Here is a 197,303-nt window from a genome sequence, read left to right as displayed (position 1 = left end):
GCCGGTGCCGCCGTAGACGACGAGCTTGTCCGGGTGCTCGGCGACCTCCGGGTCCAGGTTGTTCTGGAGCATCCGCAGGGCGGCCTCCTGCTGCCAGCCGAGAGCGGAGAGGTCGGTGCCGCGGGCCGCGCGGACGGGGCGTGCGCCTGTCATGGTGTTGTCCTTTCGGAGTGTGGAGTGGCCGGGTGTCAGCGGAGCCGGCCGGTGACCGACTCGGCAGCGCGCAGGGCCTCACCCGAGGCCACGTACTGCACGGCCGCCTCGATCTCGGGGGCGAGGTAGCGGTCGGTGCCGGGGCCCGGTACGTCGGCGCGGAGGCCCGAGACGACCGCGGCGGTGGCCGGGGCCGGGGTGAGCGGGGCGCGGAGGTCCAGGGCGCGGGCCGCCGTGAGGATCTCGATCGCGATGACGCGGGTGAGGCCGTCGATCGCCTTGCGCAGCTTGCGTGCTGCCGCCCAGCCCATGGAGACATGGTCCTCCTGCATGGCGCTGGAGGGGATGGAGTCGACGGAGGCGGGGGCCGCGAGGCGCTTGAGCTCGGAGACGATCGCGGCCTGGGTGTACTGGGCGATCATGTGGCCGGAGTCGACGCCGGGGTCGTCGGCGAGGAACGCGTTGAGGCCGTGGTTGCGGGCCACGTCCAGGAAGCGGTCCGTGCGGCGCTCCGCGATCGAGGCGACGTCGGCGACGGTGATCGCGAGGAAGTCCAGGACGGCGGCGACGGGGGCGCCGTGGAAGTTGCCGTTGGACTCGACGCGGCCGTCGAGGGTGACGACGGGGTTGTCGACGGCGGCGGCGAGCTCGCGGGAGGCCACCAGTTCGGCGTGGCCGAGGGTGTCCCGGGCGGTGCCGTGCACCTGGGGCGAGCAGCGCAGCGAGTACGCGTCCTGGACGCGGGTGCACTCCGGGCCGCGGTGGCTGGCGACGATCGCGGAGTCGGCGAGGACGGCGCGGAGGTTGGCGGCGCTGTCGGCCTGGCCGGGGTGCGGGCGCAGGGCCTGGAGGTCGGCGGCGAAGACGGCGTCCGTGCCGAGCTGGCCCTCGACGCTCATCGCGGCGCCGAGGTCGGCGGTGGCGAGCAGCCGTCGCAGGTCGTGGCAGGCCAGGACGAGGGTGCCGAGCATCCCGTCGGTGCCGTTGATGAGGGCAAGGCCCTCCTTCTCGTGCAGGGTGACCGGCGCGATTCCGGCGGCGGCGAGCGCCTCGGCGGCCGGGCGCAGCTCGCCGTCGGCGTCGCGGACCTCGCCCTCGCCCATGACGGCGAGCGCGCAGTGGGCGAGCGGGGCGAGGTCGCCGGAGCAGCCGAGGGAGCCGTACTCGCGGACGACCGGGGTGATGCCGGCGTTGAGCAGCGCGGCGTATGCCTCGGCGGTCTCCAGGCGGACGCCGGTGCGGCCGGTGGCGAGGGTGGACAGGCGCAGCAGCATGAGCGCGCGGATCACCTCGCGCTCGACCTCGGGGCCGGAGCCGGCGGCGTGCGAACGGACCAGGCTGCGCTGGAGCTGGGCGCGGAGCTCGGTGGGGATGTGCCGGGTGGCGAGGGCGCCGAAGCCGGTCGAGACGCCGTAGTGCGGGGTGACGTCGTCGGCCAGGGCCTCGATGACCTTGCGGCTGCGAGTGATCTCCTCCTGCGCCGCGTGGGAGAGCGTGACGGTGGCGCTGTGGCGGGCGACGGCCACCACATCGTCGGCGGAAAGCGCGCCGACGTCGATAACAACAGTTGACATGCCTCAATGAAGCACCAGGTCAGACCGCCTGTTCCATGCCTTCTGGAGGCTTTGTGTCTGGGATACCAGACATCTGTAGCCGATGGGCGGTACTGGGGTGCCCTGTTGCGGGCGCCCCGTCAGGGAGCGCCCCTTCAGGGGCGCGGGGAACTGCGCGAGCAACCACAGCGGCGCGGCACCGGGCCGCCGGACCGCACCCCGACGGCGGTTAATCTCGGCCCCATGGCAATCGTCCCCGCAGCCGCACAGGTCCTCGCGATCCTGCGTTACCTGGCCCGGCAGGTCGGGCCGGTCCCGGCGGCCACGATCAGCCGGGACGTCGGGCTGCCCCGTTCGACCACGTACCACCTCCTCGACACCCTCGCGCAGGACGGCTTCGTGGTGCACCTGGCGGACGAGCGCCGGTACGGCCTCGGCGTCAGCGCCTTCGAACTCGCCTCCGGCTACAGCCGCCAGGCCCCCTTCCAGCGGCTGGCCCGGGCGCCGCTCACCGCGCTGGTCGACCGCACGGGCCACAGCGCGCACCTCGCGGTGCTGCACGGCCGCGAGGTCATCTACGTCATCGAGGAGCGGGCGCCGGGACGGGCGCCGCTGGTGACGGAGGTCGGCGTGCGGCTGCCCGCGCATCTGACGGCCAGCGGCCGGGCCATGCTCGCGCGGCTGCCGGGTCCCCAGGTCCGCGCGCTGTTCCCGGACCCGTCCGCGTTCGTCGTCCGGCACGGCATCGGCCCCGGCTCGCTCTCCGCGCTGCGCCACCTGCTGGTGGAGGTGCGGCGCCGCGGGTACGCCACGGAGGAGGGCGAGGTCACCCCGGGCTTCTCCTCGGTCGCCGCGCCGGTGCTCGACCACGGCGCGCACCCGGTCGCGGGGGTCGCGGTGACCTACCCCGCCGCCGAGGTGCCGGCGGACCAGCAGGCGGCCATCGCCGAGCAGGTGGCCCGTACCGCCCGGGACCTGACGCTGCGGATCGGCGGGACGCTGCCCGCACCGTAGGACCCGTGTGCCGTAGGACCCGCGTCCCGTAGAAGCCGCGTCCCGTAGAACCCACGTCTCACGGGTGCATGCGCGCACCCTTGACGATCTTGTCGACGGCGTTCTTCGGCCCGTACACGGCCAGCCCCACCAGATCGAGCTGATCCCGGCCGACCGCCCGTACGGCGGCCCGGTTGTCCCGGTCGTTACCGGTCGCGAAGAGGTCCGAGGTGAACACCGAGAGGGCGACGCCCCGGCTGAGCGCACGGCCGTGCGCGGTGGTCAGCGTCTCCTTCGTCCCCTCGAAGACCAGCACGGGCTGGCGGAACATCCGCAGGTAGTCATTGCCGTCGGCGTCCGCGTACGGCTCCCCGATCACGTCGGGGATCTCCGTACCGATACCGCTGACGAGGAAGGCCGTCACGTTCAGCCGCTGCCAGGTCTCCAGGTCCTCGCGCAGCAGGACGGCGAGCTTGGTGTCGAAGCGGACGGGTGCGGGCTCGGGTGCGGTCGCGGGGTGTTCAGCGGTGTTCGGAGTTTCCATATCGTGGATTCTTCCGAGCCGGTCCCTGCCCGGTCTTGTACGTTCTTTGCATGGTCCGCCGTCCTCACCCGCAGGTCACGGCCTGGCGCCCGGCGGTGGCCGGCATCGCCGAGGTCTACCACGCGCACCTGACCGGCCACGCCTATCCCATGCACACCCACGGCGCGTGGACGCTGCTGATCGTCGACGACGGCATGGTGCGGTACGACCTGGACCGGCACGAGCACGGCGCGCTGCGGACGGGCGTCACGCTGCTGCCTCCGCACGTACCGCACAACGGCTCGCCGATCACGCCGGAGGGCTTCCGCAAGCGCGTGCTCTACCTCGATCCCGAGGCGGCGGGCCTGGGCGAGGAGTACATCGGGCTCGCGGTCGACGCGCCGGTACTGGAGGACGCCACGCTGCGCGACCGGATCCACCGGCTGCACGACGCCCTCGTCCTGCCCGGCGAGGAGCTGGAGTCCGAGAGCCGGCTCGTGTGCGTCACCGAGCGGCTGCGGCAGCACCTGACGCGGCGGCATCTGGCGCGGCGGGACGCGCCGGCCGCGCCGCCCGCCGCTGGTCCGGGCCTCGCCCGGCAGCTACGTGACCTGCTCGACGCGCGCCTCGCCGAGGGGCTGACCCTCCAGGAGGCGTCCGGGCTGCTGCACGCCCATCCGGCACACCTCGTACGCGCGTTCAGCCGGGAGTTCGCCATCAGTCCGCACCAGTACCTCACCGCGCGCCGTGTCGACCTCGCCCGGCGGCTGCTGCTGGACGGCATGGCGCCGCGGGACGCCGCGGCCGCCGCGGGCTTCCACGACCAGCCGCATCTCACCCGGCACTTCAAGCGTGTCCTAGGCGTCCCGCCGGGACACTTCACCGACCGACGCCCGGCTCCAGCGCCGTCACGCTGAACTCCCCACCACAGACCCGCAGTTCAGAGGTACGAAGCGTCATCGCGTCCTTGGAGCCGGGCGGGTAGGTCTGCAGAAGGTACGGGCTCTTCCAGCACGGCTCGTCGTTCAGCCCGTCCTGGATGGTGTGCAGTACGGCGTACGCGCTGCCGCCCGGCTTCAGGGTGACGGCCCGGCCCGCCGCGCCCTCACGAGTGGCGGGCTTGCCGATCATCTGGCCGTCGCGCTGGATCAGCGAGACACCGGGGTAACCGCGCAGCGTGCAGGCGGTCTTGCCGTTGTTGGTGAACACCAGCGGGTAGCGGATGTTGCCCGCCCCGACGTCGGCGCGGCCCAGCCGCAGGCCCATCTCGTCGGCGGTACAGCGGTCGGACGAGGTGTCGGTGGACGCGGCGGCTGCGGTACGCGCCGAGGCCGTACGCACGGCGGTCCCCTTCGGGGCCTGGCCGGAGGGGGACTGTGAGGCGGCCTCGGACGACGAGCCGGAGGCGGCCGAGGAGGAACCCGAAGCCGACCCCGAGTCGGACGCGGCCGCGGACGAGGGGGCCGACGCGCCGGTCTTCACGCCGGAACCGTCGTCCTGGCAGGCGGTGAGCGCGAGCGCCGCCGCGGCGGCGATCAGCGTGGCGGTGGCGGCCTTGCGGCCGCGGCGGAGACTGGTGTGGTGCGACATGGAAATCCCCTTACCGGGTCGGTACGTACGGTCCCTTCGGTAACCGCACCAACTACCTTGCCGAGTCCCACTGATGAGCCACTAACACACCACTAACGCACCATTCACGCCGCCGGTCGGCCCGCTTCGTGCCGGGGCCCGCCCGCTTCGTACAGCCGTGCCAGCAGCTCGTCCAGCTCTTTCACCGTAGCGCCGTCCACCAGCCGGCCGTCCTGAATCCTGGCGGTCGCCTGCGGTATCAGCAGCCCGTCCGGCACCAGCCGCGCCCCCATCATCGTGAGGGTCTCGCGCACCCACGCCTGCGCGCGGTCGCCGCCCAGCGCGGACGGGGACGCACTCACCACCGCCACCGGCTTGTCGTACAGCTGCCCTCCGCCGACCAGCCACTCCAGGGCATTCTTGAGCACACCGGAGGTGCCATTCGCATACTCCGGCGTAGCGATCAGCACCCCACCCGCACCCCAGCCCGCTCCCGAAACTCCACGACCTCGGACGGCAGCACGCCACTCTCCTCGACGTCCTGGTCGAAGAAGGGAAGCCGGCCGAGGCTCGGCTCGATGCGCATCCCGCCTCGCGGAACCCACAGCTCCCCCGCGGCCCGCAACACGGCGGCATTCAACGACCGTTCCCGCAAACTCCCGCACAACGCAAGGATGTCCATCGCGCCAACTTACCCCGGTGCGACGGTCGTCGGCCCGATCCCCGATGCGGCGGCCGCACCGCTCCCCGCGAGGAACACCTCGGCCCCGTTCTGCCGCGTACCCCAGCCCGTCTTCGCGCAGGTGGCAATGCCGTACCAGCGCAGCCAGCGCAGCACCGTCCAGGCGAGGACGATGGCACCCGGCATGGCGAGCCAGGTCACGAGCCGGGAGCGGATGCGCTCGTCGGAGCGGATGATGCTCAAATACCGCAGCCCCTGCGCCCAGCCGATGAGGAACGGCACGATCAGCATCGTCACCGGCGGCATGTTGCGGTACGCGATCGGTTCGACGATCAGCATCCAGACGGTGACCATCTGGGTGAGCACCATCTGAATCCACCGCATGGTGTGCAGCCAGAACGCGGGGCGCGCCGGGGAGAGGTACCGCATCCGCCAGACGGACCGGATCGTGGAGCCGCGCATCCACCGCAGGTACATCCGGTTGAAGTGGGACCACTTCTCCGGCATGGCGGTGAAGCAGATAGCGGACGGCTGCTGCACGGTGAGGCCGCGCTCCTGCGCGTACAGGGTGAGCATGCTGTCGTCGGAGAAGTTCACGGGCCGGCCCATGAACGTCTCGTTGAGGTACCCGTCGAGGTTGTCGCGAATGATCCCGGCCCGATACGCGGCGAGTGGCCCGGAGTTGACCATGACGGCACCGACCGCGGACTGGCCGGAGCGGTCCACGAGCTGACAGACCACGAACCACAGATCGGTGATCCGCACCAGCCAGTTGGCCCGGTTGTTCGTCGCGATGACAATGCCGGCGACGGACTGCACACGCGGCCGGGAGAACGGGCTCAGCGCCTCATCGATCGCATTGGGCGCGAAGCAACTGTCACTGTCGCAGGTGATGTAGATGTCGGCCTCGGGGCTGACGCGCACGGCGTGTGCCTGCGCGTGCCGCTTGCCGCCGTTGGGCACCCGCTGCCAGGTCGTGGCAACGCCCGCCTCCCGCGCGGCCCACTCCCACCACACCCGCACCTCGGCGTAATCCCCATTGGTGGAACCGTCATCGACGATGTGCACCGCATCCGGCAGTCGACTCTGCCGCAGAAAGGATTCCAGCCCCAGCCGCAGGTATCCGGGGTCCTCGTTGTAAACAGGCACCAGGATCGCCACATGCAACGCGTCGAGCTGCCGGGCGAGCCTGGGCGTGAGCTTCCTCGGACGTTCGAGGTGGTACATGAACGTCTGCAGCAGAAAGATCAGGAACAGCGCGATCCACACGACCGTGAGGCGGCTCGCCAGCGCGCCGTCGTGCGCGACCGCGAACGCGGTGAGCGCATGATGACCGGCCCAGGCCGCTGCCGCGAGCATGACGACGATCCCCGACAGAACGGTCAGGGACCGGTGCTGATGCGCCGCCAGCACTGGCACGCCACGGCGTCTGCCGCTCACCGGCGGCGCCGGCGACCCGAGCCGCGCCGCGCACCGGAGGCCGCACCGACGACCGCCCCATGCCCGGCTTCCAGCCCACGCCGGTAACGAAAACGAACCACCAGAATCGCCCCGAGCACCACGGCAACGGCCGCGGCAAGCATCCAGCCCCCGAGCGGATACGTGATCCCACCGATGACGACCGCGGGCATACCCGTCTGCGCTAACTGCCCATGTCCGGACATAAGAGACTCCCCCCGAATGAGTGAAGAAATCGTGCAGGATGTATATATCACGTAAGTAGTGTGACTGAAGTCCCCTACCGGGATACGGACGATCAACCGTCAGAGACGTCCGGAGGAGCACCCGGGGCGGGTATGCCGAAGGACGCCAGCGCAGGTGATGGGCACAACGTGTACGTGCAGGCCCAGGTCGAGAGATACGGCTGGGGCGTTTCAACGGCAAGCAGAAGAAGCCCGCGTGCAAGGACCAGCTGAGCTACAACGGAGCGGCCCTGTACACCAACGACGCCTGGATACGCGTGTACCGCCGGCCGGGGCCATGCCCGGCCCACTGGGGAAACACCATGAATACGACAGAAGTGCTGGCTGCCCGCGGAGTTGATCTCTCCTACGGCTCCACGCCCGCGGTGCGCGACGCGCACCTTTCGCTCGCGCCCGGCGAGGTGACCGCAATCACCGGCGCCAGCGGCTCGGGCAAGTCCTCGCTGCTCTACTGCCTCGCGGAGTACTGCCGCCCGAGCGCGGTGACGTGTGGTTCGAGGGACGGCCATTCAGCAAACCGGACGACGAGGAGATCAGCACCCTGCGCCGCGAGCGCTTCGGCTTCGTCTTCCAGTACGGCGAGTTGCTGCCGGAGCTGACCGTGGAGGAGAACACCGCCCTGCCGCTGCGGCTGGCCGGTCGGCGCAAGGCGCCTGCTCTCAAGGTCGCCGTCGAGGTACTGGACCGGGTCGGCATCGCCGAACTACGCGGGCGGCGCCCCTCGCAGATCTCGGGCGGGCAGAGCCAGCGCGTGGCCGCCGCCCGTGCGCTCGTACACCGGCCGTCCGTGGTGTGTTCGCGGACGAGCCGACCGGCTCGCTGGACAGCGCCAACGCCGGTGCGTGCTGGAGGAGTTCCTGTCCCTGGCCCGCTCGCAGGGCACAGCCGTCTTCCTAGTCACACACGATGCCGACGCGGCGGCTCGGGCAGACCATCACTGGACGATGACGGACGGTGTCCTTTCCACGACGGGAGCCGCCGCGTGAGGGGAGTTCCTCCTCAGGCTACGTCTGCTGCTCGGCTCTAGGCGCGGTGCGCGGGCACGCTTCTGGCTCATGACGCTGGGCAGTTCGTCCTCCTCGCCGCCGTCCTCGGAACGCTCCCCCTGGCGGGCCGCCGAATCGACCCGGAACTGATCCGCCGGGACTGAGTCGCCCCCCATCCCCACGGTCTGATCATATGATCGGGCCGTGGGGATGGCTGATACCGCTCGTGAAAGTGCAGACGTGGACCGTTTTGATACGCGTTTGCTCATCTCACCGGCCTTCGGAAGTCCAGACGCCCGGCAACACTGGGCGGACACTCTTGACCGGTCCGTGCACTTCAGTGATGCGCGATACGCCGGGCATCTGAGCGCTGACCAACTGCGGCTCCTGCACACTCTGCACCCGGACGGGACTGCACGCTTCTGGGGAGCAACACCCGGCCACGACGCCAAGATGGCTCGCGTCATCACCGGCGACGTCGTGCTGTTCACCGGCAAAAACCGAGTACGAGCCGTCGGCGAGGTAGGGGCCCTCTTCCGGAATCGTGCATTCGCCGACGCCCTCTGGCCGCCCGGACCGGGCGGGAAGAGCTGGCACACCGTCTACAGCCTGCGCGAATTCCAACTCACCGACATGCCCTACGAGGAACTGAACGCGCTGCTGAGTTACAAGGCCGACTTCAAGTACCCGGGGCAACTGGTGCTGTCGGGCGAGCGTGCCAGGGCCGGCATCGACGGACTGCTCATCACCACGCGCACGTCCCTGGAGAAGGCAGGGGCTGCGACACCGGTCGCAACGGTGCGCTCCATGCCGGTCGAGCAGCAGCACACCCATTCCGTCGCCGTCCGGCTGGGCGAGCGGCAGATGCTGTTCCAGCGCAGGGAGGCGGCGTTGGTCACCGCTTACCGTGCCACCCTGGCGAACGCACAGGCGGAACGTTTCTCAAGCCCAGCCGGCATCTGTGACCTCTACGTGAACGGGCCGATGGGGCACGAAATCATAGAGGCCAAGAGCCGCGTCGAGCACAATTGGATACGGGCTGCGCTCGCTCAACTCCTCGACTACGCACGCCATGCGCCGCATCCGGTCATGCGTCTTTCCGCATTGCTCCCGGACAGACCGGCACAGGAGGGCCTGAACCTCCTGCACCACTACGGTGTCGACAGCATCCATCGAGAAGAGGACGGGAGCTTCCATCGCCTCGCCGCTCCGGAGGCGCGCCGCCGGGCCATGCGGGAGCTGTGGTCGTCGCGGTAAAGATGACGAGTGGTTCAGGCGGCCAACCGACCGTCCTTGACGGCACAGTCACAACATCCCAGGATCCAAGACGCCCTGGGCGCCGGCGACGCCCTCGCGTCCGCGCTGACACGGGCAGGCATCCAACTGCCCGCGATGGACGTCCGGACGCCGTGCCGAATCGCTGAGTGCCCGCGTCGCCGAGATCAACGTCCGCAGCCGGAAGGCCCGCGGCTGAGGGACGCGTCCGCGCCAGGGATCGGCGCCGCCGTCAGCGGCCCTTCCCCTCCGGCACCAAAATCGCCACGCACTCCACATGATGTGTCATCGGGAACAGGTCGAATGCCTGGAGGCGCTTGGGGACGTAGCCCGCTGTGGCGAAGTAGGCGAGGTCTCGGGCGAGGGCGGCCGGGTCGCAGGCTACGTAGGCGATGCGGCGGGGGGTGAGGGAGGCGAGGTGTTCGACCGTCTTGCGGCCGGCGCCGGCGCGGGGCGGGTCGAGGACGACGAGGTCGACGTCGGTGATGCCGGTGCGCGGGAGGATCTGGTCGACCTTGCCGTGTTCGATGCGGACGCGGTCGACGTCGGCGAGGTTGTGGCGGGCGTCCTCCACCGCGCGCTTGCCGGACTCGATGCCGAGGACGGCGCCCTTGTCGCCGACGCGGTCGGCCAACGCGCCGGCGAAGAGGCCGACGCCGCAGTACAGGTCGAGGGCCATGTCGCCCTTCTTGGGCATCAGGCCGCGCATGACCGACTCGACCAGGAGGTCGGCGGCCTGCGGGTGGACCTGCCAGAAGCCGCCGTTGCCGACGCGCCAGGTGCGCTCGGCGGCGCGTTCGCGGACGAAGGGGCGGCCGTGGACGCGGTGCACGCCCTTGTCCTTCTCGCCGATGCGCATGACGGAGACGGGCTTGTCGAGCTCGACGATGGGGAGGCGGCCGCCGGGCTTGGGGGTGAGGATGACCTGGCGGTCGTGGGAGCCGGTGGCGGCGATGGCCTCGACTGTGGCGATCTGGGGCCACTCGCGCTTTTCGATGCCGAGTTCGGAGACTCCCGGAGCCGCGATCATGCAGTGGTCGATGGGCTGCACCTCGTGGGAGCGGTGCTTGCGGAGGCCCGCGTGGCCCTCGGCGTCGATGGCGTACTGGACGCGGGTGCGCCAGGCCGGTACCTCGCCGGCGGGGACCTTGTCGCCGGGCGCGGGGACGACCGTGCCGTCCCAGCCGGCCTCCTCGGGGGTCAGACCCGCGAGGCGCTGGAGCTGCTCGGCGATGACCTCGCCCTTGAGGCGGCGCTGGGCGCCGGGCTTGGCGTGCTGCCAGTCGCAGCCACCGCAGCGGCCGGGGCCGGAGAAGGGACAGGGGGCCTCGACGCGGTCCTTGGAAGCCTCCAGGACCTGTACCGCGTCGGCACGGAGGAAGCGGGCGCCTTCCTCGCCGTCGGTGACCTTCGCGATCACGCGCTCGCCCGGGAGGGCGTGGCGTACGAAGAGGACCTGGCCCTCGTCCGTGCGGGCGATGCAGTGGCCGCCGTGGGCCACGGGTCCGACCTCGACCTCGTACTCCTCGCCGACCAGGGACTTCTTCGGTTCTTCCGGCATGGCGAGTGAGCTCCAAAAAACGGGGGGTGGTGCGGCGGGACAACAGCCTTCAAGTCTACGTCCCGCCGTACCACCCCATTGACCACCGGGGCGTGCCCCTACTTCTTGGTGGCCGCCTTCTCCTTCTTCGGTGCGGCGACCGGGCCGCGGCGGACCGAGCCCGGCGCGTTCCACTCGGCGCGCTTGCGGGCGCGGACCTTGGCGGCCTCGGAGGAGTCGAGCTGCCAGGGGACGGAGGTGACCATGACGCCCGGGGTGAAGAGCAGCCGGCCCTTCAGGCGCAGCGCGGACTGGTTGTGGAGCAGGTGCTCGTACCAGTGGCCGACGACGTACTCCGGGATGAAGACGGAGACCGCGTCGCGCGGGCTCTCCTTGCGCAGCGACTTCACGTACTCGATGAAGGGGCGGGTGATCTCCCGGTACGGGGAGGCCAGGACCTTCAGCGGTACCTCGATGCCGCGGCGCTCCCACTCCTCGCGCAGCGCCTTGGTCTCGGCCTGGTCGACGTCCACGCTGACCGCTTCGAGGGAGTCGGAGCGCATCAGCTTGGCGTAGTTCAGGGCCCGCAGGGTCGGCTTGTGGACCTTGGAGACCAGGACGATGGAGTGCACGCGGGAGGGGCGGGCGACCTCGTCGTCGGGCGAGTCGGCAGCGGCGATCTCGTCGGCGACCCGGTCGTAGTGCTTACGGATCGCGGTCATCGTGACGTAGAAGATGACCATGCCGAGCAGGGCCACCCAGGCGCCGTGGCTGAACTTCGTCAGCAGGACGACGACCAGCACGAGGCCGGTGAAGGTGGCACCGAAGGCGTTGATCGCCCGCGAGCGGTGCATCCGGCGGCGCTTGGCCGGGTCGTTCTCCGTGGTCAGATGGCGGTTCCAGTGCCGGACCATGCCGATCTGGCTGAGCGTGAAGGAGACGAAGACGCCCACGATGTAGAGCTGGATCAGCCGGGTGGAGTCGGCGCCGTAGATGTAGACGAGTATCACCGCGGCGCCGGCGAGCAGCACGATGCCGTTGGAGAACGCGAGGCGGTCGCCGCGGGTGTGGAGCTGGCGCGGCAGGTAGCGGTCCTGCGCGAGGATCGAGCCGAGCAGCGGGAAGCCGTTGTACGCGGTGTTCGCGGCGAGGAAGAGGACCAGCGCGGTGGCGGCGGCCAGGATGACGAAGGGCGCCGTGCCGTCGCCGAAGACCGCGGCCGCGACCTGCGAGATGACGGGGTTCTGGGTGTAGCCCGCGCCGACCGGCTGTCCGTTGTGCAGCAGGTCGGTGGCCGGCTTCTCGGCCATCTTCACGCCGGTGGTCATGGCCAGCACGATGATGCCGCAGAACATGGTGACGGCCAGGCCGCCCATCAGGGCCAGCGTCGTGGCGGCGTTCTTGGACTTGGGCTTGCGGAAGGCGGGCACGCCGTTGGAGATCGCCTCGACGCCGGTGAGCGCCGCACAGCCGGAGGAGAACGCACGCAGCAGGAGGAAGACCAGCGCGAAGCCGGCCAGGCCGCCCTGCTCGGCGTGGATCGTGTAGTCGGCGGTGGGGGCCTTCATGGCGTCGCCCATGACCAGGCCGCGGAAGGCGCCCCAGAGGATCATGGCGAAGACGCCGACGACGAAGATGTACGTCGGGATGGCGAAGAGCTTGCCGGACTCCTTGACACCGCGCAGGTTCATCACGGTGAGCAGGACGATCATCGCGATGGCGCAGAACGTCTTGTGCTCGACCACGAAGGGGATCGCCGAGCCCAGGTTCTCCACTCCGGAGGAGATGGAGACGGCGACGGTGAGGACGTAGTCGACCAACAGCGCACTGGCCACGGTCAGGCCGGCCTTGGGGCCGAGGTTGGTGTTGGCGACCTCGTAGTCGCCGCCGCCGCTCGGGTAGGCGTGCACGTTCTGCCGGTACGACGCCACGACCGTGAACATCAGCACGACGACCGCGACGGCGATCCAGGGGCTGAAGTGGTACGCCGACACGCCTGCCACGGACAGGACGAGCAGCACCTCCCCCGGCGCGTACGCCACGGAGGAGAGAGGGTCGGAGGCGAAGACGGGGAGTGCGATGCGCTTCGGGAGAAGGGTCTCTCCCAGCTTGTCGCTGCGCAGTGCGCGCCCGATCAAGATGCGTTTGGGCACGTCGGTCAGTTTGGACACGCAGAGGATGCTAAGCCTTCGTCAAGGCCGTCGCCCACCCGCCACCCGTGGGGGCAGGGCACCTGCCGGGGATGCCGCCCGACTGGTCCGCGCGGCCGTCGGGGGGCTCCACCGGGGGTACGGAATCCGTCGTTCCATGGTGCCGGACGGCGGGGTACGGAGCCGTCCCGGGTCGCCCGAACGGCGGAACTGCCTGCCCGGAGCGGGGTGTCCACACCCTCACCCCCGTCGAGGGTGGGGACAACCGATCCGCTGCGGACGGCCCGGCGGGCGCGCAGACCCCTGATGCTGCGCCGCCCGCCGTGCACCCGCCGGTGCGTCCCGATGGTGGCATTCGCCACGGCCTCGGCACATTGCCGGTTCCCGGCAATCTTTACGCGATTTTGATGGCTCACCGACCGGCACTTGCCCCGTCGGACGGCCCGCAGGAGGCCGGTGCGGACCGGACGTCCGGGGGAACTACAGCGGCCGGTCCGGCCAGCCCAGTACGCGCGCGCCCATCGCCGCCGTCTCCAGCGTGTAGCGCTGCAGCCCGTCGGCCGGGTCGTAGCCGGTCAGTTCCTTGATGCGGGCCAGCCGGTAGGACAGGGTGCGCACGCTGACCTGGAGCCGCCGGGCCGCCTCGGCGTTGACGTACGCCGTCGCCGCGCAGGCCCAGATCGTCTCCAGCAGCGGCCGCGCCCCGCCGCGCCCCTCGGTCAGCGGTCCCAGCACGCTGCGCACGAGGTCGGCCATGGCGGCCCGGTCGCGCAGCAGGACGGGGAAGACCAGCAGGTCGGCCGCGTGCAGCACGGGTTCGGCCAGCTCGAGCTGGGTCGCCAGCTCCAGCGCGCCCAGTGCCTCTTCGTACGAGGTGACCACGCCGCCCGCGCCGGCGTGCGGGCGGCCGAGCGCGACCCGGTGCGCGGCGTGTCCGCCGGGCCCGTCGGTGCGCGCGTACTTCGCGAAGGCTTCCAGGGCGCCGTCCCGGCCGCCCGCCGCCACGCACACCAGCCGCCCGGCCTTGGTGGCGATCAGCACGTCGCGGTCGCCGAAGCGGGCCAGCAGCTCGCGCTCCACGCGCCGGGCCACCGCATGCAGGTCGTCGAAGCGCTCCGGGCCCTCCGCGACGCCCACCGCGTGCTCCCCCGCCAGCCGCAGCCCGAAGCGCTCGGCGCGTTCGGCGAGCCGGCCGAGGTCACTGCGCCCGTAAAGAAGGTCGTCGACGAATTCGCGGCGGGCCGCCTCCTCCTGTCGGACCGCGAGCCGCTGTGCCCGCTCGTGGCCCTCGCCGAGCGCGGCGACGGCCGCCTCGACGGCCGCGAGCAGCGCGTCGCCGGTACGGGCCCGCTCGGCGGCGCCCGCGGCCCGCGCCACACCGGGCAGCGAGGTCCACAGCCGGCGGGTCTCCCCCAGATAGCGGCCGACCAGCTCGCGCAGGCTCAGGCCCTCCTCGGCGGACCGCTCCCCCAGCTCGCGCAGGACGTCCAGCTCCTCGCGGCGGAGCAGCCGCCCGGTCCTGGACACCTCCGCGAGGAGGCCGGCGTACTCGCCGAGGCCGTGCGGTTCCGCTGCGCCGCGCTCCACTTGTCGTGCTCCCTGCCACCGCTCGTCCCGGCATCCGTGGGAAGCCGGTTCCGGAGCCTTGATTGCCGACTCCCGGACAGCAGGACGCTATCAATCCTGCCGGGTTCCGGCAGATCCGCTCTGCCGGGATCCGGCGGGGTGCGGACGGCGGCCGAGCAGTTCGCCCAGCCCCTCGCGGGTGGCGGCGATGACCACGCGGTCCTGGGGGCGCAGGACGTAGCCGGGCGGCAGGTCGCGGACCAGCCGGGCGGGCTCCCAGCGCTGCCCGCCGGGGCCCGGCATGTTTTCGGGGTCCTCGGCGGGGTCCGGGGACGCGCCGATGTTGACGGCCACCAGCCGCAGCCGCCCGGCCCGGAACACCTGGTCGGCCCGGCGGCCCACCAGCTCGGTCTGGCCGCGCACGTCGACGTGGGCGACGAGCAGCAGCCGGCGCTCGACGGGGACGGCGCCGAGGATCTGGCGGCCCATCATGGCGCCGGCGAAGGCGGGCGCGGCCAGGAAGGAGACGCTGCGGCTGCGGGTGACGGCGGTGGGGTGGGCGGCGCGCAGGGTGCGGTAGACGGCGGTGGCGAACCGGTCGTCGAAGAGCCGCAGCGTCACCCGGAGCTGCGGCTTGACCGACCTGGCGTACAGCGACGCCTCCAGGTTCGTGCCGTCTTCGCTGGTCAGCGCGAGGAGGGTACGGGCGCGGGCGATCCCGGCCGCCTCCAGTACGCCGTCCTCGGTGGCGTCGCCGAGGACGGTCGGCACGCGCAGCCGGCGGGCCAGCGGGATGCCGCGTGCTTCGGGGTCCTCCTCCACGCAGACGACGGGGACGCCCAGCTCGCGGAGCCGGGCCAGGACGCGGGTGCCGACCTTGCCGAGGCCGAGGAGGACGACGTGGCCGGAGAGGCCGCGCGGCGGGCGGCGCAGCGAGGCAGCGCTGCGGAAGGTGCCGAGCGCTTCGAAGGCGGCGGCGACCAGAACCGGCAGCAGGAGGAGACCGGTGAGGCCGGACAGCAACTGCAGCACCTTGCGGGCCGGGCCCTCGTCGAGCGCCGGCTCGTTGATCGCGAAGAGGTCCAGGAGGGAGAGGTACGCCGCGTGCAGCGGTTCCTCGCCGGTGGTCAGCGTCGAGACGACGGCCAGGATCAGTACGGTGCCGACGAGGCCGGCTATCGACCAGCGCAGCCGCCGCGAGAAGAGCGAGCCGAGCGGCGCCCCGCGTCCTACGAGGCGGCGACCCGACGGCCGGCGCCCGCGGTAGGAGACGGTCTCCAGCTCGATGGTGGCGCGCCCGGCGGCGGCCGCGGCGGTGGCGTCGTCGGGCAGCAGCGTCGGCCCCTCGTCGTCGGCCGCGCGCCGGTGGGCGGTGCGGCCGCCGTGCCGGGAACGGCCGCCCGACGGGGGCGGGGCCGGCGCGGGGCCGCCTTCGTGCGCCGTCTCGTCCGAGGCCGAGGGGGAGAGCAGGGCGAGGGTGGCGAGGCCGCGGCCGGCGGCGCGCGGCGGTGACGGCGCCCCGGGGGTGTGCTCCACGGCCCGCAGCAGCAGCCCGTCGACCTCGATGACCTTGCTGGTGCCGGCCACGGCGGTGGCGGTGAGCGCGGGCGCGACCGTGTCGGCGTCGGAGAGGACGGTGGTGGAGGCGTCGATGTCGGAGGTGTCGGACCAGACCACGGCGGCCGCCTGGTCCAGCAGCTCCTCCAGGTGCTGGCCGAGCCGGCGGTTGTAGAGGCGGATGACCAGCCGGAGCCGGGGGTTCATGCGGCGGGCACGCAGCGCGGCGTGGATGTTGGTCTCGTCGTCGTCGTAGACCAGGGCCAGCGCTCCGGCCTCCTCGACGCCCGCTGCGGTGAGCGTCTCGTCGTCGGGCTCCGGCGCTTCCAGTACGCGTACCGGTCCGGCCTCCTCCGTGTCGTCCGGCGCGCCCGCGCCGTCGGCGGGTCTCGTGTCGTCGGGGGCGCTTCCACGGCCCACCGCGGCCGTCATCCGGCCGAGGAACGCGCCGGCCCGGCCCAGGCCGCCGCGGGCCGGCTGCGGGACGCGGGGCCCGCGCGGGTCGCGTACGGAGGGGACGACGAGGGTGACCCGCTCGCGGTACACCTCCCGCAGCTCGACGGCGAGCCGGTGGGCCAGGGAGTCGTCGCCGCACACCACCATGTGCGGGGTGGGCGGGGTCGGTTGGGACTGCTGTGGCACGGGTGACAGTGAGGACACGTCGCCCAGCATGCCTTCCGAAGATCACGAAGGCACGGCCCGGCCCGGCCTCCGGGGACCCGGCGGCGGCCCCGGGAACCTCCGCAGCCACTGCCGAATTCCCCGTACGCAGTTCTCGTACCGGCTGACACGATTTCTTGCCGTATTCGCACTGAATTCCCCGGGACTCGGATAACGCACTCTGTCCGAATGCCCGCTTGAAAAGGCCGGCGCCGGGCGCGGATGCTGCTGGCGATGCCTTGCGGCACATCGGCGGCAGCAGACGAAAGGGCGGAGTCATGCCCGGCACGCTCAGGGACCAGAAATTCGACGCGCTCTTCGAGATGTTCGACAGGGAAGGCCAGGGATATCTCACGCGGGAGCGGTTCTTCCGTTTCGCCGAGGGAATAGCGGGGCTGCCCCCGCGGGGCGACAACGAGAACGCGGCGGCGGTCCGTGCCGGCTTCGAGAAGTGGTGGAAGCTGCTGGTGCCCTCCGGGGGCTCCGGTCCGGACACCCGGATCGACCGGCAGGAATTCATCGCCCGCATGCGGTCCCTCGTCTCGTCGCGCGCGAATCTCGACGACGCGGTCCTGGCCATCGCCGATGCCCTGATGCGCGCACTGGACACGAACAAGAACAGGACGCTGAGCCTGGACGAGTACCGGCGCATTTACACCCGCGCCGGCGTCGACACCGCACACAGCGAGGAAGCATTCCGCCGGCTCGACCGGGACGGCGACGGCGCCATCGGGCACGACGAATGGCGGGAGGCGCTCCGCGAGTTCTTTCTGAGCGACGACGCGGACGCGCCGGGAAACCAGTTGCTGGGGCCGCTGCGGCCGCCCACCGGCTGACATGCCCGGGCGCGGCGGGGAATCCGGCACGGCGTACCGGGATCTGCTGCACCACGATCCCGGCCGGCAGGCGGACGACATGCTCACCCGCGCGCTCGACCACTGCCTGCGGCACCAGCAGGAGGACGGCGGCTGGCGGACGCCGCCCGACCCGCGCGTCACGGAGACCGCCCTGGCCTGCCTGGCCCTGTCCCGGGAGGCCACCCCGGCGGCCCGGCACGCGGTCCGCCGGGCGCGTCAGTGGCTGCGCACCGCGCGCCCCCAGACGCACCATCCGCTCGCCCAGTACACGGAGGCCCTGCTGTCCGACCTGGCCTGCGGTACGGGTGACGGGTACGGCCTCGCCACGGAGGCGTTCACCGGCCCGGTCTTCGCGCCCCGGCTCCGGCTGCTGGCCGTCCTGCGGGCGTGCGCGGAGCGGGTGGTGCCGGACGGGGCCGGGCACGAGCCGGTCACGGCGGCCGGCCTGCGGGCGCTCCGCGCCGGCCTGCGCACGGCACTGGACGGGGCATGCCGGTCCCGGCTGAAGTCGTGGGCGCTGGTCGACCTGCTGGCCGAGCACGCGCTCGTCGAGCGGTACTTCGGTGACGCGCAGAACGCGGAAGCGGCCGCGCGGCGCCTCGCCGACCTCCAGGCGCCGGACGGCTCGTTCTACGGGAACGTGCTGAGCACGTCCCTCGCGCTGCTGGCGCTGCGCGCGATCGTCCCGGCCGGCACCGCGCGGTACCGGGCCCGCGGCTATCTGCTCACGGCGCAGCACCCGGACGGCACATGGCGCTTCCTGACCACCGATGTGTGGGACACCCAGTTGACGGTACGGGCGTTCCGGGGCGAGCCCGACTTCGACGTGCAGGGCCTCCCCCGCGCGCTGGACTTCCTCCGCGCGGCCCAGCGGCCCGACGGCGGCTGGCCGTGCCGGCAGGGCCTGGAGTCCGACAACGACAGCACCGCGGCGGTACTCATCGCCCTCGCCGGCCTCCCGGAGGCGGCGGACGCGGCGCGCCACGCGCTCCACCACCTCGCCGGGCAGCAGAGCGTCGCGGGACTGTGGTCCACCTGGCAGGCGGCGGGTGACCCGCCGGCCCCGGACGTGGTCGCGCACGCCGTCACCGCCCTGGACCGCTACCGCGGCCGGCACCGCGTCCCCACCGGCGCGGCCCGCCGCTGGCTGGGCGCGTACGCCGGGCGCGCCGGGTCCGGCGGCGAGGGCTGGGCCGCGAGCTGGTACCGCGGCGCCCCCTACGCGGTGTGCGAGATCGCACCCGCGCTGCCGGCCGGACACCGGGCGGTCCGCGCCGAGCTGACTCGCCTGGCCGCGAGCCGGCGGCCGGACGGCGGGTGGGCCCACGGGCCTGACACCGACAGCCTGCCGTCGGCCACCGGGCTGGCCCTGGCGGCGCTCTGCCGGGCGGGCGGCCCCGGCGGCGAGGCACCAGCGGCCGGGTCCGGCACCGGGCTGCGAGCGGCCCTCGCGTACCTGGCCGCGGCGCAGCGGCCGGACGGCAGCTGGCCGGGCCGCCCGGAGATGTACGGCCCCCGCCCGCTGCTGACCCACTGCCCCACTCAGACCTTGGCCTTTACGGCCCTGGGCCTCACGGCCGTCCGGGACACGCTGCGCGGGCCGCGGCGGGGAGCAGGCCGGTGACAGACTGAGGAGCCTGCCCGTCTCCTGGTGAACGCCCGCCTCCTGGTGAACCCCGTCCGGTGAACGCCCCGCCCCGCGCGTCACCCGAACCGGCAAGGAGTACCGCAGTGACCGACCCCACCGGACCGCCGGCCGCGGACTACCCCGCGCCTCCCTGGAGGGCACGCGGCGTGCTGTGGATGACTGTCCTCACCGCGCGCGAGGCGCCCGAGCTGCCCGCCGACCTCAGTCCCGTCGGCGGCCGCCGCACGCTCCTCCTGTTGCTCGTGCGCTACACGGAGGGCTCGCTGCGGTACGACGAGTTCGCGGTCGGCTCCCTGGCCCGCCGGGGCCGCCGCGTGGGGCTGTTCTGCCACCGCATCTGGGTGGACTCGCCGGCGTCGCTGCGCGGCGGACGGCGGCTGTGGGGCATCCCGAAGGAGCTCGCCCGCTTCTCGTGGGACGCGGAGACCGTCCGCATCCGCGACGGCAACGGGCCCGTCGCGGCCCTCCGTCTGGGCCCGCACGGGCGGGCGCGCGTCCCGGTCCTCCGCGCCCCCAGCAGCGGGTTCGGCCGGATCGGCGGCAAGCGGACGTTCCTGTGCGGGCAGGTCTCGGGGCGCCTCGGCCGGGGCCGGCTCCGCGTCCTGGACTGGCACCCGCCCCTGCCGGACCTCGCGTCCCCGTCACCTCGCTGCACGCTCTCCATCTCCGCCGCCCGCTTCGTCTTCCCGGCGGGGACCCGCCTCGGACCGGCCGGCTCCCCGGCCCCGACGAACCCGCGCCCGACGAACCGGCGCCCGAAGGGCAGCACGTGAAGCGCAGCGCCTGAAGGGCAGCACTCCCTCCCTCCGGCGGGCCGGTTACGGTGGTGTCGCACATCAGCGGGGGCAACTCCCCCGTTGCCGCATAAGCTCGTGACCGGGCGGTACCGGGGCCACGGCGCCCCGGGCGGACCGGTACGCCGGAAAGAAAGTAGTGAGCAGGGTGTTGAGGCAGGCCAGCGGGCCTACGAGGAGTGCGGGGTAAGCGGACGATGCACATCGTCATCATGGGCTGCGGGCGCGTCGGATCCGCGCTCGCGCAGACCCTGGAGAACCAGGGTCACACGATCGCCGTGGTCGACCAGGACCCCACCGCCTTCCGGCGACTGGGCTCCTCTTTCGGGGGCCGCCGGGTGACCGGCGTCGGCTTCGACCAGGACACCCTGCGCGAGGCGGGGATCGAGGAGGCCGGCGCGTTCGCCGCGGTCAGCAGCGGCGACAACTCCAACATCATCGCCGCCCGGGTGGCCCGCGAGATGTTCGGCGTGGAGAACGTCGCGGCCCGCATCTACGACCCGCGCCGCGCCGAGGTTTACCAGCGCCTGGGCATCCCGACCGTGGCCACGGTCCGCTGGACGGCGGACCAGATGCTGCGCCGGCTGCTCCCCTCGGGCGCCGAGCCGCTGTGGCGGGACCCCAGCGGCGGCGTGCAGCTCGCCGAGGTGCACACCGACGCGTCCTGGGTCGGCCACAAGGTCAGCCGGCTCCAGGAGGAGACCGGCGTACGGGTGGCCTTCCTCACCCGGCTGGGCGAGGCGATACTGCCGACCTCGCAGACCGTCCTGCAGGAAGGCGATCTGGTGCACGTGATGATGCGCACCGACGAGGTGGAGAAGGTCGAGGCGGCGTTCGCCGAAGGGCCCGAGGAGGCAGGCGCATGAGGGTCGCGATCGCCGGAGCAGGAGCCGTAGGCCGCTCCATCGCGGGCGAGCTCCTGGAAAACGGCCATGAGGTCCTGCTCATCGACAAGGCGCCCACCGCCATCTCGGTGGAGCGGGTGCCGCAGGCGGAGTGGCTGCTGGCCGACGCCTGCGAGATCACCTCGCTGGACGAGGCGGCGCTGCAGCGGTGCAACGTCGTCATCGCGGCGACCGGCGACGACAAGGTCAACCTCGTCGTCTCGCTGCTGGCCAAGACCGAGTACGGCGTGCCGCGCGTGGTGGCCCGCGTCAACAACCCGAAGAACGAGTGGCTCTTCAACGAGGCGTGGGGCGTCGACGTGGCGGTCTCCACGCCGCGGCTGATGTCCGCGCTGGTGGAGGAGGCGGTGAGCGTCGGCGACCTCGTACGGCTGCTGCGCTTCAGCCACGGCGACGCCAACCTCGTCGAGCTGACGCTGCCCCCGGAGGCGGCGCTGGCCGGTACCCAGGTGGGCGACGTGGAGTGGCCCGAGGACACCTCGCTGGTGACGATCATCCGCGGTACTCGCGTGCTGACTCCGAACAAGGAGGACGCGCTGGAGGCCGGCGACGAGCTGCTGTTCGTCGCGGCGCAGGCGCGGGAGGAGCAGCTCGAGGACCTGCTTTCCGTGCGGAAGCCGACGGAGTAGACGGTAGACCGACCGACGGCGGAGGGCCCGGAACCGTACGGTTCCGGGCCCTCCGCCGTCGTATCAGGGGCGCGGGGAGTGTCGATATGCGGCTCCGCCGCGAGGGCGCGCCCACCCACCGCGGCGCCGCACCGGCGATGACTGCCGCGGTTATACGTCGCGGGTCGTCGGCTCTTGAGCGCGGACGCGCTCCTCGGCCTCCATCTCCGCGATCACGTCGATCGGGGCCGGAGCCTTCGCCAGGAAGATCCAGGTCAGGTAGACGCAGAGCAGGAACGGCGGGATGCCGAGCGCGACCTTGACCCAGCCGAGCTGGGTGGCGTCCCCCCACCAGTACAGCGGGAAGAGGATCGCGGACTTGGCGAGCAGGATGAAGCCCCAGGCGTAGGTGGACTTGGTGTACGCCTTGAAGCGGCCGGGGTTGCGCGTCCGCCAGGAGAGGTTCTCGCGCAGCATCGGGCCGAGCAGTACGCCGATGAGCGGGTACTTGAAGAGCGCCGAGAGCACGTACACGACCGCGAGGCCCAGCGTGTAGAGCATCCCCGGCAGGTAGAAGTTCTTCGCGTCCCCGGACATCATCGCGAAGACCGCGCCGATGGCCACGCCGAAGACGCCGCTGAAGGCGTGCTTGAGGGTTTCCCGCCGGGCGAGCCGGGCCAGCGCCAGCACGACGGTCAGGCCCAGCGCGATGATCGCGGCGAGGTGGATGTCCCGCTTGATCGTGTAGATCAGCACGAAGACCAGTCCGGGGACCGTCGTGTCCACCATGCCCCAGACGCCGCCGAACGCCTCCAGGATGGCCTTTTCGGCGGCTGCCTTATCGGCCTTTCCGTGCCCGGCGGCGGGCGCTTCCTCGTTGCTCGTGGTCGTCTTCTCGAACGACGTCACCGGCTACTCCTGTCCGAGCGGTCGGAGTTCGTACTTCGGATTGAACAGCACCCGGCGTCCGTGGCTCATGGAGATCCGGCCGGAGGCGATGAGCTTACGGCCCGGCTCGATACCGGTGATGGCGCGCCGTCCGAGCCAGACCACGTCCAGCGCCGCCGAGCCGTCGAACAGCTCGGCCTCCAGCGCCGGCACCCCGGCCCGGGGGCGCAGCGTGACGTGCCGCAGCGTACCCGTGACCTTCACGATCTGACGGTCGTCGCAGTCGCAGATCCGCGTACAGCCCGCGTTCTGCGCGTCCTGCTGCAGCTCCGCGGACTGCAGCTCCTCCTCGGAGGAGGACAGTCTGTCGAGCAGCCGGCGGAAGCGTCCGGCCGGCTTGTCGGAACGGGTCCCAGCACTCATACAGCCAGCGTACCGGCCGTCTCGCCCCGGGATCACGGGCCGGGAGCCGCGAACACGGACCGCTGCCGGCGGCCGACACCGCGTACGGATCACCGCATACGGATCACTGTTCGAAGCGGTAGCCCATGCCCGGCTCGGTGACGAAGTGCCGGGGGTGGGCCGGATCGGCCTCCAGCTTGCGCCGCAGCTGGGCCATGTAGACGCGCAGATAGTTGGATTCCGTGCCGTACGAGGGGCCCCAGACCTCCTGGAGCAGCTGTTTCTGGCTGACCAGGCGGCCCGTGTTGCGGACCAGTACCTCCAGGAGGTGCCACTCGGTGGGGGTGAGACGGACGTCGCGGCCGCCGCGGTTGACCTTCTTGGCGGCCAGGTCGACGGTGAAGCCGTCGGTCTCGACCAGGACGGCGGCGTCGGCGGGCCCGGTGGGCTCGGCGCGGCGCACGGCGGCGCGCAGCCGGGCCAGCAGCTCGTCCATGCCGAACGGCTTGGTGACGTAGTCGTCGGCGCCCGCGTCCAGCGCCTCGACCTTCTCGTCGGAGGTCTGCCGGGCGGAGAGCACCAGGATCGGCACTCGGGTCCAGCCGCGCAGGCCCCGGATCACGTCCACGCCGTCCATGTCGGGCAGGCCCAGGTCCAGGACGACCACGTCGGGGTGGCGGGCGGCGGCGAGCCGGAGCGCGGTGGCGCCGTCGGGCGCGGCGTCCACCTCGTACTTGCGCGCCTTGAGGTTGATCACGAGGGCGCGGACGATCTGCGGCTCGTCGTCGACCACGAGCACCCGGTTCATCGGGCCTGCCTTTCCCGCGGACGGCCGGAGGCCGCCGCAGTCGGTGTACGGGGAGCGGGCGCGGTCATGTCGTCGCCCGGGCGGGGAGGCCGGGGCTGACCGGCGGGTGGCCGGCCGCGGCGCGCAGGGTCAGGACCATGGTCAGCCCGCCTCCCGGGGTGTCCTCGGCGGCGAGGGTGCCGCCCATGGCCTCGGCGAAGCCGCGGGAGACCGCGAGGCCGAGGCCGACGCCGGCGCCGCGCGGGGCGTCGCCGTAGCGCTGGAACGGCTCGAAGATGCGGTCCTTGGCGGCGTCGGGGACACCGGGGCCGCGGTCCACGACGCGTACCTCCACGCGCTCGCCCAGCGCACTGGCGGCGACCGTGACGGGCGCGCCGTCCGGGCTGTACTTCACGGCGTTCTCGACGAGGTTGGCGACGCAGCGCTCCAGCAGCCCGGGATCGACGGCCACGAAGGGCAGCGCCTCGGGTATGTCCAGGCAGACGCTGCCCTCGGGGACGCCGCCGAGCGCCATCGGGACGACCTCGTCCAGGTCGGTGTCGCGGATCAGCGGGGTGACCGTGCCGGTCTGCAGCCGGGACATGTCCAGGAGGTTGCCCACCAGGTGGTCCAGCCGGTCGGCGCCGTCCTCGATACCGGCCAGCAGCTCGGCCTCGTCCTCCTCGGACCAGGCCACGTCGTCGGAGCGGAGCGAGGTGACGGCGGCCTTGATGCCGGCGAGAGGGGTGCGCAGGTCGTGGCTGACGGCGGCGAGCAGGGCGGTACGGATGCGGTTGCCCTCGGCCAGCTCGCGGGCCCGCGCCGCCTCGCCGACCAGCCGCTGGCGGTCCAGGACGACGGCGGCCTGGGCGGCGAAGGCGCCGAGCACCCGGCGGTCCTCGGCGGGCAGCTTGCGGCCGGTGAGCGCGAGGGCCATGTGGTCGCTGACGGGCATGTCCACGTCCGCGTCCTCGGGGCGGCGCGGGGCCATGGCCTCGCCGACGCTGCCCGCGCATGTCCACGGCTCGACATCACTCTCGCGTTCGAGGAGGGCGACGGCGTCCATGGCGAAGGTCTCGCGCACGCGTTCCAGCAGCGCGTTCAGCGTGGTCTCGCCGCGCAGCACGCTGCCGGCCAGGAAGGACAGGATCTCCGCCTCGGCGCGCAGCCGGGCGGCCTGGTGCGTACGGCGGGCCGCCAGGTCCACCACGGAGGCGACGGCCACCCCGACCGCGAAGAAGATCGCGATGGCGACGATGTTCTCGGGGTCGGCGACGGTGATGCTGTGGGTGGGCGGCGTGAAGTAGAAGTTCAGCAGGACCGAACCGACGGCGGCGGAGGCGAGCGCGGCCAGCAGCCCGCCGAGCAGCGCGGCCGCCACGGTCAGGAACAGGAAGAGCAGCACATCGTTGGCCAGCCCCGGGCCGCTCTCGAGGCTGTACAGGAACAGCGTGAGCAGGACCGGGCCGAGCACGCCGGTGAGCCAGCCGGCCAGCACGCGGGAGCGGCTGAGCCGGGCGCCGCGCGCGACCGGCAGGCCGCGCCCCTTGGCGACCTCGTCGTGGGTGACGATGTGCACGTCCAGGTCGGGCCCCGAGTCGCGGGCGACGGTCGCTCCCACCCCGGGCCCGAAGACGTACTGCCACGCCTTGCGGCGGCTGGAGCCCAGCACGATCTGGGTGGCGTTGACGCCGCGCGCGAACTCCAGCAGGGCGCTGGGCACGTCGTCGCCGATGACGTGGTGGAAGCTGCCGCCCAGGTCCTCGACAAGGGTGCGCTGGACGGCCAGCTCCTTGGGCGAGGCGCCGGTGAGCCCGTCGCTGCGCGCGATGTAGACGGCCAGTACCTCGCTGCCGGAGCCCTTGGCGGCCATCCGCGCCGCACGGCGCAGCAGCGTCTTGCCCTCGGGGCCGCCGGTGAGGCCGACGACGATGCGCTCGCGGGCCTGCCAGGTGGAGCGGATGGAGTGCTCGGCGCGGTACTGCTGGAGGTACTCGTCCACCCGGTCGGCCACCCACAGCAGCGCCAGCTCGCGCAGCGCGGTGAGGTTGCCGGGGCGGAAGTAGTTCGACAGCGCGGCGTCGACCTTGTCGGAGGCGTAGATGTTGCCGTGCGCCATACGGCGGCGCAGCGCCTGGGGCGACATGTCGACAAGCTCGATCTGGTCGGCGCGGCGGACCACCTCGTCGGGGACGGCCTCGCGCTGCCGGACGCCCGTTATCGACTCCACCACGTCACCGAGTGACTCCAGGTGCTGGATGTTGACGGTGGAGATCACGTCGATGCCCGCTTCGAGCAGTTCCTCGACGTCCTGCCAGCGCTTTTCGTTCCGGGAGCCGGGGACATTGGTGTGCGCCAGCTCGTCGACCAGCGCGACGGCCGGCCGGCGGGCCAGTACCGCGTCCACGTCCATCTCGGTGAACGCCGTACCCCGGTGGCTCAGCTCCCGGCGCCCCAGCTCCTCCAGGCCGTGCAGCAGCACTTCCGTACGCGGCCGGTCGTGGTGCTCCACGAACGCGACGACGACGTCCGTGCCGCGCTCCAGGCGCCGGTGCGCCTCGGAGAGCATCGAATACGTCTTGCCGACACCCGGCGCCGCGCCGAGATAGATGCGAAGCTTGCCGCGTCCCATGGCCTCATTGTCTTACCTGCGAGCCGCCCTCCACGGGGCCGTTTCCGCAGCCGACACTACCCACCGACGAGGCGCCACAGGCCCGCTACGGCGGCCGGACGGTCAGGTCTTGACGCGACTCTGACGGGGCGGGCGGGTGAGGACGTCCCTGTCGGGTGGTCCCGGTCGGGTGCCCGCGCTGTCAGTGGCGTGACGGGTCGATCGGGTGAGGGCGCTGTCAGTGGCGCGAGGGGCCGATCGGGCGACTGGGGTGTCAGTACCGCCCAGTACTGTGTTGAGAAGGGGACCTCATTACACCCCCATGGGGGAAATGAGGGGGGAAACGGTACGCCAAGGGGGCGCGAGGGGCGAAGCGGTACGGCATTACGCGACCCCCGACCTGCGCCCCGCACACCCAGCGGCCCGCGGCGCCCCAACCGTACGGGGCATCGCGGGCCGCAAGGGTGCGTACAGGCGCGGTCAGCGGATCTCGGTGATCTCCGGGCCGCGCTCCAGGCGCTCCACGCCGCCGCCGAAGCGGGACTGCGAGGCGTCGTCCTGCTGGACGCCCTCGGGCACCATCTGCGCGTCGTCGGGGAGCTTGAGGACGATCGGGTCGCGGGGCGCCATCGGGCCCTCGCCGCGCACCACGACCGTGTCCCGGAAGATCTGCTCCAGCAGGCCCGCGGCCTGCGGCTGCACCGCGCCCTGGCCGGAGATCACGCCGCGCAGGAACCAGCGCGGGCCGTCGACGCCGACGAACCGTACGACCTGTACGCCGTTCGTCCCGTCCGGGAGCTGCACCGGCACCTGGGCGCGCAGCTCCCAGCCGAGCGGGCCGTCGACCGTGTCGATGACGCCGCCCTGCTGGGTGATGCCGGCGGCGATCTCCTCGCGGACCTCGCCCCAGATGCCCTCGTTCTTGGGCGCTGCGAACGCCTGCAGCTGCACGGCGCTGTCCTGCAGCACGATGGTCGCGGCGACGATCGCGTCACCGGCGACCTCCACCCGCAGCTCCATGCCCTCGACGCCCGGTACGAAGAGGCCGCCCAGGTCCACCCGGCCCTCGCCCGGATTGCCGACCTCGGAGAGATCCCAGGGGCCGTCGGGGCGCGGGGCCGGCGGGAGGCTCACGCCGTAGCCCTCGTCGTCCGCGTCGGACCGGTCCGAGGACGTCGCCTCCTCGGCAGGATCGACCGCCTCGACCGCGTCGTCAGGAGCCTCGTTCTTCTTGCGACGTCCGAACACGTCACTGTCCTTCCCGGTCGGCACCGACCGATGCGTATCCATTCCCGCCCGCGCCGCCCACCGCCGCGTGACCGCCGGTGGACCCGAATCCCCCCTCGGCCCGCGCCGAGCCGGGAAGCTCCGCCACCTCCTGGAAGCGCACCTTCTCGACCTGCTGGACGACCAGTTGGGCGATCCGGTCGAACCTCTCGAAACGCACGGACTCGCGCGGATCCAGATTGACCACGATCACCTTGATCTCCCCACGGTACCCGGCATCCACCGTCCCCGGGGCATTCACGAGCGCCACACCGCACCGGGCCGCGAGGCCCGAACGCGGGTGTACGAACGCGGCGTACCCCTCGGGCAGCGCGATGGCCACCCCCGTGGGCAGCACCGTGCGCTCCCCCGGGGCCAGTTCGGCCGCCTCGGTGGTGACGAGGTCGGCCCCGGCGTCGCCCGGGTGCCCGTATGCGGGCAGCGGAACCTCCGGATCCACCCGCCGGATCTGTACGTCCACCGGAGTCCGTACCGGCTGTGCCTGATGGGTCACGGGTTCACCTCGAAAGCGCGGGCGCGGCGCAGCTGGTCGGGATCGGCCATCGCGGCCCGGATCTCCTCGGGCCGGCCGTTGTCGATGAAGTGCTCGACCTTCACCTCGATGAAGACCGCCTGGGCGCGGACCGCCACCGGGCCGTCCGGGCCGCCGATCCGGCCCTCGGCGCGGGAGTAGATCTTCCGGCCGTGGACCGCGGTGACCTCGGCGTCCAGGTGCAGGACCGTGCCGACCGGCACGGGGCGCAGGAAGTCGGTCTCCAGCCGGCCGGTCACCGCGATGGCGTGCAGCATCCAGTTGAGCGAGCCGAGCGTCTCGTCCAGGGCCGTGGCCAGTACGCCGCCATGGGCGAGGCCCGGGGCGCCCTGGTGGGCCTCCTTGACGGTGAACTCCGCGCTGACGCGCACGCCCTCGCCGGCCCGCGCCTCCAGGTGCAGGCCGTGCGGCTGCTCGCCGCCGCACCCGAAACATCGGTCGTAGTGCGCGCCGAGCAGCTCGCCGGGCGCGGGGGCTTCGGGGTGCCGCACCGGCGCGGTGGCGTCCGCGGGCGGCGTCAGCTGCGTCGTCTGTTTCGTCTGCGGTTCGGCTGCACTCACAGGTGGAGACCCTACCCGCGCGCGCGGAGCACGCGCGCGCACGTGCCAAGCTGGACCCATGCAGTCGTACGAAGAACGTCTCACCGCCCCCCGCTCCTGGTGGGTGATCGCCGCCGCCGTCGGCGTCGCCTGCGCCCTGATGCTGCTGCCGCTCGGGACGCTGCCGATGCTGGGCGGGCTGGTGGGCGGCGCGGCGCTGGCTGCGGTCCTGGTGAGCTCGTACGGCTCCGCGCGCATCCGGGTCGTCGCCGGGTCGCTGATCGCGGGGGACGCGAAGATCCCGGCGGCGGCGCTGGGCGAGGCGCAGGTGCTGGACGCGGCGGAGGCGCGGGCCTGGCGTACGTACAAGGCCGATACCCGCGCGTTCATGCTGATGCGCAGCTACATCCCGACGGCGGTGCGGGTCGAGGTGAACGATCCGGCGGACCCGACGCCGTACGTGTACCTGTCGACGCGGCATCCGGAGGAGCTGTCGGCGGCGCTGGCGGCGATCCGCGCCTGAAGCGCGGGGGCGCCTGGAGGCTTGGGGAGGCCCGGGGCGGACCGGGAGGGGTCAGGCGTCCTGGCCGGGCTCGTGGCGGCCGATGAGGCCGGTTCCGGCACGGCTCTGGCCGGGTCTGGCGCGGCCCGTGAGCCGCTTGCGCACGGGAGCCGGGGCCGGGTCCGGGAGCGCGTCCCAGGGGACCTGACGGCGGCGCAGATCCTGCCGGATCTTGACTGCCAGCCTGGCGGTGTCCCGGCGGTTCATCAACGCACCGACCGCGGCGCCGATCATGAACGGCGTCAGGCTCGGCAGGTTGCGCATCGTGCGCTTCATGATCTGCTGACGCAGTTCGCGTTTCATCTGGCCGCCGAGCGCGAGATTCAGCGAGGCGGGCTGTGCGATGTCCACGCCGCGCTCCTGTGTCCAGGACTGGACGTAGGCCAGGCCGCGGGCGTGAAGGCCGCCCTGCGGGCGCACGCCGTACACCTCGTGCAGCTCGGCAACGAGCTTGATCTCGACCGAGGCGACGCCGATGACCTCGGCGGCCAGCTCGGCCGGCATCGCGGGCGGCACCGGCATCATGGCCGCCGCGCCCACTCCCGCACCGACGGTGGCGGTGCCCTTCGTCGCTCCCGCGACGAGCTTGTCGGCCAGTTGCTCGGGGGTCAGGCCGGGGAACTGGCGGCGCAGCGTGGCCAGGTCGCGGACCGGGATCCGCGGGGCGTTCTCGATGATCCGGTCGGCGGTCCAGGAGAGTCCCGACCGCGCGCCGGCACCACCTTTGCGTGCGCCGTTGCCCACTCTGGCCGCGAGCGTGGCCGCGCGGCCACGCTCCCTCAGCGCTCCGGTGTGCCGCTCCGCGGGGAGGGCGGCCTGGTCGGCGGGCACGGGCGCGGTTTCCTCGCGTGTTCGTGCGCCGGCCGCCGGACCGGTCTCACCCTGCTTGCCTCTACGGAACGGTCTCACTGAGCTTCACCTCACGCTGTCGTCCCGGTGACCGTGGATGCGTGCTGCGCCTGTCCGGGAAGCCGTCGGCCACCCGGCCGGGTGCGGTGCGCGCGCCACGGCCTCGGCCCGCCCTCAGGCCGCGCAGTCGCGGCAGATGGGCTGGCCGTTCTTGTCCTCCGCCGCGAGCTGGCTGCGGTGGTGGACCAGGAAGCAGCTCATGCAGGTGAACTCGTCCTGCTGCTTGGGCAGGACCCGCACGGCGAGCTCTTCGTTGGACAGGTCGGCGCCGGGCAGTTCCAGGCCCTCGGCCTGCTCGAACTCGTCGACGTCGACGGCCGAGGCGGACTTGTCGTTCCGCCGCGACTTCAGTTCCTCGATGCTGTCCTCGTTGAGGTCGTCATCGGTCTTGCGTGGTGTGTCGTAATCCGTAGCCATGGTCGCTCTCCCCCTCTGGGTGTCTGCGGTGTCTCAGCGCTCGTAACGCGTGAGAGGCCGGACTTGTGCCCGACCTGAGGCGGAGATTTTGCCTCACATCAAGGTCTGTTACTCAATCGACACCCAACCGCACCCCTGAAGAGGTGATCGGTTTGGATGGCGATAGGACCGTACACGGTCCTAAAGTCGCACCTCGCGCTTGCCATCCCGTGTACTTCCCGTGATCGGACCCCCGGGAAACCCGGATTTTCCCGGCCTTCCGAGGGGCTTGGCGATCACGGAGAGTAGATGGCCCGGAATTCGCGCCTGTGAGCGATCACACACGTCCGGGCCAACGAACGGACCGGTCAAATTCCGCGCAAAGCGAACTCGGGGCGAAGGATGACCGGACACCCGCCGCCGCGTCAAGCCGGACCCGCGGGTGACCTGGCCGGAACACTCACACCGGGAGCACCACCCGCATGTCCAGGCCCCCGCCCTCACGCGGTACGGCGGTGATCGTGCCGTCGTGCGCCCGGACGACGGACCGCACGATGGACAGGCCGAGCCCCACGCCCTTGTCGCTGCCCGTGCGCTCCGTACGCAGCCTCCGGAAGGGCTCGAAGATGTTCTCCACCTCATAGGCGGGGACCACCGGGCCCGTATTGGAGACCACCAGCACCGCCCATCCGGGCTGCGCCTCCGTGGTCACCTCCACCCAGCCGTCGCGGGGAGTGTTGTACCGCACGGCGTTCTGTACGAGGTTCAGCGCGATGCGCTCCAGGAGGACGCCGCTGCCCTGGACGAAGACCTGCCTGCGTACGCCGCGCAGCTCCACGCCCTTGGTCTGGGCCTCGCCGCGGACCTGTTCGATGGCCTGCGAGGCGACCTCGGAGAGGTCGACCGGCTTCCGGTCCACGATCTTGTTCTCGCTGCGGGCGAGCAGCAGCAGGCCCTCCACCAGTTGTTCGCTGCGCTCGTTGGTGGCCAGCAGGGTCTTGCCCAACTGGGCCAGCTCCGGCGACGCCTCCGGGTCGGCGAGCTGTACTTCGAGGAGCGTGCGGTTGATCGCCAGCGGCGTCCGCAGCTCGTGCGAGGCGTTCGCCACGAAGCGCTGCTGCGACTCGAACGCGCGGTCCAGCCGGTCGAGCATCTCGTCGAACGTGTCGGCGAGCTCCTTCAGCTCGTCGTCCGGGCCGCCCAGCTCGATCCGCCGGTGCAGGTCTGAGCCAGCCACCCGCTGCGCGGTCCGCGTGATGCGGCCGAGCGGCGACAGGACGCGGCCCGCCATCGCGTACCCGAAGGCGAACGCGACGATGGTCAGTCCGACCAGCGCCATCAGGGAGCGGTTCAGGAGGTTGTTCAGGGCCACCGCGCGCTGCTGCGAGATGCAGGTGTTGATGGCGGAGTTGAGCTGGTCGACGTTGTTGGTGGCCGCTCCGGGGCAGCGGTCGGTGACGATCCGGAAGTCCGAACCGATGATCTTGAACGGCAGTTGGTTGCCGTCCTGCAGCGCGTTGGCGGCCAGCATGTAGATGATCGCGAGCAGCACGATGCCGGCCATCAGGAACATGCCGCCGTACAGCAGCGTGAGCCTTATGCGGATGGTCGGGCGCAGCCAGGGGAACGGGCGGACCGGTGGTTTCGGGTCCCAGGTGGGCTTGGGCGGCGCGGGCGGCGTCTGAGGGGCCGCGGGTGTCGTGGCCATGCCTGTCAGATCCGGTAGCCGGAGCCCGGTACGGTCACGATCACCGCGGGCTCACCGAGCTTGCGGCGCAGCGTCATGACGGTCACCCGGACCACGTTCGTGAACGGGTCGGTGTTCTCGTCCCACGCCTTCTCCAGCAGCTGCTCGGCGGAGACGACCGTGCCCTCGCTGCGCATCAGGACCTCCAGCACCGCGAACTCCTTGGGCGCGAGCTGGACCTCCTTGCCGTCGCGGAAGACCTCGCGGCGGTTCGGGTCGAGCTTGATGCCCGCCCGTTCCAGTACGGGCGGCAGCGCGACCGTCGTACGCCGCCCCAGCGCCCGTACGCGCGCGGTCAGCTCCGTGAACGCGAACGGCTTGGGCAGATAGTCGTCCGCGCCGATCTCCAGGCCCTCGACGCGGTCGCTGACGTCGCCGGAGGCGGTCAGCATCAGGACGCGGGTGGGCATCCCCAGTTCGACGATCTTGCGGCAGACGTCGTCGCCGTGGACCAGCGGGAGGTCGCGGTCCAGCACGACGACGTCGTAGTCGTTGACCGCGATGCGCTCCAGCGCGGCCGCGCCGTCGTACACCACGTCGACCGCCATGGCCTCCCGGCGCAGCCCGGTGGCCACCGCATCGGCGAGCAGCTGCTCGTCCTCGACGACGAGTACACGCACGTCGCTAGTCCTTCCTCACGGCCCCGCCGAACAGGGCACACACAAATCTCGAGCACATCCATCCTGCCCCGAGAAGCCGTAAACCGGCTGTAAGAGCAGGTGCGGCCCCCGATGGCGGGGACGCGGGCACCCGATCGGCAGGATTCACCATCCGCCTGAGGTTTCCGTGAGGTTCCGCATGGGGAGGACGATTGCACACTCGCGATCACGCCCTGCACGACGCCGTACCGTGACCGGCCGGCAGCCCGCAGGGACCACGCCGTGATCTCCCTCCGCCACACCCCCGTGGATGAGGGGCCCACACCCGTCGGCACACCCCCGTGCCACCGACCCACGACGAGGGGGCGCACCATGGACGCGTTCACCGCAGGCATTCTGCAGCGCATAAAGAACACCGAAGCCGACCTGGACCGGGCCCGCGAAACGGGCGACGACTTCCTCGCCGATGTCGAGCAGGCCGAGCTGGAGGACCTCCAGCGACTGGCCTCTGAGCACGGTGTGGAGGTCGGCGCGCCCAGCGCCTGATTCCGTCCGCCCGCGACGTAGGGCGCCCCGGCACCGAGGGGACGGTGCCGGGGCGCTTTGTCGTACCTGGACTTCCGGTCGCGCCTGGACGCCCGGTCGCCTCTGGACGCCTGTATGGGCAGTACGGCGGCGTGTGCGACTCCCGGGGTCCCGGGGGTCGGATCAGTCGTGCCAGGCGCCCAGATCCTCCAGCAGGGGCTGCAGCGCATCGAAAACGGCCGGGGACCCGGCGACGGTCAGCTCGTGGGACGCCGGCTCGCCGGGACGGCCGGCGGTGCGCGCGCCGGCCTCGCGGGCGATCAGCTCGCCCGCCGCGAAGTCCCAGGGGTTCAGCCCGCGCTCGTAGTAGGCGTCCAGCCGCCCGCAGGCCACATCGCACAGGTCGATCGCGGCCGAGCCGCCCCGCCGGATGTCGCGAACCCGCGGGAGCAGCGAGCCCAGCACGGCCGCCTGCGCGGCGCGCCGCTCGGCGATGTACCCGAAGCCGGTGCCGACCAGGGCCTGGGAGAGCGGCGGCGCGGGGCGCACCCGGATCGGCGCGTTGTTCAGGAAGGCGCCGCCGCCGAGGACGGCGTGGCTGGTCTCGCCGCGCATCGGTGCCGCGACCACGCCGACGACCGTCTCGCCGTCCTTCTGGGCGGCGATGGACACGGCCCAGGAGGGCAGCCCGTAGAGGTAGTTGACGGTCCCGTCGATGGGGTCGATCACCCAGCGCACCCCGCTGGAGCCCTCGGCGCTGGCGCCCTCCTCGCCGAGGAAGCCATCCTCGGGGCGGCGCTCGGAGAGGAAGCCGGTGATCAGCTTCTCGGAGGCGATGTCCATTTCGGTGACGACGTCGATGGGGCTGGACTTCGTGGCGGCCACGCCAAGATCGGCGGGGCGGCCGTCGCGCAGCAGCTCACCGGCCCGGCGGGCGGCCTCCAGGGCCAGCGCGAGAAGTTCGTCCTTCAGCTCACCGCTGATCAGCGGGGCGTCCTTCAGGGGGTCGGACACGGTGCTCCTTGTTCGTACGGAAGGCCCCGCGGGTGCTGCGTACGGCAGGTCCGCGGGCCGCCGCGGGGCGGGCGCCCGCGGGCCGGGCAGCCGGGCCGCACGCCGTCGGGCGGCCCGGGACGGGTATCAGACCCCCGTCGGCGCGCCGCTCCAGTCGGCGCCCGCGGCGGCGGGACGGGGCGCGCGGGCCGGGCAGCAGCCGACCGGGCAGAGGTCGTGGCTCGCTCCGAGGGCGCCCAGGGCGCAGCGCTCCGGTGAGCGGCCGCGCTCGGCCGCCGCGCGCTCCAGCAGCAGGTCGCGGACGGCCGCGGCGAAGCGTGGGTCGGCGCCGACGGTGGCGGAGCGGGCCACCGGGAGGCCCAGCTCGGCGGCCTTGGCCGTGGCCTCCGTGTCGAGGTCGTACTTGACCTCCATGTGGTCCGAGACGAAGCCGATGGGGGCCATCACGACGGCCGGGACGCCCTGCGTGTGCAGCGTCTCCAGGTGGTCGCAGATGTCGGGCTCCAGCCAGGGGATGTGCGGGGCGCCGCTGCGCGACTGGTAGACGAGCCGCCAGGGATGCGCAGTTCCGGTCTCCTCGCGCACCGCGTCGGCGATCACCTGGGCCACGTCGAGGTGCTGTGCGACATACGCGCCGCCCTCGCCGCCCTCGGTGTGCTCCTCCGGGCGCCCCGAGGTGTCGGCGGCGGCGGTGGGGATGGAGTGCGTGGTGAACGCGATGTGGGCGCCCGCGCGGACGTCGTCGGGCAGCTCGGCGAGCGAGGCCAGCACACCGTCGACCATGGGGCGCACGAAGCCGGGGTGGTTGAAGTAGTGCCGCAACTTGTCGACCTGGGGCAGCTCCAGGCCCTCGGCCTCCAGGGTGGCCAGCGCGTCCGCCAGGTTCTCCCGGTACTGCCGGCAGCCCGAGTACGAGGCGTACGCACTCGTGGCCAGCACCGCGATGCGGCGGTGACCGTCGCGGACCATCTCGCGCAGGGTGTCGGTCAGATACGGCGCCCAGTTGCGGTTGCCCCAGTACACCGGCAGGTCCAGGCCGTGCTCGGCGAAGTCCTTGCGCAGCGCGTCCAGCAGCTCGCGGTTCTGCGCGTTGATCGGACTCACGCCGCCGAACAGGAAGTAGTGCTGCCCCACCTCCTTGAGGCGCTCACGGGGGATACCGCGGCCGCGCGTCACGTTCTCCAGGAACGGGACCACGTCGTCCGGGCCTTCGGGGCCACCGAAGGAGAGGAGGAGCAGGGCGTCATAGGGAGCAGGCACTGGCTGTTCGGACATGTCCCGATCCTCCCACCCGGCACTGACAGCCGGAAAACCGGAGGCACCGTCGGAGTGCCACCCGTAAGCTGTATGGCTGCAGTACGTTCCTTACTGCCATCCAGACCCGGCTCACCGCGGTTCCCGCGGACCCTCACTCGGCGGAGCGCCCCCTTGCCCAGTCCCTACCGCGCCCTGTTCGCCCGGCCCGGCACGAAGTCCTTCACTGCCGCCGGGTTCCTGGGGCGCATGCCGCTCTCCATGACCGGCATCGGCATCGTCACGATGGTCTCCCAGCTCACCGGCCGGTACGGCCTGGCGGGCGCGCTCTCCGCGACCGTCGCGCTCTCCGCCGCCGTGCTCGGACCGCAGATCTCCCGGCTGGTGGACCGGCACGGCCAGCGCCGGGTGCTGCGCCCGGCCACCCTCGTCGCACTGGCCGCGCTCGCCGCCCTGCTGACGGCGGCCCAGCAGCGCTGGCCCGACTGGACGCTCTTCGCCTTCGCGGCCTGCGCGGGCTGCGTACCGAGCGTCGGCGCGATGGTGCGCTCCCGGTGGGCGGAGGTGCACCGCGCGACTCCCCCGGGATGCTGCACGCCGCGTACTCCTGGGAGTCGATCGTCGACGAGTTCTGCTTCATCGTCGGCCCGATCCTCGCCATCGGGCTGTCCACGTCGTGGTTCCCCGAGGCCGGGCCGCTGCTGGCCGCCGTCTTCCTGGCGGCGGGCGTCTTCTGGCTGACCGCGCAGCGCGCCACCGAACCCGTACCGCACCCGCGTGAGCACCACACGAAGGGCTCCGCGCTGCGCTCCCGGGGCCTGCAGGTCCTCGTGGTCACCTTCACGGCCACCGGCGCGATCTTCGGGGCGATCGACGTGGTCACGGTGGCCTTCGCGGAGGCCGAGGGCCACAAGGGCGCGGCCAGCCTCGTCCTGGCGGTCTACGCGCTGGGGTCCTGCGCGGCGGGCGCCGTCTTCGGGATGCTGCGCCCCTCGGGCCCGGCAGCGCGGCGCTGGGTACTGGGCGTGCTCGCCATGGCCGTGAGTATGATCCCGCTCCAACTGGTCGGGAACCTGCCGTTTCTGGCCGTGGCGCTCTTCGTCGCGGGGCTGACCATCGCACCGACGATGGTGACCACCATGGCCCTCGTCGAGCAGCACGTACCACGCGCGCAACTGACCGAGGGAATGACCTGGACGAGCACCGGGCTCGCGGTCGGGGTGGCGCTCGGCTCGTCGGCCGCCGGCTGGGTGGTGGACGCGGCCGGGGCCCGTACGGGGTACGTCGTGCCGGTCGCGGCCGGAGCGCTCGCGGCCGCGGTCGCGTTCCTCGGATACCGCCGGCTGCGGCCGGCGGCGACGCGGGCGGGGACACCCTCGCCCCGGGTGACGGGAGGGCTGGGCGCAGATGACAGTGACCGGAGCGGCTCGGGAGAGCGTGTGGCGTAACTGGGCGGGGAACGTCGAGGCCCGCCCCGTACGGAGCGTGGCACCGGCCTCCACGGAGGAGCTGGCCACGGCCGTACAGCAAGCCGCCTCCGAGGGGCTGCCCGTGAAGGCGGCCGGCACCGGCCACTCCTTCACGCCCGCGGCGGCCACCGAAGGACTCCTCATACGGCCCGAACGGCTCACCGGCATACGGAGAGTGGACCGCGCCGCCGGCACCGTCACCGTGGCCGCGGGCACGCCCCTGAAGGACATGAACGCGGCACTGTCCGCGCACGGCCTGTCGCTGGCCAACATGGGCGACATCATGGAGCAGACCGTCTCCGGTGCCACCAGCACCGGTACGCACGGCACCGGCCGGGACTCCGCCTCGCTCTCCGCGCAGATCGTGGCCCTGGAGCTGGTCACCGCCGACGGCTCCGTACTGCGCTGCTCCGCACAGGAGAACGCGGACGTCTTCGCGGCGGCCCGGCTCGGCCTCGGGGCGCTCGGCGTCCTCACGGAGCTGACCTTCGCCGTCGAACCGGAGTTCCTGCTCGCCGCCCGTGAGGAGCCGATGCCCTTCGACCGGGTGACCGCGGACTTCGATGCGCTCGTCGCGGAGAACGAGCACTTCGAGTTCTACTGGTTCCCGCACACCGGGAACTGCAACACCAAGCGCAACAACCGGAGCCAGGGCCCCGCGGCACCGAACGGCGCCGTCAGCGGCTGGGTCGAGGACGAGCTGCTCTCCAACGGCGTCTTCCAGGTGGCCTGCGCGGTCGGCAAGGCACTGCCCGCCACCATCCCCGGCATCGCCAAGCTCTCCAGCCGCGCGCTGTCCGCCCGTACGTACACCGACATCCCGTACAAGGTGTTCACCAGCCCTCGCCGGGTGCGCTTCGTGGAGATGGAGTACGCCGTCCCCCGGGAGGCGGCGGTCGCGGCACTACAGGAGCTGCGCGCACTGATCGAGCGCTCCGGCTTCCGGATCAGCTTCCCCGTGGAGGTGCGCACCGCACCCGGGGACGACATCCCGCTCTCCACGGCCTCCGGGCGGGACACCGCCTACATAGCGATGCACATGTACCGGGGCACGCCCCACGAGGCGTACTTCACGGCCGCCGAGCGCATCATGACCGCGCACGGCGGCCGGCCCCACTGGGGCAAGCTGCACACACGGGACGCGGAGTACCTCGCCGCCGCTTATCCGCGCTTCGGCGAGTTCACCGCGCTGCGGGACCGGCTGGACCCGCAGCGGGTGTTCGGCAACGCGTACCTGCGGCGAGTACTCGGGGACTGACGCGGGGCGCGCCCCGGCCCGGGCTCAGGAGGAGCCGGGGGCCGGGGTCTGTCCGGCGTCCTGGGCGCCGTCGGCGCCGCTCCCAGTGTCCGGGCTGCTGCTCGCGCCGTCGTCCGAGCCGTCGGTCGGCGTGGGCGTCGGATCAGCGGACTCGTCGCCGTCGCTCGGCGAGGGGCTGGGCGCGGTGGTCTCGTCGTCCGAGCTGTCGCTGCCGCTGTCCGCCCCCGAGTTCGCGTCGGAGCCGCTGTCCGCAGTGCCGTCCGTGGCGTCCGGCTGCGGGGTCGGCCCCTCGGTAACGCCACCGCGGTCCGTGTCCTCGCTGGACGTGCTCGGCTGCGGTGTCGGCGTCGTCGGGGCGCTGTCACCGCCCCCGCCGGAGCGGAAGAAGTTGCTGACCGACGTGCCGTTGCCGCCCGCGGCGTCGTGCCCGGTGGCCAGCTCGAAGGCGGTGACCCCGGCCATCGCGAGCAGGAAGACCGCGAGCGCGGCGAGCCAGGTGCGGCGCCGGCCGCGCAGCCGGGTGCCGTACAGCGTCCTGGACTCGTCGTCGTGGGCCTCGTCGGAGGTCTCCGCCACAGAGGCGCCGCCGGGCGGCTCCGCCACGGTACGCAGCGCCATCGTGCGCGCGTCCTGCTGCGGCACCGTCCGGGTCGCGTCCTCCGCACCGGGCGGGACGAGGACCTGCGTCTCGTCGGCCGCGGACGAGGCGGTGAGGACCTGCGTCTCGTCGAGCGCGGGCGACCGGGGCAGGGTCCGGGTCGCGTCGGCGTTGCCGGCCGCCGCCACGGAGGTGATCTCGTCCTCCGTACCGCCGCGGTCGAACGTCGGGAGCACCATCGTCACGCCTGCCGAGGACGCGGACCTGACGCGTGTCGCCCCGCGCACACCCGTACTGGAGGCCGCCGTCCGGCTGCCGAGCTCCTGGCGGCGGCGCGGCCGGGGCCGCGTGCTGACCGTCGCCTCCTTGACCTGTTCCCCGGTGCGCCGGAAGAGGTGCTGGAAGATCGACCCGCCGGTGGTGGCGACCACGCTGACCACGCCGGCACCGATGACCGTCCCGTAGACGCCGAGCCGTCCGGCCAGGTAGGCGGCGACCGCCGCCGCGAGCGCGCTGCCCGCCACCTGGGCGACGCTCAGGTCGATCCGTTTCTCCCTTCCGGTCTTCTTTGTCTTGCTATCGGTTCTGTCGTCCATCCTCGGCCCTTGAGCGACGCTTCGATCCGTCTTGCACAGAGAAGGGACATTTGGGCGGACTGGATAGTTCCATTTCTGGCGATTTTGTGAACCAGGTCACATGATTCCGTGCAGCCCGTCATCCGATCCCATAAGTAGAGAGGTCGACAAGGCGACCGGACTCCCCTGGACAGGGAAAACTCGGCGGCGCGGCGCCCCACCCCGGTGGTCCGAATGGAGTACTGTTGCGAATCCTGGCCCCGGTTTCCCGTCCGGCTGCCCGGACCCACGGGAGGGGCCCGCAAGGCGGCTCTCGCCCCGGGGCGCCGCCACTCGGCACGGGGTGCTGGTACACAGGGCAACCGGTACGGTCACCGGAGGTTGCAAACTGGTTACCGTGTCATAACGGCGTTTCAGGGCCACAGCCTGACACGCCGGGCAACTCGGCAATGTTGTGGCAGGCTGCACCCGGGCAGGCCACACTCGACTAGCGGAAGCAGCGACGCACGTGACGTCGGCAGGCACCACCCGGGAGGTCCCCATGCCCGAACTGCGTGTCGTGGCCGTATCGAACGACGGCACACGGCTGGTGCTCAAGGCTGCGGACAGCACCGAGTACACGCTGCCGATCGACGAGCGGCTGCGTGCCGCGGTGCGCAATGACCGCGCACGCCTGGGCCAGATCGAGATCGAGGTGGAGAGCCACCTCCGGCCACGCGACATCCAGGCCCGTATAAGGGCCGGCGCCTCCGCCGAGGAGGTCGCCCAGCTCGCCGGCATCCCCGTCGACCGGGTGCGGCGCTTCGAAGGCCCGGTGCTCGCAGAGCGCGCGTTCATGGCCGAGCGCGCCCGCAAGACGCCCGTGCGCCGGCCCGGCGAGAACACCGGTCCACAGCTGGGCGAGGCGGTCGCCGAGCGGCTGCTGCTGCGCGGCGTCGACAAGGACACCGTGCAGTGGGACTCCTGGCGCCGGGACGACGGCACCTGGGAGGTACTGCTCGTCTACCGCGTCGCGGCCGAGCCGCACTCCGCGAGCTGGACGTACGACCCGCCCCGGCGGCTCGTACAGGCCGTGGACGACGAGGCGCGGGCGCTGATCGGCGAGACCGACGACACCCCCGAGCCGAGCTTCCCGTTCGTGCCGCGGATCGCCCGGCTGCCCCGTGACCGGCCGCTGGACCGGTCCCTGGACCGTCCGCAGCCGGCGGAGCGACCCTCCGAGCGGCCCGCACCGCCGGCCGCCGAGGAGGAGGACGTGCCCGCGGCCTCGGCCTCGGCCGCCGTCGAGGAGACCGAGGAGCGGGACCCGCGCGACTCGCTGACCAGCCTGCTGGAGGCGGTGCCGAGCTTCCGGGGCGACCTGGTCGTCCCCGAGCCGAAGACGCCGCCGGACGACGAGCCGGCCACGGAAGCCGAGATCGAGGAGGAGCCCGCCGCCCCGGCTGCGAGCGCAGGCGCCGGCTCCGCGTACGCCGACGTGCTGATGCCGCGCGCCGTCGCGGGACACCGGGACCGGCTCACGGGTACGACCGACCGTCAGGCCGAAGCGGACGGCGTCCGTCCCGGCCGCCGCGCCGCGGTGCCGAGCTGGGACGAGATCGTCTTCGGTACGCGGCGCAAGAAGCCGGACGCCTGACCGCGGAGCGGTCGGCCCAAGGCGCACTTCGGCCTTGGGCTGCCCGCGTGCGGAAACGGTCCTGCGAGCGCTACGGCGAGCGGTCGGCCGGGACGGAAACGGTCCTGCGGTCGGCCCCGGCCCACGCGCAACCGTTTCCGCGCCGCAGGGCGGCCACGGCGGGTGCGATCTCCTCGTACTCCTCGCACTTGCCCGCGTACCGCCCCCGGCGCCTTGGATTGCCCTCTCAGCCCGCCTCGGGCCCCGTGGCCACCGGCCGGGACGCGTCGCCCGACCACTCGCTCCAGGAGCCGACGTACAGGGCCGCCGGAACGCCCGCCACGGCCAGCGCCAGCACCTCGTGCGCGGCGGAGACGCCCGAGCCGCAGTAGACCCCGACCTCGGCGCCCGGCGCGGCCCCAAGGGCACTGAAGCGCTCGGCCAGTTCGGCGGCCGACCGGAACCTGCCGTCCGAGGCGACGTTCTCGACCGTCGGGGCGGAGCGCGCACCCGGGATGTGGCCGGCGACCGGGTCGATGGGCTCGACCTCGCCCCGGTAGCGCTCCGCCGCCCGCGCGTCCAGGAGCACCCCGCGACGGGCCAGCGCGGCCGCCTCGTCGGCGGTCAGCACGGGCACCGCGCCGGGCGCCGCCGTGAAGTCGCCGGGCTTCGGAGCGGGCTCCTCGTCGGTCAACTCGCCGCCCGCCGCCCGCCAGGCGGCCAGGCCGCCGTCCAGGGCGCGTACGTCCTCGTGCCCCGCCCAGCGCAGCAGCCACCAGGCGCGGGCCGCCCCCCAGCCCTGTCCGCCGTCGTACACGACCACCGCGCGGTCCTTCGAGACGCCCGCCGCGCGCATGGCCGCCGCGAAGTCCTCCGGATCCGGCAGCGGGTGGCGGCCCCCGGAGCCCGCGGGCCCGGCCAGATCGGCGTCGAGGTCGACGTAGACGGCGCCGGGCAGATGGCCGGTCGCGTACTCGGCGGGCCCGGACGGACCGCCCTGCTGCCAGCGGACATCGAGGAGCACCGGAGGCGTCCCGCCCGCCAGCTCGCTCGCCAGTTCGGTAGCGGAGATGATGGCATTCATGGCCCCATCCTTGCGCAGTCACGACCGGTCCACGCCGCCCCCGGGCAAGCCGTGAGCAACTGCATGAACCAGTTCCTCACCGCGTAAGGGACAGGTTCCTCACTACCTGGAGGGCGGGTCCTCACCACGTAGAGAACAGGTTGCTCACTACATGGCCGACGGGCCCCTCACACAGGACGGTGACATCGGCAGAAACGGCACTGCGTCATCAGATCGGGCGCTCTCCGGCCCGGCCGGGCAACGGCTCGCGCGACCGGCGGCGCGGCCGCCCCGCGTCGCCCACGGGGGAATGCGAGCATCTGCACGGCACAGCCCGTACTCGTACGGTTCCCACCCCTGAAGGTCCGAGGAGCAAGCGACGATGACGACCGAGGCAGCGAGCCGGCGGACGCCCGGCACCCCTTGCTGGGTGAGTCTCATGGTGCACGACCTGCCCGCCACGCAGGACTTCTACAGTGCGCTGTTCGGCTGGGAGTTCCGGCCGGGGCCGCAGCAACTCGGTCCCTACGTACGGGCGCTGTCGGCCGGCCGGGAGGTGGCCGGGATGGGCGTGCTGCCCCCCGAACGGCAGCTCTCCATCGCCTGGACGCCCTATCTGGCGAGCGACGACGCGGACGCCGTCACCGAGCGGATCCGCGCCTGCGGCGGCACGGTCGGCGTCGGCCCGCTGGACGCCGACCACGCGGGGCGGATGGCACTCGCCTCGGACCCGCAGGGCGCGGTCTTCGGGATCTGGCAGGGGCACACCATGAAGGGCACGGCGGTGGCCGGCGAGCCGGGCACCCTGGCGTGGAACGAACTGGTGACCCCGGAGGCCGCCACGGCCGGCAGATTCTACGAGCACGTCTTCGGCTTCGAGACGGAGGCGGCGGACGGCCCCGGAGGCGACGACCTGACGCTCTGCCTCAAGGGGCGGCCGGTGGCGGGCATCCATGGGGCGGGCAACACGCTGCCCCAGGAGCGGGGACCGCACTGGACGACGTACTTCGCGGTCTCCGACACGGACGCGGCGGCCCGCCGCGTCACGGAGCTGGGCGGACAGGTGACCGGCGCGCCCCGGAACTCGCCCCACGGACGCCTGGCGACGGTCACCGACCCTGAGGGCGCGGAATTCATGGTGGTACAGCGGCCGACGCAGTAACCACGCAGGGACGCCGACGCGGCACCTCGCACCCGGCTCGTGCCGCCCGGCGCCCGTACCCGCCGGGGTGGGCACCGGCGTCACCACCGAACTCGGCCAGCGGTTACCAACAAATTTGCCAGGCCACCGGTTCCTCCTGCGGCACGGAAGCCGGTGGCTCCGACGGCGCCCTCAACACGGGTGAGCCGAAAGCCCAGGCCGAAAAGGACCAGGAAAAGGCCCTATTCGGTAGATCAGTACACGAAAACTTGGGCTTACCGCTTGGGTATCCTCTCAGTGACGTTGGTCAAGTTCCGTACTTTGAGAGGGAGATGTGGCGCATACCGCCGAAGAATGGGGCGAGCCGACGCGCCATCTACCCAAGCCGAATGAACCGGACACGCCGTGCCCCCTTCAGCCCTGAACCGTAACTAGGGAATCACAGGAGCACTCACTTATCCCCCCTCGCGGAAGCAGAGGGATTTGCTCGCAGGCATGTGCCTCGCTGGAGAACAGGTACGGGCCATGGCGGCGAATGAAAGCCCTCGTCCGCCAGGACATTTCTCTCTTGCGCGCATTGGTCTTTGCAGCCTGCATCGCACTGATGTGTGTAAGTGTCTACTCTGCCCCGAAGTACATCGTCCCAGGTATAGCGCTGTATGCGGTTTCGGCAGTTGTGCTCTTGGTCGTAGTGTGCGGCGGATGTGGGGCAATCCTCAACCGCATACGGGGAGAAAATCAGCGCAGGTGGGAGGCCATCCAGAGCTGGGTTGTGCTAGCGCACACAGACGAGGGACGGGCGCTGCCGGCAGGCAGCCTGACGCCAGAGTTGGCTCTGTCGTACGACATTCAGGCCGGCAACGTAGTACCGCAATGTGGCGTTTCCGGTAGTACGGAGGCGCCGATGCAGTACGGCTGGGGCAACAGCCCGAAGGCGCGCACTATTTTCAGCGCTGTCCTCTTCCTGTTTGGCGCGATTGTCTTCCTGCTCGCCGCGATCGGGAGCTTCGCTGCATTTAGTCCTCAATCTGTTGGGCTTGCTGGTGCCAGCCTCATCCTCACGTTGGCGATGCGCGCCGTTTTCAGGAGGGTTCCGGATCATGCCAAGTGGTGTTACGACCAGTACCTGAAGGCAATGGATGTAGCAGCTCGCGAGCGTGATAGGCGAGTATCTGAAGGAGGAGCTTCGTGACTAGTACTGAACATCAGGAAACAGATTTGAAGCAGCAGCGTCGTAGTCGTCTACTTTCGGGCGAGCCGGGCATATCCGTGCAGCGCTTCTGCCGGTGACGGCCTTGTTGTCCAAGCGGGCGCGGGCACAAAAACAGCTGCGCGCACTGGCCGCAACGACTGGGCGTCAACAACTTGGTGTGCTGGGCTCTGAACAGTTGCATCCGGTCACCTATTACGAACCTTCGCTGGAGACAAGCGAGTTCACGCTTGGTGCAATTGAGCTCTCCAGCAAGGGCTGCAGCTGCTTGGCAGCGAGGGCGTGGTGCTTAGCGCGGAGCTGGGTGAGATCCTGGGCGCTGTCTACCTTCCGGCTGGGAAGATGTGGCAGCCGCGCGGGATGGAGATCCATCTCAATCAGGAGCGGGTACTTGAGGTCCGTACATTTCGGCAGGCGGTGCTGGGTTCGGCATTGTCGCAGAGCGGCGTGAAAGTTCTGGAGTCAGGCGCTGGCCAAACTCCGGGGCAGGGCTGACGCAAAGTCCGGATTGCGGTCGTTTCCCCAAGTGAGTAAGGCATGACCACGAGATCGAAGCTCCGTTGGGATGGGTGGCCGAGCAAGTCGCCTTGAGCCAACTGAGCTTCGATGAATCATCAGTCTTCCGTGTCTGCTGCCGTGGTGGAGTGCGTGTCCGGAGTGTCGAAGGCGAACATGCGACGGCGGCCGGGGTCGGCTTGGCGGACAACGTCCACGGCCCGCGCGAGGGTGGGCGCGCGTGCGACCAGGACCTCGCCGGCCTCGCGGATGTAGCGGCAGGCGGTCGCGGTCCCGGTGCCGGTGCCGAAGCCCCCGCCTCAGTCAGTGGTGACCGGCAGGACATCGGGCGACAGTGCCGCCGCCCGTGCCGCGGCGCTCGTCATCCGCTTGCGGTGATGGCGTCGGCAGAGGACCTCGTACCCGACTTCCTCTGCGGGCATGGCCACATCCCCCACCACCACCTGCTCGCCCTCGACCACCATCTCGCCGCCCACCGTGCGGGCGTTGTGCGTGGCCCGGGCACCGCACCAGCACATCGCCTCGACCTGCAACGCCTCGATCCGGTCCGCCAACTCGAGCAGCCGTTGCGACCCGGGGAAGAGCTTCGTGCGGAAGTCTGTGGTGATGCCGAAGGCGAAGACATCCAGGGCCAGGTCGTCCACGATCCGCGCCAGCTGATCGATCTGTTCGGGCGCGAGGAACTGGGCCTCGTCCACGATGACGTAATCGACCTTGCCGCCGTGCGTCATCTGCTCCACGAGGTACCCGTACAGGTCCATTCCCGCGGTGGCCTCCACTGCATCCGTCACCAGTCCCAGACGCGACGACAGCTTCCCCTCCCCCGCACGGTCATCCCGGGTGAAGATCACACCCTGCAGCCCCCGAGCCGAACGGTTGTGCCCAATCTGTAGGGCCAGAGTCGACTTTCCGCAGTCCATCGTGCCGCTGAAGAACACCAGTTCAGCCATGGGGGGTTCAAGTTGCCTTTCGGGCGCGTCGGGGCCTGCCGACGGCGATCGGGTCGTACGGAGGGGGAGTTCGGGTGGGTACCGGTTGGCGTCCGGTGCCCCTCGGAGAGGGGCAGGTGGGAGGAGAGCCCGGGCGGGCGCCGTACCGTTTCACCCCACCACTTCCCCCAATGGGGGGTCGCAGAACCCCTGCTCAACACAGTAACGGGTGCCACTGACAGCGCGGCCGGCGCGCGTCAGGTGTCCGGTCGGCGTGCGTCAGGTGCGGACTTCCAGGAGGGGGACGAGTTGTTCGACCGGGGTCATGGAGCCATGCATGCCGACCATGGCTGATTCGCGCGGTTCGTTCTGGCTCGCGATGATCACCATGTCGGCGTGTGCGGCGGCCACCACGTCACCGATTCTGCCCCGCACCCGGTCGTCGACGTGCGGCCCGAACCACCCGGCGGCGATCGCCTCCTCGCGGCCGGCCACCCACATCTGCTCGCCGACCACCTCGCGCCAGACCGCGAGCACGTCGTCGGCCGCGCCCGGATGCGCGTACACGTGGCGGCAGCGGCCCTCGCCGCCCAGCAGCCGTACGCCCGCGCTCAGTTCCCAGTCCTCGTCGAAGTCGACGCGGGACTCCGGGTCGAACGGGATGTCGATCATGCCGTGGTCGGCGGTGATGTACAGGGCCGAGCGCGGCGGCAGTTGTTCGGCGAGCCGCTCCGCGAGCCGGTCGACGTACATGAGCTGGCCGCGCCAGGCGTCGGAGTCGACGCCGTAGCGGTGGCCCTTGCCGTCGACCTCCGAGTAGTACGTGTAGACCAGCGACCGGTCGCCGGCGGCCAGCTGCTCGGCGGCGAGGTCCATGCGGTCCTCACCGGAGAGCCGGCCGTGAAACGTGCCGCCGCTGAGTGCGATCTCGGTGAGCGGGGTGCGCTCGAAGTTCGGCGCGGAGACCTGGCAGGTGTGAATGCCCGCCGCGTGCGCCTGCTGGAAGACCGTGGGGTACGGCTGCCAGGCGTACGGGTCCGTCCACGGCTGCCAGCGGAGCTGGTTCATCAGCGCGCCGGTGTCCGGGTCCTGGCAGGTGTACCCGGCCAGGCCGTGCACGCCGGGCGGCAGCCCCGTGCCGACCGAGGCCAGCGACGTGGCCGTGGTGGAGGGGAAACAGGCCGTCATGGGCCGCCCGGTGCCGTTCATGGACGTGCCGAGCAGCGAGGTCAGGAAGGGCGCCTCGTCCGGGTGGGCGCGCAGCAGCTCCCAGCCCAGGCCGTCGATCAGGAAGACGCAGGCGCGGTCGGCGGACGCCAGCTCCAGGCCCGTCGGATTCCCATGCGTCAGGCCCTGGCCCGCGGTGATGGCGGGCAGGAGGTCGGCGAGGGCACCCGTGCCGTACTGGGGCACCGGCGCGGTGGCGAAGTCCAGCGGCTCGGGCCAGGCGGACGCCGGATCCACGGCGTAACCCGCCATCAGCGGGCGGCCGAGGCGGCGGTGGCTTCGGAAAGCGCCTGGGCGAAGGCGAGCGTCTGCCGGACGGTGTCCGGGCCGTCGCCGGCCTCGCTGACCCGCAGCGAGAGGTCGTCGGCCGTGGAGGAGCCGGTGTAGCCGTGGTCGGCCTCGCAGTTCGGGTCGCCGCAGCTCGCGGGCTCCAGGTCGAGCCGGGCGACGGCGCCCCAGCCGATGGTCAGCACGACCTCGCGGGGAAGCTGCCCCGGAGTGTAGGACTCCGGGTTGGCCACGACGCGGCTGAGCACGACGGAGGAGATCCGGCCGAGCTTCACCGACTCGGTGGAGGTCGTGGCGTACGGCGTCGGCGACGTGGCGTCCGCGGCCTGCTCGTCGGTGTGGCTGACGATGAAGCGGGTGCCGGTGAGGACCAGCACCGTGACGTGGCGGCGCACTTCGTTCGCGTCGAAGGTCGTCTCCTGGTGGACCAGGTACGACACCACCGGCTCGCCGCCCACTGCGGCCTGCACCGCCTCGGCCACGAGTGCCGGGTAATAGCCGCTGCGCTCGATCGCCGCGCGCAGCCCCTGGGTCGTCGTACCGGTCTTAGCCATGCCGTCCATCCTACGGGGCGCCGGGGCCGCCACGGGCCGCAGGCGGCGGGCCGGGGCTCAGTACACGGGGAGGCGGCGGGGGCCGAGGTCGGTGGTGGCCGGGGGCCGGGCGAGGCGTACGGAGGCGCCGAGGACGGCGAGGCCCTGGGGGGCGACGACGACGGGTTCCAGGTCGATGCCGACGACCTCGGGGTGGTCGTCGACGAGCCGGGAGACGCGCAGCAGCAGTTCTTCCAGCGCGGCGCTGTCCACGGGCTGGGAGCCGCGCCACCCGAAGAGCAGCGGCGCGCTCCGGATGGAGCGGATCTGCTCGGCGACGTCCCGGTCGGTGGCGGGGACGAGGCGGTGTGCCATGTCGCCGAGGAGCTGGGAGGGGGCGCCGGCCAGCCCGAAGGAGAGGACGGCGCCGGCCGCCGGGTCGATGGAGGCGCGGATCACCGTGTCCACGCCGCGCGGCACCATCGCCTGCACCACCGGGCGCAGCTCCTCGGGCTTCCCGAGGAAGTCGGTCAGCTCTTCGTAGGCGCGGCGCAGGGCGCGTTCTCCGGGGAGGTCGAGGCGCACGCCCCCGAGGTCGGCGCGGTGCCTCAGGTGAGGTGCGGTGGTCTTCAGGGCGACGGGATAGCCCAGGGCCTCGGCGGCGCGCACGGCGGTGTCCGGGTCGGGTGCGGGGAGCGCGGCGCGGACGCGGATGCCGTACCGGCCGAGCAGGGCGGCGGCCTCGTCGGCGGGCAGCGCCACGGAGCGGTGCGGCTCGGCATCGTCGGTGAGCTCGTCCAGGAGCCGTTCGATGTCGGAGCCGGCTGCGGCCTCCTGGATGTCCTCGTACTCGGGGACCTTGCCCGGTACGGCGGACTCGCGGCGCCAGGCGGCGTACCGGACGGCCTCGGCGAGGGAGCGTACGGCCCGCTCGGCGGCGGGGTAGGCGGGGATGCGGGGCGGGCCGGCGGGGCGCGCTTCCGGCGCTTCTGAGGCGCCCTGGGCGGCTTCCGGCGTGTCCGTGGTCCCCGGCTCCGCCGTCGCCCCTGTCGTCCCCGAGAGCGCCCCCGCCAGCTCCTCCATGGCCAGGTGGACGACGGTGACGGGCTTGGCGGGTCCCTCGGCGGCTGCCTCGCGCAGGGCCTGGGCGAGGGCGGCGATCTCCTCCGGGTCCGCGCTGCTGCCCTCGGCGACCCAGGGGATGGCGGTGAGGACGACCGCGTCGATGCGGTCGTTGGCCAGGGCCCGGGCAAGCGCCGCGCGGAATTCGGCGGTCGTGGCGGCGAAGGGCAGCACATGGGGGCGCTGCGGGCGCAGCCCTTCGGTGAGGCACGCGTCGTACGCGAGGAGGGCGAGCGCTTCGGAATTGCCGAGGATCGCCACCCGGGGGCCGGCGGGCAGCGGCTGGGAGGCGAGCAGCAGCCCCGCGTCGATCAGCTCGGTGACCGTGCCGACGCGGATGACGCCGGCCTGCCGCATGAGCGCGGAGACCGTGGCGTCGGGGACGCGGGTGGTGGGGACGGTGTGGCCGAGCGGGACGGTGCCGCTGTGCCGGGCGCCCTTGACGACCACGACGGGCTTGGCGGCGGCGGTGCGGCGGGCGAGCCGGGTGAACTTGCGGGGGTTGCCGATCGACTCCAGGTACAGCAGCGCGACATCGGTGTCGGGGTCCTCGTACCAGTACTGGAGCAGATCGTTGCCGGAGACGTCGGCGCGGTTGCCGGCCGATACGAAGGTGGAGACGCCGGCGATCGCGCCGTCCCCGGGACCGCGCTCCTGGAGGGCGGCCAGCAGACCGATGCCGATCGCGCCGGACTGGGTGAACAGGCCGACGCGGCCCGCGCCGGGCAGCCGGGGCGAGAGGGAGGCGTTGAGGCGGACGGCGGGCGCGGTGTTGATCAGCCCGAAGGCGTTCGGGCCGACCAGCCGCATACCGTACGAGCGGGCCTGGCGCAGCAGTGCGCGCTGCTTCTCGCGTCCTTCGGGGCCGGCCTCCGCGTAACCGGAGGTGAGGATGACCAGTCCCTGTACGCCGTGCTCGCCGCAGTCGCGCACGACATCGGGGACGTGCGCGGCGGGCACGGCGACGACGGCCAGGTCGACGGGTCCGGGGATCTCGCGGAGAGAGCGGTAGGCCGGTACGCCCTCCGGGTCCAGCGTGCTGCCGCCTTCGGGGAAGGCGTGGTTGACGGCGTACGTGTGGCCGGTGAAGCCGGAGTCGAGGATGTTGCGGAGGGCCGCGCGGCCGACGCCTCCGGGGGCGCGCCCCGTGCCGATGACGGCGACCGACCCGGGGGCGAGCAGCCGCTGTACGGAGCGGGCCTCGGCGCGGTGCTCGCGGCCGCGCATGACGGCAACGGACTGTTCGGTGGGCTCCAGGTCGAATTCGAGGCGGACGACGCCGTCTTCGAAGGTGCGCTTCTGGGTGTACCCGGCGTCCGTGAACACCTTGATCATCTTGGTGTTGGCGGGCAGCACTTCGGCGACGAAGCGACGGATGCCGCGCTCGCGGGCGACCGCTGCGGCGTGCTCCATGAGCGTGGAGGCCACGCCGCGGCCCTGATGCGCGTCCTGCACGAGGAAGGCGACCTCGGCCTGGTCGGCGTCGGGGCCGGTGGCGGGCCGGCCGTCGGCGTTGATGCGGTCGTACCGGACGGTGGCGATCATCTCGCCGCCCACGAAGGCGGCGAGCCCGACCCGGTCCACGTAGTCGTGGTGGGTGAAGCGGTGCACGTCGCGGTCGGAGAGCCGGGGGTAGGGCGCGAAGAACCGGTAGTACTTCGACTCGTCGGAGACCTGCTCGTAGAAGGAGACCAGGCGTTCCGCGTCGTCCGGGGTGATGGGGCGGATCCGGGCGGTGCCGCCGTCACGCAGCACCACGTCGGCTTCCCAGTGGGCGGGGTAGGCGGCGGCATCCGACGGCGTCTCCATGCGGACAGCGTACGACCGTGTGCGTATCCGGGGGCGGACCGAAGTGCCCGGAAGCACCCCGGATACGACCGTACGTACCCCGGAGCGGGACCGTGCGTACGACCGGGTCTCAGCATGCGTACAGCCTGGGCGTGACGCAGGCTGGGACTTCTAGGATCCGAGCTCTCACGGGGGCTGGGCACACCGGACCACCGGTGCCCCCGTGAGAGACTGGTCTAGACAACTTTCCCTACTCGAAGGGCAACACCATGGCTGAGCGCCGCGTCAATGTCGGATGGGCCGAGGGTCTGCACGCCCGCCCCGCCTCGATCTTCGTCCGTGCGGCCACCGCTTCCGGCGTACCGGTCACGATCGCCAAGGGCGACGGCAACCCCGTCAACGCCGCCTCGATGCTCGCGGTCCTGGGCCTGGGCGCCCAGGGCGGCGAGGAGATCGTGCTGGCTTCGGACGCCGACGGCGCCGACGCCGCGCTGGACCGCCTGGCGAAGCTCGTCTCCGAGGGCCTCGAGGAGCTCCCGGAGACGGTCTGACCCTTCGGGCAGGCCGGCGGCCGCACACCGCCCGGTTCCGCTGTCACGGCCCCGCCACGGTGACCCGCATACGGGTCACGGGCGGGGCCGTTCGCATTGCCGCAGGACGTCGGGAGCCATCGGAGAGGCCGCACCGGTGGCACGGAATTCACGCTTTCCCCTTCGGCCGGGACCCGGCACAAAAGACGGCCGGGACTCGACGCAAAAGACATTCGGGCGCGCGTAAAAAGAATTCGGGCACGGCCGAGCAGGGGTACGGAATTCCCCAGGAGTTGTATACGGCAGCGGTGTTAATTCCGCACGCGCGCCGTGTTTACGGGCTGTTTCGCTTCCCTCACCGCCGGTGCGGGACGGCGCAGCCGGTGGGCGGGCAGCGCGTGCTCCACATGCGCGGCGGTCAGTGCGCGGGCGCGCTCGGCATCGCCGCGCGCCACCGCGTCCACGATCGCGCCGTGCTCCTGCCAGGACCGGTCCGCCTCGCCCGGTGACGGCTGGTCCAGGTCGATCGCGTACACCCAGTCGATCTTGCGGCGCACCTGGGTGAGCAGCGCCGTCATGCTCGGGCTGCCGGACGCCTGGGCGAGCGTCTCGTGGAACCAGCCGTCCAGTTGCCGCAGGTCGGCGGCGTTGCCGTGGCGGGCTCTCGCGCGCCCCAGGCGGACCAGGCCGCGCAGTACCTTCAGGTGGGCGGCGGAGCGGCGGGCCGCGGCGCGGGCGGCCCCGAGAGGCTCCAGGAGGAGGCGGATGTCCAGGAGGTCGGCGGCCTCCTGCTCGGTCGGCTCGGCGACGCACGCGCCCGCGTGCCGCCGCGTCGTCACGAAGCCCTCGGACTCCAGCGTGCGCAGCGCTTCCCTCACGGGGACGCGGGAGACGCCGTACCGGGAGGCGAGCAGTTCCTCGATCAGCCGGGAGCCGGGCGGGAACGTTCCGGAGACGATGTCGTCGCGAATCGCCGTGCAGACCGCATGCGCCGAAATGTTCCCTCGCATCGTCCGTGCCTCCGCCGTAATCCTCTGGAAACGCCGTCCGGGCGGCGCCTTTTCCGTGACTCTATGACACCGGACCGGCATTTCCGATGGCCGTCACGAATTCATGGATATTTTTTGGCCAAAGGGCGGGAGTTCCGGGGAGCCGGGGGCGGGAGCGTATACGGAGACGCCGAAGCCCCGGCCGGGGGCCGGGGCTTCGGGTGGTACGCAGGGAGCGCCGTACGTTGCTCAGACGTTGACGCCGTGCGAGCGCAGGTACGCGACCGGGTCGATGTCCGAGCCGTAGTCCGGGCCGGTGCGCGCCTCGAAGTGCAGGTGCGGACCGGTGGTGTTGCCGGTGTTGCCGGACAGCCCGATCTGCTGGTTCGCGGAGACCTTCTGGCCGACCGAGACGCCGATGGACGACAGGTGGCCGTACTGGGTGTAGGTGCCGTCGTCCATCTTCAGGACGATGTTGTTGCCGTAGGCACCGCCCCAGCCGGCCTCGACGACGGTGCCCGCGCCGACGGCGTGGACGGCGGTGCCGGAGGCGGCGTGGAAGTCGATGCCGGAGTGGCTGCCGGAGGACCACAGGCCGCTGGACGCCTTGTACGGCGTGGAGACGTAGCTGCCGGCGATCGGCGCGACGAAGCCGCTGGAGCTGAGGGTGGTGCGGGCGTCGGAGCGCGAGGCGCGCTTCTCCGCCGCCTTCTTCTTGGCGGCGGCCTTCTTCTCGGCGGCCTCGGCGGCGGCCTTGCGCTGGGCCTCCTGGGCCTTCTTCTTGGCGGCCTCGGCGCTCTTGACGGCGGCGTCCTCGACCTGCGCACGGGCGGCGGCGACCTCGGCGGCCTCCTCCTGCGCGTCGGCCTGCGCGACGATGTTGTCGGCGACCCGGTCACCGGTGTCGGCGATCGCGCGAGTCAGGCCGGTGTCGGTGGCGGCCGGGTCCTCGTTCGCGGCCAGCGCCGGGGAGGCGATGGAGACGACGACGCCGGTCGCGGCGGCTATGCCGGCGATATTGCGGGTGGTCCGGGCAGCACGGCCGGGGCGGCGGTGCTTGCCGGTGGCACGGGTGAACGCCATGACCGGCGCACTCCTTTCCTTCCTTCTCGCCTACCGGGTTAGCTGACGGGTTCGGAGCAGGAAGGTCTCCTACGGCGGCCTCCGGGGAGGACGCCGATTCACCCCAAGGGGACATGTGGGTCCCCGGCTCCCCTGGCTCGCGCCGTACGGGGACTCGGCGATGACTGTCCGGCGGCCGCGGGCGCGGCGCACTTCTGACGAACAGCCGGACCGACGCTAAAGGGGACATCTCGCGATCAGCAAACAGAATCGGGAGTTTGTGCCGGACGCCACACGCGAGGGAGGCAACCGCCTACAGCATTCCGGACAAAACCGAAGATCCCGGGCCGCTTTAGCGACCCGGGACCCTTTATGTCCTGCTATGTAAGCGGTGTTGGCACGGTTCACGTCACCCTGTGACGGCACCGGTACGGCGCGTTCCGGCCCGTCCTTACGCCGTAGCGCGCAGGTGAATTCACCACCGCAACCGCCGTGGCCGGCGCCGGTCCGTGACCGCCGCCGGCCCGCTCCGCATCAGCCCGTGACGACCGACACCTCACCGATGCCCAGCTTCCGCACCGGCTCCGCGATCTGCGCGGCGTCGCCCACCAGGACCGTGACGAGCCGGTCCACCGGGAAGGCGTTGACCGCGGCGGCGGTCGCCTCGACCGTGCCGGTCTCGGCCATGCGCCGGTACAGCTCCGACTGGAAGTCGTCGGGGAGGTGCTGCTCGACCTGGTCGGCCAGCGTCCCGGCGACGGCCGCGGCCGTCTCGTACTTCAGCGGCGCCACGCCGACGAGATTCTGCACCGCCACGTCGCGCTCGGCGTCGGTCAGGCCCTCGGCGGCCAGCGTCCGCAGCACCTTCCACAGGTCCTCCAGCGCCGGACCCGTGGACTCCGTGTCCACCGAACCGCTTATGGCGAGCATCGCGGCACCCGTCCCGTCACTGGAGGAACGCAGCACCTGCCCGAAGGCCCGTACGCCGTAGGTGTAGCCCTTCTCCTCACGCAGCACGCGGTCCAGGCGGGAGGTGAGCGTGCCGCCCAGGCAGTACGTGCCGAGCACCTGGGCCGGCCAGACGCGGTCGTGCCGGTCGGCGCCGATGCGGCCGATCAGGAGCTGCGTCTGGACGGCGCCGGGGCGGTCGACGATGACCACACGGCCCCTGTCGTCGGCCGTGATGGGCGAGGCGGCCACCGGCTCGGCGGTGGAGCCGGTCCAGGCGCCGAGGGTGTCCTCCAGCGCCGCGTCGAGGTCCACCCCGGTGAAGTCGCCGACGACGACGGCGGTGGCCGTGGCGGGGCGTACGTGCGCCTCGTAGAAGGCGCGGACCGCGGCGGCGTCGATGCGCGCCACCGTCTCCTCGGTGCCCTGGCGGGGCCGGGACATCCGGGAGGTGGCCGGGAACAGCTCCTTGGAGAGGGCCATCGCGGCGCGCCGGGCAGGGTTCGCCAGCTCGTGCGGGATCTCGTCCAGGCGGTTGCGCACCAGGCGCTCCACCTCGCTGTCCGGGAAGGCCGGGGCGCGCAGGGCGTCAGCGAGCAGGCCGAGCGCCTTGACCAGGCGGGAGGCCGGCACCTCGAGGGAGACACGGAGACCGGGGTGGTCCGCGTGCGCGTCCAGCGTGGCGCCGCAGCGCTCCAGCTCGGCGGCGAACTCCTCAGCGTCGTGCTTGTCGGTGCCCTCGGAGAACGCCCGCGCCATGATCGTGGCGACGCCGTCCAGGCCCTCGGGCTCGGCGTCCAGCGGCGCGACGAGGTTGATCTCGACGGCCACGACCTGCTGGCCCGGGCGGTCGGCGCGCAGCACCGTCAGGCCGTTGCCGAGCGCGCTGCGCACCGGAGCCGGGAACGCCCACGGCTTCGGCTGCCCGGCCTGCGGCTGCGGGTGGAAGGTCATGGTCGGGGTCACGGCGTCGGTCACTGGGCCGCCTCCTCGGTCTTGGTCTCGGTCTCGTTCTGGACGGCGGCCGCGGCGGGCTCCGGCTCTCCGGCGGCCGCGGCCTCGGCGGGCCGGGACGGCTCGTAGACCAGCACCGCGCGGTTGTCGGGGCGCAGCCGGGCCGCGGCAACCGCCTTGACCTCCTCCGGGGTGATGTCCAGAAGGCGCTGTACGGCGTTCAGCGCGAGCTGCGGGTCGCCGAACAGCACCGCGTACCGGGCCAGTTCGTCCGCGCGCCCGGCGACCGTCTCCAGGCGGTCCAGCCACTCGCGCTCCAACTGGGCCTGCGCGCGCTCCATCTCCTCGGCGGTCGGGCCCTCCTCGGCGAAGCGCTTCAGCTCCTCGTCCACGGCCCGCTCGATGGCGGACACCTCCACGCCGGCCGACGTCTTGGCGTCCAGCCAGCCCAGCGAGGGCGCGCCCGCCAGGCGCAGCAGGCCGAAGCCCGCCGCGACGGCGCTGCGGTCGCGGCGCACCAGGCGGTTGTAGAGCCGGGAGGACTCGCCACCACCCAGGATCGTCAACGCGACGTCCGCGGCATCAGCCTCACGGGTGCCGTCGTGCGGCAGCCGGTACGCCGCCATGAGGGCGCGCGAGGGAACCTCTTCGTGCACGACCTCGCGCAGCTCCTTGCCCATGATCTCGGGCAGCGAGCCGTCCCGCGGCGGCTGCTTGCCGTCGTGGCCGGGGATGGACCCGAAGTACTTCTCCACCCAGGCGAGCGTCTGCTCGGGGTCGATGTCGCCCACGATGGACAGCACGGCGTTGTTGGGCGCGTAGTACGTGCGGAAGAAGTTCCGCGCGTCCTCCAGGGAGGCGGCGTCCAGGTCGGCCATGGACCCGATGGGCGTGTGGTGGTACGGGTGGCCCTCGGGGTAGGCCATCGCCGTCAGCTTCTCGAACGCGGTGCCGTACGGCACGTTGTCGTACCGCTGGCGGCGCTCGTTCTTCACCACGTCGCGCTGGTTCTCCAGCGACTCCTCGTCCAGTGCGGCCAGCAGCGAACCCATCCGGTCCGCCTCCAGCCACAGGGCGAGCTCCAGCTGGTGCGCCGGCATGGTCTCGAAGTAGTTCGTGCGCTCGAAGCTCGTGGTGCCGTTGAGCGAGCCGCCGGCGCCCTGCACCAGCTCGAAGTGACCGTTGCCCTTGACCTGCGCCGACCCTTGGAACATCAGGTGCTCGAAGAGGTGCGCGAGGCCCGTGCGGCCCTTCACCTCGTGGCGGGAGCCGACGTCGTACCACAGGCAGACCGCCGCGACGGGGGTCAGGTGGTCCTCCGAGAGCACCACGCGCAGGCCATTGGCCAGCCGGTGCTCGGTCGCTGTCAGGCCGCCGGAGCCGGCTTGTTCTGTGGCCGTGTGACCCATGGGCATGTACGTCCCTTCGATCCGCTTGCGAGGAAGTTCTGTCACTGTATGCAAGCGCGCCGACATCTGGCGAAGTTCCCGCCCGGCACCCCCGCCGGAAGGAGATTCCCCGGATCGGGGTGCTCCGCACCTGCGTTCCGCTCTGGTGTTCGCCGCCTGTCGCGCGGTTTCCGGACACTTGGCGGCCGTCGTTCGCGGGGCTCCGGAGGCGGGCCGCGGCCGGTGCGCAGGGGCGTTACGGACGGGTCGCGGTCGGCGATGTCAGTGCGGCGGTCCACAATGGTCCGCGACAGGTTCGGCCGTTGAGCGCGACGGAGCACGGCAGATCCCGGCAGACTCAGCCGTCGGGCCTGCCCCGGCAGGGGACGCGAGCACCGCGCCGACCTGCCGGTCCAGCAGACGCCGTAGCCGTAAGCGAAGCAGAGTTCGAGCGAAGGAGCCGCAGCCGCGATGGCCCGCCGCAGCACGAAGACCCCGCCGTCAGGGGGCACACCGGAGCCCCAGGACTTCGAGGAGCGGATCCTCGACATCGACGTCGTCGATGAGATGCAGGGTTCCTTCCTGGAGTACGCGTATTCGGTCATCTACTCGCGCGCCCTGCCCGACGCACGCGACGGCCTCAAGCCCGTACACCGCCGCATCCTGTACCAAATGAACGAGATGGGCCTGCGCCCCGATCGCGGATACGTGAAGTGCGCCCGCGTCGTCGGCGAGGTCATGGGTAAGCTCCACCCGCACGGCGACGCGTCGATCTACGACGCGCTGGTGCGCATGGCGCAGCCCTTCTCCATGCGGCTGCCGCTGGTCGACGGCCACGGCAACTTCGGTTCGCTGGGGAACGACGACCCGCCGGCGGCCATGCGGTACACCGAGTGCCGGATGGACTCCGCGACATCCCTGATGACGGAGTCCATCGACGAGGACACCGTCGACTTCCAACCGAACTACGACGGCCAGGAGCAGGAGCCCGTCGCCCTCCCGGCGGCGTATCCGAACCTCCTTGTCAACGGCGCCTCCGGCATCGCGGTGGGCATGGCGACGAACATGCCGCCGCACAACCTCGGCGAGGTCATCGCCGCCGCCCGGCACCTCATCAAGCACCCGAACGCCGATCTCGAAACGCTGATGCGGTACGTCCCGGGCCCCGACCTGCCCACGGGCGGCCGCATCGTCGGCCTCGGCGGTGTCCGGGACGCGTACGAGAAGGGCCGCGGCAGCTTCAAGATCCGCGCCACCGTCTCGGTCGAGAACGTCACGGCGCGCCGCAAGGGCCTGGTCGTCACCGAACTGCCCTTCACGGTCGGCCCCGAGAAGGTCATCTCCAAGATCAAGGACCTGGTCGGCTCGAAGAAGCTGCAGGGCATCGCGGACGTCAAGGACCTCACCGACCGCGAGCACGGCCTCCGCCTGGTCATCGAGATCAAGAACGGCTTCAACCCCGAAGCCGTCCTGGAGACGCTGTACAAGCTCACTCCCATGGAGGAGTCCTTCGGCATCAACAACGTCGCGCTGGTCGACGGCCAGCCGCTGACGCTGGGCCTGAAGGAGCTCCTGGAGGTCTATGTCGACCACCGCTTCACGGTCGTACGGCGGCGGAGCGAGTTCCGCCGCGGCAAGAAGCGCGACCGCCTCCACCTCGTCGAGGGCCTGCTCACCGCGCTGGTCGACATCGACGAGGTCATCCGCCTCATCCGCTCCAGCGAGAACAGCGCGGAGGCCAAGCAGCGGCTGATCGAGCGCTTCGGGCTGAGCGACATCCAGACGCAGTACATCCTCGACACCCCGCTGCGCCGCCTCACCAAGTTCGACCGCATCGAGCTGGAGTCCGAGCGCGACACCCTCCGCGCCGACATCGAGAAGCTGACCAAGATCCTCGATTCCGACGCCGAGCTGCGCAAGCTGGTCTCCTCCGAACTGGCCTCGGTCGCCAAGAAGTACGGCAGCGAGCGCCGCACGGTCCTGCTGGAGTCCTCCGGCGCGGCCGCGGCCGCCGCGGTGCCGCTGGAGGTCGCCGACGACCCCTGCCGCGTCCTGCTGTCCTCCACGGGGCTGCTGGCGCGTACGGCGGGCGGCGAGGGCTCCTTCGACACCGACGCCAAGCGCGCCAAGCACGACGTCATCGTCTCCGCCGTCCCGGCCACGGCACGCGCCGAGGTCGGCGCGGTCACCTCCGCCGGGCGGCTGCTGCGGCTATCGGTCATCGACCTGCCGCAATTGCCGGAGACGGCCGCCACCCCCAGCCTGTCCGGCGGCGCGAAGATTTCCGAGTTCCTCACCCTCGACGACGGCGAGGAGCTGGTCTGCCTGACCACCCTCGACGAATCCTCACCCGGCCTCGCCCTCGGCACGGAACAGGGCGTGGTCAAGAGAGTGGTGCCGGACTACCCGGCCAACAAGGAGGAGTTGGAGGTCATCTCCCTCAGGGACGGTGACCGCGTCGTCGGCGCCGTCGAGCTGCGTACCGGCGAGGAGGACCTGGTCTTCATCAGCGACGAGGCCCAACTGCTCCGCTACCCGGCCGCGCAGGTACGTCCGCAGGGCCGCGCCGCCGGCGGCATGGCCGGCATCAAGCTCGCCGCCGGCGCGAAGGTCATCTCCTTCACCGCCGTCGACCCGGCCGCCGACGCGGTGGTCTTCACCGTCTCCGGCTCGCACGGCACGCTGGACGACTCCATCAGCACCGCCAAGCTCACTCCCTTCGATCAGTACCCGCGCAAGGGCCGGGCGACCGGCGGCGTCCGCTGCCAGCGCTTCCTGAAGGGCGAGGACCATCTCACCCTGGCCTGGGCCGGCGCCGCCCCGGCCCGCGCCGCGGACGCCAAGGGCAGCCCGGTACCGCTCCCGGACCCGGACCCGCGCCGCGACGGCTCGGGCATTCCGCTCACGAAGCGGGTGGCCACGGTGGCGGGGCCGGTTTAGGGACGTTTTCCCGAGTGAGGCGCCGTCCGGCAGGGGGGGCGCCTCCGTCCTGGCCCGGTTCTCGGCGCCGTACGCACTTCGGTGGCGTGCGGCGCCGGGGTCCGGGGGCTTGGTGTTCGTGGCTCGGGCTGTCGCTTATGCCTCCGCCGCGTGTACCTCTACGCCTCCTCCGCGGGCGCCTCTGCTGTGAATTCCTCCCTGACGTCCGCCGCGAATGCCTCGTCCTCCTCCGTCGCATCCGGTTCCTCGTCGGACGCGATGGACGGTACGTACCTCAGCACTCCCCACATCGTGTGCGGGTCGGTCTCCTCGGGCGCGGTGTCGCGGCAGGCGTCCAGCTCCTTCCGCAGCGCCGGCGCGTCGATACCGGACCCGATGAGCACGAGCTGCGTCAGCCGCTCCTCCCCCTCGGCCCACGCTCCGGGGTAGAACCGCAGAAAACCACCCACCGCGTGCACGGTGAACTTCTGTCCGCTCCCCTCCACACCGAAGTGCACGAACCCCTTGATGCGGTACAGCCCGGCAGGCCGCGCGTCCAGGAACTCCATCAACCGCCGTGGGTGCATCGGCTCGGCCGAGGTGAACTCCACGGTGTCGTATCCGGCGTGCAGATGACGCCGGTGCCCGTATCGGTGTCCGTGTCCCTCACAGCTCTCGCCGTCGGCACTCCCCTCATGCGCCGCACACTCCTCGTGCGCGGCGTGCTCGTGTTCCTCGTGCTCGGCCTCCTCCCTGAGCAGGTCCTCGAAGGAGAGCTGTCCCTCGGCCACGCCTTCCCGGGGCCGGCGCTCGAAGAGCAGCTCCGGATCGATGCGCCCGTACGTCGCGGGCACGACGGGCGTACCGGGCGCCAGCTCACCGAGGGTGCCCAGCAGCTCCGCCCGCTGCGCGTCGCCGATCCGGTCGGCCTTGTTGAGGACCACCAGGTCCGCGATGCCCAGGTGCCGGTCCAGCTCCGGGTGGCGGGCGCGCGTGCCCTCGAACTCCGCCGCGTCGACCACCTCGACCAGCCCGCCGTACACGATCCGGTCGCTCTCGCTCGCCAGGATCATCCGGATGAGCTCTTGCGGCTCGGCCAGGCCGCTGGCTTCGATGACGATGACGTCGATGTGGGAGGAGGGGCGCGCCAGCCGCTCCAGATACGTGTCCAGCTCGCTCGTGTCGACCGCGCAGCACAGGCAGCCGTTCCCCAGCGACACCATCGAGTCGACCTGGCCCGCGACCAGCATCGCGTCGATCTCGATCGCCCCGAAGTCGTTGACGACCGCTCCGATCCGGGTGCCACCGCTCCGGCTCAGCAGGTGATTGAGCAGGGTGGTCTTGCCGGACCCGAGGAACCCGGCGAGCACGACGACCGGGATCTGCCGCGGCACGGAGTCCCCGGCGGTCGGGACCGAGTCCGGAGCCGGGCCCGGGATCGGGGGCGGGATCGAGGTCGGGGCCGGGCCCGCCGCCTCCCGGACGGCCGCCTGCTCCCGGGCATTCCGGGCACGGGTGGCCGCGGCCGGAGTGGCCGGGCCAGGAGTGGCCGCGTGCTGCGTACTGGTCAAGGGGGCGCCTCCAGCGTGTCCGGTCGGTCCGCGTACGCCTGCCAGCCTCGGCCGCGGCGTACATCGATCGAGCGTGGCGGGCACGGACCCGGCAGGCAGCGGTCGCTACGGAGCGGACTGCTGTCCGGAAGACCTGGACGATCTTCAGGCCCGTCGCCTGTTCCAGGATATTGGCGCCCCGTCCGGCTCCCGCGCCACGCCGATCCTCGCCGGATGCGCGGCAGGCATCGGCTCCACCGGCAGGCTGCCCGGCAGGGGACCGACGGCGGAGGAAATGCGAAGCACTCCGGCGAGGACAGGCCATTGCCGCCCCGCCACCCGTCGGCGCCGCGGTCCTCAGGTTAGGCTCACCTATGTGAGTACCTGCGCAACCGCTTCCCGCACAGCGGCCGAACCCCTGGCCGGCACGGCGGCCACCGCCCGGACCTGGCTGCTCGTCGAGCAGAGCGGCCCCTGGGGTGCCCAAGCACTCACCGACAGCCATCTCGACCCGGCCGTCGGCCGTGCCCTGGAGGCAGCCGCCGCGGACACCGGCGTACGCGTCGCCCTGATCCGCCGTCCCGGCCGGCACGCCGACCGCGGGGCGAACACGCCGCGCCGGGTCTTCCTCGCGCACACCGCCCCCGGCCGCTCCTGGATCCGCACGGCACGGATCGCCGACCCCGGCACGCTCCTCCACCTGGACTTCGCGGCGCTGGGCGCGGGCGCACACGGCGGTCTCTGGGAGCCGTACACGGGCCGGCCGCCGGTCCTGGTGTGCACCAACGGCAAGCGCGACCGCTGCTGTGCCGTGCTGGGCCGGCCGCTCGCCGCGGAGCTTGCGGCGGACGGCATGGAGGCGTGGGAGGTCACGCACATCGGTGGTCATCGCTTCTCCCCCACGCTCTTCGTGCTGCCGTACGGATACGCATACGGCCGGGCGGAGGCGCCGCTCGTCCAGGACGCCGTCGTCGCGGCGCGCGAGGGCCGGGTGGTCACCGACCACTGCCGCGGCCGCTCCACCTGGGACCGCCCGGCGCAGGCCGCCGACCTCGCGGTCCGCGATCTGATCGGCGAGGACCGCGCCGACGCCCTCGACGTCACCGGGACCGAGGGCCACTCCTCCGGCGAGGGCACGCCTCCCTCCTGGACCCTCACGCTCGCCCACGCCGACGGCCGCGCCTGGCGCGTCACCGTCGAGCAGCGCGCCGGCGACACCGCCGCCCCGGCCAGCTGCGGAGCCTCCGCCATCCCTCCGGCGCTCATGTCCGTCACAGACATCACTGCGCTCACCCCCGTCATCGCCGCCACATGATCGTCACGTTCTGTGACCACGACTGAAGATTAGAACGATTCCGCCCGGCCGCGGCCGCCTGTGGATAACTTTCGGCGGGGCCGTCGGCGAGCGCGCGGGCCCGGCGATTACCCGAGCCACCGCCACCCCGCTTACTGTTCGTTCGTATGGGCGACAACGGCGAGGAGAGGGCGAGCGGGCCCGGCACGGCCGGTGAGCCGCGCGGCGGCGGCCGGCCCCGGCTGCGGCTGCGCTGGCCGCGCCGCGTGTTCGCGCAGGTCCTGCTCGTGCAGCTCGCCATCGCCGCCGGTGTGACCGCGCTGGCGACCGGCCTCTTCCTCGCGCCGCTCAGCGCACAGCTCGATGACCAGGCCATGCGCCGCGCCCTGGCCATCGCGCAGACCACCGCCGCCCAGCCGCGCCTGGACGACGCGCTGGAGGCGTCCCGCCCCTCCCCCGGCGGCCCGGTCCAGGCGGCCGCCGAGCGGATCCGCCGGGCCACCGGCGCCGAGTACATCGTGATCATGGACGAGCACGGCGTGCGCTGGTCGCACACCGACCCGGACGAGATCGGCCGGCACGTCTCCACCGACCCCAGCGCCGCCCTCTCCGGCCGGGAGGTCATGCAGATCGACGAGGGCACCCTCGGCCGCTCGGCACGGGGCAAGGTCCCGCTGCGGAACGACCACGGCAGCATCGTCGGTGCCGTCTCGGTCGGCATCGCGTACGAGAGCGTGCAGCAACGGCTGCTGTCGACCGTGCCCGACCTGCTGGCGTACGCGGGCGGCGCGCTCGCCGTGGGCGCGCTGGCCGCGTACCTCGTCGCGCGCCGGCTCCAGCGCCGCACCCACGACCTGGCCTTCTCCGACATCTCCGCGCTGCTCGCCGAGCGCGAGGCCATGCTGCACGGGATCCGCGAGGGGTTCGTCGCGCTGGACCGGCACGGGCGCATCCGGCTGATGAACGACGAGGCGCAGCGGCTGCTCGACCTGCGTACGGAGGACACCGGCCGCCCCCTGGACACCGTGCTGCCGCCGGGCCGGACGACGGACGTGCTGGCGGGCCGGGCCTCCGGCGCCGACCTGCTCACCGTCAGCGGACAGCGGGTCCTGGTGGCCAACCGGATGCCGACCGACGACGGCGGCGCCGTGGTCACCCTGCGGGACCGTACGGAGCTGGAGCGACTGGGCCGCGAGCTGGACGGTACGCGGGGGCTGATCGATGCGTTGCGCGCCCAGGACCACGAGCACGCCAACCGGCTGCACACCCTCCTCGGGCTGCTGGAACTGGGGCTGTACGAGGAAGCGGTGGAGTTCGTGACGCACGCGGTCGGCGTGCACCGGGCGACCGCCGAGCAGGTCACCGAGCGCGTGCACGACCCGTTGCTGGCGGCGCTGCTGGTGGGGAAGGCGACCGTCGCCGCCGAGCGCGGCGTCTCGCTGAGCATCGCGCCGGCGACCCGGCTGCCGGACCGGGTGGTCGACCCGCACGGCCTCGTCACGGTGGTCGGCAATCTGGTCGACAACGCGCTGGACGCGGCGGCCGGCGGGCGGGACGGACAGGTCGAGGTGGAGGTGCGCGCCGAGGGCCGCACGGCGACCGTGCGGGTCAGCGACAACGGCCCCGGTGTGCCGCGCGAACGGCGCCAGGAGATCTTCACGGAGGGCTGGACGACGAAGGAGCCGCCGGCACACGGGCAGCGCGGTATCGGGCTGGTCCTCGTGCGGCGGCTGGCCGAGCGCTACGGGGGCGGCGCCGAGGTGGACGACCGGCCGGGCGGCGGCGCACGGTTCACCGTGACGCTCCCCGACGCGCTCGCGGACGCCCTGTCCGAGACGCATGTCTCCGGTGTGGGCGGGGAAACGCTGCCGGATCATCTCGGGGGTGCCCGATGATCGATGTACTCGTTGTCGACGACGACGTCCGGGTGGCCGGGATCAACGCGGCGTACGTGGCGAAGATCGCCGGTTTCCGGGTCGTCGCGCAGGCGCACACCGCCGCCGAGGCGCTGGCCGTACTGGAGAGCACTGCCGTCGACCTCGTCCTGCTGGACCACTACCTCCCGGACGAGACGGGCCTGCAGCTCGTGGCCCGGCTGCGGCAGCGCGGCCTGCACACGGACGTGATCATGGTGACGGCGGCGCGCGACGTCGCCACCGTACGGGCCGCGATGCGGCACGGCGCGCTCCAGTACCTGGTGAAGCCGTTCACATTCGCCGGGCTGCGTTCGAAGCTGGAGGGGTACGCGGCGCTGCGCCGGACCTTCGAGGTCGGCGGGCAGGCCGAACAGTCCGAGGTGGACCGGATCTTCGGGGCGCTGGGGGCCGCCAACGCCGGTCCGGCCGAGCTGCCCAAAGGGCACTCGACGGCGACGGCCGACCGCGTACGGTCCGTCCTGCGCTCCGCCGAGACCCCGTTGTCGGCCCAGGAAGTGGCCCGGCGGGCCGGCCTCAGCCGGCAGACCGCACAGCGGTACCTGAAGCTCCTGGAGCGGGCCGGCCGGGTCAAGCTGACGCTCCGGTACGGCGAGACGGGCCGGCCGGAGCACCGGTACGACTGGGTCTGAGCCGGGCGCGTTACGCCGCCCCCGCGCCCGTCAGCGCCCGTACCTCCGTCTCCGCATGGCGGGCAGCCGCGTCCGGCGCCTCCGCAGAGGTGACCGTACCGAGCCAGCCGAACAGGAAACCCAGCGGGATGGAGACGAGGCCGGGGTTCTCCAGGGGGAAGAGCTGGAAGTCCAGGCCGGGGAAGATCGCCGCGGAACTCCCGGAGACGATCGGTGAAAGCACCACGAGGACGAGCGCGGGGAGCAGCCCTCCATAGACGGACCACACGGCGCCCCGGGTGGTGAAGCGGCGCCAGAAGAGGGCGTAGAGCAGCACGGGGAGATTCGCCGAAGCGGCGACCGCGAAGGCGAGGCCGACGAGGAAGGCGACGTTGAGATCCTGGGCGAGCAGGGCGAGGCCGATGGCCACCGCCCCGACGCAGGCCGCGGCGATCCGGGCGACGGCGACCTCTCGGGAGGCCGCGCCTCGCTCCGGGGAAGCCGCGCCCCGTTCGGCGCGGCCGCCGCGCCGCAGCGCGCCGTACAGGTCGTGCGCGACCGAGGCCGAGGAGGCGAGGGTGATGCCCGCGACGACGGCCAGGATCGTGGCGAAGGCGACCGCCGCGACCACGGCGAAAAGGATCGTTCCGCCAGTGGAGTCGGGGCCGCCTCCCAGGTCGAGGGCGAGCAGCGGTACGGCGGTGTTGCCGGCCGGGTTGGCGGCCCGCACGGCGTCGGTCCCGAGGACGGCCGCCGCTCCGAAGCCGAGCACGATCGTCATCAGGTAGAAGCCGCCGATGAGCCCGATGGACCACACCACGGAGCGGCGGGCCGCGCGGGCGGTGGGCACGGTGTAGAAGCGCGACAGGATGTGCGGCAGCCCCGCGGTACCGAGGACCAGCGCGAGCCCGAGGCTCAGGAAGTCCAGCCGGGCAGTCCAGCTGCCGCCGTACTTGAGGCCGGGGGCGAGGAAGTCCGCGCCGTGTCCGCTCCGTTGCGCCGCGGCGGTGAGCAGCGTGCCGGGGTCCGCGTGGAAGCGGAGCAGCACGAGGACGGTCAGGGCGATGGCGCCGCCCATGAGGAGCACGGCCTTGATGATCTGGATCCAGGTCGTGGCCCGCATGCCGCCGCAGATGACGTAGAAGACCATCAGGGCGCCGACACCGACGACCGTCCATGTACGGGCCGCTTGACCCGTCCCGCCGAGCAGCAGGGCAACCAGGCTGCCCGCGCCGACCATCTGGGCGACGAGGTAGAGCACGGAGACGGTGACGGACGAGACGCCTGCGGCGATCCGGACGGGGCGGCGGCGCATACGGGCGGCGACCACGTCGGCGAGGGTGAAGCGGCCGCAGTTGCGCACCAGTTCCGCGACGAGGAAGAGCACGAGGAGCCAGGCGACGAGGAAGCCCACGGAGTACAGCAGGCCGTCGTACCCGAAGAGGGCGATGAGACCGGAGATACCGAGGAAGGACGCCGCCGACATGTAGTCACCGGCGATGGCGAAACCGTTCTCCAGGGGCGAGAAGAGCCGGCCCCCCGCGTAGAACTCCTCTGCGGAACCGTGCCGTCGGCGGCCGGCCCAGGCCGTGACCGCGAGGGTCGCGGCCACGAAGACGCTGAAGAGGACGAGGGTCAGGATCTGGTGGTCATCGGTCGCCGCGGAGGCGGCGAGGGCGGACAGGCTGCCGGTCAACGGATGTTTCCCCCTGTCATCTCCTGGGTCTCCCACCGCAGGTCGAGCGCGGCCCGGTCCCGGCGCAGCCGGGCGTGGCGGGCGTACGCCCAGGTGAGGACGAAGGTCGTGACGAACTGCCCGAGTCCGGCGAGCATGGCGACGTTGAGCGGGCCCATCACCTGGCGGGCCATCAGGCCGGGCGCGGTCACGGCCGCGATGACGTACGCGAGGTACCAGGTCAGGAAGAGGGCCGTGGCGGGCACGACGAAGCTGCGGTAGCGGCGGCGCACTTCCTGGAAGGCGGCGCTGCGCTGGACGGTGAGATACACATCGGCGTGCGTCGGCTCCCCGGGTGCGTCCGCGCGCTGCGCCGGGAGGGTCGGCCACGACAGGTCGGGGCCGTCCTCCGCCGCGGCGCCGACCGTCCCGTGCTCCGTATCGTCCGCATCCGGCCGCCCGGCCGCCCGCTGCGCCGGCACACCGCCGTCCTCCTGTCCGGCCGCTCCCTGATCGCCCCGTCCGGAGGCGGGGGTGTCGTACCAGGGGGCGTCGAGCCGTACGGCTCCGGCCGGGCGGCCGTCGTGCTTCTCCACCGGGCATCTCCTTGTTCCGCGGCCTGTCTGGCCGTGCGCCCAAGGATGGACAGACGCGGTGGTTCCCGGACATCCATTGCGAATCCTTCACCCCATCAGGTGACGGACCAACCGGGAGGTTTCCCGGCCTTGCCGTGCGCTGACAGGGGCGGTGCCACCCACCCGGGTCAACCCGGGGGCTGAGCGATCCCGTGCCGGTACGCGTAGTGAATGGCCTGCGCCTGGTCGCGGAGCCCGGCATTGGCGAAGAGGTTGTCGACGTGGGTTTTCCCCGTCGCGGTGGAGACGCCGCACCTGCGGCGAGAGCCCCGCCCGGCCGGACATGGCGTCCTCGACGGCCCGTACGATCTCGTCGCCGTCGGCGTCCTTCGTGAGGGACCCACGGGCGCCCGCCTGGAGGGCCGTCCACCCAGGGGTGGACGGCCCTCGTACGGCAGCGCGGATCAGGTGTCGATGCGCGAGCGGTCCAGGGACGCGGCGGAGTCGGTGATGAACCCCTTGCGCGGCGCGACCTCATTGCCCATGAGCAGGTCGAACGCCTTCTCGGCGGCCTCGAGGTCGCTGATGTTGATCCGGCGCAGGGTGCGGTGGCGCGGGTCCATCGTGGTCTCGGCGAGCTGGTCGGCGTCCATCTCGCCCAGGCCCTTGTAGCGCTGGATGCTGTCCTTGAAACGGACGTTCTTGCGCTGGAGTTCCAGCAGGGTCTGCCGCAGCTCGTTGTCCGAGTACGTGTAGATGTACTTGTCCTGGCCCTTCTTGGGGTTGATCAGCTCCACACGGTGCAGCGGCGGCACGGCGGAGAAGACCCGGCCCTGTTCGATCATCGGGCGCATGTACCGCTGGAAGAGCGTGAGCAGCAGCGTACGGATGTGCGCGCCGTCGACATCGGCGTCGGCGAGGAAGATGACCTTGCCGTAACGGGCCGCGTCGATGTCGAAGGTGCGGCCCGAACCGGCCCCTATGACCTGGATGATCGCGCCGCATTCGGCGTTCTTCAGCATGTCCGAGACGGAGGACTTCTGAACGTTCAGGATCTTTCCGCGGATCGGCAGCAGCGCCTGGAACTCGGAATTGCGCGCCAGCTTGGCCGTACCGAGCGCCGAGTCGCCCTCGACGATGAACAGTTCGCTGCGGTCCACGTTGTCGCTGCGGCAGTCCGCGAGCTTCGCGGGCAGCGAGGAGGACTCCAGCGCGGTCTTCCTGCGCTGCGCCTCCTTGTGCTGCCGGGCGGCGATGCGCGTACGGGCGGCCGCGACGGCCTTGTCCAGTACGGCGCGGGCCTGCGCCTTCGCGTCGCGCTTGGTGGAGGTCAGGAACGCCTTGAGCTCCTTGGCCACCACGTTGGCGACGATGCGGTTGGCCGCCGACGTGCCGAGTACTTCCTTGGTCTGGCCCTCGAACTGGGGCTCGGCCAGTCTTACGGTGACGACCGCCGTGAGCCCTTCGAGGGCGTCGTCCTTGACGATGTCGTCCTCGGCGACGCGCAGCAGCTTGGACGAGCGCAGCACTTCATTGACCGTCTTGGTCACGGAACGTTCGAAGCCGCTGACGTGGGTGCCGCCCTTCGGGGTGGCGATGATGTTCACGAACGACTTGACGGTCGTGTCGTACCCGGTGCCCCAGCGCAGCGCGATGTCCACGCCCAGCTCGCGGGTGACCTCGGTGGGCGTCATGTGCCCGCGGTCGTCCAGGACCGGCACCGTCTCCTTGAAGGTGCCCTGCCCCGAGAGGCGCAGCACGTCACAGACGGCCTTGTCCTGGGCGAGGTACTCGCAGAACTCGCTGATGCCGCCGTCGTAGTGGAAGGTCTCCTCGCTCGGCCCCTCGCTCTCGATGCCGCGCTCGTCCCGTACGACCAGCGTGAGGCCGGGCACGAGGAAGGCGGTCTGGCGGGCGCGGGCGTGCAGCGTCTCCAGGGAGAGCCTGGCGTCCTTCAGGAAGATCTGGCGGTCCGCCCAGTAGCGCACCCGGGTGCCCGTGCGGGTCTTCGGGATGCGCTTGCCCTTGACGAGACCGCCGGTGGGGTCGAAGGGGGCCTCGGGGCCCGACTCGGTGAAGATTCCGGGGACGCCGCGCCGGAAGCTGATGGAGTGGGTCTTGGAGTTGCGGTCGACCTCGACGTCCAGGCGGGCGGAGAGGGCGTTGACCACGGAGGCACCGACACCGTGCAGGCCGCCGGAGGCCGCGTAGGAGCCGCCGCCGAACTTGCCGCCGGCGTGCAGCTTGGTCATGACGACCTCGACGCCGCTGAGGCCGGTTTTGGGCTCGACGTCGACGGGAATGCCGCGGCCGTTGTCCCGGACCTCCACGGAGCCGTCCTCGTGCAGGACGACCTCGATGCGGTCGCAGTAGCCGCCCAGCGCCTCGTCGACGGAGTTGTCGATGATTTCCCACAGGCAGTGCATCAGGCCGCGGCTGTCGGTGGACCCGATGTACATGCCGGGGCGCTTGCGGACGGCCTCCAGGCCCTCCAGGACGAGCAGATGCCGCGCGGTGTAGTTGGATCCGTCCCGGTCTGCCCCGGTCAGCACGGCGGTGGACGGCACGGACATCTCGGCGGTCACGCGGTTCGCTCCTCGCTGAATTTCTGGTGGTCCGCATTCCGCGGACCCTGTATGTGGCGGTGTCGCCGGTCAGAGGGTACCGAGGCCAGGTAGAGCCGATGTGACGCCACCCGTAAGCGGGCCCATGCTAGTAGAGTTTCGTTCGTACGTTCTATTCCTCGTGTGGGTGACGTGAACATCACGTTCCCTTCGAGGCATGAACCATTTAGGCTCCGGGCACGTCCTCATCAACGACCGGCAACCCAGCCGGGAGGACAGGCCCGACCGACACTTGAATCAGACCACCACGCACTACGGCTCATTCGCCGCCACCCGGCAGCACCCGGCCACCTCGGAAAAAAATTTCGAGGAAAAGCCACGAGCGGGAACGTTTTCGGCCTGGTTGGATGTTGACCCTGGTACGACAGCTCGTCGAGCTAGAGAAGAGGCGACGTGACTACTGTTCTGACCCCCGCGAGCCCGCTGACGGCCGCTGACCGCTGCGACCGCTGCGGCGCACAGGCATACCTGCGCGTCGTCCTGATGTCCGGCGGCGAACTGCTCTTCTGCGCCCACCACGGGCGCAAGTTCGAGCCAGAACTCAAGAAGATCGCCGCGGAGATACAGGACGAGACGGAGCGGCTGACCGCCTCTCCGGCGTCTGCGTCCGATGAGGAACGCTGACACATCGCACCGACGACGAGCGAGTAGCGGCTACGAGCCGTGCGCGGGCGGTTTCACCCGGTACCCACCCGGGGAGACCGCCCACACTCGTACTCGCACCGGTGTCCTTCGGCGTCCGGCCTTCGTGATCCGTCACGAGGACCGGTACGCCCCGTCCGACACTTCCCCCTGATCCGACACTGCCCCCGCAGAGGGTCTCCCTGGGCGCTGTGCCGCTCTCGAGCCGCTTCCCCGCCCAAGGACCCCAGTCGCCCGGCGCGGCCGCTCTCAGCCGCCCTGGGCCATCACCGCCTGCGTGGCGGCCGAGACGCGCGTGTAGACGCCCGGCTTTCCCGGCTCCCCGCAGCCGGTGCCCCAGGAGACCAGCCCCACGAGCTGCCCGTTCGCCACGAGCGGTCCACCGCTGTCCCCCTGGCAGGCGTCGTGCCCGCCCTGCTGGGTGCCCGCGCAGAGCATCGAGGCGCCGTCGTACGTGCCGTCCACGCTCTTCGGGTACGCGCGCTTGCAGGCCGAGTCCTGCATGACCTGCACCCGTGCCGCGCGCAGTACCGACGAATACGTACCGTTGCCGGTCGTATCGCCCCAGCCGTAGACCGAGGCGCCCGTGCCCGGCTGGTACGAGCGGTCGCCCAGGCCGGCCATCGGCAGCGCGTAATTGCTCGGCACCATGCCGCGCAGCTTCACGATGGCGAAGTCCCCCGCGTTCGTCGTGGCGTCGTACGCGGGATTGATCCAGACCTTGCTCGTCGCCATCTCCCTGCCCGCACGGCTGCGCAGGTCGGTGCGGCCGACGATCACCCGTAGGTCCTTGACCTGGTCCGGGGACGCGCCCAGCACGTCCTTGCCCATGCAGTGCGCCGCCGTGAGCACCGTCGAGGGCCCCACGAGTACGCCCCCGCAGAACTGCCCGGAGCGTTCGTTCCCGAAGCGCTCGCGGCTCGCCAGCGCGACGACCCAGGGGCTGGAGGAGCTCTGCACCTGCCGTCCCCCGACGATGACGCTGTCGGCGGCAGCCGGCCCCGGCACTCCGAGTGCGGCGACGGCCGGCGCGATGGCGGCGAGGACCGTGGTGACAGCGCGGGTGCGGATGCCCATACCGACTCCTGACTCTGGGGGAGCATTCGTACACCCACAGTGAGCCAGTCCGCCGAGTGCCGCACCCCGGACACGCCGGAGCCCGGCCACTCCCCGAAGGGAGTGACCGGGCCCACATGCCCGTTGACCTGGGACGTCAGTCCAGGTAGTCGCGCAGCACCTGAGAACGCGAGGGGTGCCGCAGCTTGGACATCGTCTTGGACTCGATCTGGCGGATACGCTCGCGCGTGACGCCGTAGACCTTGCCGATCTCGTCCAGCGTCTTGGGCTGGCCGTCCGTGAGGCCGAAGCGCATCGAGACGACGCCCGCCTCGCGCTCGGAGAGCGTGTCAAGGACCGAGTGGAGCTGTTCCTGCAGAAGAGTGAAGCTGACCGCGTCGGCCGGCACGACGGCCTCGGAGTCCTCGATGAGGTCACCGAACTCGCTGTCACCGTCCTCGCCGAGCGGGGTGTGCAGCGAGATGGGCTCGCGGCCGTACTTCTGGACCTCGATGACCTTCTCGGGGGTCATGTCGAGCTCCTTGGCCAGCTCCTCCGGAGTGGGCTCGCGGCCCAGGTCCTGGAGCATCTGGCGCTGCACACGGGCGAGCTTGTTGATGACCTCGACCATGTGGACAGGGATACGGATCGTACGGGCCTGGTCGGCCATGGCGCGGGTGATCGCCTGACGGATCCACCACGTCGCGTACGTGGAGAACTTGTACCCCTTGGTGTAGTCGAACTTCTCGACCGCACGGATCAGACCGAGGTTGCCCTCCTGGATCAGGTCCAGGAAGAGCATGCCGCGGCCGGTGTAGCGCTTGGCCAGCGAGACCACGAGACGGAGGTTGGCCTCCAGCAGGTGGTTCTTGGCGCGGCGGCCGTCCTCGGCGATGATCTCCAGCTCACGCTTGAGCTTCGGCGCGAGCTTGTCGGAGTTCGCCAGCTTGTCCTCGGCGAACAGGCCGGCCTCGATGCGCTTCGCGAGCTCGACCTCCTGCTCGGCGTTGAGCAGCGGGACCTTGCCGATCTGCTTGAGGTAGTCCTTGACCGGGTCGGCGGTGGCGCCGGCCGCGGCGACCTGCTGCGCGGGGGCGTCGTCCTCGTCCTCGTCCGACAGTACGAAGCCCGCGGCCTCGGTGCCCTCGGCCGCCTCGGGTGCATCGCCCTTGCCCGGCACCGCCGGGGTCTCCTCGACGGTGTCCTCTTCGAGGATCTCGTCGACGGCGTCCTTCTTGGTCTTCTTGGCCGTGGTCTTCTTGGCGGCCGTCTTCTTGGCCGTGGCCTTCTTCGCGGTGACCTTCTTGGCCGCCGCCTTCTTCGCCGGCGAGGGCTCCGCCTCGGCACCCGGGCCGTCCGACGCCGGGGAGACGGACGCGGCCGCTGCCGCGGTGGGCTTCTTCACCGCGGCAGCCTTGGCCGCGACGGTCTTGGTGGCGGTGCGCTTCGCCGGACTCTTCGCTGCGACGCTCTTGCGGGTGCGCTTGGGCGCCTCTGCGGCACTGACCATCAGCGTCACACCCTCCTCGTCGAGGATCTGGTTGAGGCTGCGCAGAACGTTCTTCCACTGGGTTGGCGGAATCTGGTCAGCCTCGAAGGCCCGACGCACGTCATCGCCGGCGATCTGCCCATCAGCCTTTCCCCGCTCGATGAGCGCCATCACAGACTCGGACTCGGCGATCTCCGGCGGGAGCGTACGGGATGTGCTGGCCGACACGAACAACCTCTCGGAACGATGGAAACGGCTTCCGGCCCCGTCCACTGTGGACCGGAGCCGACGACCGTCGACGGGGGTGGGCCGACGGCGCAAGGGCAACCAGGGAGTTGGGACAGCGCCGCAAGCGGCCGCCGTATTCCCTCCTCGGCTATCACCTCTTAAGTCATCGCGCTTCCCCGCAGAGCGTTACGCCCAATCCGCGTGGCCCGAGTCACACCCCATAACGACACATTTTGATCGATGTGGGGGCGTACTGGAGAGAAGAAGGCGAGAAAGGAGCCTCGGCGGCCACGAGGGACCGGGCCGGGCAGGCGGCCGCCCCCGCACGGAGACGTGCGGCTCGGCGACCGCCCCACTGGCTCGTACGGCCCGCCGGCACGTACGGGGTCCTCTTCCTTGCGTTCGCTGCGTTGCTTCCTCTTGCTCGCGTTCGCCGCACTGCCTCGTCGCGGTCATCGCCGCGCCTGCCGCGTCGGCCGCATGCGCTGCCTCGATCGCGTCGACTGCGTGGGTCGCGTTCCTCGGTGTGCGCGTACGGGTGCATTGGTGTGCGCGTACGCGTGCGTACGGTGTCTGCGCCGCCTCGCCATCCTCTTCGCGGGGGCGGGTGCGCCTCGCCGGGAGGCGGCCGGTCGCGCAGGGGTACGGCGTACGGTTTCTTCAGGTCGGGGCGCCTGGGAGCAATCCGGGTTTCGGGGGTGTCAGTGCTCGCGGGGCGCGGGCACGACGCGGTCCGCCGCGCCGCTTCCGCCGGGCCCGCCTGCCTCACCATCGGTCGCGAGGAGCTGACGCATCGCGACCTCGGCGCCTGCCGCGTCGCCCGCGCCGATCGCGTCGACGATCTTCATGTGCTGGCCGACCGAGGTCTCGACGGGGTGCTCGCAGCCGAGGGACGAGCCGCCGGAGACCTGGAGCGCCGCGGAGACGATGCCGGAGAGGTGCTCCAGCATGCGGTTGCCCGTGAGCTGGAGGAGCAGCGAGTGGAACTCGGCGTCGGCGCGGGCGAAGGTCAGCGAGTCGCCCTGGGCCGCGGAGTGGCCCATGATCTCGGCCATGTCGGCGAGGCGCTGCTGGACGTCCTCGCGGCCGTGCCCCGCGGCGAGGCGCGCGGCGAGGGGCTCGATGGTCCAGCGCAGCTCGCACAGCTCGCGGCGCTGGTCGTCGCGCTGGGGGCCGTACGCCCGCCACTCGATGATGTCGGGGTCGAGGAGGTTCCAGTCGCTGACCGGGCGGACCCGGGTGCCGACGTTCGGGCGCGCGCTGACCAGGCCCTTGGCCTCCAGGACGCGCAGCGATTCACGGACGACGGTGCGGGAGACCTCGAAGCGCTGGCCGATCTCCTCGGGGACGAGCGGACGGTCGGCCCCGAGGTCACCGGAGACGATCATTTGGCCGAGCTGCTGGACGAGTTGGCCGTGCAGGCCACGGCCCCGGCTGCCGGCGGCGCGGCGGCCGACCCGGCCCAGCTCGCTTTCGTGGCCGTCCCACACGGGAGCCACACGGTCGGTGCGCTCGCCGCCGACGGCGTCGGCGTAGGGGTAGCGGTCGAGCTCGCCCGGGCCGGTCAGGCCGGTGTCGGCGGGGCGAGTCGCGGTCATCATGGTGTGCGCAAGGGTACTCACGCATCCTTTGTCGGCGACGTGCCGGAGCGCCTTGAGGTCTTTGGTGAAAAGCACACGAAAGGGTGATCGCCCATCACCCTACAATTGACGCTTTATCGGAAGGAAGCAGACGCATCGCGCGAAGTTCTGGACAGTTCGCGCTGCGCGGGATACGGGAAGCGCTGCGCCCTCATGAGTACCGCTGACTACCGCGCTGCTCCTGCCCCTCTGCTCATCTCGTCTTTCGCTGCTCCCTCACCTGCACCATGAGCCTTCCCTCCCTTCTGTCTCCCCTTCCTGCCGTCTTCCTACTGAAGTGCTCGTGCGCTCAACGTGCCCTTCGGCGCAGGGCGGTCAGCGTGTACGCGCACAGCAGAGCCGCGAGCGACAGCGTCAGCGCCCCGGCCACCGGGTGCGCCGCCAGCCGCCAGGCGGCATCGGTCAGCCGGTCGACGCCGGCGGGCCAGTCGACCGCGGCCGTCGTCCGTACCCGCGCCGGGAAGCCGACCATCGAACGCGCGGCCGGATCGCTCAACAATCCCTGGATCAGCGGGGCCACGGCGACAGGTACCGCCAGTACCGTCGCCAGCCCCATCGCCGTCGAGCGGAAGATCCCCGCCGCCAGGAGGCCGGCCCATGCGGACCCGGTGAGCAGCGCACCCCAACCGAGCGACAGCAGCGGCCAGTCGGCGACCGCGGGCAACGCCCGCACGCCGAAGACATAGCCCACGAGCACGCCGTCGAGGACGAGCGAAGCCAGCGCCAGCATGACCGCGCTCGCCCCGCCGACCAGCAACTTGGCGCCCAACAGCCGCAACCGGCGGGGCACGGAGCCCTGCTCGGGCGCGAGCGCCGGGTACCGGAACTCCTGTCCGAAGGCGAGCGCGCCGATCAGTCCCGCTCCCACCGCGGCGGGCGGGAAGGGCAGCCGGTCCGGCCAGCCCATCAGTGCGCGGGCCGACGGTGTGCCACCGGTGCGCGCCAGCACTCCTGCCAGCACGAGCGAGATCGCCAGTACCAGAACGCCTACGACGATTCCCGTGCGGTCACTGGCCGCTCGCCGCAGCTCGTAACGGACCGGCCAGGCGGGCCCCGGTGCGGACAGTCGCGGCAGCATCAGCCGAGCCGCCGGCACCTTGCCGCGCGGGGACGGGGAGGTGCGCGGCGTACGAGGGGCCGCGAGGGGGACCGCCGTGCCATGGGGCGGGGTGCCGGTCGGGCCGACCACAGCCGCGCCGCTGCCCCTGTGGGCGGCGGGCACGGGCGTGAGTTCGAGGGTGGACGCGAGTTCGCCGTCGGGGTCCTTCGTGAGCGAATCGGGGTCCTTCGTGAGCGGAAGTGACCGGGGAGACGAGGACACGGTGGCCGTCCGGGCTGACGCCGGGAGACCGTCGGCCCCGTCCGTGCTCCCCGTGGCGACGGGGCCGGAGATCACGGCGCAGTGCCCTCCGGCGTCCTTGCGCACCGGTTCACCGGCGTGCGCGCGCTCTTCGCCCGCGTCCCGTGCGTCGGCGTGTGCTTCGACTCGCCCTTCCTCCCGGGCCGCGGCGTGCGGCTCGTGCGGTTCTCCGCGCGCCGCTACGGCGTACCGGGCGTCGTCCTTCTCGGTGTCCGCCTCGGCCTTGGCCGGCTCCGCTGCCACCACCGCACCATGACCGGCCGTCAGCCTGCCCGCCGGCCGGGCGTCGGCCCGGTTGAGCGGCACGCCCGGCCGGGTGTCCCCCGTCTCGTCCGCGAGCTGGTGCACCAGGATCCCGTGCCGGAACGCCGTATCGCCCACCAGGGCACAGCTGCTCCCGTACACGGCGAGGCGGTTGCCGCTCTCCCGTACGACCTCCAGCGGCTGTTCCGCGCGCGGGTCCACCGCGGGGTCGGCGCGCTGCCACTCGTCGACCAGGAGCGCCGCCAGCCGGTCGGCGTGCGGCGACCGCACGCTGACCCGGGGCCGCAGCCGGGTGTGCGTGAACTCCCCGGCCTCCTGGTCGGCGAGCAGCCTGCCGTCCTCGATCGTGACGATCCGGTCGCCCAGCCGGGCGGCCGCCTTGGGGTCGCAGGCCGTGACGAGCACGCTGCCGCCGCGCTCGGCGAATCCCCGCAGCAGCCCGTACAGCCAGGCCGTCTCGCGCGGCGAGAGGCCGTCGTCCGGCTCGTCGAGGAGCAGCGCGTACGGGTCGCCGAGCATGGCGGCCGCCATGCCCAGCCGGCGGTCCATGCCGCGCGAGAACTCACCCAGGCGCTGTTCCGCCAGGCCGCTGAGGCCGACGGCCTCCAGGACGTCCTCGGCGCGGTCCGGGGAGACTCCGGCCGCGGCGGTGAGCATCCGCAGGTGCGAGCGGGCCGTACGGGCGGGGTGGCCGGGTACGTCGCCGAGCAGCACGCCCAGTTCCCGTGCCGGGTTCGGCAGGCGGTGCAGGGGGCGGCCGCGGAAGAGGGTGATGCCCCGGCCGCGCTCCAGCCGCAGCATCAGGCGCAGGGCCGTCGTCTTGCCCGCGCCCCGGGCGCCGAGGAGGACGGTGACCGCGCCGGGCGGCGCCTCGAAGGTCAGGTCGTCCACGGCCGGCGGCAGGCCGCGCCGGGCTTCGCTGGTCAGTCCGACGGCCTGGATCATCGCGCGCCTCGCCGGGTACGCGACCCCTCCGTGTCGGCCCCGGGAACGGCGACGCGACCGCGGGGGGCGGCAGCGCGGGGGATGCCGAGCGCGCGGCAGGGCGTGGCGGCGCGGGAGGGCGCGGGGGCGACGGCAGTTGCGAGTGCTGCGGGGACTGAAGGACTCACCTCGCCAAGGTAACCCGTAATGTCCTATTTGCCCGTAATGCCGAGCCCTCCGCGCTGCTCGTGTCCTCGCCGTGCGGGAACGCCTCCCACCGGGAACGGGCGGGAGCCCGGAGTCACACCTCGGGGCGGAGCATCGGCGGGTTCAGAAGGGTCGCGCCGCCTGCCCTGAACAACTGGGCCGGGCGGCCGCCCTGACGGGTCGTCGTGCCGCCGGTCGGGACGAGGAAACCGGGCGTGCCGGTCACCTTGCGGTGGAAGTTCCGCGGGTCCAGGGCCACGCCCCAGACCGCCTCGTACACCCGGCGCAGCTCCCCCACCGTGAACTCCGGCGGGCAGAACGCGGTGGCGAGCGAGGAGTACTCGATCTTGGAGCGGGCCCGCTCCACGCCGTCCCCGAGAATGCGCGCGTGGTCGAAGGCCAGGGAAGCGGTCGGCTCGCCGTCGCGGGCGAGGCCGTTCTCCTGCCCGAGAAGCGTCTCGACCGGGGCCCACCGCGCGCTGTGCGCGTCGCCGCCCGCGCGCGGCGCCGGCAGGTCGGGGGCAAGCACCAGGTGGGCCACGCTGACCACCCGCATCCGCGGGTCACGCTTGGGGTCTCCGTACGTCGCGAGCTGTTCGAGATGGGCACCGGGGAACAACTGCGGGCCCGCCGGACCGTGGGCGTGCAGGCCGGTCTCCTCGGCGAGCTCCCTGGCCGCCGCGGTCTCCAGATCCTCGTCGGCCCGCACGAATCCGCCGGGCAGGGCCCACCGCCCCGGGAACGGTGGCTCACCGCGACGAACGGCCAACGCGCACAACGCGTGCCTGCGCACGGTGAGCACGACCAGGTCGACGGTGACGGCGAACGGAGGGAAGGCCGACGGGTCGTAGGGAGGCATGCCGCGATCATAGTCGTCCGCCTGACGATAAACAGGCAGTCCGCCGCTTCACGCCCCCAGTTGCAGACCGTCCGCCGCCTCCTCCACCATTCCCAGGCCACGGCCGCTGACATGTACGGCGAAAGGCCGCTCCGCGACGGTCAGGCCGGTGAGATGCAGGGCGCCCAGGGGCGTGCCGGTGACGGGCCGCACGGAGAGCGTGCCGCCGGGGACATCGGGGCGGATACCGGCGAGCGCGACCAGGGCGTGCACCGCGCCGGCCGCCGCCACCGCCGCCGGACGGCAGGCCGTGGGATGCGCCACGGGAGCGCCGTCGCCTGTGCGCTGCTGTCCCGAATACATCTCGGGGAGGCGGTACCCGAAGGTCTCCGCGGCGTCCAGCAGTCCTCGGATCAAGGAGGCCGCCGCCGCTTCGTGGCCGGCGGCGGCCAAAGCCGAGGCGGCGACTGCGGTCTCCTGCACGCGGACCGCGCCGCTGCGGTGGCCGAAGGGGTTGTAGCCGTCCTCCTTGCCGCCGAGGCCGCGCAGGCCCCAGCCGGTGTCCAGGGCAGGGCTGTTCAGCAGTCTCGCCACCTGATCCGCGCGGGTGCCGTCGAGCAGGCCGGGCGCGAAGGTGCCGGCACCGAGCAGGCCGGTGTCGAGGAGGTGCGCCGCACCGGCGACGAGGCGCGTGAGCGGCCGGCCGTCGGGGGCGCACAGGGCCGCGGGGCGGCCGCCGCCCGCGTCGTCGATCCAGAACCCGTCGCGGAAGCGCCGGCGCAGTGCGGCCGCCCATTCGCGGAGCGCGTCACCCCCGGGGCGGTTGCAGCCATCGAGGAGATCGGCGCCCAGCAGCGCGGCGCGGTGGGCGTGGGCCTGCGTTTCGCAGCGGTACGGGCCGGTCGGGGCCGGGTCCGGTACGCAACCGCCGGGGGCCGGGGACCCGGCGGCCGGCTCCGTCGCACGGCACAGCCAGGTGAGGCACCGTTCGGCGGCGGGCAGCAGGCGTTCCACTTCGGGCGCCGGCAGCCCCCACCGGCGGGCTTCGGCGAGGACGGTGGGGAACAGCAGAGTCGCCTCGATGCCGGTGCAGCTGGGTGGCGAATGGGGGCCCGCGTCGCGCAGCGGGCCGGGAATTCGTCCGAATTCCGGTCCTGGGTCGGCGTGCTGGGTGCGGGCGAGGACGCGGAGGGTGCTCGCCGCGAGTCCGGTGCCCAGCGGGAGGAGCATGCGGGCGGCGGACAGGGACTCGGCCGGCGCCAGGGTGCAGCGCCAGGGGACGCCGGCGGCGAGGCAGGCGTCGGCGGGCACCGCGGGGTCCCGGATCAGGAGGCCGCTGAGGTCGTCGAGAGCGGTGGCGAGCAACGTACCGGCTCGTGAGTCCTCGCACTGGAGCCGGGCGGCGGACCAAGGGCGCGGCGGGCGGCCGGCGTTCGCTTTGGCGGAGGCGGGGACGGCGCTGCCGCGGGCGGCGGATGGCGCCGGTGCGGTGGTGCCGCTGCGGATGCGGAGTTCGATGGTGCGGTGCGCGCCCGGTGGCACGTGCAGTCCCCAGCGCAGCAGCCCGGCCGCCGCGAGCGCGTCGTCGGGCGGCGGGTCCGCGGTCACGGTGGCGTGGGCCGTGTCGGTGGCCCAGCGGAGGCCGGCGTCGTGGACGGAGGCGGGCAGATCGGGCCCGGGGAGTCCGCCGGCGACGGCGCCCAGCTCGGCGAGGTCGGTCGCGAAGGTGATTTCGAGGGGGAGCCGCAGCGCCCGGCGGGTGTGGTTGTGCAGGGTGATGCGTTCGGTGCCGTCGGCGGTCCGGAGGCGCTCGACCAGGAGGCCGGGATCGGGTCCGGGGTCGTGCGGCGTGCGGAGCGTGCCCGTGAAGCGGGCGCGGTCCGCGGCGAGCGGCCTGGCCTGCACGGTCAGCGGCTGAGCGCCGGCCACCCGCAGGGCGCAGCGGGCGAGCACGCGTCTGCCGGAGCGGTAGAAGCCCTCCATGCCCCGGCCGGTGAGCTGGCCGTCGGCGGTGGAGGAGATCGCGAGCGCGGGCAGTGCGACGCAGATCAGGGCCGCGTGGACCGGCTGCGGCTCGGGTGACCGGGGAGAGGGCGCGGCGCGCTGCCGTGCGGGGGCCGGGTGGGCTTGCGGGGTGGTGGGGAACATGCCTGCCATGGGGAGTGCTCCCTGACGTGATGGGGATTCCGTACGGTCTGCGCCACATAGGGGAACGCCGCGCACGATGCGCAGGTAACGCCGGAATGTCAGCAGGGGTGGGCTCATCGGGGGCTCCGGTCGTCCCGGCGGCCGCCCGTGGGGCCCGTACGCGGGTGGGGCCGCCCCGTGCGCTGACGCGCTGTCGGGCGGGTGCGTGCCCGGGGGCCTGCGGGCCGGTCGGCACGGGGGCGGCGGCTCGGCACCCGGTCGGCGCGGGAGGCGTTCGCGGCGGTCTCGGCCCGGACTTCGGCCGGGAGCGGGGGCACTTCGGCAGGGAGCGGCGATGCTTCGGCGGGGAGCGGGGACGCTTCGGCCGGGGTGGCCGGGACGCAGGCCGCCGGCTGCTCCGGGACGGATGCGGTGTCCGGCGGGCGGGTGTCTTCGGAGGTTGCAGAGCTCGCGGCGGGGCTGGGTGTGGAGCGGAGACAGTCGCGGAGCTTTTCCGGGTCGAGTCCCTCGTTGAGGCCGCGGTGGAGGAGCTGCGCGAAGAGGTAGTCGGGATCGAGGGTGAGGGCCCGGCACAGGGCCACGCGGGCGGATGCGGCGTCACCGCTCGCCCAGGAGACCCAGCCGGCCAGCGTGAGCGGTGCGGCGGCGTGACTCTCGTACTCCCCTGGGCAGCGGCGGGCCAGTGCGCGCCACAGCCGCAGCGCCGGTGCCGCGTCGGGGCCTTCCAGCCACGCGGCGGCGCGGTCGCGGGTGAGCCGGTCCTGGAGACCGAGGATCAGCTCGGCGGCCTCGCCGTTGCCGAGGAGCGCGTCGTCGCAGGCGTCCTTGGCGCGGGGGCTGCCGGAGGGCGGGTCGCCCCGGAAGGTGTGGAGCGTGCGGGTCAGAAGGGCGCAGGTCTCCTCGCGGACCGCACCGGGGTCCTGACCGGACAGCATCCGCGGGACGAGGGCGGCCGCCGCCGCGTCGAGGGCCTTGATCTGGTCGTCGGCGCGGGACCCGGTGAGCGGGGCCAGCCGGGCCTCCATCTCCTTCAGCGATCCGCGGACCTGAACGCCGGCGTAGGCGGCGGCCGCCGCCATGACCGACGTGCCGGGCAGCACGAGCGGGGTGCCCTCGGCCGGGCAGCAGCGCTCGTCCGGGCAGACATAGGACCAGTAGCGCCCGTTGGAGAGGCAGAGGGCCTCCATGACGGGGACGTCCCGGCTGCCGCAGGCCGTGCGCAGCCGCTGGGCGAGCGGCCTGAGACGGTCCCTCACCTCCCGGCCGGTTTCGGCGGCCGAGGGGTCCTGGCAGAGGAAGGCGATGATGCCGCGGGGCGGCGTGCCGCGCTCCCGGCCCGAGGTGATCAGGCAGTCCGCGAGCTGGTCGGCGACGGCGGGCCACTGGGCGGTGTCGGCGGGGATGCCGAGCCGGACGCGGCCGCCGAAGCGTCCCCGCTCGCCGTGGAGGGTGACGAGGACGATGCTGTCGTCGGGGTAGAAGCCGAGCAAGTACGGCAGGGCGTCCGCCAGTTCGGCGGGGCTGCGCAGCGTGACCTGGGCTTCGGGGTTCTTCGGGGACATGGCGGACGGGTGCTCTGCCGGGTTTGCCGGCTCGATGTGCGGGTTCATGGCTCGAAGATCCCGCGGCCCGGCCGGCCGCCGCGACCCCTGTGGATATCTCCCGGGTGACGAAGGTTTTACACAATCCGCGGCGGGCGGCCGGGCCGCGGCAGGCAGGAGCGGCGTACGCATTCCGCGCCGGTGTCCGGCCTGCAGGTCGCGAGCGGTTTCCGCCGGTCGCGAGGCATCGGGCCCGCTCCCGGGAAGCGGCGTCGGAGCGCTTCGCCAAATGCCGTGACACCAGGGCGAATTGGACGGCGACGAACTGCGCGCCAGCCTGTTCACGAGGTATACGGGTGATTAGATTGCCTGCGTGAATCGATCGACAAATACTTCCGGAACCGACCGTAGTGCACTCATTGCGGCATCGGTCACCGTCGTCCTCTGGGCTTCGGCGTTCGTCTCCATTCGCGCCTCGGCCGACTACTTCAGCCCTGGGGCGCTCGCGCTCGGCCGGCTCGTGACCGGTTCGATCGCTTTGGTCTGTGTATTGCTGGTCAAACGGGGCGGTTTACCGCCACGGAAGGCATGGCCGGGCATTGTGGTATCCGGAGTGCTGTGGTTCGGGGTCTACATGGTGGTCCTGAACTGGGGAGAGCAGAAAGTCGACGCCGGCACCGCGTCCATGGTGGTCAACGTCGGACCGATGGTGATCGCACTGCTGGGCGGCTGGCTGCTGAAGGAGGGCTTCCCGCCCCTGCTGCTGCTCGGCATGGCGGTGTCGTTCGTGGGCGCGGTCGTGGTGGGCTTCTCCACATCCGGCGAGGGCTCGTCCTCCGTACTGGGTGTACTGCTCTGCCTGCTGGCTGCGGTGGCCTACGGGGCCGGGGTGGTGTCGCAGAAGCCCGCCCTGCGGTATGCGACCCCGATGCAGACCACGACGTTCGGCTGCCTGATCGGTACGGTCGCCTGCCTCCCGTTCAGCGGACAGCTCGTCTCTCAGCTCTCCGAGGCGCCGCTCTCGGCGACCCTCAACGTCGTCTACCTGGGGCTCTTCCCGACCGCACTGGCCTTCAGCACCTGGGCCTACGCGCTGTCCCGGACGACCGCGGGCAAGATGGGGGCGACGACCTACGCGGTGCCCGCCGTGGTGGTCCTCATTTCCTGGATCTTCCTGCGGGAGGTGCCGGGCTGGCTCACGCTCCTCGGCGGCGTCATCTGCCTCGGCGGAGTCGCGGTCTCCCGGAGGCGCGGCGTCCGCGCGCCACAGGCGTCGCCGGCCCCCGCGGCCGAGCCGTCGGCCACGGCCGATTCCGGCTCCGCGGCCGATGCCGCTCCCCCGGCCGATTCGGGAACCCCCGCGGCCGAGACGAGGCACTGACCAGGAGCACCGCGCTCCATGCGGAGGGGCCGGAGGGAGTACGTACTCCCTCCGGCCCCTCCGCCCATGTGGCGGCCGCACAACGGCCCTTCGTGGTGCATGGGGCTCACAGCACGAACGTGGTCTCGTTCCTGGCCAGGAGATAGCCGAGCTGCACCCGGGTGTGCGCCCCGAGTTCCTGCTTCATGGCAGCGATGTGCCCCTGCAGCGACCTTTCACTGATGCCGAGCCGCCGCGCGATCCGCTTGTCCGAGTACCCCCCGATGAGCAGCCTGCTGATGGATTCGCGGAGTGACGGAATGACTTCGCCGGCCGCCTTCGCCGCATGCAGCGGAACGAACGGGAATTCTTTTGCGCGGTCCCAGGAACGCTCGAAAGTGTCCTTGAGGAAACGCACGACCGCCGGCTCCCTGATCGCTATGGCGTGCGTGCGGCTCTCATTCGCGGAGATGAAAGCTACGGTGTCGTCGACGACGATAAGGCGGTCGAAGAATTCGGCCAGTGTGCGGACTCGCACACCATAACCAGAGACCGCTCGCACATACTTCTTGGTCGCTTCGTCGAAACGCGTGGTGTGCTGATACAGCGTGCGCATCGCCACCCCCGCCTCGATATGGCGGCGTACGGCTTCCAGCGCCTTTTCCAGAACTGGGCCCGGTCGTGGCCCGTCCGGCTGTGCGGTGAGGATTTCCCTGCGCGCCCCGGCCAGCGCCTCGTTGATCGCGGCCTCTATGGCATCCAGGCCGTCGAGGTGGCAAATACCGGATTCAGCGGGAGCCGCCGGCACCTCTTGGGCGGCGCCGATGCCGTCGATCGACCGGCCGACGGTGAGCCTGGACAGCTCGTCCAACTGTTCGGCCATGCGCCGGAGCGTGCTCTCGGCCCCTTCAGGAAAGGGCTCTAATCGCGCAAAATTCTGTCCGTTTTGCTCTACTTGGGCACCTTTTGCATCATTCATACACTATCCCCCCATGCCAGGACATACGCCCTTTAGGTGCATGTAAGTCCCCTCAGTTTCCCGAAGTTCGGAAACCCGAACCATCTTAGATCTACAACTCCGGCCCGGGACAAGGAAGATTGAAAGCAGGCGACCACGGGGGGCGCCTTCACCGCCATCAGGGCACGTCCTCCCCCTTTGCTGCTCCATTCCCTGACCGGTTCATACACTCTTCACAGGAGAGGTTCCGAGAACATGCGGGAAAACTCTTTCTCAAAGATCCACGCAAGCCGTCGCTCGTTCCTCACTCTTCGTATCGGGTTCGTCGCAGTAGCGGGTTTTCTGGCGGTCATGCCCGGGGCCGGTCCGGCCGACACCTCGGTCTCCGCGCACTCCTCGGGTGACGTCCGGCTCGACGATGTCGGCTGGAATGCGGCCGGTTCCCGGTCGACCTCCTGAGAGCGCACTCCACCCCCCACCAGGTACGAGAGATCGGTTCCCCACTGTGACTTCTTCCCCATGGTTTCTGCGCGGTGAAGCCGGGCCCCGGCAGGCCGCCCGCGTCTACTGCTTCCCCCACGCCGGCGGCAATCCACGGGCCTTTCTCGGCTGGCAGAAGGACCTGGGGGACGACGCGGAAGTGGTCGCGGTCTGCCCGCCGGGCCGGGGACCCCGGTACCGCGAGGCCGCCCTGGCCACCGTCCCGGAACTCGCCGACGGAGCGGCGGCGGCGATCGCCGCGACCGCCGACCGGCCCTTCGTCCTCTTCGGGCACAGCTTCGGCGCGGTACTCGCCTTCGAGGTCGCGCGGCGCCTCGGCGGCCTGCCGGACTTCCGGCACCTGATCGCCTCCGGCTGCTCCGCTCCCGCGCTGCTGCCCACCCGGCGCGTCGTGGAGACCGCGCGGCTGGAGGGACGGGAATTCACCGAGGCCGTGGGCTTCTTCGGCGGCCTGCCACCGGAGATCGTGGCCGACGAGGCGCTCCAGGAACTGCTGCTGCCGCATCTGCGGTCGGACTTCCGCATGGTCGCGGAGTACGCCTACCGCCCGGCACCACCGCTGGACGTGCCCGTCACCCTGATCAATGGGAGCGACGACCCGCACGTCACGGAGGCCGGCCTCGCCCCCTGGGGGCGTGAGTGCGCCGGCGGACTCGCCCAACACTGGGCCGACGGCGGCCACTTCTACTTCGACGGCAGCCCGGGCGCCGTCACCGATCTGTTGCGATCGCTCGTTCGAGGGACACCGGCACCTGGCGCGAACGCGCCGGTTGATGAGCACGTTGAGCTTATCTGACAGTGCTTTACGTCCTTGTCCCGAGCGCCACAGAGGAGACACCGGAATGAACCGGTCCACCGCAGCACAGCACCGCCGCGCCGTCGTGTTCCAGCAGCTTCACGAGGGGCCGGAGCCCTTCGTCGTGCCCAATCCGTGGGACGCCGGGACCGCCCGCATCCTGACCGGGCTCGGGTTCGCCGCGCTCGCCACCACCGGCGCCGGCCTGGCGCACGCCATGGGCCTGCCCGACGGCGCCGGCCCCATCGGCCGGACGGAGATCCTGGACAACGCGGCGGCGATCGTCGCCGCGACTCCGCTGCCGGTCACCGCCGACCTGGAGAGCGGCTTCGGCGACAGCCCGGAGGAGGTCGCCGAGACCATCCGGCGCGCCGCCGCGGTGGGGCTGGTCGGCGGGTCGGTCGAGGACTCCACGGGCCGGGCCGAGGACCCCGTACGCCCGCTGGAGGAGGCCGTGGAGCGTGTGGCGGCGGCCGTCGCCGCGGCCAAGGAGCTCGACTTCCCCTTCATGGTGACCGCACGCGCGGAGAACTTCTTCCAGGGCCGGCCCGATCTGGACGACACCATTCGCCGCCTGCAGGCGTACGAGGCCGCGGGCGCCGATGTGCTCTACGCGCCGGCCCTGCCGGACGCGGACGCCATCCGCGCGGTGTGCTCCGCCGTCTCGACGCCCGTCAACGTCCTGATGGGCTCGCCCGCGCTGCGGCTGTCCGTCAGCGAGCTGGGCGCCCTGGGCGTACGGCGGATCAGCGTCGGCTCGGCGCTCTCCCGGGCCTCGCTCGGCGCCGTCGTCCGCGCGGCCCAGGAAATCCGTGACCACGGCACCTTCGGCTTCGGGGCGGACGCCGTCCCGTATGCCGAGGCCAACGCGATGATGGCGCCGGACCAAGCCGGCCCGGAGAGTGATACCGCACCGTGAACACCGCACCGGCATACCTGTCCGCTCCCCGCTACGTCCTGGGAGAGACCGAGGCCGACCACACGACGATCACCAACCTCGCCACGCGCGCCCGGGACTTCGGCATGCCTCCGAAGGCCGCGCTGTGGGGCTGGGGAACGGTCCGGCGCACGGCGAAGAGCCTGGAGACCCTGGCCGTGGAGAGCGGCGCCGCGGCGCTGGCCGCCGCCGGGGTCGAGCCCGGGTCCGTCGACGGCCTCATCATGTGCTCGACCAGGTTCCCCGGCGGGCCCCGCACCCACGGCAGGTTCGTGGAGGCGGTGATGTCCGGAATCGGGCTGGCCGACGCCGCCTTCACCGGCATCACACTGAACCGCTGTACCAATCTGCTGGTCGGCCTGCGCATGGCGCAGGCGTTCGTGGCCGCGGGCCACCACCGCAGGGTGCTGGTCCTCTCCACCGACCGGATCACCGACGAATCCGTACGGATGGAGAACTTCGCCCTCTTCAGCGACGGCGCGGCGGCCTGCGTGGTCGGCGCGGAACCGCACGGCACGGACGCCTACGAGATGGTCGCCGGCGCCTCGGCGCAGGACCCGGCGGCGCTGGACTGGTCGAACGAGATCAGCTCGGACCTCGCCCGCACGGTCAACGAGCGGGTGCTCACGGCGGCCGGCATGAAGGCCGGTGACCTCGACGGCGTACTGCACCTCAATCTGTACAAGCCGCTCGTCGTCATGAAGGAACGCCAAGCGGGCTTCGCCGCCGAGCAGTTGTTCCTCGACAACATCGCCCGGGTCGGCCACTGCTTCGCCGCCGATCCGCTGATCAACCTGGTGGACCGGGGCGCGGCCGGAGGGCTGCGGGACGGCGGCCACTACCTGCTCGCGGCGAGCGTGCCCGGCGTCCGCGTCGGCGTCCTGCTGCGCAAGCTGTCCGCCCGCCCCGCACCGGCAGCCACCACCTCCAGGGAGCTCTGATGAACGCGCACACCGGATTCCCGCTTCCGGACCTGACCACGTCCCTGCCCCGCGCCCCCTTCCTCTTCGGCCCCAAGGCCGTCGAGGAGGCCACCGCCGTCCTCGACGGCGCGCCGGCCGGCGTCTTCCAGCAGTTGCTCGGCGACCAGGAGAGCGAGACCACGCTGCTCGTCGCCCGGCGCGTCCTCGAAGCGTTCCTCGGCCGCGCCGCCGCCACCGCGGACCCCGCGGCGCCGCAGGGCACCGATGCCGACGCGATCGCCGCGTACGTACAGGAGGCGCGCGCCGCCCTCGTACCGTCCCTCACCGCGCTGCGCGGGGCCGGCCCCGAGACGCACCGGCTCGTCCTGCGTCAGCGGGCTCCCTTGGCGCTGCTCAGCGGCTGCTGGCTGGACACGGTCTCGCAGGCCGCCACCCAGCCCTCCGTCATCGTCAACTGCCTGTTCGGACAGTACTTCCTGCTGCGGGGCTCAGGCACGCCGCAGCGCGGCCTGCTCGCGCGGCGCCGGCGGACCCTGGACGACCTGGGTGTGCATCTGCCCGGCATCGAGGCGGCGGACTTCCTCCACCAGGCCGGCGCCCGCCCGCTGACCGCCCTGCACGCCGCGTTCTTTCTCGCGCTCTCCCGGCTCCCCGCGTCCTTCCTGCCCGAAGTCGTGGGCGTGCACTACGCGATGTGCGCGCTGGGCGTCGACGACGTACTGCTGGGGACTCAGGCGCTGCTCCCGGAGGCGGCGGCCCGTACGGTCCTCGCCGAGTACCTCGCGCTCACCGAACAGTCGCCGACCGGCGCCGAGGACCGGCGGCGGACGCTGACCGCGATCGAGCTGGTGCTGCGGCTGGAGCGGGAGCAGACGGCGCTGCTCACCGAGCTGGCCGACTGGCACGACGGGCTGTCGCTGGACGCCAGGGTGGCGCAGATCGTGGCCCGGCACGCGCCGTTCGCGGGCAAGCAGCACCGCGGCGTACGGATGGGCGGCCGGCGGCTCTCGGAGTGGCTCGGCGACGAGCAGCTCGACCTCGCCGAGTTCGTGGCGGTCTTCCGGGAGGCCCGGCAGACGCGGACCAGCGCCGCCGGGGTCTGCCGGTTCCTGCAGTCGATCAAGTTCGGCGGGCCGATGTTCGGGATCTTCGACGAGGAGGAGGCGGCCACGTTCGCGGCGTGGACGGAGTCCATCGCCGCGGGTGAGCAGGCGGACCTCGACTTCCGGCCGAACACCGCAGGTGACGAGCGGGCAGCCGAGTGGGCCGGGGCGCTGCGGAGCGCCGCGCCGGCCGATGTGGTGGCGGCCGAGCCGGAGCGCGGCCTGGACGACCGGGAGCTGTTCCACCGCATCGTCAACGTCGAGCAGTACCCGCACATCCTGCCGGTGGCCCGGGACCGTGCCGAGGCCGGTCTCGCCGACGCGGAGCTGCTCTTCACCCACGGGGGCGGCGGAAAGCTCACCAACGCCGAGTACTTCGACTACACCCCGGAAGCGCTCATGGAGCGCGTCGAGCGGATCTACTGGGACAAGCTGGTCAATCCGTACCGTCCGCTGACGGAGATACCCGACCGCGACGAGGTGGTGTTCGGGCAGTCCACGTTCGCGCTGGGCAGCCTGATCGACGGGAGCTGGGCCCACCGCATCGGCAATCTCGGCCGCGACCACCGGCAGAGCGACCACATGCTGTTCGCCATCTACGCCGACGAGATGGGCCGCGGAGACCTCGCCAAGAACCACATCACGCTGATCCACCAGGTGCTGGCGAGCATGGACATCCACCTGCCGCACATCCGGCAGCAGGAGTTCCTGGACCAGGGCGATCTGCCGGACGGGCTCTACGGGTTCTCCATCCACCAGGTGTGCCTGTCGCTCTTCCCCGACACGCTCTACAACGAGATCCTCGGCTACAACCTGGGAATCGAGATGTTCGGGCTGGGCGAGATGCGCCTGCACGAAATACAGAAGCTGCGCCGGCACAACTTCGACGTGTCCTACGAAGAGGCGCATCTGTCGATCGACAACTTCTCCGCGGGGCACGCCCGGCAGTCGGCCGACATCATCGTCTCCTACCTCGACGACGTCCGGCGCGCCTCCGGCGAGGAGGCCGTCCAGCGGGAGTGGCGCCGCATCTGGCGCGGTTACGCCTCCTTCGCGTACTTCGTCGAACACCAACTGGTCAAGCAGGTCACCGACCGGCAGGCAGCAGCGGCGGCGCCCGCCGCCCGGCCCGACGACGCCGACCTGGTCATCTGACGCCTCCCGCGCGCCCAGCGCCCCTCCCCGCACGGAGACCTCGCCTTGCAGCAGATCACGAGCTTCGACCCGGAAATACTCGAACTCCCCTTCTACGAAGACCGGCACCGCCGGCTTGCCGAGGCCCTCGGCACCTGGTGCGACGCCCGTACCGACCTGTGGGACGAAGTACGGCAGGAGGACCCGGAGAAGGCCGGGCTGCGCCTCGTCCGGCAGCTGGGCGAGGACGGCTGGCTCGCCTTTCTGGACCCGGAGTCGGGTGCGGAGGGACTGCCCGGCGACCACCGTGCCCTCTGCCTGACGCGCGAGGCGCTCGCCTACGCCGAGGACCTGGCGGACTTCGCGTTCTCCATCCAGGCGCTGTCGGCCACACCGGTCATCCGCTTCGGCAGCGACGCGCAGAAACGGCACTATCTGCCGCGGATGGCCACGGGCTCGCTCGTGGGGGCCTTCGCGGTCTCCGAGGAGGAGGCGGGCTCGGACGTCGCCGCCGTGGCCCTGCGGGCCGACCGCGCCCCGGACGGCGGCTATGTGCTCAACGGCCGCAAGGCGTGGATCGCCAACGGCAGCATCGCCGATGTGTACGTCGTCATCGCGCGCACCGGCGGCGCGCCGGGAGCACTGGGCCTGACGGCGTTCCTCGTCCCCGCCGACACCCCCGGCGTACGGGTCGGCCGGCGCCTGGACGCGCTCGCGCCCCGCTCCTTCGCGCACCTCGACTTCGAGGACTGCCGGGTCCCGGAGGACGCCGTACTGGGCAAGCCCGGCAAGGGTTTCGTCATCGCGATGGACCTGCTGGAACGCTTCCGGATGACGGTCGGCGCGGCCGCGCTCGGCTTCGCCCGGCGGGCCGCCGACACCGCCCTGGCCCGCGCCCGTACGCGGTCCATGGGCGGCGCAAAACTCATCGACCTGCAGCTCACGCAGGCGTCGCTGGCGGACATGGACGTCCAGCTCAACGCGGCGGCGCTGCTGGTGGCGCGGGCCGCCTGGGAGGCCGACCGCGGCAGCCGCCGCTTCGCCCGGCACTCCAGCATCGCCAAGCTGCACGCCACCGAAGAGGCGCAGCGCATCGTCGACACCGCCGTCCAGTTGCTGGGCGCGTCGGGAGTGGTCAAGGACAGCGTCACCGAGCGCCTGTACCGGCAGATCCGCGCCCTGCGGATCTACGAGGGCACGTCGGAGGTCATGCGGCTGACCATCGCCGGCACGCTCGACACCCGCCGCGCGGCCCGGGCGGCGCGCGACATCTGACCGGCCGGCCCCCACCGTTCCACCGAGCAAGGAGTGCCACGGGTGACCACCCCCATCGAAGCGGTCCGGCTGCCGGATCCCTACGCCTACTACGCGACGCTGACGGCCGAGCGGCCCTTCGCCTTCGACCCGGCCGTGGGTGCCTGGGTGGCCGGCGACGCCGCGGCCGTGCGCGCCGTGCTGAGCGCCGGCGCGCTGCGCGTCCGGCCCGCCGCCGAGCCGGTCCCGGCCGGCATCGCCGGCACGCCCGCCGGTGACGTCTTCGGGTCCCTGGTGCGGATGACCGACGGCGCCCTCCAGCGGCGGCTGAAGGAGGTGGTCACCGGCGCGCTGGGCCGGGTCGACACCGCGCACGCCGCCGACTTGGCCGGTGAGCGCACCCGCGCGTACCTGAAGGACGGCCGGCCGCCCTTCGAAGAGCTGATGTTCGCCGTGCCCGCGCAGGTCGTGGCGGCGCTGTGCGGGCTGGACGGGGGCGCGGACGCCGAAGCGGCCCGGCTCATCGGGGACTTCGTCCAGTGCATCCCCGCCTCGGCCACCCCCGAGCAGCAGCGCGCCGCCGCCCTGGCGGCCGGCCGGCTCCAGGAGCTGCTGGGCCCCGGTATCGAGCGCGGCGCCGACGGCACGGGGCTCCTCGCCGAGCTGGTCCGGGCCGCGCGGCGCGCCGACTGGTCCGCAACGGCGCCGCTGCTGGCCAACGCGGTCGGCTTCCTCTCCCAAACGTACGACGCCACGGCCGGGCTGATCGGCAACACCCTGCTGGCGCTGACCCGTGAGGGGCAGCGGCCGACCGCTCCGGACGCGTTCGTCCGGGAGGTCGTGCGGCACGACGCGCCGGTCCAGAACACCCGCCGGTTCGCCGCCGAGCCGTTCCGGTACGCCGACGCCGAGGTCGCGCCCGGCGAGCAGGTACTGGTGGTACTGGCCGCCGCCAACCGCGACCCGGCGGCCAACCCCGACCCGCACGCCTTCCTGCCCGGCCGCGCGGACCCCGTGGTCTTCACCTTCGGCGCGGCCGCCCACCGCTGTCCCGGAGAGGCGCTGGCGGTTGCCATGACCTGCGGGGTCGTCGGCGAGCTGCTCGCCGCCGGCTTCGACCCGGCCGAGCTGCCGACGGAGGTGGCGTACCGGCCGCTGGCCAACGCCCGTATTCCCGTCCTGTAGACGCGGACCGGCCCTCCGCTGCCCGCTGCCCGCCGATCCCTCAAGAGGAAGTATCCGCCTGATGCCGGACATGCCACGCCTGTGGATGCGTCACGAATCCCGCGCCAGTGAGCGCCGGGCGCCGCTCGTGCCCGAGGACGCCGCGAAACTGGTGGACCAGGGTGTCGAGATCACCGTCGAGGAGTCGCCGCGGCGCGCCTTCCCGCTCGCCGACTACACGGCCGCCGGCTGCCGCACGGCGCCCGCGGGAAGCTGGCCCGAGGCGCCGGCGGACCACTACGTCCTCGGGCTGAAGGAGCTCCCCGTACAGCCACACGCGCTGCGGCACCGCCATATCTACTTCGGCCACGCCTACAAGGGGCAGGCGGGCGCCGGGGAACTGCTCGGCCGGTTCACGGCGGGCGGCGGCGCGCTGCTGGACCTGGAGTACCTCACGGACGACGCCGGGCGCCGGCTCGCGGCGTTCGGGTACTGGGCCGGTTACGTCGGCGCCGCGCTGGCCGTACTGCACCACCGGGGCCGGCTGGAGACGCCGCTGCGCCCGACGGACCGCCCCGGGCTGGACGCCCTGCTGGGGGCCGGTTCCGGCGGGACGGCTCTGGTGATCGGTGCGCTGGGGCGCAGCGGCCGGGGCGCCTGCGACGCGCTGGAGGCGGCGGGCATCGCCCCGACCCGGTGGGACGTGGCGGAGACCCGCGCACTGGACCGTGCGGCCCTGCTCGGCCACGACATCGTGGTCAACACCGTGCTGACCACGCGGCCCGTGCCGCCCTTCGTCACCCCGGCGGACCTCGACGACCCCGGCCGCCGCACGGCGGTGATCTCGGACGTCACCTGCGACGTGACCTCGGAGTGCAACGTCCTGCCCATCTACGACGAGGTCACCGACTGGGAGCGGCCGGTCCGGCGGCTGCGGGACGGCGACCGGCCCACCGACCTGATCGCCATCGACAACCTCCCCTCCCTGCTGCCCGCCGAGTCCAGCCGGGCCTTCTCGGCGGAGCTCGCTCCGCAGTTGGCGCAGCTTTCCGACACCGACCCGGCCTGGGCGCGCACGCTGCGCATCTTCGAGGCCGCGGCCCGCCCCGACCACAAGGAGAGCTCCCATGACCGCTAGCCGGCCGACCACCGGCCGTACCGAGGCCGTCCCCGCGAGCGGCACCGTCCACTGGATCGGCACCGGCCTGTCCACCGGCAGCAGCGGCCTCGGCGCGCTGTGCGACCGGGCCGCGCGGGTGGTGCTCTGGGACCGTACCGCCGACCGCGCCGCCGCCCGGCTGGCCGCCCTGGGTCTGACCGGCCGGGCCGAGGTGGGCGCGCTGGACCCCGGGGTCCTGGAGGCCGCGGTGGGCACGGGCGACGTGGTCGTCTCGATGCTGCCCGCCACCGAGCACCCGCGGCTGCTGCGGCTGGCGCGGGACCGCCGGGCGCACTTCGCCTGTACCAGCTATGTCTCCGAGGCCGTGGCCGAGCAGGCAGCCGAGGCGGCCGAGGCGGGCATCGTCGTCCTGACCGAGGCCGGACTGGACCCGGGCATCGACCACTTGATGGCCCACCGGCTGGTCGGGCGCGCCCGGGAGGCGGTCGGCGACACGGCCGAGTCGGTGGACTTCACCTCGTACTGCGGCGGCATACCGGCCGTCCCCAACGACTTCCGCTACCGCTTCAGCTGGGCGCCCTACGGAGTGCTGGCCGCGCTCGGCTCGCCCGCCCGCTACGTGTCCGAGGGCGCGGAGCGCACTGCCGCGCGCCCCTGGGAGGCGACCCGTGTCCACCGCCTGGACGGCGCGGAGTTCGAGGTCTACCCGAACCGCGACAGCCTGCCCTTCATCACCCAGTACGGCATCCCGGACGGCTGGCGGCTGCGCACGTTCGTCCGCGGCACGCTGCGCAACGCGGGCTGGCGCGACGCCTGGGAAGAGGTCTTCCGCACCGTCAGCGCCGGTGACGAGTCCCGGACCAGGGCGCTGGCCAAGGAGCTGGCCGACCGCTACCCCACCACCGAGACCGACCGCGACCGCGTCGTGCTCTCGGTCGCGCTCGACGTCCGCACGGCGGACGGCGCGGGCTGGCAGGGCTCCTGCCTGATGGACCTGACCGGCGACGAGACCGAGAGCGCCATGGCCCGGTGCGTGTCCCTGCCGCTCGCCTTCGGCATCACCCGGCTGCTGGCCGGTGCGCTGCCGGCCGGCCTGAACCGGGCCACCGAGTCCGCCGAAGAAGCCGGCCGCTGGCTGGACTTCCTCGGCGACAACGGACTGCGCATCACGTACGACGAGACGACGACACAACAACGGGGAGACCGAGCATGACCGACACGAGACCGGGCGGGAGAGCCCCCGAAGCCTTCGTCCTCACCGGCGCCTTCTGGGTGGTGTGCCGCAACCCGCGCTACCTCCAGGAGCTGTCGGCGCGGGGCCTGAAGGTGCTGCTCATCACGCCCGAGAGCTACCGCGAGGTGGCGCGGACCTGCATGAAGGACCCGGACCACCCGGCCTCCCTCATCGACGACATCGCCTTCGTGGACGGCTCGCTCGACCAGGAGGGCTCGTTCATACCGGGCTTCATCGCCCGGGCCCGGGACTGGCGGCGGCAGTACACCGTCGTCGGCGCGTACGCGGTCGGCGAGACGCTGGTGGAGCCGACCGGCCTGCTCGGTGACGCGCTCGGCCTGCCGGGGCCGGGGCTGCGCGCGACGCGGGCCTGCCGCAGCAAGTACCTCCAGCGCTGGTACCTCGACGAATTCGGCCCGGCCTCGCTGGTCGTGCCGCCCGGCGAGCGCGAGGAGACCGCCCTCGACGGCCTGGCGTACCCGGTGGTGGCCAAGCCCGCGACCCGCCACTCCAGTTCGGGGGTGGTCACCGTCGCGGACGCCGCCGAGCTGCGGGACCGGCTCGCGGACTATCCCGCGTACGAGACCGTGCTGGTCGAGGAGCAGGTCCAGGGGCAGGAGTACTCGGTGGAGAGCCTGGTGCAGGGCGGCGAGGTGATCTTCGCGTCCGTCACCAGGAAGGAGACCACCGAGTCGCACGCCCGCTCCTTCGTGGAGCTCTCGCACTCCGTGCCCAACGCCCGTACGGAGGAGGACGAGGCGCTGCTGAGCGCCAGCCGGCGGCTGCTGACGACCCTGGACTTCCGCGACGGCATCGCGCACGCGGAGTGGCGCCTCGGCGCCGACGGCCGCCCGTACCTGATGGAGATCGCGGCCCGCACCCCGGGCGACGGCCTGCTCGCCCTCTATCAACTGGCCACCGGGCGGCCGCTGGAGCCGGAGATCGTCCGGATCGCCCTCGGCGAGCATGCCTCCTACCCCGCGCCGCGCCGCTGGGCCCGCCAGGTCTACCTGGACCACGAGCCCGGCACGCTGGAGGACGTCACGGTCGACTGGCCGGGCGTCTCGCCGGTGTGGGTGGGCGACGGCGGGATGTGGCCGGAGCTCGCGCCGGGCGGCCCGGACGCGCCCCCGACGCTGCGCGCGGTCCTGGTGCTCAAGGACAAGGGCGCCCCGCTGTCCCCGCTGACCAGCTCCGACGACCGGGCGGTGACCTTCCTCATCGACGCCCCGACCCCCGGTGAACTGGACGAGCTGGAGCGCCGGGTGCGCGCCGCGGTGACCCTGACGGTGGGGACGGCGGCCGGTCATGGCTCCTGAGACCCGGGCCGGGGAGCGGGCCACGGTGTGGGGCACGTTCCGCGAGGCGCCACTCGCGGTGAAGACCGTGCTCGCCGGGGTGCTGGTCAACCGCCTCAGCGGCTTCCTCAACATCTTCCTGGTGCTGTTCCTGACGGCGAAGGGGTACTCCGACGGCCACACCGTCATCGCCCTCGGCGTCTACGGGGCCGGCGCCGTCGTCGGCTCGCTGATCGGCGGCACCCTGGCGGACCGGATGGGCGTGCGCAACGCCACCGTGGTCTCCATGGGCAGCACCAGCGTGCTGACGGCCGCCCTGCTCTACCTGCCCGACTTCACCGCCCTGCTGGCGGCGATCGCGCTCGTCAGCCTCGGCGCGCAGCTCTTCCGGCCGGCGTCGGCGACGCTGCTGGCGGAGCTGACGTCCGAGCACCGGCAGGTCATGATCTTCGCGATGTACCGGTTCGGGCTCAACGTGGGAGCGACGGCCGCGCCGCTGGTCGGCTACGGCCTCTACAACGCCGGCGGCCACGAGTACGACCTGCTCTTCTGGGGCGAGGCCGCGATCGCCCTGCTGTACGCGGCTTTCGCCTGGGCGACGCTGCCTGCACGGGCCACGCGTGTGCCTTCGGCGGCCGGCCCGAAGGACGGCGGGCCTCCGGGCGGCTATCTGGCGGTGGTCCGCGACCGGCGGTACCTGCTGTACCTCGTCGCGGCCTTCTGCCACTCCGCCGTCTACATGCAGTACCTCTCGACGCTGCCGCTCTACATGAAGGACGCGGGGCTCGCGCTCTTCTGGTACACCTTCGCGGTCTCGCTCAACGGATTCATCGTCATCGCCTTCGAGCTGCTGATCACCAAGCTCTCCCAGGAGTGGCCGCTGAAGCTGACGGTCGGGCTGGGCTTCGCCCTCGTGGGCGCCGGGGTGGCCTTCTACGGGCTGCCGATCGGACCGGCCGCCGTCGTCGTCGGCACGCTCATCTGGTCGCTCGGCGAGATCATCGGCGGCCCCGCGGTCTTCGCCTACCCCGCGAAGGCGGGCCCGGAGCACCTGCGGTCCCGGTACATCGGCAGCTTCCAGTTCATGTTCGGCCTGGGCACCGCCGTGGGCCCGATGCTCGGGAGCTGGCTCTTCCTGCAGCTCGGCGGGCTGGTCTGGCCGGCGGTCGCCGTCGGCTCGCTCCTCGCCACGGTCTTCGGCCTGATCGCCGTGCGCCGGCAGCCGGCGGCCGCGCCGGCCGATGCGGTCACGGCGGCCGATGAGGTGACACCGGAGCCGGTGGCCACGGCACCCGTGAAGGCCGATGTGAAGGCCGACGCACCAGTCTGACCCGTAACCCCCTGTGACACGGACGTACGACCGTCCGTCCGGTCACGCACGACCCCCCACCTGCCCGATATCACGCCACATCACACCTCATATCCGGCACGACACGGCCGGCAGACCGCCGGCATCCGCCTGAAGGAGAGACCTCATGGGGCACGCGAAAAACCGGGCCGATTCCGCGCAGTACCACTGCGTTGGAGTGGGCGTGGGACCTGCCAACCTGAGCCTGGCGTCACTGCTGCACGGCCGCCCGGAGGTGCGCAACCTCTTCCTCGACCGGAAGGCGTCCTTCGGCTGGCACGACGACCAGCAGATACCCGGCACCACCCTGCAGGTGTCGATGTTCAAGGACCTCGTCAGCCTCTCCGACCCGAAGAGCCCGTTCTCCTTCCTGTCCTATCTGCACGACCAGGGACGGGTGTACCACTTCCTCAACGCCCAGTTCGACGACGTGCCGCGGCTGGAGTTCCGCAACTACCTGGCCTGGGCCAGCCGGCGCAACGAGAACGTCGTCTTCGGCGAGACGGTGCAGGAGGTCGACTTCGACGGCGTCTTCACCGTCCGCACCGACCGCCGCACCGTGACCGCCGAGAACATCGTCGTCGGCGTGGGCAGCCGGCCGTGGGTCCCGCCGCAGGGCCGCGACCTGCTGGGCGCCACGCAGTTCCACGTCAACGACTACATGAACGCCGCCAAGGGCCTGAAGGACAAGCGGGTCGTGGTGGTGGGCGGCGGCCAGTCCGGCGCCGAGGCGTTCCTGGACCTGATCTCGCGCGCGGAGGGCGAACTGCCGCGCCGCGTCTCGTGGATCTCCCGGCGCCGCAACTACTTCCCGATCGACGACTCGCCCTTCACCAACGACTACTACATGCCGTCCCACTCCGACTACTTCTACGGCCTGCCGCCGGAGGCCCGGCAGGCGTTCAACGCGCAGCACATCCTCTCCAGCGACGGCATCTCCGAGTCGACGCTGCGCGACATCTACCAGCGGATCTACGTCCACCGCTTCGTCCAGGGCAACCCCGACCTGGTCGGGCTGCACCCCAACCGCGAGGTCGTCGACGTGAGCGCGGCGGACGCGGGCGGCTGGGACATCGCCGTCCGGCACAACGACGAGCCGGGCGCCACCGAGCACTTCGAGGCGGACGTCGTCGTCTGGGCCACCGGCTTCCGCCCGGCACGCATGGACTTCCTCGAACCGATCGCCGGCCGGCTGGAGCGCCACGGCGACGAGCTGAGCATCGACGAGGACTTCGCCGTGCGCTGGGACGGCCCGGCCGACCGCAACATCTTCGTGCAGAACGCCGCCCGCGGTCAGCGCGGCCTCGCCGACCCCAACCTCAGCCTGAACGCCTGGCGCAGCCAGCGCATCGCCGACCGGCTGAGCGGGGTGCGCAGCGACGAGCAGCTGGCGTCGTTCATCGAGTGGTCGTCCAAGGCCGGCGCCAAGGTCCTGTGGGGCGCGTGATGGCGCGGACCGATACCGACTTCGCCGTGGTCGGCGGCGGCGTACTCGGCTGCATGATCACCCGGGAGATCCTGGCCCGCACTCCGGACGCCTCCGTAGTGCTGCTGGAGCGGGACGCGGTCGGCAGCGGCGCCAGCCGCCGCTCGGCCGGCCTGCACTTCCCCCGCGGCTCCTCGGAGCGGGTCCGCGCGATGGCCGCGTACAGCCAGGACCACTACGCCGCGCTCAAGGCCGCCCGTCCCGAACTGCCGATTCACCGGCTGGACATGACGGTCCTCGCCGACGTGTCGCAGGAGGCGCGGCTGCGCGAGACCTATCTGCCCGAGGCGAAGCTCCGGCCCGTCGCGGAGGTGGCCGGGGGAATCGCCCGGGTGCCCGCGGGCAAGGCCGCGTGGGAGGGCGACGGCTGCCAGTACGCGGACGTGCACGCGCTCACCCAGTTGCTGGCCCGCGACCTGCGGCCGACCGCGGAGTTCCGCGAGGGCGTCGCGGTCACCGGCCTGAGCGCGGGGCCCGACGCGGTGGAGCTGACCCTGGGCACCGGCGACACCCTGACCGCCGGACATGTCGTCCTGGCCCCCGGCCCCTGGCTCGCGGCCCCCGCCTGGCGGGACCTCGTCGCGCCGCTGGGCGCCCGGGTGAAGAAGATCGTGGCCCTGCACATCGAGGTGCCCCCGGACCCCGGCGACTGGGCGGTCGTCTTCCAGGACGAGGACGCCTTCCTGCTCCCCTACCACCAGCGCGGGCACTGGCTGTTCAGCTACACCTGCCAGGAGTGGGACGTCGACCCGGACACCCTGCCCGCCGGCATCTCCGCCGCGGACAGGCGCGAGGCGCTGGACGTACTCGCCCGGTACGCCCCCCAGTTGGCGGACCGCTGTGTGTCGGGCCGCGTCTTCTGCGACGCCTACGGCCCCGGCATGCAGCCCCTGGTACGCCCGCTCACCGACGACGGCCGGGTGGTCTTCGCGGGCGCCGCCAACGGTTCCGGGTACCGGCTCGCCCCCGCCATCGCGGCGGAAACCGCCGGCCTTCTTCCCCTTCCCTCCCAGCGAAAGGACGCGGCGTGATCATCAATACGTACGACGACACGGCCCTCCACGAGGCGTTCGGCATCGACATGAGCGACATCGAGGGCCTGGGTGTGGGCGCGGGCTGGGGGCGGGTCGCACCCGGCCGCAGCTCGGACAGCCACCAGCACGACGAGACCGAGTTCTTCGTGATCGTCGCGGGGCGCGGCGAGTTCGTCGTCGACGGGCGGCGCCACCCGGCCGCGCCCGGCACGGTGGCCCTCTTCGAGCCCTTCGAGTCCCACGTCCTGGAAAACACCGGCGACACCGACGTGGTCTTCCTGACGCAGTACTGGCGCGACCCGTCCCGCGCGCTGGCCTCGGCCGGTAACGCGGAGCGCACCACCTTCGGCGAACGGCCGGTCTTCGTCTTCTCCACCCCGCCCACCCCCAACGGCGACCTGCACCTCGGGCACCTCTCGGGCCCGTACCTGGGCGCCGACGCCTACGTCCGCCACCAGCGGATGAACGGCACCAAGGCGTGGCACCTGACGGGCAGCGACGACTACCAGAGCTATGTGGTGGGCGCGGCGCGCGCCGAGGACCGCGAGCCGGCCGAGACCGCGGCCCACTACAGCGCCGAGATCGCCCGGACGCTGGCCCTGATGGACATCGTCCCCGACCAGTTCACGGTCACCGACGACGACCCGTCCTACCGCCCCGGCCTGCAGGACTTCTTCTCCCGCGTGGTCTCCTCGGGCACGGTGCGGGTCACCGAGTCCGAGGCGCTCTTCGACGCGGAGAGCGGGCAGTACCTCTACGAGGTGGACGTCAAGGGCGGCTGCCCGGCGTGCGGTTCCGGCACCAGCGGCAACATCTGTGAGGAGTGCGGCGAGCCCAACACCGTCACCGACCTGGTCGACCCGGCCTCCGCCCGGTCGGCCGCGACCCCGCGCAGCGCCCCGGTCGCCCGCTGGTCGCTGCCGCTGCACACCTTCCGCGAGCAGATCGCCGAGCACCACCGCCTGGGCCGCGTCCCGGCCCGGCTGCGCGAGCTGAGCGACCGGCTCTTCCGCCGCGCGAGCCTGGACATCCCCGTCAGCCACCCCTCCGACTGGGGCGTCCCGCCGGCCGAGCAGGACGTGACCGGGCAGGTCATCTGGGTCTGGCCGGAGATGTCGTACGGCTTCCTGCACGGCATCCAGTCCCTCGGCGCGCGCCTGGGCGAGAAGTGGAAGGCCGCCGAGCCGCAGCAGGACTGGAAGGTCGTCCACTTCTTCGGCTACGACAACAGCTTCTACCACTCGGTGCTCTACCCGGCCCTCTACCGGCTGGCCCACCCCGGCTGGCAGCCCGACATCGACTACCACGTCAATGAGTTCTACCTGCTGGAGGGCAGCAAGTTCTCCACCAGCCGGCGCCACGCCATCTGGGGCAAGGAGATCCTCGGGCCGGACTCCGTCGACGCCGTCCGCTACTTCCTCGCGGCCACCCGCCCCGAGGGCCGGCGCACCAACTTCCAGCGCGCGGCGTACGAGACGACGCTCGACGAGACCCTGATCGGCACCTGGCAGGGCTGGCTGAACGACCTCGGGGCGCGGATCGGCAAGCGGTACGGCGGACAGGCGCCGGACGCCGGTACCTGGACGCCGGAGCACTCCGCCTTCCTCGCCCGGCTCGGCGCCCGGCTCGCCGCGGTCACCGGCAGCCTCGGCTCCGAGGGCTTCTCGCTCAACCAGGCGGCCGCCGAACTGGACGGCATCGTCACGGACACCCTGCGCTTCTCCCGCCAGGAGGCCGTCCTCGCGGAGACCGCGGGCTGGGAGAGCGAGGCCCGTACGGCCATCGCCCTCGAACTGGCCGCGGCCCGCCTCCTCGCGCACGCCGCAGCACCCGTCATGCCCCGCTTCGCCGCGCGGCTCGCCGAGGCGCTCGGCCTGCCCGAGCCGGCCGTGTGGCCGCGCACCGTGGAGCTGGTCCCCCCGGAGAGCGAGATCCGCCTCGCCGACGCCGTCTTCTTCCGGCCGACCGCCGCCGCGCCCCGCCCCGCGCACGCCGGCCCGCGGCTCGTGCCGTGGCTGACCGCGCTGGTCGGCGCGGCGCTGCAACTGCCCGAGGAGGCGGTGGCGAGCGACAGCAACCTGAGCCAGCTCGGCACCAGTTCGCTGCAGGCCGTGACGCTGCAGTACCAGATCCTGGAGGCGCTGGACGTGGACGTCACCGTCGAGGAACTGCTCGGCAGCCACGACGTCAACGGCCTCGCCGCGCTGATCGAGGAGCGTGCCGACGAGGCCGCCGTCACCGCGCTGACCGAGGAGGGCGCCCGATGAACTACCGCGACGTCCTGCGCGAGATCGACAGCCGGGGCCTGTCCGTCTCCCTCTCCGGCAACGACCTGCGGCTCCAAGGCGGCCGCGAGCGGATGGACCCCGACTTCATCGCGCTCGTCAAGAGCATGAAGGAGGAGCTGGTCGCGCACCTGGCGGAAGAGGAGCGGCACGGTCCGGGCTTCCCTCTGACCCCTCTGCAGCGGGCCTATCTGCTGGGCCGCAGCGGCATCTTCGAGATCGGCGACATCTCCAGCCACGTCTACCACGAGTTCGAGGGCGTGTGGGACGTGGACCGGCTGGAGTCGGCCCTCGAAGCGGTCGTGGACGCGCACAGCGCGCTGCGCTCCCGCTTCGTCTCGGACGACCGGCAGGTCACCGAATTCCGCCAGCACCGGCCGCGGATCAGCCGCCTCGACCTGCGCGGCGAGAGCCCCGGGGAGCAGGAGCGGATCCGTGCCGCGCTGCGCGAGGAACGCTCCCACCGCGTGCTCGCCGCCGACCAGGTACCGCTGATCGCCGCGGACGTGACGGTCCTCGCCGACGACCGCATGGTGCTGCACGTCAGCCACGACGGGCTGGTCATGGACGGGATCAGCATGTTCCTGTTCTTCCGCGCCTGGTGGCGGGAGTACCGGGACGGCACCGACGACGGCGCGCCGGCCGAGCTTCCGTACGAGGAGTACGTGGCGGCCCTGCAGGCCGGGCGGGAGCGGGCACCGGCCCGCCGCTCGCGCGAGTACTGGCTGGCGCGCGTCGACGACCTCGCGCCCCACCCGGACCTGCCGCTCGCCACCAGCCCGTCGGCACTGACCACCACCCGCTTCTCGCAGCGCCAGGTGCGCCTGGACGAGCGGGCCTGGACGGCGCTGAAGGAGCGGGCCGCATTCGCCGGGCTGACGCCGTCGGCCCTGCTGCTCGCGGCGTACGCCGAAACGCTCTCCGTCTGGGGTGCGGGGCCCCGCTTCACCCTCACCACCACCGTGGCCAACCGGCCGCCCATCCACCCGCGCGTCTTCGAGGCCATCGGGAACTTCTCGGACACGATCCTGGTCGAGGCGGAGGTCGACCGCTCCCGCACCTTCGAGGAGCGGGCCCGCGCGCTGCAGGCCCGGCTCCGCAGCGACCTGGACCACCGGCACTTCTCCGGCAGCGAGGTCATGCAGGAACTGGCGCGCCGGCGCGGCGGAGTGACGGGCGCCCGGATGCCCTTCACGTTCAACAGCGCCATCGGCCACGTCAACGGCGAGGTCGACGGCTCGGCGCTGGAGCTGTTCGGGCCGGAGGTCTTCAGCGTCAGCCAGACCCCGCAGGTGTGGCTGAACGCCTTCGCCATGGAGCAGCACGGCGGCCTGGTCGTCCAGCTCGACGGGATCGACGAGCTGTTCCCCGAGGGCCTGCTGGACGACGTCGCCCAGGGGTACGGCACGCTGCTGGACACGCTGGCGGACGAGGCCGCCTGGCAGCGTCACACCTTCGACCTGCTGCCCGCCGCCCAGCGCGAGCGGCGCCGCGCGGCCAACGACACCGCCGTACCGCTGCCGGAGGAGCTGCTGGGCGACGCCTTCGCCGCCCAGGCCGAGCGCACGCCGGACGCCCCCGCGATCCTCACCTCGGACACGGAGATCAGCTACGGCGAACTCCTGCGCCGCGCGGCCGCGGCGGCACAGTGGCTGCGGGAGCGGGGCGTCGGCAGGGACGAGCTGGTCGGGCTGGTGATGTGCCGCGGCCCCGAGCAGATCATCGGCATCCTCGCCACCGTCCTCGCCGGGGCCGCCTACCTGCCCGTCGACGGCGCCCTGCCCGCCGAGCGGCAGAGTTACATGCTGCGCGACGGCAAGGTCCGCCAGGTACTCACCAACCTCGACTGGCAGGACCCGAGCGGTGAACGGGACGTACTGCGCCTCGATGTGACGGGTCCTCAGACAACGGCGACAGAACTGCCCGCCCGGCTGCCCGGCTCCTCCCCCGACGACCTCGCGTACGTGCTCTACACCTCCGGCACGACCGGCGCGCCCAAGGGCGTCATGGTCAGCCACCGCAACGTCGCGAACGTCGTCGCCGACTGCCACAAGCGCTTCGCCATCACCCCCGACGACCGGTTCTTCGCGATCAGCGCGTTCAACTTCGACCTGTCGGTGTGGGACGTCTTCGGCGCGCTGTCCGCCGGGGCCGCGCTGGTGATGCCCGACCGGGACCGGGCAGTTGACCCCGCGCACTGGCTCGACCTGTGCCGGAGCGCCGGGGTGACCGTGTGGAACTCCGTGCCCGCCATCGTGTCGATGCTGCACGACCAGGCGGTCGCCGACGAGGTGGTACCGCCCGCGCTGCGCCTGGTGATGATGAGCGGCGACCGCGTCCCGCCGGCGCTGCCGGCCGCGCTGCGCAAGCTCGAGCCCGGCCTGGACGTCGTCTCGCTCGGCGGCCCGACCGAGACCACGATCTGGAACATCCTGCACCGGGTCGGCCCCGAGGAGGACGGCAGCCGGTCCATCCCGTACGGCCGGCCCAACGCCAACAACCGCGCCTACGTCCTGGACCGGGACGGGCTGGACGCCCCCGACTGGGTGACCGGCGAGATCTGCGCGGCGGGTACGGGGCTGGCGCGTGGCTACTGGGGCGACGAGGAGCGCACCGCCGAGCGGTTCGGATACGACCCGCGACGCAACGAACGCCTCTACCGCACCGGTGACCTGGGCCGGTATCTGCCCGACGGCACTATCGCGATCCTCGGGCGCAGCGACTTCCAGATCAAGGTCAACGGCTACCGCATCGAGGCCGGCGAAGTCGAGACGCGGCTGGTCGCCCTGGACTCCGTGGCCAAGGCCGTGGTCGCCAGCCGGCCCGGCGCGCGGGGCGACCGCCTGGTGGCCCATCTCGTACCGAGCGGGGACGCCCGGCCCACCGAGGCCGAGCTGCGCGAAGCGCTCCGCCGCGACCTGCCCGACTACATGGTCCCGACGGCCATCATGTGGCACACCGACCTGCCGCTCACCAGGAACGGCAAGGTGGACCGGAACAAGCTCGCCGAGACCGCCACCGAGGAGACGGCGCCCGCGGCACAGGCCCCGCGCGGCGGCGGCGAGCCCACGACGGACACCGAGAAGGCCCTGGTCGAGATCTGGTCCACGGTGCTGCGCGGGGCCCGGGTCGGCGTCCACGACAGCCTGCGGGCGCTCGGTGGCGACTCCATCGCGGCAGCCCGCATTCTCACCGCCGTACGCAAGCGGTTCGGGGTCACCATCCCGCTCGACGTGATGGCCGACCTGGACACCGTCGCCGCGATGGCCGCGGCCCTGGCACCGGAAGAGGAGCAGGCACGGTGACCGGCCACTCGTTCCTCCAGCACATCGTCTCCACCCCGCCGCTCGGCGGCCGGATCTCCGTCTCCCGCCTGGACGGTACGGAGAGCCTCGGCCTGCCGGAGCTGTACGAGCGGGCCCGCCGGCTGGCGCGCCGGCTGCGGGCGCGGGGCATCGGTCCGGGCGACCGGATCGGCATCCTGGCCGCCAACAGCCTGGAATGGGTACTGCTGGACCTCGCGGCGCTGCTCCTGAAGGCGGAGACCGCCGGACTGGAGCCCGGCAAGTTCGCGCCCTCGGCGGAGCTGATGGCCCGGTACGGCATCACGCTGCTCTTCACCGACCAGCCCACGGACGCCCCGGGTGCCGTGCCGATCGGCGAGGTCCGGGCGCTCGCGGAGGACCCCGAGGGCCCGGAGGAGGACACCGCGCTGCCGGCGGTCCACTGGGCACCGCGGGACGTGACCACGATCAAGTTCACCTCCGGCAGCACCGGCACTCCCAAGGGGCTCGGCGCGACCGTCGGCAGCATCGACAGCTCGCTGGCCGCAGTGCAGGAGATCTTCGAACACAAGCCGGGGGACGACCTGTTCGTCTTCCTGCCGCTCTCGCTGCTCCAGCAGCGCTACTGGGTCTACTCGGCGCTGGTGCACGGCCACGACGTCACCATCAGCACCTACGAGGCGGCCTTCGCGGCGCTGCGCCGCGTCAAACCGACCGTCGTCATGGGCGTGCCGGCCTTCTACGAGACGGCCAAGCGCCAGGTCGAGGCCCGGCTGCGGCGCTCCGGCGGCACCGCGACGGTCCAGGAAGCGGCCCGCCACCTCTTCGGGGACCGGATCCGCTACCTGTGGACCGGATCCGCGCCGGCCGACGCGGCGATGCTGCGCTTCTTCCACGACGCCGGGCTGCCCATCTATGAGGGCTACGGGCTCAACGAAACCTGCATCGTGACCAAGAACCACCCCGGCGCCCACCGCGCCGGCAGCGTCGGCAAGGTACTGCGCGGCAAGGAAGTCCTGGTGGACGCGGACGGGACCATCCGCGTGCGCAGCGACCACCCGGTCAACTACCGTTACGCGTATGCCGAACCGGGCGCTTCCGAGCGGATGTTCGCCCCGGACGGCACCGTACGGACCGGCGACCTCGGCCATCTCGACGAGGACGGCTTCCTCTTCATCCGCGGCCGCGCCGACGACGTCATCGTCCTGGACAACGGGAAGAAGATCGTCGTCCGGCCGATCGAGGAGCACATGAGGACCAGCCCGGCGATCGCCGAGTGCGTCCTGTTCTGCCCCGCGCAGACCGACCTGGTCGCCGTCGTCTCCCCGGCCGCCGTGCCCGCCGACCCGGACGCCATCGCGGCCCAGCTCGCCCTGACCAACGCCGCCCGCACCGCCGACGAGCGGATCAGCCGTGTCGTGATCGCCGACGCGCCCTTCAGCATCGACAACGGCCTGCTCACGTCCCAGTACAAGCCCAAGCGCAAGCAGATCCTCGCCACTTACCACGACGCTGTTCACGACAGTAAGGAAGGCATTCATGCGGCCTGACATCGAGAGCGCGGCCAGGGAATCCCTCTCCGCGGTACTGGACCCCGAAGTCGCCCCCGACGCCCTCGACCTCGACGCGGACATGGCCGGCACCTACGGCCTGACCTCGCTCAACAAGGTCCTCTTCCTGACCGAGGTGTGCGAGGCGACCGACGTCGACCTCGCGAACTTCACCGAGCACGACCTCGCCGAGATGCGCACCCTGCGCAGCGTCGCCGAATCCCTGTCCCGACTCACGAAGAAGGTGGCCTGACCATGGCCTGGAACGAGAACGCCGCGGTGGTCCTGGAGAACGAGCACGTCCTGCTGCGACCGGTCACCGAAGCCGACCGCGAGCCCGTGCGGGCTGTCGCGATGGACCCCGACATCTGGAAGTACTTCGTCTCCGCCGTCGAGACCGACGCGGACTTCGAGAAGTTCTTCGACACCTGCCTCGCCGACCAGAGCGCCGGCCGCCGCGTCGTCCAGATCATCACCGACAAGTCCACCGGCCGGGTCGCCGGCAGCATGAGCTACGGCAACATGGCCGAGGCCGACCTGCGGCTGGAGATCGGCTGGTCCTGGCTGGGCCGCGACTTCCGGGGCCAGGGCATCAACCGCTGGGCGAAGTACCTGCTCCTGGAGCACGCTTTCGAGCAACTGGGCGCGGAGCGCGTGGAGTTCAAGACCGACATCCTCAACACCCAGGCCCGCCGCGGACTGCGCAACATCGGCGCCGTGGAGGAAGGCACCCTGCGCAGCTACAACTTCATGCCCGGCGGGCGCCGCCGCGACGCGATCTTCTACAGCGTCCTGCGCGCCGAATGGCCCCGTGTGAAGGACGAGCTGGCCACCAAGCCGAAGGTCGCCCAGCTGGACGCCGTCGGATGACGCCGGGCGCGGGCATTCCTTTCATTCGCGCGTCGGGCGGCCCGTTCGCCGCCGGGCGGGCCCATGGTGAGGCCCTCGCCGGTCCGTTGCGTGCCTTCCTCGACGACTCGCTCGCCCGGCTGAACAAGGTCATGCCGGAGCCGGTCTCCCTGGACGGGCTGCTGCCGTCGATCGCCGCCTATCAGGCGGCGGTCGCGGCGGCCACGCCCGAACTGGCCGAGGAGGTCGCGGGGCTCGCGGCCGGCGCCGGGATCACACCGGACGAGGCATGGCTGCTGCAACTGCGCCGGGAGATCATGGGCTACCGCAAGGTGCCCACGGCGGGCGACTGCACGACCTACGCCCGCACCGGCGCGGCCGGCCCCGTCCTCGCGCAGACCGTCGACCTCAACGGCAACCTGGACGACTACCTCGGCGTGCTGGAGGTCGCCCGCACCGGGTCGCCGCGCCGCTCGCTCGTCCTCAGCTTCGGCGGCCTGCTCGGCTACCTGGGGCTGAACAGCGACGGCCTCGCGGTCGGGCTCAACCTGGTACTGGGCGGCGACTGGCACCCCGGAGTACCGCCCTACCTCGCCATCCGGCACCTGCTGGACACGGCACGGGACGTCCCCCAGGCCCTGGAGATCCTGCGCGGCCTGCCCCTGGCGAGCTCCCGGACGCTGGTCCTGTGCGACCGGGAACGGGTCGCCGTGGTGGAGATCCTCGGTGACGAACTCAGGGTCACGGAGGGGGCGGAGACGGCGCACACCAACCACTTCCTGCACCCGGACTTCGTACCGTTCGACGAGATCAACGTCTTCGCCCGCAACTCGTCCGTGCGCCGCCTGAAGGCGGCCACCGCGGGGCTCGCCGAGCTGCCCCCGGGGTGCGGCGCCGAGGACCACTTCAGGCTGTTGTCGCAGCCGCCGATCTGCGTACCGGACCGGGGTGACATCCGCGGCGAACGCACCGTCGCCGCGGTGGTGATGCTGCCGTCCCGGGGGGAGCTGCATGTACGGCCGGGCGATCCGTCGCTGTCTTCCACGCAGGTCTTCCGGCTGTAGCGGTGGACGTGTGGCTTGTGGACCTGGACGGTGGGGGCGGCTTGGAGGCGCGCCCCACGGAGGCGGAGAGGCGGCGGGCCACGGCCTTTACGGACGTGGCCTCGGCCCGCCGCTTCCTCCGCTCCCGGCTGGCGGTGCGCGACCTGCTGGGCCGGCGGCTGGGAGTCTCCCCGGCGCGCCTGCGCGTCGCGTACACGGCGTCCGGCAAGCCGTATCTGCCGGACCATCCGGAGCAGCACATCAGCTGGTCGCGGTCCGGCCGGCTGCTGCTGGCCGGCGCGGACGACGGCGGGCCCGTGGGCGTGGACATCGAGCGGCTGCGGCCCGTCCCGGCGGCGCTGGACGTGCTCGCGGCGGTGTACCCGGCCCTGCCGGCCACCGCCGACCCCGCGGCGTTCCTTCCCGCGTGGACGCTGCTGGAGGCGGCCGTGAAGGCGACCGGGCGCGGCCTGGCCCGGGGCGCGGCGGAGGTCGGCCTCGCGCTCGGCCCCGGGAGCACGGTCACCTTGCGCGGCATCTCCGGGCACGGTCCGGGCGCCTGGCACGGCCGTACGGAACTGCTGCCGGCGCGCGACGGGCTCCCTGCGGCCGTGACGGCGGTCGTCAGCCGGCTCAGGAAGGACGAGCGGCTCAGAAAGGAGGAGAAATGACCGTGGAATCCGGGAGTGCCCGCTCCGGACGGCTCAGCCTGCATGTCCTCGCGCTGAACGTCGGCGCCGCCGGCCTGGCCGCCGCCGTTTCTCGGGTACTGACCGGCCGGGCCATGCGGCACGCGGGCGTCAGCGCCGAGGTGACCGATGCCTGGGACGGGCCGGAACTGCGGCTGTCCTGCGAGGACGCGCGGGCGGTCGCTCCGGGGGCCGGGCGGCTCTTGCGGGAGATCGCTGCGGCGGCGGGCGCGGGTCCGGAGGGCGGTGCGGAGGCCGGTCCGGAGGCCGCTCCGGAGGCCGCTCCGGAAGCCGCTCCGGAAGCCGCCCTCATCCCGTACCGCGCGTGGCAGGCCCTCATGGCCCACTGGCAGGTCGCCGACGGCGCACGCGCGGAGATCACCGCGCCGGGTCTCCTCACCTCCCCGGGCGGTGGCGCCCCCGAAGAGCCGGTGTTCGTCTTCGACCACGTGGGGCCTCCGGCGCCACCACCCGGCTGGCGGCTGCTCTCCTGGTACGCGCCGGACGCCGGCGTCTACCACTGCTCGGTACGGCACGCGCCGACCGGCCACCACCTGAAGGTCGGCTCACCGCGCCCCGGGGAGCGGAAACGGGCCGCCGAGCTGCTCCGCACCTGGCAGGCCGTGACCACCGAACTGACCGCCTCCCCCGGCCTGCCCCTCTGCGCACTGCACGTTCCCGCGCGCAGGCTCGTCCTCGGGGACTGAGCTGCCGGTTCGCCGGTTGTCAGTGGGATGCGCTTGCATGGGTGCATGGACGACACGAACGACGGAACCCTGCGGCAGGCGGCCGACGCGGTGCTGGCCCGCCTCGTCGGCGCCCCGGCGGGCACGGCCCGGCTGCGCGAGGACCAGTGGCGGGCGATCGAGGCGCTGGTCGCCGAGCACCGCCGGGCGCTGGTGGTGCAGCGCACGGGCTGGGGCAAGTCGGCCGTGTACTTCGTCGCGACCGCCCTGTTGCGGCAGCGCGGCAGCGGCCCGACGGTGATCGTCTCGCCGCTGCTGGCGCTGATGCGGAACCAGGTCGAGGCGGCCGCCCGGGCGGGCATCCGCGCCCGCACGATCAACTCCTCGAACACCGAGGAGTGGGACACCGTCCAGGCCGAGGTGGCGGCCGGCGAGGTGGACGTGCTGCTGGTCAGCCCGGAGCGGCTGAACAACCCGGACTTCCGCGACCAGGTGCTGCCCAAGCTCGCCGCGGCGACCGGCCTGCTGGTGGTGGACGAGGCGCACTGCATCTCGGACTGGGGCCACGACTTCCGGCCCGACTACCGCCGGCTGCGCACGATGCTCGCCGACCTGCCGCCGGGCGTGCCCGTACTGGCCACGACGGCGACGGCCAACGCCCGGGTGACGGCCGACGTGGCCGAGCAGCTCGGCACGGGCGGCGGCACGGACGCGCTGGTCCTGCGCGGCCCGCTGGACCGGGAGAGCCTGAGCCTCGGCGTGCTCCGGCTGCCCGACGCCGCCCACCGCATGGCCTGGCTCGCCGAGCATCTGAACGACCTCCCGGGCTCCGGGATCATCTACACCCTCACGGTGGCCGCCGCCGAGGAGGTCACGGCCTTCCTGCGGCAGTGCGGGCACACGGTCGCCTCGTACACGGGCAAGACCGAGAACGCCGACCGCCAGCAGGCCGAGGAGGACCTCCTCGGCAACCGCGTCAAGGCGCTGGTCGCCACCTCCGCGCTCGGCATGGGCTTCGACAAGCCCGACCTCGGCTTCGTCGTCCACCTCGGCTCGCCCTCCTCCCCCATCGCCTACTACCAGCAGGTCGGCCGCGCCGGCCGCGGTGTGGAGCACGCCGAGGTCCTGCTGCTGCCCGGCCGCGAGGACGAGGCGATCTGGGCGTACTTCGCCTCCATCGCCTTCCCGCCCGAGGAGCTCGTGCGCCGGACGATCGACGTGCTCGCCGGTTCCGAGCGACCGCTGTCGCTGCCCGCGCTGGAGCCGCTCGTGGAGCTGCGCCGCTCCCGCCTGGAGACGATGCTCAAGGTCCTGGACGTGGACGGCGCGGTCCGGCGGGTGAAGGGCGGCTGGACCGCCACGGGACAGCCCTGGACGTACGACGCGGAGCGGTACGCCTGGGTGGCGAAGCAGCGCGAGGCCGAGCAGCAGGCGATGCGCGAGTACGCCACGACGGGCGGCTGCCGGATGGAGTTCCTCCAGCGGCAGCTCGACGACGAGGGCGCGGCGCCGTGCGGCCGCTGCGACAACTGCGCGGGGCCGCGCTTCACCGCCGAGGTCTCCCCCGCCGCGCTGGACGCGGCGCGCGGCGAGCTGGGCCGCGCGGGCGTCGTCGTGGAGCCGCGCCGGATGTGGCCGACGGGGCTCCCGGCGATCGGCGTCGATCTGAAGGGCCGCATTCCGGCAGGTGAACAGGCGTCGGCGGGGCGGGCGCTCGGCCGGCTCTCGGACATCGGCTGGGGCAATCGGCTGCGCCCGCTCCTGACGCCGCAGGCCCCGGACGGTCCGGTGCCCGCCGATGTGCTCGACGCCGTGGTCGGCGTGCTGGCCGACTGGGCGAAGGGGCCGGGCGGCTGGGCGAGCGGCGATCCGGAGGCGCCCGCCCGCCCGGTGGGCGTCGTCACCATGGCGTCCCGCACCCGCCCCCAGCTCGTCCAGTCCCTCGGTGCCCGGGTCGCCGAGATCGGCAGGATGCCGCTGCTGGGATCGATCGCGTACGCGGCGGGCGCCGACGAGACGCATCTGCCGCGGTCCAACAGCGCGCAGCGGCTGCGCGCCCTCGACGGGGCGCTGACGGTGCCGCCGCCGCTGGCCGAGGCGTTGCGCGCCGCGGACGGCCCGGTGCTCCTGGTGGACGACGCGACCGAGACCGGCTGGACGCTCGCGGTCGCCGCGCGACTGCTCCGCCGGGCGGGCGCTGGGGGTGTACTGCCGCTGGTGCTGGCGGTACAGAGCTGATCGCGGGGCCGGGGGCGGCCCTCAGCCGTCCCTCTGGCCTCCTTCGGGGGCGGCCGGCGGGCTCATGCCGAGCGGGCGCGCGCCGTGGGGCGCTCAACGGGCCGCGCGGCGCCCGGAGTCGGGCGCGCGCCGGGCGGGGCGAAGCGGGAGGGTGTTTTCGCTGGTCCGCACCGTGCGGAGCGGACCCGTGCGGCGGGACACGCTTCGACGGGCAGTTGAGCGGGAAGGAAAAAGGACGACGCACCCATCGATTCCGGAACGCCGCGGCGAATTGCTCATTGCCGCAAGCGTGTACGACCGCGAGAATCGTGGTGCTTCCCCCATTCCAGCCGTCCGCGGCTCAGCAGGGGTGTGTCGTGGTGCGACGTTGCGCCCGGCCGTCCCGGCTTCCGTCGCGTCGACGAAGGGAGGACCGTGACCTTCGGCATCACTCCGCCCCTGACCGCGTCCCAGCCCTCCGCCACCACGTCGGCCGCCAGGCTGAGCCGGATGCTGGAGCCCGCCGAGTGGGCCTCGGCGGGAATTCCCCTGCTGCGCAATCCCCGTGAGGTCGTCACCGGCCTCCACGACCGCCATCTGCCCGGCCCGTCCACCGCTGTCGTCGCGGTGCTCGATCCGGAGGAGCGGGTGACGGCCAGCGCGTCCTTCGTGCTGCGTACGGACGCGCCCGACGGCTGGGACTTCCGCAACGCACTGCTGGCGCAGTTGCGCCGGGTGACCCCGCACGATCTGCGGCTGCGCGCACCGGTACGGACGGCCGTGCTGCTGTACTGCCGCGACGGTGGGCCGCTGTGGACGGAGGCGGACGGCGCGTGGATGTGGGGGCTGCGCGACGCCTGCACCTTGCACGGGCTGCGCTGCGGCGCGTACATCACGCTGACGCGCGACGGCTGGCAGGTGCTCGGGGAAGGCCGCGGCGGGCGCCGGCCGTACACCGGCGCGCGGCCGGAGCGTCCGCAGCTCTCGGACACGCCCCGCGAGCGGCACAACGGCGGCATGGCCGCGGGACCACCGCGCCGTACGGGCGGCGGAGCGCCGGAAGCACACCGGCGCACTGCGGCCCGCTGAGGCCACTGACCGGCACGGCGGTACGGCGGTACGGCGGTACGGCCGTACGCAGGAACGGATCAGCGGTACGCCGTCACCGGGTGCCGGAGCGGTCGGCCGGGCGGGCGGTACGGAGCGAGCCCGGCGGCCGTGATGGCCGGGCCGGGCCCCTCCGAGCCGGCTCGCTTACGCCGACGCCCCGATGAGGGCGTTGATCCGCGCCGGATCGCCACAGACGATCAGCAGGGCGCCGGCCCGGGCCATGGCGGCGGGCAGAGCCTTGGCGACGGCTTCGTCCGAGCCGCCGTTGACCGCGACGACCACCACGGGACGGCCCTTGGCACGCTCGGCGTCGGCGTCCGCGTAGAAGACGTCGTCCGCGGCGTCGTGCTGCGCCCAGTAGGACGCCTCACCGAAGGACAGCTCGTGCGCGGCCCAGGGGTGCCGGTCGCCGGTGGTGAGGACCAGCACCTCGCTCGGCGCGCGGCCGGAGTCCAGGAGCAGGTCGACGGCCTCGTCGGCGGCGTCCACGGCGCCGTCGGCGGGCGCGGGGATCAGCTGAAGCTGCGCTTCGGAGGCTGCGGTGCCGGCACCGGCCGCCGCGGACGGCTTGGGAGCCGTGCGCTGCGCGGGCGGGGTGGGAGCCGGTCCGCGGGACGGACCGGGCTTGCCGGGTCGGGCGCTGGACGCGGGGGCGCCGCGCGGAGGCGCGGGGCGGGGACCGGGACCAGGTACGGGTCGAGGGGTCGGCGCGGTACGGCCGGCGGCCGGAGTTGCGCGGGGACCCGGGACACTCTCGTGAATCTGAGGCTCCTCGGGGATGAGAGGCATGAAGTGATGTCTATCAAACGTAGGTACGGGACATGTCAGCGGGTACCGGATTCACATCCGTACCGCTCAGAAGTCGAAGCCGAGTTGGCCACCGGCCTCCAGAGCGGCTGATTCTGGGGTGAGGCGCACCTTCTTCAGGTGCTGCCAGCGGGGCAGCGCGTCCATGTAGGACCACGACACCCGGTGGTACGGGGTCGGGCCCCACTCCTCGAGGGCCGCGCGGTGCACCGGCGAGGGGTAGCCGGCGTTGTCCGCGAAGCCGAAGTGCTCGTGTTCCAGGCCCAGTTCGGCCATCATCGCGTCGCGCCGCACCTTCGCTATCACCGAGGCGGCGGCGACGGCGACACAGGACTGGTCGCCCTTGATGACCGTACGGACCCTCCAAGGGGCACCGAGGTAGTCGTGCTTGCCGTCGAGGATGACCGCGTCGGGCCGGACCGGAAGGGCTTCCAGCGCACGGACGGCGGCCAGCCGGAGGGCTGCGGTCATGCCCAGTTCGTCGATCTCCTCGGGGCTGGCGTGACCGAGGGCGTGACAGGTGACCCAGTCGCCGAGCACGGCGGCGAGTTCGTCGCGGCGCTTGGGGGTCAGCAGCTTGGAGTCGGTGAGTCCGGTGGGCGGGCGGCGCAGTCCGGTCACGGCGGCGCAGACGCTCACCGGGCCGGCCCAGGCTCCGCGCCCGACCTCGTCCACTCCTGCGATGATCTTGGCGCCCGTCGTGGCGCGCAGTGATCGCTCGACGGTATGAGTAGGGGGCTCGTAGGGCATGGCGCCAGACAGAGTACGCCCCCGCCCCCCACCACCTCGCACCGCGGGTCCCCCACGCTCGATTCGTCCCACCCGACCGGTGTTGTCACCCCCCGAAACGGGACTGGGAACACGGCCCGGCTCACCATCGGGAGCACGGCCCGGCTCGCCATCGGAAGCACGGTCCGGCTCGCCATCCGGAGCATGGTCCGACTCGCCATCCGATGTGCGGTCCCGCTCGCCATCCGGAGCGCGGCCCGGCTCACCATCCGGAACACGGTCCCGCTCGCCATCGGGTACACCGTCCGGAGCGCCGCACGGCCCACTCTCCGGAACGTGACGCGCGTCGTCCCCTCCGAGCCTCGCCCCCTGAGACCTGGTGCTACGCATGCTCCCGACCTTCACCGAGCGACCGAGCTTCAAGCCCCGGCAACACCCCGCAGGGCCCACCACCAAGGCTACGCCGCACACAGCCCAGGCCAAGGCCGCCCAAGCAAGGTCACGCGTCCCGGACGACGAGCCTCACGCGCCCCGCACCTATCGGAGACAGGGCGTACCGGACGACGAGTCTCACGCACCCCGCACGCACCCGAAGCCACGCGCCTCAAGCGGTGCGCTTCAGGCCGGGCTCACGGGCCTCAGCCCGACGCGCCCACACACCCACACGCTCCCGTACGCGTCTCAGGCCTCGCCGCTCGGCATCCAGGACGGGAGGTCCTCCGTCCCCGCCAGCCATCCCTCCGGCGGCGCGCCCTCCGGGCCGGCCGCGACGATGCCGCCGACGATCGCGCACGTGGTGTCCACGTCGCCACCCGCCCGCGCGGTGGTCCAGAACGCCTGCTCGTAGCTGCCCAGGTTGCGGGCGGCGGCCCACAGCGTGAACGGCACGGTGTCGTGAGCGGTGGTCCGCCGCCCACAGCCGAGCACCGCGGCGACCGTGCTCGCGTCGGCGTAGTCGAGCATGTCGCGGGCGCGCCGAAGCCCCGCCTGGACCGCGCTGCGCGGGATCAGCTCCATGACGGCGTCCAGCAGCGCCTCCGGGCCGGTGACACGGTCCGGCGCGGCGACCAGCGCGGCCGCGGCCGCCACCGCCATCGCCCCGACGACCGCCTCACGGTGCTGGTGCGTGACGTACGCAGAGATCTCCGCCTGGTGCGTGGCCTGCTCGGGATCGTCGGCGTACCAGGCACCCAGCGGGGCGATGCGCATGGCGGCACCGTTGCCCCACGAGCCCTGCCCCTTGAACAGCGCCGAGGCCAGCTCGCGCCAGTCCCGCCCCTCCCGCACCTGGCGGAGCAGGCGGTCCACGGCGGGACCGTAGGCCCGGTCGACGTCGTGATGCTCCGCGAAGGAGCGGGCGAGCGCGTCCTGGTCGATACGGCCGTGCGCGGTCAGTACGGCCAGTACGGAAGCGGCCATCTCGGTGTCGTCGGTCCACCGCCAGGGCGCCGGCGGCAGGGCGCGGCTCTTGAGCGCGGGGTAATGGGCGGGCACGAAGAACTGGGATCCCAGGGCGTCGCCCACGGCAAGCCCCCGCAGGCTCTCCAGGGCCCGCGCGAAGCGCTGTGCGTCACTGTCACGGTGATCGGCGGTCATCGGTTGCACTCTAACCGGTGCTCCCGTAGGACTGCGGTGTACACCAGCTCTCGAACGGCCGGTCAAGGCGGTACCGCCCGTCCGGACCGAGCAGCAGAGTGCGGTGGTCGGCGTTGTGGGGATTGGACAGCGATTCAAATTCGGCGACGGTCCAGTGGAACCACCTCATACAGAACAACCGCATGGTCAGCCCGTGCGTGACGATCAGAACGTTCGGCGGATGGTCGGGGGCCTCGAAGCTGCGCCACAGGCTCTCCAGGAACGCGCCCACCCGGTCGTAGACGTCCGCCCCCGACTCCCCCTGGGCGAAGCGGTAGAAGAAGTGACCGTAGGCGTCGCGGTACGCCTTCTGGAGCCGTACGTCGTCCCGGTCCTGCCAGTTCCCCCAGTCCTGCTCGCGCAGCCGCGGCTCCTCGCGCACCCGGACCCGCTCCTTGTCCAGACCGAGCGCCTGGAACGTCTGGTGCGTGCGGCGGTACGGAGAGACGTACGCGGATATCCGCTCGTCCCCGAACATTGCCCGAAGCTGCGCACCGGCCTCCTCGGCCTGCTTGACGCCGCGCTCCGTCAGGCTCAGGGCGTGGTCCGGCTCCCGCTCGTACACCGTGTCATCGATATTTCCGTCGGACTCTCCATGCCTGATGAGGACGATGCGTCGGGGGCGTGCCATGCCGCCAGCCTAAAACGAGGCGCTGCCCCCTGCCCGGGGCGCTCCCGGACGCCGGCCCCGGAGACCTGGAAGCCATGAAAGACCTGAGTGAACACTGGTACCTCCCCCGCGGCCGCTCCAGCAGCCGACCGAACCAGTAACGCGACGGGTGTTGCGTTACGCTGACGAGGATGACACGATCCCCCACCTAACGCAAGTGGAGTTGCATTTGCCTGTGGACAACGAGCAGACCGCGCAGGTCGCGGGCGGCACCGGCACCGCCCGCCCGGGCACCCGCCGGCCCGGCGGCCGTACCGCGCGTACGCGCGCGGCCGTCCGCGACGCCGTAGTGGCCGGCCTCACCGAGCACGGCTACTCCGGCCTGACCGTCGAGTACGTCGCCGAGCACTCCGGCGTGCACAAGACGACGCTCTACCGCCGCTGGGGCGGCGTCGACGGACTGGTCGCCGACACCCTCGACCTGGCCGGCGAGGACGGCTGGGCACCGCCCGACACCGGTTCGCTCGACGGCGACCTGCGCGCGCTCGCGCTGGAGGTCGTGCACTCCTTCGCCGACCCGGCGGCCGCCGCGCCCAGCTCGGCGGTCATCGCCGCCGCCTTCCAGTCCGAGCCGGCCGCACAGGCGCTGCGCGCGTACTACGCCGAACGGTTCGCGCGCTGCGAGGTGATCGTGGACCGCGCCGTCGCCCGCGGCGAGCTGCCCGGCCCGCGCTCGGCCGTCGACGGCGGAGCACTGGTACGCGCGGTAGCGGCCCCGCTGTTCTTCCGCCTGTTCATCACCCGCGAGGGCCTGGACGAGCCGGACGCCGACCATGCCGTCGCCGTCGCCCTGGCGGCAGCACACGCAGGAACGTTCACGAAGGAGACCTGACCGCGAGCGGTGCCCCCTTGCGCCGTTGGGCCATCACGCGCACACCGTTACGCCGTCACACCGTCCACGAAGGCTCCAGATCGACCACGTCGCCCGTGACGCCCATGATGTCCGCCGCCGTCTGCGCCCGTAGGGCCAGCCGTTCAAGACGTTCCGGACGGTACTTGCCGCGTTCAGCCGCCGACTGCCACATCGAGAGGACCAGGAACTCCTCCCCCGGGGCGCGTCCCAGCAGGCCGCGCAGCATCCCGGGGGAGCCCGCCATCGCGGGGTTCCAGACCTTCTGCTGCATCAGCTTGTAGTGGTCGACACGGTCCGGCCTGACCTGGCAGTACGCCAGCCGCAGCACATCCGCGTCCTCGAAGACGGGGCGGAAGCCGACCTTCACGTCCAGCTCGTGTTCGAAGAGGCGGGTCTGGCCGTTCTTGTACGTGCCGGCCTGAGAGGCGGCCAGGCGGTCGTGCGATCTCGCCATGAACGAGTCGTAGAACGCCCTGCTCTCCCAGAAGGCCACGAGATGCGCGACGCCGGGGCGGGTGCGGCTCCAGCCGCCGCCCTGCCCCCGGAAGCCCGGCTCCCCGGGCAGCCCCGCCCATTTGCGCTGCCCCCGTTCGAACCCCCCGCGGTCCACAACAGTGCAGCGAATCCATTTGACCAGCACCGCGCCATCGTACGGCCCCTGGCGTCCCTTGCGTCACTGCACGTCACAGTACGCACACTTCAACTCATGCGCTGTATACGGCGGATGAGGGCGGGTCCACACCGCATGTCACACCCTCGTGGCAGCATGGGTGATTCACGGGAAGCGCCCGGCCACGGTGCTCCGGGGCCGAAGAAGGGAAGTCTGGTGAGCAGTCTCAACAAGGGGATCGACAAGGCCGAGGTCACGCTGAAATGGGACCCGAGCCCCTATGGCGAGCCCGCCAACGACCTCGACATCATCGCCGCGACGTACACCACGGACGCGCTGTACGGCGAGCCCGCGTACCTCGTGCACTTCGACAGCCGCTCCCCCGACGGCACGATCACCCTGAAACGGGACAGCAAGACCGGCCAGGGGCTCGGCGACGACGAGGCGATGACGCTGGAGTTCTCGCGGCTGGCGGAGAGGTACGGCCGGGTGGTGGTGGGCGTCACCATCCAGCAGCGGCACGGGCGTCGGACCTTCGGCGACATACCGCGCACTCTTGTGCGCATCCTCGAGGGCTACGACGAACTGTCGAGGGACGACTTCGCCCGTATCCCCGACGCCACGGCCGCGGTGGTCGCGGAGTTCGTCCGGGACGGCGATGGCGAGTGGCAGTTCGTGAGCGGGATCCGCGGGTTCGACGGCGACGCCGACGACTTCGCCTCGTGGATGGGGCGACGGCCCGCCGCCGGCTGACAGCCACGACACGGACGCGACGGGACCGGCAGCCCACCGGGGGGGCACGAGGCCGGCAGTCAACACCGAGGGCGGTGGAGGCGGGGTCCCGCCTCCACCGCCCTCAGCGGTTCATTCACGCCCCGAGGGGCGCACTGTCAGCTGCAGCCGCTCGTGGAGCCGCAGCCCTCGCAGAGGTAGCAGCTGCCGGCGCGCTGCATCTTCGTACCGCAGGAGAAGCACAGCGGGGCGTCGGCGTTGATGCCGAGCTGCATCTCGACCAGCTCCGCGTTGGTGTGCGCCTGCTTCGGGGCCGGCGCCGCGGTCTCCTCGACGACCTCTTCGGTGGAGGTCGGCGACTGCTGGGTCGCCGGGGTCAGCGGGGCCGACTGGGCCAGACCCTGGATGTCGACCTCGTCCTCGGCCGGCTCGTACGAACCGGTCTCCAGGTGGCGCTGGCGCTCCTCGACAGAGTGGATGCCAAGGGCCGAACGGGTCTCGAAGGGCAGGAAGTCCAGCGCCAGGCGGCGGAAGATGTAGTCGACGATCGACTGCGCCATCCGCACGTCCGGGTCGTCCGTCATGCCGGCCGGCTCGAAGCGCATGTTGGTGAACTTCGAGACGTAGGTCTCCAGCGGCACGCCGTACTGGAGGCCGACCGAGACCGCGATGGAGAAGGCGTCCATCATGCCCGCGAGGGTCGAGCCCTGCTTGGACATCTTCAGGAAGACCTCGCCCAGGCCGTCGTCCGGGTAGGAGTTGGCCGTCATGTAACCCTCGGCGCCGCCGACGGTGAAGGAGGTGGTGATGCCGGGACGGCCCTTCGGGAGACGCTTGCGGACCGGGCGGTACTCGACGACCTTCTTCTCGGCGACCGGCTCGGCCTTCTTCTCCTCCTCCTTCTTCTTGGCGGAGAGCGGCTGGCCGACCTTGCAGTTGTCGCGGTAGATCGCGAGCGCCTTCAGGCCGAGCTTCCAGCCCTGGAAGTAGACGTCCTCGATCTCCTCGACCGTGGCGGTCTCCGGGACGTTGACCGTCTTGGAGATCGCGCCGGAGAGGAACGGCTGGGCGGCGGCCATCATGCGGACGTGGCCCATCGGGGAGATGGCACGCTCGCCCATGGCGCAGTCGAAGACCTCGTAGTGCTCGGCCTTCAGGGCCGGGGCGTCGATCACATTGCCGTGCTCGGCGATGTGGGCGACGATCGCCTCGACCTGCTCGGGCTGGTAGCCCAGGCGCTTCAGCGCCTTCGGGACCGTGTTGTTCACGATCTGCATCGAGCCGCCGCCGACGAGCTTCTTGAACTTGACCAGGGCCAGGTCCGGCTCGACGCCCGTGGTGTCGCAGTCCATCATCAGGCCGATGGTGCCGGTGGGGGCCAGCACCGAAGCCTGCGCGTTGCGGAAGCCGTTCTTCTCGCCGAGGCGGACGACGTCCTGCCACGCCTCGGTGGCCGCGGCCCACACCGGGGTGTCCAGGTCGTCCATGCGCGTGGCGGCACCGTTGGCGTCCGCGTGCTGCTTCATGACGCGCTTGTGGGCGTCGGCGTTGCGGGCGTAACCGTCGTACGGGCCGACGACCGAGGCCAGCTCGGCGGAGCGCTTGTACGAGGTACCGGTCATCAGGGAGGTGATGGCGCCGGCGAGCGCGCGGCCGCCGTCGGAGTCGTACGCGTGGCCCGTGGCCATGAGCAGGGCGCCGAGGTTGGCGTAGCCGATGCCCAGCTGACGGAAGGCGCGGGTGGTCTCACCGATCTTCTCGGTCGGGAAGTCCGCGAAGCAGATGGAGATGTCCATCGCGGTGATGACCAGCTCGACGACCTTGGCGAAGCGCTCGGCGTCGAACGACTGGTTGCCCTTGTCGTCGTCGCGCAGGAACTTCATGAGGTTCAGCGAGGCGAGGTTGCACGAGGAGTTGTCCAGGTGCATGTACTCGCTGCACGGGTTCGAGGCGGTGATCCGGCCCGACTCCGGCGAGGTGTGCCAGTGGTTGATGGTGTCGTCGTACTGGATGCCGGGGTCGGCGCAGGCCCAGGCGGCCTCGGCCATCTTGCGGAACAGGCCCTTGGCGTCGACCTCCTCGATGACCTCGCCGTTCAGCCGACCGCGCAGGCCGAACTTCGAGCCGGACTCCACGGCCTTCATGAACTCGTCGTTCACGCGGACCGAGTTGTTGGCGTTCTGGTACTGGACGGAGGCGATGTCGTCGCCGCCCAGGTCCATGTCGAAGCCCGCGTCGCGCAGCGCGCGGATCTTCTCCTCCTCGGAGACCTTGGTCTCGATGAACGCCTCGACGTCCGGGTGGTCCACGTCCAGGACGACCATCTTGGCGGCGCGGCGGGTGGCGCCGCCCGACTTGATGGTGCCGGCGGACGCGTCGGCGCCGCGCATGAAGGAGACCGGGCCGGAAGCGTTGCCGCCGGAGGAGAGCAGCTCCTTGGAGGAGCGGATGCGGGAGAGGTTCAGGCCGGCGCCGGAGCCGCCCTTGAAGATCATCCCCTCTTCCTTGTACCAGTCCAGGATCGACTCCATGGAGTCGTCGACGGAGAGGATGAAGCAGGCGCTGACCTGCTGCGGCTGCTTGGTGCCGACGTTGAACCAGACCGGCGAGTTGAAGCTGAAGACCTGGTGGAGCAGCGCGTACGCCAGCTCGTGCTCAAAGATCTCCGCGTCGGCCGGGGAGGCGAAGTAACCGTTCTCCTCACCGGACTTCCGGTACGTCTTCACCACGCGGTCGATGAGCTGCTTGAGGCTCTTCTCCCGCTCCGGGGAGCCGACCGCGCCACGGAAGTACTTGCTTGTGACGATGTTGACCGCGTTCACCGACCAGAAGTCGGGGAACTCGACGCCACGCTGCTCGAAATTGACCGAGCCGTCGCGCCAATTGGTCATGACGACGTCTCGGCTCTCCCACGCCACCTCGTCGTACGGATGCACGCCGGGGGTGGTGTGGATGCGCTCGATACGCAGACCCTTGCTCGCCTTGCTGCCCTTTCGGGAGCCTCGCGCCGGGCCGCTCGTCGTCTCTGTCATGCCGCCTCCCTGTACGGGCGTAAACGCCCTGATGTGCGCACTTCTTCCCGTGGCACGGTGTATGTCTTGCTGCGCCGGAGCTCCTGCTCAGCTCCGGCGAGGTCTGGGTCGCGCGCCGAGCTCAGTCGGCGGCGGGGGCGGGCACGGGGATCGCCGAATCCTCGGCCTCCCCGCAGTTCCCGCAGTGATGCGAGGGCGGCCGCTGCTCACGCAGCTCCGCGATGGCCGCCTCAAAATCTTCGAGCGAGTCGAACGCCCGGTACACGCTCGCGAAGCGCAGGTACGCCACGAGGTCCAGCTCCTGGAGCGGGCCCAGTATGGCGAGCCCGACGTCATGGGTGGACAGCTCGGCGCTGCCGGTCGCGCGGACCGCCTCCTCGACCCGCTGGCCGAGCTTGGCGAGCGCGTCCTCGGTGACCGGCCGGCCCTGGCACGCCTTGCGCACTCCGGCGATGACCTTGTCACGGCTGAAGGGCTCGGTGACCCCACTCCGCTTGATCACCGTGAGTGACGCCGTCTCGATCGTGGTGAACCGCCGGGAGCAGTCGGGGCACTGCCGGCGGCGGCGGATCGAGGTGCCGTCGTCGGTGGTGCGGCTGTCCACCACCCGGCTGTCGGGGTGCCTGCAGAAGGGGCAGTGCATGACGTGCCCTCCTCACCCTCGAAAACGGACGTACGCCAACCGATCCGGCGTACGGCTGATAGCCCGGACAGGGCCCGAACGGGGGCCTCCGGAGCGACCACAAGCATAGGCGATCCACGGGCCGAAGAAGACCATGGACCACAACGTCTGGTGGCCGTCGCCCATCCAAGCACTACATGTGGTGCCGGGCGAGAAAATGCACCCACCGCGTGTCGCGGCGGCGCAGCAGCCACGAGACTACGTGAGACCCCCCGGTGACCGCTGCGGAGGGGCGGCAATGACAGACTTGGGCAGGTCACGACGGACCCGCCATGATCGTCGCGGAACCATGGCGGAACGCGGACCCGCCGCCGGGGATTGCCGGCGGGAACGGTACCGTAATGCCCGTTATCGCCTTTCGGTCGCTCGCGGCCATACACCCAATGCCCTGATCAGGTCAGCTAATCTGCGGTTTTTCACTCGAACGTGTGTTTGGCGCAACCTTTCGAAAGCAACTACCGTTGGCTAACTAGGGAGATACATTCCGAGAGGGGCCGACGTGACCACCACCGCAGACAGCGCGATCATCGCCGCACAAAGCCACTCCCAGGGCCGCTTCGAGCCGACCCAGAAACCGCCGATGGACGACGCCACGGTGAGCCCGGAGGGCCAGAAGCCGGCACGCTCGCTGCCCGGGCGCCCTCCAGGAATCCGTGCGGACAGCTCGGGCCTCACCGACCGGCAGCGACGGGTCATCGAGGTCATCCGGGACTCCGTCCAGCGGCGCGGATACCCGCCGTCCATGCGCGAGATCGGCCAGGCGGTGGGGCTGTCGAGCACGTCGTCGGTGGCACACCAGCTCATGGCCCTGGAGCGCAAGGGCTTCCTGCGCCGCGACCCGCACCGCCCGCGGGCGTACGAGGTCCGCGGCTCCGACCAGCCCGCCTCGGCCCCGGCGGACACCACGGGCAAGCCCGCGGCGTCGTACGTCCCGCTGGTGGGCCGGATCGCCGCCGGTGGTCCGATCCTCGCGGAGGAGTCCGTCGAGGACGTCTTCCCCCTCCCCCGGCAGCTCGTGGGTGACGGCGAGCTCTTCGTGCTGAAGGTCGTCGGTGACTCCATGGTCGAGGCCGCGATCTGCGACGGCGACTGGGTCACGGTCCGCCGCCAGCCGGTCGCGGAGAACGGCGACATCGTCGCCGCGATGCTCGACGGCGAGGCCACGGTGAAGCGCTTCAAGCGCGAGGACGGCCACGTCTGGCTGCTCCCGCACAACGCCGCGTACCAGCCCATCCCCGGCGACGAGGCGACCATCCTCGGCAAGGTGGTGGCGGTGCTCCGCCGGGTCTGAGTGCCACGGCCGGCCCGGCGGCGCCCCGCACGGAGCCACCGCTCCCGAGGAGCCGACCGCGGTCAACGCTACGGGCCTCGTATGCCGATCGGTATACGAGGCCCGCGCACGTGTGCGCCCGCAGCGGCCCGCCACGGGAGCTGGGGCGGTGCTACTGCACGTCCGCTGTCTCCGGCTCCTCAGCGGCCTGCTCGCCCGCCTCAGCAGCCTTCTCGGCCGCCTGAGCGGCCGCGTCGATGGCGGCCAGGGAGCGGCGGACCTGGTTGCGGTCGGTGGTGTACCAGAAGCCGGGCATCGAGGCCCGCAGGAACGAGCCGTACCGCGCCCGCTCGACCCGGGGGTCCAGGCAGGCGACCACGCCGCGGTCCCCGGAGGCGCGGATCAGCCGGCCGGCGCCCTGGGCCATCAGCAGCGCCGCGTGCGTCGCCGCGACCGCCATGAATCCATTGCCCCCGGCCTCCTCCACGGCCTTCTGGCGGGCGCTCATCAGCGGGTCGTCGGGGCGCGGGAACGGCACCCGGTCCATGACCACGAGCTGGCAGCTCGCCCCCGGCACGTCCACGCCCTGCCACAGCGACAGCGTCCCGAACAGGCACGTACGGGGATCCGCCGCGAAGGCACGGATCAGCTCGCCGAGCGTCTCCTCGCCCTGCAGCAGAATCGGCACGTCCAGCCGGCCGCGCAGCTCCTCGGCGGCCGCCTGCGCGGCCCGCATCGAGGAGAACAGCCCCAGCGTGCGCCCGCCGGCCGCCTCCACCAGCTCCGCCAGCTCGTCCAGCATGTCCGTGCGGGTGCCCTCGCGCCCCGGCTGGTTCAGATGCTTGGCGACGTACAGAATGCCCTGCTTCGCGTAATCGAACGGCGAGCCGACGTCCAGGCCCTTCCACGGGGGCACGTCCTCGCCCTGCGTGCCCTCGGGGGCCAGTCCCAGCGACGCCGCGACACCGTTGAAGTCGCCGCCGAGCTTGAGGGTCGCGGAGGTCAGCACGACCGAGCGGTCCTCGAAGAGCTTCTCGCGCAGCAGCCCGGACACCGACAGCGGGGCGACGCGCAGCGAGGCGCCGAAGCGGTCGTGGCGCTCGTACCAGACCACGTCGTACTCGGAGCCGTTCGCGATCCGCTCGGCGACCGCGTGCACGTTCTCCACGGAGGCCAGCGCCTGCTTGCGTACGGCGTCCTCGTCCTGGACGGACTTGTCGCGGGTCGAGCCGAGCGCGGAGATCACCGTACGGGCGGCGTCGCGCAGCGCCATCAGGCAGTACCCCAGGTCCTCCGGGATCTCCTCCAGGCGCCCCGGCAGCGCCAGCTCCATCAGCCGCTCGAAGGTCTCGGAGGCGGTCTGGAGCTGATCGGCGGCCTTCTCGTTGACCAGCTTCGCGGCCCGCCGCACAGCGCGGTTGACCTGGCCCGGAGTGAGCTCTCCCGTGGCCACGCCGGTGACCCGGGAGACCAGCTCATGGGCCTCGTCGATGATCAGCACCTCGTGCTGCGGCAGGACCGGCGCGCCCTCGATGGCGTCGATCGCGAGCAGCGCGTGGTTCGTGACCACCACGTCGGCGAGCTTGGCCCGCTCCCGGGCGGCTTCCGCGAAGCACTCCGCGCCGTACGCGCACTTCGATGCGCCCAGGCATTCCCGGGAGGTCACCGAGACCTGGCCCCACGCCCGGTCGGAGACGCCGGGCGTCAACGCGTCCCGGTCGCCCGTCTCCGTCTCGTCCGCCCAGTCCCGGAGCCGCAGCAGGTCCTTGCCGAGCTTGCTCGTCGCCGTGGCCTGCTCGAAGGGGTCGAACAGGCCCTCCTCCTCTTCCTGCGGCACGCCCTCATGGAGACGGTGCAGGCAGAGATAGTTCGACCGGCCCTTGAGCATGGCGAACTGCGGCCGGCGGCGGAGCAGCGGATGCAGCGACTCGACCGTACGCGGCAGATCGCGCTCGACCAGCTGGCGCTGGAGCGCCAGGGTGGCCGTCGCGATCACCACCCGCTCGCCGTGCGCCAGCGCCGGGACCAGATAGCCGAGGGACTTTCCGGTGCCGGTGCCGGCCTGGGCGAGCAGGTGGGTGCCGTCGTCGACGGCCTCGGCGACCGCCTCGGCCATGGCGACCTGGCCGGGGCGCTCGGTGCCGCCGACGGCGGTGACGGCGGCATGGAGCAGTTCGGGGAGGGAGGGCTTCGTCATAGCGTTGCCACCCTACGCGGGCCCACTGACACTACGCCGCGTCCAGGCCGGTCCGTGGCCGTCGCACGGACGCGTCAGGGGGCGTGCAGCGGGTTCGGGATCATGCCGTGCACGGCGGCGTGCGGGCGGTCCGGGCGATCACGGTAACCGTCCATGTGGAGTCGGTTGCGGTTGAGGCAGAGGCGCTCGATCTCCGGGGTGAGCAGGTCGAACATCGCGTGGCGCTCCTTGAGGTGCGGGAAGCGCTCGTGGTGGCGCAGGATCTCGGCCCGTACGAGTGACCAGAAGTCGCGTTCGGGGACGCCCAGTTGCTCCTCGCACAGCGGCGCCAGGTAGCGGAACACACCGACGAACAGCCCGGAATGGATGAACTGGGTCAGGAACGCGGGCGGCTCGGTGAGCAGGACCTCGCGCACGTCCTCGGGCATGGCGGCCAGTTCGGGCAGCGGGCCGTCCGTGGTGTTGACGTCGTCCACGAAGTCCTTGACCGCGAGGCGGGTGGGGACGTCGTGCGCGTCGAAGCAGACGATGGCGTTCTCGCCGTGCGGGGAGAAGACGGTGCCGTACTGGTAGAGGAAGTGCAGCAGCGGCGGCAGCAGGGCGGCGAAGAGGTGGCGCAGCCAGATGCGCGGCGCGAGCCCGGAGCGGTGGACCAGCTCGGCGGTCAGCGCGCGGCCGTGCGGGTCGGTCTGCAGGAGCGAGGCGAGGGTGCGGGCGCGCTCTCCGGGGTCGAGCAGCGGGGCGATCGGCTCGCGCCAGATGCAGCCGAGCAGCTCCTTGTACTGGTACGGGACGCCGGGGAGGCGGTCGTACAGGGGGTGTTCGACGGTGACGGACGCGGTCTCGCCGAGGAGGATCACGCGGGTCGCGTCGCGGAGGTACGGGTCGGCGTCGCGCAGGCCCTGGACCCAAGCGGTGACGGCGGGGGCCGCGAGGGTGCGCTCGGTGGGCAGGCCGCGCCAGACGAGCGTGTTCAGCACGGACAGCGGGAGCTTGACCGTGCGGGCGTGTGGGCGGCTGGTGTTGAGGAAGGTCCGGATCGACTGCTGCGGCAGCCGGAGGTCGTTGTCAGTGGTGAGTGGGACGATGAATTTGTCGGCGATTTGGGGGGCGTAGAGCGGGGCGATGGTCTCGTCCCACTGCCAGGGGTGGACGGGGAGGTACAGGTAGTCGGCGGGGTCGAGGTCCTGGTCGGCGAGGGTGCGGGCGAAGGTGTCGCGGAGTTCGGGGGTGAGTTCTTCGGAGTAGAGGCGGTCGGGGGTGGCCAGGGGGCCGGTGCCGCGGTAGCGGGCGAGGTCGCGGTGGGCGGCGACCCAGGGCAGCCGGCAGGGGGTGCGGGTTTCGGGGGCCCAGCGCTCGGCGTCGGCGGCGGAGAAGCCGAGCCGCCCTTTGTTGGCGATCAGCCAGGGGTGGCCGGTCTGGTGGCCTTCGAGGGCGGGGTAGTCGAGGTCGGCCAGCTCGGCGGCGGTGAGGGCGGTGGCGTCCAGCCGGGTGTCGGCGGCGAGCGTGGCGGTCAGCTCGCGGATGAGGTGGCCGGTGGTGTCGCCGCTCAGGCCCAGGACGGTGTCGTGGGCGTGGAAGAGGAAGTGCAGGGGGTCGCCGGTGGGCGTGATGGAGTCCGGATCGACGCGCCAGTGGCCATATGCGCCGCGGCGGGCGTGGAAGCGGTAGGTGACGTCGGGCGTGAGGGAAAGGCGGTAGCGCGGGGTGCCACAGGGGGCGGTGCCGTCCGGCTCGGGGGTGATGACCTCCTCGTACGCCAGCTCCGCGAGGGTCTTGGCGAGGAGGCGGCGCGCGGCGCGGCGCCAGTCCGCGCCGGCCGGGCCGCCGGGGGACGTGGGGCCCGGACCGACCGGAGCGGCGCCGTCGGCAGGGCCGCTCGGGTCGGTGGGGCCGTTGGTATGGGCGGGCTGAGGGGAGGCGGAAGGCGGCAAGGCTGGCTCCTCGGTGCTCGGGATGCGCGGCATAAGGGAATGAGCAGCGGATTGTCGAGGGGAAGGCAGTGGGGGGAAGGACGGGATACGGGGAGGGCGTGACCGGGGCGGGCCGGGGGCCGGGGCCGGTGGCGGATCACAGGACGGTGCGCAGGGCGCGATCGCGGATCATCAGCGCGGCGCGCTTGTCGGGCAGATCGGTCTCAGCGGCGAAGCGGAAGCCGGCGCTGAGGAAGGCGGCGACGGAGGGGGTGTTGCGCAGGTCGGGCTCGGCGATGACCCGGCCGCACTGGGGGCGGTGGTCCAGGACGAGGTCGGCGGTGGCCCGCAGGAGGGTGCTGCCCAGGCCGCGGCCGCGGTCGGCGACGCCGCCGATGAGGAGGTGGACGCCGGTGTCGTGCGGACGGGCCGGGTAGTAGCGGGCGAGCGGGTCGAGGTCGGCGCGGTAGATCTCCCAGTAGCTCATGGGGACACCGGCCAGCACGCCGAGGCAGGGCACGCTGCGGCCGTCGCCGTCGAGCTGGGTCCGCAGATGCGCTTCGGTGGTCCCCGGCGGCCCGGACAGCTCCCAGAAGGCGGCCACGGCCGGGTCGTTCATCCAGCCGGCGATCAGCGAGAGGTCGCGCTCCAGCCGGACCGGTACGAGCTGGAACGGCCCGGCCGGCGTCTCGGCGGGCCCCCATCCGGCGAGCGCGTCGAGGAGCGGGCCGGCCGCCGGGTCACCGGGGCGCAGCTGCGGCACGGTGTCCTCGGCCCCGAGGACGGTCAGTTCGGCCGGCAGCCGGAGGTCGAGCGTGTCACGGAGAGCGTCGACGGAGGCGGGGGCGGAGGCGCTCTCCTGGCAAGCGGCGGTCGGGACGCTCCCCTCGGGGGCGAGGTCCTGAACGCTCCCGTCGGACGCGGCAGTCGGGGCCGGGGCCGGCTCGGTGGCCAGGGAGGCCGGTGGTTCGGTGGGGGGCACGGCGGGGTGCTCCTCTCGTGGGCTCAAGGGGGCACGGGTCGGTGACCTCATGGCTCACGGGTTGAGGGGGTTGGGGAGGGTGACGTAGACGGACTGGGTGTCGACCGGGCCGACGAGCTCGTCCAGGCCGTGCAGCCGGGTGAGGAGGTTGGCCTTGCACCGCAGGGTCCGGGCGCTGAGGAGGCGTTCGGGGAGCGGCGAGCGGTGGGCGGCGGGCTCGGCGGCGGCCCCGGTCAGGAACCGCCGGAAGGCCGCGAGGAGTACGCCCTCGTCCGCGAGCCCCTGCGCGCCGAACGCCCCGATCAGCCCGAGGACGTTGTTGATGCCGAGGTAGTAGGCGAAGCGCTCGTCGGTGACGTCGTCGGGCACGAACGTGTCGCTCTCGACGCCGATGCCGGGCAGTCGCCGGTCCAGCTCCGCGCGCCGGGACTCACGGAAGTAGTAGCCCTGGTTGTCGCGGTACCGGCCGCCGCTCGGCCAGCCGTCCGGGTCGATCAGGACGAGGGTGTTCTGCTGGTGGGCCTCCAGCGCGACGCCCGCGGTGCCGTCGAGCCACAGGACGGGGCGTACGACGGCGTGGAGGTACCGCAGGAACCACTCCGCGGCGACCGCTCCGGCGGGCCGGCCGGTACGCGCTGTCAGCGTGCCGATGAGGTCGGCGAGGCGGGAGCGCAGGCCCTCGTGGCCCGGCCACGGCCGCGGCGAGGTGAGGCCGGCGACGCACACGGCGTCGTCGTCCGGCCCGAAGGGGTTGTGCCGGAAGACGACGTCGAGACCGCGGACCGGCTCGCCGTCGGTGCCCGTGACGGCGAGCCAGGCCGGGTCGCGGACGATATCGAAGCCCGGGTGGGCGGCGCGCCACTGTGCGGCGAGGCCGCTGCGGAGGAGGCGGTGCACCTCGACGCCGCGCTGCAGCTCCTTGCGGAGGTTCTCCCGGCGCGAGTTGGTGATCCGAAGCCCGAGGGAGAGCTTGAGCATGGCGTTCGCGCCGGGGCAGTGGACCGTCCGTACGGAGGAGGTGGGGTGCCAGTGCGGGCCGTGCGGGCCGAGGTCGTGCAGCAGACCGGCGTCCAGGAGCGCGGCCACATCGGGGCGGTGCCGTACCTCGCGGGCCTGCCACGGGTGCAGCGGCAACGGCACGGTGTCGGCGGGGCATTCGAGGCCGCCGCCGGCGAGATCGGCGGCGAGCCGGCCGGACGGCACGGTGCGGCCGCGCGCGGTCCACGCCGAGTCCGCGGCCAGTACGGAGCGGTGCACGGCCAGCCAGTGCAGGGGGAAGGAGCCGCACAGCTCCGGGGAGTACGCGCGCAGTTCCCCCTCGGACAAGCCCTCGCGGCTCTTCGGGGTGGGGTGCAGCGGGTGCCCCAGGATCAGGGACTGCTCGCCTTCGAGGAAGCGGTCGCCGTGCGGGCCGGCGGGACGGGCCCGCCGGTCGGCGAGGATGGCGGCGGTGCAGCGTACGGAGTTGGCCACGCGGCCGATCAGCTCGGCGGCGCCCTCGGGGGACCCTTCGGCGCCCCCCTCCGCAGCCCCTCCCACGGCTCCCTCCGTGGCCCCCTTCGTGGCTCGTGCCTCCTCGGCGAACGCCCCCTCGGTGAACACCGCCTCGCGGCGCAGCAGGGCGGCCAGGGTGACGGCGTCCACAGGGGGTGCGTCCGCCGGAGCCTGCCCCAGTACGGGCAGGCCGAAGCGGTGGCAGCCGGTGGCCGACCAGTAGCGGACGGGGACGCGCAGGGCGGTGCCGGTGGCATCGAGCGGAAGCCGGAGGTGGGCGCCGGTCGGGCGCGGCGTGCCGCTCTCCCGGACCCAGCAGCGCAGCAGGTTCTCGACACCCGCCGCGTCCGCGGCCGCCGCCGGATCGGGGTGCTCCAGCGGGTCGGGGCACTTCGCCGGATCGGGGTCGGCGTCCGGCTCCGTGCCGAGCGGTTCCCGCCTGTCCCGCATCGCTGCCCCGACACCGAAGGCGATTCCGATGGCCACCCGGGAACCGAGCGTTCCCGGCTCGCACACGCGGCCGATACGACGCGCCTGGCGCGGGACGCTGGGCTCGTCGGCCGGCTCGGACGGTTCGCATGACCCGGACGGCTCTTCCGACGACTCCAATGACTCCGACTTTTCAGGCAGTTCGGGTGCCCACGCACCCGCCGCGTCGCCCGCTGCGCCGCCCCCCGACGGCGCAGCCGGCGCCCCGTGCTCCGGAGAGCCGCCCCCGCCGGACGTCTCCATCGGCGACGGGCCGGCGCACGGTCCGTCGGCCGGGTGCTCCGCCGCGGGTGAGGCGTCCGGGGCGGGGCCGGCCGGCCCGTTCGTCGCAGGGCCAAGGCGTTCGGTCATGGGGTGGTGCCTCGCATGGTGGGGAGGGGCGAACCCGTCGGTCCGGGGGTGGGACGGACCGCCGCCGCGATGGCGTCGGCGAGGCGGTCGAGTACGGCGTCGGCCTGTTCGTCGGTGAGCGTGAGCGGTGGGAGCAGGCGTACGACGGCGGAGCCGCGGCCGCCGAGCTCCACGATCAGCCCGCGGTCCAGGCACTGCTGCTGGACCTCGGCGGCCAGCCGGGAGCCGGGCGGCGGGGCGCCGTCCGGCCCCACGGGCCCTTCCGGGTCGACCAGTTCGACGCCGAGCATCAGGCCGCGGCCACGGACGTCGCCGATGCAGTCGTGGTGCGCGGCCAGGCCGCGCAACCGGGCGAGCATCCGTGCGCCCAGCTCGGCGGCGCGGGCGGCGAGGTCGTTCTCGCGTACGTACGCGAGCGTCGCGGCGCCGGCCGCCATCGCGAGCTGGTTGCCGCGGAAGGTGCCGGCGTGCGCGCCGGGGCGCCAGGTGTCCAGCTCCTCGCGGTACACGATCACCGCGAGCGGCAGGCTGCCGCCGATGGCCTTGGAGAGGACGAGGACGTCCGGGACGATGCCGCTGTGGTCGATCGCCCAGAAGGCGCCGGTGCGGCCGACGCCGGTCTGCACCTCGTCGACGACGAGCGGGACGTCGTGCGCGGCGGTGAGCTCGCGCATCCGGCGCAGCCAGCCGTCGGGCGCCGGGATCACGCCGCCCTCGCCCTGGACGGGCTCCAGGATCATGCCGGCCGGGCGCGGCACCCCGCTCTTGGGGTCGGTGAGGACGTTCTCCGCCCAGCGCGCGGCCAGTTCCGCGCCGTGCTCGGCGGCGTGCACGCCCGCACTCCCGGCCTGCTGCCCGACGCCGCCTCCGCCTTCGCCCTCGCCGCCGGTCCCGAACGGGCAGCGATAGGCGTACGGATACGGCAGCCGGGTCACGGAGGTGTCCCGCGCGCCCCCGGACGCGGCGAGCGCCCCCGCCGTCATGCCGTGGTACGCGCCGGTGAACGCCATCAGGCCGTCGCGTCCGGTCGCTGTCCGTACGAGCGTCAGCGCGGCCTCGACGGCGTCCGTGCCGGCCGGGCCGCAGAACTGCACCTTCCCGTGCTCGGCCAGCTCCCGCGGCAGGGTGGCGAACAGCTCGGTGGTGAAGGCGTCCTTGACGGGCGTGGCGAGATCCAGGACGTGCAGGGGCGCACCGGAGTCCAGGACGGCGCGAATCGCTTCGAGCACCACGGGGTGGTTGTGCCCGAGCGCGAGTGTGCCGGCGCCGGAGAGGCAGTCGAGGTACCGGCGACCGTCCGCGCCCTCGATCGTCAGCCCGCGGGCGCGGACCGGGACGATGGGCAACGAGCGCGCGTACGTGCGGGCACCGGATTCGCGGAGCGACTGCCTCCGCAGGATCTGTTCACGGTCCAGCGGCGGTGCCATCGGCGGAGGCTGGGTCAGGGCCACGGCGGTGTTGTCCTCCTGCTGCTCCACGGGCTCCCGGCGCGCTCATCGGCGCCGGTCACCGGCTCTGTGGGCCGCCCCGTGAACACGGACCGGCCGTCCCCCGTACGTACCAACGACGTCACGAGCACCGGATCACGGCCTCGGCAAAGATCCTTGACGACCGGAACCGCGGACCCGCCCGGTGCCGTCCCCCACGGCACCGGCATAGTGGGGCTCTGCATTCCGGACCGGCCACCAGAACCGGTGGAACGGTCCGAACAAGTCCATACCGATCGCCAACGGCCGCCGGACGGTCGCGGACAGCGCTCGCCGGACGATCGTTGCAGCGGTCGCTGAACACACCCAGGGGGAATCCAGTCATGCGATCCATCCGCCCGTCCGCCGCCCGGCCGCGTGCCGGACGCCGAACCACGCGTGGCGTCGCCGCGGCCGCGCTGGTCGGCGCGCTGGCGCTGACCGCCACCGCCTGCGGCCCCTCGGACGACAGCGCCGGCTCGCAGCCGGACCAGACGGCCGTGGACCAGCCGGACGGCGGCAAGCTGAAGATCCCCAAGGAGCTGCAGGACAAGCTCAAGGATCTCGGCGTGAACCTGGACGACTGGAAGCACGGCGAGTGGAAGAACTGGGACAAGAAGAAGTGGCTGCGTGAGGCCGGCCAGTTCGTGAACCCCTACATCAAGGGGCTGTGGGACCCGGACCGGATGAAGGACGCCGAGCAGCCCACCGAGCCGGTGGAGCCGGAGGACATCTCCGGTGACCAGGGCGTCACCGACCCCGAGCCGGCGCCCGTGAGGGCGCAGCCGGTGAGCGCGCCCTACAGCGCCAACGCGCCCGGCGTCGGCAAGGTGTTCTTCGACAGCCCCGAGGGCTCGATGGTCTGCTCGGGCGCGGTGGTCGAGGACCCGGCGCACCCGGGCAAGTCGAACCTGGTGTGGACGGCGGGGCACTGCGTGCACGCCGGCAAGAGCGGCGGCTGGTACCGCAACATCGCCTTCGTGCCCTCGTACAACGACAGCGGCAAGTCCGCCGCCGAGCTGCAGGGCGCGACGAAGGAGCAGCTCGCCCCGAAGGGCGTGTTCTGGGCCGACGCGGCGCAGACCTCGCAGCAGTGGATCGACGGGGGCGCGAAGACCGGCGGCGAGGGCGCGCCGTACGACTTCGCCGTGCTGCACGTGAAGCCGGAGGCGGGCAACACCAAGTCGCTGGAGGAGACGGTCGGGACGGCCTACCCGGTGCAGTTCAACGCGCCGGCCGTGCCGAAGATCGCCTCGATGACCGCGCAGGGCTACCCGGCCGCCAGGCCGTTCGACGGCCAGACGCTGCAGGAGTGCCCGGCGAAGCCCGGCCGGCTCTCGCTGGACACCGCGCAGCCCACGATGTACCGCATCGGCTGCACGATGACGGCCGGTTCGTCCGGCGGTCCGTGGTTCACCAAGGACCAGCAGGGCCGGACGGCGCTGGTGTCCAACACCTCGATCGGGCCGGTGACCGCCGACTGGCTGGCCGGGCCGCACCTGGGCGCGGAGGCCAAGGGCGTGTACGAGGGCGTCAGCGAGAAGTTCGCGAACCAGTAGCCGGCACGGCGCATCCGTAGCGAATATGCGTGAGGGCCCGCTCCCCGGGATGGGGAGCGGGCCCTCGTACGTCGATGGCGCGGCTCAGTTGCCCGCGGCCGCCGGTACGTACGGCTGCAGCTCCGCCGCCAGCTCTTCATGGACGCGGGCCTTGAGGACCGTGCCCTCCGCGGTGTGCTCCTCGGAGATCACCTCGCCCTCGGCGTGCGTCCGCGAGACGAGCTGGCCGTGGGTGTACGGGACCAGCGCCTCGATCTCGACGCTGGGCCGCGGCAGCTCCTCGTCGATCAGGGCGAGCAGCTCCTCGATGCCCTGGCCCGTACGGGCCGACACCAGCATGGCGTGCTTCTCCTGGCGCAGCAGGCGCTGCAGCACCAGCGGGTCGGCCGCGTCCGCCTTGTTGACGACCACGATCTCCGGCACGTCGGTCGCGCCGACGTCGCGGATCACCTCGCGGACGGCTGCGAGCTGCTCCTCGGGCACCGGGTGCGAGCCGTCGACCACGTGCAGGATGAGGTCGGAGTCGCCGACCTCCTCCATCGTGGAGCGGAACGCCTCGACGAGGTGGTGCGGGAGGTGCCGGACGAAGCCGACCGTGTCGGCCAGGGTGTAGAGCCGCCCGCTGGGCGTCTCGGCGCGCCGGACGGTCGGGTCCAGGGTGGCGAACAGGGCGTTCTCCACCAGGACACCGGCGCCGGTGAGGCGGTTGAGCAGCGAGGACTTGCCCGCGTTCGTGTACCCCGCGATGGCTACCGAGGGGACCTTGTTGCGCCGGCGTTCCTGGCGCTTGATGTCGCGCCCGGTCTTCATCTCCGCGATCTCCCGGCGCATCTTCGCCATCTTCTCGCGAATCCGCCGCCGGTCCGTCTCGATCTTGGTCTCACCGGGACCACGGGTGGCCATGCCGCCGCCCGCCGAACCGGAGCCACCGCCACCCATCTGCCGGGACAGCGACTGACCCCAGCCGCGCAGCCGGGGGAGCATGTACTGCATCTGTGCCAGCGCGACCTGCGCCTTGCCCTCTCGGGACTTGGCGTGCTGGGCGAAGATGTCGAGGATCAGGGCTGTCCGGTCGACCACCTTGACCTTGACGACGTCCTCCAGGTGGATCAGCTGGCCGGGGCTCAGCTCACCGTCGCAGACGACGGTGTCCGCGCCGGACTCCAGCACGATGTCACGCAGCTCCTGGGCCTTGCCCGAGCCGATGTACGTCGCCGGGTCCGGCTTGTCACGGCGCTGGATCACACCGTCCAGCACCAGCGCACCCGCGGTCTCGGCCAGCGCCGCCAGCTCCGCGAGGGAATTCTCCGCGTCGAGGACCGTCCCCGAGGTCCATACGCCCACCAGCACCACGCGCTCCAGGCGCAGCTGCCGGTACTCGACCTCGGTGACGTCCTCGAGCTCGGTGGAGAGGCCCGCCACACGGCGCAGGGCCGCACGCTCGGAACGGTCGTACTGGTCGCCGTCACGCGCCCCGTCGATCTCGTGGCTCCAGGCGACGTCCTCTTCCATCAGGGCGTCGGCCCGAAGGCTCTCGTGGAGGCGCTGTCGGTCCTGCTGAGGAAGGGAAGAAGAGGAGGTCATTTGATCCTTTGTGTCGTTGGGACGTCCCTCGAAGGGCCGCTCACCGGCCCGGGGACTCTCGATCGTGACAACGTCCGGACGCCCCGGGAGATTCCCGGCGGTCCCGGCGTCGGTCCGTCGATGGTCGCACGGCCGGTGACGCCCGTCACGTGAGTTTTCCTGCCTGGCCATTGTCCCTGGTGAGGGCTGCGGGGGTGGGCCCGGGGTCAGGATGAGTGGCCTTTCGGGCCGGGCTTGGCCTGCTCCTTCTTGACGTGCCAGTCCGGGTGGCCGGGCATCGGCGGCGTACGGGTGTCGTACAGCCAGGCGCGCAGGAAGCCGGAGAGGTCCTGGCCGTGGATGCGGGAGGCCAGCGCCACGAAGTCGGCGGTGCTCGCGACGCCGTCGCGGTGCTGCTCGTACCAGGCGCGCTCCAGGCGGTCGAAGTCGGCGGCGCCGATCCGCTCGCGCAGCGCATACAGGACGAGCGCGCTGCCGTCGTAGACCACCGGCCGGAAGATGCCGATCTTCTGGCCCTTCTCGGGGGGCTTGGGGGCCGCCGGCGGCCCGCCGTCCGCGCGCCAGCCGTCGGACTCCTGGTAGGCGCGCTTCATGCGCTCCTTCATGGACGCCTTGCCCTTGCTCGCGTGGTCCGCGTAGAGCGCTTCGTACCAGGTGGCGTGCGACTCGTTCAGCCACAGGTCGGACCAGGTGCGCGGGCTGACGCTGTCGCCGAACCACTGGTGTGCCAGCTCGTGCACCATCAGTGACTCCACGTACCAGGACGGGATTCGGTCGAGGGTGAAGAGGTGCTTCTCGAACAGGGAGAGCGTCTGCGTCTCCAGCTCGAAGCCGGTCGTGGCGTCGGCCAGCAGCACCCCGTAGGTCTCGAAGGGGTACTGGCCCACCTGGCGCTCCAGCCAGGCGATCTGTCCGGGCGTCTTGGCGAGCCAGGGCTCCAGCTTCCTGCGGTCGGCGGCCGGTACGACGTCCCGTACGGGCAGCCCGTGCGGGCCCGGGCGCCGGACGACGGCGGACTTCCCCAGGGACACCTGCACCAGCTCGGTGGCCATCAGGTGCAGCGAACGGTACGTCCAGGTGGTGGCCGGACCGCGGGCGCTGCGCCCGAGGGGCAGGCCGTTCGCGACGGCGGTGATGCCGCGGGGCGCGGTGATGCGGAAGGTGAAGTCGGCCTTGTCGGAGGGGTGGTCGTTGCCGGGGAAGACGCGGTGTGCGGCGTCCGCCTGGTTGGCCATGGCCAGCCCGTCGCCCGTACGGACCCAGCCGCCGTCCTTGCCGCCCTTGGGGTTGCTGGTGTGGTGGACGACGATCCGCATGGTCCGGCCCGGCTCGACGGGGTGGGCCGGGGTGACCACGAGGTCCTCGTCGTGCGTGGCGTAACGCGCGGGGACGCCGTTGACCTGCACGGACCGTACGGAGCCGCGGGCGAAGTCGAGGTTGACGCGGTCCAGGTGGCCGGTGGCCCGGGCGGTGATCGTGGTGACGGCGTCGAGCGGGGCGTCGTTGCGGCCGGAGTACTTCATGGCGATGTCGTACGCGCCGACGTCGTAGCCGGGGTTGCCGAGGTGCGGGTAGAGGCGGTCGCCGAGCCCCTGGGGGCCGGGCTCCGGCGCGCCCGCCGCCAGGAGGGCGCCGACGGCCAGCACCGCCGGGACGGCGCGGTGGTGGGCCTTGAGGCGACGCGGTACGGAGGGGCGCGGCAGGTCCGGCGCCTGGCGGTCGGTGGACGCGGTACGGCGGGACGTAAAGGGCATGCGCTACCGCTACCAGCACGGCCGCTCCCGTGAACGGCGGCACGGCAGGGCGGCACCCGAATGAGCGGTTCCGGTCGCTTCCCGGGCGCGTCGCCGTACACCGCGTCCGGGGCCGCCCTTGGAGACGCGCGCCTCAGAGGCGGATGGTCGCGGCCGGATGGCTGCGGCCCGCGCGCAGCACATCGAAGACGCCCGGTACCTGGCGCATCGCCCGCATCAGGGACGGCAGTTCGGCGGCGTCCGTGAGGCGCAGCGTGTACGTGTGCCGTACGCGCTGCTCGCGCGGCGGCTCCACGTCGGCGGAGACGACGGCGGCGCCCTGCGCGGCGATGGCCTCGGTGAGATCGGCCAGCAGCCGGGGCCTGCTGAACGCCTCGGCGAGCAGCGTGACGCGGCAGCCCTGGTCCGGCGCGGCCGAGCGACGCCAGTGCACCCCTACGGGCGCCCGTCCGGCCGCCGCCATCCGGGCCACGGCCGGACACAGGGCTCGGTGCACGGTCACGATGCCGCCCCGTACGGCGAAGCCGGTGACCTTGTCGGGCGGTACGGGGGTGCAGCAGCCGGCCAGCCGGACCGTCGCGTCGGGGAGGTCGGCGACGGCGGGGACGGGCGGGCGGGGGCGGCGCACCTCGGGGGCCTCATCGGCGTCCACGGGGGCGGCGTTGCCCGCCTCGAGGGCGGGGCTCCGCTCGGTGACCTCGTCAGTGGGGTCCTCGGTGTCGTGCGTCGCCTCGCTCGCGGTGCCGCTCTCCGGGGCCTCCGCGCTCGCGGCGGTCTCGGTGGTCGCGGCGTCCGCGTCCCGTTCCGCGCGTTCCGCCCCCGGATGGGCGGTGAGCCAGCGGGAGATGGCGAGGCGGGCCGCGGGGGTGCGCGCGTACTCCAGCCACTGCGGGGAGGGGCCCGCCGCGGAGTCCGGGGCCATGAGGAGGTGCAGGCTGTCGCCGTCGCGGAGGATCGTCGAGAGGGTCGCCAGGCGGCCGTTCACGCGTGCGCCGATGCAACAGTGCGCCCCGGCTCCATGGAGTGCGTACGCGGCGTCCACGCAGCTCGCGCCCGCCGGCAGCCGGATCGCGCCGCGGTCGCCCGAGGAATCCGCCGCCGTCTCGCGCGCCGTGTCCGCTCCCCCGCCGAAGCCGCCGTCCGCGCGGAAGACCGTGATCTCCCGGTCCTCGGCCAGGTCGTCCCGGAGCGAGGTCCAGAAGGTGTCCGGGTCGGGGGCGACCCGCTGCCACTCCAGAAGCCGTGAGAGCCAGCCGGGGCGGGTCGGGTCCACCCGCTCCCCGTCGGGCGCCTCAGCGGCCTCCTGCGGGCCGTACGGGCCGCCTTCGGCGGGGACGTGCGGGTCGCCCAGCGCGATCACCCCGGCCTCGGCCACCCGGTGCATCCGGTGGGTGCGGATAAGCGTTTCGGCAATCTCGCCGTGCTCGCTCGTCACGGCGGTGTGCAGGGACTGGTACAGGTTGAACTTGGGCGCCGCGATGAAGTCCTTGAACTCCGAGACGACCGGCGTGAAGCAGGTGTGCAGCTCGCCCAGTACGGCGTAACAGTCCGCGTCCTCGGTGACCAGCACCAGCAGCCGCCCCAGGTCCGCGCCGGTCAGCTCGCCGCGCCCTATCCGCACCCGGTGCACCGAGACGAAGTGCCGCGGCCGGACGAGGACTTCGGCGTCGATGCCCGCGTCGTGCAGGACCGCGCGCATCCGCTCGGCGACGGCCGCGAGCGGGTCGGGGCGCTCGGCGTGCTGCCGCACGAGGGTGCGGGTGGCGGCGTACTCCTCCGGATGCAGGATCGCGAAGACCAGGTCCTCCAGCTCGGTCTTGAGCGCCTGGACACCGAGGCGTTCGGCGAGCGGGATCAGCACGTCGCGGGTGACCTTGGCGATCCTGGCCTGCTTCTCGGGGCGCATCACACCGAGGGTGCGCATGTTGTGCAGCCGGTCGGCGAGCTTGATCGTCATCACCCGGACGTCGTTGCCCGTGGCCAGCAGCATCTTGCGGAAGGTCTCCGGCTCGGCCGCCGCGCCGTAGTCGACCTTCTCCAGCTTGGTGACGCCGTCGACCAGGAAGCGCACCTCCTCGCCGAACTCCGCGCCCACCTGATCGAGCGTCACCTCCGTGTCCTCGACCGTGTCGTGGAGCAGGGAGGCGGTCAACGACGTGGTCTCCGCGCCCAGTTCGGCGAGGATCAGCGTCACGGCGAGGGGGTGCGTGATGTACGGCTCGCCGCTCTTGCGCATCTGCCCCCGGTGCGAGGACTCGGCGAGCGCGTACGCCTTGCTGAGGACCGTCAGGTCGGCGTCCGGGTGGTGGGCGCGGTGGACCTTGGCGACGTGCTCCAGGGCATCGGGCAGGCCGTCGCGCGGCATGGGGCCCAGCAGCGCCGCGCGGCTGAACCGGCGCAGACCTCTCAGCTCCAGACGGGGGCGGCCGCGTTTGCGGGCCGGAGCCCCTGCCGGGTGAAGCTCTGCGGGCGCACCGCTGGGTTCAGTGGCCTCTGCGCTCATGGGGCACCTCCGGCAGCATCGACCGGCGGCCGGACGCGATCAGGCGGTGACGGCGGTGTCCGGGCCGGTGCTTGATGCTACCGAGCCCATCACGCACCGCTCACCGCCTCTCGCCCAGAGTGAAACGGATCACCCATTCGAGCGAAACTTCGGCGGTACCCCGTTACCGTACGAGGGCCGCCCCCGGACGGCCCCGGAACCGGTCTCAGGCGGTGGCCGCGGCCAGCCAGGCGGGGTCGATCGTGCCCTCGGCGACGATCACCGCGGGGCCGGTCATCTCGACCGTGCCGTCCGGCAGCTCGGTGATCACGAGCCGGCCGCCGGGGACGTCGACGGTGTACGAGACGGGGCTGCCCGTGATCGCGGGGTCGTCGCCGTCCCGGCGGGCGGCGGCGACGGCGACCGCACAGGCACCCGTGCCGCAGGAGCGGGTCTCGCCGGAGCCGCGCTCGTGGACCCGCATCGCGACATGGCGCGGGCCGCGGTCGACGACGAACTCGACGTTGACTCCGTCCGGGTACACGGCGGCGGGGCTGAACGGCGGAGCGCTGAGCAGGTCACCGGCGTGGTCGAGGTCCTCGACGAAGGCGACGGCGTGCGGATTGCCCATGTTCACGTTGCGCGCGGGCCAGCTTCGGCCGCCGACCGTGACCGTGACCTGCTCCTCGGGGAGCTCGGCGCGGCCCATGGTGACGGTGACCTCGCCCGTCCCGGGGCCCGCGGCGTCCTTGGCGAGGTGCACGCGGCGCACGCCCGCCCGGGTGGCGATCGCCAGATCGCCGGCCTCCACCAGCCCGGCGTGCTCGAGGTAGCGCGCGAACACCCGGACGCCGTTGCCGCACATCTCGGCGACCGAGCCGTCGCCGTTGCGGTAGTCCATGAACCACTCGGCCTCGTCGGCCATGGCACGCGCCTCGGGGTGCGCCGCGGACCGTACGACGTGCAGCACGCCGTCGCCGCCGATGCCGGCCCGGCGGTCGCAGAGCCGCGCGACCAGGGACGCGGGCAGCTCCAGCCGCCCGTCCGGGTCGGGGACGATCACGAAGTCGTTCTCGGTGCCGTGGCCCTTGAGGAAGGCAATGCGCTCGTTGCTCACCCTTGAATCGTACGGGGCACCACCGACAGCGGCCGCATGCGGGCACGCCGCCGACGGAGGCGGGGCGGGCCGCATACGGAAGCAGGCACGCCGCGTACGGAGGCGGCGCCGGCCGGTCAGCGCAGCCGGGCCACGCGCCAGATCGCGAGGGCCGCGAGTACCAGGACGACCGCGACGTACACGGCCACCACACGCCAGTCCGTGCGCCGACCCGAACCGCGGGCGGCCAGGCCCGGCCAGGTGTGGCCGACCCGGCGGGCGGCCATCATGCCCCAGCCGGCCGCGCAGCAGCACAGCAGCAGCCCGAGCATCGCGAAGACGGCGCCGCCGTCCCCGCCGAATTCGAACGCCAGCGGAAAGGCGAACATCAGGGAGCCGACGGCGGCCAGCCCCACGATGGGGGCGAGCTGCCACAGGCGGAGGCGGCGCGGCGGCCGCAGCTCCCGGAAGGACGCGACGTCCTCGGCCGGCCGGTCGTCCTCCGGCTGCGCGTCGGGTCCGTCGGAACCGTCCAGCGCGGTCGCGTCCTCCAGGCCCGCGTCGCCCGCCGGCCCGTCGTCGGCCGTCAGCCGGTCGTCGTCCCCCGGCCGCTCCGCACCGGCGAGCAGGCCGTCGTCCGGGAACAGGTCCTCGTCCGGGAGCGGGGCGTCCTCGGCGGCGGCCCTGTCGCCCCGCGGCAGTCCGGTGCCGGCGGCCGGTCCGGCGTCGTCGAGCGCCGGCACCCGGCCCGGCCCGTGACCGGTCATCGGTTCCCCTCCGCCGCGCTGTTCGCGCGGTGCTTCCGGCTGCTGCGCTCTGCTCCGAGGGCGGGCCTCCATCGCCAATGCCCTCCCAGTTCCAGACGCCACGGCTCGGTCGATGGTCGATAATGACACGCCCTCAGGGGGCCCGATGACGGCCGGAGCGTCCCGATGCCAGGACGTGATCAGGCTGTGACCGGTCGTTCGAGCAACGCCAGCGCGCGCTCCGGAAGTTCCTCCCGGACCTCGGCGGCACCGCTGAGCCAGTGGACCCTCGGGTCCCGCCGGAACCACGAGTCCTGGCGGCGCGCGAAGCGTTTGGTGGCGCGTACGGTCTCGGCCCGCGCCTCGTCCTCGGTGCACTCCCCCGCGAGGTACGCCAGCACCTGCTGGTACCCGAGCGCGCGGGAGGCCGTACGCCCTTCGCGCAGGCCCTGCGCCTCCAGCGCGCGTACCTCGGCCACGAGCCCCGCCTCCCACATGCGGTCCACTCGTACGGTGATCCGCTCGTCCAGTTCGGGGCGGGCCACGTCGACGCCGATCTGCACGGTGCCGGCATAGACCTCGCGCTGGTCACCGGGGCCGGGCAGGTTCGCCGTGAAGGGGCGCCCGGTGATCTCGATGACCTCCAGGGCGCGGACGATGCGGCGCCCGTTGCTCGGCAGGATCGCGCGCGCCGCCTCGGGGTCGGCGGCCGCCAGCCGGGCGTGCAGTACGCCGCTGCCCTCCTGGTCCAGCTCGGCCTCCAGCCGGGCGCGCACCTCGGGGTCGGTCCCGGGGAACTCCAGGTTGTCCAGCGCACCGCGCACGTAGAGGCCGGAGCCGCCCACCAGGACGGCGGTGCGCCCCTGGGCGAGCAGCCGGTCGATCTCGGCGCGGGCCAGCCGCTGGTACTCCGCGACGCTCGCCGCCTGGGTGACGTCCCAGATGTCCAGGAGGTGGTGCGGCACGCCGTCCCGCTCCTCCTGGGTGAGCTTGGCGGTGCCGATGTCCATGCCACGGTAGAGCTGCATGGAGTCGGCGTTGACGACCTCGCCGCCGAAGCGCCGGGCGAGGGCGACGCCCAGATCGGACTTGCCGGCCGCGGTGGGGCCGACGACGGCGATGACCCGCGGTGCGGGAACTGCGTTGTTCACCGCGCCAGTCTGTCAAACCGCGCGGGCGGTTTCGAACGAGGCACCGTACGGCCCGCTCCCCGAAGGGCCCCTCGCCGCGCGAGCAGAAGCGGGGTTTAGGCCACAAGAGTAGGGTAAAGCCCAGGTATGGGCGTTATGAACCATGCGTCCTCCGACCAAGGAAGGTGGCTCATGGGCCTGCTGGACAATCTCAAGGCCAAGGCCGGCCTCCTCAAGGACAAGGCCGGTGACTTCGCGCACCAGCACGAGGACAAGATCGATCAGAGTCTGGACAAGGCCAGCAGGGCGGCCGATGCCAGGACGAAGGGCAAGTACAGCGGCCAGATCGGCACCGGCACGACCAAGGCGAAGGAAGCCCTGCGCCGGATGTCCGAGAGCCAGGGCAAGCACACCCGCGGCACGGACGGCGGGACCGCCGGGGGCCCGGGCACGGAGCGGCGGCCGGGCGACCCGATGTGAGGCGGGCGGAGCCCACGGACCGGTGGCCGGGGATCCGAGTGGTCCCCGGCCATCGTCGTCCGCCGGTATCCCGCTTGTGGGGCCCGCGGCGGGCCGGTCAGGACCAGGCGGCCACGAAGTACCCGACCCCGTACGGCGCCTCCTCGCGGAGCAGCTCGCCGCCCAGCCCGGCACCTTCCGCGGCCCCCGCGAGGACCTGCCAGCAGGCGCGGCCGGAGACCTTGAGCGACTGCGCGGGCTCCTCGTCCAGCGCCCCCAGTGCGGCGGCGTCCGCGCCGCCCAGCATGCGGGCCAGCTCCGCGTCGAACGCCTCGGCGCGCTCGTCGTAGTAACCGGGCGCCTTGACCGTACGGCAGGCGCTGCCGTCGCCCATCACCAGCAGGGCCACGCGCTCGGCCGACGCCGCGAGCTGGCGTCCGGCGCCCAGGCACTTCTCCGGTTCGAGCGGTTCGCCCACCCCGAGGGCGGTCACGGGAACGCCGCCCCAGTCCGCGCTCTCCAGGAGCCACGCTCCGATGGCCAGGGAGGGCGGCAGCCGCCTGCCCTCCGCGGCGCCTTCGCCGTCCGGTGCGCCGAGTCGTACGGAGCGGTCCACGCCGAATCCGGCGAGGGACCCCGGGGCCCCCTCCTTGAACGCCCCGCGGCCTTCGGGCCCGGCGGGGCCGACGACGACCAGCCGGTCGGCCCGCGCGGCCGCGAGCACGCCGACCGCGTCCGTACAGGCGGCCCGCAGGCCGTCCAGTTCGGCCGCGGCGCCGCCGGCGACCTCGGGGACGAGCAGCGGCGGACAGGGACACAGAGCAGCAGCTACGAGCATGGTCCGCAGCGTATCCCCGCCACCGTGGGGCGTCCGTCCGCGGCCCCGTGTCCGGCACGCGTGGGCGGTGCGGGAACGGGGCCGGAGCGGGTGCTCAGGAGGTCGGGCAGCAGCCGCCCGCCGGCTCCGCCGGAGCGGGCTCCGGGGCGCCGACCGTCGGCAGGCCGAGCATGACCCCGGCGGGCTGCGCCGGCGCGGCGTTGCGGCGCTCCCAGGCGTCGCCCGAGCGGGTCCGGCGGACCGCAACGGCCTCGCCCTCGGCGAGCAGGTGGTGCGGCGCCGCGTAGGTGATCTCGACCGTCACCATGTCGCCGGGGCGCACCTCGGTGGCCGGCTTGGTGAAGTGCACGAGGCGGTTGTCGGGCGCGCGCCCCGAGAGGCGGTGCGTGGCGCCGTCCTTGCGGCCCTCGCCCTCGGCGACCATGACCTCGACGGTGCGGCCGACCTGCTTCTTGTTCTCCTCCCAGGAGATCTCCTCCTGGAGGGCGACCAGCCGCTCGTAGCGGGCCTGGACGACCTCCTTGGGGATCTGCCCCCCCATGGTCGCGGCCGGAGTTCCGGGGCGCTTGGAGTACTGGAACGTGAACGCCTGCGCGAAGCGGGACTCGCGCACGGTGTGCAGCGTCTGTTCGAAGTCCTCCTCGGTCTCGCCGGGGAAGCCCACGATGATGTCGGTGGAGATGGCCGCGTCCGGCATGGCCGCGCGGACCTTCTCGATGATCCCGAGGAAGCGCTCCTGGCGGTAGGAGCGGCGCATGGCCTTCAGGACGGTGTCCGAGCCGGACTGCAGCGGCATGTGGAGCTGCGGCATGACGTTCGCCGTCTCGGCCATGGCGGCGATCACGTCGTCGGTGAAGTCGCGGGGGTGCGGGGAGGTGAAGCGGACCCGCTCCAGGCCCTCGATCTTCCCGCAGGCGCGCAGCAGCTTGGAGAACGCCTCGCGGTCGCCGATGTCGGAGCCGTAGGCGTTGACGTTCTGGCCGAGCAGGGTGATCTCGGAGACGCCCTCGGAGACCAGGGTCTCGATCTCGGCGAGGATGTCGCCGGGCCGGCGGTCCTTCTCCTTGCCGCGCAGCGCGGGGACGATGCAGAAGGTGCAGGTGTTGTTGCAGCCGACGGAGATGGAGACCCAGGCCGCGTACGCGCTCTCGCGGCGGGTGGGCAGCGTGGAGGGGAACGCCTCCAGCGACTCGGCGATCTCGACCTGTGCCTCTTCCTGGACGCGGGCGCGCTCCAGGAGGACCGGCAGCTTGCCGATGTTGTGCGTACCGAAGACGACGTCCACCCAGGGCGCCTTCTTCACGATGGTGTCGCGGTCCTTCTGTGCCAGACAGCCGCCGACGGCGATCTGCATGCCGGGCCGCGCGGCCTTCTTCGGGGCGAGCTGGCCGAGGTTGCCGTAGAGCTTGTTGTCGGCGTTCTCGCGTACCGCGCAGGTGTTGAAGACGACGACGTCCGCACCGTCGGCGCCCTCGGGCGCTGGCACGTACCCGGCGTCCTCCAGCAGGCCGGCCAGCCGCTCGGAGTCATGGACGTTCATCTGGCACCCGTGGGTGCGCACCTCGTATGTCTTCGCACTCATCTCAATCGACCAGGGTACGTGCTCCCGAAGGCCGTCCGCCCCCTCCGGGGGCATCCCGGAGGGGGCGGACGGACACGGGGCGGGCTCAGCGGGTCAGGGGCGCTGGGCGGGCTTCAGCTCGATGTCGTGGTGGACGTCGCCCCGGGAGGGGTCCACCGCCAGGAAGCGCGCCGTCGGGGCGTGCGCCGAGCCCGAGGCGATCACGGTGTAGCCGCCGGGCTCCAGGCCCGTGATGCGGTACCGGCCGCCGGTCGCCCGGACGCCCGCGCGGCGCTTGCCGCGGTCGCTGACGACCGTGATCCACGCCTCGCAGCCGCCGGGGTGGTCCGGGCAGTGCAGGGAGCCGCTGACGGTGCACGTGCGGGCCGAGGAGGCGGTACGGGCGGCGGAGGACGCCGTACGGCCGCGGGGCGCGGCAGCGGGCGACTGAGCGGCCGTGGCGGCCTGCTGCGGCACCGCGGCGCCCGCCGTGGCCACGGGGGCCACCGGGACCTGCTTCGCGCCCGGCCCGCCGTCGTGCCGGGTGTGCGCCAGCCAGGCGGCCAGGGCCGCCTGGGTGCGGCGGTCCAGCGTGGACATGCCGTCCTTCGGTGCCGCGCTGCGCTTCGGGGCCGGCGCGGGCGTGGTGGCCGGCTCCGGTTCCGCGGTGGCGGTCGTGACGGTCAGCCCGCGGTCCTCGGCGTAACCGGCCAGCGCCTCGTCCAGCGCGGCCAGCTCCCGCAGCGCCAGGTGGAGGCGGTCGGCGCGGGGCCCGGCCGGTGCGCGCAGCACGTCCTCGAGTTCCCGGATGAGCGGACTGACGCGTACCCAGGTGTCGCCGGGCTCCCCCGTGGCGAAGCGCCGGTCGAGGGCGTGCAGCGACTCCACGAAGGTGGCGGTGATCCGCTCGACGCGCCGGCCCAGCTCCGGGGCGAGATCGATGTCGATGTCGGCCGCGGCGGCGAGGGAGCGGGCGTGGCCGGTGGCGACGGTGAGCAGCGCGAGGCGGTTCTCGGCGCCGCGGCCGCGGACGCCGAGGGGCATCCGGACCAGCGGCCGGGCCACGCCGCGCACCTGGTACAGCGCCGCGTCCACACCACGGGCGGCGCCGCGCAGCCGTACCGGGGCCGCGGGGTCCTGCCAGCGCTCGGCGACCTGGGAGAGCAGGTGTTCCAGCGCCGAGACGTAGCCCCGCTCGGCCTCCTGGGCGATCTTCCGGGTGGAGACCGGGAAGATCAGCGCGGCACAGGCGGTGGCGATGACGATGCCGAGCCCGTTGTCGAGCAGCCGCTCGCTGAGCAGCTTCTCCATGCCCGTGTACGGGGTGGACAGGCCGTAGAGCTGGACCAGGGCGGTGACCAGCCCGGCGACCCAGTAGGCGTACTGGCGCTGCATGCCCCAGGCGCCGACGGTCAGTCCGGCCACGATGACGGCGAGCGTCCAGTAGATGTGCCCGGGGCCGATGAGGCGGAGCAGCACGACACCGACGACGGCGCCGACGATGGTGCCCGCCATACGGTGGCCGAGCTTGCGCAGCCTCTCGTGGGTGGTGTTGGTACCGAACAGCGTGATCATCACGCCGACCAGGCCCCAGTAGAAGCGCTGCGGATTGATGGCATCGGTGATGGGGCACACGATGGCGGCGGCGAGCCCGGCGTGCACGGGGGCGCGCAGGTACGGGACCACCCGCCGCCAGCCCTTCTCGCTCTGGGCGGCGATGACCCGGCGGGCGACCGCTCCGGTGCCGGCCGGGCGGTTCTGCTCCAGCGCGACGGTGGGCTGGAAGGGCACCTTGGCGCGGGCGGTCGGCGCGTTCCAGCCGAGGTCGAGCCAGTGGGCGAGGGAATCGGCGAGCGAGTCCAGGAGGTGGCCGACCCGGCGGGCCAGCGCAGCGGCCTCGGCCTCTTCGGAGCCCGCCTCGGCGGCCTCCAGTACGGCGGTGGCCTGCTGCTGGATGAGCTGCGCCGCCGGGCGCAGCGCGTCGGCCCGGCCGAGCGGGGTGTCCCGGGTGATGACCAGGCCGACGACCATGGCCTCCCGGAGGTGCGCCGGTGCCTGGAGGCGGGTGAGCTGCTGGACGCACTGGCCGATGCCCTTCAGGGCCAGCTCGGCGTCGAAGAGGTGGCGGTGGAGGAGCTCGGCGGTGTCGGGGTCGGCGGCGACCTCGGGCTGGGCGAGGCGGCCGTCGATGGTGACGGTGGTGACGTTCAGCCGGCGCAGGCTGCGCCGCATCCGCTTGACGGCGACCTCGTGGTCGGCGTCGGGGTCCAGCGCATCGGTGGCGGCGTCGGCGACCCGGCGGGCCTCGACGACGAAGGCACGCTGCGTACGGAGCAGGTCCTCGCGCGGCATCGGGTAGCACAGCGCAAGCCGGGTGAGCAGGACGGCGACGGACGAGACCAGGGCGACGAGGAACATCTCGCCACAGAGGTTCAGCGGGACGTTCGCCATCATGCCGACCATGAAGGCGTTGAAGAGCAGCATGCCGCCCAGCAGCGCGAGGGTGCCGAACCGGGCGAGGAAGAACGTCACCGCGAGCGCGGCCACCATGATGGTGAGTTCGAGCACGCGGTACTGGTGCAGCCAGGCGGCGAGCGGCAGCGCCGCAGAGAACGGGAACGGCATCCACACGATGGCCTTGGTCAGCCGCTGCCAGGTGTTCTCGGCGACGGCGAACGCGCTCATCAGGCCCATCATGCCGCCGGCCATCATGCCCAGCATGGCGGGCAGGCCGAGCGCCACGGACATCCCGTAGCCGGTCGCGAGCCCGGTGACCATGGCGACCAGCGTCCGCCACCCGGCCTGCAGCTGGCCGAGTCCGGGGTCGGCGGCGAGCACCCAGTCCCACCAGCGTCTCGGCCCGCCGACGCGCCGGGGTGCCACGGCGCTGTCGCGGGCCGGATCGCGGCCGGTACGGCCGTCGGTGATGTCCGGGGTTTCGGTGGCTGGCGTGGTCAACTGACCTCCGGTTCGATGGCGTGCAGCATGGTCGTTACGGCATCCCGGGCGGCGCTCACGGCGCGCTCCGGTTCGTCGACGTTCGAGCGCAGCCCTTCGAGGAGCGCCGCGGCCATCCGCTGCCGCGCGCGCTCCAGCAGCTCCCGGCCGGCGGGCGTCAGCGAGGTCTCGATGCAGCGCCGGTCGTGCGCGCTGCGCTCGCGCTGGACGAGTCCGCGCTCCTCCAGCTCCTGCAGGACCACGGTGACCCGGGGCTGCGCGATGCCGGCGCGCGCGGCGAGTCCGGTGACCCGCAGAGGGCCGTCCGCCAGGGCGTCCAGGAGCGAGACATGCGTGCGCGGCAGGCCGAATTCACCGAGCCGGAAGAGTGCCTGGGAGAGCCTGCCGATGCCCCGGAGGAGCCCGCGAGCGGCGTTCTCGATGCGCTGTTCATCGGACGTCGACGATGAATGCATACAGCAATTATATAACAGGGGTATGCATCCGGCGTCACGGGGTGCTGCGCGCCGTATCAGGGGCGATCGCCGTCGGCCCCTCCCTTTCGGGGGCCGCGGCTGGCAGGATTCCGGCCATGGTCCACAGCATTCCCCTGCCCTGCGGCCGCCGGGCACTGCAGATGGCGGTCGCGGCGGCGGCCGTCGCCGGACTGCTGCTGTGGTTCCTGCTGCCGGGCGGGCCGCAGGCGCCGGGCGGGCGGGTGACGCTGGCCACGGGAGTGCCGACCGGGGTGTACGCGCGCTACGGGGAGCTGCTGAAGCAGGACCTCGGGCACGACCTCCCGGACCTCGACGTCACCCTGTCCCGCAGTGAGGGCTCCGTCGACAACATCCGCAAACTCGTCTCGGGGCGCGCCCAGTTCACCATCGCGGCGGCCGACGCGGTCGCCACGTACCAGGTGGCCGGCGGGCGCGACGCCACCGGGCTGCGCGCGTGCGCACGGCTCTACGACGACTACATGCAGCTCGTCGTCCCCAGAAACTCCAAGGTCCGCTCGACGCGCGACCTGAAGGGGCTGCGCGTCGGGGTCGGCGCCGACGGCTCCGGAGTACAGCTGATCACCCGCCGGCTGATGCGCGCGGCGAAGCTGGACTTCGACCGGGACATCCACGCGGAGCGCGTCGGCATCGACACGATGCCGCGGCTGCTGGAGAGCGGGAAGCTCGACGCGTTCTTCTGGTCCGGCGGGCTGCCCACCACCGCCGTGAAGCGGCTGGCCGACCGCTTCCCCGTACGACTGGTCCAACTCGGCGACCTGGTGAAACCGCTGCACGCGCAGGGCAGGGGCAGCCGCTACTACCGGGCCGCCGTGATGCCGGCGGACGCGTATCCGGAGGCGCAGGACGACCGGGCCGTGAAGACCGTCGCGGTGGCGAACCTCCTGGTGACCACCGACCGCCAGGACCCGGACCTGACCAGGGCCATGACGCGGACGGTGATCGACAGCCGCGACCGGATCGGCCGCGAGGTGCACGACGCCCAGAAGGTCGACCTGCGCACCGCCGTCTTCACCGACCCGCTGCCACTGCATGAGGGAGCACGGCGGTACTACGTCTCGGCCAAGCCGTAGCGGCCCGTGAAGGCCCCTCACGGGGCCGTCAGGGGGCCGCCGGCGCGTCCTGGTGCGGGCGGTCGCGCGGGACCGTGACAGTGACGCACAGGCCGCGTGGCGCGTTCGGGGCGTAGGAGATGTCCGCGCCGCCCGCGGCGAGCATGACGCGGGTGATGGACAGGCCCAGGCCGGACCCGGAGACGTTCTGGTGGCGGCCGCTGCGCCAGAAGCGGTCACCGATCCGCTCCAGTTCCTCGTCCGTGAGGCCGGGGCCGTGGTCGGCGACGGTGATCCGGACGCGCTCGCCCTCGGGGGCCGCGGCGACCGTGACCTCCTCGCCGGCCGGGGTGAACTTCAGGGCGTTGTCGACGACCGCGTCCAGGGCGCTGGACAGCGCCACCGGGTCCGCCCAGCCCGTGACCGCGCCGTGCCCGTCGTACCGCAGCGTGACGCCCTTGTCGTCGGCCAGCGGGCGCCAGGCGTCGGCCCGTTCGGCAGCCAGCGCTGCGACATCGGTGAGCTGCAGGTCGGCGGGGACGTGCTCGGCCAGCGCCAGGTCCAGCAGGCCGTCCAGGACCCGGGCCAGGCGCTTGCCCTCCGTACGCACGGAGGCGATCTCCTCGTTCCCCTCGGGGAGTTCGAGCGCGAGCAGTTCGATGCGGAGCAGGAGGGCGGAGAGCGGATTGCGGAGCTGGTGGGAGGCGTCGGCGACGAAGGCGCGCTGCTGCTCCAGCACGTCCTCGACGTTGTCCGCCATCTCGTTGAACGACCGGGCCAGCCTGCGGAGTTCCGGCGGCCCCGAACCGGCGACCACCCGGGACTTCATCCGCCCGGTGGCGATGTCGTGGGTGGCCGCGTCCAGTGTCCGTACGGGCAGCAGCACCCACCCCGTGAGCCGGAACGCGGCGCCGACCGCGACCAGCATGGCCAGCGCCTCCCCCGCCACCAGCCACAGCCAGCCGTGCAGGATCCTCGAACGGAGCTGCTTCGTGGGCGAGTCGGTGAAGACCACCGCGACGACGTCGCCGTCCCGGATGACCGGCGAGGCGACCGGCAGCCGGCGCTCGTCCCAGGGCCACGCCTGATGCGGGTCGTGGCTGCGCCGCCCGGCGAGCGCCTCGTCGAAAGCCTGCCGCCCCTCCCCCGTACTCGGTACCCGCCAGCGCGCGGGCGCGGCGGCCATGGGGGTGCGATCGCGGTAGAAGACACCGGCACGGATGCCGTAGAGATCGTGGTACCGCTGGAGCTCCGTGCGGAGCGTGCTCAGCCGTTCGTCCTCGGCGGGGGCCCGGCCGTCGGCGCCGGGCCGGGCGGTGACGAACTGCGCCAGTGAGGCGAAGCGCGCCGCGTCGTCGATCCGGTCCACCACCACCCGCTGCTGCTCGCCCGCCGCCTGGCTGCCGGCCAGCGGGAAGCCGAGCGCGAGCAGCACACCGGCCATCAGCACGATGAGGAGCGGGAGGAGGCGGGTGCGCACGGTGCCGGACGGCCCTCAGGAGGCCGGGGGCGCGGGAGCGGGCGCCACGAGCCGGTAACCGACGCCGCGCACCGTCTCGATCAGCGCGGGCATCCGCAGCTTGGAACGGAGCGAGGCGATGTGCACCTCCAGAGTCCGCCCGGTGCCCTCCCAGCTCGTCCGCCACACCTCGCTGATGATCTGCTCCCGGCGGAAGACCACCCCGGGGCGCTGCGCAAGAAGGGCCAGCAGGTCGAACTCCTTACGGGTCAGCGGGACCGCGCCCCCATTGACCGAGACCTGGCGGGTGGCCAGTTCGATGGTGACGGCACCGATGCGCAGCAGGTGCTCGCCGCCCCCGTCCTCGGCCGCCTGCTCCCCGGGGCCGTGCACGGTGCGTCGGCTCACCGCGTGGATACGGGCCAGCAGCTCCCCGGTGTCGTACGGCTTGACCACGTAGTCGTCCGCGCCGAGGTTCAGGCCGTGGATGCGCGAGCGGACGTCGGAGCGCGCGGTAACCATGATCACCGGGGTGCTCGTGAGCTTCCGTATCCGGCCGCAGACCTCGAATCCGTCCTGGTCGGGCAGGCCCAGATCGAGCAGTACCACCGCGAAGGGCTCCGCCGCGTCCGGTACGAGCGCGTGCAGCGCCTCCTCACCGCTGCGGGCGTGCACCACCTCGAAGCCGTGCCTGGCGAGCACCGCGGAGAGCGCCGCGGCGACATGGTTGTCGTCCTCCACCAGCAGCAGCCGCATCGGCCCTCCCCCTCTCATCGGCTCGCGTCGCAGGCCATCAGGGCATCTACCGCGATCGACGGCGGACCCGTCAAGGGGCAGCAGGCCCGGTACGGACATCTGTTACCCAGCCGGTACCGGCCCGTACGGAGCGGACCATTGCCCTCCGCAAACCGGCCGCCGGGCGCGTCCACGCACCCTGCGCCCCGTTCACCCAGAGTGTCGCTTTGCAGCCGGATCGTTATGCTCAATTTCCGCTCAGATGTACTGACGCTGATCGCGGTGCGTCACTACTGTCCTCTCAACCGAGGAGGACGGAGCTACCCGCCGATGAGCGAAGTATCGGTGACCAAGGACCCCGGGGGCCCCGCCCCGGCGGTGGACGATCTGGTCGTGCTGACAGGGGTCAACAAGCATTTCGGCGCGCTGCACGTGCTCCAGGACATCGATCTGACGATCAAGCGCGGCGAGGTCGTCGTCGTGATCGGTCCGTCCGGGTCCGGCAAGTCCACGCTGTGCCGCACGATCAACCGCCTGGAGACCGTCGACTCCGGAAGCATCACCATCGACGGCAAGCCGCTGCCCCAGGAGGGCCGGGAGCTGGCGCGGCTGCGGGCCGACGTCGGCATGGTCTTCCAGTCCTTCAACCTCTTCGCGCACAAGACGGTCCTGGAGAACGTGACGCTGGGCCAGCTGAAGGTCCGCAAGGCGGACAAGAAGGCGGCCGAGCAGAAGGCCCGTGCGCTGCTGGACCGGGTCGGCGTGGGCACCCAGGCGGACAAGTACCCCGCGCAGCTCTCCGGCGGCCAGCAGCAGCGTGTGGCGATCGCCCGAGCGCTGGCGATGGACCCGAAGGTGATGCTCTTCGACGAGCCCACCTCGGCGCTGGACCCGGAGATGATCAACGAGGTGCTGGAGGTCATGCAGCAGCTCGCCCGGGACGGCATGACCATGGTCGTCGTCACGCACGAGATGGGTTTCGCGCGTTCGGCGGCGAACCGCGTCGTCTTCATGGCGGACGGCAGGATCGTCGAAGAGGCCGAGCCGACGCAGTTCTTCAACAACCCGCGCAGCGACCGTGCCAAGGACTTCCTTTCCAAGATCCTGCACCACTGAGCCCGCAGTGGCCCACGATGCCTGCCCACACCTGCTGAACCGAAGGAACTTCACCATGAGGATGCGTAAGACGGCCGCTGCGGCCACGGTGGTGCTCGCGCTGACCGCGACCGCGACGGCGTGCGGTGGCCAGTCCGGCACGGCCGGCGACAAGCCCAAGGGCGAGAAGGTCTTCAGCGGGACGTACAAGGCCGCCGAGAACGTCAAGATCGACTCCCCGACGCTGAAGAAGGCCCAGCAGCGCGGCAAGATCATCGTGGGCGCCAAGGCGGACCAGCCGTTCCTGGGCTTCCAGGACTCCGACGGCAAGCGCACCGGCTTCGACATCGAGATCGCCAAGATGATCGCCGCCGACCTCGGCTTCTCCGCCAAGCAGATCGAGTTCAAGACGGTCGACTCCAACGTCCGCGAGACCTCGATCTCCAAGGGCCAGGTCGACTACTACGTCGGCACCTACACGATCAACGACGAGCGCAAGAAGCAGGTCGGCTTCGCGGGCCCGTACTACGTGGCCGGCGCCGACCTCCTGGTCCGCAAGGACGAGAAGTCGATCACCGGGCCGGACTCGGTCAAGGGCAAGAAGGTCTGCTCGATCGTCGGCTCGACTCCGCTGCAGGAGATCAAGAAGGCCAAGTACGGGGCCGAGACCACCGAGCTCTCCAAGTACTCCCTCTGCGTCAAGCAGCTGCTGGACGGCCAGGTCGACGCCGTCACCACCGATGACGCGATCCTCAAGGGGTACGCCGCGGAGCGTCCCACCAAGCTGAAGCTCGTGGGCAAGCCGTTCACCGACGAGCCCTACGGCGTCGGCATGAACAAGAGCGACAAGGCGCTGCGCGACGCGATCAGCGACTCCCTCGAGGCGCACATCAAGAACGGCGACTACAAGAAGGCGTACGAAGGCACGCTGGGCAAGTCGGGCTCGCCCTACGAGGCCCCGAAGACGCCGCTCCCCCGCTACTGACCGCACGCTCGAGACCGGCCTGAGCCGTCGCGCCCCGTACGCCCGCCGCGGCGGGCGTACGGGGCGCGATGCCTCGTGACGTCCACGAACGAGGCCGGCGTCCCGCGCCCGTCCGCCGCCACCTTCTCACCGCCACCGCGGAGACCCCATGAACGTACTCCTCGATCATCTCCCGCAGTTCCGCGACGGCTTCCTGGGGACCCTCGCGCTCACCGCGGCCAGCGGGGCACTCGCTCTTGTCCTGGGCATCCTCATAGCCGGCTTCCGCGTCTCCCCCGTACCGCCGCTGCGCGCCTTCGGTACCGCCTGGGTCACGCTGCTCCGGAACACACCGCTCACCCTGCTGTTCCTCATCGCGTTCTTCATCGTCCCGCAGATCTTCTTCCCCGGGACGAGCCCCTTCGTACTGGCCACGCTCGCGCTCGGCTTCTACACCTCCTCGTTCGTCTGTGAGGCCGTGCGGTCCGGGTTCAACACCGTTCCGCTCGGTCAGGCCGAGGCCGCCCGCAGCATCGGGATGACCTTCTTCCAGACCCTGCGCATGATCGTCCTTCCGCAGGCCACCCGCACCGTGATTCCACCGCTGAGCAGCATCTTCATCGCGCTCACCAAGAATTCCGCGATCGCGGGCGCCTTCAGCAACACCGAACTGTTCAACGTCTCCAAGCTGCTGAGCGACAAGGGCTTCGCCATCGGCTGGATCTTCTTGTGGATCGCTCTGGCCTACCTGATCATCACCTTCACCATCAGCGGCCTCTTCCGGCTGCTGGAGCGCCGCCTGGAGGTGGCCCGATGAACGCGCACAGCCAGAACTCCCCCACGAAGTGCCCGTCGCCCGGGCGCACGGCCCAGCGAAACAAGGCGGAAGCATGAGCAGCAGTGTCCTGTACGACGCGCCTGGACCGAAGGCCCGCGTACGCAACCGGGTCTACTCGGTCGTCGGTGCGCTCGCCGTGCTCGCCCTCATCGTCTTCGCCGTCATGCGGCTGGCCGCCAAAGGCCAGTTCGCGCCGGAGATGTGGGACATCTTCAACTATGCCGGGGTGCGTACCTCGATCCGCGACGGCGTCCTGACGACGCTCCAGGTCTTCGCGGTGGCCGCGGTGCTGTCGCTGGTCCTCGGGGTGCTGCTGGCCGTGGGCCGGCTCTCGGACCACAAGCCGGTGCGCTGGCTGACCACGGGATTCATCGAGCTCTTCCGTGCCGTACCGCTTCTGATCACGATTTACGTCCTGTGGGTGCTCTTCCTCAGCTACAAGTCCGAACTGGGCTTCACGGGTGAGGGAACGCAGTTCTGGGCCCTGGTCATCGGTCTGACCGTCTACAACGGGTCGGTCCAGGCGGAGGTGCTCCGCGCGGGCATCAACTCCGTGCCCAAGGGCCAGCGTGAGGCCGCGTACGCGATCGGGATGAGCAAGACGCAGGTCATGACGTCGGTTCTGATCCCGCAGGCGATCCGCGCGATGCTCCCGACGATCATCAGCCAGCTCGTGGTGACCCTGAAGGACACCTCACTCGGTTACGTCATCACCTACCAGGAGCTGCTCTACGCGATCCAGCAACTGGCCGGCAACACCGTCGTCAACGACGACAACCCGTACGTACCGATGATCATCGTGGGCGGCGCGATCTACGTCGCGATGTGCCTGCTGCTCTCCTCGCTCGCCAACTGGATCGAGCGCCGCGGCCGCCGCGCCAAGACCGGGATCGCGGTCGCGGAGGCGGGCCAGGCGCTGACGGCGGGCGACGCGATGGGCGCCATCGACGGGGCGACCACGCCGGGGCCGGTGGACAAGAAGGCGGAATAGACGGAATAGAACGACAGCGAACGCCCGGTTCGTCTACTGCCTTTCGGCAGCCGGGACCTGACGGGCCGACATGTAGACAGAGGCAGCGGCACTGCGCCGCTGCCTCTGTCACTTGACGCGGCACACCCGCACTAGGTTGCATACGCTGTGTGATCGCGCACCGGGCCCCAACTGTCAGTTCCTGTACGTCTCGTAAGAACCTCCAGGTCCGGGGAGCGGCTTCGTGGACCCGGTGATCGTGGCCGGGGCCGGCCCGGTCGGCCTCTCCCTCGCCGTCGCCCTCGCACGGCTCGGCGTCCCTTCCGTCGTACTGGACGAGACCGACGGCCGCGAGGAGGTCCGGCTCGCCCGTACCGCCGTACTGCGGCCCGACACCGCCGCCTTCCTCACCCGGCTGGGCTGCGGCGAGACGCTGGGCGCCGAGGGCACCCGCTGGGCGGCCTGGCGCACGATGCAGCGCCGGCGACTGCTGGACCGGGTCGAATTCGCGGGTGCGGGAACGGGGATGTTCCCGGCACAGCGGGACGAACAGGCCGGTGAGGGCGCCCGGGCCGGCGGGCGCGACTGGGTCGATGACGACGACTGGGGCCACGGGGGCGGGGGACGCGGCACATATGGGGGCAGTGCGGAGAGTGGCAGTGACGTGCCCGGCGCGGGTGCGGCGGCCGCGCGCGGAAAGGCGATCACGGCGCATGCGCTGGACGGCGCGGCGCACGACAACGGCACGCACGCCTTCCTGTCGCCCATACACGTGCCCCAACACGCCCTCGCCCGCGCCCTCCGCACCGTCCTCGATCACGAACCGCTCGTACAGGTCGTCACCGAGAGCCGCGTCGACGAGCTGACCCAGGACCGTGACGGCGTCGGCGTCCACACCCGCGGCCCCAATGGCACATGGTGGCGCGGGAGTTACGTCATCGGCTGCGACGGACCGCGGTCGACCGTACGCAAGCTGCTGGACATCCGCTTCCCCGGCCGTACCGCCGTCGAACGGCATGCCGTCGCCGCCCTGCGTACCGAACTCCCCTGGCCCGGCGAAGCCCTGCTGCACCGCGCGCCCCCGCGCCGCGGCGCCGCCGGAACGGGCCGGTCCGGCATCATCGGCGGCCCGGCCGGCGAGGTGACGGCCCGCCCCCTGCCCGACGGCGTCTGGCGGCTGGACTGGCTGCTGCCACCGGGCCGCGACCTGGTCACCCCGGACGCACTGGTGACACGCATCCGGGACACGCTGGCGTGCTGGGCTTCCACCGGTGCGGATACGGGCCGGAGCGGCAGGAGCGGGGCCGGTGCGGGCGGGATCGGTGCGGGCGAGGCGGCCGGTGCGGGCGAGGGGGCCGGCTCGCTCGTGCCGCCCTACGAGCTGCTCAACACCGGAGTCCACACCGTCCACCATCGGCTCGCGCGGCGCTGGCGTTCCGGGCGGGCGTTCCTCGCCGGGGACGCCGCGCACCTGCTCGGCGCACTGGGCACGCAGGGCCTGGACGAGGGGCTGCGGGACGTCGAGAACCTCGCCTGGAAGCTGTCGCTCGCCTGGCACCACGGCGCCTCCGACACGCTGCTGGACAGCTATCAGGCGGAGCGCAGGAGCGCCGTCGCCGCCCGTCTGCGCGCCGCGGACCAGGCATTGCCGTTGGTGCGCGACGGCGGTGCCCGGGGGCGGCTGCGGGGTGTGGTCACGGCGGCCGGGCGCGGGCGGACGTCGCTGCTGACGGACGGGCATCTGGGGCGCGGGCCGCTGGGCGCGCCTTCGGTGTACGACCGGTCGCCGCTGGCGCCCGTCACTCCGCCGGCCGGGGCGGTCCGGGTGGGTACTGAGCCGGGCGGGCCGGTCGCGGACGTCGCGGTGACGGCGCCCGACGGCTCGGCCGTACGGCTGCGGGACCGGCTGGGGCACGGCCTGCTGGTTGTCCTGGTCGCGCCGGGCACGGGGGTGTGGGACCGCCGGCACTGGATGTCGGCGGGCTTGATGCCGCAGCTCGCCGACGCGGTGGCGGCGCTGCCGCTGACCGCGGAGATCCTGGTCGCGGAGTACTACCCGGGCGCCGCCGCCCACAACGTCCTCCTCATCCGCCCCGACGGCCACCTCATCACCGCTCTCGCCGGCGTCCGCCCCGCCGAGCTCCAGGCATGCGCACGGGCGCTGTGCGGGGGCGAGGGGGAGACTCCGGACACTTCGGCATCCGAGTCCGGGGCCGGGGCCGGGAGTGGGTCCGGGTCCGGGTTCGGGAGCGCGTCCGGGTTCGGTTTCCGGTCCGGCGAGCGGTGATCGTCGCGGATCGGCTGATCATTGGCCGTGATCAGCCACTGCGTCCATTTCTCGATTGACCGTCGCCCGAATCCCGTGCTTCACTCCGGAGCGTGACTGACACCGACTCGCACTTCTGGCGGAGGGTCCATCTGGACCTGGTCCGCTACGCGGGCTGCGTGTGTCGCCCGTCCTGCTGACCGGACCCTGATCCCTGAACCCTCCGGATTTCCGGACTTCTGGATCACTGTTCCCGGTCCCGGCTCACAGTTGCCCTTCGCGCGGCGCACCGGCATACCGGCGTACATCCGCTTTCAAGGCACGCGCTCCACGGCGTCAGGACACGAATCACAACGTCAGCACACGTCCCATGACGTCGGTACGCGTCCAGGCGCATGCATGTCGCCCGCCCGCCGGTTCGCACCGCCCGCCGCGCGCTCCCTCGCGACCTCCAGGACGGTCCTCGTGCCCGACGTACGTACCTCACCCTTCCCGCACACTGCCGCGGTCCCCCACCCACAGCGCACCTCGTACCAGCCCTCCGCCGATGGCCGAGGCTCCATCGACGACCGGGGCCCCAGCGCCTCCGACCTGCTCGCCTTCGTCCGCCGTACTGCCGCCGACGCCGGCCTGATCGCCTCGCTCCCCCTCGACCCCGAGGGCCGTACCTGGATCCGGCTGGACGGGCCGGGCGGCAGCGAGGCATGGCTCATCGGCTGGCCGCCCGGAACGGGCACCGGCTGGCATGATCACGGCGGTTCGCGGGGTGCCTTCGCCGCCGCGGCGGGCGAGCTGACCGAACAGTCCCTCGCCGTCCGGCTGCCCACCGAAGGCTGGAAGACGCTCGAGCTCGCGGAGGACGTGGACCGCGAACGGCGGCTCAGCGACGGCCGCGGCCGGGCCTTCGGCCCCCACCACGTGCACGAGGTGTTCAACGCCTCGCCGTCCGCCCACGCCGTGTCCGTACACGCCTACTACCCGCCGCTCCCCCTGATGCGGCGCTACAGCCGCAGCGGCGCCGTACTGCGGCTCGAGGAGATCGAGCGTCCGGAGGAGTGGGCATGAGCGCGATCGACGACCTCCTGGCGCAGGCCCGCGCGGAGCTGGACCGGGTGGAACCCCACGAGGCGGCGGCCATACAGCGGGACGGCGGACTGCTGGTGGACATCCGTTACGCGGCGCTGCGCGAGCGGGACGGCACGATCCCCGGCGCGCTGATCGTGGAACGCAACGAGCTGGAATGGCGGCTCGACCCGACCGGCGACCACCGCGCGCCCGAGGCCACGAGCCACGACCTCCGCGCCGTCGTGATCTGCAACGAGGGATACGCCTCCAGCCTCGCCGCCGTCTCCCTCCGCCGCCTCGGCCTGCGCCACGCCACCGACCTCACCGGCGGCTTCCAGTCCTGGCGCGCCGCCGGCCTCCCGGTGAATCCCCCTCGCTGACCGAGAGCCTCCTCGAACCGGCCCGGGCCGCGGGCGCTGGCCCCTCCCCGGGCTGGGGCCCTTCCTCAGCCCCTTCCCCTCAACGTCTCAGCCCCCCGGCATGTACTCGTCGAGGAAATCCGGGGCGCCCGTGTCCGCGTCCGCGTCCTCCGCCGCTTCGGCTTCGAGGGCCGTGCGGACGACGCGGAGGGACAGGCCCTCCGGGTAGCCCTTGCGGGCGAGCATGCCCGCGAGGCGGCGCAGGCGCTTGTCGCGGTCCAGCCCCCGCGTGGACCGAAGCTTGCGGTCGACCAGTTCTCGGGCGGTCTGTTCCTCCTGTTCCGGGTCGAGCTGTCCTACGGCCTCGTCGATCAGCGACGACTCCACGCCCTTCGTGCGCAGCTCCCGGGCGAGCGCGCGGCGGGCCAGGCCGCGGCTGTGGTGCCGGGACTCCACCCACGCCCCGGCGAACGCCGCGTCGTCGATCAGCCCGACGTCCTCGAAGCGGGAGAGCACATCCTCGGCCACCTCGTCGGGGATGCCCCGCTTGTGCAGTGCGTCCGCGAGCTGTTTCCGGGTGCGTGGGTTTCCGGTGAGCAGGCGCAGGCATATCGCCCGCGCCTGCTCCTCGGGTGTGCGCGGCGGCCCGTCCCCGGCCCTCGACGAGGCCGGGCCACCGCTGTCCGGGCTGCCGCCATCGGCGACGGGCGCGGCGTCGTGCTCGCCGCTGTCGGGCCAGTGCGTTCGGCGGGTCACGGCGGGGGACTAGCTCTTGGCCGCTGCGGCCTTGGCTGCCTTGGCGCCCTTGGCCGCGGGGGCCGGGACGGCCTTGGCGGGCTCCGCCGGCGTGCCGGCCGCGTCCGCGCCGGGCTCGGCCGGCAGGTCTTCGGGCTTCACACCGATGCCCAGCTTCTCCTTGATCTTCTTCTCGACCTCGTTGGCCAGGTCGGGGTTGTCCTTGAGGAAGTTGCGGGCGTTCTCCTTGCCCTGGCCGAGCTGGTCGCCCTCGTACGTGTACCAGGCGCCGGACTTGCGGATGAAGCCGTGCTCCACGCCCATGTCGATCAGGCCGCCCTCGCGGCTGATGCCCTGGCCGTAGAGGATGTCGAACTCCGCCTGCTTGAAGGGCGGGGCGACCTTGTTCTTCACGACCTTGCAGCGGGTGCGGTTGCCGACCGCGTCCGTGCCGTCCTTGAGGGTCTCGATACGGCGGATGTCGATGCGCACCGAGGCGTAGAACTTCAGGGCGCGGCCACCGGTCGTAGTCTCCGGCGAGCCGAACATCACGCCGATCTTCTCGCGGAGCTGGTTGATGAAGATCGCGGTGGTCTTCGACTGGTTGAGCGCGCTGGTGATCTTCCGCAGCGCCTGGCTCATCAGCCGGGCCTGGAGGCCGACGTGCGAGTCGCCCATCTCGCCCTCGATCTCGGCCCGCGGCACCAGTGCGGCGACGGAGTCGATCACGATGAGGTCCAGCGCGCCGGAGCGCACCAGCATGTCGACGATCTCCAGGGCCTGCTCGCCGTTGTCCGGCTGGGAGAGGATCAGGGCGTCGGTGTCGACACCGAGCTTCTTGGCGTACTCGGGGTCGAGGGCGTGCTCGGCGTCCACGAAGGCCACCTGGCCGCCGGCCTTCTGCGCGTTGGCCACGGCGTGCAGGGTCAGGGTCGTCTTACCGGAGGACTCCGGGCCGTAGACCTCGACCACGCGGCCGCGCGGGATGCCGCCGACGCCGAGGGCCACGTCGAGCGCGGTCGACCCCGTCGGGATGACCTCGATGGGCTCGTTCGGCCGGTCCCCCATGCGCATCACTGCGCCCTTGCCGAATTGCCGTTCAATCTGTGCGAGTGCGGCGTCCAGCGCCTTCTCGCGGTCAGTGCCTGCCATGGGTTCCACCCGGTTCGCTTGAGTCGATCGCTTCACGTCCATGACGCTAACGCCTGCCACTGACAATGCGCCCGGACCCGGCCTCGACCTGTGGATAACTTCCAGGGAACCCCCAGAAAATAGGGGCCGTAGCCCTCATAAGAATGGATGTTCGATTTTGGTGTCAAGCGCACCACGCCGCGTCCGAGCCCCGGGACGGGCCCCGGAACCGCTCAGTCGTCGGCGGGCCCGTCGTCCTCCCGGCGCCGGTCGGTGCCGGGCTCCCCGTCCGTTCCCCGGCCCTGCTCTCCCGGCCGGTCCTCGCCACCGGACCGCCGGCGTTCGTCCAGCGGCGCCTTCGGCTGCTCCGCGTGGACGATGTGCCGCACCGTGGCCAGGAGGGAGGCGCCCCGTCTGCGGCGGCCGCGGCCCAGCACCCGCGGGTCGTCCGTGACCTCGTACCGCTTGACGTACGCGCCGAGGAAGCCCTGCAGCGTCGCCGTCGCGGGGATGGCGATCAGCGCGCCGACCGCGCCCAGCAGTGCCGTGCCGGCGACGACCGACCCGAAGGCGACCGCCGGGTGGATGTCCACGGTCCGCGCGGTGATCCGCGGCTGCAGGAGGTAGTTCTCCAGTTGCTGGTAGACAACCACGAAGCCGAGCACCCAGACCGCGTACCAGGGGTTCACCGTGAAGGCGATCAGCATCGGCAGCGCGCCCGCGAGGTACGTGCCGATCGTCGGGATGAACTGCGAGACCAGGCCGACCCACATGGCCAGCGCGGGCGCGTACGGCACGCCGAGGATCTCCAGCAGGACGTAGTGCGCGATGCCGGAGATCAGCGCCATCAGGCCGCGGGAGTACAGATAGCCGCCGGTCTTGGCGACCGCGAGCTCCCAGGCGCGCAGCACCTCGGCCTGCCGGGTGGGCGGCAGTACGGAGCACAGCGCGCGGCGCAGCCGGGGGCCGTCGGCCGCGAAGTAGAACGAGAACAGCGCCACGGTGAGGAGGTTGAACAGCGAGCCCAGGACGGTCGCGGAGACGGCGAGGACGTTGTTGGCGCTGTCCTGGACGTACCGCTGCAGCCAGTCGGACTTCAGCAGGTTGTTCTGCACCTCCACGCGCGAGAGGTGGGTGTGGAAGGTCTCGTTCGTCCAGCTGATCACGGAGTCGAGATACTGCGGGAACTCACCGACCATGGTGGTGATCTGCCCCGCCAGCATGGAGCCGAGCAGGGTCATGAAGCCCACCCCGGCGACCAGGATGGCGAGGAAGACCAGCCCGGTGGCCACCCCGCGCCGCACGCCGCGCGCCGCCATCCAGTCGACCGCCGGCTCGACGGCCAGCGCCAGGAAGAACGCGATGAGGATGTTCAGCAGCAGCGAGATGAGCTGGTGGAACGCCCAGCTCGCGAGCTGGAAACAGGCCAGCAGGGCGAGTGCCAGCACCATCGCGCGCGGCAGCCAGCGCGGCATCCGCGCAGCGGAGCGCGGATCGTTCGGTCGTCGGTCGTCGGGGCCGGTGGGCTTCGGAGTCGCGGACACGGCTCAAGTCTCGCGTACGGGTCGGACAACGCGGGCCCTGACCCACGTCACGTCGGATCGACGTGGACGCGGATCCGGGTGGTGCGGTGCGGTCAGCGCCTCTCGTACGGCACGTCCATGACGGCGCAGACCACGCGCCAGACCTCCTTGGCGCTCCAGCCCGCGTCGAGCGCCTCGTGGACGGTCCGGCCGCCCAGCTCGGACATCACGTAGTCGCGCGCGAAGGAGTCGGCGTACGCCGCGCCGAAGTGATCCGCCATCCGCTGCCAGAAGTCCGTCAACCGCATGACCCCAGTATCCCGCCCTGAGAGTGCAGCCGTGCGCGAGCCGCTGACCGGCCGCGGGTTCCGTCCTACCGTCGGGCCATGGCCGAAACCGCAAGTCCACCGACGACCCCTCTGGCGCGCGCCGAGCGCTTCATCTGGCTCACCGCGCGGGTCCTGGAACAGCGCCGCTTCGAACATCACTTCCTGGGCGGCAGCGCGGACGCCGTCGAGACCGCGCTCGACGCGTACCGCAACGACGACAACGGGTACGGGCACGCCCTGGAGCCGGACCTGCGCGGCCCGGTGAGCCAGCCGCTGCACACCGCGCACGCACTCTCGGTACTGGACGCCATCGGGCGCTGCGAGGGCCGCCGGGTGGAACAGGTCTGCCGCTACCTGACGCAGATCTCCACCCCCGAAGGTGCCCTGCCCGCCCTGCATCCTTCGTTGCGCGGCTATCCCGCGGCGCCCTGGATCCCGGTGGTGGACGATCCGCCGAGCGATCTGCTGGCGACCGGCCCGGTGGTCGGGCTGCTGCACCGGAACAAGGTGTGGCACGCCTGGCTGTTCCGGGCCACGGACTACTGCTGGCAGGCGGTGGAGTCCCTGGAGAAGACGCACCCGTACGGCGCGGAGGCCGCGCTGGGCTTCCTGGAAGGCGTGCCGGACCGGGCACGCGCCGCTGCCGCCGCCGGGCGCCTGGGCCGGCTCGTACGGGAGCAGGGGCTGGTGGTCGTGGAGCCCGAGCGGGCGCACGAGATCCCGGTGGCGGAGGGGTACGCGCCCGGTGAGCACCACTTCGCGTACGACTACGCGCCCACCCCGGCGTCCCCGGCGCGCGGCTGGTTCACGGACGCGGAGATGGACCGGGCACTGGACCACCTCGCCGCCCTTCAGGAGGAGGACGGCGGCTGGCCGGTGAACTGGCGGGCGTGGGCGCCGGGCACGACGCTGGAGTGCCGCCCGATGGTGACCCTCAAGGCGCTGCGGACGCTGCGCGCCTACGGGCGCGACATCGGATGACCCGCCCCCGAGGGCGAGCGGCCGGGGCGCGCCCTCTCTGAAGGCGGTTCCGGAGCGCTGTCGTGAGCGCTGTCTCTGAGGAGCAGCGCGCACAGGGCCAGGGTGGTGCCTCGTGGGGAGGCCAGGTCGATGCCGGTGAGTTCGGCGATCCGGGCGAGTCGGTTGTCGACGGTGTTCGGGTGCAGCCCGAGTGCCCGTGCGGTCGCGCGGCGGTCCTGGCGCGTCTCCAGGTGGGCGCGCAGGGTGTCGGTCAGTTCGGGACGGCCGTCGAGCGGGTCCAGGAGGGCCGCGATCATCGGGCTGCTCTCGTCGCGGCGCGAGAGGTGGTACTCGAGCAGCACGTCGGCGAGCCGGTGGAGCTCCGGGGGCCGTCCGGAGGCGTGCGCGATGCGGATCACCTCGGAGGCGGTACGGGCGGCGTGCGGGACGCCTCCGGGGCTCTCGGACCGTGCGGCGGCACAGCGCACCGGGCCGCCGCACGCACGGGCCAGGCGCCCGGCGAGGCCGTCGGCGGGTTCCGGTGCGCCCGGTACGAGCGCGTGGCCGCCCACGGCGTCCAGGCTGAGGAGTACGTCGGTGCCGAATTCGCGTTCCAGGGCGGTCTGCAGGCGCCGCAGGCCGCGGCGGACCGCGATCGGTGCGGGGGCGGGGCCGTCGGCCGGCGGGAGGCGCAGCGCGAGGACCGTGACGGGACCGTCCAGGCCCAGTTCCTCCAGCGCATCCCGGTCGGCGGCGGGCGCGCCGTCGATCAGGGCACGCGCGAGGGTCCGCCGTTCCTCGCGCCGTTCGGCGTCCAGCGCGGCGCGCTCGTCGAGGTAGGTCTCGGCAACCGCCCCGATGACGCTGTCCTGGTTGCGGAGGAGGAAGTCGGTCAGCTCGGTGAGGGCGGCCTCCTCACCGGGGCGGGCCTCGTCGCGCAGCGTCCGCCAGAGGGCGTAGGTGCCCAGCGCGTGGGTGCGCAGCAACAGGTGAAGCGGCAGCCCCTCCTCCGCGCGCTGCGCTGCGCGCTGCCTGAAGAGCGCGTGGTCGCCGCGGCGGCCGCCCCCGCCGCGTACCCGCCGCATGAAGAGGCGCAGCCCGTGCCGAACGGTGGCGGCGATCTCGACGTCCTTCATGTCGTCGGGCAGCTCGGCGTATCCGGGGATGTGCGCGAACACGTCGCCGGACATCTCGCGGGCCAGTTCGTTGACCCGTGTCTCGCAGCGCAGGGCAAGGTCACGGGCTGCCTCGGACAGCGGCACGCGTGCCTCCTTCCTCCGGGTGCGGTCCCGCGCCGCATCCGAAGGGGCAGCACGAGATTGTGACGCGTCACAGTACCGACGCCGGGGCGATGTGACGGCACCGGATGTCGTCCGGTACGTACGCGGCTCAGACTCGGTGGCCCGGCCGCGAAAGGCCCCCGTCGTACCGGCCGGCATCCGACTCTCGTAAGGAGCCGTTTCTATGACGCAGCACAGCCCCGACGACTATCTCGCCTACGTGGACCGTGTCTGGCAGGGGCAGGACACTCTGCTCGCCCACCTCTCCGGGGCGTACACGGGGGACTCTCTGGTGCGCATCGGCGAGCGGACCGGGTTCCTGCCCGCGTTCGCCAACGTGGCGGTGTTCGACACCGGGTCGGACGGGCTGGTGCTGGTGGACTCCGGGGACGTCCGCACAGCCGGGCACCTCCACACGGCGGTGACGGCGTTCGGCGCGGCAACGGACAGTGCGCCGCGCAAAGAAGTGCGCAGCATCGTCTACACGCACGGGCACGTGGACCACGTCTTCGGAGTCGGCCCGTTCGACGAGGACGCGCGGGCGCGGGGCGTGGCCGCTCCCGAGGTGGTCGCCCATGAGGCGGTGGCCGCGCGCTTCGACCGCTACACGGAGACGGCCGGCTACAACTCCTGGATCAACCGGCGGCAGTTCGGGGTGCCGGCGCTCAACTGGCCGACCCGCTACCGCTACCCGGACACCACCTACCGGGACCGGCTCACGCTGCGCTACGGGGACCTGACGTTCGAGCTCTTCCATGCGCGCGGTGAGACGGACGACGCCACGTACGTCTGGATTCCGGAGCTGAAGACGCTGTGCACGGGTGACCTGTTCATCTGGAACTCGCCGAACGCCGGCAACCCCCAGAAGGTACAGCGCTACCCGGAGGACTGGGCGCGTGCGCTGCGCGCGATGGCGGAGCTGGGTGCCGAGGTGCTGCTCCCCGGGCACGGCGTGCCGATCGTCGGCGCGCCCCGGGTCGCGCAGGCCCTCGGGGACAGTGCCGAGTTGCTGGAGTCGCTGTGCACCCAGACGCGGGAGCTGATGAACGCCGGACTGCGCCTGGACGAGGTGCTGCAGGGCGTCAAGGTCCCGGCCGAACTGCTGGCGAAGCCGTATCTCCACCCCGCGTACGGCGAGCCGGAGTTCGTGGTGCGCAACCTGTGGCGGCTGTGGGGCGGCTGGTACGACCAGAACCCAGCGCACCTCAAGCCCGCGCCCGAAGCGGAGCTGGCCGCCGAGCTGGCGGAGGCGGCGGGCGGCGCCGTCGTACTGGCGCGCCGGGCGGCGGACCTGCTGGGCCGCGGGGAGCTGCGGCTGGCCGCCCATCTCGCCGAGACCGCGGCACTGGCGGCGCCGAAGGACCGCGAAGTGGCGCGGGTCCGCGCGGAGGTGTACGCGAAGCGGGCCGCCGCCGAGTCCTCCACGATGGCCCAGGGCGTCTTCCGGTGGGCCGCTGCGGAGTCGGCGGCCGTGGTCGAGGGGTCCGACCTCACCACCGAGCTGACGCGCAGCGAGGGGGGCCGTCGGCGGGCGGCCGGCGCCATCTCGGTCGGCGTCGTGGCGGACGAGGACGGCTGCGCGTGCGGATCGGCGGCGGACAGCGGGACGGCGCCGGAGGCCCTTCGGTGACATCCGCCGCCGAGTCCGCGCCGGCCGTCGTACGGGGCGCGGCCGCCGCCGTACGGGGGCCGGCCTGGCGCACGACGTGGCTGCTGCTGGCCTTCATGCTGGTGAACTTCGCCGACAAGACGGTCATGGGCCTGGCCGCGAACCCGGTGATGCACGACCTCGGGCTCACCCGGGAGCAGTTCGGCACGGCGTCCTCGGCGTTCTTCGCGCTCTTCAGCCTGGCGGCGCTGGCCGGGTCGTTCCTCACCCGCACCGTGCGCACATCCGTACTGCTGCTGGGCATGGCGCTCCTGTGGTCGGCCGCGCAGTTGCCGATGCTGATCGGCGCGGCCGGCTTCGGGGTGCTGGTGGTCACGCGCGTCCTGTTGGGCGCGGCGGAGGGCCCGGCGTCCCCGGTGGCGCTGCACCACCTGTACGGCTGGTTCGAGCAGAAGGACCGCACGCTGCCGACCGCGGTGCTGCTGGCCGGCGCGGCGGCCGGGGTGGCCATCGCGGCGCCCACCCTGGGCGTGGTGATCGACCACTGGGGCTGGCGCTGGGCCTTCGGGGTCGTCGGTCTCGTCGGACTCCTCTGGGCGGCGGTGTGGCTGCGCTACGGGAAGGAGGGGCCGCTGGCGCCTCCGGTGGGCAGGCGGCGCGCACGGGAGCCCGCTTCGGCGGGCGCCGCCTTGGGGGCCGCGGCCGGCATCCCGTACCGGAAGCTGCTGCTGTCGGGGACCTGGCTGGCGGCGGCGCTGGGCTCGTTCGCCGCGTACTGGACGCTGTCGGCCGGGCTGACCTGGTCGGCGGACTACTTCCAGGAGGTGGGCGGGCTCTCGTTGCGCGGCGCGAGCCTTCTGATCATGCTGTCCGCGCTGTCCAAGGGAGCCGCGATGCTGGCCCACGGGGCGCTCGTCCAGTGGTCGGTCAAGCGGGCGGCGGCCGGGCTGCCGCCGCGCCTCACCTGGTCCTCCGGCGTGAAGACCGGCCTGGTGATGATCCTGGCCGGCGTGGCCATGGTGGGGTTCGCCGCGACGGACGTGCTGTGGCTGAAGATCGTCCTGCTGCTCGGGCCGATGGCCGTCACGGACATCGTCCTCACGGTCGCGGCGACCGCGGTCTCCCGGATCTCCCCCGCCGACCGGCGCGGCGTCACCCTCGGCGCGCTGACGTGTGTGTTCGCCCTGGCGGGCGTGCTGGCGCCGCTCGTCATGGGGCGCATCGTGGACGCGGGCACGACCGTCGCCTCCGGATACTTCGGCGCGTACGTGCTGATGGCCGGACTGGTGACGGCGGCCGGAGTGGCGGTCACGCTCTTCCTGCGCCCCGAACGGGACGCGCGCCGGCTGGGCACGGTGTAGAGACCCGGTGAGGGCGGGCGTACGGGGGTGCGCCCGCCCTCACCGTTTCAGCCGCCGAGCGCCCGTACCCCCGCCGTGACCACCACGGCAGCCGCGACCACCAGCAGGAACGGCGCGCGGAGTACGAGGGCGAGGGCCGCCGCGCCGACACCGGCCACCCTGGCGTCCAGAAGGAGGTGAGGACCCTCACTGAGGGTCTGCTGCGCGGTCAGGGCGGCCAGCAGGGCCACCGGAAGCAGCGCGGCGAGCCGCTTCACAAGGGGGCGCTCCAGAAGGCCGGCGGGCACCAGCAGGCCCGCGTACTTGAGCAGGTAGCAGCCGACGGCGGTGGCGCCGATCGCGATCCAGGTGTTCACCGGCTCTCCTCCTGTGCGCGTGCTGTCCTGCGGGAGCGGGCGCCCTGGGCCAGCAGCACGGCAGGGGCGGCCAGCGCGGAGACCAGGACCGGCACGCCGGCGGGCAGTACCGGCAGGGTGACCAGCATCAGGACGACGGCCAGGCCCGCCACGGCGCGCTCCACGGCGGTCTTCAGCATGGGGGCGAGCAGCGCCAGGAAGACGGCGGGCCCGGCCGCGTCCAGGCCCCAGGCGGCGGTGTCGCCGAGCGCTTCGGCGCCCAGCGCGCCGGCCAGTGTGGTGAGGTTCCACAGGACGTAGAGCGACAGTCCCGTGACGGTGAAGCCGAGGCGGGCGCTGCGCCGGTCGGGCTGCGCGAGCGTGACGGCGGACGTCTCGTCGATGACCCAGTGGGCGGCGAGCGGCTTCACCAGGGCCCGGTAGCCGAGCAGCCCGGAGAGCCGCAGCCCGTAGAAGGCGTTGCGGGCGCCCAGGAAGAAGGCGCCGGCCGCGGCGGCGAACGGGTTGCCGCCCGCGCCCAGCGCGCCGACCAGTGCGAACTGGGAGGCGCCGGTGAACACGAGGAGGCTGAGCAGGCAGCTCTGCAGGACGCTGAGGCCCGCGCCCGCCGAGGTGACTCCGAAGGCGAAGCCGGAGAGTCCGACGGCGACACCGACGCCGAGCGCGTCCCTGATGACGGCGGCGTCGGGCTTGCGCGGCGGGCCCTCCAGGGGCGCACCCGCCACGGCGCCCGGTATCCCGGGCGGTACGGTCTGTTCGATCTGTTCTGCCACGTGCTCCACGCTAGGCAGACGCCGCCCCGCGGTCTTGTACGTTCTTGCGCGCCACTGGTCGTCCGCGCTCCGCCCCGGGGCGGCCGTCACGAGCTCTCGCGCTCGCGCCGGTACGCGCCGGGCGGTACGCCGACGATCCTCGTGAAGTGCCGGTTCAGATGCGGCTGATCGGTGAAGCCGACGGCCACCGCCGCCTCGGCGGGCGTGGTGCCGCGGTCCAGGAGGCGCCGGGCACGGCGCACCCGCGCGTCGGTGAGCCAGGCGTGCGGCGGCATGCCGTACGCCCTCTTGAAGGCGCGCAGCAGCGCGAAGGGGCTGGTGCCCAACTGCGCGGCGAGCTGGTCCAAGGACGGCGGGTCCGTCAGCCGCTCCTCCAGGATCTCCCGTGCCCGCGCTGCCCCGGCCGCGCCCGCCGCGCGGGGTGTACGGGCCGGAAGGGGCCCTCCGTACCGGCGCAGCAGCCGGGAAACGGCGATCCGCAGCATGCTGTCGGCGGCCAGCGCGTTGCCCGCCTCCGCCGCCCGGTGCACCTCCTGGATGAGCCGGGAGGTGTACGGATCCTCGACGGCCGACTCGGTGAAGCCGGGTGTGCCGCGGAGGGCGCTGGTCTCCGCGGCGATCTCGGCGATGAGGCCCGCGGACGGGTAGAGCGTGGAGTACGTCCAGCCGTCGTCGGTGCCCGCCCGCGCGGTGTGCGGCACCTCCGGGTTGATCATGACGACGCTGCCGTGGCCGGCCCGTAGGGTCCCGTCCGGCAGCCCGACCTCCTCGATCCCGCCCGACACCGCGGCCAGCACGAAGCCCTCGTGGCTGTGGCGCGGGAAGGCGTGGCGCACGTACCGGGCGCGCAGCAGGTCCAGGCCGGGCAGCTCCGCGTACCGCCAGTGCCGCGCCCACTCGCCGGACGCCCGCCCGCGACCGCCGGCGCGCCCGCTCCCCCGGCCCTCCGCCGGGCCGCCCCCGCTGCTGCCCATGCACCCATTCTGCGCCCAGCACCCCGTCGCTGACCTGCGCGTCCACGGTCCGGACGGGCCGCCCGCCGACCGTTGTCAGTGGTCCGAGGCAGGATGGGGTCATGGCGAGGACCGCGCTCGATTCGTTCTCCCCCGCGACCAGAGGCTGGTTCACGGGGGCCTTCCACGCGCCCACCGCCGCGCAGGACGGCGCCTGGCGGGCCATCGGCGAGGGCTCAGACGTCCTGGTCGTCGCGCCGACCGGCTCCGGCAAGACCCTCGCGGCCTTCCTCGCCTCCCTGGACTCCCTCGCGAGCACGCCGCCGCCCGCCGAGCCCAAGAAGCGCTGCCGGGTGCTGTACGTCTCCCCCCTCAAGGCCCTCGCGGTCGACGTCGAACGCAATCTGCGCTCCCCGCTGACCGGTATCCGCCAGGAGTCCGTCCGGCTCGGCCTGCCGGAGCCCGACATCCGGGTGGGCATCCGTTCCGGTGACACCCCCGCCGCCGAGCGCCGCTCGCTCGCGAACCGTCCGCCGGACATCCTGATCACCACCCCCGAGTCGCTGTTCCTGATGCTGACCTCCCAGGCGCGTGACGCCCTGGCGGGCGTGGAGACGGTGATCCTGGACGAGGTGCACGCCGTCGCGGGGACGAAGCGCGGCGCGCATCTGGCGCTGTCCCTGGAGCGCCTGGACGAGCTGCTGCCCCGCCCGGCCCGCCGCATCGGCCTGTCGGCGACGGTCCGGCCCGTGGAGGAGGTCGCGCGCTATCTGTCGCCGCGCCGCCGGGTGGAGATCGTGCAGCCGCCCTCGGGCAAGGAGTTCGACCTCTCCGTGGTGGTGCCCGTCGAGGACCTGGGAGAGCTGGGCGGCTCGCCCGTACGGGAGACCGGGCCGGACGGCGGCGATGCGGGCGGCGACAAGCCGTCCATCTGGCCGCACGTCGAGGAGCGCATCGCCGACCTTGTACAGGCGCATCGTTCAACGATCGTCTTCGCGAACTCCCGGCGCCTGGCCGAGCGCCTGTGCAACCGCCTGAACGAGATCGCGTACGAGCGCGCCACGGGCGAGCCGATGCCCGAGGACCACTCCCCCGCCGAACTGATGGCCCAGTCCGGCGGCGCCAAGGGCGCTCCTCCGGTGCTGGCCAGGGCGCACCACGGCTCGGTGTCCAAGGAGCAGCGCGCCCAGGTCGAGGAGGACCTGAAGGCGGGCCGGCTGCCGGCCGTGGTGGCCACCTCCAGCCTGGAGCTGGGCATCGACATGGGCGCGGTGGACCTGGTGGTCCAGGTGGAGTCGCCGCCGTCGGTCGCCTCCGGGCTGCAGCGGGTGGGCCGCGCGGGCCACCAGGTGGGCGCGGTGTCCACAGGCGTGGTCTTCCCGAAGTACCGCGGCGACCTGGTGCAGGCCGCGGTGGTCACGGAGCGGATGCGCGAGGGCGCCATCGAGGCGCTGCGCGTCCCGGCCAATCCCCTGGACGTGCTGGCCCAGCAGCTCGTCGCGATGGTCTCGATGGACGCCTGGGACGTCGAGGAGCTGCTGGCCGTGGTGCGACGGGCCGCGCCGTTCGCTGCGCTCCCGGAGTCGGCGTACAGCGGCGTGCTGGACATGCTGGCGGGCCGGTATCCCTCCGACGCGTTCGCCGAGCTGCGGCCGCGCATCGTGTGGGACCGGGTCGCGAACACCGTCACGGGCCGGCCCGGTGCCCAGCGTCTCGCCGTCACCTCGGGCGGCACGATCCCCGACCGCGGCCTCTTCGGGGTCTTCCTGGCCGGCGCCGACCCCAAGAAGGGCGGCGGCCGCGTCGGGGAGCTGGACGAGGAGATGGTGTACGAGTCGCGGGTCGGCGACGTCTTCACGCTCGGCACGACCTCCTGGCGCATCGAGGACATCACCCGGGACCGGGTGCTGGTCTCGCCCGCCCCCGGGGTGCCCGGCCGGCTGCCCTTCTGGAAGGGCGACCAGCTCGGCCGTCCCCTGGAGCTGGGCCGGGCGCTGGGCGCGTACCTCCGGGAGATCGGCGCGCTGGAGCCGGAGGCGGCCCGGGCCCGGCTGTCGGCCGCCGGACTGGACGACTGGGCCGCGGGCAACGTCCTGAGTTACCTCGCCGAGCAGCGCGAGGCGTGCGGCCACGTCCCCGACGACCGCACGATCGTCGTCGAGCGCTTCCGGGACGAGCTGGGCGACTGGCGGGTGGTGGTGCACTCGCCGTTCGGCGCGCAGGTGCACGCCCCCTGGGCGCTGGCGCTGGGCGCCCGGCTGACCGAGCGGTACGGCATGGACGCGCAGGTGATGCACGCCGACGACGGCATCGTCCTGCGACTGCCGGACGCCGACCTGATGGGCCTGGACCTGCTGGACACCGACCCGGACGCGGCGGGCGCGGAGTTCGACCCCGATCAGTCGCCGGTGGGCGCGGCCGATGTCGTGTTCGACAAGGGCGAGGTCGACCAGGTCGTGACCGACCAGGTGGGCGGCTCTGCGCTGTTCGCCGCACGCTTCCGGGAGTGTGCGGCGCGCGCCCTGCTGCTGCCGCGGCGCAATCCGGGCAAGCGCACGCCCCTGTGGCAGCAGCGCCAGCGCGCCGCGCAACTGCTCCAGGTGGCGAGCGAGTTCGGGTCCTTCCCGATCGTCCTCGAAGCCATCCGCGAGTGCCTGCAGGACGTGTTCGACGTCCCCGGTCTGACCGAGCTGATGGGGGACATCGAGTCGCGCCGCGTCCGGCTCGTGGAGGTGACCACCCAGGAGCCCTCGCCGTTCGCCCGGTCGCTGCTCTTCGGGTACGTGGCGCAGTTCCTGTACGAAGGCGACTCCCCCCTGGCAGAGCGCCGCGCCGCCGCCCTCTCGCTCGACTCCCGGCTGCTCGCCGAGCTGCTGGGCCAGGCCGACCTGCGCGAGCTGCTGGACCCGGAGGTCCTCGCCGACCTGGAGCGCGAGCTGCAGTGGCTGACCGACGACCGCAAGGTCAAGGACGCCGAAGGCGTCGCCGACCTGCTGCGACTGCTCGGGCCGCTGACCGACGCCGAGCTGGCCGAGCGCGGCGCGGATCCTGCGTGGGCGGCGGAGCTGGGCGCTGCCCGGCGCGCCATCCGGGTGCGAGTGGCGGGCGCCGAGCACTGGGCCGCGGTCGAGGACGCCGGGCGGCTGCGGGACGCCCTCGGTACGGCGCTGCCCGTGGGCGTCCCGGAGTCCTTCATGGAGCCGGTCAAGGACCCGCTGGGCGACCTGCTGTCCCGGTATGCGCGCACGCACGGCCCGTTCACCTCGGAGCAGGCCGCCGCCCGCTTCGGCCTCGGCACGGCCGTCACCGACGGGGCGCTGCACCGCCTCGCGGGTGCGGGCCGGGTCGTCCAGGGCGAGTTCGCGCCGTCCGGTGTGCACCAGGAGTGGTGCGACGCGCAGGTGCTGCGGCGGCTGCGGCGGCGGTCGCTGGCCGCGCTGCGGCACGAGCTGGAGCCGGTGCCGCCGCCCGCGCTGGCCGCCTTCCTGCCGCAGTGGCAGAGCGTCGGCGGCCACGGGCTGCGCGGCATCGACGGACTGATGCGCGCCGTCGAGCAGTTGCAGGGCGCGCCCGTGCCCGCCTCGGCCCTGGAGCGGCTCGTCCTGCCCTCCCGGGTGTCGGGCTACTCCCCCGCCCTGCTGGACGAGCTGACCTCCATGGGCGAGGTCCTGTGGGCGGGCGCCGGCGCGCTGCCCGGCAAGGACGGCTGGATCGCCCTGTATCCGGCCGACACCGCGCCGCTCCTGTTGCCGCAGCCGCACCCCTTCGAGGTGACGCCGCTCCACCAGTCCGTACTGGACGCCCTCGCGCCCGGGTACGGCCTGTTCTTCCGTCAGCTCGCCGACCAGGTGCGGGCCACGACGCACCCGGACGCCACCGATCCTCAACTGGCCGACGCCGTCTGGGACCTGGCCTGGTCCGGGCGGCTGACCAACGACACCCTGGCGCCGCTCCGCTCGCTGCTCGGCTCGGGCCGGACGGCCGGTGCCACCGCGCACCGCGCCCGCCGGGCCACCCCGCGCGGCCGGTACGGCGGCCTCACCGCCGCCACCGGCCGGACGGGCCGCCCCACCGCGTCCCGCTCCGGGCCGCCCACGGTGGCCGGACGCTGGTCGCTGCTGCCCGTACTGGAGCCGGACCCCACCCACCGGGCGCACGCGCTGGCCCACACGCTCCTGGACCGGCACGGCATCGTCACCCGGGGCGCGGTGGCGGCCGAGGGAGTCGAGGGCGGCTTCTCCGCGGCGTACCGAGTGCTGTCCGCCTTCGAGGAGACCGGCCAGGCCCGCCGCGGATACGTCGTCGAGGGACTGGGCGCGGCGCAGTTCGCGATGGACGGCGCGGTGGACCGGCTGCGCGCGGTCAGTACGAGCCGGGACCGTACGGCCGAGGAGACCGCGCCCGGCGGCTCCTGGCAGCCGGCCGGACCGGCCCGCGGCGGCGGCACTCCGCGCGCCGTCGTACTGGCCGCGGCGGACCCGGCCAACGCGTACGGCGCCGCGCTGCCCTGGCCGGAGCCGCCGGAGGGCTCGTCGCACAAGCCTGGCCGCAAGGCGGGCTCGCTGGTCGTCGTGGTCGACGGCGAGCTGGCGGTCTACATGGAGCGCGGCGGCAAGACGCTGCTGGCCTGGCAGGCCGGGGAGGACGGCGGAGGGGCCCGGGTGCGGCTCGCCCTGGAAGCGCTCGCGGCCGCGGTGCGGAACGGCTTCGTGGGCGCGCTCACCATCGAGCGGATCAACGGCTCGTCGGCCCTCACCTCGCCACTGGCCGCCGAGCTGGAGTCCGCGGGCTTCCACGCGACACCGAGGGGCCTGCGGCTGCGGATATGAACGCGCCACCGCCGGCCCACGCTCCCCGGGCCGCCGCGCACGGCATGATGGAGCCATGCCCGAAGGCGACACCGTCTGGCGGGTCGCCGCGGAGCTGCACGAGGCACTGGCCGGGCGGCGGCTGACCCGTACCGACCTGCGCGTACCGAAGCTGGCCACGACCGACCTGGCCGGTCGCTCCGTACGGGAGGTACTGCCGCGCGGCAAGCACCTCCTCACCCGCGTCGAGGGCGGCCTCACGCTCCACTCGCACCTGCGGATGGACGGTGCCTGGCGGGTGTACGGCGCGGGCGAGCGCTGGCGCGGCGGTCCCGACCACCAGATCCGCGCCGTGCTGGCCACGGCGGAGCGCACCGCTGTCGGCTACCGCCTCCCCGTACTGGAGCTGCTGCGCACCGCCGACGAGGACAGCGTCGTCGGCCATCTCGGCCCGGACCTGCTCGGCCCGGACTGGGACCCGGACGAGGCGCTGCGCCGGCTGCTGGCCGACCCGGACCGGGCGCTCGGCGAGGCGCTGCTGGATCAGCGCAATCTGGCCGGGATCGGGAACGTCTTCAAGTGCGAGCTGTGCTTCCTGCTGCGCGCTTCGCCCTGGCTGCCGGTGGGCGCGCTGCCGCGCCCCGACCGGGCGGTCTCGCTGGCGAAGCGGCTGCTGGAGGCGAACAAGCGGCGGCTCGCCCGTACGACCACGCCCAGCGCGCGCCCGGACCGCCGCCTGTGGGTGTACGGCCGTGCCGGCCGCCCCTGTCTGCGCTGCGAGACGCCGATCCGCGTCGCGGACCAGGACCCCGGGCCACAGGCCCGCGTCACCTACTGGTGCCCGCGCTGCCAGCCCGATCCCCCTGCAAGCGCGGCGTCGTAACGCAGGCGAGAGGCGCCCGGCCGCCTCTCGGGCCGAACACCTCTCAGGACCGACCCGCACCACGGACCGGACCGGGGACGCCTCAGGACCGCCCCGGCCCTCCACCCCACCGCCCGTGCCGCCATGCCTTGCTGAACCGCGCCGTGAGAGCGGAGTCGCTCGGGGCACCCACGCAGCCGCCGCGCGTGTGCCAGCCCGCCGCGCCGACGCGCCCCCCACCTCGGCGCGCCCGACGCGGTACGCAGTGCACCGGCAGCAGGCTCAGACCCCAGCCGCCCGCGGCCATCGCACCTTCCACGACCCCCGCTCCCTCGGGCCAGAAGAGCAGTCGCAGCACGGCCCACCACCACAGCGCTCCAAGGAGCACCGCGACGGCCCAGCGACCCGGCACCTGACGGAGCAGTACCACCGCACCGCCCGCCGGGCCGCGGCCCGGCGCCCCCACCCTGCCGCGGCCCGGTGTCCCGGGCGGCCCGGCGCCCGCGTCCCGGACCGGGTGCCGGGAGAAGAAGCCGCGCCATGCCATGACTGCCTCCTCCGGTCGACGGTAGTCGGCCATGGCCCTCCGGCGGGAGGGCGCACCGGGGCACGAACGGCGCGTTCCGCAACGCACGACACGCGCTCGGACGGAACCGTTCCCGATCGGTCCAGCCCGGCTCCGGAGTCTGTCACCGGCTGTCGGACCGCAGTCAGCCACCGGCAGTACGGGTCGGAAGCGATCGGGCCACCGGAGAGTGCCTTACCGGGCCGCCATCAGGCAGCCCTCAGGCCGCCTCGGCCTGGAACATCCAGTGGTGCTTCTCCAGATCGGCGGTGAGCCCGATCAGGAGGTCCTGGGTGACGGGGTCGGGCTCGTCGGTGGCGATGATGCGCTCCCGCATCCGCTCGATGACGGCGCCGAGCGCCCGTACGAGGGTGGCCACCGCGTCGTTGTCCTTGATCCAGCCGGCGTCGACGGCGTCGATCCCGCTCGTCTTGGCCACCGTCTCCGCGCGGCCGTCGGGGGTCACACCGATCGCGGAGGCCCGCTCGGCCACCGTGTCGGCGTGGCCGCGTGCGCTGGCGACGACATCGTCGAGCTGGAGGTGGACGGACCGGAAGCGCGGGCCGACGACGTTCCAGTGAACCTGCTTGGCGAGGAGCGACAGGTCGACCAGGTCCACCAGCGCGCCCTGGAGCGCGTCACCGACCGTCTTGCGGTCGCTCTCGGACAGCGTGCTGTTGACGACAGGCATGCATTACTCCCGTTTCAAAGCGAATGGTCCGTTTTGGCCATCGTACAAACGATGCCCCATGACGAGAAAAGCCGCAGTTCGGACGGGAGTCTCCGTGGTGCCCTCCGGCAACACGAAAACCCCGGCGGGCGAGTGCCCACCAGGGTTTTCTTCATGCCTGCAAGCGGTCTGCGGGACCGCGGCGGTCAGGCCGCTACGACATCCACGGCCTCCGCCGGCGCCTTGATCGTCACGCGCTCTTCGGGAACGCCCGTCAGGGAAGTGACGGAAACGGCGTTGAACGTGGGGCGTACCGGCGTCGGCACCGGCTCGCTCGCGGCCGCGGACCGGGCCAGCTCCGCGAGCGCCAGCTCGTCGCTGACCTCCCGCATGAGCTCGGACATCCGTACGTCCAGCGCATCGCAGATCGCAGAGAGCAGCTCGGAGGAAGCCTCCTTCTGCCCCCTCTCCACCTCGGACAAATAGCCGAGAGACACCCGGGCGGAGGAGGAGACCTCGCGCAGGGTGCGGCCTTGACGCTGACGCTGTCGGCGCAGCACGTCACCCAGCAGGCGACGGAGCAGAATCATCGCTGGCTCCCTCCTCGGACCTCGGATCCGGATCCTTCTCGCCCCACCGTACCGCCTCGGGCCTCAGCCGTGCCGGGAGCGAGTTCGTGTTCACTCAGGGCTGTAAACATCAGATACCCCCGTGATGTTCCGTATCCTTTGCCCGCGCATTTTCTGTCAGTTCGCTCAACAGGAGATCCACTACTGCGGTGACGCTGTCCCTGCGGATCCGGTCGCGATCCCCGTGCAACGTCAGCCGGCGCACTTTTCCCTCACCGCCGGGCCCGGTGACCGCGACGTAGACCGTGCCGACCGGCTGCCCGTCCTGCGGGTCGGGGCCGGCGACCCCTGTTGTGGCAATACCCCAGTCGGCGCCGAGCACGCGTCGTACACCCCGTGCCATTTGCCGGGCGACGTCGGCGTCCACCGCACCACGGGTGGCCAGAAGCGCGCCGTCCACACCCAGTACGAGGCTCTTCAGTTCGGTCGCGTACGCCGTGACCGAGCCCCGGAAGCACCGGGAGGCACCGGGAACCGCGGTGAACACGCCCGCGACCAGACCGCCGGTCAGCGATTCGGCCACGGCCAGCGTCTGTCCACGCTCCGTCAACGCCGCCAGCGCCCGACCGGCGCCCTCCTCGGCGCCGGAGGCAGCAGAAGGCGCGACGGGTGCCGTAAGGCCGTCAGCGCGCGCCTCAGAGCTTCCCTGGGACCCTTGCGCAGCCTCTGTACCGCCACTCACCGCGTCGGCCCCTGACCGGAGGGCTCCTCACCGGACCGTGCCCGGAGGGCCTCCCGCGACTTGGCAAGCCCGGCCCGGCGCAGTACGACGGCCTGCTTCACGTAGTCCAGGCCCGTGACGACGGTCAGCAGCACGGCCACCGCCATCACCCACCAGCGCAGCGTGGCCAGCGGACCGGTGAGCACGAGGACGTACATCCCGACCGCGGTCCCCTGGGCGAGCGTCTTCATCTTGCCGCCGCGGCTGGCCGGGATGACCCCGTGCCTGATCACCCAGAAGCGCAGCACCGTGATGCCGAGCTCCCGGAAGAGGATCACTCCGGTGACCCACCAGGGCAGGTCGCCCAGGATCGACAGGCAGAGCAGCGCGGCGCCCATGATCGCCTTGTCCGCTATCGGATCGGCGATCTTCCCGAAGTCGGTGACCAGGTCGTAAGCGCGCGCCAGATGCCCGTCGAAGAGATCGGTGATCATGGCGACGGCGAAGGAGGCCCAGGCGAACGAGCGCCAGGCCGGGTCGTACCCGCCGCCGTGCATCAGGAGCAGCACGAAGACCGGTACCAGGACCAGCCGCAGCATCGTGAGGATGTTGGCGATGTTCCACAGCCCGGCCTGCCGCCGGACGGTCTTCGGCCGTCCGGCCCCGCCGGCGGCGGAAGCACCTGCGGCGGAAGCCGGGACTCCGGTCATCTGCCCGCCTCCTCGGGACACCCGGCGCCGTGCTCGGCGCCGAGCGGCAGCGGCTCCGCCACGAGGTCCACGCCCTCGGTCGCCACCACCTTTGCTTCGACCATACGACCTGGAGCCAGGTCCTGGCCGGTCGTGAGGAGGGTGACGCCGTCGGTCTCCGGGGCCTGGTGCGCCGCGCGGCCGACCACGCCGTCCTCGTCGTCGACCCGGTCGACCAGCACGGACAAGGTCTCGCCCAGGCGCTCCTCGGCGCGCTGCGCGGTCAGCTCCTCGGCCAGCCGGGAGAGGTGCGCCAGGCGCTCGGCCACCACCTCGGGGTCGAGCTTGTTCTCGTAGCCGGCCGCCTCGGTGCCGTCCTCGTCGGAGTACCCGAAGACGCCGATGGCGTCGAGTCTCGCCTCGCTGATGAAGCGTTCCAGCTCGGCGAAGTCCTCCTCGGTCTCCCCGGGGAAGCCGACGATGAAGTTGGAGCGGGCACCGGCCTGCGGCGCCTTCGTACGGATCTGCGCGAGCAGGTCCAGGAAGCGGTCGGTGTCCCCGAAGCGGCGCATGGCGCGCAGCACACCGGGGGCCGAGTGCTGGAAGGACAGGTCGAAGTACGGGGCGACCTTGTCGGTGCCGGTCAGGACGTCGATCAGCCCGGGGCGCATCTCGGCGGGCTGGAGGTAGCTGACCCGGATGCGCTCGATGCCGTCGACCGCGGCCAGCTCCGGCAGCAGCGTCTCCAGGAGACGGATGTCACCGAGGTCCTTGCCGTACGAGGTGTTGTTCTCGGAGACCAGCATGACCTCCTTCACACCCTGCTCGGCCAGCCAGCGGGTCTCCCCCAGCACGTCCGAGGGGCGGCGCGAGATGAAGGAGCCGCGGAAGGACGGGATGGCGCAGAAGGAGCAGCGGCGGTCGCAGCCGGAGGCGAGCTTCACCGAGGCCACGGGGTTGTTCCCCAGACGGCGGCGGAGCGGGGCGCGCGGCCCGGAGGCGGGCGCCACGCCCTCGGGAAGGTCCGTGGGGGCCGAGGCGAGTGCGTCGCCGTGGCCGGGGAGTGCGACCCCGGCGCCCTGGCGCTCGGCAGGGCTGATCGGCAGCAGCTTGCGCCGGTCGCGCGGGGCGTGCGCCTCGACGTTGCCGCCGCTCAGGATGGTCTGGAGGCGGCCGGAGATGTCGGTGTAGTCGTCGAATCCGAGCACGCCGTCGGCCTCGGGCAGCGCCTCGGCCAGCTCCTTGCCGTACCGCTCGGCCATGCAGCCCACGGCCACCACGGCCTGGGTGCGGCCGTGGTCCTTCAGATCATTGGCTTCCAGGAGGGCGTCGACGGAGTCCTTCTTGGCGGCCTCGACGAAACCACAGGTGTTGACGACGGCGACATCGGCTTCGGCGGCTTCCTCGACGAGCTCCCAGCCGTCCGCTGCCAGGCGGCCTGCGAGCTCCTCCGAGTCCACCTCGTTACGGGCGCAGCCAAGAGTGACAAGGGCGACGGTACGGCGTTCGGGCATGGCGCCCAGCCTACTTCGTCCCGGACGTCCCCATGCCTGGGAGGGTTCCCCGCACCGCCCCGCGCCCCGGCATACGGCCGCCCGCCGCCTCTCCTGGAGGGGCGGCGGGCGTTTCCCCGGCGTTTCCCCGGAAGCCGGCGGGCGTGCGCTCAGCCGGCCTGCGGGTCACCTGGGGTGTAGCTCAGGCGCTCCACGGAGCCCTTGTCGCCGATCTCCTTGACCTCCTTGCCGTTGACGTACAGCTGTACGGCTCCGGCGTTACCGAGGACGAGGTCGATCCGCTTCTTGTCGGTGAAGGTCTTGGACTCGCCCTTGCGGAGCAGGCCGTCCTCCAGGAGCTTGCCGTTGGCGTCCTTGGCGGAGATCCAGCTCTGCCCGTCACGTCCGGTGATCTTGATGGTCACCTTGTCCTTCGGCAGGCCGGCGATGGCGCTGTCGGAGGGGTCGGGCTTGGGGTCGGCGGGCTTGGTCTTGGTCGGGGACGGCTTGACGGTCGGGCTCTCGCCGACGTGACCGTCGGCGACGGATGCCTCCTGGCCCTTGCCGCCGTCGCTGAACAGCGTGAATCCGACGAAACCGATCACGGCGACGATCGCGGCGACCATCGCGGCCGTCCAGTTCGGACGCCGCCGCTCGGGACGCATGCGTTCCGCTTCGAAGAGCGGCGCCGCCGGGGTCGGCGCGGGCCGGCCGCCGTGCTCGGCATCGAACTGGGCGATCAACGGGGCCGGATCCAGTCCCACGGCACGTGCGAGTGTTCGAATGTGACCACGGGCGTACACGTCCCCGCCGCAGCGCGAGAAATCTTCCTGCTCGATCGCGTGCACGATGGGGATGCGCACCCGCGTGGTCGTACTGATCTCGTCGACGGTCAGTCCGGCGTCGACGCGGGCCTGCTGGAGGACACGACCGACGGAAGGCCGGTCGTCTTCAGGGGAGTTGCCGATGGACACGGGGGCGCCTTTCGAGCGTGTAGCCACCTGCTGGATGTTCAGTCTAGGGGTGTACCGAAAGGGTCGGGCAAGCGGGAGGGCGGACTTTGTACGCCATCGGAAGGCCCTCCGGTGCGCACCGAGAGCCCGACGGTCGCGCGTCGTTCCGTCTCTTCCTTCAACTTGACGTATCGGCAGAAGAAACGGTTGCTTGCGATCTCTTTCGAGCGACTTGTCAGTGAGCCTCCCCCCGAATCACGGCAAGCACTCCTTCCAGATCCTCCGGCTTCACCAGAACATCGCGCGCCTTGGAACCCTCGCTGGGCCCCACGATGTCCCTCGACTCCATCAGGTCCATCAGCCGCCCGGCCTTCGCGAACCCCACCCGCAGCTTGCGCTGCAGCATCGACGTGGACCCGAACTGCGTGGAGACGACCAGCTCGGCGGCCTGGCACAGCAGGTCCAGGTCGTCGCCGATGTCCTCGTCGATCTCCTTCTTCTTGCTCTGCCCGACCGTGACGTCGTCGCGGAAGACCGGGGCCATCTGCTCCTTGCAGTGCTGCACCACCGCCGCGACCTCCGCCTCCTGCACGAAGGCGCCCTGCATACGGGTCGGCTTGCTCGCCCCCATCGGCAGGAACAGGCTGTCACCCTTTCCGATGAGCTTCTCCGCGCCCGGCTGGTCCAGGATGACCCGGCTGTCGGCCAGCGAGGACGTCGCGAAGGCGAGCCGCGAGGGCACGTTCGCCTTGATCAGGCCCGTGACCACATCGACCGACGGGCGCTGCGTCGCCAGCACCAGGTGGATGCCGGCCGCGCGCGCCAGCTGGGTGATGCGGACGATGGAGTCCTCCACGTCCCGCGGCGCGACCATCATCAGGTCCGCCAGCTCGTCCACGATCACCAACAGATACGGATACGGCGACAGCTCGCGCTCGCTGCCCTCGGGGGCCTGCGCCTTGCCGCTGCGCACCGCCTCATTGAAGTCGTCGATGTGCCGGTACCCGTAGGCCGCGAGGTCGTCGTACCGGAGGTCCATCTCGCGCACCACCCACTGCAGCGCCTCGGCGGCCCGCTTGGGGTTGGTGATGATCGGCGTGATCAGGTGCGGGATGCCTTCGTACGCGGTGAGCTCGACCCGCTTGGGGTCGATCAGCACCATCCGTACGTCCTCCGGCGTGGCCCTGGCCATGACCGAGGTGATCAGGCAGTTGATGCATGAGGACTTGCCGGAGCCGGTGGCGCCCGCGACCAGGACGTGCGGCATCTTCGCCAGGTTCGCCGAGACGTAGCCGCCCTCGACGTCCTTGCCGAGCCCGACCACCATCGGGTGGTCGTCGCCCACCGCGGCCGCCGAGCGCAGCACGTCCCCGAGGTTGACCATCTCGCGGTCGCTGTTGGGGATCTCGATGCCGACCGCGGACTTGCCCGGGATCGGGTTGATGATCCGCACGTCCGGGCTGGCCACCGCGTACGCGATGTTCTTCGCCAGCGCGGTGATCTTCTCGACCTTCACGCCCGGACCGAGCTCGATCTCGTACCGGGTGACCGTCGGCCCCCGGGTGAAGCCGGTGACCGCGGCGTCCACCTTGAACTCCTGGAACACCTTGGACAGCGACTCCACGACCGCGTCGTTGGCCGCGCTGCGGGTCTTGCCGGGCCCGCCGCGCTCCATCAGGTCCAGCGAGGGCAGCGCATACGTGATGTCGCCGGCGAGCTGGAGCTGCTCGGCGCGCGGCGGCAGGTCGGAGACGGGCTCCGGCGCGCGCTTGGTGAAGTCGGGGACCGAGGAGGAACGCTCCGCGACGGCCGTCGGCTCGGCATCGCGTGCGGGCGGTACAGAGCTCTGGAGGCCCGTGGCGGCGCCGCTGTCCTCGTGGTCGCCGCGCTCGCCCTTGATGCCGCTGCTGATGTCGGCCACCAGGGCCGAGGGCTGGATGCCGTGCAGCACCGCGCCGTCCAGATTGGCGGCGTACCCGGCGGCCACGTCCACCGCGTCCTTGGACCGCGCGGGCTCCCACTCGGCGGCCGGTTCGGCGACCGGCTCAGCGGCCGTACGGCGCGACTTGCGGCGCTTGGCGAGCGCGGCCTCCTCCGCGGCCTCCGGGGACGTCTCCAGCTCCTCCGAGCGGCTCCGGCGGCCCCTGCGGGCCGGCTGCTCGCGCGGCTCGTCGGCGAAGGCGTCGGCATCCGGCTCGTACGTCTCCAGGAGGCCCAGCCGCATGCCGAGCGCGCGGAACCGCCGCGGAATGGCCGTCACCGGGGTCGCGGTGACCACCAGCAGGCCGAAGACGGTCACCAGTACCAGCAGCGCCACCGACAGGGTCTGCCCGACCATGAAGAGCAGCGGCTTGGACACGGCCCAGCCGAGATAGCCGCCGGCGTCCCGCACCCCCGCCACATCGTCCTGGTCCGGCGAGCCGCAGGCGATCGCGACCTGTCCGAGCACGCCGACCACCAGCGCCGAGAGCCCGATGACGATCCGCCCGTTCGCCTCCGGCTGTTCGGGGCGGAAGAACACACGGGCGGCGATGCCGCCCACCAGTATCGGCACGAGCAGGTCCAGCCGGCCGAACGCGCCGGTCACCAGCAGCTCGACGACGTCACCGACCGGGCCGTTCAGATTGGCCCACGTGCCCGCCGCGATCACCAGGCCGAGGCCGAGCAGGGCCAGCGCCAGGCCGTCCTTGCGGTGGGCCGGGTCGAGGTTCTTCGCGCTGCGCCCCATGCCGCGGAAGAGCCAGCCGACGGTGTGCGCGAGGCCCAGCCAGAGGGCGCGCACCGCGCGGTAGACGCCCCCGGTCGGCGACGGCGCGGGCTTCTTCGCCACCGCCTTCTTCGTGGGGGCCTTCTTCGCGGCCGCGGCCTTCTTGGGCGGCGCCTTCTTCGCCGGTGCCTTCTTGGCGGCGGGCGGCTTCGCGGCGGTCTTCTTGGCGGCTCCCCCGGGGCGCCCGGCGCGCTGCTTCGAGGGGCCCGCCGTGCTCTGGGAACCCTTGCCGGACGTACGTGAGGCCATGGTGACGAGGTTACAGGCGACCGCCCGGGGTGACACGGGCGCTCGGGCCTTCACCCGTTCGTGTCGTAACCAACGCGCCATATGGGCGGTTGGCCCGCGCCGGGCCCAACACCCGGGGCAGCGCCGGGAGCTGCTGCCGGGTCAGCTCCCCTGCGGGGCGGCGCCGACGCCGTACACCCGGCGCCGCGCCGTCAGTTCTGCGAGGGCACGGACGGCGTGTCGCTGTTGCCCGTGCCCGGCTCCAGGGCGTCCAGAGCGCGGCGCAGTCCCGTCAGCTTCCGCTCCAGGTGCGCGGCCGTCGCCACGGCGGCGGCGTCCGCCGACTCGTCGAGCTGCTTGGACAGCGCCTCGGCCTGCTCCTCGACGGCCGCCAGCCGCGCGGAGAGCTCGGCGAGGAGCCCCGCCGCCTCCTTGGCGTCCTCGTCGTCGGCCGGCTGACCGCCCTCGAGCTGCAGCCGCAGCAGCGACGCCTGCTCCCGCAGCTTGACGTTCTTCATGTACAGCTCGACGAAGACCGAGACCTTGGCGCGCAGCACCCACGGGTCGAACGGCTTGGAGATGTAGTCGACAGCACCGGCCGCGTAGCCACGGAACGTGTGGTGCGGGCCGTGGTTGATCGCCGTGAGGAAGATGATCGGGATGTCCCGCGTCCGCTCGCGGCGCTTGATGTGCGCCGCGGTCTCGAACCCGTCCATCCCCGGCATCTGCACATCGAGCAGAATCACCGCGAAATCGTCGGTGAGCAGCGCCTTGAGCGCTTCCTCCCCGGACGATGCCCGCACCAGCGTCTGATCGAGCGCGGAGAGGATCGCCTCCAGCGCCAGCAGATTCTCCGGCCGGTCATCGACCAGGAGGATCTTGGCCTTCTGCACCATGGCCCGTCCTCCTCGCCCCGGCACTCCACCGGACGCCGCCCCAGGGGACGGCTCCGTCATGCCGCCCGTACTTGTGCCGGTCATGGTAGCCGCACCCCGCCTGTCGCCACACCCTGTCACCGCTATGTCACCGTGCACGTAGCAGAAACGCAGCGGGAGACCAGAAGGTTCCCCGAATACCGTGCTCCCACACGTGCACGACCACAGCGAGTCAGCATATGGGCCGGGGACCGGCCTCTCCGCGCACGCCCCGTCACTCCGCGCGCATCCATTGCTGCATCACCGAGAGCAGATGGTCGGTGTCCACCGGCTTCGTCACGTAGTCGGAAGCCCCGGACTCGATGCTCTTCTCCCGGTCGCCCTTCATGGCCTTGGCGGTCAGGGCGATGATCGGCAGGCCGGCGAACTGCGGCATCCGGCGGATCGCCGCGGTCGTGGCGTAACCGTCCATCTCCGGCATCATGATGTCCATCAGCACCACTGTCACATCATCGTGCTGCTCCAGCACCTCGATGCCCTCACGGCCGTTCTCCGCGTACAGCACCGACAGACCGTGCTGCTCCAGGACGCTGGTGAGCGCGAAGACGTTGCGGATGTCGTCGTCGACGATCAGCACCTTCTCGCCCTGGAAACCACCGCTCTCGGAGGACGGCGCCACCAGGTCCTGTCCGCTGCCCAGCCACGGCTCGTCCGCGGACTGCGGCGGCTGCGCGACGGTCGGCCCGCCGGGCAGTGCGGGCCGCGGCGCCGCACCCGAAATGCCGCGCCTGCGGCGGCGGTTGAGGCCCGAGACCGCGGCATCCGGAGTGATCTGCTCCTCCTCCGCCGCGCGGTGCGCCGCCGCCTCCTGCTCGGCGATCTCCGCGTCGTGCGCCTCCGCGTCCATCGCGAAGCCGCCCGCGACGAGCTGCGGGTAGCCCTGCGGCGGCAGCCCGCCCGGGTTGTACGGGAGGTACAGCGTGAAGGTCGAGCCGCGGCCCGGCTCACTGGCCGCGTGGATCTCACCGCCCAGGAGCCGCGCGATCTCGCGGCTGATGGACAGGCCCAGGCCCGTACCGCCGTACTTTCGGCTCGTCGTGCCGTCCGCCTGCTTGAACGCCTCGAAGATCACCCGCATCTTGCTGGACGCGATGCCGATACCGGTGTCCGTCACCGAGAAGGCGATCATGTCGGCGTCCGCGTCGCGCAGCGCGCCGTGCTCCAGGAGCTGCTCCCGGATGGCGAGGGGGACGTCCGCGCCGGCCGGCCTGATGACCAGCTCCACCGCTCCGGAGTCGGTGAACTTCACCGCATTGGAGAGCAGGTTGCGCAGCACCTGAAGGAGGCGCTGTTCATCGGTGTGCAGCGTCGCGGGCAGCTCCGGGGAGACCCGTACCGAGAAGTCCAGGCCCTTCTCCGCGGTCAGCGGCCGGAACGTCGCCTCGACGTAGTCGACGAGCTGCACCAGCGCGATCCGGGTCGGGCTGACGTCCATCTTGCCCGCCTCGACCTTCGACAGGTCCAGGATGTCGTTGATGAGCTGGAGCAGGTCCGAACCCGCGCCGTGGATCGTTTCGGCGAACTCCACCTGCTTCGGCGAGAGATTGCCCTCGGCGTTGTCGGCCAGCAACTTGGCGAGAATGAGCAGGGAGTTGAGCGGTGTCCGCAGCTCGTGCGACATGTTCGCGAGGAACTCGCTCTTGTACCGCATCGAGACCGCGAGCTGCTCGGCGCGCTCCTCCAAGACCTGCCGCGCCTCCTCGATCTCGGTGTTCTTCACCTCGATGTCGCGGTTCTGCTTGCGCAGCTGCTCCGCCTTCTCCTCCAGCTCGGAGTTGGACAGCTCCAGCGCGCGCTGCCGGCTCTCCAGCTCCGCCGAGCGCTCCTTGAGCTGCTCGGTCAGCTCCTGGGACTGGCTCAGCAGGATCTCCGTCTTGGTGTTGACCGAGATCGTGTTGACGCTGGTCGCGATCATTTCCGCGATCTGGCTGAGGAAGTCCTTCTGGATCTGCGTGAACGGCTGGAACGACGCCAGCTCGATGACGCCCAGCACCTTGTCCTCGAAGAGCACGGGCAGCACGATCACGTTGGCCGGGGGCGCCTCGCCCAGTCCGGAGGAGATCTTCAGGTATCCCGCCGGCACGTTCTCCACCAGGATGGTGCGCTTCTCCTCCGCCGCGGTGCCGATGAGCGTCTCACCGGGCCGGAACGTGGAGGGCATTGCACCCATCGAATAGCCGTACGAGCCCGTCAGGCGCAGTTCGTACTCGCCCGCCTCGCCGCCGTCCGCGCCGATCTCCTGGTTGTCGTCGGCCGACGTCGCGAGGAAGAACGCACCGTGCTGCGCGGAGACCGCGGGCGACAGCTCACTCATGATCAGCTTCGCGACGTCCTTCAGGTCGCGGCGGCCCTGCATCAGGCCGGAGATCCGGGCGAGGTTGCCCTTCAGCCAGTCCTGCTCCTCGTTGGCGAGCGTGGTCTCGCGGAGCGTGGCGATCATCGTGTTGACGTTGTCCTGGAGCTCCAGGATCTCGCCGGCCGCGTCCACGTCGATGCGGACGTTGTGGTCGCCGAGGGTCACCGCCGCGGCGACGGCGGCGATCGCGCGCACCTGACGGGTGAGGTTCCCCGCCATTTCGTTCACCGATTCGGTCAGGTCCTTCCAGGTACCGGCCACGCCGCGCACCTGCGCCTGGCCGCCCAGCTGGCCTTCCGTACCCACCTCGCGGGCCACCCGGGTGACCTGCTCGGCGAAGGAGGAGAGCTGGTCGACCATCGTGTTGATCGTCGTCTTCAGCTCCAGGATCTCGCCCCGGGCGTCGATGTCGATCTTCTTGGTCAGATCACCCTTCGCGATGGCCGTCGTGACCATGGCGATGTTCCGCACCTGTCCGGTCAGGTTGGACGCCATGGAGTTCACCGACTCCGTGAGGTCCTTCCACGTACCGGCGACACCCGGCACCCGTGCCTGACCGCCCAGGATCCCGTCGGTGCCCACCTCGCGGGCGACTCGCGTCACCTCGTCGGCGAACGACGACAGGGTCGTCACCATCGTGTTCACCGTGTCGGCCAGCGTCGCGACCTCGCCGCGCGCCTCGACCGTGACCTTCTTGGTCAGGTCACCGTTGGCCACTGCCGCGGAGACCTGGGAGATGTTCCGCACCTGGATGGTCAGGTTGTTGGCCATCAGGTTCACGTTGTCGCTGAGGTCCTTCCAGATGCCGGTCACGCCCGGCACCCGGGCCTGGCCGCCCAGTTGGCCCTCCGTACCCACCTCACGGGCCACCCGCGTCACCTGCTCGGCGAACGAGGAGAGCTGGTCGACCATCGTGTTCACGGTCGTCACCAGTTCGAGGATCTCGCCCTTGGCGTCGACGGTGATCTTCTTGGACAGATCACCGCGGGCCACCGCGGTCGTCACCTCGGCGATGTTGCGCACCTGCGAAGTCAGGTTGTTCGCCATGAAGTTGACGGACTGCGTGAGGTCCTTCCAGGTACCGCTGACGCCCTGCACCTCGGCCTGGCCGCCCAGGATGCCCTCGGTACCCACCTCGCGGGCCACCCGGGTCACCTGCTCGGCGAAGGAGGAGAGCTGGTCCACCATCGTGTTCAGGGTGTTCTTGAGCTCCAGGATCTCGCCGCGGGCGTCCACGTCGATCTTCTGGGAGAGGTCACCGCGGGCCACCGCGGTCGCGACCTGGGCGATGTTACGGACCTGAGCGGTCAGGTTGCCCGCCATACCGTTCACCGAATCGGTCAGGTCGCGCCACACACCGGCCACGCCCGGCACCTGCGCCTGACCGCCCAGCCGGCCGTCCGTACCCACCTCGCGGGCGACTCTCGTCACCTGCTCCGCGAACGCCGAGAGCTGGTCGACCATCGTGTTGATGGTGTTCTTCAGCTCCAGGATCTCGCCGCGCGCATCGACGTCGATCTTCTGCGACAGATCACCCCGGGCGACCGCCGTCGTGACCTGCGCGATCTGCCGCACCTGGGACGTCAGGTTCCCCGCCATGAAGTTGACGGAGTCGGTCAGTTCCTTCCACGTACCGCTCACACCCGGAACCTGGGCCTGGCCGCCCAGCCGGCCCTCCGTACCCACGTCCCTGGCCATCCGCGTGACCTGGTCCGCGAACGAGGAGAGCTGATCCACCATGGTGTTCACGGTGTTCTTCAGCTGGAGCATCTCGCCGGAGACGTCGACCGTGACCTTCTGCGACAGATCACCGTTGGCCACCGCCGTCGTGACCTGCGCAATGTTCCTGACCTGGCCGGTGAGGTTCCGGAAGGCCGTGTTCACCGAGTCGGTGAGGTCCTTCCACGTACCGGCGGCACCCGGCACCTGCGCCTGACCGCCCAGCTCACCCTCGACACCGATTTCCCGGGCCACCCTCGTGACCTCGGCACCGAAGGAGGACAGCTGGTCCACCATCGTGTTCACGGTGTTCTTCAGCTCCAGCATCTCGCCGGAGACGTCGACCGTGACCTTCTGCGACAGATCACCGTTGGCCACCGCCGTCGTGACCTGCGCAATGTCCCGCACCTGACCGGTGAGGTTGCGGAACGCGTTGTTCACCGAGTCGGTGAGGTCCTTCCACGTACCGGCCGCGCCCGGCACCTGCGCCTGGCCGCCGAGCTGGCCCTCGGCGCCGACCTCGTTCGCCACCCGCGTCACTTCGTCCGCGAACGTGCGCAGCGTCTCGGTCATCGTGTTGATCGTGTCGGCCAGCTGCGCGACCTCGCCGCGCGCGCTCACCGTGACCTTCTGGGACAGATCGCCATTGGCGACCGCCGTCGTCACCTGCGCGATCCCGCGCACCTGGGCCGTGAGGTTGCCAGCCATCAAGTTGACCGAATCGGTCAGGTCCTTCCAGACGCCCGCGACGCCCGGCACCCCCGCCTGGCCGCCGAGCTCGCCCTCCGTACCGACCTCCCTGGCCACCCTCGTGACCTCGGAGGCGAAGGACGAGAGCTGGTCCACCATCGTATTGACGGTGTTCTTCAGCTCGAGCATCTCGCCCGCGACGTGGACGGTGACCTTCCGGGAGAGGTCACCCTTGGCCACCGCGGTCGTGACGAGAGCAATGTCACGTACCTGAGCGGTGAGCCGTGAGGCCATCGTGTTGACCGAATCCGTGAGGTCCTTCCACGAACCGGACATTCCGCGTACCCGGGCCTGACCGCCGAGCTTGCCCTCCGTGCCGACCTCACTGGCGACCCTGGTCACCTCGTCGGTGAACGCCGAGAGCTGGTCCACCAGGCCGTTGACCGTACGGCCGACCTTCAGGAACTCGCCCCGCAGCGGGTGCGCCGTCGTCGCGTCGTTGCTGCGTGTCCGCAGGTCCATGCGCTGTTCGAGGTCGCCCTCGGACACCGCGGACAGCACCCGGCCCACCTCGGAGACCGGCCGTACGAGGTCGTCCACGAGCGCGTTGGACGCGTCGATCGCGGCCGCCCAGGAGCCCTCGCAGGCCCCCACTTCCAGCCGCTCTGTGAGCTTTCCCTCACGCCCCACGACCCTCCGGACCCGCGCCAGCTCGCCCGTGAGGTGCAGATTGCGGTCGGCGACCTCGTTGAAGACGGCCGCCACCTCCGCCATGATCCCGTCGCCGGAGACGGTCAACCGCTTGCGGAAGTTCCCGTCCCTCATCGACACGAGAGCGGACAGCAGGCGGTTCAGCGCCGCCGTGTCCACCTCTGTCGTCCCGTTGTTGCGGGAGCGTCCGCCTTTCGCGCGCGTGCTTGCACCCCGCGCCGCTCCGCCAGACTCCACCGTGTCCCTCCCGCAGGGTCGACCGTTCTACCCGGGCCTTCTCTTGAAGCCTTCCCAGTGTTTCACCATGGCCCAACCAGGCCATAACAGTTCGGCAGCATCGCATACCGTCCGTGGCGAGCCCGGGGCGGGAAACACACGTGACCGGCATCCATGCGGGCGTCGAAGGTAAGTACCCTGGGCTCCGGCTGTCCACCCGCACGGCCGGTGCGGTGGCGCGAGCACGACGGGCATTCGGAGGGGCGCCGCGACTATGGGGGAGCAGATCACCGACACACGCATGAGGAGACCAGTGATCACCGCGCGGGCCGCTGCCACCTTCGAGCCGGTAGGACGCTCGGTCGCCACGGCCCGGGCTTTCGTGCGCGACACCCTCCAGGGCTGGGGCCACGGCGACATCATCGACGACGCCGTCGTCCTCACCAGCGAGCTCGTCACCAATGCCGTCGTGCACGCCGGCACCGCCGCCGATGTCCTCTGCCTCCGTACCGACACCGGCGTCCGCATCGAGGTCGGCGACCGCTATCCGGAGCGCGAGGTGCCCGTACAGAGCTCCGGACAGGCGCTCGCCCACCCCGACCGCGAGGGCGGCCGCGGCCTGCTGCTGTGCGGCGCCCTGGCCACCCGCTGGGGCGTGGAGTACACCCCGTCCCAGAAGCACGTCTGGTTCCAGCTCGACCTGCCCGAGCGCCCCGCCGGCACCCGGTCCGCCGGCCCCGCGCTCCCCGTGGACGCGCTCCCCGTCGCCGAGCACCGGGTCCGCGTCGCCGTCGTCCAGATCGACCGCGGCGGCTGCATCAGCTCCTGGAACGAGGACGCGCAAGAACTCTTCGCCTATGCGCCCGAACAGGTGATCGGCAAGCCCCTCACCGACTTCGCGGCCTGGCCGCACACCCCCGGTACGGGCACCGGCATCGCCGAGGCCCTCCAGCTCTCCCGCTGGGAGGGCAGCTACGGCATAAGGGGTGCCGACGGCCGCGTCGTCCCCGTGTACGCCTCGCACCTACGGGTGCGCGACGCCGATGGCGAGCCCTCCACGGTCTGCCTCCTCGTCCGCGACCACGAGCGCGCCGTCCTCGCGAGCCCGCCGCGTACCCCGTCGGACTCCTCCGCCCAGCAGTCCGAGGGCCACGGCCCCGCCGACCCGTTCGAAGTCTTCATCGGCTCCCCCGCCCCCGACGACCTCGACGGCCTCCTGCAGCGCACGGTCGAACGCGCCCGCGACATGCTCGACGGCGACGCCGCGTACCTCCTCCTGGCCACCGACGACGAGACCGAGCTGGAGGTCCGCGCCTCCACGGGGCTGCCCTCCGCCCGCCAGCGCTTCGCACGCGTCCCTGTGGAGGCCGGCAGCGGCCGCTACGGCTCGGCCCGCATGCCTGCCGTTCACGAGGACCTGACGGCCGTACAGGGCGCCGTCCCGCTGCTCTCCGGTACGGGCATGCGCTCGGTCGTCACGGTCCCGCTCAAGGTCGAGGGCCGCCTCACCGGCTCGCTCGGCGTCGCCGCCGAGACCCCCAGCCGCTATACGAACGAAGAAGCGCTGCGCCTCCAGTTCGCTGCCGACCGCATCGCACTCGCCGTCGAACGCGCCCGCCTCACCGAGCTCGAAAAGCTCCGCCGCGGCTCGCTCTCCTTCCTGGTCGAGGCGTCCGACCTGCTCGCCGGCACCCTGGACCGCAATCAGACGCTGGCTCTCATGGCCCAGATGACGGTCCCCACGCTCGCCACCTGGTGCGCCGTGTACACCGTCGCCGACCAGACGTCCGAGCCCGAACTCTCCTTCGTGCTGCACGAGGACGAGGACCGCATCGACGGCCTCAAGACCCTGCTGCAGAAGGTCCCGCCGCCGGAGCCGGTGCCCACCCCCGGGGCCCGCGTATGGAGCGCCCCGGGAGACGCGGCCCACGACGCCGCCCTGCGCACCTCGTTGCGCAGCCTCGGACTGGGCGCCTCCGCGCGGCCGTCCAGCGGCCCCGGCGCCACGCTGGCCACCGCCTCGGCCGTCGGCGGCGAGACCGTCGTGCTGCCGCTCGTCGCCCGTAACCGCGTCATCGGCATGCTCACCCTCGGCAAGCCCACCGAGGAGCACTTCCGCCAGGAGATCCTCGAACTCGCCGAGGACCTCTCCCGAAGGGCCGCGCTCGCCCTGGACAACGCGCGCCTGTACTCGGAGCGCACGGCCATCAGCCAGTCCCTCCAGCGCAGCCTGCTTCCCCCGGAGTTGCCCGACGTCCCCGGCGTCGAGGTCGAGGTCATCTACCGCGCGGCGGGCGAGGGCAACGAGGTCGGCGGCGACTTCTACGACCTCTTCCCCATCCGCGACGGCGCGTACGGCTTCGCCATCGGCGACGTCTGCGGTACGGGACCGGAGGCCGCGGCCGTCACGGGGCTCGCGCGGCACGCGCTGCGGCTGCTCGCCCGCGAGGGCTTCGGCGGCCCGGCCGTCCTCGAACGCCTCAACGCCGCGATCCTCGACGAGGGAGCCCGCAGCCGCTTCCTCACACTCCTCTACGGCGAACTGTGGCCCCAGCGCGACGGCAGTGCCGTACTGAAGGTCGTCTGCGCGGGCCATCCGCTGCCCCTGCGGCTGCGCCAGGACGGCACGGTCGAACCCGCCGCCGAACCGCAGCCGCTGCTGGGCGTCATGGAGGACCTGGAGCTGTACGCCCAGACCGTGACCCTCGACCCCGGCGACGTCCTGCTCTGCGTCACCGACGGCGTCACGGAGCGCCGCGAGGGCACCCGGATGCTCGGCGACGACGGCCTCGCCGACGTCCTGACGACCTGTACGGGCCTCACCGCCGGCGCGGTCGCCGCGCGCATCCTGCGTGCCGTGGAGCGCTTCGCCGCCGAGCCCGCCTCGGACGACATGGCCATCCTCGCCATGCGGGTGCCGGAGGCGGTGCACGAGAGCATGACGCCGTAAGACATCGGGGGCCTGGGGCATCGCTCCGGGCCCCGGCCCGGCCATTCGCCCGAATGGCACCCGAAAGCAAAAAGGCCCCCGCCATCAGGCGGGGGCCTTTTTCTTCAGAGCCCCAATACGGAATCGAACCGTAGACCTTCTCCTTACCATGGAGACGCTCTGCCGACTGAGCTATTGGGGCGCGTCGACGGGAATAACTATACCTGACTCCGAGCCGTGGTTCGAACCACCTGCCGACCAGGTCAGCCACGCACTCCCGGTAAATCGGAATTACCCGACAGCCGCCCCACCCGTATTACTCCGGTTACTCCGGCGCCGCTCAGAACGCCGGCTGGAGAAGCCCGCCGAGCGCATTGCACGCGCTCACGACGCGCTGCAATTCACGGCGGGTCAGCGACCCGGCGGCGGGCAGCGCCAGCGTCTCGTCGCACGCTCGCTCCGTCTGCGGCAGCAGCAGGTCCCGCCGGTGAGCGGGCATGCGGTACACCGGCACCGGCACGGGCACCCGGCAGGCCACGCCCTTGGCCCGCAGGGTGCGCGCGAAGGCGTCGCGGTCCGGCCGGCCGTTGCCCGGGACCCGGACCACGTACTGCTCGTACGTGTGCGGCGCCCGCTCCGTGGGCGTCATGACACCACGCAGGCGACCGTCGTAGTAGGTCGCGTACGCCCGTCGCTGCTCGGCGCCGCCGGGGGCCGCGCCGGGCTCCTCGGCGCCGTGCACCAGCAGCCCGTGCCGCGCTCCCAGCTCCTGCAGCCTGGCCATGTCGGCCTGCTGTCCGAAGCGGTGCACGGCGATGACGGCGGCGGTCCTGGAGGTCAGTACGTCGGCCACGGCGGCCGGGTCGATGCAGTAGGTGTCCGGGTCGATGTCGGCGAAGACCGGTGCGGCTCCGGCGCGCACGACGGCCTCGGTGACCTCGGCGTTGCCGAACGCCGGCACCACGACCTCGTCGCCGATGCCGATACCGGCCGACTCAAGCGTTCCACTTGTCCCCATGCCTCCGGATGCTGGCGGCCGAACGTGAACGGCAGGTGACACGCTGCACTGCAATCGTCGAACAAAAAAGCTCCGGTCCCTGAACCAGAAGGTTCAGGGACCGGAGCTGAAGAATTGTTCGGCGGCGTCCTACTCTCCCACAGGGTCCCCCCTGCAGTA

General features: G+C 72.2%; 152 protein-coding genes, 1 tRNA gene, 3 pseudogenes and 1 riboswitch. Of the genes and pseudogenes, 65 read left to right on the top strand and 91 right to left on the bottom strand.

The genetic code is table 11. From position 1 onward, the window contains the following. Together IG84_RS39885 and hutH are read right to left on the bottom strand one after the other, a co-directional pair. Positions 1–153, bottom strand: a 153-nt coding sequence (locus IG84_RS39885) for a hypothetical protein (protein WP_157848898.1), incomplete at its 3' end; no start/stop codon positions are given. A gap of 35 nt (positions 154–188) precedes the next feature. Next, the gene (gene hutH / locus IG84_RS0117245; protein ID WP_031057563.1) at positions 189–1,727 is read right to left on the bottom strand and encodes a histidine ammonia-lyase; all 1,539 of its coding nucleotides are present in this window, start codon (positions 1,725–1,727) and stop codon (positions 189–191) included. A 222-nt stretch (positions 1,728–1,949) separates the two neighbouring features. Between hutH and IG84_RS0117240 the strand changes: the two genes are divergently transcribed. Next, positions 1,950–2,720 (top strand): IclR family transcriptional regulator, encoded by a 771-nt coding sequence (locus IG84_RS0117240; protein WP_031057561.1) that lies wholly within the window; start codon positions 1,950–1,952, stop codon positions 2,718–2,720. Between the two features lie 58 nt (positions 2,721–2,778). On the opposite strand, the gene IG84_RS0117235 is transcribed toward IG84_RS0117240, so the two are convergent. Then, positions 2,779–3,243 (bottom strand): DUF2000 domain-containing protein, encoded by a 465-nt coding sequence (locus IG84_RS0117235; RefSeq protein WP_031057558.1) that lies wholly within the window; start codon positions 3,241–3,243, stop codon positions 2,779–2,781. 50 nt (positions 3,244–3,293) lie between these two features. Between IG84_RS0117235 and IG84_RS0117230 the strand changes: the two genes are divergently transcribed. Beyond that, complete coding sequence (locus IG84_RS0117230) at positions 3,294–4,139, top strand: AraC family transcriptional regulator (protein WP_031057555.1); 846 nt, start codon at positions 3,294–3,296, stop codon at positions 4,137–4,139. Here IG84_RS0117230 and IG84_RS0117225 read toward each other — a convergent pair. From IG84_RS0117225 to IG84_RS38025, 4 genes are all read right to left on the bottom strand, one after another. After that, positions 4,102–4,812 carry a DUF4232 domain-containing protein gene (locus IG84_RS0117225; protein ID WP_245659381.1) on the bottom strand — a complete coding sequence of 237 codons (711 nt, stop codon included), beginning with the start codon at positions 4,810–4,812 and terminating at the stop codon, positions 4,102–4,104. The genes IG84_RS0117230 and IG84_RS0117225 overlap by 38 nt on opposite strands. Positions 4,813–4,916: 104 nt before the next feature. After that, a complete protein-coding gene (locus tag IG84_RS41835; protein ID WP_051861850.1) occupies positions 4,917–5,261 on the bottom strand; it encodes an NADPH-dependent FMN reductase in 345 nt (114 codons plus the stop codon). Beyond that, positions 5,255–5,473 (bottom strand): NADPH-dependent FMN reductase, encoded by a 219-nt coding sequence (locus tag IG84_RS41830; protein WP_051861848.1) that lies wholly within the window; start codon positions 5,471–5,473, stop codon positions 5,255–5,257. Before IG84_RS41830 ends, IG84_RS41835 begins: the two co-directional genes overlap by 7 nt. Positions 5,474–5,482: 9 nt before the next feature. Continuing rightward, positions 5,483–6,892 (bottom strand): glycosyltransferase, encoded by a 1,410-nt coding sequence (locus IG84_RS38025; protein WP_245659380.1) that lies wholly within the window; start codon positions 6,890–6,892, stop codon positions 5,483–5,485. A 586-nt stretch (positions 6,893–7,478) separates the two neighbouring features. On the opposite strand from IG84_RS38025, the pseudogene IG84_RS39880 reads away from it, so the two are divergent. Then, positions 7,479–8,203: pseudogene (locus IG84_RS39880) on the top strand (ABC transporter ATP-binding protein). A gap of 163 nt (positions 8,204–8,366) precedes the next feature. Continuing rightward, complete coding sequence (locus IG84_RS38920; RefSeq protein ID WP_157848896.1) at positions 8,367–9,419, top strand: hypothetical protein; 1,053 nt, start codon at positions 8,367–8,369, stop codon at positions 9,417–9,419. Between the two features lie 250 nt (positions 9,420–9,669). On the opposite strand, the gene IG84_RS0117200 is transcribed toward IG84_RS38920, so the two are convergent. From IG84_RS0117200 to IG84_RS0117185, 4 genes are all read right to left on the bottom strand, one after another. Then, a complete protein-coding gene (locus IG84_RS0117200; RefSeq protein WP_031057540.1) occupies positions 9,670–10,998 on the bottom strand; it encodes a class I SAM-dependent RNA methyltransferase in 1,329 nt (442 codons plus the stop codon). Between the two features lie 98 nt (positions 10,999–11,096). Then, complete coding sequence (locus IG84_RS0117195) at positions 11,097–13,148, bottom strand: APC family permease (RefSeq protein ID WP_031057537.1); 2,052 nt, start codon at positions 13,146–13,148, stop codon at positions 11,097–11,099. A gap of 459 nt (positions 13,149–13,607) precedes the next feature. Continuing rightward, complete coding sequence (locus tag IG84_RS0117190) at positions 13,608–14,714, bottom strand: PucR family transcriptional regulator (RefSeq protein WP_031057535.1); 1,107 nt, start codon at positions 14,712–14,714, stop codon at positions 13,608–13,610. Between the two features lie 90 nt (positions 14,715–14,804). After that, a complete protein-coding gene (locus IG84_RS0117185; protein WP_031057531.1) occupies positions 14,805–16,922 on the bottom strand; it encodes an NAD-binding protein in 2,118 nt (705 codons plus the stop codon). A gap of 266 nt (positions 16,923–17,188) precedes the next feature. Between IG84_RS0117185 and IG84_RS38015 the strand changes: the two genes are divergently transcribed. The 5 genes from IG84_RS38015 (at position 17,189) to IG84_RS0117160 (ending at position 21,743) form a co-directional block, all read left to right on the top strand. Further along, positions 17,189–17,746, top strand: coding sequence for an EF-hand domain-containing protein (locus IG84_RS38015; RefSeq protein ID WP_037800394.1), 558 nt, complete (start codon positions 17,189–17,191; stop codon positions 17,744–17,746). A 1-nt stretch (position 17,747) separates the two neighbouring features. Then, positions 17,748–19,391 (top strand): prenyltransferase/squalene oxidase repeat-containing protein, encoded by a 1,644-nt coding sequence (locus tag IG84_RS0117175; protein WP_051861845.1) that lies wholly within the window; start codon positions 17,748–17,750, stop codon positions 19,389–19,391. Positions 19,392–19,498: 107 nt separating this feature from the next. Beyond that, the gene (locus tag IG84_RS38915) at positions 19,499–20,188 is read left to right on the top strand and encodes an acetoacetate decarboxylase family protein (RefSeq protein ID WP_051861843.1); all 690 of its coding nucleotides are present in this window, start codon (positions 19,499–19,501) and stop codon (positions 20,186–20,188) included. Between the two features lie 218 nt (positions 20,189–20,406). Continuing rightward, positions 20,407–21,075, top strand: a complete 669-nt coding sequence (locus IG84_RS0117165; RefSeq protein WP_031057521.1) for a potassium channel family protein — start codon at positions 20,407–20,409, stop codon at positions 21,073–21,075. Continuing rightward, a complete protein-coding gene (locus IG84_RS0117160; protein ID WP_030260896.1) occupies positions 21,072–21,743 on the top strand; it encodes a potassium channel family protein in 672 nt (223 codons plus the stop codon). Before IG84_RS0117165 ends, IG84_RS0117160 begins: the two co-directional genes overlap by 4 nt. Before the next feature lie 150 nt (positions 21,744–21,893). On the opposite strand, the gene IG84_RS0117155 is transcribed toward IG84_RS0117160, so the two are convergent. The 7 genes from IG84_RS0117155 to IG84_RS0117125 form a co-directional block, all read right to left on the bottom strand. After that, positions 21,894–22,631: a DUF3159 domain-containing protein gene (locus IG84_RS0117155; RefSeq protein ID WP_037800393.1), complete on the bottom strand. Its 738-nt coding sequence runs from the start codon at positions 22,629–22,631 to the stop codon at positions 21,894–21,896. A gap of 3 nt (positions 22,632–22,634) precedes the next feature. Next, a complete protein-coding gene (locus tag IG84_RS0117150) occupies positions 22,635–23,033 on the bottom strand; it encodes an OB-fold nucleic acid binding domain-containing protein (RefSeq protein ID WP_031057515.1) in 399 nt (132 codons plus the stop codon). A gap of 103 nt (positions 23,034–23,136) precedes the next feature. Further along, positions 23,137–23,820: a response regulator gene (locus tag IG84_RS0117145; RefSeq protein ID WP_030260888.1), complete on the bottom strand. Its 684-nt coding sequence runs from the start codon at positions 23,818–23,820 to the stop codon at positions 23,137–23,139. 64 nt (positions 23,821–23,884) lie between these two features. Beyond that, positions 23,885–26,431: a sensor histidine kinase gene (locus IG84_RS0117140; protein WP_031057512.1), complete on the bottom strand. Its 2,547-nt coding sequence runs from the start codon at positions 26,429–26,431 to the stop codon at positions 23,885–23,887. Positions 26,432–26,890: 459 nt separating this feature from the next. Next, positions 26,891–27,658, bottom strand: coding sequence for a DUF3710 domain-containing protein (locus IG84_RS0117135; protein WP_031057509.1), 768 nt, complete (start codon positions 27,656–27,658; stop codon positions 26,891–26,893). Between the two features lies 1 nt (position 27,659). Then, entirely contained in the window at positions 27,660–28,190 is a 531-nt protein-coding gene (gene dut / locus IG84_RS0117130; RefSeq protein WP_031057505.1) for a dUTP diphosphatase, read from the bottom strand. Further along, positions 28,187–28,789 carry a PaaI family thioesterase gene (locus IG84_RS0117125; protein ID WP_051861838.1) on the bottom strand — a complete coding sequence of 201 codons (603 nt, stop codon included), beginning with the start codon at positions 28,787–28,789 and terminating at the stop codon, positions 28,187–28,189. Before IG84_RS0117125 ends, dut begins: the two co-directional genes overlap by 4 nt. A gap of 58 nt (positions 28,790–28,847) precedes the next feature. Here IG84_RS0117125 and IG84_RS0117120 point away from each other — a divergent pair, with 58 nt between their 5' ends. Then, a complete protein-coding gene (locus tag IG84_RS0117120; protein ID WP_031057497.1) occupies positions 28,848–29,291 on the top strand; it encodes a DUF3093 domain-containing protein in 444 nt (147 codons plus the stop codon). A gap of 51 nt (positions 29,292–29,342) precedes the next feature. Here the strand turns inward: IG84_RS0117120 and IG84_RS0117115 are convergent, their stop codons facing one another. From IG84_RS0117115 to IG84_RS0117100, 4 genes are all read right to left on the bottom strand, one after another. Then, positions 29,343–30,161 (bottom strand): hypothetical protein, encoded by an 819-nt coding sequence (locus IG84_RS0117115; protein WP_245659379.1) that lies wholly within the window; start codon positions 30,159–30,161, stop codon positions 29,343–29,345. A 192-nt stretch (positions 30,162–30,353) separates the two neighbouring features. Then, on the bottom strand, positions 30,354–30,656 hold the full coding sequence (locus tag IG84_RS0117110; protein WP_003982531.1) for a DUF4193 domain-containing protein: 303 nt from the start codon (positions 30,654–30,656) through the stop codon (positions 30,354–30,356). 439 nt (positions 30,657–31,095) lie between these two features. After that, entirely contained in the window at positions 31,096–32,343 is a 1,248-nt protein-coding gene (locus IG84_RS0117105; protein WP_031057492.1) for a sensor histidine kinase, read from the bottom strand. A gap of 5 nt (positions 32,344–32,348) precedes the next feature. Then, positions 32,349–33,002, bottom strand: a complete 654-nt coding sequence (locus IG84_RS0117100) for a response regulator transcription factor (protein ID WP_030062975.1) — start codon at positions 33,000–33,002, stop codon at positions 32,349–32,351. A gap of 351 nt (positions 33,003–33,353) precedes the next feature. Here IG84_RS0117100 and IG84_RS41590 point away from each other — a divergent pair, with 351 nt between their 5' ends. Next, complete coding sequence (locus IG84_RS41590) at positions 33,354–33,527, top strand: hypothetical protein (RefSeq protein WP_169746148.1); 174 nt, start codon at positions 33,354–33,356, stop codon at positions 33,525–33,527. Positions 33,528–33,689: 162 nt separating this feature from the next. On the opposite strand, the gene IG84_RS0117090 is transcribed toward IG84_RS41590, so the two are convergent. Beyond that, complete coding sequence (locus tag IG84_RS0117090) at positions 33,690–34,520, bottom strand: inositol monophosphatase family protein (RefSeq protein ID WP_037800390.1); 831 nt, start codon at positions 34,518–34,520, stop codon at positions 33,690–33,692. 126 nt (positions 34,521–34,646) lie between these two features. Then, entirely contained in the window at positions 34,647–35,795 is a 1,149-nt protein-coding gene (locus IG84_RS0117085) for a ferrochelatase (protein ID WP_031057484.1), read from the bottom strand. Between the two features lie 153 nt (positions 35,796–35,948). Between IG84_RS0117085 and IG84_RS38010 the strand changes: the two are divergent. Then, positions 35,949–37,222 (top strand): annotated as a pseudogene (locus IG84_RS38010) (MFS transporter). Beyond that, positions 37,182–38,501: a D-arabinono-1,4-lactone oxidase gene (locus IG84_RS0117075; protein ID WP_031057483.1), complete on the top strand. Its 1,320-nt coding sequence runs from the start codon at positions 37,182–37,184 to the stop codon at positions 38,499–38,501. Before IG84_RS38010 ends, IG84_RS0117075 begins: the two are co-directional and overlap by 41 nt. Positions 38,502–38,525: 24 nt before the next feature. Here IG84_RS0117075 and IG84_RS0117070 read toward each other — a convergent pair whose 3' ends face one another. After that, positions 38,526–39,695, bottom strand: a complete 1,170-nt coding sequence (locus tag IG84_RS0117070) for a RodZ family helix-turn-helix domain-containing protein (RefSeq protein WP_031057481.1) — start codon at positions 39,693–39,695, stop codon at positions 38,526–38,528. Positions 39,696–40,215: 520 nt separating this feature from the next. Between IG84_RS0117070 and sepH the strand changes: the two genes are divergently transcribed. After that, on the top strand, positions 40,216–41,310 hold the full coding sequence (gene sepH, locus IG84_RS0117065; protein WP_031057480.1) for a septation protein SepH: 1,095 nt from the start codon (positions 40,216–40,218) through the stop codon (positions 41,308–41,310). A gap of 226 nt (positions 41,311–41,536) precedes the next feature. On the opposite strand, the gene IG84_RS0117060 is transcribed toward sepH, so the two are convergent. Continuing rightward, positions 41,537–42,373, bottom strand: coding sequence for a sulfurtransferase (locus IG84_RS0117060; protein WP_031057478.1), 837 nt, complete (start codon positions 42,371–42,373; stop codon positions 41,537–41,539). Between the two features lie 361 nt (positions 42,374–42,734). Between IG84_RS0117060 and IG84_RS0117055 the strand changes: the two genes are divergently transcribed. Both IG84_RS0117055 and IG84_RS41180 read left to right on the top strand, forming a co-directional pair. Further along, a complete protein-coding gene (locus tag IG84_RS0117055; protein ID WP_031057475.1) occupies positions 42,735–43,514 on the top strand; it encodes a VOC family protein in 780 nt (259 codons plus the stop codon). 883 nt (positions 43,515–44,397) lie between these two features. Continuing rightward, the gene (locus IG84_RS41180) at positions 44,398–44,685 is read left to right on the top strand and encodes a hypothetical protein (protein WP_157848894.1); all 288 of its coding nucleotides are present in this window, start codon (positions 44,398–44,400) and stop codon (positions 44,683–44,685) included. 833 nt (positions 44,686–45,518) lie between these two features. Here IG84_RS41180 and IG84_RS0117045 read toward each other — a convergent pair. The 4 genes from IG84_RS0117045 to IG84_RS0117030 all read right to left on the bottom strand — a co-directional run bounded on the left by IG84_RS0117045 (position 45,519) and on the right by IG84_RS0117030 (position 51,127). Next, on the bottom strand, positions 45,519–46,169 hold the full coding sequence (locus IG84_RS0117045) for a thymidine kinase (RefSeq protein WP_031057469.1): 651 nt from the start codon (positions 46,167–46,169) through the stop codon (positions 45,519–45,521). Between the two features lie 258 nt (positions 46,170–46,427). Then, entirely contained in the window at positions 46,428–47,627 is a 1,200-nt protein-coding gene (locus IG84_RS0117040) for an alkaline phosphatase family protein (protein ID WP_031057465.1), read from the bottom strand. Next, positions 47,627–48,217 carry a DUF5998 family protein gene (locus tag IG84_RS0117035; protein WP_030260834.1) on the bottom strand — a complete coding sequence of 197 codons (591 nt, stop codon included), beginning with the start codon at positions 48,215–48,217 and terminating at the stop codon, positions 47,627–47,629. The genes IG84_RS0117040 and IG84_RS0117035 overlap by 1 nt, the downstream gene beginning before the upstream one ends. 57 nt (positions 48,218–48,274) lie before the next feature. Further along, positions 48,275–51,127: a bifunctional acetate--CoA ligase family protein/GNAT family N-acetyltransferase gene (locus IG84_RS0117030; RefSeq protein ID WP_031057461.1), complete on the bottom strand. Its 2,853-nt coding sequence runs from the start codon at positions 51,125–51,127 to the stop codon at positions 48,275–48,277. A gap of 248 nt (positions 51,128–51,375) precedes the next feature. Here IG84_RS0117030 and IG84_RS0117025 point away from each other — a divergent pair, with 248 nt between their 5' ends. Then, the gene (locus IG84_RS0117025; protein WP_030260828.1) at positions 51,376–51,657 is read left to right on the top strand and encodes an HPr family phosphocarrier protein; all 282 of its coding nucleotides are present in this window, start codon (positions 51,376–51,378) and stop codon (positions 51,655–51,657) included. Positions 51,658–51,947: 290 nt separating this feature from the next. On the opposite strand, the gene IG84_RS0117020 is transcribed toward IG84_RS0117025, so the two are convergent. From IG84_RS0117020 to IG84_RS0117005, 4 genes are all read right to left on the bottom strand, one after another. Continuing rightward, entirely contained in the window at positions 51,948–52,646 is a 699-nt protein-coding gene (locus IG84_RS0117020; RefSeq protein ID WP_031057458.1) for a GntR family transcriptional regulator, read from the bottom strand. Positions 52,647–52,874: 228 nt separating this feature from the next. Continuing rightward, positions 52,875–53,708 carry a M23 family metallopeptidase gene (locus IG84_RS0117015; protein ID WP_031057455.1) on the bottom strand — a complete coding sequence of 278 codons (834 nt, stop codon included), beginning with the start codon at positions 53,706–53,708 and terminating at the stop codon, positions 52,875–52,877. 13 nt (positions 53,709–53,721) lie between these two features. Continuing rightward, a riboswitch (cyclic di-AMP (ydaO/yuaA leader) is annotated at positions 53,722–53,878 on the bottom strand. Positions 53,879–54,221: 343 nt separating this feature from the next. Then, complete coding sequence (locus IG84_RS0117010) at positions 54,222–55,589, bottom strand: M16 family metallopeptidase (protein WP_107053902.1); 1,368 nt, start codon at positions 55,587–55,589, stop codon at positions 54,222–54,224. Positions 55,590–55,609: 20 nt separating this feature from the next. Further along, a complete protein-coding gene (locus tag IG84_RS0117005) occupies positions 55,610–56,998 on the bottom strand; it encodes a M16 family metallopeptidase (protein WP_037800389.1) in 1,389 nt (462 codons plus the stop codon). 450 nt (positions 56,999–57,448) lie between these two features. Here IG84_RS0117005 and IG84_RS0117000 point away from each other — a divergent pair, with 450 nt between their 5' ends. Then, positions 57,449–59,917, top strand: coding sequence for a DNA gyrase/topoisomerase IV subunit A (locus IG84_RS0117000; protein ID WP_031057448.1), 2,469 nt, complete (start codon positions 57,449–57,451; stop codon positions 59,915–59,917). Positions 59,918–60,075: 158 nt separating this feature from the next. On the opposite strand, the gene IG84_RS0116995 is transcribed toward IG84_RS0117000, so the two are convergent. Continuing rightward, entirely contained in the window at positions 60,076–61,290 is a 1,215-nt protein-coding gene (locus IG84_RS0116995; RefSeq protein WP_078648926.1) for a CobW family GTP-binding protein, read from the bottom strand. A 532-nt stretch (positions 61,291–61,822) separates the two neighbouring features. On the opposite strand from IG84_RS0116995, the gene IG84_RS0116990 reads away from it, so the two are divergent. From IG84_RS0116990 to IG84_RS0116980, 3 genes are all read left to right on the top strand, one after another. Beyond that, positions 61,823–62,761: a ferredoxin family protein gene (locus tag IG84_RS0116990; RefSeq protein ID WP_031057441.1), complete on the top strand. Its 939-nt coding sequence runs from the start codon at positions 61,823–61,825 to the stop codon at positions 62,759–62,761. A gap of 146 nt (positions 62,762–62,907) precedes the next feature. Beyond that, entirely contained in the window at positions 62,908–64,635 is a 1,728-nt protein-coding gene (locus IG84_RS0116985) for an ATP-binding protein (protein WP_078648914.1), read from the top strand. Further along, on the top strand, positions 64,632–65,306 hold the full coding sequence (locus IG84_RS0116980; protein WP_031057435.1) for a DUF7342 family protein: 675 nt from the start codon (positions 64,632–64,634) through the stop codon (positions 65,304–65,306). The genes IG84_RS0116985 and IG84_RS0116980 overlap by 4 nt, the downstream gene beginning before the upstream one ends. Before the next feature lie 10 nt (positions 65,307–65,316). On the opposite strand, the gene IG84_RS0116975 is transcribed toward IG84_RS0116980, so the two are convergent. The 4 genes and pseudogenes from IG84_RS0116975 to IG84_RS0116965 all read right to left on the bottom strand — a co-directional run bounded on the left by IG84_RS0116975 (position 65,317) and on the right by IG84_RS0116965 (position 70,120). Continuing rightward, positions 65,317–66,981, bottom strand: coding sequence for a solute symporter family protein (locus tag IG84_RS0116975; RefSeq protein WP_245659378.1), 1,665 nt, complete (start codon positions 66,979–66,981; stop codon positions 65,317–65,319). Continuing rightward, entirely contained in the window at positions 66,978–67,556 is a 579-nt protein-coding gene (locus tag IG84_RS0116970; protein WP_031057430.1) for a DUF485 domain-containing protein, read from the bottom strand. Before IG84_RS0116970 ends, IG84_RS0116975 begins: the two co-directional genes overlap by 4 nt. A 167-nt stretch (positions 67,557–67,723) precedes the next feature. Then, positions 67,724–67,958 (bottom strand): annotated as a pseudogene (locus IG84_RS42255) (DNA-binding response regulator); the annotation flags it as partial. 41 nt (positions 67,959–67,999) lie between these two features. Beyond that, complete coding sequence (locus IG84_RS0116965) at positions 68,000–70,120, bottom strand: DNA gyrase/topoisomerase IV subunit B (protein ID WP_031057427.1); 2,121 nt, start codon at positions 70,118–70,120, stop codon at positions 68,000–68,002. A gap of 432 nt (positions 70,121–70,552) precedes the next feature. On the opposite strand from IG84_RS0116965, the gene IG84_RS0116960 reads away from it, so the two are divergent. Then, entirely contained in the window at positions 70,553–70,783 is a 231-nt protein-coding gene (locus tag IG84_RS0116960; RefSeq protein ID WP_003981845.1) for a DUF7455 domain-containing protein, read from the top strand. Between the two features lie 267 nt (positions 70,784–71,050). Here the strand turns inward: IG84_RS0116960 and IG84_RS0116955 are convergent, their stop codons facing one another. From IG84_RS0116955 to IG84_RS0116925, 7 genes are all read right to left on the bottom strand, one after another. Next, positions 71,051–71,878, bottom strand: coding sequence for a S1 family serine peptidase (locus tag IG84_RS0116955; protein ID WP_031057425.1), 828 nt, complete (start codon positions 71,876–71,878; stop codon positions 71,051–71,053). Positions 71,879–72,014: 136 nt separating this feature from the next. Further along, positions 72,015–73,574, bottom strand: coding sequence for an RNA polymerase sigma factor (locus IG84_RS0116950; protein WP_037800416.1), 1,560 nt, complete (start codon positions 73,572–73,574; stop codon positions 72,015–72,017). 701 nt (positions 73,575–74,275) lie between these two features. Then, on the bottom strand, positions 74,276–75,250 hold the full coding sequence (locus IG84_RS0116945; RefSeq protein WP_078648913.1) for a FadR/GntR family transcriptional regulator: 975 nt from the start codon (positions 75,248–75,250) through the stop codon (positions 74,276–74,278). Positions 75,251–75,503: 253 nt separating this feature from the next. Next, on the bottom strand, positions 75,504–77,783 hold the full coding sequence (locus IG84_RS0116940; RefSeq protein WP_031057413.1) for an ATP-binding cassette domain-containing protein: 2,280 nt from the start codon (positions 77,781–77,783) through the stop codon (positions 75,504–75,506). 280 nt (positions 77,784–78,063) lie between these two features. Further along, positions 78,064–78,828: an NUDIX hydrolase gene (locus tag IG84_RS0116935; protein WP_030260778.1), complete on the bottom strand. Its 765-nt coding sequence runs from the start codon at positions 78,826–78,828 to the stop codon at positions 78,064–78,066. A gap of 48 nt (positions 78,829–78,876) precedes the next feature. Beyond that, complete coding sequence (locus tag IG84_RS0116930) at positions 78,877–80,955, bottom strand: glycogen debranching N-terminal domain-containing protein (RefSeq protein WP_051861859.1); 2,079 nt, start codon at positions 80,953–80,955, stop codon at positions 78,877–78,879. Positions 80,956–81,068: 113 nt separating this feature from the next. Continuing rightward, entirely contained in the window at positions 81,069–82,565 is a 1,497-nt protein-coding gene (locus IG84_RS0116925; RefSeq protein WP_078648911.1) for a DUF4192 domain-containing protein, read from the bottom strand. Positions 82,566–82,869: 304 nt separating this feature from the next. On the opposite strand from IG84_RS0116925, the gene IG84_RS0116920 reads away from it, so the two are divergent. After that, entirely contained in the window at positions 82,870–83,877 is a 1,008-nt protein-coding gene (locus IG84_RS0116920; protein ID WP_051861836.1) for a DMT family transporter, read from the top strand. 106 nt (positions 83,878–83,983) lie between these two features. Here the strand turns inward: IG84_RS0116920 and IG84_RS0116915 are convergent, their stop codons facing one another. Beyond that, on the bottom strand, positions 83,984–84,739 hold the full coding sequence (locus IG84_RS0116915) for a LuxR C-terminal-related transcriptional regulator (RefSeq protein ID WP_051861834.1): 756 nt from the start codon (positions 84,737–84,739) through the stop codon (positions 83,984–83,986). 580 nt (positions 84,740–85,319) lie between these two features. Between IG84_RS0116915 and IG84_RS0116910 the strand changes: the two genes are divergently transcribed. The 22 genes from IG84_RS0116910 to IG84_RS0116805 all read left to right on the top strand — a co-directional run bounded on the left by IG84_RS0116910 (position 85,320) and on the right by IG84_RS0116805 (position 113,838). Next, positions 85,320–86,111: a thioesterase II family protein gene (locus IG84_RS0116910; protein ID WP_037800387.1), complete on the top strand. Its 792-nt coding sequence runs from the start codon at positions 85,320–85,322 to the stop codon at positions 86,109–86,111. A 46-nt stretch (positions 86,112–86,157) separates the two neighbouring features. Continuing rightward, a complete protein-coding gene (locus IG84_RS0116905; protein WP_031057394.1) occupies positions 86,158–87,030 on the top strand; it encodes an isocitrate lyase/PEP mutase family protein in 873 nt (290 codons plus the stop codon). Then, on the top strand, positions 87,027–87,989 hold the full coding sequence (locus IG84_RS0116900; RefSeq protein ID WP_031057393.1) for a hypothetical protein: 963 nt from the start codon (positions 87,027–87,029) through the stop codon (positions 87,987–87,989). Before IG84_RS0116905 ends, IG84_RS0116900 begins: the two co-directional genes overlap by 4 nt. Beyond that, positions 87,989–90,229, top strand: a complete 2,241-nt coding sequence (locus tag IG84_RS0116895) for an iron-containing redox enzyme family protein (RefSeq protein WP_031057391.1) — start codon at positions 87,989–87,991, stop codon at positions 90,227–90,229. The genes IG84_RS0116900 and IG84_RS0116895 overlap by 1 nt, the downstream gene beginning before the upstream one ends. 45 nt (positions 90,230–90,274) lie before the next feature. Then, entirely contained in the window at positions 90,275–91,483 is a 1,209-nt protein-coding gene (locus IG84_RS0116890) for an acyl-CoA dehydrogenase family protein (protein WP_031057387.1), read from the top strand. 42 nt (positions 91,484–91,525) lie between these two features. Beyond that, the gene (locus IG84_RS0116885; protein WP_051861832.1) at positions 91,526–92,647 is read left to right on the top strand and encodes a cytochrome P450; all 1,122 of its coding nucleotides are present in this window, start codon (positions 91,526–91,528) and stop codon (positions 92,645–92,647) included. 61 nt (positions 92,648–92,708) lie between these two features. Continuing rightward, complete coding sequence (locus tag IG84_RS0116880; protein ID WP_031057382.1) at positions 92,709–93,764, top strand: saccharopine dehydrogenase; 1,056 nt, start codon at positions 92,709–92,711, stop codon at positions 93,762–93,764. Further along, complete coding sequence (locus IG84_RS0116875) at positions 93,754–94,959, top strand: saccharopine dehydrogenase C-terminal domain-containing protein (protein WP_051861830.1); 1,206 nt, start codon at positions 93,754–93,756, stop codon at positions 94,957–94,959. Before IG84_RS0116880 ends, IG84_RS0116875 begins: the two co-directional genes overlap by 11 nt. Further along, positions 94,956–96,299 carry an ATP-grasp domain-containing protein gene (locus tag IG84_RS0116870; protein WP_031057378.1) on the top strand — a complete coding sequence of 448 codons (1,344 nt, stop codon included), beginning with the start codon at positions 94,956–94,958 and terminating at the stop codon, positions 96,297–96,299. Before IG84_RS0116875 ends, IG84_RS0116870 begins: the two co-directional genes overlap by 4 nt. After that, entirely contained in the window at positions 96,289–97,608 is a 1,320-nt protein-coding gene (locus IG84_RS0116865) for an MFS transporter (RefSeq protein WP_051861828.1), read from the top strand. The genes IG84_RS0116870 and IG84_RS0116865 overlap by 11 nt, the downstream gene beginning before the upstream one ends. A gap of 145 nt (positions 97,609–97,753) precedes the next feature. Further along, positions 97,754–99,073 (top strand): lysine N(6)-hydroxylase/L-ornithine N(5)-oxygenase family protein, encoded by a 1,320-nt coding sequence (locus tag IG84_RS0116860; RefSeq protein ID WP_031057372.1) that lies wholly within the window; start codon positions 97,754–97,756, stop codon positions 99,071–99,073. After that, complete coding sequence (locus tag IG84_RS0116855) at positions 99,073–100,143, top strand: NAD(P)/FAD-dependent oxidoreductase (protein WP_107053901.1); 1,071 nt, start codon at positions 99,073–99,075, stop codon at positions 100,141–100,143. Before IG84_RS0116860 ends, IG84_RS0116855 begins: the two co-directional genes overlap by 1 nt. After that, positions 100,140–102,413 carry a class I tRNA ligase family protein gene (locus tag IG84_RS0116850; RefSeq protein ID WP_051861826.1) on the top strand — a complete coding sequence of 758 codons (2,274 nt, stop codon included), beginning with the start codon at positions 100,140–100,142 and terminating at the stop codon, positions 102,411–102,413. The genes IG84_RS0116855 and IG84_RS0116850 overlap by 4 nt, the downstream gene beginning before the upstream one ends. Next, positions 102,410–105,736, top strand: a complete 3,327-nt coding sequence (locus IG84_RS0116845; protein ID WP_031057365.1) for a non-ribosomal peptide synthetase — start codon at positions 102,410–102,412, stop codon at positions 105,734–105,736. The genes IG84_RS0116850 and IG84_RS0116845 overlap by 4 nt, the downstream gene beginning before the upstream one ends. Beyond that, positions 105,733–107,265: an AMP-binding protein gene (locus IG84_RS0116840; protein ID WP_031057359.1), complete on the top strand. Its 1,533-nt coding sequence runs from the start codon at positions 105,733–105,735 to the stop codon at positions 107,263–107,265. The genes IG84_RS0116845 and IG84_RS0116840 overlap by 4 nt, the downstream gene beginning before the upstream one ends. Then, positions 107,255–107,518: a hypothetical protein gene (locus tag IG84_RS0116835; protein WP_031057357.1), complete on the top strand. Its 264-nt coding sequence runs from the start codon at positions 107,255–107,257 to the stop codon at positions 107,516–107,518. Before IG84_RS0116840 ends, IG84_RS0116835 begins: the two co-directional genes overlap by 11 nt. 2 nt (positions 107,519–107,520) lie before the next feature. Then, positions 107,521–108,135, top strand: a complete 615-nt coding sequence (locus IG84_RS0116830; RefSeq protein ID WP_031057355.1) for a GNAT family N-acetyltransferase — start codon at positions 107,521–107,523, stop codon at positions 108,133–108,135. Further along, positions 108,132–109,178: a C45 family autoproteolytic acyltransferase/hydrolase gene (locus IG84_RS0116825; protein ID WP_031057351.1), complete on the top strand. Its 1,047-nt coding sequence runs from the start codon at positions 108,132–108,134 to the stop codon at positions 109,176–109,178. The genes IG84_RS0116830 and IG84_RS0116825 overlap by 4 nt, the downstream gene beginning before the upstream one ends. 2 nt (positions 109,179–109,180) lie before the next feature. Then, on the top strand, positions 109,181–109,828 hold the full coding sequence (locus IG84_RS0116820; protein WP_157848892.1) for a 4'-phosphopantetheinyl transferase family protein: 648 nt from the start codon (positions 109,181–109,183) through the stop codon (positions 109,826–109,828). After that, entirely contained in the window at positions 109,825–110,553 is a 729-nt protein-coding gene (locus IG84_RS0116815; protein ID WP_031057346.1) for a hypothetical protein, read from the top strand. The genes IG84_RS0116820 and IG84_RS0116815 overlap by 4 nt, the downstream gene beginning before the upstream one ends. A 45-nt stretch (positions 110,554–110,598) precedes the next feature. Then, positions 110,599–112,770 carry a RecQ family ATP-dependent DNA helicase gene (locus tag IG84_RS0116810; RefSeq protein ID WP_031057344.1) on the top strand — a complete coding sequence of 724 codons (2,172 nt, stop codon included), beginning with the start codon at positions 110,599–110,601 and terminating at the stop codon, positions 112,768–112,770. 414 nt (positions 112,771–113,184) lie between these two features. After that, positions 113,185–113,838 (top strand): hypothetical protein, encoded by a 654-nt coding sequence (locus IG84_RS0116805; protein ID WP_031057342.1) that lies wholly within the window; start codon positions 113,185–113,187, stop codon positions 113,836–113,838. A 165-nt stretch (positions 113,839–114,003) separates the two neighbouring features. Here IG84_RS0116805 and IG84_RS0116800 read toward each other — a convergent pair whose 3' ends face one another. From IG84_RS0116800 to IG84_RS0116785, 4 genes are all read right to left on the bottom strand, one after another. After that, positions 114,004–114,648, bottom strand: a complete 645-nt coding sequence (locus IG84_RS0116800) for a hypothetical protein (protein ID WP_031057340.1) — start codon at positions 114,646–114,648, stop codon at positions 114,004–114,006. A 66-nt stretch (positions 114,649–114,714) separates the two neighbouring features. Continuing rightward, positions 114,715–115,416, bottom strand: coding sequence for a ribonuclease HII (locus tag IG84_RS0116795; protein ID WP_031057337.1), 702 nt, complete (start codon positions 115,414–115,416; stop codon positions 114,715–114,717). 660 nt (positions 115,417–116,076) lie between these two features. Further along, complete coding sequence (locus IG84_RS0116790) at positions 116,077–116,991, bottom strand: ADP-ribosylglycohydrolase family protein (RefSeq protein WP_031057335.1); 915 nt, start codon at positions 116,989–116,991, stop codon at positions 116,077–116,079. Between the two features lie 10 nt (positions 116,992–117,001). Continuing rightward, positions 117,002–117,661: a histidine phosphatase family protein gene (locus tag IG84_RS0116785; protein WP_031057332.1), complete on the bottom strand. Its 660-nt coding sequence runs from the start codon at positions 117,659–117,661 to the stop codon at positions 117,002–117,004. A gap of 208 nt (positions 117,662–117,869) precedes the next feature. Between IG84_RS0116785 and IG84_RS0116780 the strand changes: the two genes are divergently transcribed. Beyond that, entirely contained in the window at positions 117,870–118,532 is a 663-nt protein-coding gene (locus tag IG84_RS0116780) for a TetR/AcrR family transcriptional regulator (RefSeq protein ID WP_382467546.1), read from the top strand. Positions 118,533–118,587: 55 nt separating this feature from the next. Here IG84_RS0116780 and IG84_RS0116775 read toward each other — a convergent pair whose 3' ends face one another. Continuing rightward, the gene (locus IG84_RS0116775; RefSeq protein WP_031057327.1) at positions 118,588–119,193 is read right to left on the bottom strand and encodes a YdbC family protein; all 606 of its coding nucleotides are present in this window, start codon (positions 119,191–119,193) and stop codon (positions 118,588–118,590) included. A gap of 186 nt (positions 119,194–119,379) precedes the next feature. On the opposite strand from IG84_RS0116775, the gene IG84_RS0116770 reads away from it, so the two are divergent. Further along, on the top strand, positions 119,380–119,916 hold the full coding sequence (locus tag IG84_RS0116770) for a TerD family protein (protein ID WP_031057325.1): 537 nt from the start codon (positions 119,380–119,382) through the stop codon (positions 119,914–119,916). A 137-nt stretch (positions 119,917–120,053) separates the two neighbouring features. Here the strand turns inward: IG84_RS0116770 and IG84_RS0116765 are convergent, their stop codons facing one another. Both IG84_RS0116765 and nrdR read right to left on the bottom strand, forming a co-directional pair. Further along, positions 120,054–122,927, bottom strand: coding sequence for a vitamin B12-dependent ribonucleotide reductase (locus IG84_RS0116765; protein ID WP_031057323.1), 2,874 nt, complete (start codon positions 122,925–122,927; stop codon positions 120,054–120,056). A gap of 121 nt (positions 122,928–123,048) precedes the next feature. Beyond that, entirely contained in the window at positions 123,049–123,570 is a 522-nt protein-coding gene (nrdR, locus tag IG84_RS0116760) for a transcriptional regulator NrdR (protein WP_031057320.1), read from the bottom strand. 538 nt (positions 123,571–124,108) lie between these two features. On the opposite strand from nrdR, the gene lexA reads away from it, so the two are divergent. Continuing rightward, the gene (lexA, locus tag IG84_RS0116755) at positions 124,109–124,900 is read left to right on the top strand and encodes a transcriptional repressor LexA (protein ID WP_031057317.1); all 792 of its coding nucleotides are present in this window, start codon (positions 124,109–124,111) and stop codon (positions 124,898–124,900) included. A gap of 151 nt (positions 124,901–125,051) precedes the next feature. Here lexA and IG84_RS0116750 read toward each other — a convergent pair whose 3' ends face one another. The 5 genes from IG84_RS0116750 to IG84_RS0116730 form a co-directional block, all read right to left on the bottom strand. Next, entirely contained in the window at positions 125,052–127,076 is a 2,025-nt protein-coding gene (locus IG84_RS0116750) for an ATP-dependent DNA helicase (RefSeq protein ID WP_051861819.1), read from the bottom strand. Positions 127,077–127,150: 74 nt separating this feature from the next. Beyond that, positions 127,151–129,043: an IucA/IucC family protein gene (locus tag IG84_RS0116745; protein ID WP_051861818.1), complete on the bottom strand. Its 1,893-nt coding sequence runs from the start codon at positions 129,041–129,043 to the stop codon at positions 127,151–127,153. A gap of 103 nt (positions 129,044–129,146) precedes the next feature. After that, the gene (locus IG84_RS0116740; protein ID WP_031057307.1) at positions 129,147–129,971 is read right to left on the bottom strand and encodes a GNAT family N-acetyltransferase; all 825 of its coding nucleotides are present in this window, start codon (positions 129,969–129,971) and stop codon (positions 129,147–129,149) included. 54 nt (positions 129,972–130,025) lie between these two features. Next, on the bottom strand, positions 130,026–131,915 hold the full coding sequence (locus IG84_RS0116735) for an IucA/IucC family protein (protein ID WP_078648922.1): 1,890 nt from the start codon (positions 131,913–131,915) through the stop codon (positions 130,026–130,028). Positions 131,916–132,301: 386 nt separating this feature from the next. Further along, entirely contained in the window at positions 132,302–133,756 is a 1,455-nt protein-coding gene (locus tag IG84_RS0116730; protein ID WP_031057300.1) for a diaminobutyrate--2-oxoglutarate transaminase family protein, read from the bottom strand. Positions 133,757–134,115: 359 nt separating this feature from the next. On the opposite strand from IG84_RS0116730, the gene IG84_RS0116725 reads away from it, so the two are divergent. After that, positions 134,116–135,330, top strand: coding sequence for a trypsin-like serine peptidase (locus tag IG84_RS0116725; protein ID WP_031057297.1), 1,215 nt, complete (start codon positions 134,116–134,118; stop codon positions 135,328–135,330). Positions 135,331–135,414: 84 nt separating this feature from the next. Here IG84_RS0116725 and hflX read toward each other — a convergent pair whose 3' ends face one another. From hflX to miaA, 6 genes are all read right to left on the bottom strand, one after another. Next, on the bottom strand, positions 135,415–136,914 hold the full coding sequence (gene hflX / locus IG84_RS0116720; protein ID WP_031057295.1) for a GTPase HflX: 1,500 nt from the start codon (positions 136,912–136,914) through the stop codon (positions 135,415–135,417). 206 nt (positions 136,915–137,120) lie between these two features. Next, the gene (locus tag IG84_RS0116715; RefSeq protein WP_078648905.1) at positions 137,121–138,668 is read right to left on the bottom strand and encodes a M1 family metallopeptidase; all 1,548 of its coding nucleotides are present in this window, start codon (positions 138,666–138,668) and stop codon (positions 137,121–137,123) included. A gap of 133 nt (positions 138,669–138,801) precedes the next feature. Beyond that, complete coding sequence (locus tag IG84_RS0116710; protein WP_037800385.1) at positions 138,802–141,171, bottom strand: RelA/SpoT family protein; 2,370 nt, start codon at positions 141,169–141,171, stop codon at positions 138,802–138,804. A gap of 205 nt (positions 141,172–141,376) precedes the next feature. Beyond that, positions 141,377–142,267, bottom strand: coding sequence for a diaminopimelate epimerase (gene dapF, locus IG84_RS0116705; RefSeq protein ID WP_031057288.1), 891 nt, complete (start codon positions 142,265–142,267; stop codon positions 141,377–141,379). 116 nt (positions 142,268–142,383) lie between these two features. Further along, complete coding sequence (locus tag IG84_RS38005; protein ID WP_245659376.1) at positions 142,384–143,013, bottom strand: hypothetical protein; 630 nt, start codon at positions 143,011–143,013, stop codon at positions 142,384–142,386. A gap of 179 nt (positions 143,014–143,192) precedes the next feature. Next, positions 143,193–144,143, bottom strand: coding sequence for a tRNA (adenosine(37)-N6)-dimethylallyltransferase MiaA (miaA, locus tag IG84_RS0116695; protein ID WP_031057283.1), 951 nt, complete (start codon positions 144,141–144,143; stop codon positions 143,193–143,195). Positions 144,144–144,314: 171 nt separating this feature from the next. Between miaA and IG84_RS0116690 the strand changes: the two genes are divergently transcribed. Continuing rightward, complete coding sequence (locus IG84_RS0116690) at positions 144,315–144,602, top strand: antitoxin (protein WP_031057281.1); 288 nt, start codon at positions 144,315–144,317, stop codon at positions 144,600–144,602. Positions 144,603–144,699: 97 nt separating this feature from the next. On the opposite strand, the gene IG84_RS0116685 is transcribed toward IG84_RS0116690, so the two are convergent. From IG84_RS0116685 to IG84_RS0116670, 4 genes are all read right to left on the bottom strand, one after another. Further along, positions 144,700–145,419, bottom strand: a complete 720-nt coding sequence (locus IG84_RS0116685; protein ID WP_031057278.1) for a class III extradiol dioxygenase subunit B-like domain-containing protein — start codon at positions 145,417–145,419, stop codon at positions 144,700–144,702. Positions 145,420–145,513: 94 nt separating this feature from the next. Further along, a complete protein-coding gene (gene miaB, locus IG84_RS0116680) occupies positions 145,514–147,001 on the bottom strand; it encodes a tRNA (N6-isopentenyl adenosine(37)-C2)-methylthiotransferase MiaB (protein WP_031057276.1) in 1,488 nt (495 codons plus the stop codon). Positions 147,002–147,094: 93 nt separating this feature from the next. Then, positions 147,095–149,938 (bottom strand): FUSC family protein, encoded by a 2,844-nt coding sequence (locus IG84_RS0116675; protein ID WP_031057272.1) that lies wholly within the window; start codon positions 149,936–149,938, stop codon positions 147,095–147,097. Then, positions 149,935–150,393, bottom strand: coding sequence for a MarR family winged helix-turn-helix transcriptional regulator (locus IG84_RS0116670; protein WP_031057269.1), 459 nt, complete (start codon positions 150,391–150,393; stop codon positions 149,935–149,937). Before IG84_RS0116670 ends, IG84_RS0116675 begins: the two co-directional genes overlap by 4 nt. A gap of 116 nt (positions 150,394–150,509) precedes the next feature. On the opposite strand from IG84_RS0116670, the gene IG84_RS0116665 reads away from it, so the two are divergent. Continuing rightward, positions 150,510–151,505: a TAXI family TRAP transporter solute-binding subunit gene (locus tag IG84_RS0116665; protein ID WP_031057266.1), complete on the top strand. Its 996-nt coding sequence runs from the start codon at positions 150,510–150,512 to the stop codon at positions 151,503–151,505. Between the two features lie 28 nt (positions 151,506–151,533). Here the strand turns inward: IG84_RS0116665 and IG84_RS0116660 are convergent, their stop codons facing one another. Together IG84_RS0116660 and IG84_RS0116655 are read right to left on the bottom strand one after the other, a co-directional pair. After that, positions 151,534–152,964, bottom strand: a complete 1,431-nt coding sequence (locus IG84_RS0116660) for a HAMP domain-containing sensor histidine kinase (protein ID WP_031057262.1) — start codon at positions 152,962–152,964, stop codon at positions 151,534–151,536. 15 nt (positions 152,965–152,979) lie between these two features. Further along, positions 152,980–153,699 carry a response regulator transcription factor gene (locus tag IG84_RS0116655; protein WP_031057257.1) on the bottom strand — a complete coding sequence of 240 codons (720 nt, stop codon included), beginning with the start codon at positions 153,697–153,699 and terminating at the stop codon, positions 152,980–152,982. A gap of 309 nt (positions 153,700–154,008) precedes the next feature. Here IG84_RS0116655 and IG84_RS0116650 point away from each other — a divergent pair, with 309 nt between their 5' ends. The 8 genes from IG84_RS0116650 to IG84_RS0116620 all read left to right on the top strand — a co-directional run bounded on the left by IG84_RS0116650 (position 154,009) and on the right by IG84_RS0116620 (position 161,256). After that, entirely contained in the window at positions 154,009–154,794 is a 786-nt protein-coding gene (locus IG84_RS0116650; RefSeq protein ID WP_031057255.1) for an amino acid ABC transporter ATP-binding protein, read from the top strand. Positions 154,795–154,849: 55 nt separating this feature from the next. After that, the gene (locus IG84_RS0116645) at positions 154,850–155,758 is read left to right on the top strand and encodes a glutamate ABC transporter substrate-binding protein (RefSeq protein ID WP_031057251.1); all 909 of its coding nucleotides are present in this window, start codon (positions 154,850–154,852) and stop codon (positions 155,756–155,758) included. 148 nt (positions 155,759–155,906) lie between these two features. After that, the gene (locus tag IG84_RS0116640; RefSeq protein ID WP_031057246.1) at positions 155,907–156,554 is read left to right on the top strand and encodes an amino acid ABC transporter permease; all 648 of its coding nucleotides are present in this window, start codon (positions 155,907–155,909) and stop codon (positions 156,552–156,554) included. A gap of 73 nt (positions 156,555–156,627) precedes the next feature. Next, positions 156,628–157,566: an amino acid ABC transporter permease gene (locus IG84_RS0116635; RefSeq protein WP_031057245.1), complete on the top strand. Its 939-nt coding sequence runs from the start codon at positions 156,628–156,630 to the stop codon at positions 157,564–157,566. A 223-nt stretch (positions 157,567–157,789) separates the two neighbouring features. Beyond that, complete coding sequence (locus IG84_RS0116630; protein ID WP_051861813.1) at positions 157,790–159,832, top strand: FAD-dependent monooxygenase; 2,043 nt, start codon at positions 157,790–157,792, stop codon at positions 159,830–159,832. A gap of 92 nt (positions 159,833–159,924) precedes the next feature. After that, positions 159,925–160,011, top strand: coding sequence for a putative leader peptide (locus IG84_RS42925; protein WP_351599523.1), 87 nt, complete (start codon positions 159,925–159,927; stop codon positions 160,009–160,011). A gap of 361 nt (positions 160,012–160,372) precedes the next feature. Beyond that, entirely contained in the window at positions 160,373–160,876 is a 504-nt protein-coding gene (locus tag IG84_RS0116625; protein ID WP_037800402.1) for a cupin domain-containing protein, read from the top strand. Then, positions 160,873–161,256, top strand: coding sequence for a rhodanese-like domain-containing protein (locus tag IG84_RS0116620; RefSeq protein ID WP_031057236.1), 384 nt, complete (start codon positions 160,873–160,875; stop codon positions 161,254–161,256). Before IG84_RS0116625 ends, IG84_RS0116620 begins: the two co-directional genes overlap by 4 nt. 87 nt (positions 161,257–161,343) lie before the next feature. Here the strand turns inward: IG84_RS0116620 and recX are convergent, their stop codons facing one another. The 4 genes from recX to IG84_RS0116600 form a co-directional block, all read right to left on the bottom strand. Further along, positions 161,344–161,991 (bottom strand): recombination regulator RecX, encoded by a 648-nt coding sequence (gene recX, locus IG84_RS0116615; protein WP_031057231.1) that lies wholly within the window; start codon positions 161,989–161,991, stop codon positions 161,344–161,346. 9 nt (positions 161,992–162,000) lie between these two features. Next, entirely contained in the window at positions 162,001–163,122 is a 1,122-nt protein-coding gene (gene recA, locus IG84_RS0116610) for a recombinase RecA (RefSeq protein ID WP_031057227.1), read from the bottom strand. A 212-nt stretch (positions 163,123–163,334) separates the two neighbouring features. Then, on the bottom strand, positions 163,335–164,576 hold the full coding sequence (locus tag IG84_RS0116605) for an AI-2E family transporter (protein WP_051861811.1): 1,242 nt from the start codon (positions 164,574–164,576) through the stop codon (positions 163,335–163,337). A 161-nt stretch (positions 164,577–164,737) separates the two neighbouring features. Continuing rightward, positions 164,738–164,932, bottom strand: coding sequence for a DUF3046 domain-containing protein (locus IG84_RS0116600; RefSeq protein ID WP_031057220.1), 195 nt, complete (start codon positions 164,930–164,932; stop codon positions 164,738–164,740). Between the two features lie 78 nt (positions 164,933–165,010). Here IG84_RS0116600 and IG84_RS0116595 point away from each other — a divergent pair, with 78 nt between their 5' ends. Beyond that, entirely contained in the window at positions 165,011–165,934 is a 924-nt protein-coding gene (locus IG84_RS0116595; RefSeq protein ID WP_031057215.1) for a hypothetical protein, read from the top strand. On the opposite strand, the gene IG84_RS0116590 is transcribed toward IG84_RS0116595, so the two are convergent. Continuing rightward, positions 165,913–167,175, bottom strand: a complete 1,263-nt coding sequence (locus tag IG84_RS0116590) for a PucR family transcriptional regulator (protein ID WP_063761807.1) — start codon at positions 167,173–167,175, stop codon at positions 165,913–165,915. The genes IG84_RS0116595 and IG84_RS0116590 overlap by 22 nt on opposite strands. A gap of 202 nt (positions 167,176–167,377) precedes the next feature. On the opposite strand from IG84_RS0116590, the gene IG84_RS0116585 reads away from it, so the two are divergent. Then, a complete protein-coding gene (locus IG84_RS0116585; RefSeq protein WP_051861809.1) occupies positions 167,378–168,823 on the top strand; it encodes an alkyl sulfatase dimerization domain-containing protein in 1,446 nt (481 codons plus the stop codon). After that, positions 168,820–170,163 (top strand): MFS transporter, encoded by a 1,344-nt coding sequence (locus IG84_RS0116580; RefSeq protein WP_157848890.1) that lies wholly within the window; start codon positions 168,820–168,822, stop codon positions 170,161–170,163. The genes IG84_RS0116585 and IG84_RS0116580 overlap by 4 nt, the downstream gene beginning before the upstream one ends. Before the next feature lie 47 nt (positions 170,164–170,210). Here IG84_RS0116580 and IG84_RS0116575 read toward each other — a convergent pair whose 3' ends face one another. The 3 genes from IG84_RS0116575 to IG84_RS0116565 all read right to left on the bottom strand — a co-directional run bounded on the left by IG84_RS0116575 (position 170,211) and on the right by IG84_RS0116565 (position 172,266). After that, complete coding sequence (locus IG84_RS0116575; protein ID WP_031057201.1) at positions 170,211–170,519, bottom strand: AzlD domain-containing protein; 309 nt, start codon at positions 170,517–170,519, stop codon at positions 170,211–170,213. After that, positions 170,516–171,301, bottom strand: a complete 786-nt coding sequence (locus IG84_RS0116570) for an AzlC family ABC transporter permease (protein ID WP_382467547.1) — start codon at positions 171,299–171,301, stop codon at positions 170,516–170,518. The genes IG84_RS0116575 and IG84_RS0116570 overlap by 4 nt, the downstream gene beginning before the upstream one ends. A gap of 77 nt (positions 171,302–171,378) precedes the next feature. Further along, on the bottom strand, positions 171,379–172,266 hold the full coding sequence (locus tag IG84_RS0116565) for an AraC family transcriptional regulator (RefSeq protein WP_031057192.1): 888 nt from the start codon (positions 172,264–172,266) through the stop codon (positions 171,379–171,381). 101 nt (positions 172,267–172,367) lie between these two features. Between IG84_RS0116565 and IG84_RS0116560 the strand changes: the two genes are divergently transcribed. Then, positions 172,368–177,074 carry an ATP-dependent helicase gene (locus IG84_RS0116560; RefSeq protein ID WP_031057188.1) on the top strand — a complete coding sequence of 1,569 codons (4,707 nt, stop codon included), beginning with the start codon at positions 172,368–172,370 and terminating at the stop codon, positions 177,072–177,074. A gap of 55 nt (positions 177,075–177,129) precedes the next feature. Then, on the top strand, positions 177,130–177,936 hold the full coding sequence (locus tag IG84_RS0116555; protein WP_031057185.1) for an Fpg/Nei family DNA glycosylase: 807 nt from the start codon (positions 177,130–177,132) through the stop codon (positions 177,934–177,936). 82 nt (positions 177,937–178,018) lie between these two features. Here IG84_RS0116555 and IG84_RS39870 read toward each other — a convergent pair whose 3' ends face one another. From IG84_RS39870 to IG84_RS0116510, 10 genes are all read right to left on the bottom strand, one after another. Beyond that, entirely contained in the window at positions 178,019–178,462 is a 444-nt protein-coding gene (locus tag IG84_RS39870) for a hypothetical protein (protein WP_382467548.1), read from the bottom strand. Positions 178,463–178,700: 238 nt separating this feature from the next. After that, positions 178,701–179,171, bottom strand: a complete 471-nt coding sequence (locus IG84_RS0116550; RefSeq protein ID WP_031057182.1) for a Dps family protein — start codon at positions 179,169–179,171, stop codon at positions 178,701–178,703. Positions 179,172–179,356: 185 nt separating this feature from the next. Then, on the bottom strand, positions 179,357–179,740 hold the full coding sequence (locus IG84_RS0116545; RefSeq protein WP_030260616.1) for a helix-turn-helix domain-containing protein: 384 nt from the start codon (positions 179,738–179,740) through the stop codon (positions 179,357–179,359). A 109-nt stretch (positions 179,741–179,849) separates the two neighbouring features. Continuing rightward, positions 179,850–180,338: a CinA family protein gene (locus IG84_RS0116540; RefSeq protein WP_031057179.1), complete on the bottom strand. Its 489-nt coding sequence runs from the start codon at positions 180,336–180,338 to the stop codon at positions 179,850–179,852. Positions 180,339–180,457: 119 nt separating this feature from the next. Then, a complete protein-coding gene (gene pgsA / locus IG84_RS0116535; protein ID WP_031057176.1) occupies positions 180,458–181,150 on the bottom strand; it encodes a CDP-diacylglycerol--glycerol-3-phosphate 3-phosphatidyltransferase in 693 nt (230 codons plus the stop codon). Continuing rightward, entirely contained in the window at positions 181,147–182,643 is a 1,497-nt protein-coding gene (gene rimO / locus IG84_RS0116530) for a 30S ribosomal protein S12 methylthiotransferase RimO (protein ID WP_031057174.1), read from the bottom strand. The genes pgsA and rimO overlap by 4 nt, the downstream gene beginning before the upstream one ends. A gap of 149 nt (positions 182,644–182,792) precedes the next feature. Further along, positions 182,793–183,596: a helix-turn-helix domain-containing protein gene (locus IG84_RS0116525; protein ID WP_031057171.1), complete on the bottom strand. Its 804-nt coding sequence runs from the start codon at positions 183,594–183,596 to the stop codon at positions 182,793–182,795. A 214-nt stretch (positions 183,597–183,810) separates the two neighbouring features. Continuing rightward, positions 183,811–186,591: a DNA translocase FtsK gene (locus tag IG84_RS0116520; protein ID WP_037800395.1), complete on the bottom strand. Its 2,781-nt coding sequence runs from the start codon at positions 186,589–186,591 to the stop codon at positions 183,811–183,813. 191 nt (positions 186,592–186,782) lie between these two features. Further along, positions 186,783–187,466 carry a response regulator gene (locus IG84_RS0116515; RefSeq protein WP_031057165.1) on the bottom strand — a complete coding sequence of 228 codons (684 nt, stop codon included), beginning with the start codon at positions 187,464–187,466 and terminating at the stop codon, positions 186,783–186,785. A gap of 253 nt (positions 187,467–187,719) precedes the next feature. Beyond that, the gene (locus IG84_RS0116510; RefSeq protein WP_078648895.1) at positions 187,720–193,218 is read right to left on the bottom strand and encodes a HAMP domain-containing protein; all 5,499 of its coding nucleotides are present in this window, start codon (positions 193,216–193,218) and stop codon (positions 187,720–187,722) included. Positions 193,219–193,498: 280 nt separating this feature from the next. Between IG84_RS0116510 and IG84_RS0116505 the strand changes: the two genes are divergently transcribed. Next, positions 193,499–196,147, top strand: a complete 2,649-nt coding sequence (locus tag IG84_RS0116505; protein WP_245659374.1) for a SpoIIE family protein phosphatase — start codon at positions 193,499–193,501, stop codon at positions 196,145–196,147. Between the two features lie 108 nt (positions 196,148–196,255). Here IG84_RS0116505 and IG84_RS0116500 read toward each other — a convergent pair. Beyond that, positions 196,256–196,328: transfer RNA gene (locus tag IG84_RS0116500), tRNA-Thr, on the bottom strand. Positions 196,329–196,466: 138 nt separating this feature from the next. Next, the gene (locus tag IG84_RS0116495) at positions 196,467–197,144 is read right to left on the bottom strand and encodes a DegT/DnrJ/EryC1/StrS family aminotransferase (RefSeq protein ID WP_031057154.1); all 678 of its coding nucleotides are present in this window, start codon (positions 197,142–197,144) and stop codon (positions 196,467–196,469) included. Positions 197,145–197,303 lie beyond the last annotated feature (159 nt).

Source organism: Streptomyces ochraceiscleroticus (assembly GCF_000720485.1).
Classification (GTDB): domain Bacteria; phylum Actinomycetota; class Actinomycetes; order Streptomycetales; family Streptomycetaceae; genus Streptomyces; species Streptomyces ochraceiscleroticus.
Note: the sequence above shows the minus strand (reverse complement) of the source record. Positions and strands in the feature narration are given on the sequence as shown.

Bases quoted from the DNA above. Each gene is read 5' to 3' on its own strand.
- hutH (WP_031057563.1), bottom strand. From the start codon at position 1,727: ATGTCAACTGTTGTTATCGACGTCGGCGCGCTTTCCGCCGACGATGTG.
- IG84_RS0117240 (WP_031057561.1), top strand. From the start codon at position 1,950: ATGGCAATCGTCCCCGCAGCCGCACAGGTCCTCGCGATCCTGCGTTAC.
- IG84_RS0117235 (WP_031057558.1), bottom strand. From the start codon at position 3,243: ATGGAAACTCCGAACACCGCTGAACACCCCGCGACCGCACCCGAGCCC.
- IG84_RS0117230 (WP_031057555.1), top strand. From the start codon at position 3,294: ATGGTCCGCCGTCCTCACCCGCAGGTCACGGCCTGGCGCCCGGCGGTG.
- IG84_RS0117225 (WP_245659381.1), bottom strand. From the start codon at position 4,812: ATGTCGCACCACACCAGTCTCCGCCGCGGCCGCAAGGCCGCCACCGCC.
- IG84_RS41830 (WP_051861848.1), bottom strand. From the start codon at position 5,473: ATGGACATCCTTGCGTTGTGCGGGAGTTTGCGGGAACGGTCGTTGAAT.
- IG84_RS0117200 (WP_031057540.1), bottom strand. From the start codon at position 10,998: ATGCCGGAAGAACCGAAGAAGTCCCTGGTCGGCGAGGAGTACGAGGTC.
- IG84_RS0117185 (WP_031057531.1), bottom strand. From the start codon at position 16,922: ATGCTGGGCGACGTGTCCTCACTGTCACCCGTGCCACAGCAGTCCCAA.
- IG84_RS38015 (WP_037800394.1), top strand. From the start codon at position 17,189: ATGCCCGGCACGCTCAGGGACCAGAAATTCGACGCGCTCTTCGAGATG.
- IG84_RS0117175 (WP_051861845.1), top strand. From the start codon at position 17,748: ATGCCCGGGCGCGGCGGGGAATCCGGCACGGCGTACCGGGATCTGCTG.
- IG84_RS0117165 (WP_031057521.1), top strand. From the start codon at position 20,407: ATGCACATCGTCATCATGGGCTGCGGGCGCGTCGGATCCGCGCTCGCG.
- IG84_RS0117160 (WP_030260896.1), top strand. From the start codon at position 21,072: ATGAGGGTCGCGATCGCCGGAGCAGGAGCCGTAGGCCGCTCCATCGCG.
- IG84_RS0117150 (WP_031057515.1), bottom strand. From the start codon at position 23,033: ATGAGTGCTGGGACCCGTTCCGACAAGCCGGCCGGACGCTTCCGCCGG.
- IG84_RS0117145 (WP_030260888.1), bottom strand. From the start codon at position 23,820: ATGAACCGGGTGCTCGTGGTCGACGACGAGCCGCAGATCGTCCGCGCC.
- IG84_RS0117140 (WP_031057512.1), bottom strand. From the start codon at position 26,431: ATGGGACGCGGCAAGCTTCGCATCTATCTCGGCGCGGCGCCGGGTGTC.
- IG84_RS0117120 (WP_031057497.1), top strand. From the start codon at position 28,848: ATGCAGTCGTACGAAGAACGTCTCACCGCCCCCCGCTCCTGGTGGGTG.
- IG84_RS0117110 (WP_003982531.1), bottom strand. From the start codon at position 30,656: ATGGCTACGGATTACGACACACCACGCAAGACCGATGACGACCTCAAC.
- IG84_RS0117105 (WP_031057492.1), bottom strand. From the start codon at position 32,343: ATGGCCACGACACCCGCGGCCCCTCAGACGCCGCCCGCGCCGCCCAAG.
- IG84_RS41590 (WP_169746148.1), top strand. From the start codon at position 33,354: ATGGACGCGTTCACCGCAGGCATTCTGCAGCGCATAAAGAACACCGAA.
- IG84_RS0117085 (WP_031057484.1), bottom strand. From the start codon at position 35,795: ATGTCCGAACAGCCAGTGCCTGCTCCCTATGACGCCCTGCTCCTCCTC.
- IG84_RS0117075 (WP_031057483.1), top strand. From the start codon at position 37,182: ATGACAGTGACCGGAGCGGCTCGGGAGAGCGTGTGGCGTAACTGGGCG.
- IG84_RS0117070 (WP_031057481.1), bottom strand. From the start codon at position 39,695: ATGGACGACAGAACCGATAGCAAGACAAAGAAGACCGGAAGGGAGAAA.
- sepH (WP_031057480.1), top strand. From the start codon at position 40,216: ATGCCCGAACTGCGTGTCGTGGCCGTATCGAACGACGGCACACGGCTG.
- IG84_RS0117060 (WP_031057478.1), bottom strand. From the start codon at position 42,373: ATGAATGCCATCATCTCCGCTACCGAACTGGCGAGCGAGCTGGCGGGC.
- IG84_RS0117055 (WP_031057475.1), top strand. From the start codon at position 42,735: ATGACGACCGAGGCAGCGAGCCGGCGGACGCCCGGCACCCCTTGCTGG.
- IG84_RS41180 (WP_157848894.1), top strand. From the start codon at position 44,398: ATGCAGTACGGCTGGGGCAACAGCCCGAAGGCGCGCACTATTTTCAGC.
- IG84_RS0117045 (WP_031057469.1), bottom strand. From the start codon at position 46,169: ATGGCTGAACTGGTGTTCTTCAGCGGCACGATGGACTGCGGAAAGTCG.
- IG84_RS0117040 (WP_031057465.1), bottom strand. From the start codon at position 47,627: ATGGCGGGTTACGCCGTGGATCCGGCGTCCGCCTGGCCCGAGCCGCTG.
- IG84_RS0117035 (WP_030260834.1), bottom strand. From the start codon at position 48,217: ATGGCTAAGACCGGTACGACGACCCAGGGGCTGCGCGCGGCGATCGAG.
- IG84_RS0117030 (WP_031057461.1), bottom strand. From the start codon at position 51,127: ATGGAGACGCCGTCGGATGCCGCCGCCTACCCCGCCCACTGGGAAGCC.
- IG84_RS0117025 (WP_030260828.1), top strand. From the start codon at position 51,376: ATGGCTGAGCGCCGCGTCAATGTCGGATGGGCCGAGGGTCTGCACGCC.
- IG84_RS0117020 (WP_031057458.1), bottom strand. From the start codon at position 52,646: ATGCGAGGGAACATTTCGGCGCATGCGGTCTGCACGGCGATTCGCGAC.
- IG84_RS0117015 (WP_031057455.1), bottom strand. From the start codon at position 53,708: ATGGCGTTCACCCGTGCCACCGGCAAGCACCGCCGCCCCGGCCGTGCT.
- IG84_RS0117010 (WP_107053902.1), bottom strand. From the start codon at position 55,589: ATGACCTTCCACCCGCAGCCGCAGGCCGGGCAGCCGAAGCCGTGGGCG.
- IG84_RS0117005 (WP_037800389.1), bottom strand. From the start codon at position 56,998: ATGGGTCACACGGCCACAGAACAAGCCGGCTCCGGCGGCCTGACAGCG.
- IG84_RS0117000 (WP_031057448.1), top strand. From the start codon at position 57,449: ATGGCCCGCCGCAGCACGAAGACCCCGCCGTCAGGGGGCACACCGGAG.
- IG84_RS0116985 (WP_078648914.1), top strand. From the start codon at position 62,908: ATGGGCGACAACGGCGAGGAGAGGGCGAGCGGGCCCGGCACGGCCGGT.
- IG84_RS0116980 (WP_031057435.1), top strand. From the start codon at position 64,632: ATGATCGATGTACTCGTTGTCGACGACGACGTCCGGGTGGCCGGGATC.
- IG84_RS0116955 (WP_031057425.1), bottom strand. From the start codon at position 71,878: ATGGGCATCCGCACCCGCGCTGTCACCACGGTCCTCGCCGCCATCGCG.
- IG84_RS0116940 (WP_031057413.1), bottom strand. From the start codon at position 77,783: ATGATCCAGGCCGTCGGACTGACCAGCGAAGCCCGGCGCGGCCTGCCG.
- IG84_RS0116935 (WP_030260778.1), bottom strand. From the start codon at position 78,828: ATGCCTCCCTACGACCCGTCGGCCTTCCCTCCGTTCGCCGTCACCGTC.
- IG84_RS0116930 (WP_051861859.1), bottom strand. From the start codon at position 80,955: ATGTTCCCCACCACCCCGCAAGCCCACCCGGCCCCCGCACGGCAGCGC.
- IG84_RS0116925 (WP_078648911.1), bottom strand. From the start codon at position 82,565: ATGAACCCGCACATCGAGCCGGCAAACCCGGCAGAGCACCCGTCCGCC.
- IG84_RS0116915 (WP_051861834.1), bottom strand. From the start codon at position 84,739: ATGGCCGAACAGTTGGACGAGCTGTCCAGGCTCACCGTCGGCCGGTCG.
- IG84_RS0116905 (WP_031057394.1), top strand. From the start codon at position 86,158: ATGAACCGGTCCACCGCAGCACAGCACCGCCGCGCCGTCGTGTTCCAG.
- IG84_RS0116895 (WP_031057391.1), top strand. From the start codon at position 87,989: ATGAACGCGCACACCGGATTCCCGCTTCCGGACCTGACCACGTCCCTG.
- IG84_RS0116880 (WP_031057382.1), top strand. From the start codon at position 92,709: ATGCCGGACATGCCACGCCTGTGGATGCGTCACGAATCCCGCGCCAGT.
- IG84_RS0116875 (WP_051861830.1), top strand. From the start codon at position 93,754: ATGACCGCTAGCCGGCCGACCACCGGCCGTACCGAGGCCGTCCCCGCG.
- IG84_RS0116870 (WP_031057378.1), top strand. From the start codon at position 94,956: ATGACCGACACGAGACCGGGCGGGAGAGCCCCCGAAGCCTTCGTCCTC.
- IG84_RS0116865 (WP_051861828.1), top strand. From the start codon at position 96,289: ATGGCTCCTGAGACCCGGGCCGGGGAGCGGGCCACGGTGTGGGGCACG.
- IG84_RS0116860 (WP_031057372.1), top strand. From the start codon at position 97,754: ATGGGGCACGCGAAAAACCGGGCCGATTCCGCGCAGTACCACTGCGTT.
- IG84_RS0116855 (WP_107053901.1), top strand. From the start codon at position 99,073: ATGGCGCGGACCGATACCGACTTCGCCGTGGTCGGCGGCGGCGTACTC.
- IG84_RS0116845 (WP_031057365.1), top strand. From the start codon at position 102,410: ATGAACTACCGCGACGTCCTGCGCGAGATCGACAGCCGGGGCCTGTCC.
- IG84_RS0116835 (WP_031057357.1), top strand. From the start codon at position 107,255: ATGCGGCCTGACATCGAGAGCGCGGCCAGGGAATCCCTCTCCGCGGTA.
- IG84_RS0116830 (WP_031057355.1), top strand. From the start codon at position 107,521: ATGGCCTGGAACGAGAACGCCGCGGTGGTCCTGGAGAACGAGCACGTC.
- IG84_RS0116825 (WP_031057351.1), top strand. From the start codon at position 108,132: ATGACGCCGGGCGCGGGCATTCCTTTCATTCGCGCGTCGGGCGGCCCG.
- IG84_RS0116815 (WP_031057346.1), top strand. From the start codon at position 109,825: ATGACCGTGGAATCCGGGAGTGCCCGCTCCGGACGGCTCAGCCTGCAT.
- IG84_RS0116810 (WP_031057344.1), top strand. From the start codon at position 110,599: ATGGACGACACGAACGACGGAACCCTGCGGCAGGCGGCCGACGCGGTG.
- IG84_RS0116800 (WP_031057340.1), bottom strand. From the start codon at position 114,648: ATGCCTCTCATCCCCGAGGAGCCTCAGATTCACGAGAGTGTCCCGGGT.
- IG84_RS0116795 (WP_031057337.1), bottom strand. From the start codon at position 115,416: ATGCCCTACGAGCCCCCTACTCATACCGTCGAGCGATCACTGCGCGCC.
- IG84_RS0116790 (WP_031057335.1), bottom strand. From the start codon at position 116,991: ATGACCGCCGATCACCGTGACAGTGACGCACAGCGCTTCGCGCGGGCC.
- IG84_RS0116785 (WP_031057332.1), bottom strand. From the start codon at position 117,661: ATGGCACGCCCCCGACGCATCGTCCTCATCAGGCATGGAGAGTCCGAC.
- IG84_RS0116765 (WP_031057323.1), bottom strand. From the start codon at position 122,927: ATGACAGAGACGACGAGCGGCCCGGCGCGAGGCTCCCGAAAGGGCAGC.
- nrdR (WP_031057320.1), bottom strand. From the start codon at position 123,570: ATGCACTGCCCCTTCTGCAGGCACCCCGACAGCCGGGTGGTGGACAGC.
- IG84_RS0116750 (WP_051861819.1), bottom strand. From the start codon at position 127,076: ATGACGAAGCCCTCCCTCCCCGAACTGCTCCATGCCGCCGTCACCGCC.
- IG84_RS0116745 (WP_051861818.1), bottom strand. From the start codon at position 129,043: ATGCCGCGCATCCCGAGCACCGAGGAGCCAGCCTTGCCGCCTTCCGCC.
- IG84_RS0116735 (WP_078648922.1), bottom strand. From the start codon at position 131,915: ATGCGGGACAGGCGGGAACCGCTCGGCACGGAGCCGGACGCCGACCCC.
- IG84_RS0116725 (WP_031057297.1), top strand. From the start codon at position 134,116: ATGCGATCCATCCGCCCGTCCGCCGCCCGGCCGCGTGCCGGACGCCGA.
- hflX (WP_031057295.1), bottom strand. From the start codon at position 136,914: ATGACCTCCTCTTCTTCCCTTCCTCAGCAGGACCGACAGCGCCTCCAC.
- IG84_RS0116715 (WP_078648905.1), bottom strand. From the start codon at position 138,668: ATGCCCTTTACGTCCCGCCGTACCGCGTCCACCGACCGCCAGGCGCCG.
- IG84_RS0116710 (WP_037800385.1), bottom strand. From the start codon at position 141,171: ATGAGCGCAGAGGCCACTGAACCCAGCGGTGCGCCCGCAGAGCTTCAC.
- IG84_RS38005 (WP_245659376.1), bottom strand. From the start codon at position 143,013: ATGACCGGTCACGGGCCGGGCCGGGTGCCGGCGCTCGACGACGCCGGA.
- IG84_RS0116690 (WP_031057281.1), top strand. From the start codon at position 144,315: ATGGGCCTGCTGGACAATCTCAAGGCCAAGGCCGGCCTCCTCAAGGAC.
- IG84_RS0116685 (WP_031057278.1), bottom strand. From the start codon at position 145,419: ATGCTCGTAGCTGCTGCTCTGTGTCCCTGTCCGCCGCTGCTCGTCCCC.
- miaB (WP_031057276.1), bottom strand. From the start codon at position 147,001: ATGAGTGCGAAGACATACGAGGTGCGCACCCACGGGTGCCAGATGAAC.
- IG84_RS0116670 (WP_031057269.1), bottom strand. From the start codon at position 150,393: ATGCATTCATCGTCGACGTCCGATGAACAGCGCATCGAGAACGCCGCT.
- IG84_RS0116665 (WP_031057266.1), top strand. From the start codon at position 150,510: ATGGTCCACAGCATTCCCCTGCCCTGCGGCCGCCGGGCACTGCAGATG.
- IG84_RS0116655 (WP_031057257.1), bottom strand. From the start codon at position 153,699: ATGCGGCTGCTGCTGGTGGAGGACGACAACCATGTCGCCGCGGCGCTC.
- IG84_RS0116650 (WP_031057255.1), top strand. From the start codon at position 154,009: ATGAGCGAAGTATCGGTGACCAAGGACCCCGGGGGCCCCGCCCCGGCG.
- IG84_RS0116645 (WP_031057251.1), top strand. From the start codon at position 154,850: ATGAGGATGCGTAAGACGGCCGCTGCGGCCACGGTGGTGCTCGCGCTG.
- IG84_RS0116640 (WP_031057246.1), top strand. From the start codon at position 155,907: ATGAACGTACTCCTCGATCATCTCCCGCAGTTCCGCGACGGCTTCCTG.
- IG84_RS0116635 (WP_031057245.1), top strand. From the start codon at position 156,628: ATGAGCAGCAGTGTCCTGTACGACGCGCCTGGACCGAAGGCCCGCGTA.
- IG84_RS0116620 (WP_031057236.1), top strand. From the start codon at position 160,873: ATGAGCGCGATCGACGACCTCCTGGCGCAGGCCCGCGCGGAGCTGGAC.
- recA (WP_031057227.1), bottom strand. From the start codon at position 163,122: ATGGCAGGCACTGACCGCGAGAAGGCGCTGGACGCCGCACTCGCACAG.
- IG84_RS0116605 (WP_051861811.1), bottom strand. From the start codon at position 164,576: ATGCCGCGCTGGCTGCCGCGCGCGATGGTGCTGGCACTCGCCCTGCTG.
- IG84_RS0116600 (WP_031057220.1), bottom strand. From the start codon at position 164,932: ATGCGGTTGACGGACTTCTGGCAGCGGATGGCGGATCACTTCGGCGCG.
- IG84_RS0116595 (WP_031057215.1), top strand. From the start codon at position 165,011: ATGGCCGAAACCGCAAGTCCACCGACGACCCCTCTGGCGCGCGCCGAG.
- IG84_RS0116585 (WP_051861809.1), top strand. From the start codon at position 167,378: ATGACGCAGCACAGCCCCGACGACTATCTCGCCTACGTGGACCGTGTC.
- IG84_RS0116565 (WP_031057192.1), bottom strand. From the start codon at position 172,266: ATGGGCAGCAGCGGGGGCGGCCCGGCGGAGGGCCGGGGGAGCGGGCGC.
- IG84_RS0116560 (WP_031057188.1), top strand. From the start codon at position 172,368: ATGGCGAGGACCGCGCTCGATTCGTTCTCCCCCGCGACCAGAGGCTGG.
- IG84_RS0116555 (WP_031057185.1), top strand. From the start codon at position 177,130: ATGCCCGAAGGCGACACCGTCTGGCGGGTCGCCGCGGAGCTGCACGAG.
- IG84_RS39870 (WP_382467548.1), bottom strand. From the start codon at position 178,462: ATGGCATGGCGCGGCTTCTTCTCCCGGCACCCGGTCCGGGACGCGGGC.
- IG84_RS0116550 (WP_031057182.1), bottom strand. From the start codon at position 179,171: ATGCCTGTCGTCAACAGCACGCTGTCCGAGAGCGACCGCAAGACGGTC.
- IG84_RS0116545 (WP_030260616.1), bottom strand. From the start codon at position 179,740: ATGATTCTGCTCCGTCGCCTGCTGGGTGACGTGCTGCGCCGACAGCGT.
- pgsA (WP_031057176.1), bottom strand. From the start codon at position 181,150: ATGACCGGAGTCCCGGCTTCCGCCGCAGGTGCTTCCGCCGCCGGCGGG.
- rimO (WP_031057174.1), bottom strand. From the start codon at position 182,643: ATGCCCGAACGCCGTACCGTCGCCCTTGTCACTCTTGGCTGCGCCCGT.
- IG84_RS0116520 (WP_037800395.1), bottom strand. From the start codon at position 186,591: ATGGCCTCACGTACGTCCGGCAAGGGTTCCCAGAGCACGGCGGGCCCC.
- IG84_RS0116515 (WP_031057165.1), bottom strand. From the start codon at position 187,466: ATGGTGCAGAAGGCCAAGATCCTCCTGGTCGATGACCGGCCGGAGAAT.
- IG84_RS0116505 (WP_245659374.1), top strand. From the start codon at position 193,499: ATGAGGAGACCAGTGATCACCGCGCGGGCCGCTGCCACCTTCGAGCCG.
- IG84_RS0116495 (WP_031057154.1), bottom strand. From the start codon at position 197,144: ATGGGGACAAGTGGAACGCTTGAGTCGGCCGGTATCGGCATCGGCGAC.